Source organism: bacterium (assembly GCA_020444325.1).
Classification (GTDB): Bacteria; Bacteroidota; Ignavibacteria; order SZUA-365; family SZUA-365; genus BM516.
Genome location: JAHLLD010000001.1, coordinates 57,672 through 288,357, shown reverse-complemented (window position 1 = coordinate 288,357; position 230,686 = coordinate 57,672). Strand labels below are relative to the sequence as shown.

Genomic DNA, 230,686 nt, shown 5'->3' with positions numbered 1-230,686 from the left:
GGGCTACCTTGCGAGCTTCATTTCCGCGTTCTTCTTCGTTGCCGTCTACGGATGGCTGATCAAGCCGAAGAACATGAAGAATGCTGTCATCTACGGACTGCTCTTCGGTCTCGGTGTCGGTACGGCAATGGGCTACGGCACCTACGCGTACATGCCCATCCCGTACTGGATGGCCTTCGGCTGGTTCCTCGGCTCCACCGTCCAGGGACTCCTCGCCGGTGTGCTTCTCGGAATCATCGTGAAGAAGCCTGAGGATGCCGCTGCCGCAACGACCTGATATCGGTTATTGCAGATTCTGAAACGGATACTGGATGACGTGCAATCCAGCAACCGTTGCAACAAATCAGGAATTTCCCCGTTTAGAGGGAAGGCCTGTTTATTAATGAGATAAAAGCATGAGTAACGACGAAAAGAAAAAAACCGTGGAGTACTGGCAGCAGAGGGGACTGATCATGGGGATGCTGTACGGTGTGGCGATCGGGATTCCACTTGGTCTCGCTCTCAAGAATCTCGCGATCGGTATCGCAATCGGGGCGGGAACCGGTGTCACCTATGGCATCGCGCTGGGACAGATCTGGGTGAAGAAGCATCTTCCCGATGCCGGACCGGTCGATATCATTCCTCCTGAGCGCAGGAAGTATGTTATTATCTCGGTGGTTGCAGGCATCGTTCTCTTCGGAATTATCGTCGCGGTGTATTTCCTGCGCTGATGCACGCCATTATCCCGTGCGCTTCACCTCATCAGCCAGGCCGCGCATGACCGCGGCCGCTTTTCCCTCGAGAAAAATATCCGTTATGCGGTGGGTGTAAAGGGATGGCTCGGTATTCACTTCGATGATAGCGGCTCCGCGGCGCTTTGCTTCCTCCGGCACGAGATTCGCCGGCATCACCTCACCCGTCGTTCCAATCAGTAAAAATACATCTGACAGCTCCGCCTGCCGGAACGCCGCCCTCCGGGCCTCATCCGGTATCATTTCCCCGAAAAACACGAAATCAGGTTTGAAAAGTCCCCCGCAGCTGCAGTGCGGAGGCAGCTGCCGGAGGTCCACATTGCTGGCGGGAGTCCGCACACCGCAATCGAGGCAGAGCAGCACCTGTGAATTCCCGTGAAACTCGATCACCTTTTCGCTCCCGGCTTCCTGATGCAGGTTGTCGATGTTCTGTGTGATCACCGCCCTTAGCATCCCCTGCCGCTCGAGTTCCGCAAGCACGATATGGGCATCGTTGGGACGCGCTTCCCCGAAGAAATCGTAGAAAATTTCCCGGATGACGCGCCAGGCTGCTTCCGTGTGCGCATGGAAATACTCGATGTCCAGGCTGCGCGGGTCGTAGCGGCTCCAGAGTCCGTCATTCCCCCGGAAGGGCGGGATGCCGCTTTCCACGGAAATGCCCGCGCCCGTGAAGGCAGTCAGGTGTCCGGCATTGCGTATCAGCTGTGCTGCGCGGGTGAGGGACATCAGCTGCTCAGATTTCCTTTGTGTTTTGAAGAACCTGCAATGCCGCTGCCCGGTAATTGCGTCCGATAGTCAGCTCATGCGTACCGATCTCCACACTGTGCGTCGTGAAGGCGTCGATGCGCGCGATGGCAACGATGATGCCGCGATGAATGCGCAGGAAACGTCCTTCGGGAAGCTCCTGCTCAAGCGCCGCAATGGTACTGCGCACGGTGATACTTCCCTGCGTTGTGCGCACACGCACGTAGTCTTTCATGCTCTCGAGGTAGAGGATGTCGCTGAGCGGCACGCGATGCATTTTGCGGTCCGCCCTGAGCATGATCACATCCTCTTCCGCCTGCGGCGCCGCATCCACGCGGTCGCGCTGCTCCTTAGTCGCGAAGTACTTTTCCACCGCGCGCAGAAAGCGCTCGAAGGAAATCGGTTTCAGCAGGTAATCGGTGACGTCGAGGTCGAAGCCTTCCACCGCGTAATCACGGTGTGCCGTCGTGATGATGACGGAAGGGGGATTGCGCAGGGATCGCAGCAGTCCGAGTCCGCTCAGTCCCGGCATCTCGATATCGAGAAACAGCAGATCGATGCGCGACTTCTGCAGCCGGGAAAAGGCTTCGTCAGCCGATTCGCACTGCGCCTGCAGCGCAAGGGTGTCGACGCGCGCGATATGTGCGGCGAGCACTTCTCTCGCCAGCGGTTCGTCATCAACGACCATGCAGGAAACGGGCACGCTGGTACCTTCACTGTTCTGAAAGACGATAGAGATCGAGGCGGACCTCAAACACATTGCCGGTTGTCGTCAAGGAAAAATCATGGCGTCCGGGATACAGCAGGTTCAGCCGCTCACGCACATTGCGCAGTCCGATACCGCCACTACCCGCCGCGTCGTTTTCCGTCGCATCGCTTCCCGGCGCTTGCTGCTTTGATGCTTCGCGTTCCGCAGGCAGACTGTTACGCGCCTCGAAGTGAATGTCCGAACTGCCTGCGCGAAGTGCAACTTCCACCCAGGCATCGCCACTGTCCCTGCTCACTCCGTGCTTGAAACAGTTTTCCACAATGGGAAGGAAAAGCAGCGGAGCGACGGGCAGTGCTGCGCGGAGATCGTTCTCCCAGCTGATGCGTACCCGGGGACCATGACGCATGCGCTCGAGGTCGAGGTAATGTTCCAGCAGACGGACTTCACGCTCGACGGAGACGAATTCGTTGCGGCTCTCATAGAGCATGTAATCCAGCAATTCCGAAAGCTTGAGGACGACCTCGGATGCACGGTCCGATTTCTGCAGCGTGAGTGCATACAGATTGTTCAGCGTATTGAAAAGGAAATGCGGATGCACTTGTGAGCGCAGCATGGCCAGCTCGGCAGTGAGCCGTTCCTGCCGCAGTCTCTGCGTCCGCCGGTCGGCCGCATACCAGTGCCTGAGCAGCGTGATCACCGATGCCATCAGCGTGACCACGAAGATGCCGGCCGAGAGCACGACAATGTCGACCGCGTTGCGTGGGGGTGTGTATCCCTGCAGGGGAGGAAGCGGCAGCACGCCGAGTACGAGCAGGAAGAATTCGACAATGAGAAGGAAAAACACACCCAGTACCGTGTATGCACTGTACAGCAGGAAACGCGCATAACGGCGGCGAAGCAGTGTGCGGGGGATGGTTATTCCAGTCGTGACATAGACTGTCGTGATGTACACGGGCAGGGTGTAGAGAAGGACGAACGCCGCGGCGCTTCCGCTGTCTAGCAGGCGCGCGTACAGCAGGTACATGATTCCCATGGCGAGCAGCCAGAAAAGAAGGTGGAAGAGAAGGCGAAGAGGGAGGGACGCCTCCGGGATCTCACCGTTACCGGTATGTTCATCGTATACGTGCATGGCAACAATCTACACTGTAGCTCATTGCGAAGGTAAGAAATGCGATCAGTGTATGCGGACGAGGGATGAGTGGCGCAATGCCGACGTCAAACGGCGTCTGTCGCGATTCGGCTCACGTATTGCGCGCGACGGCAGACATCCGGCGCATTTCCCACAACAGGTGTTTCCACGATGGTATGTTTCCTCCAGGTCGGCAACAAGACGGACGACAATGTCATGTCACTGAGCACACGAACACTCATCGACACACCTTTTCATGCACCATCTCTCAAGGAGCTCATCATGAATACATTTATCGCGAACGGGGGACCGTTCATGTACCTGATACTGCTGTTCGGCTGCGCCGCATTGCTGCTTACGCTAATGCGCGCTGCACGAAGCTTGCGCGGATTGCCCGTCGAACGTTCGCAGATCAACACCGTGCTGTACCTGGGTTTCGCCGCAGTGCTGATCGGTGTTGCGGCGCAGTTGACGGGACTGTATCAGGCGGCAACGGCAATTCTGCAGGCCACCGATATTTCACCGGCCATCATTGCGCAGGGCATACTGATTTCCTTCAACAGCACACTTTTCGGATTGTATATCCTGCTTTTCTCCGCGCTACTCTGGCTGCTGCTTCGCGCCATTGTGGCGCGAAGATGGTTTGTGCGCAAAGAAGAAGGACCGTCCTTTTAAGACGGTCCTTCATGTTCTCGCTCAAAAATCAGCGGACGATGCAGACGCGCTGGCTCCGAACCTCGCTGCCGTTTTCCAGGCGCAGCAGGTACATGCCGGGACGCAGCCGGGAGACATCGATCCATGCTGCGGAGGCGGGACCGGTGTACACCTGCTGTCCGAGTGCGTTGAAGAGCTGAACAGTGGCACCCACACCGGCATTGCTGCGCAGCTGAAGCAGGTCGCTGACGGGCTGCGGGAAGATGTCGAGCGTCAGATTTCCGGCTGCGGGAGGATCACCCGCGGAGAGCACACTGCCATCGATGTCAATATACTGGTTGACCGGTACGGCGGTCAATGTTGTGTGAGCGAAAGGCTGCCGCGGCCAGCGCACGACGATACTGTCGACTACGGTGTTCTGTGCGAGACCGAAAAGCAGTTCCAGTGGCTGCTGGCCGGAAAAATGTCCGCGTCCCGCCTGTACCTCGCGCATCTGCCGCACACCACCGGCATACACGTACACGCGCGCACCGACGGCAGTGCGGTTCACGCCTGCAGGACCCGTCAACTGCACGCCGATCCAGTTATTCTGATTTCCGATACGGTTCTCGAGGAAGACCATGTCGGCACGGTCGGTGTTACCCTGCGCAGAGAAGTGGTTGGAGTTCATGACGATATCGTAGTCGCCATCGCGGTCATAGTCGAGGGCTTCGAGCGAGTGGGGACTGCGGATCTTCCCGATGAGTCCGAGATCCGGCGTAATGTCATAGAACTGGTTGTCCTGCGCCTGCAGATAGAAGTATGGCCTGTCCGTCGCATCGAGATATTCACACTCGGTGATGATGATGTCGGCGAGCATGTCATTGTTCATGTCAATCCACTGGGCGTCCATGTTGCCGAGGTGGTAGGACTGCGGGTCTTTGCGATGCAGGCGCACCAGTTCCTGCACGAGCTTGTAGTCGTTTTCGGGACCCAGGTTGCGCGAGATCGTCGTGCGTCCTTCACCGGAATCGAGTCCGCCGTGCACCAGCACCTGCAGCACGTCCATATCCCCGTCGTTGTCGTAGTCGTACGGGTAGGCGCCCCACTGGCAGAGGTTCTGTCCGTTGTCGCCCTGCAGCGTGCGGGCGTTGTAGCCGACCATGGGACCCACCTCGCGGAACTTGCCGTTCTGCTCGTTGCGCATGAGGCTGCCGTTACTGCGGCAGTAGGGCGACGTCATCACATCGGGCCAGCCGTCGTTGTTCCAGTCCGTCACCGATGCTCCCTGCATGGGCCAGGACAGGGTGATGCGGGCATCTTGCGAGACGTTGGTGAATGTGCCGTCGCCGTTGCCTTTCATCAGGCGATCGGGATGGAAGGGTCCATTTGGGGTGCGCCAGTATGCGGCGACATACACATCAAGGATGCCGTCAAAATCGTAATCAAGGTAGGAGAAACCCGAAGCGCTGATTGCCCACTGCGGGTCTTGCGGATCGACGAGATCTTCGAAACCATCGTTTGCCACATGCGAGAATACCGCGTTGCCGTCATTGAGCATGACCTCGCAACGGTCCTCTCGAAAGGGGATGTTCGTGTTGTACATCCAGACACCGTTGATGACGTCGAGGTCGCCGTCATTGTCCATGTCACCGAACGAAATACATTCTGATTTCTTCGTGGTGTCGAGTGAAGGATGCTGGTTGATGCCGCTCTGCTGCGTCCAGTCCGTAAAACGGCGCGGCGGCGTCGGACCCGGTGGCATCGTCGTATTGGGTTCATTGAGATAAATGCGAATATCTCCCCGTTTGTAGGTGCTGCGAACGACGGCGATGTCCGGATAATGATCACCGTTGAAATCCGCGGCATTGATACGCAGGGCCTTGGTGTCATTTCCGAAACCGACATCCTGCGAAATGATGCGGAACCAGGTACTGTCCTGTGCAAAGGTCTGTGTAGAGATAAAGGCGAGAAGGAAGAGGGTAACGATCAGGCGCATGAAAACAGCCTCCGAACTCATGGCGAATGGAGTGGAATACCGGGAACGAACCGGATTAATCGGTACTGAATATACGATATTTTTCTACACGCTTCCGGGATGCCATGCGTGATTGACGGTATACGCATGATTGAAGGATTTCGCGACTTCGGTATTCAATGCAAGGCGACCGGAGCTCAATGCGTAATGATGAATGAGCGCTGACTGCGCCCGTGCACGGACTGCAGTTCCAGCACGTAGGCACCGGAAGGGAGAGTCTGCGTGTCAACGGTCAGCATGTGGGATCCTGCAGTGCCGGACTCCCTGTTGCGGGTGAGGCGCAGGCGTCCCGCCGCGTCGTACACGCGCAGCTGCAGTGCGGATTCCACCTCGGTGCGCAGCGAAACATGCAGCGATGCGCCTGCTTGCAGGGGCTGCGGATACAGGTCGGTGATGGCGGGCGAGCGAGGGGCTGCAGGGACTGGTGAGGCCGTAGAGGTGTTCTGGCTGAAGCGGAAGACGCCCGAATATTCACTGCCGGCATACAGCACGCCGGATGCATGCATGGCGAGTACGGTGACGCCGGCGGGCGGGGGATCGACATTCCATGTCAGTCCGAGATTGGTACTGTTGTACATCATGCCATCATCGATGATGAACACGCGTCCCTCCCGGTTGATCGCGATGGTGGAAGCCAGCGCCTGTCCGGAAGAGGCATACACCTCGGTCCAGGTTGCACCACCGTCGTCAGATCGAAAAAGACTGCGGTAGGTTGCAGTATACAGGTTGCCCTGCCGTGATTCGGCGAGCAGCGTCAGGTCACGATTGATACCGGACACAGGCAGCAGCGTCCAGTCCTCGCCGCCATTACTGCTGTGGAACAGTCCCCTGTCCGTAGCGGCAAAAATGCTTCCCGCATCCGCAAATGTGCTGACGAGCAGCTGCGCGCGGCTGACGCGTCCGCTCACCGGTTCCAGGACGCCAACCTGAATCCACGTATCGCCATGATCGGAAGAGCGATAGACCGTGCCGCTGTAATCCACCATGCGCAACTCCGCCTCGTACTCCGCGACGGTACTGACATCGTAGCCGCTCGGTGGTTCCGAAGTTCTGCTCCAGTGTATGCCGTTATCGAATGAGCGACGGAGTCCCGCATCCTGGGTGATCGCAAACAGTGTGCCGTCGGAAATGCGGCTGATCTGCGTCGCAGCAAACGGTGAATATGCAGAATCTGCATAATTCCAGTTCTGTCCGAGATCGGCGGAGTGGTAGACCCCGCTGACGAGCGAACCCACCCAGAGATCCTGTTCTTCCACCAGGAGCGCCTGGATGACAGGCACGTGGATTCCGGCATCACTGCGTATCCAGCTTGAGCCCTGATCGCTTGAGCGCAGCAGACGGCCGTCCGCCGCGGCGAGCACGTGGCCGCCGTCGTACACCAGTACGGAGGAAACATTGCTGATATCCTGCACGGCGTGGCGCTCCCAGGTCGCCCCATCATCCTGTGAGGCGTAGAGACCGTTGCTGCTTTCCGCGAAGAGCAGGGAAGGAGAAACGCGTTGTATGCGGTATACGTTCGTGCCGAGCAGTCCGTCGGCTGCCGTCCACGAATCGCCACCGTCGAGACTGTAGTACGTGGCATTCGCAAGACCGACGAACAGCCTGCTGCCGTCGATCATGCTGAGGGAATACACGATAATGCTGGGCAGCGCGGCATCCACCGGCTGCCAGCTCTGTCCCTGGTCCGTGCTGCGCGCGACACCGACCTGGTAGGCGCCCGCGAACCAGCTGCCATTATCGGCCACGGCGACTTTGAAACTGCGCGTGTTACTGGCGAAGGGGTAGCTCAGCTCCCAGCTGTCGCCGTCGTTCGTGGAAATTTCCACATGTCCCCTGGCCCCGACCAGCAATGCGTCATCACCGACGAAGGCGATGGATGTCGGGATATCGGAAAAGGCGGTTTTCTCCCATGCCATGCCGTCCATGGAACGGTACATGCCGTTATAGCTTGCCGCGAACACGTGTCCTGAAGGAGCAGTGGCGAGTTCGACGACATTCGACGTCCAGAAATCCCGCCAGGCCTCGGTCCAGTTCTGTCCCTGGTCCGTCGAATAGAGGATGGGACCCGCGTACTGGGCGGCGAGGAACATGCCCTGCGAGGTTGTGGTGAGGGACTGCAGGACGCCGCCGTTGGGTCCCGGCAGTGCTTCCCATTGTGCCGAGGAGACGGCCGGGAAAAACAGCAGTGAGAAAATCAATATGACACGAAGGCGCATGCCAACCTCCGGATAGTGCGTATTCATCGGATACAGTAATATAACACCATCTGTACGGGACGGTTACAAAAAAACCGGGCACCCCGCACGTCGCCTGTCAGCGAAGTTGGGATGCCCGGAAGGTCAGGTGAAGAAGCGCTCTGGCTTATTCCTCACCGAGGAAAGGATAGCGCCAGTCTTTCGGGGGATCGAAGGTTTCCTTCAGGGTGCGGACGGACATCCAGCGCAACAGGTTCATGGCGCTGCCGGCCTTGTCGTTGGTACCCGAAGCGCGGCCGCCGCCGAAGGGCTGCTGACCCACGACTGCCGCGGTCGGCTTGTCGTTCATATAGAAGTTCCCCGCGGCGTTGCGCAGGCGGTCAGCCATCTGAATAAGCGCGTAGCGGTCCTGCGCCCAGATGGCGCCGGTGAGCGCGTACATCGAGGTGTTGTCGCAGAGGTCCAGCGTCTCCTCGAACTTCTCGTCGTCGTAGACGTAAATCGTCAGTACGGGACCGAAGATTTCTTCCTCCATGGACTTGAACTTCGGGTCGGTGGTCACGATGGTGGTCGGCTCGATGAAGTAGCCTTTGCTGTCGTCGTAGCTGCCGCCGGTGATGATTTCCGCATCCGCAGCATTCTTCGCGTAATCGATATACGACGTGATGCTGGTGAACGCGGCCTTGTCGATAACGGCGCTCATGAAATTCGTGAAGTTTTCGGGATCGCCCATTTTAACCTGTGCCACTTCGGCGACGTACTTCTCCTTGAATGCCGGCCAGATGGATTTCGGAATGTACATGCGCGAGGCGGCCGAGCATTTTTGTCCCTGGTACTCGAACGCGCCGCGAATGGCTGCGATGGCAAGCGCGTCGACATCGGCGCTGTTGTGCGCGAAGATGAAGTCCTTCCCGCCCGTTTCACCGACGATGCGCGGGTAATACTTGTACTTCGCAATGTTTTCGCCGACGGTTTTCCACATGCCCTGGAACACGGCGGTGGAGCCGGTGAAGTGAATGCCGGCGAGGTTGGGGTTGGCGAGTACCGGGTTGCCGACCTTGCTGCCGCTGCCGGGGATGAAGTTGACCACGCCCTTCGGCAGTCCGGCTTCCTCGAGCAGTTTCATCAGGTAGTACGCCGAGTACACTGCGCTCGATGCGGGCTTCCACAGCGCGACGCCGCCGACGATGGCGGGGGAGGTCGGCAGGTTACCGGCGATGGACGTGAAGTTGAACGGCGTCACGGCGAAGACGAAGCCTTCGAGGGGGCGATATTCGACGCGATTCCACATGCCCGCGGGCGAATACGGCTGATCCTTCATCAGTTCAGCCATGTAATAGGCATTGAAGCGCCAGAAGTCGATCAATTCGCAGGCTGAGTCAATTTCTGCCTGAAAGGCGGTTTTGGACTGTCCGAGCATCGTCGCGGCGTTGATCGTCGCACGCCAGGGTCCCGCCAGCAGATCCGCTGCCTTCAGGAAAATCGCAACGCGCTGCTCCCAGGGCATCACCGCCCAGGCTTTCTGTGCTTCGAGTGCCGCTTCGACGGCCATCGCGACTTCCTTCTCTCCGGCGCGGTGGTAGGTACCGAGCACGTGACCGTGCTCATGCGGAATACGCATTTCGGCGGTGTCGCCGGTGCGGATTTCCTCGCCGCCAATGATGAGAGGGACGTCAATCTGTGTGGCCTTCATCTCGGCCATTTTCGCTTTCAGTTCGGCTTTTTCCGCGCTCCCGGGCGCATAGGCCTTGATCGGCTCGTTCACCGGTTCCGGCACTTTGAAATATGCGTTCGACATGGAATAACTCCTGAATTACTGTTATCGAAATAACGGTTTTCGTCTTCAGACATTCTCTGCTTGTATGTATTTCCCCGTCCATGGCATTACAGCGCACCACGGACTCCAAAATTACGCATCACGGCGGCAACAAAAAAATCTGCATTATGAATGGACTTTGACATAATGATGTCATAATGCTAGTATGTTTGCATGCAGTTTAATTACTGATGGAGCAGACGGTGAAGCGTACCACCATATATCTCGATCCCGCACTGCATCGGGCACTGAAGCTGAAGTCCATTGAAACGCAGCAGAGCATGACTGAGCTGGTCAACGAAGCCGTAAGAACTCTTCTCGCGGAGGATGAGGAGGATCTGCAGTCGTTCCGGGATCGCGCGGCAGAACCTGCAATGGAATACGAGGCCGTGCTCAAGGAACTCAGGCGTCATGGCAAATTATGAGCTGCGTTTTCGCAAGTCCGTCCTGAAGGATTTGCGCAGCATACCATCGAAAGATGTATCCATGCTCCTGCGAGCCATAGAACGGCTTAGCACCGATCCGCGTCCTCCCCAGTCCCAGAAACTTACCGCACGCGAACAATACCGCCTCCGCAACGGCCAGTACCGCATCCTGTACGAGATCGAGGACGCCCGCGTGGTGATCGTCGTCGTCAGGATTGCGCACCGGAAGGACGTATAACGGTAGTAGCCAGCGACGGCATGGAAAGATGGAACAATCGAAAAATGGAAATATCACAGCCGGGAATGTTTCCATCCTTCCATCTTTTTATCTTTCCATTGCTTCCAAACACCACCACACTGCATCGACGAACAGTCACATCAACATGATACAGAAACTCCTTACCCTCCACCCAAGGACGCGCGGCTTCCACCTCGTGACCGGCGAGATACTCGAGCAGCTGCCGGAACTGCGCGAGGTGAAGGCGGGACTCGCGCATATGCACATTCTGCATACGTCCGCCTCACTCACACTCAACGAGAACGCCGATCCCACCGTGCGCGGAGATTTCGAGCGCTGGTTCAACGAAAGCGTTCCAGAAAACGCCCCGTACTACCGTCACACGATGGAGGGACCCGATGACATGCCCGCGCATATCAAGGCATCACTTCTCGGCAGCGGCCTGCTTGTCCCCGTCCGCGACGGACGCTTCCTCCTCGGCACCTGGCAGGGCATCTACCTCGGTGAACACCGCGAGCATGGCGGAAGCCGGAACATCGTCGTCACCATACTGACTTCCGTAGATGGCTGACAGCTGATTTCAAATTTCAAATTGCAAATTGCAGATTGCAGATTCGTAGTCCACACTCTGTCACACCAGGGATTGCTTCCACGACGCCGACAAGCATCCGGGGACACACCGTGGGAAGCAATCCCTGCTCCTCCCGGGTTTGAAATCTGAAATCTGAAATCTGAAATCTGAAATTTGTAATCTGTAATCTGTAATCTGTAATTTCCCCCATGCGTATACATCTCACCCAACCCACACTCAAGGCCTTTGACACTGCGCATTCGATGGAGGCGATTCGCCGGTCGATGGATGCGGTGGAAGGGGGATTCGATGCGGAGGATATTCTCGTGCTGCCCGAGCATGCGCTGTTTGTGCACGAGCGCGCGCAGTACGAGGAAGTGCTCGGCATGCTGACCCGCGAAGCGGGCTGCCATGTGCTAGGCGGTTCTTTTCATGAATTCGACGGGGAGGTGAAACGGAACAGTGGCGCGCTGTTCGCTCCGGATGGCAGGGTGATGGGATGGTATGACAAGCTGCGGCCCTATGCCGATGAGCGTACCCGTGTCGATCCCGGCACGCGGCTCGGGGAATTCGATGTGAACGGCAGGCGCGTGATGGTGCTGGTGTGTGCGGATTTCTGGTTCAGCGACCTCTTTCTGCAGGCGGAAACGCTGCCGGATCTCGTGCTGGTCCCTGCCCTTTCGGTCACGCGCAAACCCGAACCCGATTACTCGCGCCGGCTCTGGCGGCATCTCGCCATCAGCCGCGCATATGAGTTCGGACTTTTCGTCGGCATCAGCGACTGGGCGCACGATTCAGAACTGCCGAAGCTCCGTACCAGCGGCGTTGGCGGCTTTGCCGATACTACGCAGGTCGATCCCGACGGTTTCTACATGCCAATCGGATCGGAATCCGTGCGCAGCATCACCCCCGATTTTGCCGCACTCGACCGCTTCCGCCACGACCGCGAAGCCCGCGGCTTTTACTGGAAGAAGTAGCGGGTTGGAGGATGCAGACGGCCTACGGAATGCGGACGTCGTACGGGTCTGGGAGCCATGGAAAAATGAAAAGATGAAAAAATGGAAACATAGCCTCTACGTCATGTTTCCATTTTTCAATCTTTCCATACTCAGCCGCAACCGGGATATTTCGACGATACCCGCGCGTCCTCGGTTCAGGCCGACTGTCAGCGAATCAGGCTGAAGCGCCGGGTGAGCGTCTGCTTGCCGCTGTGGAAGCGGAGGATATAGATGCCCGGGACGAGATCGACGTCGGCCAGGGACAGCTGCAGTGTTGCGTTCTCAGCGGGGAGGCTTCCCCGGTATAGTGTGGCGAGCTGTCGTCCGAGAACATTGTAGAGCTCGATACGATGTGTCTTATGCGGCGAAGGGGTCGCGAGACGGACCTGCAGGGTCTGACCTGCGCGCAGGGGCTGCGGGAAGAGGGATTCGACGGCGAATGACGAGGGGGATGGAGCGCCGGGTGCCGCAAGCACAGTTGCCGCGCCGTCGACGACCATATCGTCGGGCGAGGAAGTCGCGTCGGAGGTCACCACAATTTTCGCGCGCTTGAAGCCGACGCTGGTCGGGGAGAAATGAACGGTGAACGGCTTGTTCGCTTCACCGGCGATCTGCATCGGCAGCGTGGCCTCGACAGAGAATTGATCCGCGTCCTCTCCCGTAATTTCAATGTTCGTCACAACGAGAACGACACCCGAAGTATTGCGAATCTGCACATCGGCCTTTGCGGAACGGGTCTCCATGGTGCTGTCGAAATGGAGTCCGACGGGAATGAAGCTCAGCGACGGCATGGCACCAAAGCCGGTGAGGCGCACGGTCTCCTTTTGCGGCCCTTCGTTGCTGCTGACAACCATGGATGCTTCGTAGGTCGCAATGGCATCCGGTGCGAAACGGAGGGTGAGAGGAATGGAGCTTCCTTCTTCGACGCGCAGCGGGAGGCTGGTGTTTGGACCCAGGCTGAAACGCGCCGCGTCTTTTCCTTCAAACGTGATTTCCGTAATCAACAGCACGCCGCTGCCGGTGTTGGTGAACATGTCCTGCACCGTTTCCTCATTGACCGCGCCCACCTTGGTGACGTTGAACTGATGCACATTCTTCGCGCGGAGTTCAGGATTGGTGCCGACGCCGATCAGCGGGATGACGACAGGATCCTGCGGTGCGTTGCTTGAGATGCGCAGTTCGGAGTAGCGGTCGCCTGTGCCCTCGGGGGTGAAGGAAAGCGGGATATCCATGTACTCACCGTGCAGCAGTGTATCGGGAATGGGGAAATCGGGGTACAGCGTGAAATCCCGCGGATGCGTATTTCCCGGATCACTTGCCCGGCGCACGTTGCTGATGATCATCGGCGTGGCACCTTCATTGAAAACGCGCACGGTGTCGTATGCGGTCAGTCCGAGTTTCTGAATGCCGAAATCCACGGTATCGGGGAAGGCCATGCTCGGAGCCCATGCCACGCGCTGCGCGTAAATATCTGCCTGTCCATCGAGCGTCCTTCCGTCATACCAGCAGATGAGTGCGTAGCCCGGACCGCTTTCGATGACCTGTGGGCCGAGCTGGTTGTTGTCGTGCTTGACGACGAGCACGCCGCCGTGATTGTTCCAGGCGGGGTAATTTGTCAGCCCCTGCGCGGAAATCCGGTTCATGTAAATATCATAATCGAAGGTGTTGCGCCTGTCCTGCCACACAGCGAAACCGCCGCCGTTGCCGTCCGATATCATCGTGGCGCGCTCCTGTGTGTCGCCGACGTCGCAGAGCGCATTGCCGAAATCCCCGATCACCGTGCCATCCGCCGCAATGCGGCGCATGTATACGTTGCCTTCGCTGACGCCCTGCCGGTAGTCGGTCCACACCGCCAGCGCGCCCTGTTCCCCGTCATCGGTCAGGAACATGCCGCTCTGGGCGTTTTCCGATTGTGAGACTTCGTAGTCGGACTGGTACAACCGCCCACCGAGCGAGTCGATGACCTGGAGATACAGGGAAGAGGTGGTCGGACCGAGACGGTAGTCCTGCCAGAAAAAGGCGACGGATGCCGCACCGTACGGAACGACTTTCGGCGCGACCTGTCGGTTGGGTTCGACGCAGACCGGAAGATCTTCTTCCCATCCGGTTGTTCCATTTGAGCGGACATGCTGTGCATAAATGTCGTCCTCCGTCCGGCGATCCATCCACGCCACGTAAGCCCCGCCGTTCTGATCCGTCGCAAGCTGGGGGTAGGACTGATCACCATCCGCGGCGCTGACCACCACACCGTTGGCATCCCACCGTGCCGCACCCGCGCGACTGACGCGTTGCGCGTAGATGTCGTTGTTTCCACCTCGCGTGTCATGCCAGGTGATAATCACGCCCCCGCGACCGTCACTGATCATTTCCGCCCATTCCTGCCTGCCCTCCGCATCGCAGATCGTGATACCGCCGCTCTGCCAGCGCGCACTCCCACTGCTGTCGATGCGCTGCATGAAAATATCACTGTCTCCGCCGCCGCGGTTCCACCACGCGATGAACGCACCGCCGCTGCCGTCAGAGACGATACCGGCGAGGCGCTGTCCCGCAGTCGGAGCACTCAGCTGCACACCATCCTGCTGCCACGGGGTTGCGCCGCTTTCCGTCACACGCGCGGCGTATATGCCGACATCGGAACCCTCGCGGATGTCTTCCCACACGATGATGGCGCCACGGCTGCCATCGGTCACCATGCGCGGATAACGCTGCCAGCCGTCTGCCGTACAGATGGCGACACCGGTCGTATCCCACAGCAATTGCTGCGCCTCAGCGACTGTGAATGAGAGAAGAAAAAACAGGGGGAAAAGAAAGAATGCGTAAGGCTTCTGCATGCTTGTGCACCTGAACGGCTGGGCGAAAGTGATGGACAGTGAAATAACACGATACTGCCACAAAAAGTGTCTTAAATCACCGATTAGAGGCTAAACGCAGTAAAAACAGGAAGTGGGGAACAACATCCTCGGGTGAGGAAGACCCCAGGGGAGAACAGCATCCTCGGGCGTGCAACAAAAAAGATCCCGGCCAGAGGAGGGGGACCGGGATCTTACATCAGAAATGCGACAATTCGTGAAGGACGTTTTGTGAGGTGCCGTTACTTGAGCCTGTTCGATAGGAAGGTTGAGTCTATCCATCATTGAAAGAAGGGGTCCTTCACATCGCACTTCTTGTTTCTAAACGCTTTAACCACCTGAAATGTTACCGCGATTTAAGGTCACAAATCCATCCATGCATCGGGGAGTGGATAATTTCGGGGTGGATTTGCGGAATTCAGGCTGATTTGCATGGTTCATCCGCAGGCGGCAGGCAATAAAAAAATGGAAAAATCGAAAGATGGAAACATGACCGCGTGAGGTCATATGTCCATTGTTCTATTTTTTTATCTTTCCATACTTCATCCATCACCAGAGGTGCCCGTATGCGTCCGTTGATTACAGTCGACAACCTGATGAAGCTGCAGACCCCCGTCCTGCGGTTGGACTGCCGGTATGACCTGGCAGATCCGGGTGATGGACGCGTGCGCTACGGGAGGGGACATTTGCCGGGCGCTTCGTATGTGTCGCTGGATGACGATCTCTGCGCTCCGCTGCATGAGCATGGCGGCAGGCATCCACTGCCGTCCATCGAGGCCATGACCGTTCTGTTTTCGCGCCTGGGTGTCGAACGAAACGGGACGCATGTCGTGGTGTATGACGATGAGGGCGGCTGTTATGCTGCGCGACTCTGGTGGATGCTGCGGTATATGGGACATGAGCGCGTGCAGGTGCTCGATGGGGGTTTCAGCGCCTGGCAGACGAACGGGGGCGAGGTGACGAAAGAGGTTCCGGACCGCGTCCCGGCCGCCTTCGAGGCGGATGTGCAGCAGGAAATGCTGGCTTCCCTGAAAGACGTGGTGGAAAAACCGGCGCCGGAACTGCTCATTGACTGCCGGGCGGCAGAGCGTTTTGCCGGGAAGCATGAACCGATTGACCGCGTGGCGGGACATATCCCGGGAGCGTTCAATATGCCGTGGATGGAACTCGTCGGTGAGGATGGCTCCCTGCGTCCCCTCGGTGAACTTTCGGAACTGCTGATCGGGGTGGACGAGCGCAGCATCATGTACTGCGGTTCGGGGGTCACCGCCTGTGTGAATGTACTGGCGGCGGAGCAATCCTCTCTCGGACTGCCCCGCCTCTATGCCGGGGGCTGGAGTGACTGGATCACCTGGCCGGAAAACCCCATCGCCAGGGAGGGCTGATCCGGCGCACCGGGTGGCAGACTACTGTCCGCTTTCCTTCACCAGCTCTTCCAGTGCCGATTTCAGTTTCTCAATTTCCTCACCATAGCGCGCCCAGTCGCCGTCGCGCTGCGCACTGATAGCGTTCTCATAATACTGCATCGCTTCGCGGGAAAGCTCACCCACGGTCAGGGCGGGACCCTCCTGCGTGACGGTGTGTTCTGTACCATCCGCAGAAACTTCCGTAACCTCCTCACCGCGGCTGCGGAAGACACGCCTGAGACTCTGTTCGAGAGTGGGTTCCATGGCCAGGCGATTGTGATATGCGACGATGACGCGCTTGAGCTCCGGCAGTTTTCCGGATGTCGCCTGCAGGTAGACGGGCTGCACGTACAGCACTTCTTTCTTGATCGGGATCACCAGCAGGTTGCCGCGATATACGCTCGAGCCCTGCTGGTTCCACAACGTCAGCTGCTGCGAGATGAGCGGGTCCTGATCGATACGCGCAGCGATCTGCATGGGACCGTAGATCAGCTCCTGTTTGGTGAACTTGTACACCAGCCGTTTCCCGTAATTCTCGCCGTCACTGCGCACACACAGCCACGCGATCATGTTCTCGCGCTTGTTGGGCGTGTAAGGAATCATCTGTATGAATTCTTCCTTTTCCTCTCCCGGCAGCCGCATGATGGCGTAGTAGCTTTCCATTTTCACGACGGACTGCTCCAGCTTTTCATTCGCGATGTTCCAGAGGTCCTCCTTGTTGTAGAATACCTGTGGGTCGGTCATGTGATATGTCGCGTAGATTTCCGACTGGATGTCGAAGAGGTCCTGCGGATAACGCACATGCGCGCGCAGATATTGCGGCATCTTGTCCTGACTCTGGAACAGATCAGGAAAGATGTTGCTGTAGACGCGAATCATCGGATCGCTGTCTTCATTGTACATGTAGAAACGGGTATCCCCGGTGTAGGCATCCACGACCGCCTTGACGGAATTACGGATGTAGTTGAATCCGCCCATCCGCTTGGAATACGGGTACTCGCTGCTGTACGTATAGGCGTCGCAGATCCAGTAAAGCCGTTTGTTGGCCACGACCAGGTACGGGTCTTCATCAAAGTAGAGGAAAGGCGCCAGCTTGCGTATGCGCTCGCTGATGTTACGTCCATACAGGATACGGCTTTCGCTGGATATGTAGCCGGAGATCAGCATGTTGAGATCACCGAAATGCATGGCGAACAGCAGACGCCGGAAAAGCGATCCGATCGAGACGCCGCTCTTTTCCTGGTATGTGGTCATCTGGTTGTTGTCGCCCACCGGGTAATCGAATTCCTCAATGTTTCCCTTGACGATGACGGGGTTGTCGGTTTTTTCGCCGTAATAAATCTCGGGGCGGTCTACCTGGAGCCCATGCTCTGAGATCGGAGGGATATCCTTGATGAAGAATTCCGGGAGTCCCTCCTCGGTGACGACATTGACCGGACTCATCCCCAGTCCGTACCCGTGCGTGAATACCAGGTTTTTGTTCACCCAGGTCTGCGCATTCGTGGGCAGCTTGTTCTGATCAAGTTCGCGTGCACTGAGCATGACCTGGCGGTAGCTGCCATCGGGCAGGCGGTAGCGGTCGATATCAACATCCGGGAAGGTGTAATACAGTCGAATCACCTGCAGCTGATCGAGGGTGCTGGCGAGGGGACGATAGTCCCACAGCATGATATTGCGCACGGTGGCGCTGTCGGCGAGGATGTCTTCATACCCGAGCTGATAGTTCGGGTCAATGCGCTTCTCTTCAATGCTGTTTAGATCGTATGCCGCGCGCGTGTACTCGATGTTGTTCTCAATGAACGGCAGTTCCTTGCTCTGTTCGTTCGGGTCGACGACAAATTTCTGTATCAGTCCGGGAAAGACCGACCCCACCACGATGGCGGCCACGATGTAACCGATGGCGAACTTCCCGAGCAGTTTGAAGTTGCGTTTGAACAGCGTGTAAATCACGATGACGCCGGTGAGCACGGAAAGAATGGTCATGATCCATGCCGCGGGCAGCTGCGCGTTGACATCGGAATACCCGGCACCGAAAAAACTGGAAGAGCGGGAGGAAAAGAGGATGTCGAAACGTGACAGCCAGAAATTCAGGCCGATCAGCAGCATGAGAATGCCGATGAGCACGGCGAGATGTTTGCGCGCGCCGGCGGAAATGGAGATGCGACCAACGGCGAAGGACACACCCTGCCGCACAACGTATACGACAACGGTCGCGATAATCATCAATACCACGCTGCCGATGAGCCAGGATTTCACGGCGTTGATGAAAGGAAGCTCGAACATATAGAAGGAAACATCATGTCCGAAAATCGGGTCAGCGACGGCAAAGCCCTCGCTGTTGAAAAACGAGAGCATCTCCATCCAGTTCCCGCTGAGCATGCTCGCCATGATGAAGGCCAGGAACAGGCTGCCGCCGTACGCCAGCCATTTGATTGCTTTCCCGAAGCCTTCAACGAATTTCTGTATTCGCGGGTCCAACGTGAGATTGGATTCCGATCGCAGCGCAATGCTGAGATTGAGATTCATCACGAAAAGGAAGAAGGTGAAACCCGCCAGCCAGAGCGAATACTGTGCACTGTAGGTTTTCCAGAACACCTCGATATAACCGAGACTGTCGAACCACCACATGTCTGTGATGAAGCTGGAGAAAAGTCCGAGAATGATAATGATGCCGATGAAAAGTGCAGCGGCGATCCCGAGTGTTCGTCTGGCTTTCATGTCAAAAAGGATTGATGGAGAAACATATGCCGAAATCTAGCGTTTGTGGCGTCCAAAGGCAATGCGGCAGCAGAAGTGGTCCGCGCCGCAGCAAGCCTTTGGGATTGGATAATTGCACCTGCAGCGCTAACATGCCCACATGAATATGCGCAGCGCTGCCAAAATGCTCCTGCTCTGCATCGTGGTTTTGCCCCTGCGCGTGCAGCCGCTGCATGCGCAGAGGGATCGCACGTATCCGCAGTCACCCGTATTCCGCAATTACAATCCGCGGAAGGAGCAACGGGATGATCGCGGCGAGGGACTCCGTCAGCAGATCAACATTTTCCTGCTCGAGCGTGATGCGGCGAACGGCGATCCCCTGGCGCAGCAGGAACTCGGTGTACGCTATCTGACAGGCAGGGGGGTGGATGCCGATACCGTGAAAAGTGGCGAATGGTTGCGGCTCGCCGCGTCGCAGGGACTGATATCCTCCATGTACAACTATGCCCTGCTGCGGAATAATGGCTGGGGCGTCGAGTGGAATCCATTCGACGCCTACCGCATGTTCCTCGCCGCGGCGGAAGCGGGCATGCCGGAAGCGCAGTATGTCGTCGGTATTTTTCACACCGACGATCTCGTGCTGAAGAGGGACTGGGAACGCGCGTACCACTGGATTGTGCTGGCGGAAGAAGCGGGATATGAACCCGCGGTGCGCGCGAAGGCAGAGATATTGCGACGGGGACATATCCACCTGCAGCCGGATTCAACCGTGGACCTGGCGGCGACTGAAAAGCAGCAGCAGGACGATGCGCCTCAAGAGGACTGGGCCCCGGTGCTGCTCGATTTCAGCCAGGAACGCACTGCTTCCATCATCCCCACATCGCAGCTGCTGGGAGAATTTCTTGCGTCCATTCCAATGTCTGCGCAGGATTCGGTGCGTTTCACGGCGCTGCTCAACGGCGACGCGGCTCCCTCCACCGTAGCGCAGCTCAACCGCATGGCCCGCTATGGCAATCCGGAAGCGATGGTGCTGCTCGCGCGTCTGCTCACCGAAAACCGGCAGCTTACCGGCAGCACGCTGCAGGCGGCTGGCATGCTTGTGACGGCGTTGTACCTCGAGTCGGGACGCGCTGGTGCCGTGCTCGTCGATCTGCTTCGTACTTCCACGCTGCAGCAGCAGCTCCCGCAGCTGGCCTATGGCGACGATCCCGAAGCGCAGTACGTGTGGGCGACGCTGCGGGCGCTTGAACTGGATATGCGACTGGCTCCTTCGCAGGCACTCGACATGCTGAGGCGCGCCGCAGCCTCAGGACATCAGAAAGCACTTGTGCAGCTCGGCCTCTGTTATGCGTCGGGACGATGGGTGGATCGCGATGGGCGGGCAGCCATCCGGTATTACGAGGAAGCGTCCGCGCTCGACGACATGGGAGCGCGCGTACGTCTCGCCTCAGCGGTTATCCTGGGGAAGAGTGAAGCAATGACGCTGCATGAAGCATTGGACATCTGTGATCAAGCGGTCCGTCTGGGCAGCATCGTTGCGGAGGTGACACTTGCCGCCAGCTATGAGCGGGGAATAGGGCGCAGTGCGAACACCGGCATCGCCGTGCACATGTATCGTGACGGTGCCATTCGCGGGTCGCGCACCGCCTTCGCTGCACTCCGCCGCCTGCATGAAGAACGTCGTCCCGACGACCCTCTTTTCCGGCGCAGCGATCTCTGACTGACCGTTCAGTCGTTTCCTGCACTTCCCGCCGGGAAACACTGCCGTCGAGTACGACGGTGTTCCAGTGTTTCTGGGGAATACCATATTATATTCCATAGAATTGCGGAAACTGCCGTTTCATTCCACACAGCGCTGTAGTATTTTCCAAGTCAATGGATAAATAGCCCGGTATGGAAACAGACCAGTACCAGATACTTCTTGTCGAAGAGCGCGATGCTGATGCCCAGCTCATCGAGGAAGCACTGCTGCAGTGTTCCCTCCCCTGTGTCGTGACGCATACGCGTCGGCTCTCGGACGCGCTCGCGCAGTCGCAGACAACAGTGTTCGATGTCGTGATGATGGACCTTTTCCTCAGCGACAGCCAGGGGCTCGACACCTTCGTCGCAATGCGCAGCAACGCACCTGAAGTGCCCATGATACTGCTGGCGGATGCTGACGGCATTGAGATGACGGCGGAGGCTGCAAAAAAAGGTGCGGAAGATCTGCTGCACAAGGATGAGATAAGTCCGGCTATCCTTGGGAAAACGCTCACGCACGCCATTGAGCGCAAACGGCATGAACTCGAGCTGCAGCGGCAGAAGGAGTTTTATGAAAACCTTCTGCACGATGCGAACGTGTGGGTCGAGGCGCTCGACAGGAAGGGAAATGTCATTCTCTGGAACCGCGGCGCGGAACGTATTACCGGGTATGCCGCAGGTAAGCTGTTGCGGAACCGCAGACGCTGGGAACTGCTGTATCCTGATCCCGCCGTGCGCGAGCACATGCTCGAGCAGTTTCAGCTGCTGATCGCCGAGGATCAGAATCTTTCCGACATGGAAACCGAGATTCAGACGGCGGCAGGCGAGCGCCGTATTGTTTCATGGAATTCGAATATCATCAGGGGACAGAAAGGGCAGACGGTCGGCTGCATGTTCGTGGGGAACGATGTGACCGAGCGCCGGGCGTCCGAACAGCAGATTTCCCGCAGCGAAGACCGTTTCCGCATCCTGGCGGATCTCACCAGTGACTATGTCTATTCTTCCGGCGTCAACGAGGCGGGGGATATCATTACGGAGTGGGTGGAAGGTGCGTTCCAGCAGATTACGGGATTTGAGCCGGAGGAAATCATCGGGCTCCCGGGGATCTGGCATGATCTTCTGCACCCGGGCGACAGGAAACAGATGGAAACGTTTCTCGACCGGTTGCGCGTCGGTGAACCTGTTACCTTCGAGTACCGCATACGATCGAAGCACGGACGAACGGTATGGCTGCGCGATCATGTCTCCGCGGTATGGGACAGTGGCGGGAAAATTGTCGGCATGCACGGTGCGGTGCAGGATATATCGCAGCAGCGCGATGCGGAAGAATCCCTGCTGAAAGAGCAGGAAAAACTGCGCGGTATCATCGAGAACGCCGCCGACGGCATCATGCTGATGGACGAAAATGCGCGCGTGATTGAATGGAGTCCGGCAATGGTACGCATCACCGGCATCCCGCGCGATGAGGCCATCGGCAGCTACTACTGGGATATCCAGGCCCGGCTGGCGCTGCCCGAAGACCATGCCGCCTACGATGTGCGCGAACAGACGCGGCAGCTCATCGAGGAATATCTTGTGACAGAACAATCGAACTGGATCAACAAGCTCTCGGACCGCTGGATCCTGCGATCGGATGGCGAACGCCGCTACATTGAAATGGCATCTTTCCCGGTGCGGAGTTCACAGGGACTGCTCACCGGCAGTGTCACGCGCGATATCACCGAGGTCAAACTCGCAGAGATGGATCTTGCGGAGAAGAACCGCCAGCTGCAGACCCTGATTCAGGCCATTCCCGACATGGTGTATTTCAAGGACGATCATCTGCACAACATCATCGCAAACGAGGCATTCGCCAGCTGGCTCGGGAAGAGCATCGGGCAGGTCGTGGGGAAACAGGACAGTGATCTGCTCCCGGATGAACTCGCCGTGTCACGTGAAGAAAACGACCGGCACGTGCTCGAAAGCGGTCGTCCCCGACGCAGGGAGGAAGTTTCCCGAAGCAGCAAGGACGGCGGCATACAGTATTTCGACACTGTTCGCGTCCCCTTGAAAAACGCTGACGGGAAGGCCTCAGGGCTCGTCGGCGTCAGCCGCGACATCACCGAACGCAAGGTTGCGGAACTGCTGCTCGAAGAGCAGAACAGGGAACTCAAGGAAAGGAACCAGGAACTCGATACCTACACGCATTCCGTCGCGCATGATCTGAAAAACCCGCTCAGCCTCATCCTGGGCTATGCGGAGATGGTGCAGACGGAAGGTGAGGAACTCGACGTGGAGGAGATTCGCGAGTACATGGGGAATATCCTCTTCAATGGACGCAAGATGATTTCCATCATCAACGCGCTGCTGCTGCTCGCCAGTGTTCGCAAAGAGGAGATCGCCACGGAATTTCTTGATATGCGGCAGATCGTGGATGATGCGATACGGCGCATGCAGAAACTCGCCAACGAGTCAGACGTCAGCCTGATCCTCCCCGATACCTGGATCAATGCGGTCGGTTTCCCGGCATGGATTGAGGAAGTGTGGGTTAACTACATCGGGAACGCCATCAAGCATGGCGGAAAAGGTGTGACTGTGGAAATCGGCATGGAAAGGGAAGGCTCCATGGTCCGGTATTTCGTGCGGGACAATGGCCAGGGAATTGCAGAAGAGCATTTCAACGATCTTTTCCTTCCCTTCACCCGGCTCTCCCAGGCGAAAACGGAGGGACACGGACTCGGTCTCTCCATCGTGCGGCGTATCGTGGAAAAGCTTGGCGGCGTCGTGGATGTGTCATCCAAGCTCGGGGTGGGGAGCACGTTTTCATTTACACTGCCTGGGGATTTCCCGGCGGAGCAATAGTACGTGGGGATTACGGCTCGCGTGGTCAGACCGAGGGGTTGTCGGACCGCATCCTGAGCAGGCAGATCAGATCTTCCGAAAATCGTTCACGCTGATGCACGGCGAACAGTCGCAATGCGGCGATATCCATCTGCATCAGCCATGGGGGCATGACGGCGAATTTGCTTGCGGCCTTGGTGAACTGATTTCTTGCGCCCTTGTACCGGCCGATGCGTTTGAGATGCAGTGCAGAGGCCAGCTGAATCAGCGCACGCAGAAAAATTTCTGCATCGTCTTCCGCTCCGTCACCCATCGGCAGCCAGGCCGCCTCCCAGGCCTCATGCGCATGCCAGTAGAGTCCCTCATTGAACAGCGCGACGCCATGAAGAAAATCACGTCGCTGCGCATCGCTGAATTGCGGATCGCGCAGGGACGTGATTTCTTCAACGTCACGTTTTCTCGGCGGCACCTTAGTTACCCGGGTCCGCCACGACCTCACGCTGCCTGCGTGCGTCGATGAACGATTTGATCGCAAAAATGACGAATGCGAGCGTCAGCAGCGCCATGATACTCTGCATGGCCGTGGCCAGGGGACGCGCAACGTCATTCCCGCCCAGCATGTCAATAAGGGAACCGAGTCCGCGGGCAGACCCCGCAAAACCGATCAACGCCAGCAGCGTAATGGCATGCATCATGTGTTTACGCAGATTTTCCTTGCGTGCCAGCAGTCCCAGCACAAAAATGGGAATGCCGAAAAATGCGGGAATCAGGGCGGTGACGCTCTCGCCGCCTGAGAGTCCATACCCCAGAACGCCAAGAGCAGTAAGTACCACGCCAAGCGTGATGGAAAACAGAACCATTGTATACTCCGGAAGTCAGTTTCTAATGTACTTCGATACCGTATACAAACATGAAACCGCCCCCGAAGGTTCATTGTGCCGCTTCGCGGCGTTTTTGCCGCTTCGCGGCGTTCTTGCCGCTTCGCGACGTTCTTGCCGCTTCGCGGCGTTCTTGCCGCTTCGCGGCGTTCTTGCCGCTTCGCGGCGTATTATCGATACACCTGCGCGAAGTCCCGCGGAGCGGGACGTAGCGCAAAGAACTCGCCGCAGGCGAAACACCTCGCCGCAGGCGAAACACCTGCGCGCAGCGCAAACACCTCGCCGCAGGCGAAACACCTCGCCGCAGGCGAAACACCTCGCCGCAGGCGAAACACCTACATTAGTCCGCGGGCGGTGAGGATGTCGCGGAGGACGGTATGGCGGAGGCTGGCGATTTGCTTGAGTGTGATGTCGGGGGATTCGATGTTCAGTGCGTAGCAGTATTTCGTGCCGCCGCTTTCGATGAAGCCGACCAGCCAGCCCACCCAGGCCTCGCCGTTTTTCCCGAGTCCGGTTTTCCCGGACAGGATGTAGTTATCGCCGCGTTCGAGTACCATGAGCCGCTTGACGGTGCGCTGTACGTCGGCTGCGAAGGGCAGCGTTTCGGCATCGAGCCTGCGCAGCATCGCAATCTGTTCTTCGGCAGAGATGAGCAGTCCACCATCCAGCCAGAAGCGATCAATACCGCCGGCGGTGCTCATATTCCCGTAATTGCTTTTCGCGAGGTATTGATCCATGCGCTCCTGTCCGATGCGGCGTGCAAGCTCCTGGTAAAACCAGACGCAGGAGCGCTGAAAGGCATGCTCCATATCCTGGTCCTGGTTCCACGACTTGATCCAGTGCTCGGTGCCGTCCCACGGTAGAATTTCTTCCGTACTCTCGACTGCGCCGGTTTCCAGCGCAATCATCGAATTCACGATTTTGAAGGTGGATGCCGGAATAAACCGCTGTCCGCAGCGTTCGGCGTTCAGGCGGAAGCAGTCGTCGCTGCCGATGGGACAGAGAACGAAGCAGCCCTCAACCTCATACTTCCTGAACACCTCTTCTGGATCTCCCTGTGCCTTATCCGCAGCAAATAGAGGCTGAGGAGATAGGGTGCAGACAAACAGTATTGTGGAAAACAGCAGGAGCATTCTTGATTTCATTTGTCAATTCCCTTTGTGTCCTGGTGACTTCGTGTTTTAGTGCCCACCAGATAATATCCGCCCGTACAACCGAAGCGCATTCCCCCCGACAATACCCGTGAGTTCATCGTCACTGAAGCCGCGGCGGGCGAGTGCGTCGATAAACACGGGGAGCCTGTCGACGGATTCCGCTCCATGGATAAAGGTGAGCAGGTCATCGGGGAGATTGTCCCTTCGCAGCCATTTGCTCATGGCGTCCATGTAATAATCGGCGTAATCCGGTCCGAGGGCGAGGCATTGCGGACCGATAAGTTCGGCGATATGCACGGCATGATCGGCGAGGCGGTCGGGTGTTGCCAGGCTGCGGTCTTCATCGATGAACATGCCGAGGAAGTTGAGTCCGATAACCCCTTCACGCGCACCGATGAGACGAATCTGCTCGTCCGTCAGATTCCGGCGATGGGGACAGAGTGCGCGGGCGTTGCTGTGCGAGACGAGGGGTGGCAGGCCGTAATGTTCGAGCGCGTCGAAGAAGGATGGGTCCGACAGGTGCACGAGGTCGAGTATCATATGCAGATTCTGCATTTCCCGAACTACGGAGCGGCCGAAATTCGAGAGTCCACCCGGTGCGGGCTCGCTGCAGCCGTCCGCCGCGAGATTGCGCTCATTGTGCGTGAGGATGACGGCGCGGACTCCGGCGCTGTGCATCAGGCGCAGGGCTGCAATATCCTCGATGCAGCGGATGCCCTCGAATGCGAGCATGAAACTCCAACCCTCCCGCTTCTCTGCACGAAGGAGGTCTTCACTGCCGAGTACGAGATGGAAATCGTCATGCGCCGCGATCTGTCGGCATGTTTCATCGATAATGCCGCGGACGAGGCGTGCGTCCCAGAGCTTGAGTACATCAATATCGAAATCTCCGCCCACGGTGAGGACTTCCATGCTGACGCCTCCCGCCTGCAGACGCGGCAGGTGCTCTTCAAACAGTGCGTCGCGCCGACCCTCCTCTGCTGCGCGGAACAGTTCAATCGCGTAGTCGGAATGGATATCGATGACGGGATGCCGGGAGATGAGCGAAAGGACGCGATCGGATATCTGCGTCATGATGCTACCGGGTTTGTGAAACGGATGGTGTATCGGAATCCTCCGCAGGGAAGCTGGCGGGGAATGGAAGACCGGCCAGATGATCCACCGCGTTGCCGCTCAGCGCGCGATATCCCCGCATGCACTCGGCGGTGAGGCAGGAATGAACGGGCAGAATCGCCAGCAGCGCTCCGACATGCAGCAGATCGAGTATCTCACCTGTACTGTGGATGATACCATGCTCCTGTGACAGCCGTATGACGCGCGTTCCGGGCAGCGGAGGCGACCAGCCATCGTCCGTCAGCAGTACGACCTGTCCGAAATGCTGTCCCTCTTCATCGTGGCCAGCCTCGCGCGAAAGATGGACGGCGCCACCAAACACCACGATCTCATTGCGTTCGGGGTGCAGGGCCACGACGGGGACCGCAAGCGCCACCGCAATGTCCGCTGCTTCGCAGACGCCGAGCTGCTGCTGCATGACGTCGAAAAACACGAAGTTGCCGGGACGGATCTCGTCAATGCCATCGAAATCCTCAGCGATCGAACATCCCGGCGTATCGCCGACGGAGACATAGAGGGCGGGATACCTGTCACGCAGCGCGCGTGCGCAGTCAAGCAGGCGGTCACGGGTACGCGTGAAATTTTCCCGCATCTCCGTGACGCTGTGCGCATGGTAATTTTCTCCGCCATGCGCGAGGAGTCCAACGAGCGCGAGCGAGTCGCAGCGGTCAATTTCCCCGGCGACCTTATGCAGTTTCTGCATATTTCCGTGCGCAATGCCCGTCCTGCCATACCCGGCGTCGATTTTCAGCACCACCTCGACCCGGTGCCGGAGCTGCGAACAGAGCGCGCGGACGCTTTCCGCCGATTCCACAAGCAGCTGCAGGCGCACGCGTGCGGCGAGACGGTTGATCGCCGGCAGCTCGCGCAGGTTTACCGGGAAGGCGATCGTGATATCCTCCCAGCCGTCGCCGGCGAAATACTCCGCCATCCGAACCGAAGAAACAGCAATGCTGCGCACGCCTTCGGCGCGGAACAGGCGTCCGACATGCAGGGATTGATGGGTTTTGAAATGGGGACGGAAACGGCACTGGCCGGCACGGGCTTTTTCCGCCATGCGCCGGATATTCCGGCGGCACACTGCTTCATCGAGAAGCAGTGTCGGTGTACGGATACTGTCGTACGGCATTGTGCCCACGGAATTTCCTATATTACGGGTGGAACTGTCACAACCAGCTGCTGCTCTTAATGAACATACTCGAGTTTCTTCTCGGAGATACAGCACTATCAATTCTGCTTTCGGCCCTGCTCATCATCGTACTCGGTGTGGTGGCGGGGAAGCTGCTCAAGCTGCTGCTGGGACTGTTCAGCAGCAAAATAACAAAAAAAACACGCTCCACGCTCGACGATCTGCTCGTCGGCGTCCTCACCGACAACAGCGTGCCGCTGTTTGCACTGCTGACGTCGTACTGGGTGCTGAAATGGACGCACGGCATGTTCCCGGAAGAGGATGTGCTGCTGCGCAAGGGACTGTTCCTGATCTATCAGGGCGTCTACGTGGTCGCGGCATTGTATGTCGCCTATTTCATGACGAAAATCGTCGATGCCGTCGTACGCTGGTATCTGCATGAGGTCGCAAGCAAAACCCGGACGCATCTCGATGACGAGCTCGCGCCGCTGGCCAATCGCGTCCTGAAAGTGCTCGTCTACCTTCTTGCCCTGATCATTATTCTCAACCATTTCAAGCAGGATATCAGCACGCTCGTTGTCTCGCTCGGAGTCGGTTCCCTCGCCATCGCGCTCGCGGCGCAGGAAACGCTGGCGAACATGATTGCCGGCTTCGTGCTCATGATCGATCGTCCTTTTCGCATCGGCGACCGCATCAGGCTGCCGGACGGCACCATCGGCAACGTGAAGGAAATCGGCATACGCTCGACACGTGTGATCGACGATTACCAGGTCATGATTATCACGCCGAATGCGGAAATCGTGAAAAGTCAGATCATGAACTTTTCCTACCCCAACGACATCGTGCGCTTCGAGGTCCCTTTCGGCGTGGCCTATGGCACGAATCTGATGGAGATGCGGCGTATCGTGCTCGAGCGCATCAACAGGGAAGAGGACATCGTCGAAGCCGACACGACGGAAGTGCGTATCATGGAAATGGGCGATTCTTCGATGAACGCCATCCTTCTGTGCAAAATCCGGAATCCGAACGATATCCCGCGAAGGAAGAGTGACCTGCTGCTGATCATTTACAACACGCTCTATGAGCACAATATCGAAATCCCCTTCCCGCAGCGTGTCCTGCACCTGGCCCCGGCTCTGCAGAAGCTGATGGAAGAGAAAAAACGCCTGTCGGACTAACGGAAGCACTCCATGAACGGACCCTTTACCGTCACGAAACATGATGTCATGTATGACGGACGCGTGTTTACCATCGAACGTGACGAGGTACGCCATCACAGCGGATATGAAAGCGTGCGCGAAGTTGTGCGGCACAACGGCGGCGCCGTGGTCGTGCCGCTGTATGCAAACGGAGATGTGCTGCTGATCCGCCAGTACCGGTATCCCATCGACGAAGAGATCATTGAACTCCCCGCCGGCAAGCTTGATGAGGGAGAGGATCCTGCAGTATGCGCCGCCCGCGAGCTGCGGGAAGAAACCGGCTGCAGCGCCGGAAGCATCAGCAAGCTGACTGCCATGCTGACGACACCCGGGTTCTGCAGCGAGGTGCTGCATATCTACCTGGCGGAGCAGCTGAGCGAGGGAACGCAGCAGTTGGAACAGGGGGAAGAGAGTATTGCCCTTCTGCGCATTCCCCTGCGCGAGGCGCTGGCAATGTGTGCCGACGGACGCATCCGTGATGGGAAAACCGTCACCGGGCTTGCGCTCGCCGCATTGCGGAGCGGCATGATGCCGCTGTCAGAGGAGTCCGGATCGTAAAACCCGGATGTGGGAACGGGGAGGCCCTCGCGATGTGTTTTTCCTGCATTGCAAACACAGAATTCATCACACGGTGACGCAGCAATGAGATCCATTCTTACGACCCTTTTTCTATTTATAACCATCATGACCGCCATGCATGCTCAGGATGCGCAAAACGTCTACGACTTTACGATGACGACGATTGACGGTGAGGAAAAAGCCCTATCCGATTACAGGGGCGACGTTCTGCTGATCGTCAATACCGCGTCAAAATGCGGGTTCACGCCGCAGTATGAAGGATTGCAGGAACTCAACGAACGCTATGCCGACAGGGGACTGCATGTGCTCGGATTTCCCGCGAATAATTTCGGGGGACAGGAGCCTGGCAGCGATGCACAGATCCAGGAATTCTGTTCGACCACGTATCATGTCACGTTTGATATGTTCAGCAAGATTTCCGTTGCCGGTGAAGACAAGCATCCGCTCTACGCATACCTGACCGGCGCCACGGATTTCCCGGGCGAAATCAAGTGGAACTTCACCAAGTTCCTCGTTGACCGCGAGGGCAGGGTCGTTGCCCGCTTCGAGACGAAAGTCGATCCTCTCGACGAAGCCGTAACCGCCGCCATCGAGCATGCGCTCGGTGAATAACACCGCACAGATTCATTTCCCATAACCATCGGTGCCGATGTCTGTAAAGAAACGCTCCCTGTTCAGCCGATCTCTCGATGTCGTCGAGAAAGTAGGCAACGCTCTTCCCCACCCCGCCACCATTTTTGCCCTTCTTGCTTTCCTGGTCGTCATTGCGTCCGCCATTGCGGCGGCGCTCGGACTGACTGCCGTGCACCCCGGTACCGGGGAAAGCATCAGTGTGCGCAGTCTTCTCACCGGTGAAGGCATCCGCTGGATGTTCGAAAATGTCGAACACAATTTCGTCGCTTTTCCACCACTCGGACTCGTGCTGGTCGCCATGATCGGTATCGGCGTCGCGGAGGGATCAGGACTGATCAGCGTCCTCATCCGTGCACTGGTGCTCAAAGCGCCACGGCGCCTGATCACCATGGCGCTGGTTGCCGCCGGGGTGCTCAGTCACCTCGCCTCGGAAGCGGGATACGTAGTGTTGATTCCCCTCGGTGCGGTGATTTTCCTCGCCCTCGGACGGCATCCCATGGCCGGACTCGCCGCGGCTTTCGCCGGTGTGAGCGGGGGCTTCGCTGCAAACTTCCTGATCGGCAGTGTCGATCCGGTGCTGGCGGGACTCACACAGACGGCAGCACATATCATCGATCCGAGCGTCAAGATCAACGTGGCCGTCAATTTCTACTTCATGTTCGTTTCCGCCATCATGGTCGTGATCGTGGGTACGTTCGTGACCGAAAAGATCGTCGAGCCACGACTCGGCAGCTACAGCGGGACGGAACAATCGATGGAGCTGGAGACGCTCACACCGACAGAGCGCCGCGGCATCATCTGGTCGCTGCTGTCGGTGCTGCTTGTACTTACCGCGTTCGCGGTGACCGTGATTCCGGAAAACGGGCTGCTGCGCGCCGCAGGCGTCGAAATGCTCCATTCCTCCTTTTTCGAGGGAATGATTACCGCCATCATGATATTTTTCCTTATCCCGGGCATGGTGTACGGGTATGTGACGGGCTCGATTCGTTCGGATAAGGACGGTATCAAGCAGATGATCAGTTCGATGAGCCACATGGCGACGTATATCGTGCTGGTGTTTTTCGCGGCGCAGTTCGTGTACTACTTCGGTTACAGTAATCTCGGACTGATTATTGCGATCGAGGGAGCGAGTTTCCTCGGAAACATCGGACTGACCGGTATCCCGCTCATGCTGGCATTTATTGTGGTCAGTGCATTCATCAACATGTTCATGGGGTCGGCCTCCGCGAAGTGGGCCATCATGGCACCGGTATTCGTCCCGATGTTCATGCTGCTCGGTTACCATCCCGCGCTCACGCAGATGGTGTTCCGCATCGGCGATTCCCTGACCAATGTCATCACCCCGATGATGTCATATTTTGCGCTCATCGTAGCGTTTGCCGAGAAATATGACGAAGACTACGGTATCGGCACCATTATTTCCACCATGTTGCCGTATTCCATCGTGTTCGGATTGTTCTGGACGCTGCTGCTGATCGCATGGATGCTGCTCGGCCTCCCCGTGGGTCCCGACGGTCCCCTGCACTACACGGCAGGATAAAAAACAGTATCTTTCACAGTTCCCCGGTGGCGTAGCGTGCGCTGTTCAGCACATAACGCCACCGGGCAGCTTTTTGATCGAGTGACGCTTTTTCTTAGTTTCCTCCGTTACGCGCGGCCACAACAGATCGCCCACTGACCTTTTCTGCATGGAATATCTTGTTACACTGCTCTCCGGGATCTTCGTCGGGATACTTATAACCGTCCCTCTCGGTCCCACCTCCATTTACGTGGCACATCGCACACTCGAAGGTGAAACCCGGCGTGGAATCCTGGTTGCCGTGGGCGCGGTTATCGTTGACGTTTTCTACTGTCTCATCATTACGATGGGACTCATTTCCCTGATACATCCGTATCTGCAGAATCCCGTCGTTCAGAGCATATTCTCGGTGTTTCTCGTCGGCTACGGCGTGAAGATGATCTGGTTCCGCAAGGGATCGACCAAAGGCGACAGCGATGATGACGATGATGACGTCGAGGTGGAGGAAGTCGCCGAACGGCAGGCGTCGCGTTTCAAGCTTTCGAAGAAGCACTATGGCGGCGTGCTGATCGGCATTTCGATGACGCTGGCCAATCCCACGCTGTTCTTTTCCTGGGTGGCCCTCCTGAGCTTCGTGACAGCCCACGGCCTGCTGATTGACAGCACGGTGCACAAGCTGCTGTTTTCGCTGTCGGTCGGACTGGGCAGCATGATGTGGTTCCTCGTTCTGGCCTTCTTCGTACGCAGCAGGAGGCATATCATTTCGGAACGCTTCATCCAGCGGGCATCCCTTATTACTGCCCTTGTTATCATAGGCTTTGGAGTGTATTTTACCGTTGTGATTTTTCAGCAACTCAACGGGACTACCTGAAAATCACGACAAGAATTTCTCCTCGACGACATTGACAGGCACGACAGTCTCTCCTTCACCTCCCGGAGACTGTACTTACATTTTTCACCGATTCCGGCTGCTCGAGGCCGGATCCTATTCGTAGAATACCCATATGATGTGGACCAGGCTGCTTTTGATCTGCGGCATGGTGCTCGCGGGAATTCCCGTGACTGCGCAGGTGCAGAACGTCCGGCTCAACCGTGAAGGTGCGGATCCGGAGGAAGTGACCATTGCCATCAATCCCACCAACCCGGATAATATCATCGCGGGCGCCAACCTCGCGTATTATTTCTACAGCATGGATGGTGGAGAAAACTGGACGCAGTCGACGCTGCCGTCAGGCACCTGGGGTGACCCCTGCGTGCTGTTCGACCGGACCGGCCGCGCCTACATCGCAAACCTGGTCTATGGCTGGGATGCCATCATCGTTCGCCGCAGTGACGACGGCGGCGCCACCTGGTCCGATCCCGTCAAGCTTTTCGGTCCGAGCTCCGACAGCGCGCGTGCAGGCAGCCTGTACCGATCGAGTCTGCAGGACAAGGAATGGCTGGCTACGGATCTCAGTGATGGTCCCTTCGGCGGATACATCTATGCTGCGTGGACCGACTTCACGAAATACGGCAGCCAGGATCCACGTGACAGCAGCGTTATCGTGTTCGCACGGTCGACCGATCGTGGCGTGAGTTTCGAGCCGTATGTGCGCGTGAGCGACAGCGCCGGGAATGCCATCGACAGCGATGAGACCATGGAAGGCGCCGTTCCCGCCGTCGGACCCGATGGCACGGTATACCTCGCATGGGCCGGTCCACGGGGCATTTACTTCGATCGCTCCACGGACGCGGGTGAGACCTGGGGCGAAGACCGTATCATTGCGGATCAGCCGGGAGGCTGGGATTTCGGTATCTCGGGTATCTCGCGCAGTAACGGATTGCCGATAACACTGGCGGATGTTTCCGAGGCGCCCACACGAGGGACGGTGTATGTCAACTGGATTGACATCCGCAACGGCGATCCCGACGTCTTTATCATGTACTCCACCGATGGAGGTGAAACATGGTCCGACCCCGTGCGCGTGAACGACGATGCGGTCGGGAACGGAAAGTCACAGTTTTTCACCTGGGCCACGGTGGATCCGGTTACCGGCGAGCTGTCTGTTGTCTACTATGACCGCCGCCGCTACGAAAGCGATTCCACCGATGTGTACCTGGCGCGATCTGTTGATGGTGGCCGCAGCTTCACGAATCAGCGGATCAGCACGGCAGCGTTTCTGCCGACGCCGTTCGTGTTCTTCGGTGATTACAACGGCATCGCGGCATACAATGGGCGTATTCGTCCCATATGGACCAAGCTCGATCAGGGGCAGCTCAGTGTGCATACCGCGCTGATCGATCCGGAGCCCTCCGCCGTGCAGGATGCGCATGCGCGCGTCAGCTCTCTCGAACTGCGGATGTTCCCGCAGCCGTTGACGGCGGCCAGCGGGACCGAAATACATGTTTCCTGCGATCTTCCCGTGCGCGGAAGGCTGCAGCTGCGCCTCTACGATATGATGGGCAGAGAATGCGCACAGCTTTACGATGAAATTTCCAATCCAGGAGCACATACCGTGCACTGGAATGCTGCTGCCCTGCGTCCCGGCGTATACCTGCTTCGGGCTGCGCTTGGCGACGGGAGTGAAGGGTTCAGTGCGACAGCCATGCTGACCGTGCTGCGATAATCCCTGACAGCCGTCCGTGTCCCTCGTACGGCAGCTGCTGTGTTCCATGACGAGGTCTTTCCAGAGGTTTGCCATGAGTGATATATCGAAACTGACAAAAGCGGAACTGATTGCCGAGGTCGAACGCCTCCGTGAGATGTACGAACAGTGCAGCGACGCCGCCGGAAACGGCAAGTTCGACGAGGATGAGTTGTTCGAACTGGCGGGTGATGCCGAAGGCGACGAACTGTTCCTGGTATCGGAAACCGGTCGTTTCGTTTTCGTCAACGACATCATGCTCGGTCAGCTGGGCTACAGCCGGGAGGAACTGCTCGGCAACTCCCTGCCGCGCATCGATCAGCTCAATTCCCGCGCACAGTGGCTCGGAAGGGTCTCGAATCTCAAGCAATCGGATAATCCCGACGTGTTTGAAAGTGAACTGGTTGCGCAGGACGGCAGCATTGCCTACAGGGAAGTCACCGCCCGGTATCTGCAGTATCGTTCACGCAAATATGTGCTGTGTGTGGGACGCGAACTCGCGCAGGAAGAAGAAGACATCGTACCCAAGGATGTGAAGTCGCGGGAAGAGACACTGACGCAGATGACGTCGGATGGTGTCATGATTGTCGATACACGCGGCAATATCACGCAGACCAATGCCGTGGCCGACAGGCTGCTCGGCGTATCCAAGAACGAAGTGATCGGCAGAAGCTGCACGGATACGCGCTGGCGCCTGGTTGACGCCGCCGGTTCACCGCTCGGCATTGCCGATCATCCCGTCATGATCTCGCTGGTGGAGGAGCAGCAGGTGTTCAATCGCCGTGTCGACATGCTGAACCACGACGGGACGCGTCGTTCCATGCTCGTCAACGCCGCTCCGCTTTACGACGCGGAGGGCGAACTCGTCGGCGCGCTCGGCTGCATTCGTGCCTTTGACGACAGCGCCGAGCGGGGCGATCAGCTGCAGCGGCAGCGCAAGCTGCAGGCGATGGAGCGCGATGCGATGAAACTGATCATGCACGGCGGTTCCGAAGCCGATCTCGAACGGCGCTTCTGTCAGCTTCTCGTCAAACACGGCGACTATCCGCTGGTCTGGCGCAGCGTGACAGAGGAAAAGGACGAACGGCTGCATCTCTCAACCAGTGCCGGTGTCGAAAGCGATTACCTGATGAAAGTGAAAATCCGCTATGACGACTCGGAGCACGGACGGGGTCCCCTCGGCCAGGCCATGAAAACCGGGGAAGCGGTCGCGGTTGCCGATACGCTCGTGGATCCCACGTACGAGCCCTGGCGCAAACAGGCGGAGCGAAGCAATCTGCATTCGCTGTTTGCCATTCCCCTCAAGTACGACGGAAAGAACTACGGTCTGCTCACCGTATACGCGCGGGATCGCAACCACTTTGTCGGACCCGAACGCGATACGCTTACGATTACCGCCGGACTGCTTTCCTACGGTATCGCCATGCGCAAACAGCAGGAAGAAGCCGATGCAATGGCCGAGGAGCGCATACTCGAACAGAAAATGCTTGCCGCCGTGCGCGACAGGGTGCCCGCTGCCGTTGCCATCTTCGATGAAAGCGATCCCTTCCGCTGTATCTCGGCCAGCGGCGCCATCGACCAGCTGGTGGATGAGCCCTACAAGTCGAGCGGCATCGAGGGATATCACATGACAGACTTCATGTACGCGATCTATCATCGCGACCTGTATCAGCAGCTGCACGAAGCGGTATCCGCCGATGAGGCGATCGGTGAGGAAGATGCCGTTTTCACGGACTGGCAGGGCGAGGAAATGCGCTGGACCTGGAGCCTGGAGAAAATCCCTGCCGCGGGTGGCGGACAGAAGCTCCTGTACATCGCCGTCCGCAATGATCAGGAAGCCGCCCCGTCGCAGGATCCCGCCCCGTCGCAGGATCCCGCTATGGATACGGCTTCGCCTGCTGTCACTCCTGCTGCGCAGGCAGCGGCATCCTCGACCGCGGAGACATTCACCGATGCGGACATCGACAACGACAGTCTCATGCTCATGCTGGAATTCCCGGTGATCGGTCCGCGGGCCAAAATGGAAACGCGTCTCAAGCGCTTCTTCGACGAAGGTATCGTACTCAACGCCAATGCCGCGGCCATGCAGTGCCTGGGCGTGGACCCCGATGACGATGTCTCCAGCGTTTCCACATATTTCGGTGACGAAGCGTACGAAGAATTCCTGACCGCCGTGCTCACCGGCAAAGAGAGCGGGATGCGTCTTTCGCTGCCCTGCGATGACGGGAGTGCGCGTGAATGTGTCGCGTTTTTTGCGACGGAAGGGAAGGTCCGACAGCTGGTCATGCTGGCGGAGGCCTGATCCGTATGCCCATGTCCAGGAGACAGATAACCGATGGATAGTCTCTTCGACGACGGCTCCATTGCGCTGCGACCCACGGTGATCGACGTGGATCTTGACGCGCTGCGCGGAAATGTCGCACGCGTTCGTCAGCACGTTGGTGCAACGCGCATCATGGGAACGGTGAAGGCGAATGCGTACGGTCATGGACTCATACGCACCGCGAAGGAGTTGCTGGCGTTCGGCGTTGATGAACTCGGTGTGGCCTTCCTGGAGGAAGGCATTGCATTGCGCCGCGCGGGGATTACCGCGCCCGTGCTGGTGCTCGGGGGAATTATCGGGAACCAGATTTCACACTTTATCGAATACGATTTACAGATCACGGCCTCATCGGTGTTCAAACTTCGTCAGATCGACGAGACAGCACGTGAGATGGGCCGCCGTGCCAGCGTGCATCTGAAAGTCGATACAGGCATGGGCCGTATCGGCATCCGGCATGAGAACGCGCATCAACTGTTCGATGCCGTGCAGGAAGCGCAGCACACGGATCTCCGCGGTGTGTACTCGCATTTTGCCTCGTCGCATGATCCCGATATGACCTTTACCCGCCTGCAGCTCGGGCGTTTCCTGGAGACGCTGGAGTATTTCCCCGCACATGGACTCCCCATGCCCGTGCGGCATATCGCGAATTCCGGAGCGGTGCTGCAGCATGAGGATGCCTGGCTCGACATGGTGCGTCCGGGAATCATGCTCTACGGCGTCTACCCCGGTCCCGAGGTCCGCCACAGCGTGAAGCTCGAACCCGTGCTCTCGATGCATACGCGCGTCGTGTTTTTCAAAGTTGTACGCGCCGGTCATTCCATCGGCTATGATCATACGTGGACCGCGCCGTGCGACACGCGCGTCGTGACTCTTCCGGTGGGGTATGGCGACGGATTTCCGCGCAGCCTTTCAAACAAGGGTGCTGTGCTCATCAACGGGAAGCGCTATCCGATCGTGGGACGCATTTCCATGGACCAGTGCATGGTCGATATCGGCATGGATTCCGCCTACAATGGCGATGAGGCGGTGCTCATCGGAAAACAGGGAGACGCCCGTATCACTGTCGAAGAGCTCGCCGAACACTGCGACACCATCCCGTATGAAATCCTGACCACGATTAATACCCGCGTCCCCCGTCGCTACACAGGTGGCGAATAGCGCGGCTGGCGAATAGCGCAGCTGGCGTATAGCCCAGCTGGCGAATAGCCCTGCAGGCGCAGTCGTGCGACGTACTCCACCTTGTGAACGTATGTTGAATCCCGTATACTTGATGCTGTGTTCCGTGTCTCGTTCGACCGCTTCAGGGCGGCGTTTCGGGGCACGATGACGGTATTTCTTGCAGGAGCCTTGATGGAGACCGTTTCTGTACTGCTGCTCGAAGATCATGAGGGGGAAGCTCGGCTGAATCAGCGGCTGCTCGAGCGCTCACACACTACCGAATTCCATTTTTCCGGAGCGCGGACGCTCGACGAAGCTGTCACGATTCTCCAGGAGCAGAGCTTTGATGTGCTGCTGCTCGATCTGAATCTTCCCGACAGTCGCGGCATCGAGACCTTTGACCGCATCCACGCGATCGCGCCTTCACTTCCCGTGGTGATTATTTCCGCCGTTGCCGACGATGCACTGGCCGTGCGCTGCATCCGGCACGGGGCGCAGGATTACCTCGTCAAGGGGAATATCACGAGTGAAATCATGACGCGTGTCGTCCGCTACGCGATGGCACGCAGCAGGCAGGTGGCCGTGCGGAGTCCGCTCAGCTCAGACCGCCCCATTCCCCCAGGCGCCTCTTTCCTCGTCGACGGTGATGGACTCATACATAATTCCGAACAGCTCGACATGCTGCTCGAATCCGTTTCCACGCAGAGCCGTTCCCTGTTCAACGTGGTGACCGAGGAGCAGCGCAGCATGGTCGAATCGATGCACGCAAGAGTGCTCAATCAGGGACTCGCAGAGACCATGCTGGTAACGCTGCGCCAGGGCGAAGATACCCACGCGGGGAGCATGCTGCTCATGCTGGCACCCTTCGAAGGGGAGCTGCCAGGCATGCTCGTGGGGGGATTTCTGCCGACGCATCCATCACTGCAAATGGACGAACATCCGGATGAGAAATATCGCGCCCTGGTCGAGCACAGCCAGGATGGGGTATTCATCGTGATGGAAGGGAACATTGTGTTCGCCAACCAGATGCTGGCCGACATCAGCGGCTATGCGCACGATGAAATGCTGCACACGCCGATCGAGCGCTTCGTCGCCCCGGAAGACCGGAACAATGTGCTCGAGCACTACCGCGGACGCCTGGCGGGTGAGGAAATGCCTGAAGCATATGAATTCACGCTGCTGCAGAAATCCGGCGCACGGCGCAAGGTGCAGATCAACGTGGGCCGCATCCCGCTGGGTGACAGGATGGCAGTTATGGGGACGCTGAAAGATATCTCCGAAAAACGACGCAATGCGTATTTCATGCAGGTGCAGCATCAGCTGGCAGTCGACCTCGCCTATGCCGCCGACATGGAAGTGATGTTCGAGCACATCGTCCGGGCACTTCTGCGCATTGAAAGCATCGATGCAGCCGGACTGTATCTGCGTGAAGGGAAAGCCGGTGTGTATACACTCGTACACAGTCGCGGTGTTCAGGATCCCATCACCAAACTGCAGGAGAATGAGGAATTCACTTCCGTGCATGCGCAGATCGTTCGCGAGAGCGTCACGCGCTATTTCGACGACACCTCGCTGTCGACATTGCCAGCCGCAGGCGTTCTGCGGGATCAGGGTGTGCGCTGTATGGGTATCCTGCCGATCACGCACGGGGGCAAGGTGGTGGCAGCTGTCGACATCGTGTCACTGACATATGAGGATTTTGTGACCGACGTGCGGCGTACGGCGCAATCGATCGCATCGTATGTGGGCGGGGTGCTGAGCAGGCTGTCAACGGAAGAAGCGCTTCGCGACAGCGAACTGCTGTATCGTGCCGTGGTCGAAAAAAGTCACGACGCCATTTTTATTCATCAGGACGACAGGCTGATGTTCGCCAACGAGCGCACCTGCGAACTGACGGGATACCGCCGTGAAGAACTGGCGGAGATGAATGCCTGGTCGCTGATTCATCCCGAGGACAGAAAACGCATCCAGGAAATCTCGGCGGCGCGGCGCGAAGATATTTCGGGTCCCATCGTTTATGAGGGACGCGTGCTGACGCGAAACGGAACCATACGTGCGGGGGAATTCGCGGCGACCATCATTCGCTACGAGGGTAAGCCCGCGGCTCTGGTTACGGTGCGTGATGTGACATCCCGCAAATCGCATGAGGAGGAAGTGCGCCGCAGCGACACCCTGCTGCGCTCCGCCGGTTTCGCCGCCGCACGTTTCCTGCAGTCCGCCGCCTGGGAAGATTCCATTCTCGAAGTACTCGGCCATTTTGGCGATGCCGCGAATGTCTGCCGTGTGCTGCTGATGCAGAACCGGGAGGATGAAAACGGTGTGACCCGCCGGTATCAGCGAAACGTGTGGGTGCGCCGGGAAATGCAGGACAGCGTACTCGACCGTATCCCCGACGGACAGTCGTGGGAGGAGATGCCGTACGCACGCTGGGCGGAGGAGCTTGCACAGGGACGCAGCATCGCGTCGGTAGTCGACGATCTGCCGCAGGAAGAACAGATGACGCTCGCCCGTCAGAACGTCCGCAGTACGGCCATGGTCCCGGTCTTCTCCGGAGGTACCTGGTGGGGCTTTTTGCGCTTCGATGAATGCCGCCTGCGCAGAAGCTGGCTGCGTTCTGAAATCGATGCCATGCTCGTCTGTGCGCAGACGCTCGGAGCGGCCGTCCATCGGCAGCAGGCCGAAGAGGAATTGATTGCCGAGAAAGAGCGCGCCGAGCGCGCCGATGAGATCAAGCAGGCCTTTATCGCCAACATGTCGCATGAAGTGCGCACGCCACTCAATATCATTCTCGGATACCTCGCGCTGGTGATGGAGCTGAGTAATGACGAGTCTGATGAGGATACCAGGGATTTCCTGCGCGCCATCGAGGATGCGAGTCAGCGGCTCATTCGTACCGTCGATTCGATCATGAACATCTCGCGCTTCCAGGCGAGCGATATATCCCTGCAGAAACAATCCATCCGTCTCGACAAGCTCGTGGGCAGCTGCCTCGACCGATTCGAGAATGCCGTACGGGAAAAGGGATTGCAGCTTGAGTTTCATAATCACTGCTCTGACAGTGAGATCCTCGCCGATCAGCACTACCTGGCGGAGTCTATCGATCATCTCATAGACAACGCGGTGAAATTCACCCCCATCGGCAGCGTACAGCTGCTGCTGGAGGATGGTGAAACCGGCGGTCCGCGGCTCGTGGTGCGTGATACCGGCATCGGTATCAGCGAAGACTTCCTCGAACGCATGTACGATCCGTATGTGCAGGAAGATATCGGATTTGACCGAAGCTACGAGGGGGTTGGACTTGGATTGACGCTCGTGAAACTGTATCTCGAAGCGCACGGCGCCCAGATAACCGTTGAAAGTGAGAAGGGAAAAGGCAGTACCTTCACCGTTGACTTCCCTTCCGCCCGGAAACCGGAGGAATCCGAGACACGTTCGACTTATTCAGCCTGATGTCCTATATTACCCGGTACCTGAGCCCGGGTCACTTAACTGGAGACTATTCATGTCCGAGAAGACTACGAGCATTCTGGTTGTCGAAGACGACGAGCAGAGTCAGAAATACATGCGCATATTGCTGTCACGGGAGTACGACGTGCATATTGCCGCGACCGGACAACGAGCCTGGGAAATTCTGGAAGAACATTCCATCAACCTCATTTTGATGGACCTGTCACTTCGCGATGGGGAGGATGGTCTGCAGATTACCCGTAAGATTCGCCAGGATATGCGTTTCAAGGACATATCCATCATCGCGTTGACCGCCCACGCGTTTCCGGAGGACAGAAAGCGCAGCCTCGAAGCTGGCTGCAACGATTATGTTTCCAAACCGTTTCAGTGGGTGCATCTCAAAAGCGTGATGGAGAAATTTCTCTGATGCGGCGTATTCCCGCCCTTTTCCTGTTTTTGCTGCTTCCTTTCGTCACCTGTGCACAACTGCAGGTGCAGCCTGCGTATGGACTGTATCTGAGTACGGACCGCAGTTCAGGGACGCTGCAGCTCCGCTCGACTCAGGCCACGGTGTACACGGTGTCTGTGGAGGACAGGGACAGCCTCGGTCGCGGAAATTCCTGCCATGACTGGTTGAAGGTGCAGGAAGACGAACTTACGTTTGCGGCACAATCGGCGGCGCGTCTCCATGTCAGCGCCACCATTCCGGGTGGGAGCAGCGAAGGCGAATACTGCAGCGATATCGTCCTTCGTCCGGACGACGGCAGCGAAGCACTGCGGATTCCGATCCATGTCCGCGTCGGTGAAGTGTACAGTGATGTAAAGCTGACGAATGCCGGGGCGCAGCGCGACGAGGAAGCGGTGACCTTCATGTTTGAACTCTCACAGATGGGGAATGCGGCGTACCGGGGGAATTGCGTTCTGACCATCGAAAACGGGAGTGGAAAGGAAATTCATCGGCAGGCGGGCCATGTCGATGTCTACGGGAGCTCCCAGCAGACCGTACGCCTTCCTTCCGCGCGTGTTCCGAAAGGACGCTATACCGTGCGTATGGCCTTCGATTCCGAGCGGAAAGATCTCGGAGACAAGGCCATCCCGGTCATGCCCAAAAATTATAAAATCGTCCTTACGATGAAGTAAATGTCATGCATGCGGCGGGACTGCGTGCATGAGACAGAAAAAGACAGCGCACGGAGCGAAAGCATTACCCTAAGAGCGGGGAATTCATTACATTCCCCTGCACGATTCGGACACTGGAGCTCCGGGTCCCATCATTGAGAGGCGGCGGGGCGGCAGCCCGGCAAGAGAACGCACTGTTTCACAAGCTCGCAGCGGAAGAACGAACATGAACGCGATCAGACGTTCCAATACTATCGTCGTAATTGAGGATATTGGTTCCATTACCAAACTTCTCTCCATTATTCTTCGCAAGGCGGGGTTCGAAGTCGAGACCTTTGAGACCGGGGAAGCTGCCTGCGAGTGGTTGAAGGAAAATCAACCGACACTTGTGCTTTGTGATATCATGCTCCCCGGCATGCATGGTGAAGAGGTGTTGTCCTTTATCAGGACACTCCCGCATGGCGCGGATCTCAATGTGCTCGCCGTCACTGCGCTGGCCAACCCCGGCGACCGTGAGCGGCTGCTCAAGCACGGATTCACCGATCATATTCCGAAGCCGATCAATCCGGGTACATTCATTACCCAGATTCAGCATTATATCGAGGTTTGAATCCCGCGGGGTGTTCCCATTCACCCCAGCCGTTTCCACAGGGCGGTGTTTTCAGGATATTCAGGCGTTGCGATCACGGTACTGATGCAGAACCGTCGCAGCGCCTCTTCTATTGATACGGTTCCGAGGGCTGAATCGCGTTTGCCCGTAAACGGAAAATGATCGGGTCCACGCTGACATTTCCCATTGATATTCACACGTCCCACATACCGCGCTGCCGCGGTAATCATGTCGCGCAGCAGGGCGGGATCCGAGCCAAAAATGCTGCACTGCTGACCGTAGCGCGCATGCTTGATATACTGCAGGGCGCTGGCCGCATCGTTGAAAACGACTACGGGGAGAAGGGGTCCGAACTGCTCCTCGTCGTACAGCCTCATGCCTTCGTGTACGTCGCCGAGCAGCGCGGGGCGCAGCAGTGTGGCCGTGCGTTCCCCGCCGTGCGGGGTGAGCAGGCGCGCACCTTTTTCAATCGCGTCATGAAGCAGCGTTTCGAGATACTCCGCGTGCGCGGGCGAAATGACCGGTGTACAGCGCACGGCATCCCAGGGCATACCCGGAACGCTGTCGGCGAACGCTGCGGAGAGACGGTCGATGAAGGTCTCGGCAATCTGCTCATGGACGAAAAGCATCTTGATTGCCGCACAGCGCTGACCGTTGAATGCAAGGGCTCCTTTCACCACCTCCTCGAGCGTGATTTCCAGCGGCGCGTCCGGCATCACGATTGCCGCGTTTTTGGCCTCCAGTCCGAGCACCGTATGCAGGCGATGCGGGGCCGGATGCATTTTGACAAGCGCATCGGCGGTGGAGCTGGTGCCGATGAAGGCAAATATGCTGATGCGGCCGCTGCGCATCATCGGTGCGAGAAGCTCTTCGCCGTCTCCGAACAGCACGCTTACAATACCGCCGGGAAAATGCGTCGCGAAAACCGGCAGCAGCAGGCTGTAGAGCAGGGCACCCTGCGGAGGCGCCTTGATGATGACGGTGTTGCCCATGAGCAGGGCGGGGATGGCGTTTGTCAGCGTCTCGTAGAACGGGTAGTTGTATGGTCCGACGCAGAGGGCGGGACCAACAGGAAGCAGATCCACGCGTCCCACCACCTGCTGCAGTGATGTGTCGCGCCGTTCACGTTTATCGAGATCCAGCGCCGCTTCCACGGTTTCGAGCGCATATTCGAGCGTACGGTCGAATTCGTTCTGCGCTTCCTCGAATACTTTCCCGACTTCCCACATGATATGCAGGGCGATGCGGTCGCGCAGGGGCCTGAGATCGGCAACGAAGCGCCGCACGACATCCGCGCGCTGTTCGAGCGAAAGCGAAGGCCAGGGACCGTCACCTGCGTCGAATGCTGCCGCCGCACGCGCAACCGCTTCGTTCGCGACCGCTTCGGTAAGGCGCGGAATGCTGCCGAGCGCAGGCTGCACGATACTGCCGTCCCCCATGCGCAGCGGAATGGGGGAGTGCACTGCGAGCTGTGTACCCTCCCACTTCTGCAGACCATTGAGCAGGTACTGCCGATTCACGGTCTCGGGGAAGCGGAACTGCGAGGGGATTTCTTCCGGTGACGGTATCAATTCGAGAAGTGTATTCATCTGTCTGCTCTTGCTGTGAAGACGCGGTACGCTCCGATGTTGACGACCGGAAAACGTCCCGCATTCAGGTACATCCCCAAAAATACGAGAGCTTGCGCTGAAAGCACAGGATTAATTCCTCCCCTGCCCAGGAACCTTGCCCCTGATTTTGCCTGTGTTATGGAAAAAGCCACGAACAAAGTATTTTTCCCCATGCACAGCATCACTCTCGAATCCATCGGCGTCCTCCTCTCGCCGCGCAAGCACCGTTATGACGTCCCCCGCCAGGGGACGCTCGATGGCAGTCACAAAGCCCGGGTCGTCCTTGACGAGGGCAGGAATTTCGAACAGGCGCTTTCGGATCTCGAAGGTTTCGAGCGCATCTGGCTGCTGTATGTTTTCCACCTCAACGAAGGGTGGAAACCGCGTGTCCAGGTGCCGCGGCATCGGAAGGATAAAGTGGGTGTCTTCGCGACGCGTGCACCCTATCGGCCCAATCCGATCGGACTCAGCTGTGTCAGGCTGCTTGAGGTCAGGGGACGCGAGCTTGTCGTGAGCGAATGCGATCTGCTCGATGGCACACCGATTATCGACATAAAACCGTATCTGCCCTATGCGGACGCATTCCCCGATGCGGCGACCGGCTGGGTACCCGGCGAAGAAGTGAAATATCGCGTGGAGTTTTCCTCTCTTGCGATGGAGCATTTTCTCTGGCTGCGATCCGAAAATATCGATCTGCTCCCGTTCGCGGAATCCCAGCTCGAAGCGCAGCCTGCTGACAGCAGCCGTAAACGTGTGCAGCGCATCTCCGATGACCGTTATCAAATTGCGTACCGGACCTGGCGCATCGAGTTCAGCATCGACGAAGACGCGGAAGTCGTGCGTGTCGAGGGTGTGCGTTCCGGGTATTCAGCAGAAGAGCTGCACGACAGCTATGACCCGTATGAAGACAAATCCCTGCATCGACAATTCACTGAGGACTGCCCATGGCCAGAAAAATAAATCCCTTCGAACAGGACGCGCTGCCACCGTTCAACGGCTTCCCGAAAGCAACCATGCGTTTTCTGCGCGACCTGAAAAAGAATAATGATCGCGACTGGTTCAACGCGAACAAACCGGTCTATGAACAGAATGTGAAAGAACCCATGCTGCAGCTGCTGTCCACCCTCGCCGTGCGCATGAAAGGTCTGCAGCCGGATATCATACTTGAACCGAAAAAGGCCATGTACCGCATCTACCGCGATGTGCGTTTCAGCAAGGACAAATCGCCGTACAAGACCTGGATTGCAGCGGCATTCACGTTCAACGGCTATGACCGCAAGCACGACGCCGCGTTTTATTTTCACATTACTCCGGGTGAAGTGGGCATCGGGGGCGGACTCTACAATCCCATGGGAGACCGCCTGAAAAACCTTCGCGCCGCTATCGACAGTGATGCCGATGCGCTGCGCGCCATCATCGGTGAAAAGAAGTTCGTCAAGGAATTTGGAGGAATGATCGGAGATGAACTGCAGCGTGTGCCGCAGGGATACGACCGCGAACATCCCGCGGCCGATCTGCTGAAGAAAAAACAGTTTCTGTGTTGGAAGGAAGTCCCGGGTTCACTGATTCATGAGGCGGAATTCCTCGAAGAACTGGTACGGGATTTCAGCGCGATGTCACCGTTCGTCCGCTGGCTCGCCGAGCATTCCTGACGCGTATGTTGCTGCGTTGAATGCAAATACCGCTGCTGCCCCGCTGAAGAATGCGAGCGGCCCGAACTTCCGATGTGCTGCATTGCGCGCGGCCGGAAGGCGCATTACGCGCGGCCGGAAGGCGCATTACGTGCGGCCGGAAGCTGCATGGCGAGTCAGACGGTAGACCGGGAGTTCCGTCGGACAGCCCAGGCGGTAAGGGAACCAGTGTCCGGCCCCGGCGCTGACATAGAGTTTGCTGTCACCTTTCTCGTAGAGTCCCCACATGTATTTCTCCGGATTCAGCGCGTAGAGCAGACTGCGTCCGTTGAAGCCGATCTGTCCCCCATGCGTATGTCCCGCAAGTGTCAGGGGGATACCGGACTGCGCGGCCCGGTCGAAGCCCGTGGGACGATGGCTCATCAGGATGCTGAAGGCGTCGGACGGTGCATCCCGCATTGCGCGGTCGATCGTCTGTTCGTAGAAATGTTCGGGATTGTTACGGATGGATCGGGGATCGTCCGCCCCCGCCAGGTAGAGGGATGCACCGTTGACATCCACCCGTGTGCCGCTGTCGAGGAGCAGGGGAATGGGACCGCGTTCATAGGATCGGAAGATGCTGCGAATGCCGCGGAAATATTCATGATTCCCGATGGAAGCGTAGATGCCGTAGCGGTTGGGTATTTCTCCTGCCAGGCGCAGCGCGTCGAGATAGGTTGCGGCGTCATCGGAGAAGTCGCCGGTGATGAGCACGAGATCCGGTTTCTGTGCTGATGCCAGTTCGATGATGCGTTCGAGATCATCGAAGCCGATGAAGTAGCCAATGTGCACGTCGGAAATATGCAGAATCCGCATATTCTCGAGCTCAGGAGGCAGTTGCGGGAAGTGGAGGGGGATCTCCGGGGTGCGGGGATCGCGATACGCATTGGCGACGCCGCTGCCGCCGGCCGTGATCGCCAGCAGCGGGAAAGCCGCCGCGGATGTGGTCAGGATGCGCCGGCGCCCGGGATCGGGAGTGGATTGTTGTTCGCTCGGCGCGTTTTTTCTGCCCACCCAGCGGATGATGCGGTCGATGACATGGAACACCCCGCTGAAGGGCAGGGAGAGCATGAGGGCGATACCGAGGACGAAAATCAGCGCGGTGAGTGTCGCGCCCACAGTCAGCATCAGATCCGCTTCCAGCGCGATGCCTCCCGCCCAGAGTGCGAGTCCCAGCAATCCCGCCAGCGGCAGGGCGTACGACAACCTGCGTATACGCTGCATCTGCCACCAGTCGCGATGCAGCAGCTTGAGCAGCACGATCTCCACAACGCTCAAAATGGCGATGGAAACCATGCTGAAAATAACGGGGAAGTACACTCTCATGGGAACATACCCTTCCGGTCAGAGGTATCAGCAGTATTGCGCCGCGGGGGAAACGCATGCAGGCGCGTCATTCGCCGCGAATCAGCCGCGGATGAAATTGACCAGCCGACCTTGTTTGAAACATCTGTCTTTACTACCATTGTAATTGCCCGACCACCTTCTCCACTTTTCACGAAACGAGCAAAGCTATGAAACAATTCCTTACCCTCTTCGCTTTCCTGCTGTTGAGTATTTCCTTCCTGCATTCGACAGCTGTTGCTCAGGAAACTTATGTATACGCCGCGCTCACGGATGAAGGCAATATCGCCGTGGTCAATCCGGCGACCAGCCAGTTGCTGCAGCGTATCCAGGTCGGACGCGATCCTCTGTACGTCGTGCCGAACGCGGACAAGAGTCGCCTTTACGTCAGCAACACCGGTGACATCACTGTATCCATCGTTGATCTGGCGGAAAACACGGAAAAACAGGTTCTGCGCCTCCCGGTGAATCGTCGCGGCATCAATGCCGGAGTGATGATTCGCAACTGGGAAGGAACACGTATCTTCGTTGCCGAACGCGCGGACGATGCCTCGAAGGAACTTCGCGTGTACGTCATCGATACGCAGAAGGAAAACATTATCGCACAGTTCGATGCCGGACGCAGCATCAACGCGCTGGCGATTTCGTCAGACGGATCGAAACTGTACGTCGTCAACAAGGGTGAAGGCATCAGGGTGTTCAGCACGCAGGATTACAAGCCGATGGGCAGCGTTGCGCCGATCAAGGGATATGAGAAAGACCTCTATGCCATGGCCTGCAGTCCGACAAAAGCACTCGCGTACGTGTCCTACGGTCCGGCAAACAAGATTCAGGTCATCAATACCGCGACGAACAAGGAAACGGCTGTGATCGACATGCCCAAGTACCATACGGGCATTCAGAAGCAGATCACCTTCTCGCCGGACGGCAAGTACGCATTCGTGATCAATGACAAGCAGACCTTCCGGGAAATCGAAGGTGTCAACGTGATCGATGCTTCCAATAACGATGTGATCAAAATTTTCAATGCCGGGAAGGTGCTGCAGGGACTGGCCATCACGGATGATTCCAAGGTGTGCTACGTCGCATCGACCGATCTGAAATGGTACAATCTGCTCACGCTTGAGCACATTCGTTCGATCTCGCTGCGTACGACCATCGGCGGAATCGTCGTTATCGAGCGCTGATAACAGGTACAGAACGTGTAAGCTGCAGCGGCTGACGCCGCGTCACAGCCTGCCAACGCGGACCACGGGGTCCGCGTTTTTTTGTCTCAAGGAATGCAACCATGTTCGATTGTGTTTCAAATCTAGAAGCAATAGGGATTTTCCGGTTTATGCACTTTTTGCATATTTCCCGGGAATTCCGGGTCAATCAACCATCGGACGTGTTCTGGACACATGAAGCATTACGTTTCCAACCGACGTGAAACTCCGCGGATGTTTCGCAGTAATTTCATCGAGTTTTTTTCACGGGTACACTGGACGGTGCCGCTGATTATTTTCGTACCCGTCATTCTGCTATTCGTCTACCTCGCGGTTTTTCGCTATGCCCTGCTGCTGACGACTCTCGTCCTGCTGCTCCTTGCCGGTCTGTTTTTCTGGACGCTGACCGAGTACGTGCTGCACCGCTTCGTGTTTCATTATGAACCCAGTTCAGAGTGGGGCCGGCGCGTGCACTGGACCTTTCACGGTGTGCATCATGATTATCCAAGCGATCCCCTGCGCCTGGTCATGGTGCCGTCGGTGAGTCTTCCCCTCGCATCGCTTTTCTATCTGCTTTTCCACGTAACGCTGGGCAGTTCGTATGCAGCGCCGTTTACCGCCGGTTTTCTAACCGGCTACCTTTTCTACGATATCACCCATTACGCCGTCCATCACTTCCCCATCAAGGGTGCGGTGTTTGGTACCCTGCGTGAATGGCATATGCGGCATCATTTTCAGGACCCCGACAATGGCTTCGGCGTGAGTTCACCGCTGTGGGACCACGTGTTCGGGACGCAGCTGAAGCGCAAGTCTCCTTCTGCTCGCGAGGCGGAGGGCTGAAGATCGGCCGCGTCGTTCGCAGCGCTGCATAGGCTTCAAAGTGATTGAAAAGAAAACGCCCCATCCCGGAAAGGATGGGGCGTTGTGATATTCGGAAAAAGCAGATATCAGGGACTGGCGAAAACGCCCGACTTCCCGGCATCGGCTGCATGTTCGCTGATGAAGCGTCCACCGAAACGGAATCGGCGTTCGTAGTAGCCGTCTTTGATATGGTTGAAGGTGACACCGCGCGATGTGGAAGCGTGGGCAAACACGCCGTGTCCGAGGTACACCCCTACATGTCCGATACGGCGGCTGTTGCGGTTGGTCCCGGTAAAGAAAATCACATCACCGAACTGCATGCTGTCGACATCGAAAATCGGGGTGAACTGTCGTGCCTGCATGCGCGAGGAACCGCGGAATGTCTTTCCCAGCGCCTCTGTGTACACCTTGGAAGTAAATCCTGAGCAGTCGATGCCGCGCCTGGAGCGTCCACCATAACGGTATCGGGTTCCGAGCCACTTGTCGATGGTCTGCATCAGCTGCAGGCGCATGATGGGATTCACGAAGGGAGAGCGCGGATCGTAGCTATCGGATACGGGAAGGGTACTGCTTCCGTTGTAAAACACTTTTTCGAAACGTACCATCTCCGCTTCGAGAATATCTGCGTAGGCCGGCAGGTATTCACGGAGCACAGAGAGTGCGCGCTCTTTGCGGCGGGATTTCTTCTTGTCAGGGGAGCTGAAGGCAGTGACCTGCAGGCGTCCCTCATGCGTTGCTCCCGCCATCATCGCCGGCTTCATGAAAAAAGCGGCGGCGAGCGTGAGCAGCGCAAGCAGTTTAATCAGTCGTTTCCTGTTCATTACGTCCAGAACTAATACTACATATCTCGTGGCCGGTCGCATACGGCGCAGTTACAAAGTTACTGCCTTTTGTATTCACCAGGCAACACTTTTCAACAGCAACATCGTGTATGCATTTGTCATACAGCATTTCCACGCTGTACCGGGGGCGGGGCTTCATCCACAGGTCTGGTGGCGAAGCTGCCGCAATTCCGGCCTGAATACATGGGATGAACAATATGGGTTGAGGGATTCAGGGAGTTTCATATCATCGCCGATACTGCTACATTTCAGGCGTCCATCACCTGCCGGAGGCTCCATGGAACAGAGAGAACTGCGCATTATTACCGTATTTCTGGGAATTATCGTCGTGTTCGTTGCGGGGATCGTACTGCATCAGCTGCAGTCGGTCATCCTGCCTTTCGTCCTCGCGATATTTCTTTCCTACATCTTCAAGCCGATCGTCCTGTACCTGAAAAAGAAGCGCGTTCCCTCCGCCATCGCCCTGCTGGTGGTCGTGGTGTTCATCCTGGCACTGTTTTTCGGCCTCTCATCGATCATCTATTCCAGTTTCGAATCCTTCGTCCGGGAATTCCCGAAGTATCAGCAGAAGCTGACCACAATGGTGAATGATGCGACGGCCATGCTCGATTCTCTCGCGGCGCGCTATGACATCAAACCCGAAAGCTTCAGTCTTACCAACATCGTCGATGTTTCCGCAGTGACCACCATGCTTACGAGCGGAGCAGGATCCTTCATCACCCTCCTGGGCAATCTCATTGTCGTGGTGCTGCTGATGTTCTTCATTCTCGCCGGCAGCGGGGAAATGATACGCAAGCTTCATGTCTCGATGTCGGAGCGTCACAGTGAGCGCCTGGCCTCGATGTTAGAGAAAATCGATCTCCGCGTGCGCCAGTACCTTATTACCAAGACGCTGATCAGTCTCGGGACAGGTGCGCTGACGACGGTCATTCTCCTGATTCTCGGGGTGGACTTCGCGCTGCTCTGGGGTTTCCTGACATTTCTGCTGAATTTCATTCCCAATATCGGATCCGCCATCTCGGTAGTATTCCCTCTGCTCATTTCCTTCCTGCAGTTCGACAGCATCGCCACGCCGCTGCTCGTGCTCATCCTTCTCGGAGCGACACAGTTTCTCATGGGCAACGTCATCGAACCAAAACTCATGGAATTCAGTCTGAACCTGAGTCCCCTCCTCGTCCTCGTCGCCCTGTTCTTCTGGGGATGGATCTGGGGCATCATGGGGATGATACTTGCGGTCCCGATGATGTCGACGCTCAAAATCATATTCGAGAACGTGGAGAGCCTCAGGCCCATCGCCGTGCTCATGAGCAGCCGGGCCGAGAAATAGCAGCCGGGCCGAGAAATAGCAGCCGGGCCGAGAAATAGCAGCCGGGCCGAGAAATAGCAGCGAAGTTGTGAAATAAAAATGCCGCCTCCCCGGAGGGAAGCGGCATTGCTGAGGTCACAGGATCTGTGTGCTGTTGTGATCGTGTGCTGTTACCGGCTCGCCGTGCGAAGGTGATCGTCGTGCGAAGGTGATCGCTGTGCGAAGGTGATCGCCGTGCGAAGGTGATCGTCGTGCGAGCCTGTTCGCTGCGCGAACCTGTCCGTTGTCAAGCGGACGTTTCAGCCCTTAGTTGATGGAGATCTGACGGGGCTTGACTTCCTCGGCCTTCGGCACGCTCACGGTGAGCACGCCGTCTTCATAGCGGGCGCTGATGCCGTCGGAGTTGACCTGCGTCGGGAAATTGAAGGAGCGATAGAACTTTCCGCTCACGCGCTCGACGCGGTGACAGGTGTTGTCCTTGCTCTCCTCGATCGCCGCACGCTCACCGCTGATCTTCAGCGTACCGTCGGAGAAATTCATGTGAATGTTGTCCTTCTTCATGCCCGGAAGGTCAAAGGTCAGTGTGTATGCGTCTTCGTTTTCGACGATGTCAACCATCGGACTCCACACGGCGGACTCATAATCCTCATCATGCCGCTTGGTATCCATTCCATTGAATACACGGTTGAACTCACGCTGCAGATTCATCATGTCATTGAGGGGATTCCAACGAACGACTGTCATAGTATCATACCTCCTGTTAAGGTTGGTGGTTGTTTTGCTCGTACACCAGTAATGCTGCATAAGCTGTGCCAATTTGAAAAATCTGCCATTCCTTCAGGAAATAGCGTCATTGTGGCGTATCTGAGTATGCAGCATGACAATTCTGCAGTTGACATGCGCCAATATGTCGCTATTGGCTGACATAATGGCGGCAATTGAGCGATTTATCACTCTGGTACGACTATTGCGACATGTATAATAGTTGTGACAGTCCGGAGAAATCCGCTGTACCGAAGATGTTCTTTAGAACGGAGCATTTCAGACGAGATCGGACAGCCGGACAAGGAGAAAAAACGAATGGAACAGAAAAACTATTATCAGATACTCGGGGTAAGTGAGAACGCGAGTGCGGACGATATCAAGAAAGCGTACCGCAAGCTGGCGAAGGAGAATCACCCGGATACGCATCCGGGGGATGAGGGTGCGGAAGCGCGTTTCAAGGAGATCGGGGAAGCATATGACGTTCTCAAGGATCCCGCGAAGCGGAAGAAGTATGACGAGCTTCGCCGCTACAGTATGGGCGGGGGACAGGGGTCGATGTCGTACGAGGATTTCATGAGCCGCTTCGGCGGACAGCGGTCCGGTACGAACGAGGAATTCACCTGGGGTTTCGGTGGCGGCAGTCTGGATGATATTTTCTCGTCACTTTTTGGTGGAGGAGCCCGTTCGTCGCGTCGCACGCGGCGGAATCCCGGCGGCTTCCACTTCGACTTCTCCGGCGGCGGCCGTCCCGGCACGCGAAGCGGCGCCACGCACGGTGCACCGCACGGGACTCCGCACGGAGCCCAGCCACGCGAGCCGCAGGCGACGTCCGATCCCTTTTTCAAGCGCAAGGGAAATGACGCGTACGTGGATATCCCGGTCAATCTGGCCCAGGCGATGCTCGGAAGCACCATTCGCGTGCGCACGCCACAGGGAAAGAAAGTAAATGTGAAAATTCCCGCTGGCGGACCGCCGGAATCCGTGCTGCGCCTCCGGGGCATGGGCTATGCCGCGAGCGGCACGACGGGTGACCTGTACATTCGCAGCCATCTGTCACTGCCCTCTTCGCTCAGCGATGCGCAGCGTGAGGAAGCGGCGGAGATGTTCCGACGCTGGGGAATGAAATTTTAGGATAGAGGTATCAGTATGAGACTTGATCAATTTACCGTGAAGGCGCAGGACGCCATCACGCAAGCACAGAATATATCGTCGGAGTACGCACATCAGCAGCTCGAGCCCGAGCATCTTCTGCTCGCATTGCTTGAGGACGGTGAAGGAGTGCCCGTTTCCGTCATCACGCGCATCGGCGCGAACCCGGAATCACTGCACGCTGAAGTCAAACGCATCGTGCAGGAAAAACCGAAGGTGTACGGTGGGGAATCTGGCAAAGTGTACCTTTCGTCCGCGCTCGAAAAGCTCTTCCGCAAAGCGGAAGAAGAAATGCGCGGTTTTCATGACGAATACATCAGTACAGAGCACCTGCTGCTCGCCCTGGCGGGGGATACGGAATCCGATGCAGGCCGCACGCTCTCCGCGCAAGGTGTGACACGGAAGGATATCCTCACGGCATTGCAGGCCATTCGCGGTTCACAGCGCGTGACCGATCAGTCGCCCGAGGAAAAATACCAGGCCCTCAAGCGTTTCGGCCGCGACCTGACCGAGTTTGCACGGCGCGGTAAACTCGATCCGGTAATCGGACGCGATGAGGAAATCCGTCGCTCGGTGCAGGTACTGTCGCGGCGCACGAAAAACAATCCAGTACTCGTCGGCGATCCCGGCGTCGGAAAAACCGCGCTGGTCGAGGGAATCGCACAACGCATCGCTTCGGGTGATGTGCCGGAAGGACTCAAGAACAAGACGCTGTTTCAGCTCGATATCGGCGCACTGATCGCGGGTGCGAAATTTCGCGGGGAATTCGAGGAGCGGCTGAAGGCTGTGCTCAAGGAGGTTGCCGAATCCGACGGACGCATCATTCTCTTCGTCGACGAGCTGCATACCGTGGTCGGCGCGGGCGCGGCCGAAGGCGCGGTCGATGCCGGCAACATGCTCAAGCCTATGCTCGCCCGAGGAGAATTGCGTATGATCGGCGCGACGACAATGGACGAGTACCGCAAATACATCGAGAAGGACAAGGCACTGGAGCGGCGTTTTCAGCCCGTGGTCGTGGGTGAGCCCTCGGAAGCGGATACGATTTCGATTCTCCGCGGACTGAAGGAAAAATACGAGCTGCATCATGGCGTGCGCATCACAGACGGCGCCATCGTCGCTGCCGCGACGCTATCACACCGCTATATCGCGGACCGCTTCCTGCCCGACAAGGCCATCGATCTCATCGATGAATCCGCCGCGCGGCTGCGCACGGAAATCGATTCCATGCCCGAGGAAATGGATGAGATCGACCGTCGCATCAAGCAGCTGGAAATCGAAACTGTTGCGCTCAAGAAGGAGAAGGACGAGGCTTCGGCTGAACGCCGCGAAAAAATCAAACAGGAACTCGCCGATCTCAAGGAACGCTATGATTCGATGTACGGCCGCTGGCAGAATGAAAAAGAAGTGATTGCGGAAATCCGCGGTACGAAAGAGGCGGTCGAGGTCACGCGCTTCGAAGCAGAAAAAGCCGAACGCGAGGGCGACTTCAACCGTGCGGCAGAGCTGAAATACGGCAAGCTCATCGAGCTGGAAAAAACCCTGAAAGAGAACAATCGTCGTCTCGAGGAAATGCATCGCGAAGGCGCGCTGCTCAAACAGGAAGTCACCGAGGAAGATATCGCCGACGTCGTGTCGCGATGGACGGGCATTCCCGTTTCCCGCATGCTGGAAAGCGAGCGGGAGAAAATCCTTCACATGCCTGAGCGCCTGAAAATGCGTGTGGTCGGACAGGATGAGGCCGTCGAGGCGGTGTCGGAATCCGTCCTGCGTTCCCGCGCCGGCATGAGCGACGAGCGCCGTCCCATCGGTTCCTTCGTCTTCCTGGGTCCCACCGGGGTCGGCAAAACCGAACTGGCCCGTGCGCTGGCGGAATTTCTCTTCGACGATGAAAACGCCATCGTGCGTATCGACATGTCGGAATACATGGAACAGTTCAACGTCAGCCGCCTCGTGGGCGCACCTCCCGGTTACGTCGGGTATGACGAAGGGGGACAGCTCACCGAAGCTGTGCGTCGTCGTCCCTACAGTGTGGTGCTGCTCGACGAAATCGAAAAGGCGCATCCCGAGGTGTTCAACGTCTTGCTGCAGGTGCTCGATGAGGGACACCTGACCGACAGCAAGGGACATGTGGTGAACTTCAAGAATACCATCATCATCATGACCTCGAACCTCGGGGCGGATTTGATCATGGAACGCTTCCGCGCAACCAGCGAGGAAAACCTGGACAGCGCATACACGGAAACGCGCCGCGACATTCTGCAGCTGCTGCAGAAAACCCTGCGCCCCGAATTCCTCAACCGCATTGATGAAGTGCTCATGTTCCACCCGCTCTCGAAGGGACATCTGCACCGCATCGTCGAAGTGCAGTTTGAGCGCCTCGTACGAGCGAGCCTCAAGCGGCAGGGCATGGATGCCACGATCAGTGCAGCGGCGAAGGACTGGCTGGCCGACCAGGGGTATGACCCGGTATTCGGCGCGCGTCCCCTCAAGCGGCTCATGCTGCGGGAAATCGTCAATCGCATTTCCGCGGGCATCATCCGCGGCGATTATCAGCGCGGCATGACTGTCTCAATCGACGCTGATGCTGAGGGACTGCAGTTCAGCGTATAACTTCAAAACTGTCCCCGGGCAGGTCTGCTGTCCGGGGGCACACTTCCTCCCTTGTCCGTAAGAATCAAAACTTCTATTATTCCCCAAGCATTTACCCACGCTGCCGAGGAGCATTATGCGCAAGGGGCTCATTCTCCCGTTACTTCTTCTTTCCATTATCATTGCTGCCGCCTGCTCGGAGGATCCCGTTCCTACCGCGACCAGCGGCAATCCCCGCATTGACCTGCAGCAAGACAGCATCGTACTCAGCGATCCGAGCATGCAGTACGTCTCGATTGAGGATGTCGTCATGACTCCTCAGGGGGAATTCTATGCGGGGGGATACGAGTTGATGTTCCTCGATGACACGACTACCAACGTCCAGGGCAATATCTGGAAGCTGAGTGAAGACGGCATCTGGCGCAGCGTCCTCGATGCATCGATGCGGAGCCGTGTGAATTATGTCATAAGCATCGGCACGTCACCAATGGGGACAATCTGGGCGATCGGACTGCGTTCGGATCCCACGCCTGAAAATCAGAGTCTCATCATGCGCGGCATCGACGACAATTGGGCGGTGGTCGGCTCCGAGGAGAATTTCGTGCTGTCGGGACTTACCGTGGCGGGCGAAGACGATGTCTGGATGTATGGCTCCCGTTTTTCCGTTCTTCATTACGAAAACGGAGCGTTCACCTCGTCCATGATTCCCGACAGCGCGTTTGGCAGCTATGCTGACAGCTCGCGATACATTCTCGACCTCGCCGTAACCAGCAACGATGCCTGGATGCTCGTTCGGGCCGGGAGGGCCGGTACTCCCACGGAACCAGCCGGCCGCGTGATACTGAAATTCAATAACGGCGGCTGGGAGCCGATTTACGCGGAAGGTGCTGTTGATACGACCGGCCAGATTAATCGTGGACTCGCTGCGCTGCTCCCGCACAGGGATACCGGTTTGCTGGGAATCGGACAGGCAGTGTACAGATGGGACGGGGAGAAATTCAACCAGGAATATCGATCACGCGTCGGTGGCTCGCTTCTCTGCGCAGCACTGGCACCGAGTGGACAGATACTCGCAGGTGGGTATGACATGTCGGCCGCATGGAGCGACGACACCTACTGGTTCGGCGTGCATATCGATTACGATGGGGTTGTCAATCCTGAAGGGTATAATATCACCTCCCTGGCCTTCCATGACAGCCTGGCGGTCATGGCCGTGCGTCCCTTCAACACCACCGCTTCCATGCTGCTGCGGGGACCGATGAGCAGGATTACCCCCCCGTAACCCTGAAGCCCTTGGCGCGAAAATATTCCGCCGCTGTTTTGCGGTGATCTCCCTGTATTTCAATGGTGTCGTCTTTCACGGTACCACCGGCGCCGCAGCGCGCCTTGAGTTCGCGCGCATAGTCTTCCATATCGCGTTTCATGTGATAGAAGCCCATGATCACGGTGACGCCCTTTCCCTTTCTCCCTTTCTTTTCCAGCTGCACATGCAGCTTCACCAGTGACGTCGTGCGGTCAGCTTCTTTCCCGCTTTTCTTTCCCGAAGAAACGTTTTCCTGTGCGTCTTCCGGACTGCGTCCGAACAGTGCGCCGAGATCGGACAGATCGTTCAATTTCGCGCTCATGCGTCCTCCATGTTTCACCTGTATTATAGAACCACGGGGCGACAATTCCCATTCCATCCCGGCATCCGCAGCGCACTCACGCGATCCTAACACAAATGCCAAACGATGCAAATCGTTGCGTAACATTTCAGACTGATATTGCAATACCCTCCCATATAGAGCGAAAAGGAGAGGGGCAGTGTAATCAGTAATTTCCCTTCACCCCGCGGGTACCCTCCTCCGCACACTGCCCCTCATTTTTTTCTCCCGCTCTTCTCCACGAATTTTTCACCTGTGCCGATTTGCAGGAGTTCCGTACATTTCTCTCATGCGAAGTGTTTTACCGATAGTGCTGCTGTGTTTGCTCGCACAGGGACTGCAGGCCCAGGAGTATGTGTTTACACCTTACGGCCCCGAACGCGGGGTGCCGCGGGATATCGTCACCGATATGCTGCAGGATTACCGGGGGTTTGTATGGGTGGCGCTGGCGCATGCGGGCGTGCGGCGGCTCGATGGAAGCAATGCCGTTGCGCTGCGCTCGGCACAGCAGCCGCTTTCACGCGAAGCGTTCGCACTGGCCACTGACCAGGTGCATCATGTGTTCGTGGGAGGGAACGCCGGCGTGGTGGCGGTACGCCTGCATGAGGATGCCCATGACAGCGTCGAACATGTGCTGAGTGCGAAGCTGCGAAAGATCGATGGTCCCGTGCGTCGCCTGGAAATGCGCACTCCACAGATTCTTTACATCGAGAACGCCTCCGGGGCGTATGAGCTGGACCTGCGGGACAGCACACTCACGGAAGCAGAACTGCGTCCCCCGCCTCATGGCGTCCTTTCCGGCACGCTGCCGGAATTCACCGTACGGGATGCGGCGCGCGACTGCCTGAAGCGGGAGTGGGTGGCGACGGATCGCGGACTGCTGCTGCGCGATGACTCGCAGCAGTGGCTGTTCGATGCGGCAAACGGACTTCCTGCACAGGATGTGTACTCGGTTATGATCGACCGCGAAGCGAATGTCTGGTGTGGTACGTCCGAGGGACTCTACATGCATGTGCCGGGTCGCGTGGTGAACTACAGCATCGGGAATTCGCTTCCCGCCGATTTCGGCGCCGTGCATTGCGTGCTCGAAAGTCATGATCGCAGTGTCTGGATGGGAGGCGACGGCGGTCTGCTGCGCTTTTTCGGGGGTCCCACCCTGCGGCTGAGCGAAGTGGACGGACTTCCTTCCGCACCCGTGCGCGCCATGCTGGAGCTGCCGACGGGCGAATTGCTGGTGGGGACGGATGATGGTCTGGTGGTGTGGACGGGCAGCACCTTCACCGCGGCACCCGATGCGCTTACGCTTCCGGACCGCCGCGTGACGGCAATGCTCCAGGCGGAAGACCGAAGCTACTGGATTGCGACGCGGGGAGGATTGCTGCACTGGGACGGAACGCGGCAGCAGGTGTTCACCCGGGCCGACGGACTGCCTTCCGCCGACATTCATGCACTGGCTGAGGACGCATATGATCTGCTGTGGGTGGGTACTTCAAAAGGTCTGGTGCGCCTCTCATCCGACAATACCATGTCCCCCGTCATGGACAACGAGTTGAGCGACATGCCCGTGCTCTCGCTGTATGCCGACAACAAGGACAGAATATGGATCGGAACCGGTGGCGCCGGCGTGTACGTCCACAGCCGGAATGGCTCGGTACAGATCACGCGTGAAGGCGGACTTGCCGGTATGAACGTGGGTTTTATCACCGCCGATAATCATGGGACACTGTATTTCGGAACCGGAGCCGGGGTGTCGGTTTTGCCAGAGGCGAACATCAGGTATCTCATGCCCGTCGATTCCGCCGACAGGTATCGCAGTACTGATCTGTTCGCTCATCTCCCCTATCTGAAGCGTACCGCCATGCACGTGCTCGACCGCAGTACGGGACTGCTCACGGCGGAGTACGTGCGTGGATCAGTGATGCGTGATGGCATCGGACGGCTCTGGTTCAGCAACAGCCGGGGGGTGAGCAGTTACAATCCTCCGCGTCCCACAGGCCGCGGATACTGGCAGCCTCCGCTTTGCCGCCCCGTCCTTGAAAAAGACGATGTGCCGCGTTACCGCATTCACATCGCCGATCTCTGCATCAATGACACCTGCACGACGATGCGCTACAACATCACGATCGGACCGGATGACCATGTGCTGCGCCTGCGCCTGCTGTTGCCGACTTTCCGCAACCCCGGCAAGCTCCGGTATTTCTATCAGCTCTGGGGAATGGAGTACAGCTGGCATGAATCCAGTACGGGCGAAATCCTGTATACGGGACTGCCTCCGGGCAGCTACACACTGGTTGTGCAGGCTGCGCTCGGGGAAGGGGCGTGGACAGACCGCTACCGGATGATGGATATCGAGGTGACCCCGCCATTTACCGATACCTTCTGGTTCTGGCTGCTTTTGATCGCACTGGCATTTTTCCTCGGGTATATCGCCCAGCGCCAGCGTCACGCCTGGCTGCTCGCACGTGAACGCCGGCGCCGCAGGGGTGGCGGCATGACATACAATCCCAACTAGATGAGAGAACTGCAGCATGACCGTTGAAGAAATCCGATCCCGTTTCCCCTACCTGCAGAACGATATGGTGTATCTCAATCATGCGGCCACCGGTCCCTGGTCCCTCGATGTCGAAGCTGCGGTGCAGCGACACGTCGAAGGCAGAACGCGCGGCAAGGTGGAAATTTTTTCAGAAACCATCGGGATCATCAATGAGGCTCGCAGCATGGCGGCAGCCATGATCGGCACCGAAGCCTCACGCCTTGCGTTCGTGCTCAATACGTCTGAAGGACTCAACGTGCTGGCGCAGGGACTGCCCTGGAAGGAGGGTGACAGGGTGCTGCTGATCGACCGGGAATTTCCCTCGAACATTTATCCTTTCCTCAATCTGACACACCGCGGGGTGGAAGTCGATTTCGTGCCGCAGCGGGATGGGCGCATCGATCTCGATGACATCGAGCGTGCCATGACGCCACGCACACGCCTCGTCGCTGTCAGCTGGGTGCAGTTCCTTTCCGGTTTCCGCATCGACCTCGCTGCGCTGCGTGCGATCTGCGACAGGCATGACGCACTGCTGAGTGTGGACGCCATCCAGGGGATTGGCGCGCTGAAGCTCAACCTGCGTGAGACCCCGGTGGATTTCCTTTCCTCCGGCGTTCAGAAATGGCAGCTGGGTCCCCAGGGCGTGGGCATCATCGCCGTATCGGAGCGCGCGCAGCAGCAGATTCAGCAGGCACATCTCGGTTGGATCAGCGTTGAAAACGCCTGGGATTTTTTCGACTACAAACTGCAGCTGCAGTCCGATGCCCGTCGCTACGAAAACGGCACCTTCAACTCCATCGGCATCACCGGCTATCACGGTGCATTGAAACTGTTTGAGCGCATCGGACATGATCGTGTGCAGGAACTCGTGCTCGCGAACAGCGCCTACGCCATACGGCGGGCCAGGGAAATGGGCTTCGAGGTTGTCACACCGGAAGAGGAATCCTCCCGCGCCGGCATCTGCACCTTCCGTCACGAACGTGCCGATGAAATCCAGCAGTATCTCGCCGGGGAGAACATGATCGTTTCCGCCCGCGTGGGACACGTGCGTCTTTCCCCGCATTGCTACAACACCACGCAGGAGATCGACACCGTGCTTGAGGCTGCGGCGTCCTTCGTGCGTGGCTGACAGCGCCGGTCCCCTGCCAATTTCCAATTCAGAGGCACAAGTGGTAATTTTCAATTTCACGTGCGCCTCGCAGGCGTGCGTTTCGCACACTGCTTCCTGTCACATACGGAGAGAGTTCTCCCCATGAAAAAAATTGTCGAATGTGTTCCGAATTTTTCCGAAGGCCGCAACGCCGAGATTATCGAAGCCATCGCGCAGAGTATCCGCGAAACCCCTGGCTGCACGCTGCTCGATGTGGATCCCGGCAAATCGACGAACCGCACGGTGTACACCTTTGTGGGATCGCCGGAAGCCGTGGTCGAAGGAGCGCTCAGCGCCGCCCGCAAGGGATATGAACTTATCGACATGACAAAGCATGAAGGCGAACATCCGCGCATGGGAGCGATGGACGTCTGTCCCTTCGTCCCCGTCGCAAACGTGACCATGGAAGAGTGCGTGGAATGCGCCAAAGCCTTCGGTGCCCGTGCCGCGGAAGAACTCGGTATTCCGCTTTTCCTTTACGAGGAAGCCTCGACTGTCGACTACCGCAAAAGCCTCAAGCAGATCCGTGCCGGTGAATACGAGGGCATGGAAAAGAAAATTGTTGAAGAGAAATGGAAGCCCGACTTCGGTCCTGCCAAATTCGTCCCGCGCTGGGGCACCACGGCCACCGGTGCGCGCTTCTTCCTCGTCGCATACAACGTCAACATCCTTGGCACGAAGGAGCAGGCGCATCGCATTGCGCTGAACATTCGTGAGCAGGGGCGCGGACCCGAGGAGCCCGGACGCCTGAAGGCCGTCAAGGGTATAGGCTGGTATGTGGACGAGTACAACACTGCCCAGGTCTCGATGAATCTCGACAATTATAAAATCACGCCGCCGCATGTCGCGTTCGAGGAATGCGCGAAGGATGCGCGTGAGCTGAATCTGGCCACGGCGGGTTCGGAAATCGTCGGACTCATTCCCCTCGAGGCCATGCTCATGGCTGCCGATTATTACATCGAGAAGGAAAACCTGTTCATCATTGATGAGGGACAGAAAATTCGCCTCGCGATCGAGCGGCTCGGACTCAATTCCGTCTCCCCCTTCATCCCTGAAAAGCGCATCATCGAATACATGATCGAGGAAGAGAACAGCGAGCCCCTGGCCGGGATGTCCGTGCGTGACTTCATCGAACTGACAGGTGCGCGCACCTCCGCTCCCGGTGGCGGCTCGGCGTCAGCGCTCATTGCCGGACTCGGTGCGGCGCTCGGCGCGATGGTGGGATGGATGACGTACGGGAAGCGCAAGTTCGAGGAGCAGGACGCGACCATGCGCCGTCTCATTCCGCCGCTGGACGAAGCCATGCGCCGTCTCATCCCGATGATCGATGCAGACACCAACGCCTTCAACGATTACATGGATGCCCTCGGCATGCCGAAGGACACGGACGAGCAGAAGGCAGCCCGCACTGCGGCCATGCAGGAAGGACTCAAGAAGGCCGTGGACGTACCGCTCGGCACGATGCGTATCGCCGACACCTGCTGGGATGCCATGGTGGAAATGGCGTCACATGGCAACATGAACTCGAAGTCCGATCTAGAGGTCGGCGCCAAGGCGCTGGAAACAGGCAGCTGGGGCGCGTACAAAAACGTCATGATCAACCTCGGCAGCATCAAGGACGAAGATTTCAAGCTGCGCATCACCGGTGAAGCCGATGCGCTGCTCGCACGCGCGAAAGAGAAATGTATTGAAGTACTGGGCGTGCTCGACGCCCGGTAAGGCTGGATGTAAAATCCCTGGTCGTTTTCCGCCATGGCGCCACGCGTGTCATGGCGGTTTTTATTCTTCGGGCAGCTCCCAGAGCGGGACGTAGCCGACCTCACGTACGACCTCCTGTCCGGCATTACTCAGCACCCAGTCGGTGAACGCTTTGATCGCGCCTTCCGGCGGCGCAGCCGAAAACAGGTACAGGTAGCGTGCGATGGGATAGCTTCCGCTGCGCACGTTTTCCGCTGTCGGTTCCACTCCTTCAATGGCGCAATGGGTGACGTCGCTGCCGTATGCGAGTCCGCCATACCCGATCGCGCCCGGCTGCGACTTCACGAAACGGATCACTGCCGAAGTGGTCGGCACGGTTTCGGTCGACGGTCCATACGGATCTCCATCGAGTACATGCTCCCTGAAAAACAGGTATGTGCCGGAATTCGGAGGCCGTCCGACGACGGTAATGGGCATGTCTATCCCGCCGACATCCTTCCAATTGCTGACACTGCCGCTGAAGATTGCCTTCAGCTGGGCGATGGTGAGATTGTTGACAGGGTTGCCAGGATTCAGGTACACGCTGAGCGCGTCCTTCGCCGTGAGGATGCTGAGTCCAAGTGAGCCGCGTTTCTCAAGCAGCCGCTGCACTTCGGAGGGACGCAGCGAACGTGATGCGGATGAGAGTTCGACATCGCCTTCGATCAACGCGCGTATTCCGGTCCCCGTCCCTCCGCCTTCGACATAGATGGCGATGTCGGGGTTCAGCTTCATGAAAGCCTCCGCCCAGCGATTGACCAGAAGCAGCATGGTGTCTGATCCCTTGATGCGAATCACCTTCGTTTCCTCATCGCTTTGAGAACGAGAGGAAGCGCAGCCTGAGATGAGAAGGATGCCGATCAGCAGGGAGAGAAGCGCTGGGGAACGGGCCAGGCGTATGGGAGAAACTGCTTTCATCGCTCTTCAGCCAGGGATCGAAGTCTTGCATTGATGAAGCGTGAACCACTCACCCATTGCGGTGGCTCATACGTATTCGCTATGCCGCAAAGATACGCAAAAAGAATGTCCATATGCTGTCTGACAGCAGCGGTATCGACAGGCTGCAGAGCATCGTCACCGGGCAGATGATAATGTTCCTCACCCCAGCGCAGAAAACGGACGCGTCCTTCCTCTTCGCTCATGTTGCGGTACCGGCTGCCTTCCATGATGAGAATGGAGGGAACGCCGGCCTGCGCGAAACTGATCTGGTCGCTGCTCGAAAAAGCTTCCATGACATCGAATCCCGGTGGTATGGGAGAGACTGTGAGCTGGAGTTCCGCGGCCAGTCGCTCGAGATGCTGCTTCAATGTGGAATACTCGGCTCCGACGCCTACGATATCATCGAACGTATCGAAGATCGCGAGTCCGTCGACATTGAGATTCGCAATGGTATTCTGCAGCGGCACCAGGGGGTGACGACAATAGTACTGGGAACCGAGCAGTCCCTTTTCCTCTCCGGTCACGAAGAGAAACAGAATGGATCGCCGCGGACGTACATTTCCCTTCATCATGACTCTTGCGAGTTCAAGCAGCGCGGCGCTGCCGAGCGCATTGTCCACGAAACCGTTGTAAATGCTGTCGCCTTCGACGACGGGACCCACCCCAAGGTGATCATAATGGGCACTGACGACGACCCAGGAATCCCGCAGCAGTGGATCACTGCCCCGCAGCAGGCCGGCCACATTATGCGCGAGGAAATCCCGTTCACGGAATTTTCCCGAAAAGCGTGCGCGCGATTTGAGCGGAAAACTGCGCATGGCGCCTTCCGCATCCATGCGTACAACGTCGTCGAGGGTGTAGGGACTGTCTTCAAAGAGCAGGCCCCCGAGATCGAAACGCAGCAGCACACTCAGATGTGCGGGCGTGGTGATGGGCAGGCTTATATCTTCAAATGCAAAAATGCGCTGCCAGTCGCGCCATGCATAACCCCGCTCTTCCCGGGGCTGCGTCAGCATGATGCTCCCACGTGCGCCGCGGGAAAGTGCGATGCGCTGTTTCATTTCAGGGATGGAATACAGCGTCGGCTGCGCGCCAAGAAAATAATTTTCATCCTTCGACACCGGTTCACCGGAGAGGTACACCACGATGGCGTTATCTACATTCACGTTCTGATAGTCGTTGTAGTCGTACTCCGGTGCGACGATGCCGTAGCCCACGAATACCAGGCGTATGGGACGCGGGATGAACGTCTGTGCGCCAGATTTGAAAAGCGTATAGTCGCGCCCCAGCAGCAATCGCTGCACCTTGTCGCCGTAGTACAGTGTCAGACTGCTCGTCGGCAGCGGCTCCGCCCCGTGCAGCGGGAAAGTCTGGAAGTACGACGTATCCTTCACTGCGGGAGCAACACCATACTGGCGCAACTGCGCACGCAGATATGCCGCCGCCCTGCGTGCACCCGCTGTTCCGGTTCCGCGTCCCTTCATACTGTCCGACGCCAGCTCGGCAGCATGCCGCAGCACCGTATCGGCGGATAGCTGCTGCATGCCGCTCTGGATTTCCGTCGTCAACATACGCGGCTGTGCCGCTGCCTGCGCGGCAAGCAGCATAAGCGCCAGATAGGGCAGTATGCGGTGCAGATTGTGATTCATGTATCCCGGGAAATATACGAAAAGAGACCGCCTTTGCGATTGCGGCTGTGGAGGAGACAGGGAAATGCCCTTGCGTGCGATAGGGTAGGGGGGTATATTATATGAGCCGATCAGATATACCGGCGTATCACAACCTGGAGGACCCTTGGCTCAGGAATCATCAGTACGGCACTGTCACACCGATGGAACAGCGCGGAAAAGCCATCACTCGGAGAAACTCAAATCCGGTCTCACATCGCGGCTCAACCGCATTGAAGGACAGGTACGCGCGGTCAAGCGCATGATCGATGAAGATGTGTATTGCGATGATGTTCTCAACGTCATTGCGTCCGTTCAATCGGCGCTCAGTGGCGTAAGCAGTCTGCTCCTGGAATATCACATGAAAAGCTGTGTTGTGGAACAGCTGCAGGAACATGATCCTGAGATCATGGACGAGCTGATGAAAACCATGCGCCGCCTGATGAAATGAGCCTGTTTCCAGAACTCAAACCGTATTCGCGAAAGGAAGGAAAGCAATGAAAACTGAAACACTCCGCATCGAGGGAATGCACTGCAATCACTGTGTGATGAGCGTACGCAGAGAGCTCGCACAGGTGGAAAACCTGCAGGTGGAGGATGTGAATATCGGATCGGCTGTCGTCCAGTTCGACACTTCGGCCGTCAATCCCGAGCACATCGATCTCGCCGTGGAACGCGCAGGTTTCCGGGTCGTCGCACATGAGTCCTGATGCGCATGACAGCAACGGACAGAATGCCGCGCCGGCGATAAAAAAGCTGGGACTGCCCGTTCAGGGCATGACCTGCGCCAGCTGCGTGCTGCGGGTGGAGAAGGCCTTGCAGGGCGTACCGGGCGTACATTCCGCTGCCGTGAACCTGGCTTCGCAAAAAGCATCGGTGGAAATCGGGGCGGACACGGATATGCACGCACTGGAAGAGGCCGTTCGCCGCGCGGGGTATGATGTGCAACTCCCGAAGGAGGGCGGCACCGGGGACGACGCTTCGTCCGGCGAAGAGCTCTCCGCATCCACCGGCTTCGACAGGGAGGCGAAAGAACTGCGCCGCAGTCTCATCGTCGCACTGCTGCTCACCATTCCCATCTGGATTATCAGCATGCTGCCCATGCTTTCGGCCGTGCGCGCCGCGTGGCCGCTGAGCATGGAGGAAAACAGCAGGCTGCTGCTCATACTGACCACGCCTGTTCTGTTCATTCCTGGCAAGCGTTTTTTTACCGGTGCGTGGACGATGCTCCGGCACGGAGCCGCCGACATGAATACGCTGGTCGCCGTGGGAACGGGGGCGGCGTTTGTGTACAGCATGGTCGCGGTACTGTTCCCGCAATGGCTGGGTCATCCCGGTGGTGGAATGGAAGTGTATTTCGATACGAGCGCTACCATCATCACACTGATACTCATGGGACGCTGGCTCGAAGCGCGGGCGAAGAACCGTGCGACGGATGCCATTCGCAAGCTCATTGGATTACAGCCGAGGACGGCGCGAGTGGTTCGTAACGGCGAGGAAATGGAAATCCCGACCAGGGATGTGCGCATCGGAGATCGCGTACTCGTACGTCCTGGTGAACGCATTCCCGTTGACGGGCGTGTGGTTGCCGGCGCATCGTCCGTGGATGAATCCATGGTCTCCGGAGAACCGCTGCCCGTGGAGAAGTCGGAAGGTGACACCGCCGTGGGCGGGACGGTGAACAAGGAAGGCAGTCTGACGCTGGAAGCCACCGCGGTAGGAGCGGATACGGTGCTGGGACATATCGTGCGCATGGTCGATGAAGCACAGGGATCGAAAGCGCCGGTGCAGAATCTTGTGGACCGCATCGCTTCGGTGTTCGTTCCCGTGGTGATCAGCATTGCCGTGGTCACCTTCGTGGTCTGGATGCTGCTGCCGGATAGCGTATTTGCTGTTGCGCTGCTGCACAGTATCGCCGTCCTGATCATCGCCTGTCCCTGTGCACTCGGACTCGCAACTCCCGCGGCCATCATGGTCGGTGTGGGTGTGGGTGCGGGAAGAGGAATCCTTATCAAGGATGCCGAGAGTCTTGAACGCGCAAAATCCGTCGACCGCGTGGTACTCGATAAAACGGGAACCGTGACCGAAGGACGCCCCGCCATCGCCGAATTGCTGCCCCTGGGAGAGCAGACCGAAAATGACCTGCTCGCCCTTGCCGCGTCCGCGGAAATCCCATCGGAGCATCCCCTCGGTGAAGCGGTGCTGCGCGAAGCGCGGGAGAGGGGACTCAAGCTTCAGGAACCCGATTCCTTCCAGTATGAACCGGGTGCGGGTGTGACCTCGTTCATCGATGGCGACGCCGTGCAGGTCGGGAATGCCGCACTCATGAAATCGTATGCCGTGAAGCTGCCGGATGAGCAGTGGCTGCAGGCGTCGCGCAGTGCGGGACGCACGGTGCTGTTCGTCGCGGTTAACGGCGTGCTCGCCGGAGGCATCACCCTGGCTGATCGCGTGCGTGAAACGTCAATCGCAGCAATCAAAGAGTTGAAACGTCAGGGTGTTGACGTCACCATGTTGACGGGAGACAGCGAAGAAGCGGCACGGGAGATTGCCGCGCAGGCGGGAATAGAACATGTCCTCGCAGGAGTCCGGCCTGAACAGAAGGCAGAGGAAGTGCGCCGCCTGCAGGAACAGGGACTGCGTGTCGCCATGGTGGGAGACGGCATCAACGACGCCCCGGCGCTGGCGCTTGCCGACGTGAGTATAGCCATGGGTAGCGGCACTGACATCGCCATGGAAACAGCGGACATTACGTTGATGCACAGTGACCTGCAGGGCGTACCAGATGCCATGCAGCTTTCACGGCGCACGCTGCAGAAAATCCATCAGAATCTTTTCTGGGCATTTATTTACAACGTCATAGGTATCCCGCTTGCCGCGGTCGGACTGCTCAGTCCCATGATTGCCGCAGCTGCGATGGCCTTCAGTTCGGTCAGTGTGGTGAGCAATTCCCTGCTGCTGCGCCGCTACAGGGGAGTCGGCGAGAACTAGGCGCGTTCTTACTTCTTTGTGTTCGCGGCGGCACGTATGCCACTGTGTTCACGTGCCCATTTCCTGCCGAGCAGTTTCCGCACTTCGAGCAACACCAGGATGCTGAGCGATGTGCTTACGCAGATCAGCCATTCCGACACACTCAGCGGTACCACGTGCAGCAAATCATTGAGTCCGGGAATATGCACGGCCGACACCTGCAGGGTAAGGGAAACGAACATGACGTAAAGCAGCGGACGATTGCTGACCGGACCGATGGAAAACAGCGATGCGCGAAGGGAGCGTGAATTGTGCACGTTCCAAATCTGAAAGAGCGCGAGCGTGACGAAGGCCATGGTCCGGGCTTTTTCAAGCGGGAATCCACGCAGATCCGGCACGAGCGAGTAATAGCCATGCGCACGCAGTGCCCACTCGTATATCCCCAGTGTCCCGATCATCATGATCATGCCCGCAATGAGGATGCTGAGCAGCATTTCCTTCGGAACCAGTCCGGCATTCGAAGCGCGCGGGGGACGCTTCATGACATCGCCATGCTCTTTCTCATAGGCGAGCGGGAAGGTACTGATCCCGTCGGTAACGAGGTTGATCCACAGCAGCTGCGCGGGAAGCAGCGGCAGGGGCATACCGGCGAGGATGGATGCGGTCAACGTGAGCACGCCGCCGAAACTGGTACTGAGCACGAAAAGAATGATATGCCGCAGGTTGTCGAAAATGACGCGTCCGTAGCGTACGGCTGCTGCGATGGACGCGAAATTGTTGTCCATCACCACCATGCTCGACGCTTCTTTCGCCACATCGGTTCCTGCACCCATGGCGACGCCGATATCGGCGGCTTTCAGAGCAGGTGCATCATTGACCCCGTCGCCGGTCATTGCCACGATATGCCTGCGCTTCTGCAGCTGCTTGACGATGCGCAGCTTGTGCATGGGGGAGACGCGCGCATAGACTTCCGTCATGTCGCTGAGCGCACGGAGACGCTTGTCGCTCATGTTATCAAGTTCTGCTCCGGTGATGACGTCGATCTGTTCATCGTCGAGTTTCAGCTTCGTCGCGATGGCTTTCGCGGTTTCGCGATGGTCGCCGGTGATCATGATAACCTTGATGCCCGCATTGCGGCAGTCGGCCACCGCCTGCATCGCTTCCGCACGCGGGGGATCGTACATGCCCTGCAATCCCGCGAAAACGCAGTCTGCGTAGACATCATCTTCAAACAGTGTCGTGTCTTCAGGAATGTATTTCCAGGCGAAGGCGATCACGCGCAGGGCCTCGGATGACAGTGCCTCTGCGGCGTGCTGTATTGCGTCGCGGTCGAGGGACTCGCTGCCGGTGGGGGACTGCATGCTTGAGCACATGCCGAGAATACGCTCCGTCGAACCTTTGATCAGGAGCAGCTTTTTCCCGTCCTCTCGTACGGTGACCGCCATGTACTGCAGCTCCGATTCGAAGGGACGCAGGTTGATGACGGGGAAACGCTCAGACAGCATGCGGCTCTGCATGCCGCCTTTGGCAGCGGATGCGAGCAATGCACCTTCGGTGGGATCACCCACCAGCTTCACGCCATCTCCACTCTTTTCGAGACGCGACTCCGTGCACAAGGCGCCGATCATCAGCGTGCGCCTGAGCGCCGCGTTGCCTGCGGGATCCGGCGCGTCGTTTCTTGCCGTAAGTTCTCCCTCCTCCGCATACCCCTGTCCCGTCACCCCGTAATGCGCACCGCCCGCATACACATGCGTGACCGTCATGGCATTTTCCGTGAGCGTGCCTGTCTTGTCCGTGCAGATGACAGTAGTACTGCCCAGCGTTTCAACCGCAGACAGCTTTCGGATGATGGCCTGCTTCTTCGCCATCGTGTAGACCCCGATGGAAAGCGCGACGGTGACAGACACCGGGAGTCCTTCCGGAATTGCGGAAACCGCGAGTCCCACCGACGTGAGAAACATCTGCAGCAGCGAGTTCCCCTGCAGCCAGCCGCCGAGAAAGATGGCGCCGATGGCGATACCGATAGCGACACTGAGGTTCTTGCCAAAACGCTCGAGTCGCAGCTGTAGCGGAGAGATGCTTTCTCCCGCTTCGACGATGTTGCGCGTGATCTGTCCGAGTTCCGACTCCGCCCCGACAGCGACGACGATGCCGCGCGCTCTGCCGCGCTGCACCACCGTACCGCTGTATAGCATGTTCAGGCGGTCACCCAGCGCCGCATCCTCCGGGATTTCCGCGTCGGCGGATTTCCGCACGTGCAGACTCTCACCGGTGAGCATCGATTCATCGATGCTGAGTTCCTGTGTTTCGATGAGACGAATATCGGCCGGGACCTTGCTGCCGGATTCCAGCATGACGATATCGCCGCACACGAGTTCGGATGAGGGAAGGGTGACCTGCGTCCCGTCGCGCAGAACGCGCACGGTCGGGGAGGTAAGCTCCTTGAGCGCGTGCAGGGCCGATTCGGCCTTGCTCTCCTGCGAGTATCCTATGAGGGTGTTGACGATGACAACGACGAAGATAACGATGGCATCGGCAGCGTCGGCGAGAAGGGCCGTAAGTACCGCCGCGACGAGAAGGATGTAAATGATCGGGTTGTGAATCTGCAGAAGCAGCGTGATGTACCAGGGACGCAGCTGCTCGCGCGGCAGTTCGTTGATGCCGTGCGCATCGCGTGACTGCGTCACTGCCTGTTCGCTCAATCCCTGCTGAAGATCCGATCTGAAATGCCGGACGGTATCGTCTACCGTCCATAAATGCCATTGCTGCATGAATTTCCTGTCTGAATTACCAGCACAAATTGCCGTATATCATCATGCAACACAAAAACCCGTTGCGGGGTTCTTTGGCACTGTCCTGAATGCCCGCTTCCCGTTATATTAGGGGACATGGATGCGAATGCTGCCATATTGACTTTACTGCAGCGTCTGGCGGACGGTGAAATCAGTCCCACCCAGTGCGGCGACGCCCTGCAGAAACTTGAACGCCACGTTCCCGTCGGGGATTTTGCGAAGCTGGATCCCGGCCGGCGTGCACGCACGGGTTTCCCGGAAGTCGTTTTCGCCCCCGGGAAAACCGAGGACGAGCTGCGCGGTATTCTGCGCTCGTTGCGGGAGCATGGACAGAACAACATCCTGGTTTCCCGGTTGGCGCAGGACCTGTATGACCGCCTGGCGCAGGAGGATGACAACGCCCGCTATTATTCTCGTTCGCGGACAGCGGTGTTCGGACAGCGCGCGCCTGAAAGCGGAACCGGCAGCGTCGCCATCATTACGGCCGGGACATCAGACCTCGCTGCCGCGGAGGAAGCGGAGCTTGCCTGCGTCTATGCCGGAAGTGCCGTGCAGCGTTTTGCCGATGTAGGAGTAGCCAGTCTCGAACGGCTGCTGAATGTGGTGCCTGATGTCTCCCGCTGCAATGTCTGCATCTGTGTGGCCGGCATGGAAGCCGCCCTTCCGTCGGTGCTGGCCGGACTGCTCCCCATTCCTGTCATCGGACTCCCCACCTCGATCGGGTACGGCGTCAACGAAGGCGGGATCAACGCTCTGCTCTCGATGCTTGGCAGCTGTGCACCCGGTGTGATGACGGTCAACGTCGACAACGGCATTGGCGCAGCGGCCGCCGCGCATCGTATCAATCTTCTTATCGAACGACGTGTGCATGAAGCCCGTGGAAACGACATATAAACAGCTGCTCGACCGCGTGGCAGAGGATGGGAGTCCCTCGGGACCCAACCTCGTGGCGTTCTCCGGCGGAGTCGACAGCAGTCTGGTGGCGCATGCCGTGCATGCGGTCTATCCCGGGTCGAGCACGGCCGTGATGGCGCTTTCTCCTTCCGTGTCCGACGATATGCGCCGACAGGCGGAACAGATCGCCGCGCATATCGGTATTCCCCTCCGCTTTGTGGAAACGGAAGAATTCCGCGACGCCACCTATGTGGCGAATGAGGGAATGAGCTGCTATATCTGCAAAACACATATTTACGAAGCCCTGCGTGCCGTATCTCGCGAGGCGGCAGACGATGGCGCTGTGCTGTTCAGCGGAAACAACGCCGACGACAGCGCTGATCCGACGCGCGTGGGACTCCGTGCCGCGCGCGAACATGCAGTGTGTTCGCCGCTGGACGGTTTCAGCAAGGACACCGTGCGTGCGCTTTCCCGGCATGCGGGACTCCCGAACTGGGAGCATGCGGCGAGTCCCTGTCTGCGTTCACGCCTCGCATCCGGCATCGAAGCCACACCCGCGCATCTCGCGCGCATTGAGCAGGCCGAAGCGCGCATCCGCGATCAGTACGCGCTTCCCCCCAGCGCAAACTTCCGTGTGCGCATGCTCGCGGAGGACCACGCGATGATTGAACTCGATGAAGAGCTGCTCCCGCGAGTGGATCTCGATCGCTGCGCCACGCTGCTGCGTGATCTCGACTTTCGCGAGGTGCAGAGTCGTCCCTTCCGTTCCGGCAGCGTCAGCATTCAGATACAACTTCCCGCATCATGACCTTCTCATCTCTGCTCGACAGCAAAGCCGTCGTCATCCTCGACGGTGCCATGGGTACCGAACTGCAGGCGCAGGACGTGGACATCGGCCTCCCGCTGTGGTCCGCCAACGCCCTGCTGCGTGCTCCGCATGTGGTACGGAATATCCATTTCCATATGCTCAAGGCAGGCGCGGATATCCTGACGACCAACACCTTTCGCACAAATCCCCGCACGCTTGAAAAGGCGGGCTTCGGTGAGCGATGGGAGGAATTGAATCTGCGGGCAGTGGAAATGGCCTTTGAAGCACGTGAACGCTACCATCCTTCGCGTCCCGTACTCGTCGCCGCGGGACTCGCGCCGCTCGAAGACTGTTACTCACCCGATCTGGTGCCTTCGGACGATCAGCTGCGCGAAGAGCACGCCAGGCAGGCTTCCCTGCTGGCGATGTGCGGCGCCGACATGCTGCTTGTGGAAACCATGATGAGCGTGCGTGAAGCTGCTGCAGCCGCGGCTGCATGCGCGGATACTGGCAGGGAATTCGCCGTGAGCTTTGTCACTCGTGAAGACGGCACCCTGCTTTCCGGCGAATCGCTCGCGGATGCCGTGGCAGCGGTTGAAGTGCACGGTCCTTCAGCCCTGATGATCAATTGCGTGTCTGCGCTGCATATCCGCAAGGTGCATCGCATGCTGCATGATGCGACCACACTGTCCACAGGCTGTTATGCCAATACCGGAAACCCGGAACCGGGCGAGCATGTGGAAACGACGCATGATGTGGATGTGGATGGTTTTGCCGCAAGTGCCGGCGGCTGCGTGGAAGACGGCGCACGCATTATCGGTGGCTGCTGCGGCAGCGGACCGGAACATGTCCACGCGCTCACACGTCTTTTCAGTCCCGACACCCTGCAGCAGCAGGAAGAAGATGAAGCCGCATGGCTGGAAGCGCGGCAAAGCCGCTACAACAGGCCGCCGCTGCCCGACGCACAGAATTTTACCTGAGCGGCTGTCCGGCCTCCTGATGATTTCATAAATGCTAACCCGGAGTTCCCTTGTCCCCTCACCGGTCCCGTCATTTCCTTTCCCACGCTTCCCGCATTTTTTTCCTCGGCGTTCTCCTCTGCACAATGCAGCAGTCCCTTTATGCCCAGGAAGATCTCGCCATCACGCCGCGGCAGTGGATACTGACGCTGCAGGGTGAGGCGACCAAGCTGCTCGACGATTTTTCTGACACGCGCTTCTCCAATGGCGGAGCACTGACGCTGCGCAGGCACCTGCGGGACTTTGCGCATGACCGTGGTTCGCTGTATGTGATGGGTGGCATCGGGTTCTACGATCTGCAGTGGCGGGCCGATGGCACCATGTTGCAGTATTTCGACACGACGGCTGTGCGCATCAATGACATCAACCGCTGCTTCGTCCTTCCGCTCTCGGCTCAGGCACTGTGGCGCAAGCGTATCGGTCCCGAAGCCGAACTGTTTCTCGGGGCGGGACTCGAACTCACGTACTATTCCCCCATGAACCAGAACGGCAACGCGCTGCCGAAACCGCAGGAAAATTACGGGAAATGGACGGTGGGAATTCCGATCACGGTGATGTTTGATTATATGCTCACCGATCATTTTTCCTTCACTCTGCAGACCAGTCTCCATCCGACGTTCACCGACTATCTCGATGGACTCGAGCTGGGAGAGTGGGCGGATACCTATCTCACCGCGGGCATCGGATTTACGTACGCGTTTCCGGAACCGGACAAGGATTCGGATTACGACGGACTGCTGAATCGCCGCGAGCGACTGGAGACGCATACCGATCCCTATAACGCGGATACTGATGGTGATGGACTGCGTGACGATGAGGAAATCGCCGCAGGAACGTCGCCACTGTTCCCGGATACGGACAATGACGGATTGCTGGATGGAGAGGAGGTGCATCGCTGGGGCTCGAATCCGCTGAAAAAGGACACAGACGATGACGGACTCAGCGACCTGCACGAAAGCGTGATCGGCAGCAATCCGTTTCGTGCCGACACCGACAGTGACGGACTCAACGACAGCGTGGAGCTGGCGCACGGAACGGACCCGCTGCGGCATGATACGGATAATGACGGACTGCCGGACGGCGCCGAGACGCGCTCCTCGCCCCTGATGGCGGACACCGACGGTGATGGTCTCCCGGACGCAAAAGAAAGCGCCATGGGACTGCGTTCGTATGATGAGGATTTTGATGCGGACGGACTTTTCGACGAGGCGGAACTGCGCTTCGGAACGGATCCGAAAAAGCCGGATACCGACAACGACCGTGCGACTGACTACAGCGAGATCTTCGGTCTCATGACCGACCCGCGCAATCCGGATACCGACGGTGACGGAACGCCCGATGGACTCGATCCGACACCGCTGAAGGGCAGCAGCTACAATCCCACGGAAACGATGTCATGGGTGTTTTCGGAAATGTTCGGCCGCGGCAGCGCGGTGCATGAAGACAGCAAGGCATTCATCCAGATGCTGCACCTGATTCGCAGTGCGCCACGCCAGCAGATATTCGAGATTGAAATCCAGGTGTTCGGCAAGACCATGACCGAAGCGCGTGAGCGCCGCGGTGAACTCGAGCGCTTCCTGCGCAAGCTCACCGGAAGCTGGGACATCCCCATTCTCACTCTCTACGAAGACGTGCAGGATACCTACTACGACGCCCGCCTGAAGTATGTCTGGAATAACGGTCTCCGCCGCTGAGTCGACCTTCGCGTCATCGTGGTTTTCTTGGTTCAGGTGCGTGGTTCTCTTTCATGCGAAATGGCGAACTTGATGACGACGGCGGTGGCGTCGTCGTGGCGTTCGGTGCTGCCCGTGTAGCGTCCCACCAGCGTGAACAGCGCTTCGAGAATCTCCTGCGCATTGCTGTCGGCGTGCTGGGCGATACAGTCGCTGATGCCCTCCAGTCCGAGTTCTTCCCCTTTTTCATTCATGGCTTCGCTCATCCCGTCGGAAAGCAGGACGAGGATATCCCCGCCTCGCGTGAAAATGCTGCTCTCTTCGAGTTGATCTCCGAAGAGGTGGTGATCGAGACCCACCCCCATGCCGGCCGGTTGATGCAGTACCACTTCACGGCTCAGCGCATTGAAATGCAGGAGAGGCAGATGTCCTGCCCGCAGGAAGCACACTTCGTTTTTCAGCAGATCCACCCGCAGTCCGGCCATTGTCAGGTAGCTTCGCCTTTCGATATGGTCGAAAATCTGCGTATTGAGACGCACGAAAAGCTCCCACAGCGTGGGCTGATACGATTCTATCGTCCGGATAATCCCCTGGATGCGCGCGAGGTACAGGGCTGCTGACGTGCCTTTGCCCGAGACATCACCGATGATGAACGTCGTGGAGTCGTAACGGGGGAGGAAATCATAGAAGTCGCCGCCGACTTCGAGTGCAGGCTGGGAATGTGCGGCGATGTCCATTCCCGGCAGTTCCGGCAGCTCCGCTGGCAGGGATGCGAGCTGTATGCTGCGTGCGACCTCCAGCTCCTTGCGCATGCGTTCCTTCTCGCGTGCCGCATCGTAAAAGCGCATGGTCATGAGCGCATCGCCAACGTTGGTGGTCAGGGCTTCGAGCAGCTCGATATCCTCGCGTGTGTAATTCGTTTCCGACTGTTTTTCCCCGAGAAGCAACAGCGCTTCAATTTCACCGTCACGAAGGACGGCAGTCAAAAATTCCACTCCCGCTTCGCGAAAGCGATCGCGGAGCGGCAGATTGTCGACTGCCACGCAGCTGTTTTTTTCGAGATAGGGTTTGAGGTGCTCCAGATCCTGCTCGTCGAGCGACATCATTTCATTACCCGCCGACAGTCTGTTGTCGGCCAGCTGTACGAGCTTCCCATCGCTGTAGGAAAGAAACGCGGCGCTTTTGACATGCATGAGTGCAGTGAGATCCTTGACCACTGTTTCCGCCAGGGAAAGGCGGTCAAAATGGCTGTGCGAGAGTTTGCTGAAGGCCGACAGCGCACGGCGATAATCGAGTGACGCCCGATAGAAACGCCGATCCAGCACACGTTTGCCCTTGCGGTAGGTCCACCAGAATCCCACGGCAAGCAGCATGCCGGTGACCAGGAAAATCCGACGTTCAAATGTCTCGCGCCGCTCTTCCGAGAGTGCCTTGAGCTGGATCACCTCCACGCGTCCCCCGCTGATGTTGATAACGGGGAGATCCGGATCCCGTGACGGCAGCATGACGAGAATGGCGATGAAAAGTGCGAGCAGTGTGGCATGAAAGCCTGCGCTCAGTGCATTGTAGAGTGAGCCGCGGCGAATAACGACGTAAAGATCGAAGATGCGCTGATGGATGATGCTGCGGAACAGCAGAGCGGGGACGGCGACGCCACCGAAAAAGGCCGCCTGCCAGAGCGCATGCCTGCCGACGAGGGACATGGCGGCCGTGTAGAGAATGCCAAAGCCGATGGCCGCGAGTATGGGACGGCTGCGCTCGCGGTATTCCACCCGCTGCGTGTTTTTCATGTTGCGGGCGAGGATGATCTGCACCGCGGTCACGCTTGCAAACAGCAGTGCGAAGACGATGAGTCCCCCGATGCCTGAAACATGGAAGACGAAGTTCAGAACGAACACCGACAGCATGAGTACGCTCACAGGCAGCACGTAAATCAGCACGTACATGGGTACGGGAACGGGACGCGCGAAGCGCCTGCAGGGGAAATACAGCAGCAGATGCATGTACACCGAGAGCGCAATCGGCCACAGACCGACGCGCAGGATGGATCCGAGAATGGTGAGCGTGTCGGGATAATGGAATCTGCTGATCTGCATGCTCATAATCAGCGCCAGGGCGATCGGAATATTCGCCCAGCCGAACAGTCTCGCAGCCGGATACTGCGGCCGCTTCAGTATCACCCAGCTTCCGATGAGGAGGAACGCGAGTCCGGTAACCACCAGTGCGATGTAGTAGAGTGGAAGCCCGAAGTCTGCCGTGATGATACTCTTGACGAGTATCTTTCCATCCCGCTCGATCGTGTATTCGAGCACATCTCCGCCGCTGGACTCGACAAGATAGTTGTTTGCGTCCACCATCCCCTTCACCGGATTGCCGTTGATCTTGACGATCGCGTCGCCGACTTTCAGTCCGGCCCGGTCAGACACGCCCCCCTCTTCGATGGATTTGATGACAACCTTGCCGTCGACATCCCTGTACCGGTTCTGATCCGTCGTTATGGTGGCGAAGCGCACAAGCCATGTGGAGGACAGTGCGAGCACGAGCATCAGCACCACGATGTACACCGTGCGCACGAGCTGCGGTCGGTTATTGTATATGCTCCAGCCTGTCATGACCCTTGTTGCTGCATGGGGTTGCGTTTCCCTCGGAGTACGTGTCAGAGGTTCTTACTGTTTCAGCGTGTCGAGATATTCCTGCTCGGCGCGCAGGAGATTGTCGACGGCATGGTGATAGCGGCTGCGATCACGAAGGGACAGCGCCTGGCGGAACGCCTTCATGGCGCCGCTGAAATTCTGCTGATACTGCAACGTAAGTCCGAGATTGTACCAGAGAATATCGGTATTCTCGCCGACATTCGCCTCATCGAGCATGCCGCGAAGCAGTGCTTCGGATTTTTCCCATTGACCCGCTTCTGCGAGTGTGATGGCTTCTTCGATGGCGGGATAGGCGCCGTCGACCAGGAAAGTGACCAGCTCGCGGTCTGTCACAGGCTCTGTCGCTGCCCGCAGTGTTTCGGTCACTTTCTGTGCGAGATCCTCGGCAATCACTTTCGTTTCAATCGGGGGCGGATCTTTTTCCGTCGCGTGGGTTTCACGGCGGGCCTCCACGGAGAGATTTTCCACGAAAGGAATGTTGCGTGCTTCGACATCCACGAGCATCACTCGGCAATGCGCGTTCGCGCGTCCCTGGCGCACGCGTTTTACTTTCCCCGGATCCGCCATACTCTGAATTTCCGCCTCGAGAATTTCTTCCTGGAATGACGTCGTCAGCAGCTCGCAGATAAGCAGACACTGTGCGCGCTCCCGTCGTGCGAGCGATGTCGCCACCCCGAGATCAACGGTGCCACGCCGGGTGAGCAGGCTCATCGCCGTATGTTTGGCAGCGACGAAACGGATGGAATCACTTTCGGCCAGCGTCGGTGCGAGCTGACGGTCGAGAGAGGCATGCAGCAGCATGGTCAGGCTGTCGGGCATCGGGAGATATGGAATCGGTGCGACGGCCACGCGGTCGCAGCCGTGAAAGTCGAACGCAGCGGGACGCTGCACGGGAACGACAATGCTGCGCGTTCCGCAGGCGCTGAGCAGGAGGAGGAGAAGGAGAGGAGCGATGTGGGGACGCAGGGACATGCGTTGCTCTGTCAGCGGTCGGTGGCGAGAAAGGCTGCGTAGAGAATGATGGCCGCGAGGCCGAGAATGAGGATGACACCGAGAATGGTGAGCATGAACTGGGACATGGTACCCTGTCTGCCCGCTGGCGCCGCCTCCGCGGCATCCCAGTACGAGAGTGTGGTGTCCGTGGTAAAGCTGTCGCCCGCTTCGGTGCGAACTTCCGCCGTCCCGCGAATGCCGGATGGTGTCAGCTGCCACTGGTCACCCCGGAACAGCATGGTGCTGTTGTCATGCGTGCGTACCTGCAGTCCGTTCGGCACATCCTGCACGCCGCCCGGCATTTCCCGCATCTGCTGTGACATGCGTGGTGACGGTCCCATTGACGCGGGATCGGTCAGTGAGAACTGCGGAGCGCAGCCGGTCAGCAGGACAAGGACAAGCATGGGGAGGATGAGGCGCATCTGGACATTCATGGGCATGGTGTTCGTACTGGAAAACAAGTTAGAAAATAGCGCCATGCAAAAAAAGAAGGCAGTCATTTCAGACTGCCTTCGGGAAGAAAAATCGTGGTCAGGGGATTATGGCATCCCGCCGGATCAGCGCGTGATCATCAGGCGGCGCGTGAGCGACTGCGTGTTGCTGCTGAGCTTGTAAATATACACGCCCGGGGCGACGGGACGATTATTGTTGTCGCGTCCGTCCCAGCTGACGGTGGATTTCCCCATGGTGCGTGAGCCGTTGACCAACGTCCGCACTTCCTTGCCGAGCAGGTTGAACACCTTCAGCGTCACGTTGCTCGTGCTGGGCTGATACCAGGTGATGTTCGTCACACCGCTGTTGCCGAGTGAGAACGGGTTCGGATAATTCTGCGACATGTTCAGTCCGCGAACCGTCGGCGCGTTGTCGTTGACACCGCTGACGCCGGCTGCCGCGCAGAAGGTCATGACTTCTTTCTCGTTCGTATTATCGAGATTCGTGAGCGTGACTTCGACGCAGAACTGCCCGGAAGTCGTGCCCGTCATGAACGTGATGTCGAGATCTTCTACCTCACCGCTGGGGAAAACGCCGTCGATCAGATCCTGATTCGGCTGGAAGCAGTTGGCGAAAAAGCAGATCTGCGTCATCCAGTCCTGCGGCAGCGAACTCTTGTTCGTGATTTCAACGCGGAGGTTCAGATCCTTGCCACTGACATTCGTCACCTTGATCAGTACGGGAATGTATCCGTTCAGGTCCCCTGACGCCTCTGATGATTGTTTCTCAATCGTGAAGCTCTGTGCACTCGCCATCGGGGCGGCGTATGCAAGCAATGCCAGAAGCAGCAGGGAAGAAAAGGACATTCGTACAATATTTTTCATATCAACTCCGTTATTCGCGTAAGTATCAAAATATATTGATTTTCTTTCAAGCTTTCAAGTTCTGTGCGGCTCCGGCACCGCTGTTGCTGTATGCGGGAATTCCGGGCCTCCATACTAAGACACCGAAAGGGCAAAAAACGTTACCCCGAGTGCAAAAAAATGTACGCTTCGGAGAGAGAATTGTTCCATTTTTTTCGCATTTGTTTCCTGCATCGTCCCCACGACCAGCGATACATCGTCCCAACGCTCAGCTCTCATCGTCCCCACGCTCTGCGTGGGGAGGCATATCCCGAACGCTCTGCGTTCATTCCATCCAGTGATCCCTGGCACGTAGAATATGCAGTTTCTGCATAATCTGCTGTCGGAAAATATGCAGTTTCTGCATAATTGCGGGCGATCCGGGGTGTGGGACCGCAGCTGTGGGTGGAAGGAAGTGTGCCGGGATGCGTATATTGCAGGATTGACAGGAAAGCAGGCATGTTCGACAAATTAGATATTACAGTACAGCGTTTCGAGGACATCGGTCTCGAGATGAGCAATCCCGCGGTGGTGTCCGACCAGGTGCGCTACCGCAAGCTGGCGCAGGAACGCAGTCAGCTCGAGCCCATCGTCGAGGAGTATCTTCGTTTCAAACGCCTGCGCAGTGATGTGGAAGGACACCGTGAAATCATCCGCAGCGAAGCGGATGAGGACCTGCGCGCGCTGGCGGAGGAAGAGCTGTCGGGACTCGAGCAGCAGCTCGCGGCATCGGAGCAGCAGCTGAAAATGCTTCTGATCCCGAAGGATCCCGATGACAGCCGCGATGTCATCGTCGAAATCCGCGCAGGGACGGGCGGTGAGGAAGCCGCGCTGTTCGCGGGAGATCTGTACCGCATGTATTCCCGCTATGCAGAGGTCAAGGGCTGGAAGCAGGAGGTGCTTTCCGTCAGCGAAGCTGCTGCCGGGGGCATCAAGGAAATCACGTTCACGCTTACCGGTGACGGCGTGTTCGGTACGATGAAATTCGAGAGCGGCGTCCATCGCGTGCAGCGCGTGCCGGCCACCGAGGCCAGCGGACGCGTGCATACCTCCGCCGCTTCTGTTGCGGTGCTTCCGGAAGTGGAAGATGTGGACGTTGACATCAACGAGAACGATCTGAAAACCGATATCTTCCGTGCCGGGGGAAAAGGCGGCCAGAATGTCAACAAAGTGGAAACCGCCGTGCGCCTGACGCATATCCCCACGGGCATCGTGGTGTCATGCCAGGAAGAGCGTTCGCAGCTGAAGAACCGGCAGAAGGCCATGAAAGTGCTGCGTGCGCGGCTTTACGAGCAGCGTCAGGCGGCGCAGGACGCCGAGATTTCCGCCGTACGGAAATCCATGATCGGCAGCGGCGACCGTTCCGATAAAATCCGTACCTACAATTTTCCTCAGAATCGCCTGACGGATCACCGTATCGGACTGACCCTGTATAACCTGTCCGACGTTGTCAACGGCGACCTGCATGAAGTATTCGAGAAACTGAAGATCGCCGATCGCACCGCACGACTGGAAGCGGGCATGGAAGGAGAAGGCTGATGACAAAGCAGGTGCAGGCAGGACCCATTCCCGTCGGCGGGGGCGCCCCGCTGGTCGTACTCGCGGGTCCCTGTGTCGTCGAAAGCCGTGACATCGTCATGCGTACTGCTGAGCAGATCCGCGACGTGTCTGCGCGGCTCGGCATTCCCGCCGTGTTCAAATCCTCTTTTGAGAAAGCGAACAGGACAAGCCTCGGGGCCTTTACGGGCATCGGGAGAGACGAGGCTCTGCGTATCCTGTCCGACGTGCGTGATGAAACCGGACTTCCCCTTGTGACCGATGTCCATACCATCGACGATGTGACTGCTGCCGCGGAGGTGGTCGACATGCTGCAGATCCCGGCCTTTCTCTCGCGGCAGACAGATCTTCTGCTTGCGGCCGGAAACAGCCGCCGCGCGGTGAACATCAAGAAAGGACAGTTCCTCGCCCCGGAAGACATGAAACATGCGGCCGCGAAAGTCGCCAGCACGGGGAATGAACATATTCTCCTGTGCGAACGCGGCACAAGCTTCGGCTATCATGACCTGGTGGTGGACATGCGTGGCCTTGTGCAGATGCGCGCCCTGGGCTACCCGGTGGTGATGGACGGCACGCATGCTGTGCAGATTCCTTCACGCGGAGGAAGCTCGGGCGGCAGACCGGAGTTTATCTTCCCCCTCGCGCGTGCTGCCGCCGCCGTGGGCATCGACGCCCTGTTCGTCGAAACACATCCCGAACCTTCCCGCGCCCTCAGTGATGCCGGCAGTCAGCTTCCTCTCGCCCAGCTCGAAGCGCTGCTGGCGGAAGTACTGGCGGTGGACGCGGTGATCCGTACCATGAACGCATCGAAAGCTACAGAATGAATATCGCCGCTACATCCAACCTCAATCCCCAGCTCGCTCTCCGACTCCGCCGTATCAAAGCTTTTCTCCTCGACGTCGACGGGGTGCTGACAGACAGCGCCATCACCCTGACGCCGGACGGACTCGAGTCGCGCGTATTCCACATGATGGATACCGACAGCATCCAGGCCGCACAGAGCATCGGGGTACATTTCGGCATTATCACCACGCATGCATCCGACGCCGTACTCGAACGCGCACGTGAGCTGAACATCCATGACATTTACCACGGCTCTTATGACAAGGCCGAAGCCTACGACGAGTTCAAATCCCTCTATGAACTCGACGATGCGGAAATCGCCTTCATGGGAGATGGCATGCTCGATGTGAGTGTGCTCAAACAGGTGGGCTTTGCCGCCGCTCCTTCAAACGCGCATCCCAGCGCACGGATGGCGGCACATTACGTTTCCCGCTATCGCGGGGGACACGGGGCCGTGCGCGAAGTGCTCACCATGCTGGTGCAGTCGCAGGACGAAGCGGGAATGTGAAGAGGAACGCGGATTTTCGCAGGGGAGAGGGAGAGAAGAGGAACGCAGATTTTCGCTGATTTGGCGCGGATTTTCGCGGGTTCAGGTGTTGCGGTAACTACTCAAATTCCTGGTGGAAGCGTTTGTCCTTGATCATGAGGCGTTCAACCGGCTTTCCGCCGATCACATGCTCTTCGATGATTTCGTCGACATCCGCCGGCGTGATCCCGCCGTACCAGATTCCGTCCGGGTAGACGACAACCACGGGCCCGTGTTCGCAGGCGTCGAGGCAGCCGGATTTGTTGGCGCGGTATACGGTGGTGAGTCCGCGATTTTTCAGCGCAGTTTTGAATGCGATGCGGATGTCTTCCGCGCACCTCCTGCCGCAGGAGCCGCGTGGATGATCTTCATCCCTTACGTTCTCGCAGATGAGAATGTGACGTTTGAATCTTGCCATGAAAGCAATCCCTTACAAACTGACGCGGCCGCTCAGCCCGGAGGCCACTGCATCTGCCGGCCACCGAGCAGGTGGGCATGAATATGAAATACCGTCTGTCCCCCCTGATGGTTGCAATTCATGACGACGCGGTAGCCGTGATCGAGTTTGCGCTCTTTTGCGATCTTGGTCGCCACCATCACCATATGTCCCACCAGTTGCTCGTCCTTTTCCTTCAGGTCGTCGAGCATGGGAATCTGCTGCTTCGGCACGATCAGCACGTGCACAGGAGCCTGGGGTGCGATGTCATTGAATGCGATGACGGTATCATCTTCATAGACGATATCAGCGTCAAGCTCTCGCTGGATGATTTTTGTAAACAGTGAGTCAGACATGACAGGTCACCGATAGTAAGAAAAAAACACGACGAATGTCGTGCCGTCAGTGTCGATTAGGTGACTATTATACGACATCGACACCGCAGGGTCAAGTCCGCTCGCGGGACGTATGGAGAAATAGCGGGTGATTGCGTATACTTGATCGATACGGTCACGGAGCCGCTGCGGCAACTCCAACGCCGCGACCGCCGTACCGCCGTTACGAGAATTCAGCTATGGAGAAGCAATCAGCATGAGTCATCTTCGAGAAATTATCAGCACAGACAAAGCCCCTGCCGCCATCGGTCCCTACAGCCAGGCGAACATCGCGGGCAACATGATTTTCGTTTCCGGTCAGCTCGGACTTGACGCCGCGACCGGCAATTTCGTGGAAGGCGGCGTGAAGGAACAGACGGACAAAGCGCTGCAGAACATGCGCGCCATTCTCGAAGCCGCTGGCGCGAGCATGGACGATGTCACCGCCTGCACCGTGTTCATGAAGGACATGAATGACTTCGTGGCCATGAATGAAGTATATGCCGGGTATTTCACGGAGAATCCGCCAAGCCGCGCGGCCTTCGAAGTCGCCCGTCTGCCGAAAGACGGACTGGTGGAAATCAGCTGCATCGCCGTCAAGGCCTGATCACACAACAGTCGGAACGACATAGACCCACAGAGACAGACAGTTTTAACGCAGAGACAGGAGGACGCATGGAAACCGGTGGAATCATCTTCATGGCATTTGGCTGGGGTATGGCCATCTCTCTCCTGGCGTTCTGTCTCTTCAAAATCATGAAAAGCGGCGGCGACAACTTCAATAAGGAGTAACCCTTTTACGGGGCGTATTCCCGCCGCCCGTGCGTCAAAGCAGAAAGGTCATGCCGCATTCGCAGCATGACCTTTCTTGATTCCGTTCCCACCTACCGGATACGGAAATTCTTACCAGCTCCCGGCGTCGTAGCGCTTGACCTTGATGCTCGAGAGTCCCGATTCGACGCTGATGAACATCTTCTTCGCGGCAGCTTCGAAATTTTCACTGCGGTAGTGACCGGAGTCGAGCTTCCTGAAATCAGGCAGTGACTTGGAGGAGAGCGCCGATTCAGTATGCACTTCGCAGCCGACGGATTCAGGTACGTGAATCGTGACCGAGGATGCGCCGGTTTCAACACTCACATCGCAGGTGTCGGCGCGTTCCCCGAGGCGGATGTCAATCGATGCCGCGCCGGCTTCCACGTCGAGCGTGCGGATGATGTAAGGACGCAGATCGAAATCCATACTGGCCGCACCACCGTCGATGTCAAGTTCCCACTCTGGTGTGGGATTCAGGTACATGTACACCCGGTTTTTCATGCCTTTGCCTTCCCACGACACATTGGCGTCGTTCATCGAAAGGCGGAAGCGGGGGATGCCCATGTAGTCGTCCCTGCGCAGTGTGTACGACGTAATGCTCGAGCGAATTTCGGCATGGACGAAGTCGCTGGTGGTGTCGCGGAATTCAAAACGTCCCGCGCCACCTTCAAACTGGAAGCGTGCGCGGGTGACGATGCTGTCCATATGTTCGGTCAGCACCTGTTGGCTGATGTCGCGGTACTCTTCTTCGCTCCCGTGATGTTCGATGATGCGGTCAACGCTGTTGCAGCCCTTCTGTACCGATGAGAAGAGCACGATGCCGGCGATAAGCCCTACACCTCCGACCACGATCCATTTCGATCGGCTGTCTTTGAGAAATGTGCTGATGCCGAGAAAGACCAGTAGCAGCGGCCACAGCTTCCACAGGGCGTCCCACGACAGGGTCAGGGCGAAGTAATTGTTGAGAATGCCGAGAACGCCGATGATGACAAACAGCGTTCCCCAGAAAATGCGTCCGGATTTCATGAAAGTACCTCTTTATCCTCGTTGCGTGCAGGCCAGGAATTCCAGAGCATGGCACCGCCGATGGCAACCAGCAGCAGCGGCCAGAAATCTTCAAAGCCGAAACTCGGCATGAAGTTGTCAAGAAGGAAAAGGGCGCCGATGACGATCAGGATTACCCCGCCGTACAGGCTGCCTTTGCTGCGATCGGTTTCCGCCTGCTGCATCGGCTGGACGCTTTCGTGGGTGATGTCGGCTGCCGATCCGCCGGTGGCGCTTTCCGCTGCCACGGTGGGCTCCAAGCTGGCCGGCACGACGATCCAGAGGATGATGTAGGCGAGTATGCCGACGCCGCTGTAAAGCGCAAGGATGACGAAAACGAGTCGGATGAGCACCGGATCAATGGCGAAGTATTCTGCGAGTCCTGTGCAAACCCCGCCGATCATCTTATTGCGTGTGTTGCGATATAATCTCTTTTCCATGGTGTTCTCCTTGGGAAGTCCCATAATTCAAGGGGGGCATCTGTCCGTTATGTACGGAACATGCCCGCCGATGTTTCACCGGGAGCTGTCGGAGGGAGATAGAGAACTGTCGGCAGGGACACGGGAACTGTCGGCAGGGACAGGGGGAACGGAAAGCAGCGGAATCATGCGCGGGCGGTCTTCACGCCAGCTGAAGCCCGTGAGGTTGTAGCTGCTTTCTTTCCCGTTCACGTATTTCTCGGGGTAGTACGTGCCTTCCACGCCTTTGATGCTGCGGATTTCCGTGACTTTTCCGTCGTCGAACGAAATGATGATCAGGTCGCTGCTTTCACGGCGCACGCCGTTGAGGGCGCCTTCGTCATAGAGATAGTAGAGACTGATGGCGGTGCCTTCGACGCGAATGTACTGTGGTTTACTGTCGGCGAACTCCATCAGAATGCGCTTGCCGCTGGTCTGGTCGAAGCGTCCGGGGGGATAGAGGGTATCCGCTTCTTCCGGTTTGCTGCGTGAAATGGAGAACGCATTGCCGATGACGTCGAGCGTGCGCAGCTTGTTGTCGGAGAGCAGGGCGGTGATGGAGTCGCCGGTAATCTGGTTTTCCCCGTACCAGAGAATGGGGTCGCCTGACAGATCGATGAGACTGTCTGAGCGGAGGAAAATGGCGGCATCGGAGCGGGCGGACATTTCCCGCCGCACAATGCGTACGCTGTCGCGGACGATGAAGATATTCGACGTATCGCGCAGCGCTTCCATGTAGCCGCCGGCGATGTTGAGCGTGTCGAGTGCGAGCGAATCGATGCGTCCCGCCGCCGTGCGCCGCACGTACGAGGTGTCGATCTGCCAGAGCACGGGCTGCTTGTAGAATTCAGAGCGCTGGTCGTCCGGAAAATGCCGCACGCTGTCGGCATGGATCTGTACGTTTTCGTCCTTGAAACGAATACGCACCGAATCCCATGCCACGACCAGGGAACTGTCCCTGAAATAATGCATGCGCTGCGAGGTGATGACGGCCGCGGTGTCGTCGATGGTGACGTCATTGAGAAACTCCGCGACCTTGCTCTCCGTCCCGTACGTGCCGAGTTTCGCGGTGAGTGTCACATGTCCGTCATTGAGAAACACGCCCTGGCGCGAGGATGCCAGTCCCGTCTGCCCGTTATAATGTCCGCGATCGGTTTTCAGCGTGAGCGTGTCCTGCGTAATCACGACGTTGCCGATCAGCTGCACGGAATTCTGCGAGATGTTCTGTACGGCGCGGTCGCAGTCGATATAGACATTGTCCTGCTGCAGGCGCACGTTGCCGATAAGTTCGCGCAGCTGCATGTCTCCAATCGTGCGTCCCACCAGCTGATCCGCCCCGAGCACGCGCACGAGTGAGCGCTGCTGCGCGCCGAGCAGTGCGGGAAACACGAGAAAAAGGACGGCAAGGAGAATGCTGCCACGCCGCCGCGTTATGGCTGCTGGTTTCGTCATGTCTTCAAAGATACGGTATTCCATCTGATATGCGGATGTGTTGTCCTTGTTTTTTGCTGTGTTCGTGCCTAGTTTGCCCTGCGATCTACACAAGGCCGACCCGCGTTTTTCACAGTCCACCGCACCCGTGCGTCTCGCAATTATTTCTGACATACACGCCAACCTGGAGGCGCTGCGCGCCGTGCTGGATGACATCCGCATCCGGCAGGCGGACCGCATTGTCTGTCTCGGAGACATCGTCGGATATGGCGCCGATCCGGCAGCCTGCGTCGCGCTTGTACGCGAGCATGCCTCCATTTGTGTCCTCGGCAACCATGACGCCGCCGTGTTCGCCACGCATCATCGCGCCTACTTCAATCCCTATGCGCTTGAAGCGGTGACATGGACCGCGCAGCAGCTCAATGCGGACGACGTCGCTTTCCTCAAACAGCTGCCGTACCGCGTTTCCTTTGAAAACATGCTGTTCGTGCATTCGTCTCCCCGCGCACCGGAGGAATGGGAGTATGTGTTCAGTGGCATGGAAGCGCGCATGCAGACGCGACATTTTTTCGAACGCCTGTGTTTCGTCGGACATTCGCATATACCCGGCGTGTATCCGCTCGACAGCGGGGTCCGGGAGTATGCGCCCACCGGACGCTTCCTGATCAATGTGGGCAGTGTCGGACAGCCGCGGGATCGGGACTGGCGCAGTGCGTATGGATTGCTGGATACGGTGGCGGGCAGCTACGAGGCGCGCCGCGTCGAATACGATGTGGAAGCGGCCATGCACAAGATTCGCGAAAGCGGACTCCCCCCACGACTCGCCGAGCGTCTGCGCGCAGGTGAGTGATAATTTTGCAGGGTCCGGGAAAAAACAGCGGAACGCGGAGAAAAACCGCGCCTGCAACCCGGATTCCCTCCACACGGTCCTTCAGCGAGGTCGTTTTTCCGCCCGTTCCTGCCCGTTTCCCTTCAGGTTGATTCCTAAACCCCGTGACAGTATATTTGCTAACTACTGCATTTTGCAGTAAAACGTACGCCTATCGATGGGGCGTAGCCAAGCGGTAAGGCATCGGCCTTTGGAGCCGACATGCGCAGGTTCGAATCCTGCCGCCCCAGCAGCAGACTGATCCGGCAACCCGAACAGAGGTTCTTGCACATGCTTGTCTTCAGTGGCCGTTCCAACCCGGTGCTGGCCGAAAACATCGCCGCGCAGATCGGCGAGCCGCTTGGCGCCTGTGAGATAAAGACGTTCCGTGACGGTGAACTCTGGGTCAAGTACCGCGAGAACATCCGTGGACGCGACGTGTTCATTATCCAGAGCACGACGCCTCCGGCGGAAAACCTGCTCGAGCTGCTGATCCTGATCGATGCCGCCAAACGCGCGTCAGCGCGGCGGGTCACTGCCGTCATCCCGTATTTCGGGTACGCGCGGCAGGACAGAAAGGATCAGCCCCGCGTGGCGATCACGGCAAAACTGGTCGCCAACCTGATCACCAGTGCGGGAGCGGACCGTGTGATTTCGATGGACCTGCATGCTCCGCAGATCCAGGGATTTTTCGACATCCCCTTCGACCATCTCTATTCGTCGGCGGTGCTGTTGAAATCCTTCCGCGAGCAGCAGATTCCGAATCTGTCGGTGGTGTCACCCGATGTGGGCGGGATCAAAATGGCGCGCAGCTTTGCCAAGCGCCTGAAGGCCGATCTCGTCGTGCTTGACAAGCGGCGTCCCCGACAGAACGAAGCCGAGGTGATGAACATCATCGGGCAGGTCGAAGGACGCAATGTTCTGCTGGTGGATGACATGATCGACACCGGTGGTACCTTCGCCAACGCCGTCAAGGCGCTGGTCAAATCCGGAGCCGACGCCGTATACGGCGCATGTACGCATCCGGTATTTTCAGGCGAAGCACCTGAAAAGATCAAGGAATCGGGCGTGAAGCAGGTGACGGTGACCGACACCATCCCGCTGCGCAAGGAAATGGAGGAGACGGGGCTGATTCGCATTCAGAGTGTGGCCGGGCTGTTTGCCGAGGCGATCAAGCGCACGCATCTGCATCAGTCCATCAGCTCGCTCTTTGACGTTGATAAAGACAAACTCATGTAATTGATACACGATAATTCAGGAGAAACCCGTGGCAGAAATCATCCTTAAAGCGCAGATCCGTGATTACAAGGGTCGCGCAGATGCGAACAAGGCCCGGAATGACGGGAAGGTGCCCGGTGTGTTCTATCTCAAAAACGAGAAGAACATTCCCATAGAAGTCGAAGCGCTTGATCTGCGTTCTTTGATCTATACGGCCGAAACGCATATTGTCAGCCTCGAACTCAGCGACGGCAGCAGCGAAATGTGCATGCTGCGCGACGTGCAGTTTGACCCCATCACCGACAAGGTCGTGCATTTCGACCTGATGGGTCTGATCAAGGGACAGGTTGTCAAGTTCGAAATCCCGGTCAATCTCGAAGGCATTCCCGTCGGTGTCAAGGCCGGTGGCGTGCTGACGCAGATTATTCAGAAGGTGGAAATCGAATGTATGCCGAAAGACCTCCCCGAGCATATTGCCGTTGACGTGACACATCTCGAGACCGGTGAAACGCTGACTGTGGGCGACCTCAGTGTCGAGGGAGTGACCCTGCTGAGCGATCCCAATCAGGCGGTTGCCATCGTCGCACATGCCCGTGTCGAGGAAGAGCCCGAGACCGAGGAAGGCGAAGGCGACGAAGAGGCAGAACCCGAGGTTATTGCCAAGGGCAAGGAAGACGAAGAAGCCGAGGAATCCTGATCGTTTTGCTTTCGGCAGCTACAGGTCCCGCGGAGGACACTGCAGACGAAAAACGGCTGTGCGTTATCGGACTCGGCAATCCCGGGCAGCGCTACGCGCAGACCAGGCACAATATCGGTTTTCACGTAATCGACAGGCTCGCGGATATGCTGCATATTCGCGAGTCTTTTTTTTTCGTCAATCATTACAGGGCGGAAGGGCGGTATGATGACTGGCAGGTCGTGCTCTGCAAGCCATGGACATGGATGAACAGCAGCGGTGAAGCGGCAGTGGTGCTCATGGATGAACTCGGATTGAACCCTTCCGAGCTTCTCATCGTTTATGACGAGGTGCAATTACCCCTCGGACAGCTGCGACTGCGCAAAAGAGGAAGTGACGGGGGGCACAATGGCCTGGCTTCCATCATATATCACTGTGGCAGCGAGGAGGTCCCGCGTCTCCGATGCGGAGTTGCATTTTCCTCCGACGCGCCTGATCTTGCAGAATATGTCTTGAGTCCGTTCGACAAAGATGAAATCCCCCTTGCCGCAACCATGATTGACCGTGCTGCTGAAGCAGTGCGCGCGGTGATGGACATTGGCTTCGAGAAAACGATGAATACTTTCAACACTCCACCAACAAAACTTCAGGATTCATTATGAATGAATTGGGTTCACTGGGATACTGGCCGCCCATTATGGGGGCCATCGGTCTGCTCATTGCGCTGGTGATCTATTATTCGATCAAACGCCAGCCGGAGGGTACCGATGTCATGCGCGACATTGCTCAGCAGATTCATGTCGGCGCCATGGCGTTCCTCAGAAGTGAATACAAGGTATTGGCCATCTTTGTGGTGGCTGTCTTCATATTGCTGTTCAGTTTCATCGGCAGTAACACCGCGATTGCCTTTCTTGCCGGGGCTGTTTGCTCCGTACTGGCAGGATTTCTTGGCATGATGTCGGCAACGAAGGCAAACGTCCGCACCAGTGAAGCAGCACGCAGTTCAGGCCAGGCCCGTGCGCTCGTCGTCTCCTTTCTCGGTGGCTCCGTGATGGGACTTTCCGTCGCTTCCCTTGGACTCCTGGGCGTGGGCATTTTCTTCCTCATCTTCGGTCTCGGGGAGAGCGCCGAGGTGCTCAGTGGTTTCGCCATGGGCGCCAGCTCCATCGCGCTGTTCGCACGCGTCGGTGGTGGCATCTATACAAAGGCGGCGGATGTGGGTGCTGATCTCGTCGGCAAGGTCGAAGCCGGTATCCCCGAAGATGACCCCCGTAATCCCGCCGTGATCGCCGACAACGTCGGTGACAATGTCGGTGACGTGGCCGGCATGGGTGCGGATATCTTCGAATCCTATGTCGGATCCATTATCGCATCCATCGCCATCGCGGCTTCTACCGCCATGGGTGTGACTTTCATGGCTCTGCCCTTGATTATTGCCATGCTCGGACTCATGGCATCGTTGCTCGGTATCGCCTCCATTCGCGTGTTCGCATCCTCGAATCCCGCGGCCGCGCTGCGCTATTCGACGATTATTGCGCTGGTGCTGATGCTCATCGCATCGTTCTTCGTGATGGGCGCGATGGATATCGACGTGGCCTATTTCTGGCCGCTGCTCGCTGGCGCCGTTGCAGGACTGCTCATCGGCTTTGTCACCGAATACTACACCGGTGGTCCTCCGGTTCGCCGCATCGCCGATTCCAGCCGTTCCGGTGTCGCGACGAATATCATCAGCGGACTGGCAGTGGGTATGGAAAGCGTTATCGGTCCCGTTCTCCTGATTGTGCTCGCCATCTTCGTGTCCTACGAAACCGCGGGCATCTACGGCATCGCCATCTCCGCTGTCGGTATGCTTGCCACGGTAGGTATCACCATGTCCGTCGATGCATACGGTCCCATCGCCGACAACGCCGGCGGTATTTCCGAAATGGCCATGCTCGGCAAGGAGGTCCGCAAAATCACCGACACGCTCGATTCCCTCGGGAACACAACCGCGGCCATGGGCAAGGGCTTTGCAATCGGCTCTGCAGCGCTGACCGCCCTCGCACTGTTCACCGCGTACTCCAGCACCATCAATGTTGCCATGGGCAACGAGGCGGTGTTTACCATCAATATATTGGATCACACCACAGTTATCGGATTGCTGATCGGCGGACTGCTGCCGTTTGCAATCGCTGCCATGACCATGACCTCCGTCGGTAAGGCCGCCTTCAGCATGGTGGAAGAAGTGCGCCGCCAGTTCAAGGAGATTCCCGGACTGATGGAAGGAAAAGCCAAACCCGATGCCGCGCGATGTGTGGATATTTCCACGAAAGCCGCGCTGCGCGAAATGGTACTCCCCGGTTTGACCGCGGTTATTGCACCGGTTGTTGTTGGCTTTGTGCTTGGACCCGAAGCGCTGGGCGGACTGCTCGCCGGCGCAACCGTCACGGGTGTGCTCATGGCACTGTTTATGGCGAACGCCGGTGGTGCATGGGATAACGCGAAGAAATATGTCGAAATGGGGAACCTCGGCGGAAAAAACTCCGATGTGCACAAAGCTACTGTCGTCGGTGATACTGTAGGCGATCCGTTCAAGGATACCTCCGGTCCCGCGATGAACATTTTGATAAAATTGATGTCCATCGTATCTTTAGTGATTGCTCCGTTGATCGCACATCTCGCGAAATAAAACGGAAGTTGTTCTTTAGAATGTATGTCCCTGCTCGGCGGCGCTGTTGCGCCGCCGGGCCTTTTGTTTCACAGTCCACAGGGCGCTTTTCCTATGAAACGCTACTATGAATGTACGTTCATCGTCAATCCGGGATTGGATGATGGACAGATTGAAAACACGGTCAAGATGGCCGAGGATACCATCGTGAAAAACGGTGGGGAACTCGTCAACACCGAGCATATCGGCCGCCGTCGTCTCGCCTACCCGATTTCCAAAAAACATAACGGTTACTACATCACCGTCGAGTTCCAGGCCGAAGGCCGCATCATCGAAAAGGTCGAGCGTTTTCTGACGCTGGATGAGAACGTGATGCGCTTCCTGACGCTGACTCTCGATGCCCGCGAACTCAAAGCCAAGCAGGATCGCCTCGCTTTCGCCATGCAGGATCGCGGCAAGGACGGCAAGTCGGAAGACAGGAAGCCTGACGACAAAAAGGCCGATGAGAAGAAGGCCGATGAGAAGAAGGCCGACGAGAAGAAGGCCGACGATGCGAAGGCTGACGAGAAGCCGGCCGACGCAAAGGAAGAGAAGAAAGAAGAAGAGAAGGCCGACGAGAAAGCGGAGAAGGAAACCGAAGAGGAATCCAAGGACGCATAATGGGCTGTGCACGGTCATCCGTGCTGTGCATGCCTATGCCGGACGCGATGTAGATGAACTCGAAATGATGAGGATGCTCAATGGCAGATCTCAAGATGCCGGAACTGAACTACGTTTTGATCGTTGGTAATCTGACCAAGGATCCGGTGTTCCGCACGACATCCAACAATACGCCCGTCGTCAATTTTTCCATCGCCTCGAACAGGCGGTACAAGGATAGAAACAATAACTGGCAGGAAGACGTGTGCTATATCGGCATCGTCGCCTGGAACAAACTTGCCGAAAGCTGCAACCAGCGTCTGCGGAAAGGCAGCGCGGTGCTCGTGGAAGGTGAACTGCAGACGCGCAACTGGCGCACGGAAGATGGCAGTCACCGGAGCATCCTTGAAGTCAAGGCACGGCGCATCCAGTTTCTCAACAAGTTTCAGCGCCACAACGGCAACGGTCATGATCACCACGAGTTCAGTGAGGGTGAAGACGACGATCACCTGTTCGTATTCGACGGCGACGACAGTTTCTTCAATCTCGACGCAGACTCATTTTCCCGGTCAGGCGACGATTCCTGACCATACAGATTTTAGAGAGCAATTAACGATTCCCGACTGGAGATAATCATGAAAGTAATCCTTCGTCAGAACATTGAAACCCTTGGCAACATGGGTGAAGTCGTGTCGGTCAAGGACGGGTACGCACGCAATTACCTGCTGCCCCGTGGTATGGCCTATGTCGCGACCGAAGGCAACATGCAGGTCCTCGAACAGGAGCGCAAGCGCCTGCAGGTCAAGATGAACCGTGAACTCAAGGATGCAGAATCCCTCGCAGCCGAACTCGAAAAGCATGAGAATGCCATCACCATTCCCATGCAGGTCGGTGAGGAAGACAAGTTGTTCGGTTCCGTCACCAAGGAAATGATCGCGGAGAAGCTCGCGGAAAAGGGCTTCAACATCGATCGTCGCAAGATTGAAATCGACGAACCCATCAAGGTTCTCGGTATCTATACGGTCAAGATCAAGCTGCATACCAATGTCATGGCAAAGGTCAAGGTATGGGTGACGAGGCTCGAATCCTGACCCTCTGACAGCACATAATACGCGCGCCAGAAAAAAAGATCATACTGTATAAATAGGTTGTCCCCTTCATGGGGACATTCTATATTTAATATTATCGGACATTTGTTCAGTGATCAGGTAACAAGATGGCAACAACAGTTGAAACGGCGGACGGAAAAAAAACCAAATCGGTGCAGTACATCGAAGTCGATGAGGTAACCATCCGCTTTGCTGGCGACTCCGGAGACGGCATGCAGCTGACCGGAAACCAGTTCACTTCCACAACGGCGCAGCTCGGTAACGATCTCAGCACCTTCCCCGACTACCCCTCCGAAATCCGCGCACCGGCCGGAACCCTCTACGGTGTCTCCGGTTTCCAGATTCACTTCAGCAGCAAGGCCATTCATACTCCGGGCGATCGTTTCGATACGCTCGTCGCGATGAATCCCGCCGCGCTGAAAGTGAACCTGAAGCTGCTGCACGAAGGAGGGAATATCATCGTCAATACCGATGCCTTCGATGCCAAGAACCTGAAACTCGCCAAGTATGATACGAGCCCTCTGGAAGACAACTCGCTGAAGGGTTACAAAGTCTTCCCCGTGCCCATTACCACCTTGACGACGGCGGCGCTCGAAGACACCGGTCTTTCAAAGAAAGATATGATGCGTTCGAAGAATTTCTTCGCCCTGGGATTGCTGTACTGGATGTACAATCGTCCCATGGATCAGACGCTTGAATGGATACAGCAGAAATTCGGTAAGCTGCCCGCAGTGGCGGATGCCAATACGAAGGCGCTTAAGGCCGGATACAACTTTGGCAACATTACCGAGACTTTTACCGTGCAGTACGAAGTGCGTCCCGCGGAACTGCCGGCAGGCACCTACCGCAATGTGACGGGCAACGAAGCCACGGCACTCGGCATGGTGGCCGCAACGCAGAAGGCCGGTCTGCCGGGCTTCCTCGGTTCCTATCCCATTACCCCCGCAAGTGAAATCCTGCAGGAGCTTTCGCATCAGAAACGCTTCAACTTCCGCACGTTCCAGGCGGAAGATGAAATCGCCGGTATCTGTACCGCGATCGGCGCGTCCTACGGCGGCTCACTGGCATTCACGACCACCTCGGGTCCGGGTATGGCGCTGAAAACCGAAGCCATCGGACTCGCCCTCATGGTCGAGCTGCCGCTGGTCATCATCAACGTGCAGCGTGGCGGACCCTCGACAGGACTTCCCACGAAGACCGAGCAGTCAGACCTGTACCAGGCCATACTTGGACGCAACGGCGAAGCCCCTGTTCCCGTGATCGCGGCCTGCTCTCCGGCCGGCTGCTTCTACGGCGCCTTTGAGGCCGCACGCCTCGCGATCAAGTACATGACGCCGGTCATTCTCCTCACCGACGGCTACATCGCCAACGGCTCCGAGCCATGGCTCATCCCGAACGCCGAAGACCTGCCCGACATCTCCGTGCCTTTCGCGACCGATCCCGAGAATTTCAAGCCGTACGTCCGCGACGAGCATCTTTCCCGTCCCTGGGCGGTGCCCGGCATGGAAGGCTTCGAACATCGTATTGGTGGACTCGAGAAGCAGCACATCACCGGCAACGTGAGTCACGATCCGGCGAATCACCAGTTCATGGTGGAAATGCGTGATCGCAAGGTCGCGAATATCGCCAACGATATCCCCGACCAGACCGTCTTCGGTGCGGACGAAGGCGAGCTCGCCATTGTCGGCTGGGGCGGTACCTACGGTGCCATTCGTTCCGCCGTCGAACGTTTGCAGAGTGACGGCAAGTCCGTCGCGCACATCCACGTCAAGCATCTCAATCCCTTCCCGAAAAACCTGGGCGACATGCTGCGCCGCTACAAGAAAGTGCTCATCCCCGAGCTGAATCTCGGACAGCTGGCCTTCCTGCTGCGCGCACAGTACCGCATTGACACCATCACCTATTCCAAGGTGCAGGGTCTGCCCTTCACTCCGGGCGAGATTGAGGACAAGGCGAACGAAATCCTGAAAAGTATTTAAGCGTGCGAGGAATACATGAGTAACGAAGAAGCAACAAAAGAACAGCTCGACGACCAGGTAAAGAAACTTACCCCGAAGGACCTCGCTTCCGATCAGGATGTTCGCTGGTGTCCGGGTTGCGGTGACTATTCCATGCTCTCACAGCTGCAGCGCACCCTCCCCGAAATCGGGGTGAAAAAGGAAGACATCGCCGTGATCGCGGGTATCGGCTGCTCCAGCCGTTTCCCGTATTACATGAGCACGTACGGCTTCCACGGCATCCATGGACGCGCGCTCGCCATCGCCTCCGGACTCAAAGCGGGACATCCCAAGCTGTCGGTCTGGGTTTCCACCGGTGACGGCGACTGCCTCTCCATCGGCGGCAATCACTTCATCCATGCCCTGCGCCGCAACGTTGACATCAATGTCATGATGTTCAACAACCGCATCTACGCGCTGACGAAGGGACAGTATTCCCCGACCTCACAGCATGGCCAGAAGACGAAAACCTCGCCCCAGGGCGTGATCGATCATCCCTTCAATCCCGTGCTCATCGCGCTCGGCGCCGAAGGCACATTCGTCGCGCGTTCGATGGACCGCGATCCGAAGCACCTGAAGGAAATGCTGCTGCGCATGGCCCAGCACAAGGGTACGTCGTTCATTGACCTGCTGCAGAACTGTGTCATTTTCAACGACAAAGCCTACGATATCTATACAAACAAGGAAACCCGCGGCGACAACACCGTCCTGCTCGAACATGGCAAACCGCTGGTGTTCGGCAACAACCGCGACAAGGGTATCCGCCTCGACGGCTTCCGTCCCCAGATTGTGTCGCTCGACGACTACAGCGAAAGCGACCTGCTCGTGCATGACGAAAAGTCGAAGGAACTGGCCTTCATCCTCGGCCACATGAACGACCAGCCTGACTTCCCCATGCCGCTGGGCGTCTTCCTCGACATCGAACGTCCCACCTACGAAGAAGAACTGGATAAACATGTCCAGCTCGCCATCGAAAAGGAGGGCGCGGGCGACCTCAACGCCCTCCTCCACAACGGCGCCACCTGGGAAATCGAAGGCAACGGTAAGTAATACCTCGCAAGCAAAAATAAACCGCCAATCTTCTAGGATTGGCGGTTTTTTTTTGCTTGCGAGGCTGTTATCACAGCTCCCCCTTCGTTCTCGCTCCGCTCGAACTTCGGCGGACAGGTCGCTGTGTCGTTTCCCCCGCGTTGCGGGGGAGTTGTCGTCCCGCTTCGCGGGACGTATTCGGCAAGACCTGCGCATCAGCGCAAACACCTCCCGCGAAGTTCTCCCGCGAAGTGGGACGAACGCAGCGGGAAACACCTGCGCATCTGCGCAAACAACTGCGCGTCAGCGCAAACACCTACTTGACGACCAGTCGTCCGGTGCGGGAGGCATCGCCGGCGCTGAGGCGGTAGAGATAGAGTCCGGGTGCCAGGGTGACGAGCCGGGAGCGGTCGATGGTGACCTGATGGAATCCGGGGGACAGCAGTCCCTGATCCATCACGGTTGCGGGACGCCCGAGCATGTCGTACAGTGTGAGCTGTACCGGGGCGGAGCTGCTGAGGGTGAAGGGCACGGTAACCGTGCTGTGCCTTGTGCGGGACCAGGGATTGGGATAGCCGGGCTGGAGCTGCAGGAGGGAGGGCAGTGCAGCGAGTGGATCAGCTGACACGAGTCCGCCGCTGTCATTGCGCCTGATGAGTCCGCCATACCCGTATGCCCATGCGAGGTCACGGGAATGCCAGTACCAGTCGGACCAGTTGACATTTTCGTTCAGGGAGAGCTTTTCATACGTCTGTCCGCCATCGCTGCTGCGCAGCAGATAACCCAGATCGTCCTGGTCCGCATTTGTCCACAGCATAACACCGTTCCACTCATCGAAATAGTGCAGCAGCTGGGGCATGAATCCCCATGTGACATCCCAGGTCACCCCGCCATCGGAGGTGCGACCGAAATCCGAAGGTGTGAGCGCATACCCCACATCCGGCGTCACAAACTGCACCTCGCGCAGGGAGCGCCCATTGTTTGTGTATCTGCTGTCCCAGGTCTGCCCGTTGTCCGTGGAATACTCAATGGATGAGCCGCGCACGTAGATGATGATGGACGGGTCGAAGAAAAAGATGTCCTCTCCGGTGCTGTAAGGATTGCGTGTCGTATTGCCCACGACCTGCCGGTCCCATGTTACACCGCCATCGGTGGAGTGGAGGAGGAGGCTGTACGTTGCGCCGACCCAGAGTTCACCGTTGGCACGCGCGTAAAGCGACAACGGCTGTTCGGGACGATTGCTTTCATAATCAAGCGGCATTCTGCTCAGCACTTCCCAGGTGAGTCCATTATTGGTACTGCGAAGAAGGTCATACACATTCGCACTGGTCAACCCGGTCAGGTACCATGTCCCGTCAGGTGCCACGGCGACATTTCTCAGTGTATGTTCCGAGGAGGGTAGCACTTCATCCCATCGTCGTCCGCCATTCGTTGTGATCAACAGGGTGGAGGAGAACGTGGCCGCCATACCGAAATCGGGAGTTGAAAAGACGAGGTCTGAAATTGTGGAAATGTATCCGATACCATGCACGATAGCCCAGGAGAGTCCGCCATCTTCCGTACGGAGAATGCGTCCCCCATCACCGGCGACAAATCCGAGCTGACTGTTGGCAAAGGCGATGGTCTTTGGATTGGCGTCGGGGAAGGCGGATCCGGTGAGGCTGATATTCCAGCTCCCACCGGCGTCACTCGATTTATTGATGATATAGCGGCCCGCACTCATGCAGAATACTGTACTGCCGAGTTTCGGTCCTGCTTCGAGATCGGTGACGGTATCGAAACCGAAAATATCCATCTCCTCCCAGCCCAGTCCCCCATCGTGTGTGCGGAGCAGCTGTCCCTCCCGCAACTGGTAGCCATACAATGAGTCGACGTACACGAAACGGGTGAGCCCGCGCACATCAAAACTGCCATTATTGTTGAACCAGCTTTTCCCGCGATCGGTGGTTTTATACAGATTGGTGGAAGTGACGATATACCAGGTGGTCGACGACTGTGCGCTGATGCTGTAGAGTGTCTGTCCGAAGACATTGAAATTCGTGAACTGTCTCCAGGTTTTGCCGCCATCCTCCGAGATCACGACATGCGCACCGTTGAGGAAGCCCACCAGCGTGTTCTCATCCGCCAGCACCATATCCGACGGCAGCCCGGAATTGGAGGTTCCGCCCTCGTACACCAGGTCCCACGAATAGGCAAAGTCCGTGCTGCGGTAAATGCGCTGTTGGTCGGCTATCGTGATAAGACTGCCATCATGGAGTGCAATCACCTTCTCGAGGTTCATGCGTCCGAGCCGCCAGGTACTCCACGTTTTCCCGCCGTCGGCCGTGTGCATGTAATATCCATTTTCACACACCGCCACGCCCCGAATGTCATCCAGCATGACGATATCATTCACCGACTGTCCATGGGGAAGCGGATTCTGCCACTCCCAACCCTGCTGCGCCCGTCCAGGCACAGCACACATCACAACGCAGGCAATAACAACAGCAGCAACTCGCATGGGCATTCCGTTTGAATGGACTCTATGTGTAAAATCAATGCAGTATCGGAAATGCCCGGGAGTGTTGCAATGGAAAAAAGCGGCTCGTCCCTCTGGGACTCGCCGCGCGGGAGTTCGCCCCGCCGAGGCGGGGCTCACGCTTGAGTTCGCTACGCTCACGCTTGAGTTCGCTACGCTCACGCGATCCCGCGAAGCGGGATCTCCAGCGTTCCGCCGACGAAGTCGGGAGAACTCCTGCGCGCCGCGCAGCGGCGCTCAAGCGCGGCGAAGCCGCTCACGCGCGACCGCGGAGCGGGAGCTCTAGTGGCGCAACATACCCCCGTGCAGGCCGGCGAGGTAGACGCTCATGGCCGCGGTGGTAATGATGAAAATGTAGATGACTTTGCGGATGCCGTTGTATTCGCGGCGGAAATGGAGGAAGAGGCGCCAGAGACCGGCGGCGGAAAATACCCAGACGGCGATGTTTGCGTAGGTTTTGTGCTTTTCGAGATCCGCTGCGTGCGAAGCGAGTCCGGTCAGATAGGTCTCGGCCAGGTTGCCGGTGAGCACCGCGAGAAGGAGGAAGGGGATCGCGGCGATCATCAGGTGAAAGCCGGTTTGCTCGAATTTCTCCTTGTTCAGGAAGAAATCGAGGACGTCGAAGGCGACACTGCCGATGGCGAAGGCCACGGCGAAGTGCACGAGGAAGTGATGCCATGTGGCGAGGGTTTCGAGCATGGTCAGGTCATGGACGTAAATGCGTTGCGATAGTGTTTGATGCGGCGCTCGCCGCCGATGGAATACTCCACGATAATAACATCAAAGCGGCAAAGAAGTTCACCCGCTCCCTGCAAATACATCCACCCGCGCGCAATACGCATGAGCTGACGCTGCTTGGAAGGGGTGATGGAGTATTCGGGGGGACCGTAGCTGACAGAACGGCGGGATTTCACTTCCACGAATACGGTCCATTCGCCGTCCCGCGCGATGATGTCGATTTCCCCGGCCTTCCCGTAATGAAAATTCTTCTCGATGATGTGCCAGTCCAGCCCGCGCAAATACTCCGCGGCCGCTTCCTCACCCTCCCGGGCCAGTTTCTGTTTGTCGATCATTGAAAATCTCCCCCTGAGTGACGAGTGCTTTGACGGTAAATGAACGGCGGTGTACGGGCGATGGACCCAGCCGCCGCAGGGCGTCGACATGCGCGTGCGTGGGATATCCCTTGTGCTGCGCAAAGCCGTAGCCGGGATACGCGAGATCCATTTCCGCCATGACGCGGTCACGCTCCACTTTCGCAAGTATGGATGCCGCCGCAATGCTGAAACAATGCGCATCTCCCTTGACAACGGTTTCGAACGGCAGGGACGGATGGTGGAAACGATTGCCGTCCACCAGCAGGAAATCCGGCTGCGGGTCCAGTGCGGCAATGGCGCGCTGCATCGCCAGAATGCTGGCCTGAAGGATGTTGTGTTCGTCGATCTCGGCAGCGCTGCAGCTGGCTGTCGCCCAGGCCAGCGCGACGGAACAGATCTCATCGGCGAGTTGGTCGCGGCGTGCGGGACGAAGTTTCTTGGAATCCTCCACGCCATCGATGCCCGTGTCCGGGGCGAAGATGACGGCAGCGGCGACAACGGGACCAGCGAGCGGACCCCGTCCCGCTTCGTCCACTCCGGCGATATACCGTACCGTCGGCGACAGCAACGCGCGTTCCCGTTTCGTCAGTTCGTTCATGGATACAAACTCCCCAGCAATATCGCGGCGATTCCCGCCGGCATGTCGATTTTGAGAAGGATGTTCAGACGCCGGATGTTGGCCGTCGACCGATCCTTCCACATCGCATAAAGCACAAAACACAGCACGCTATCAACACCAAAAATCACGACCCAGCCGTATACAGCGCCGTAAAGATGGAAATAGATTGGGAGCAGTGTCGACGCGATGAGCAGGACGAGGATGACGGTGACCAGGCGCAGCGCGGCGCTTTCTCCGGCACGCAGGGGAAAGGTCATCACGGCAGCGGCGCTGTCGCCGCGCATGTCCTCCACATCCTTGAGCACTTCGCGTGCAAAGTTGAACAGCAGCGCGAAGCCGGCCGGAACAAGCCCCGCCGCAGGATTGTCGAAAGCGGCCGCGCCGTACAGAAACGCGGCGCCGGTCAGAACAGCGACAAGCGCATTGCCGAGCAGCGGAATGCGTTTGAGCCAGGCACTGTACATGAACATGGCGACGAGGCTGCAGCCCATGATGAGCAGCGCCGTGCTGCCGAGGGGAATGCTGAGTGCGAGTGCGGCGCAGCCGCTCAGGGCAGACAACAGGGCAGCGGTTGCGGGACGCAGCTGCTGCGCCGCGAGCGCTCTCCAGGGTTTGTTCACGCGGTCGATTGCGATGTCGTACACGTCATTGATCATGTTGCCCGCAGCACCAGCCATGAATGCCGCGCAGGCTGCAAGAAGGATTGGGAGCCAGTCCGCCATCCGCGCTCCCGCAATCACGCAGGCGGCGGCGGTGCCGGCGAAGGCGATGGCGCCGTTGGCGGGACGCGCCAGGGAGATCGTCGCTGCGAGGGGAGTGCGGGTTGCTGTGGGGGTGTCGGACATGCGTAGGGGTCAGAACGCGTTGATGAGACCGAAATGAATTTTTCCCTCCGAGAGTCCGTCACCGTGGCCGAGTGCATAACTCACGCCCACTATGCCGAGGCCGGTCTCGATGCGCGCGCCGAGTCCGTAGCCATTCCGGAATGCGGTCATTTCCTCTCGTCCACGCGCGATGTCGGGGGACTGGTAAATATAGCCAAAATCGAAGAACGCGAAGGCGAAGGTGCGCCGTCCGAGACTGTAGCGCAGCTCGTTGTTGATCCAGACAAAGCGGGTACCGCTGAACTGCTCCTCCCGGTAGCCGCGCAGGGTGTTGGCGCCGCCGATGCGATACAGGTCGCTCACATCGAGTTCATCACCGGTCAGTTCTCGTCCATGAAGGGCAATGGCCGCCACCACGCGTGGGAGGATTTCCTGGTAATACCCGGCATCGATTTCGATGTGCTGCAGGAAATCCGTCACTCCGCTGCCGTCGCCCGCAGTGAAACGCTTATTCCCGCCGCTGTATGCGTTGCGCAGTACGATGCCGCTGCGAGGATTGTACACATCATCACGCGTGTCGATGCGCAGCTGCAGTCCCGCCGCCAGTATGCTCGAGCGGTACAGTCCCGCAATCGCGCTGTTGACCGAGGGAATGACTTCCGTCGCCTGCAGGGTGGCGGAAATGCTGATATCGCTGGAAGCCAGGAGGCGGATTTCTCCATCCGCCGCGCGGCGCACATACGCACTGTCCTGCTGCCGCTGGAAAAAACCGGCCGCGATATTTACCGGGAATCCCATGATCCAGGGTTCAAGGTAGTGCAGCTCGAGTTCCGACGATTCCTGCGTCGCTTTTTCCCAGCGAGCGGAGAGCTGTCGTCCCGTGCCGAAGAGATTCCCGAACTGTACGTCAACCAGTCCGGTAAAGTATCCTGACCCTTCCTCCCCCGCGGCAGGCTGATATCCCACCACGCCGTCGAAGCGATTTGTGCTTCCCTCTTCCACCGAGATCAGCAGTCCCCCGACACTGTCGTCCCGCACATACAGCTGCGGCTCACGGACGGAAGCGAAATACTGCAATCGCTCGAGGCGGCGGCGAATATCACCGATTTTGTCGCCATCGTAGATTTCCCCCTCGTCGATGCGCGTTTCACGGATGATGACATCGGCGTCGGTGAGCGTATTGCCCTCGACCGTGATTTCCTCGATGCGGAAAACCCTGCCCTCGTGAACCTCGAGACGAATATCCATGCAGGTGGAATCGGCCGCGCTGCGCAGTTCCACATCCGCGATGCGTATCGCGGCGAAGGGATATCCCCTGCGGTCGTAGAAATCAAGCATGCGCGCGATATCCTGCTGCAGCGCCTGCTCGGAAAACACCGATCCCGGGGCACTGTCGCACAGCTCGCGCAGCTCGGCTTCAGTGGCGGACGCGCTTCCTTCAATGCGCAGGCTGCCAATGGGGATTTCCTGCATGCGCATCGCAGCATCCTGCACGGGCATAAGAACTTCGGCGCTGTCTGCCGTGCTTTGCGCATGAAGCGCAGGATTCAGCAGCGAGAGGAGCAGTGCGCACAGCAGGATGCAGAAATACGCGGACAGGGGATGATATGCGGGCAAGCGCGGCATGATGGATAAAAATACGTCGGGCGGCTGCCGGAAGAAAGGCAGCGCGTTGGCTGCATTGGGGCACATGTACGGTGTATCACCATGCCGAATCTGCCGTCCCGCATATTGTCCGCGCAGCCCGGGTTTTGTATTATTTCAGTCACGGTCACATCACAGAGGAATACTATGAGCGAAGCCGCGAAAACGGGGAGTATTACATGGACGGATCTCACCGTGGAGAATGCCGAGGAGGTCCGCGATTTTTATGCTGCCGTCGTGGGCTGGAAACCCGAGGGCGTGCCGATGGGGGACTATGAAGATTACAGCATGAACGATCCCGACAGCGGGCGTGCTACCGCGGGCGTGTGTCATGCGCGGGGCGGGAATACGGGGCTCCCCGCCCAGTGGCTGCTTTACATCACCGTTGACGATCTGGATGCGAGCCTGAAGGCCTGTGCCGAGCACGGGGGCGAAGCAGTGACGGAAGTGCGCTCCCTCGGCGGCAGCGGACGCTTCTGCGTGATTCGCGATCCCGGCGGAGCCGTCGCCGCACTGTACGAGCCCGCGAAATAGGACTCGTTTCATGGCCGCATTTCCCGGCGCGCTTGCCAAAATGCCACTGGTTCAGTATTGTTGGATGTCCCCTTTTCAGACATCTTGCATCCTTATAAAAACAGAGGAGAATTGCCCATGAGCATGATGAAAGAATTCAAGGAATTCGCCGTGCGCGGGAATGTCATCGATATGGCGATCGGTATTGTCATCGGTGCAGCGTTTGGAACCATTGTCAAATCCTTCGTCGCCGATGTTGTGATGCCGCCGATAGGTGTGCTGCTCGGGGGAGTGGATTTTACGCAGCTCGTCATTGTCGTACAGGAAGCTGTCGGTGAGACTCCGGCCGTTACGGTCAATTACGGCACGTTCTTCATGACTATCATCGACTTCATCATCATCGCTTTCGCGATTTTCATGGTGGTCAAGGGCATGAACAACATGAAGAGGAAGAAAGAGGAAGAGGCCGCGGCCGAACCCCCGGCACCTCCCGCTGACGAAGTGCTGCTCACGGAAATTCGCGACATTCTCAAGAGTCAGAACGGCTGATTCGCGACCGGGTCACTTTGAGACTGTTGTCTTGCTGGCGTCATGCGCGTATGTTGCCGTGACGCCACTTTTTTTCCCATCTGCCTGACGTATGCTCGATTCACTCGCTACCCTTGCATTGCTCGTAGGACTCGAACTGGTCCTGGGCATCGACAACATTCTCGTCATCTCCATTTTCGTCTCCCGTCTCGAGGAAGCGAGGCGCAACAGGGCGCGGGTGATCGGACTCGCCCTCGCCCTCGTGGCGCGCATCCTGATGCTGGGGCTTGTGCTCGTGCTTGCACATCTGACCGAGCCGCTGGTCGCCTCGCTCTCGGCGCGGGATCTGCTGCTGTTGCTTGGCGGACTCTTCCTCATCTACAAGGCCGTTAGAGAAATCCACGAGACGGTGGAGCTGCATGAGGAGGAAGTGCATGCGCGCACAGCGTCCGGTTTCGCTGCCGTGATCACGCAGATCGTGCTGCTCGACGTGGTCTTTTCCATCGACTCGGTGATTACGGCGGTGGGACTCACCTCGGAAGTCTGGGTTATCATCACCGCTGTCGTGGCATCCTTCGCCGTCATCCTCGCTTTCGCGAAAACCATCGGCGACTTCATCCTCAAACACCCGGCACTGAAAATTCTCGCCCTCGCCTTTCTGGTCACCATCGGTGTTACCATTTTCCTCGAAGGATTGCACAGCGATATTCCCAAGGCCTACATCTACCTGCCAATGGGATTCGCCCTCGTGGTCGAGCTGCTGCAGATGCGCTACAGTTATAACCGGCGCAGGCGTGAAGGCCGTCCGAACGATCCCCCGGCGAAGCGCAGTAATGTTATCCGGGAGGTGCAGTCTGAAAAGCAGGAATAGTATCCTGGGAGCACAAAGTCACAAAGACGCAAAGACACCAAGTGGAATTATAAAGGAAGGAAACACCATGTCGACACAGCAGTATCTTTTTCCAAATCCCGATGAATACGCGCCGTATTATCAGGCGTATCTCGATACGCTGCAGCGGGGAGATCTGCTCGATATTCTGCAGGCGCAGATGAAGGAAGTGGTGGATCTGCTTCGAGGACTGACGGATGAGCAGGCGGGATACCGCTATGCCGAGGGGAAATGGAGTATACGTGAGGTCATCGGCCACATCGTCGATACCGAACGCATTTTCGCCACGCGGGCGCTATGCTTTGCGCGGGGTGAGTCCGCCGACCTGCCGGGATACGATCAGGACCTCTATGTCAGCGAAGGTTACTTTGACGCGCGTTCGCGCGACAGTCTTGCGGGCGAATACCGTCAACTGCGCACATCCAATCTTTTTCTCTTTGAAACCTGGGGCGAGGATGTGCAGCGCCGAAGGGGCAGGGCGGATGGCAAGGAAATGAGTGTGCGCGCGATACCGTGGATGATCGCCGGGCACGAACGGCATCATCTCAATGTGATAACTTCGCGCTATCTCGCGTCCATGAACACCTGAGCGAAATCCCTTCTCTCCATGCATCCCGATAACGGCAATCCTGAACTCTTTTCGCCGATTTCGGGTTCTATTTACATGAACGATGTTTCATGATATATGATGTAGAGGAGTACATGGACAAGAAAGCATTGATTGAAAAACTCAACGAAGATCTCTCGAACGAACTCAGCGCAATCATTCAGTACATCACATACGCGGCCAAGGCCACGGGTCCCTACCGTCCCCAGTTGAAAGACTTTTACATGGCGGAAGTGCCCGACGAGCAGTTGCACGCAGAATTCCTAGCCAACAAAATTGTCGCACTCGGCGGCGAACCGACGACGGAACCGGCTCCGATCAAGGCTGCCGGCAGCAACCGTGAAATGCTTGAAGCCGTGGTGGAAGCCGAGCGCAAAGCCATCGCCGGCTACACCGAGCGCGCAAAGCAGGCCGAAGAGTTTGGCGATAAAGGACTCGCCGTGCAGCTCGAAGACATGGTGCGCGATGAAAGCGGTCACGCAGAGGAAACCGAACGCATCCTGCGCGACTGGCCATTGTAATTCTGACCGCCGTCGCACGACCCGAGTAACAGCGGAACAACGCTTCCGCAGGATTACAGCTCTCTTCACCCCGCCAATTCGGCGGGGTGTTTTTTTGGGGGGGGGAGAAGGGAAAGAGGGGAATGAAGTAGGTACAGGGATCAGATCACATCGAGATAAAGCATCGCAGCGAAGATGAACACGAGTCCCCCGATGATAATCAACACCGATTGTGCCTGGCGCGTATCGTCATGTACCTCGCGAAGGATGAGATCCTCTTCGCCCTGACGCTGCCGCTGCAGGAGGTCGAACATTACATTACCGATGCCACCGCACAGTTTCGAGTAGGGACAGGCATGCAGGTACGGCTGACAATCCATCCTGGAGATGTGCACGTACATGTCTCCGTTTTCCTCAAACGTCACCTTCGTGACATCGGAGGGATCAAATCCCCTGCGCCGATACAGATACTGCTCCCCGGGCAGAAACAGTGTGAGGGTTGAGTTGTTCCACTGCGAGACAGCGATATGCCGTTTACTGAGGAAGCTCGCGAAGCGGCGCAGCTCTTTCATGGAGTACTGCGTGTGACGAACCATGACAGGGGTTGCTGAATAATCATCCCCTTGCTGCCCGGCGGAGTCGTTGGTACTGTCCTTCCCGGGTTCGGCAGGATCCTTCCTGCTTCCCTCACACGCGCGATCGAACAGCCAGCGATACCAGGTGCGCGTGCGCTTGCGCTGCAGCAGGGAAGCGGGCAGACTGAACAGCAGCAGCACCGCGAAGCCGATCAGGTGCAGCGTCCAGCTCTGCCGCGAAAGCATCGTCTGCATATGCATCGCCAGCTCATAGTGCATGCCCAGCGTCGCCGCCATCACACCAATGGTCATGCGCAGCAAAGCATGCTGCCTGATCCATATCCACATGCTGTACGTCAGTATCAGCAGCGCGAACGCCCATGTACTGAGATGCACCGTTCCGAGCAGATCCTCCACAATATGCAGTGTGATAAACAGCACAGCCGCAACGACACTCCAGAACCAGATGCGTCGGGCTTGCTGTGGGGATGATGTCATATATCACTTACTCAGGCAATGTAAAGTACAGGAAAATACGACCTTCAGGTGTGAATAGCGAATAGCGGCTGCGCCGCGCTGGAGCGCCTACCGGCACGCGGGAGTTCGTCCCCGATTCCATCTGGGGACTCACGCTGGAGCGCCTATCGGCGCGCTTGAGTTCGTCCCCCGATGAAATCGGGGGACTCACGCGTGACACGAAGTGTCACTCCTGCGTTCCGCGTCTCCGTCCGCCGAAGCTTGAGCAAAGCGAAAGCGTAGGTGGAAGCGGAACTCATGCGACTCCGCGGAACGCGGAGTCTCAAGCGAGTTGCGAAGCAACTCTCAAGCACCGATCTTGCGTCAATGTATCACAAGCGCATGCGATGATGGCGGAACAGTATTCCGGAGCAGAATTTCAAAGAGAGGACCGATCGGTCTCCCTGCTGCAGGCGAATTTTCTGATGGTGTATTTTGCGCTGCCGGCGGTACTGGTGCTTGGCGTGCCGTATTTGCTGTTGTGGGGGACAGATGGGATTCGGTCGATTTTCGTTGATGGGGGATTGCTGCCGCTGCTTGTGGCGGTTGCGGTGGGCATCGTGGTGCATGAGGGAATTCATGGACTGACATGGAAATGGCTGACGGGAAAACCGTTCGGCGTGATCCGTTTCGGCTTCGACTGGAAAACCGTTACGCCCTACGCGCATTGCAGCGAGCCGATGGAGGCGCGTCCCTATCGCATCGGCGCTGTCATGCCCCTCATCCTGCTCGGCATTCTGCCCGCGCTGTACGCGGTCGCTTTCGGCAGTGCGTCCTGGGCGGCTTTCGGACTGTTCTTCACTTTCGCCGCCGGTGGCGACATGCTTATCCTCTGGCTGCTGCGCGATATCGATTCCACCGCACTGATCGAAGATCATCCGACACGCGCCGGCTGCTATGTGCTGCTTCCCGGGGAAGATGGGGCGCTGAGTCCCGGAGGGGAAACAGGACGGGGTGACGAGGATGCGGAACGGACAGCGCAGGAAACACAGCAGACGGAGGAACCTGCATGATGAATGGGGGACATGAGTACCGGCACGATTACCCGGTACATTATTACGACTGTGATGCGCAGCTGCGGGCGACCGTGCTCGCCATGCTGCGCTGGTTCGAAGATCTCGCGCTGCTGCAGAGTGAAGACTATGACGTGGGCATTGCGTTCTATGAAAAGGAACAGGTTGCCTGGCTGCTGAGCCGCTGGGATATTCGCATCCACGGTACGCTGCGTCATCGCGACGTCGCACATATTCTCACGCAGCCCATGGCCATGCGCCGCTTCCTCGCCAATCGCCGCTACGCGGTGCAGGATGCGGAAGGAAAGCCTATTGTGGAGGCGGACTCACAGTGGGTGTACGTGGATACCGCGCGCAAGCGTCCCGCCCGCATCCCGATGGAGATATTTTCCCGCTACGGCATCGAAGGGGATGTCGAGGAGCTGTCTACCCCGCAATCGCCGCAGCCGGTGGAGCGGGTCGATGAACAGCGGGATTTCTCCGTTCGCATGAGCGACATCGACAGCAACGGACATGTCAACAATATCCGCTATGTCGAATGGGCGTTGGAAACCATGCCCGTGGAGATTCCGCGTGACGCCGCACTCCGCCGACTGATCGTGCATTACCGCAAGGAAGTACGTTATGGCGTCGACATACTCGTTTCCACGCAGCTGCTTCCGCCCGATGATAACTCCACCCTGCTCGTCGCCCGGCACGAAATTCGCAACGGAGACGTGGCGGCGTGCGCGCTGGAGACGCACTGGGAAAGAAGTCCTGCGAACTGATGCGCAGGTGGTAACGCAGGCTCTTCCTTCGTACATTATGCAGAAACTGCATAAAGGTGACGCCGGTTTTATGCACTTTCTGCATATTTTTCCGGTATTCGACCGCTTTTCGTCCCTTTTTCACAGAAAACGACTCCTCATGCATCGCGTTTTTATCCTGCCATTGCTGCTTCTGCTGACGACCGCCGCGCAGGCGCAGAGCATTTTTGCCCACGTGCCTGACGACATCAACCCGAAGAAATTCTACATGTTCTACATCCCTGACGATGTGGTGACCGGCGAGGACATGCAGCCGGTGGACCCGCAGTACGGGAAATATGATTATGCCGGGATCGTCAATCGCTTCGCCGCTGAGGGCTTCACGGTCATCAGTTATCCGCGCGAGAAGGATACGCATCCGTACCTGTTCGCCGATGAGACGGTGAAGGAGATACAGAAGCTTCTCGATGCCGGTGTCCCCGCATCGCATATCAGTATTGTCGGCGCCCGGGTCGGCGGCGGCATTGCCGTAATCATCACCAGCAAGCTGCGCAATCCGGAAATCCAGGTCGTGCTGCTGGCGACGTGTACCGAGGTGTTCACCGCGTACTGGAAGGAGCACGAAGAGTATCTCAGCGGCAATGTGCTTTCCATTTATCACCCCGGGACGGACCGTACATCCTGTCGCGATTATCTCGAACTCTGCCTCAAGCACGGGGTGCGGCGCTATTACGAAATCCAGATGCCGGAAAATGCGGCGAAGGGATTTTTCTACAGGGCGACGGCGGACTGGGTGCTCCCGGCCATGCTCTGGAGTTCGGGAAAACATGATATGATCAGCAGGTAACAATTGCCTGCTTTCCCCGTATATCGGATCATGCGCTCTATCATACAGCGAGGCCTGTGAGCCAGCAGAATACATACGAGAAGAAAGAAGCGGGCTTCCGCGAAACCCTGCGGTCGGATTTCAAGCAGCAGGATTTTCGGAAAAGCGTGCGGCAGGACTGGCAGGAAGTGCTCGAGTTCTTCCTGAGCGATGAACGCAAGGAGCGGCTCAAGCATATGAGCATGTTCAAGAAAGTGTTCGTCGTGCCCTACTGGCTGTTCAAGGCCATGTACATGCATCTGACGCCTGCCCGCCGCGTCCTTCTCCTCATCGGCGTCATCATGCTGCTGTTCATGCAGACCACGGTCAGCTCCGGGGATGTGTCCACAACGACGAACTGGCACATCGTCGGGGGCTTCCTGATTCTCTTCATCCTCCTGCTGGAACTGAAGGATAAGATCATGGCCCGCGATGAACTCGAAGCGGGACGCGTGGTGCAGGATGCGCTCATGCCGGATACGCATCCGACGTTTGAAAACTGGGATATCTATATCCACACCATTCCTGCGAATGATGTGGGCGGGGATCTCGTGGATTACATCACGGTCTGCGACGACAAGCTTGGACTCTGTCTCGGGGATGTCGCGGGAAAGGGACTCGGTGCCGCACTGTTCATGGCGAAGCTGCAGGCCACCATGCGCGCGCTCGCGCCGCAGCGCAGTTCCGTCGCCGATCTCGCGGGACAGATCAACGCGATCTTTGCACGCGACGGCATTCCCAATCGCTTCGCCTCCCTGCTCTACCTGGAAATCACGCGGGAGAGCGGGGCAATGGAATTTGTGAATGCGGGACACATGCCGCCCATCCTTCTCCGCGACGGTGAACCCGTTGAACTCGAACGCGGAAGCGCCGCCCTCGGCATCCTCGCCAGCGCTACCTATCGCACGCAGTCCGTTACCCTCCAGCCCGGCGATCTGCTCTGCGTGTATTCCGATGGACTCACCGAGGCGCGCAACGAACGCGGCGAATTCTTCGGCGACGAACGCTTCCGCCGCCTGCTCTCGCGCATCGGCGAACTCGACGCCGAACATGTCGGCAATCACATCATCGAACGCATCCGCCGCTACACCGGCGACGCCCGCCAGCACGACGACATCTCCCTCTTGCTCCTCCGCTATAAGCCTGGCAACGGGAACACGTAGAGTCCCATCAATGGGAACACGGATTCTCACGGGTCTTACGGATCTCCACGGAGGACAGAGAAAGCACTCGCCATAGTCTCCGTGGAAATCCGTACAACCCGTGAAGATCCGCGTTCCCATAGATTGTAGTGAATCGTTATCTTGTGGGTATCCACGTACCTCACTCAATCCTACCGCTATGAACATACGTTGTACCTCCTGCCTTCTCACCGTTCTTTTCATGTTTGTTTCGATGTCGCTGATGGCGCAGGATGTGCCGCGGGATGATGTGCAGCGGGCGGATGCGCTGCGCGGGGAGGCTGCATCGCTGTCGGCAAAGTGGACGCGCGAGCGCAGCGAGGCGGAAGTGCTGGCCCGGCAGCAGGGACTGCAGCTGCGGCAGGTGCTGCCCGATGGACGCGTGGCCGAGCTGCAGCGTTTCGAAGAGGGACGTCCGGTCTATTACATCACCGACAATGCCACCTCCGCCGAAAGCATTTCCTCCGACCGCGTGTATGCGGGTGGAACGCTGGGTTTTGCGCTTTCCGGCGCGGGTGTGACAATGGCGGTGTGGGATGGCGGGTCGGTGCGCACGACGCATCAGGAATTCGGGGGACGCGTGACGCAGATGGATGCGACATCCTCTCTCAGTGATCACGCGACGCATGTCAGCGGCACGATGATCGCTTCCGGCGTCAAGGCACAGGCGCGCGGGATGTCACCCGCCGCGCAGCTGCAGGCGCATGACTGGAACAACGATCTCAGTGAGATGGCTTCACGTGCGGCGGAGGGAGTACAGGTTTCCAATCACTCCTACAGCAGCGTGTCAGGGTGGATATATAATTACCGACGCGACGGCCGCTGGGTGTGGTTCGGTGATTACAATGATAATTCGCCGGAGGACAGGAATTTCGGACTGTATGAAGGCAGGGCGCAGGACTGGGATCAGGTGGTGTACACCGCCCAGTATTACCTCCCCGTCAAATCCGCAGGGAATGACAGAGGTGACGGTCCCTCAACTCAGCCCACGCAGCACTGGGAATACCAGGCGGGATGGAAGCTCGTCAACAACGTCCGCGATCGCGACGGCGGTACGGAGGGTTACGACTGCATCCCGAGCTACGGCAACGCGAAAAACATCATGACCGTGGGAGCAGTGGAGGATATCCCGGGGGGATACAGCACTGCGGGTGACGTACGCATGACCAGCTTCAGCGGCTGGGGGCCCGCTGACGACGGACGCATCAAACCGGATATCGTCGCCAACGGCACGTCACTGTATTCCTGTGTAAAATCCTCCAACGCTGCGTACGCAACATCCAGCGGAACGTCGATGTCGTCACCCTCGGTGGCCGGCAGTATCGGGCTGCTAATCGAACATCAGCGCAACCTGCATGGATCGACGCGCCTGCGTGCCTCAACCATTAAAGGACTCATCCTACACACCGCCGATGAGGCGGGTTCGGCTCCCGGACCGGACTACCGTTTCGGGTGGGGACTGATGAATACCGGTGCCGCGGCCAAGCTCATGCAGCTGGATGCCGACGGCAGCACCTCCTCCATCATTCGTGAGGATGAGCTGTGGCAGGACGGCAGTGTCGAATTCCAGGTGTACAGTCCGGGCCGTGGTCCTCTGAAGATCACGATATGCTGGACCGATCCGGCGGGACCCGTACAACCCTCGCGCGTGGATCCCACCAATCCCGTGCTCGTCAACGATCTCGACCTGCGCATTGAGGATCCGTCTCGCGTGGAGCATCTCCCCTGGGTGCTCAATCCCGCACAGCCGGGCGCCCCTGCAGCGCATGGCGACAACATCGTCGACAACATCGAGCAGGTGTTTATCGCATCCCCTGCTGAGGGATATTACACCGTGCGCGTGACGCACAAGGGCGCATTGCAGGGCGGGTCGCAGTGGGTATCCATTATCGCGAGCGTGAGTAATGCGCCTGCGCTGATGTCGCCGCCTGACGGACTCACCGAGCTTTCCACCACGCCCGCACTGCAGTGGTATCCCGCGCTGGGAGCCACGGGCTACGACGTGCAGGTTGCGGCAACGCCCGACTTCAAGTCGCCGCTTTACGACGTAACCGATGTGCAGTCGACCTGGGTCACGCCGAACTCCCTTCCCCGACTCGACCGCTATTACTGGCACGTGCGCGCACGCGATGCGCAGGGTACGAGTGAATGGTCGGACATCTGGAGTTTTGAAACCGGCAGCGTTCCTTCCGACGCGGGACATGCGCTGTATTTCGATGGATATGATGACGTCGTCGTGCTGCCACATCGCGCGGCCTTCGCCGACATCGAGCAGCAGCACGCAGTGACGATAGAAGCTTGGGTGAATGTGCGAAGCTGGCAGAACGGCCGCTTCCCCATCGTCGAAAAGTACAACAGCACGACGGGTGAGGGCTGGTCACTGCAACTGCGCAGTAATGGCCGCATGGAGTTTACCGCGACGAATCCGGAAACCTGCAGCTTCACGCCGACGACGGACAGCTGGCATCATGTTGCCGTCAGTTATGACCGGACGGAAGGAAAGCTGCGCATGTACGTCGATGGTTCGCGTCGATGTGAAGTCAATTACGATGAAGCGATAGCGAACACCTCCGACGGTTTTCTGTATGTCGGCGGCAGCAAGTCGGGAAGCGATACCTTCGGACACGGCATTCTCGACGAAGTCCGCATCTGGTCTGTCGCGCGCAGCGAGGCGGAGATTAACGCCGACATGTTCAATGTGCTCGACGGCACGCAGGCAGGACTCGCCATGGTGATGAACTGCGACGATGCGCGCGGTCTGCAGAGCAAGGCCCCGCCGGGATCGGAAGAAGCTGAACTCCAGATGGGTCCCGTCTGGCTCGTATCGTCCGTTCCCATGACACCCCCGCCCGTTCCCGTACTGCTGTATCCCGGGCAGAACGGCATCAATGTCCCTGTCGTCCCCACACTGCGCTGGCAGGCATCCACTTCCGCCATGCATTACCGCGTGCAGGTGTCTCGGACACCCGACTTCAGCGACCTGGTGCTGGACAGCAAGAATGTAACAGGCACGCAGACCGGTGGCGGTACGCTCGATGCGGAACGTGAATACTGGTGGCGGGCCAACGCAACGAATGGCATTGGCAGCAGCGACTGGTCCACTCCCCATAAGTTCACCACCGCCATTGCTCCACCAGACAAACCGCAGCTCGTATCCCCGGCTAACGGCGCACAGAATCTCGCGGTGCAGACAACGCTGTTGTGGAACGCTCCCGCACGCGCCCTGCGCTATCACGTACAGGTGTCCACCGACTCGCTGTTCGATCAGAGTTTCGTGCTCAATGCTGAAGACCTCATTTCCCCCAGCGTCGACGCCCGGGATCTTGGGAATTTCCAGAAGTACTTCTGGCGCGTGCGTGCGATGAATTTCGGCGGCAGCAGCGAGTGGTCCGACACATGGAGCTTCACCACACTGCCGGCGGAACCGGAAGCCCCGGTACTTATCGTGCCTGATGTGGATGAGTATGGTGTTGCGCTCACGCCGCAGTTCCGCTGGGAGAGCGTGGAAAGTGCGGAGACGTACGCCATGCAGCTGGCGGATGACAGCGCGTTCACCGCGCCGCTGCTGGATGTGAAGAACATCCCCTTCACCAGTTATGCGGCATCCAACCTCCAGCAGGCGACGTGGTATTACTGGCGTGTGCGTGCAAGCAATTCGGCAGGGAATGGCCCATGGTCCGCCCCGCGACGTTTCCTGACGCTTCGTCCCTCACCCGGACGCGTACAGCTGCGCACCCCGGCTGATGGCAGTATGAACATCAGTCTGCTTCCGCAGTTCACCTGGGAGGAAGTGCAGTATGCCGAAAGCTATCGCTTTGAGCTGGCGGAGGACACCACGTTCACCGCGCCATTGATTGCAGAAGACGGACTTGCTGCTTGGCAGCACAGTGTGACGGATTCGCTTTTCGAGTTGCAGTCATATTTCTGGCGCGTGCGCGCGGAAAATGAAAGCGGGGAAGGGGAATGGAGCGATACCTGGGAATTCAGCACAGAGGAAATCCCGCTCGCCCTGCCAGGTGCCGTGACGCTGCTGGAAGCCGCGGCCGATGACTTCGAGCTGGTCAGTCCGGTTCTTTTTCGATGGACCACCACAACCCCCGAGGTTACGCATTACTGGCATCAGCTGGCAGAGGACGAGCAGTTTTCATCCACTCTGCTCTCTGACAGCACACTGACCGACACTGTCGCCACGCTTGCTTTGCCACTCGCAGAGGGAAGCGAATTCTGGTGGCGCGTGCGCGCAGGGAATGCCGCAGGCTGGGGTCCCTGGTCCGAAAGCCGCCGCAACAAACTGCTAACCACCACCGCGGCGGGCGCCCTTGCAACGCCGTCCGTTCCACAGCTGCACGCGAACTATCCGAATCCCTTCGACGCCCGCATAGGAAGCACACTGCGCTTCACGCTGCCGCGGGCGGCGGACGTACGTCTCGAACTGCGCGACCTCCTCGGAAGGCTCATCGCCCTCCCCGCCACCGGTCATTACCCTGCCGGCACGCACACCGCACCCCTGCAGTCCATGAACATTCCCGCAGGCACCTACATGCTCCTGCTGCGTGCCCATGGCCTGACCAATGTGCGAATGATTAGCATCAATCAATGAGAACACGGATCCGCACGGATTCTACGGATCCCCACGGAGACTGGGGAAAGCGCCCGCCAAAATCTCCGTGCGGATCCGTGAGACCCGTGAAGATCCGCGTTCCCGCTGCTGGATGATTGTTGTTTCCCCACGATGATGGTATTTTTGAGATTCAGTTCATTTGCAATCAGTTAGTTAATAGTAGACATGCGTTACCCTTTCAGCGAGATCGAACCGAAGTGGCAGAAATTCTGGGAAGAGAACAAGACCTTCCATGCCACGGAGGAGTATGACAAACCGAAATATTATGTGCTGGACATGTTCCCGTATCCCTCCGGGGCGGGATTGCATGTGGGACATCCCGAGGGCTATACCGCGACGGATATCATTTCGCGCTACAAACGCATGCGCGGCTTCAACGTGCTGCACCCGATGGGGTGGGACGCGTTCGGACTGCCAGCCGAGCAGTATGCGGTGAAAACCGGCGTGCACCCTGCCATCACCACCAAGCAGAATGTGGAAACCTTCCGCCGTCAGCTGAAGATGATCGGCTTCTCGTACGACTGGGACCGTGAGGTCAACACGACGGATGAGAAGTACGTGAAATGGACGCAGTGGATTTTTACGCAGCTCTACAAACAGGGACTCGCGTACATGGCCGAAGTACCGGTGAACTGGTGTCCCGAACTCGGCACCGTACTCGCGAACGAGGAAGTGCCCGAGCAGGTGGAAAAAGGCTTCACCGTGGTGCGTCGTCCCATGCGCCAATGGATGCTGAAAATCACCGCGTACGCCGAACGCCTCCTCAACGATCTCGATGATCTTGCCTGGCCGGAAAGTCTCAAGGAAATGCAGCGCAACTGGATCGGCCGCAGCGTCGGTGCCGAGGTGCGCTTTACCGTCGACGAGTCCGGGCAGGATATCACCGTGTTCACCACGCGTCCCGACACGCTCTGGGGCGCGACGTACATGGTGCTTGCACCGGAGCATCCGCTGGTGGATGAAATCACCACGTCGGAGCAGCGCGATGCAGTCAGCACCTACATCGATGCCGCTTCCCGCAAGAATGATCTCGAGCGGACCGAGCTTGCGAAGGAAAAGACCGGCGTGTTCACCGGGGCGTATGCCATCAATCCGGTCAACGGCGAGCGCATCCCGATCTGGATCGCCGACTACGTGCTGATGACGTATGGCACAGGCGCCATCATGGCCGTGCCCGCGCATGACGAGAGGGACTGGGAATTCGCGCGCACCTTTGACCTGCCCATCGTGGAAGTGATCAGCGGTGGTAATGTCGAGGAAGCGGCATACACCGATACGGATAACGGCGTGGCGGTGAATTCCGATTTCATCAACGGACTCGGCTACCGCGAGGCGTTCGACAAGGTGGCGGACTGGCTGGAAGAAAAACAGCTCGGTAGGCGCAAGGTGAATTACAAACTGCGCGACTGGCTCTTTTCCCGTCAGCGCTACTGGGGCGAGCCCTTCCCCGTGATCCATGTGCAGAAGGAGGACGGTACGGAAGAAATCAAGCTGTTGCCGGATGACGCACTGCCTGTGACGCTTCCGGAGGTTGAATCGTACAAGCCTTCGGGCACCGGCGAGTCGCCGCTGGCGACGATAGAGGACTGGGTGCAGACGATGGATCCTGAGAGCGGACTCCCGGCGCAGCGCGAGACCAACACCATGCCGCAGTGGGCGGGTTCGTGCTGGTATTACCTGCGCTACATGGATCCGCACAACGACGAGAAATTCGTCGACAAGAAGAAGGAAGAATACTGGGGTCCGGTCGATCTCTACGTGGGCGGTACCGAGCATGCCGTGCTGCATCTGCTGTATGCGCGTTTCTGGCACAAGGTGCTGTACGATCTGGGACATGTGTCCACCAAAGAACCGTTCATGCGTCTTGTCAACCAGGGCATGATTCTCGGTGAGGACGGCAGAAAGATGTCAAAGTCCTTCGGAAACGTCATCAATCCCGACGACGTGATTCGTGATTACGGCGCCGACACCCTGCGCCTGTTTGAAATGTTCATGGGTCCCCTCGAGCAGGTCAAGCCCTGGAACACCAAGGGCGTCGAAGGCGTGCATCGTTTTCTCAACCGCGTCTGGCGCCTGTTCATCAAGGATGATCCGGACGCGCAGGATGATACTGACGCGACCACGGCGCAGCTCGACGAGAGCATACAGGATGTCGAAGCGGATGAAGAGTCGCTGAAGATTCTCCACAAGAGCATCAAGAAGGTGGGCGAGGATATCGAGGGACTCCGTTTCAACACGGCTATTTCGCAGATGATGATTTTCGTCAACGAAATGAACAAGAAGGATCTGCGGCCAAAATCCGTCATGCAGCAGTTCGTGCTGCTTCTCGCTCCGTTCGCGCCGCATCTCGCCGAAGAGCTGTGGCAGCTGCTGGGCAACGAGAGCACCCTCGCATACGAGGCCTGGCCGGAATTCGACGACCGCTACACGGTCGAAGACGAGGTCGAGGTCGTGCTCCAGGTCAACGGCAAGCTGCGCGACAAGATGATGATCGCCAAGGGCACCGGGAAAGACGAACTGGAAGCCGCGGCGAAAGAAAACGAGAAGATCAAGGCGAACATCGAAGGCAAGACCATCGTCAAGGTGATCGCGGTTCCGGATCGCCTCGTCAACATCGTGGTGAAATAACGGAGGTATCGCGCATGCAGCAGAATTTCCGGGAACAGATGTTTCGCTGGAAAGCACGCATCCTCAGCCTGCACGCGGCCGCATGACAGGAAAGACGCATCTTACCGGGGGATTCGCGGCGGGAGCATTGCTCAGCTGGTCCGTCAGCGCCGTGCCCGCACTGGCCGCGAGGCTTCCACAATCAATCGATGTCGCCGGAATTGCCGTTCCCGTCATCGTGCCCGGAATGGCCGCAGCGCTGATCGCGTCACTTCTCCCGGATATTGATGAACCTCAATCCCTCATCGCCAATTCTCCGCGGGCTGTGCAGCAGCGGCTCGGGAAAGGACGAAAAGGAGTAGACCGCGGTGCCCGGCAATCTGCGGGTGCATTGCTCACCGTGCTGCAGTGGATTACGACGGGACTCGCCATGCTGATCCGTGTGCTTGCCGGTGGACATCGCGGCGCGACGCATATGCTGCTCATCGCAGCCGCACTCGGTGTCGGTGCGTATTTCCTCGGCGGTGCCATCGGTTTCCCCTCGCTATGGATCTGGTTCACCGCAGGCTATCTGAGCCATCTCATCCTCGATATGATGACACCTTCGGGACTCCCCCTGACCTGGCCGCTGTCGCACCGCTCCATCCGCATCCTCCCGCGTCCCCTCACCATCACCACCGGCACCATGGGCGACACCATCCTCCGCCTCATCCTCATCGCAGTAGGCGTCTGGCTCCTCGTATAGGTAGTTTTCCCTCGCTTCGCTTGGGAAGTCTTTTCGTCTCCGCGTTACGGAGACGAGTTTTTTCCGCAGTGCGGAGTAGTTTCGCCTCGCGTTGCTCGGCGAGCAATTGTCCAAAGACCTCGTGCCGCACAGCGGCACGAAAAAACGCGAACGAAGTGAGCAAGAACTTTTCGCATTCGCGACAGCGGATGCGGAAAAACTACCTTTTACATGTGCAGTACAGCGGTGGCGGTGACGTGCGTTCCAGTGCGGAGAATGAGGTGGTATATGCCCCGGGGGAGGTCAGACATGGGCAGATACACGTGGTGTTCAGATGTGGAGAGGGGATGGAGATCTTTTCGCAGCAACTCTCGTCCCTGAATATCAGTCAGGTGCAGGCTGCAGGCGGCGGGTGTATGCAGCCGGTAGCGCACGGACAGCGTATGACGCGCGGGCTGTGGATACACGGAGAGTTCGGGGGACAGGGGAGCCGCGGCTTCGGCGATGAAGGAGGTTCCGCCCAGCGCTGCGGGGATGCCGGCGTCACGTACGCGGGTGAAGAGCACGTGGTGTCCGGCATTGTTAAGATGCACGCCGTCGCCCGAGTTGTAGGTCGAAACGATTCGACCTTCTTCTTCCCCGATGGTGGTCCAGAAATCCAGCGCGCGTTCACCATACCGCTCGAGAATCCAGTCCCTCGTCACAATCAGATTCTGCCGTCCTGTCTCGCTGAGATTGCGGGGCTGCGTGGTGCAAACCCAGATCGGGACGCCAGCACTGTCGGCCAGGGCGGTCACGCGTTCGAAATTCTTTGCCTGCTCGAGTATGCTGAAACCGCTTGCCGCATCGTTGCTGGGCAGATTGATGATAATGGCGTCAGCATGCCGGGCCAGCGCTTCGGTGATATTCTTCAGCGTGTCCGGGTAGGGACGCCCCTCGGGAGAAACGAAGTCGTCGGGCTGTATCTGATACGTCGTGTAGCCTCCGACGGCGAGATTGATCACTTCGTACGCCGGATTGATACTCTCCAGGTATGCGCGGTATTTCCACACCCACGCGCTGTCACGCGGAGAAGCGCCCGCGCCCGCCGCCGTCGACGACCCCAGCACCACAACTCTCAGCGAATCCGGCAGTGACGTCTGGGCCTGTGCAGGAAAAACCATCAAACTGGTAATTATAAGCAGAGCGGCGGGGAGGATTCGAAGCATTGGCGTCCCTGTGAGATGTACCGTAACAGGTCTAGTATAGCAACATGCGGAGTTTCGAGAAAGGTTCACGCATCGAGGCTGATGGCTCAGTATAAAAAAATGGAAAAATTGAAAAATGGAAAAATCACCGCATGCCCAACATCCCCACGCACCCATCGTCCCCACGCTCTGCGTGGGGACGCATAAGCCGAACGCTCTGCGTTCATTTTCCCAGTGCATCGCCGCAGAGCGGCGTAAAACAGACGTCCCCACGCGGAGCGTGGGGACGATAAGCAAGAGTTGCGGCGCGGGGACGAAACTACTGCGCCAGCAGCTCCTTGATTTTCTTCTCAGTCTTGTCATAGTCGGTGGCGCCGACTTTGACGTACTGCACTTTGCCTTCGCGGTCGAGCAGGACGACATGGGGGATGCCGGAGACTTTGTAGTCGAGCATGGTCTGGCGTCCGTCTTTTTCCACACCGATCGGCCAGGTGATGTCATGTTTCGGAATGAAGTCGTCTTTCAGCTTGGCCAGTTCGGCTTCCTTCTCGACACTTTTCCCTTCATAGCGTCCCTGGTAGGTGGTGAGTCCGACGATGACGAGTCCGTCATCCGCGTATTCCTTTTCCCATTTTCGCAGGTGCTCGAATGCGCGGATACAGGGGTTGCACCAGGTGGCGAAGAAGTCGACGAGAACGACCTTGCCCTTCAGTCCTTCGACCGAAAGCGGCTCGCTGCCGATCCATGTATGCGGTGCCCATTCCTTGGCGGGCTTGTTGATGGCTTCGCGCTCCTCGGAGATCTTGGCCATTTCCTGGTTCATGACGGCCTTGACGGCGTCCCAGCTTGCGCTCTCGGGGAGCAGCGCTTTGGCTTCGTTCGAAAAGGCGTCCACTGCCGCGGCGTCGCCCTGATCCTTGATTTCGAACATCACAGGGGCGAGTACGGCACCGTAGCGGGAGTCGATAAACTGCTGCATGCGGGGATCGGAATTCTCACTGGCGGCGTTTGCGCGTGCGCCTTCTGCGTATGCACCGATGGCCTTGAGCGCGTATTCCTTCGCCTTGTCGATGTCTTTATGATCGAGGAAACTGGAGGAAAAACTGCTGAAGATATTGGCGCGCGCGAGGGGTTCCGCTTCCGCGAGCACATCTTCGGTCGCGTACTTCTGCGCGAGCTCCATGTTGCCCATGCCTGCGGCGACCTGCAGGGTTTCGAGCTTGAGCGTGCGGAGAGAATCCTCGTCCTTCACCACGCCGATGAGCTGCTCGTTGATTTTCGGGAAGAGCTTCATGTTTTCCGACATCAGCGCGGCCAGCTTGAGAGCGCGGAGATCCTCGAGTCCGTAGCCTTCCACTTCTTCCATTCCGGCGAAGGATTCGGGGAGGGCTTTCTGCATCTCATCCATCAGGGCATAGAATTTCTGTATATCCTCGCCTGCGACGGCCATGGGATTGGCGGCGAATTCCGGGTTTTCCTTTTCCATTTTCTGGAACACCGTTGCCATCGAGTCGTAGCGCGCCGCGAGCGTGGTAAACTGCTGCCACTCCGGCGAATCGAGCGACTTGGACGCTTCCTGTCCGTTGGAACTGCAGGCATTGACAAGCAGCAGTGTCGCGGTGAGGAGCATGGCATGGCTGAACCATTGCGTGATGCGATTCATATAATTGTCCTGTTTCGTGAAAAAAGAAGCTTCGTATTCGTATGGGATGTCTTTCCCCGTCCGTGCGATTCGGAAATTCGTCCGTTCCGGCCACCAGACAGGGCGAGGCCGCTCTTACCAGGCGACGTCGTCGCGCTGAACGGGAAGCGTCATACACCTGCAGCCGCCGCCGCCGCGCGAGAGTTCCGCCCCCTCGATGGAAATGGCATAGGAGGAGAGGGAATCGAGATCCACCTGTCCACTCCTCAGGTCTTCGAAACGCACGATTTCGAACCCGTGGTGGTCCAGTTCTTCGAAGGTATGCTTGTTGCGTCCGTAACCAATGATTTTCCCCGGCGCAATGGTGAAAAAGTTGGCGCCTGACGTCCACTGCTCACGTTCCTGATATACCGGATCCGATCCGCCGCAGGCAATGGGCTGGAGATCGAGTCCGACCGTCCCCAGCGCTTCGAGCAGATTCCCCGCATCGCGGATGGAGCGCACCTTGCGTCCGCTGATTTCCACATGCAGGGCGCGGCAGGCTTGATGTCCCGTGATGAGCGGGGGATACACCACGCATTTATCGCGATCCACCATGGTGAAAATCATGTCGAGATGTATGGTGGCGCGCGCCTTGGGCATTTCCACCACGATCACATGCTTGATGCGGTCGGCTGCAGCGAAGGATTTGATGAGACGGTCGATGCCGCTGATGGACGTGCGTTCGCTGTTGCCGATCAGTACGAGGTCCTCTCGCAGGATCAGAACATCCCCACCCTCGATGGTGAGTCCGGAAATCTCATCGCGTGTGCCGTCGAAATAAAATCCTTCCGCCTGGTAGTCGGGATGCCAGCGGAAAACGTGTTCCATGATCATCGCCTCTGCCACGCGCACGCGGTTCGCCATCGAACCGGTGATCACACGGTCGTTGACGCACATGGCGGCATCCCGCATGAAGAAAAAGTTCGGCAGGGGAGGGAGCGCGTACATGTCCGTGCTCAAAAAACGCTCGAGCGTGTCGTTGCGCTTGACGGTGCCGTGAATGAGACGGAACGCGAGATCCGTCGCACTCAGCTCAAGCAGTTCCTCGGCCACATCCGGCCACGCCACCGCATCGCACAGCCGGTGCACCAGGCTCTCCCGAGCCTCCTGCACTTCGAGTACCTCACGCAGAAGATCCATCAGCTCGCAGGTCTCCGCCACGCGGCTGAGCACAAATTCGAGCTGATTGTGTTCGCGCAGCGCACGCGGCAGATGCAGGATGTCGTCGTACAGCACTTCCTCCGCATTCGAAGGCGTCATACGTTCGATTTCCTGTCCCGGCTGATGCAGCAGCACCCGCCGTATGCGGCCGATTTCAGAATTCAGATTGATGGGAGACACGATGGACCAGAATTATCTTGATAAACACAGAGACGGTTTTTGCCCCCGCTGGCGCGGGGACGTCTTTTCCGCTTCGCGGAGTTTTCGCACCGCTTCCGCCTTCGTTTTCGTTCTGCTCAAACTTCGGCGGACAGAGTCGCGGTGCGTTTTTTGCTTCGCAGCTCGTATTTACATACCGCGAAGCGAAAAACTCCCCCGCGACAGCGGGGAAACGCCTCCACCGCGAAGCCGTGGAAAGAACTCCTTCCCGCGCGAGCGGGGAGGAAAAACCACTGCACCCGCCTTCGGCCCTTCTGGACTTCGGCGCGGGCGCTAGCGGTGACACCATGTAATTTACTATATTTCAGACATAACACGGAATAATACAGGTATCACCAGGCAGGAGCACGCTATGGCAGAAGAATTGCATCCTGATACGGAAAAGGAAGAAGATTTTTCGAAGTCGGCTTATGATAGATATGCGGAACAGGAAGATGTCGATCCGCGCTGCATACCGCAGCCGCTGGACGGTCGTCCCCCGGAACATGATGAACTCGTGTACCCGGATTATCCCGCGCATGATCATGAAACATGGAAAACGCTGTATGAGCGGCAGGCGCGGGAGTTGCCCGGACGCGCCTGTGACGAGTATCTGCAGGGGGTGAAGGAACTGGGACTGACGCCGGACCGCATTCCCAGTCTGAAAGACATCAGTCTGCGCCTCTATGACAGCGTGGGCTGGAAGATCGCGCGTATTCCCGGTCTGCTCACGACCAACGATTTTTTGGGACTGATGGCAAAGGCGCGTTTCCCTTCAACCGATTACATTCGTCAGCCGGATGAACTGGAATACACTCCCGCGCCGGACTGTTTCCACGATATCTTCGGGCACATGCCCACACTTACCAATCCCTTTTTCTCGGATTTTTTCCAGTATTTCGCGCAGACGTTCCTCAACGTGAAGGATGATGAGGAAATCCGCAAACTCGAACGCTTCTACTGGTTTACGGTGGAATTCGGCCTCATCAACACGCCTGAAGGACGCCGCATTTATGGCGCTGGTATCCTTTCCTCACCCAAGGAAGTGGTGCATGCGCTGTCTGATGACGTGAAAGTGATCGAATTCGAACCCGAGCGCCTCGGTGCCCAGGATTACGAAGTGTGGCATCTGCAGCCCATCCTTTTTGCCATCGAGAGTTTCGAGCAGCTCGATTCGGAGTTTCGCGCCTGGGCGCGCGCCAAGGGCTGGAACGACTGATGGGCTTCATCAATCATGAGTTCAAGGCACGCTGCGCGGATCCCGACCGGATCCGCGCGCTGCTTGAAAAACGCAACGCAGAGTTTGTCGGGAGAGATGTGCAGGTAGATACGTATTTCCCTGTCGAGCATGGACGCCTGAAGCTGCGTGAAGGGAATATCGAACATGCCCTGATCCACTATCTGAGAAAAAACCTCGCGGGAAGTAAAACGTCCCACGTGCAGCTGTACCGGCCGGATCCTGATCCCACGCTGAAAGAAATTCTCGTCGCCGCGCTCGGAGTGCGTGTCGTGGTGGTCAAGCAAAGGGATATCTATTTCGAAGACAACGTGAAAATCCATATCGATCAGGTGGAAGGACTCGGTGATTTTCTTGAAGTGGAGGCGATCCAGCGGACCCCGGAGCACAGCGAGGATACATTGCGCGAGCAGTGCAATGCCTACGTATCACTTTTCGACATCCATGAGGAGGATTTCATCGCGCTGTCCTACTCCGACCTGTTGGAGCAACGGCCCTGAATTTCCATCTCGCACCCGAAATCGTATTTTTATTCCATGGCACTTGATTACATCACATTCCCCGACGACCTCGATCGGGCCGATTATGCAATGATCGGTCTGCATGGACGCAACGCCAACAAGTATGCGTTCTTCCCCTTCGTGCGTCAGATGGGATTTCTGCATACACGCTGGCTGCTGCCTTCCGCGACTTTTGCGAGCGATGATGCACCCGACGTTCGCTGGTGGTATGACAATGACCGCCGCGATCCGGTGGAAGTGCAGCAGAGCAGGGAGGAAATCAACGCGCTTATCGACAGCCAGCTGACCGATGGCATTGCGGCTGAGAACATCTTTCTCGTCGGCTTTTCCCAGGGAGCGGTGATGAGCGTCGACACCGCGCTGCGCTATCCCCAGCGCCTCGGCGGCATCGTTTCGCTTTCGGGCTATGTCATTCACCCCGACTTTCTGCGTGAGGAGCGGCACAAGGCCAACACACGCGTCCCGATCTTTCTCGCGCATGGAACGCGCGACCAGATCCTTTCCGTCGAAACCGGCAGGGAAAACCAGCGCGTGCTTGAGGACATGGGCTACGACGTTGAGTACCATGAATACGATACCGCCCACCGCGTATCCAGCCAGGAAACACGGGATATCCGCGCCTTCCTCCATCGCCACATGTACGGGATCGACATGGACGACCCGAGAAAGCAGGATGAGCATGTTGTCACCTTCTGAGCAGATCGTGGACGCCCGCGGCAAAACCTTCGTGCCGATCGAGCGTCCCGCACGCATTGTTTCGCTCGTACCGAGCATCACCGAGTTGCTGTTCGCCCTCGGACTGGGCAGCGACGAGGTGGTGGGACGCACGAAATTCTGCGTGCACCCTGCGCCCCAGGTCGAAGACATCCCCGACATGGGCGGCACAAAAACCGTGCATGCCGACCGTATCCGTGAAGCCGACCCCGACCTCGTCATCGCGAACGTGGATGAAAATCCGCGGGATGTCGTGGAGGCGCTCGATGCCTGGAAACCGCAGCCATGGGTGTACGTTACCCATCCGCTCTCGGTGGACAATGCCCTGGTCATGATTCACGATATGGGGAAGCTGCTCGGTGCCGGGGAAAAAGCCGATGCCCTGCTCGCCGATATCACCGCTGCACGGGACGTACTCAAGGGACGAGAACCGCAGCGCGCGCTGTACCTTATCTGGCGCCGCCCGTACATGACCATCGGTCCCACGACCTTCATTCACTCCATGCTCGCCGAGGCAGGTTACGAGCACGTGATCACAGACGCGTGGCTCGATGAAAAAGAACGAAGCGGATCGTCCCGCCGCTACCCCGAACTCACTCCCCGCGACATCGCCGAACTGCGTCCCTCGCACATCCTCCTCTCCAGCGAACCCTTCCGTTTCCGCAGCGAACACATCGCCGAACTCCGCGCCTCCCTGCACGTGCAGGATGCTGAATACGCCGAGCAGCTCTCAATCCGTGTCGTCGACGGCGAACTCTACTCCTGGTACGGCTCACGCATGCTCACCGCTTTCCGGAGCTTCGCCACCGAGGCGTGAAACACATTTCCTGAAACGATTTGAAGTGAGACCGGACGATCTTCCGGCCAGGCGGGTTATTCTTCTGGCCGCCGCCGGGCCATGATGGGGAAACGGGTGTTGCCGGTGTCGAGCATGCGTTCGACGTAGGGTTTGCAGAGGCCGCATTTCTGGCCGAAGTCGACGCGGGACTGAAGTGTGGGAAGATCACGGACGTCTTCGCTCTCAGCGATGCGCTTGAGCTCATCAAATGTGCGGGAAAAACAGACGCAGCGGTCGACCATGGCAGAAATGGGACGGTGGATGTGAAAAACGTTGTGCCTCACAACAGTTGACGGGGTGAAAAAAGTTCTCCGCGGAGTGGATAATTTTCCTCTTTTTATTTAAGATAAACACAGTCGGCAATCGGGAATGCCGTACAAGCCATATTCCCGCAAAATAAACACGCACCTTTTTTCTCAGAGGCTCCTCATGCGAACTCATCTCACAGCTCTTTTCGCTTCCACAATTATTCCCCCGAAATCATTACGCACCACGGCTTCCTGCATCATCCTGCTGGCAGCCTTCCTGATGGCACCGGCTGACGTTCTTGCGCAGCGCGAGCTGCCGACGGACAAGTCGGACATGTTCAGCGGTTCCGGCAACTGTCAGCTGTGTCACGCGGCGGGAACGAAGGCGAATATCGACAAGGACGGGAAGGATGTATCCCCGCCATCGAGCTGGCGTTCGGCGATGATGGCCAACAGTGCGAGGGATCCGTTCTGGCAGGCGCAGGTGATGAATGAGGCGGGGGATCTGCCTGCGATTGCCGGTGTGGTGCAGGACAAGTGCACGAACTGTCACACGCCGATGGGACATGAAGAGGCGCAGGTCGGGGGCGACACAGAGTTCACCCTGGCGGAGGCTGAACTGGATCCGCTTTCGATGGATGGCGTCAGCTGTACCCTGTGCCATCAGGTGACGGACGAGGATTTCGGTGAGGAAGAGAGCTTTTCCGGGGGATATGACATCTCCGAAACGCGCGTCGCGTTCGGACCGTATTCGAATCCGCTCATCAATCCCATGCGCAACCTCACGGGATTCGAGCCGCAGCATGCGCCGCACATGGAGCAGTCCGAGCACTGCGCCACCTGTCATACGCTGTACACGCCGTATGTCGATGCAAGCGGCAACATCGTCGGTGAATTCCCCGAACAGACGCCGTTCCTGGAATGGAAGGCCTCGGTGTATCCCTCGCAGAACCGCAGCTGCCAGAGCTGTCACATGCCTGCGCTGCAGGAAGCCATTCCCATCTCGAGCATGCCGGGTACCTCGCCCGCGCGTACGCCGTATTTCCAGCATCATTTCGTGGGCGGTAATGCAAGCATGCTCACGCTGATCAAGGCGCATGGCGACGATCTCGGTGTCACTGCGTATGACGCGGATTTCGACCGCAGTATCGCAAGGACCAGGACGCAGCTGCAGTCCGGCACCGTACGGCTGACCGGCAGCGCCACAGTGCAGGGGTCGCAGCTTTCCGTCGACGTGCAGGTGGAAAACCTGGCGGGACACAAGGTCCCCAGCGGCTTCCCGAGTCGGCGTGCCTGGCTGCATGTCGTCGTCAGGGATGCGCAGCAGCGCACGGTGTTTGAATCCGGCGCCTGGGATGCCGATGGCAGGATCACAGGTGTGGATGAAGCGGGCTTCGAGGCGCATCACGATGTCATCTCCGATGCCGGGGATGTGCAGATCTGGGAAGCGGTGCTCGGGAATACCGACGGGGAAGTGACCGCGCGGCTGCTGCGTGCTTCGCAGTATCTGAAGGATAACCGTCTGCCGCCCGCAGGCTTCACCAACGAAGGTATGCTGGATCCGGACTTCGGTGCGGTCGGCGTCCCGTTGTCGGATGCCAGCTTCAATGATTTTGACGGCAGCGGCAACAGCGGTGGCGACGCACTGCGCTATGCACTGAGCGTGGGCGATGGAGGTCCTTTCACCGTGGACGTGGAAATGTGCTATCAGTCGGTCAAACCGCTGTTCATCGACAACCTCACAAGGCAGAATACGGCGGAAGCGAACAGCTTCCTTGCATACCACCAGCAGCTCGAGAACAAGGTGGAAGTTATTGCAACGCTGGCACTTTCTACCGACGTCAATGCTGTTTCCGTGCTTCCCGATCCCGGAATTGCCCTGCAGCTCTATCCGCAGCCCCTGTCGCTTTCGGCGACGGGAAGTGCGCAGCTGGTGCTCACGCTCACGCGGCCGTCTTCGGCGGTGGATGTGCGCCTGTTGAATGTGCTGGGACAGGAAGTCCGCAGCTGGCAGCTGGGCGGTTTGACGGCGGGACACCATCAGCTGCAGCTCCCGCTGCATCGCCTGACGGCGGGAAATTACTTTATCGCAGTTGCGGCGGGCAGCAGCACGCGCATGCTTCCCGTGACCGTTCTTCCTTAGGGAATCCTCATATCGGGAGTTTCCCTCGCGGGAGTTTCCGATAGGGGAGTTTTCCCCTGGGGACGCAATTCGGGCTTGTGCATCGATCCCGGCATTTCTATTTTACCGGGTACATCTAACTGGTCTTGCGTATGAAGTTCACGACGAAACATATCGTTTTTCTCTTCGGAGTCTTTTTCTTCCTCCAGGGCGCAGCTTTTGCGCAGGATGGCGGACGCATCATCTTCACCGATCCCAAGACAGAGGGTGATGAGGTGCTGAGCGAGGAAGACCTTCGTCCACGGCGTCATTCCTGGGGTGCGGACCTCATGATAGGAAATGACGGCTTCGGACTGGGCTTTTTCTACGGGTACGCGTTCAGCGATGTGCTGTCGAGTTTCGCGAATCTGAGTCTTTCCGAAGCCAAGGATGAGCGGCAGAAGGATTTCTACAATCCCTGGACGGGACAGTATTCGCCGAACAAGACGCATTACGTGTTCCGCATTCCGCTCTTCCTGGGACTGCAGTACCGCCTGTTCAAGGAGGAAATCGTTGACAATTTCCGTCCCTTCATCAATGGCGGCGCGGGTCCGGTCATGCTCTACGTTTCCCCTGCGGATCCCGAGGGCGATTTCCTCTCGAGTCTCGGAGGTGGGACCACGCATTACACCTTCGGCGGATTCCTGGGAGCCGGCGCGCAGTTCGGTTTCGACCGCTCCAGCGTGCTCGGCGTCAACGTCCGCTACTACATCATCCCCGTACCGGACGGTGTGTCCAGTGTCGTCGTCGGTGATGAGAACGCCCCCGATGGCCGGCGTCCCGTACAACTGGCCAATGCAAACGGATTCTACATAGCGTTGAATTTCGGCACCGCATTTTGAACCCCACACGGCGAACGACACTGCTGCTGGGCCTCGCCCTGCTGCTGCTCTATATCCTGACCCAATCCAGCAATCTCAGTTCCGCGCATGACGCAGCAGATTACCTGCTGATGATGCGCAATGGGGAGTATTTTCATCCACATCATCTTCTCTACAACGGTGCTGCGGCACTGTGGACGATGCTATGGCAGACGGTGCTGCCTTCGCTGCAGGCGGTGACACTGGTCGCCTGGCTGAACGCACTGTTCGGCGCGGGATGCGTGGCCATGCTGCACCTGCTGCTGCGTGAGCGGCTGTCTGTTCCTCCTGTTCCCGCGCTCTTCGGCGCGCTGCTGCCCGGATTTTCTTTCGGACTCTGGTTCTACTCCGTCACCGTCGAAGTGTATGTCATTCCGCTGTTCTTCCTTCTTCTGGCGCTGTACATATTGTCGGCTGAGCGGGTGAACATGCGCCTGGTCGTGGCGGCGGGTTGCGCGCATGCCCTCGCCATGCTTTTTCACCAGGTGCACGCGCTGTTCATTGTGCCGGCCGTGGTCATGATATGGCTGCGTTTCCGCAGGCAGCCGGGTCCCCCCTGGCAGCAGCGTCCCGGTCGTCCCCTGGCCGCCTACACGCTCACCGCGGGACTCGGAGCCGCGCTGCCATATCTCGGCATCGGGATATTCGCGCTCGGTCATCGCACGCCGCAAAGTTATTTCCACTGGTTTTTCCGCTACGCGGGAAACAGCGGCTTCTATGAGATCCCGGGTCCCGCCTCCCTGGTGAAAGCGCTGATCGGCTTCGGGAAAAGCATCATCGGCGGAGAATTCCTCTTCGCCATCCCCCGCATGCGCGAACTCATGCAGCGCCTGCTGCCGACCAAATGGCTGGACGATGAATACTTCCTGGTCCGCGCGCTTCCGGAATGGGCGGCGCTGCTGCTGGTCCTTCTCTCCATCGCGATTGTGCTGCTCATCGCCTGGATGCTGCTGCGCGCCCGCTGGCGCGCGGCCTTCCGCCACACCCCCGGCATCCTCATCGCATTGACGACCTTTCTCGGCACCTACACACTGTTCTTTCTCGTGTGGGAACCCTCCAACCCGGAATTCTGGATTCCTCAAAGCGCCGTGTTTTTCCTCATCCTCATCGCCGCCGCATTCGGCAGCGCCCATGCAGGCAACACCCATGCAGGCAGCGCCCATGCAGGCAGCGCCCATGCAGGCAGCGCATCAGATGCGATTCAGCCGAAACGGTTCGCCAGCCTCCGCATGTGGCCCAGGAAATCAACCCACAACGTCCCCGCGCAAAGCGTCCCCGTGCAGCGGACTGCTGTGCGCACGGGAGTACTTGTCGCGGCGGCGGTATTGTTGTTCATCGTGAATTTCGCGGGCAGCATTTACTGGCTGCGCAGCGCGGAGAACGACATGTATGCCGTTCGCGCGCATGCACTCAGCGAAGCCGCTGGTTCCGACGGACTCATCATCGTCGCCGATCAGTGGATTCTGGGTGATATGCTTGCGTTGCGTGGCCGCGAAAACATTCTTTCCATCACGGAAGTCCTGCAATCCGAGAGAAATAATTCCGCCAGGGCATGGAAACGCATCCACGATCGCGTGGAAGCGCTTCTGAAGACTGGAAATCCCGTCATCTTCAGCAGTGACGCCATCAGATCGCCGCATCCGCTCATCCTCTCCCACGGGGAAGTGTTATTGGGAGTAGAGAGCTATATTCAGGCAGAATACGCCGGCAGGTGGGAGATAATCAGTGTAATTACAGGGAATATCTACCATCTGAGTCATTGAGTCCACTCTCCCTGCCTGAGATTGTTGTATTTTTTCAGGAAAAAGATCGAATTTATGGAAGCGCTTCCTATTTCGTCTCGGTCTGATTTTTTAGGCTTAAATACCCGGAATAGGTAATGAATTCCCGTTTGTATGACAAAGACATACAGAGAATACCGACATTTTCCCCTGTTCTCGCGTATAATCATTTTGTATTTTTTTTGCAAAGATTGTATGTTAATATCATGAATATAATTTCACCTCCTCTCTCTTATTCTTACCCCACCTGCGTTGACACAGGGGGCTCAAAAGCTTATCGCATGTCCGTTTCGACGGGCAATTACCTCGCGATCCCCTTCTATACCGCACCCTCAGTGGTATAGCTACATACCCCGACTTATCACATGAGGATTTGAACCTCAAGCCGCCGCAAGTTGACCCCCCTTGCGGCGGTCCACTTTTTGGGCTCGTCCCACTTCGTGGGACTCGCGGTGTTTGGCCCTTACGGGCCAGGTGTTTGGCCCTTACGGGCCAGGTGTTTGGCCCTTGCGGGTCAGGTGTTTGGCCCTTGCGGGCCAGGTGTTTGGCCCTTACGGGCCAGGTGTTTGGCCCTTGCGGGCCAGGATTTGCGCTCGTCTTCGGCTCGCGCGGACTTTCCTCCGCTGCGCGGAGGAGTAATTTATCCGGGACAACTAGCTGACTTTCTTGCTTTGGCAATCAGCTATAAGTTCTGTTTTCAGTTCAATTCTAAAGGGAGAGCGGAGATGCAGGATTACAGAAAATGGGATGTCACCAGTCAAGCCAGAGCGTTGGCTGTGAAGATTTACAAGCTCATGCCATTGTTCCCACCGGATGAGCGTTATGCATTATGTCAGCAGCTTCGACGTGCATGCGTTTCAATTGGCAACAACATCGCTGAGGGTGCTGGAAGAACTACGGCGAAGGACAAAGCGCATTTTCTCACACAGGCAATTGGTTCCGCCAGTGAAGTAGAGTTTCTGCTTGACATCTCAGTTGATCTCGGTTTCCTCAATCAAGAACAAAGCCGACCCCTGGCATATGAAACAAGAGGGCTGAAGTTTCGGATTTTCAAATTGAGATCATCGGTACTTTCGCAACCTGACTGACAAATACTCTCCGCGTCAGCGGAGAAACACCTCCGAGCGCCAGCGAGGAAACACCTCCAAGCGCCAGCGAGGAAACACCTGTTTGCAACTGTCCGCTATCCTGCGCATCATACCTGAAACATAGCAACTTGAACCAACGACAGCAGTACCATGACCAAAACAGCGTATGTAAAGCAGATTGCAAACAACGGTGTGACCTTTGCGGGACGCACGAACAGTAATCACTGGGTAGTGATGGATGGACCCGAGAAATTTGGCGGCAGTGATGCAGGTGTGCGTCCGAAAGAATTGCTGCTGCTCTCGATCGCAGGATGCACCGGCAGCGACGTGGCATCCATTCTCGCAAAGAAGCGCGTCAATCTGCGCGACTTCGAAATCAACGTCTCCGCCGAAGAGTCCGAAGAACATCCCATCGTCTTCACCAAACTGCACATCGAGTACGTCTTATACGGCAGCGACATCCAGGAAAAAGATGTCGAACGCGCCATCGATCTTTCCCAGACCAAATACTGCGGCGTCACCGCCATGTTCGAAAAAGCCATGGAAGTCACGCACTCGTACAGAATAGAAGAGTAAATGGGTGTTTCTCAGCTGTCGCGAAGAGCTCTTTCCGAGCGTCAGCGAGGAAACGCCTCCGAGCGTCAGCGAGGAAACGCCTCCGAGCGTCAGCGAGGAAACACCTTCGAGCGTCAGCGAGGAAACACCTCCGAGCGTCAGCGAGGAAACACCTCCGAGCGTCAGCGAGGAAACGCCTCCGAGCGTCAGCGAGGAAACGCCTCCGAGCGTTAGCGAGGAAACGCCAATTATTGTATATTACAGGAGCGTAATTAGCTATGTGCGTTCCTGCACACGCGCCTGCCTGAGAGTTTTATTCCCAGGGGAATATGAAAGAGATCGAATTCAGCGGAATATTCGAGCTGGAGCCGAAAGGCTACGGTTTCGTTCGCAAAATCACGCGAGAGTTTTACCGCGACCAAAGTGATGTGTACGTGCCTACGGGCATGGTGCGCGATCTTGGCCTGCGGGATGGTTGCCTGGTCACGGGTGTGGCGAGGGACAAGAATCGCCAGTGGCATGTATTTTCCATTCATGACATTAATGGCGTACCGCCCAATCAGTACAAGGCCGTGCCGGAGCTTACCCGGCAGGTGGCGATTGCGCCTGATCAGCGGCTGAAACTGGAAACGCCCGATCCTACGACGCGGGTGGTGGATCTGATTTCACCGATCGGCAGGGGACAGCGGGCGCTGATCGTTTCGCCGCCGCGCTCGGGAAAAACCATCCTGATGCAGAAACTGGCCGCGGCTATTACGCGGAATCATAAAGACCTCGAACTTCTCGTGCTGCTCGTTGATGAGCGTCCCGAAGAGGTGACGGAGATGGAACGCGCGGTGAAAGGCAAGGTGTTCGCTTCCTCGAACGACCGCGACTTCGCTTCGCATGCCCGTGTTGCCAAGCTGACGCTCGAGTACGCCAAGCGCCAGGCGGAAACGGGGAAGGACATTGTGATTCTTCTCGATTCGCTGACGCGACTGGGACGCGCGTTCAATGCAGGGATGAAGGGGAGTGGACGCATTATGTCCGGCGGTGTGGATGCCCGCGCGCTGGAAATTCCCAAGAAGATTTTTGGCGCATCCCGCAATATCGAACATGGTGGTTCGCTCACTATCATCGCGACCATTCTCGTTGATACGGGGTCGCAGATGGATGAACTGATTTTCCAGGAGTTCAAAGGCACGGGTAATTCTGAAATCGTGCTCGATCGCGAACTCGCCGACCTCCGCATTTTCCCCGCCATCAATGTACAGCTCTCCGGCACCCGCCGCGAAGAACTGTTGCTCGGGGCGGACACCGAACTGCACTTCAAACTGCGCCGCGCACTCGTGGAAGGCAGTAACCGTGAAGCGATGCAGGGACTCCTCCAATACGTCAAGCGTTTCCCTACCAACCGCGAACTCCTCGATACCATCGGGGACATGAAAATGGAAAGCGCGTTCTCGGGAAATGGCAGCGGTGGTGGTGGCCGCCGTAGGCGGAGATTGTAAAAGGCAACCACGCGGATTACGCGCAGGCTTTAGAGAAACGCAGATTTTCGCTGATTATACGCAGATTATCGCAGAGCAAAATTGAAAAATTCTACTCCGCGATAATCTGCGTTTCATTTGCGATAATCTGCGTTACTCTTTACCGCCGCGTTGAATCTGCGTAATCTCTACCGCCGGTGGTGATGCCCGGGCCTCCAGCGGATAGGCGCTTTGCGCATCTCTTCCCAGATGGTCAGCTGCTCGGTGGTCAGCAGGGCTTCGATGGCTGCGTTGGTATCCTCGGCGAGGGATTCGAGTGCGGTGCGCAGCGCTTCGGGATCACCTGCATACTGGGCACGCAGCTCTTCAATTTTCGCGTACTGGTTTTCGAGGATGACTTTGATCGAGTCGGCCTGCTCCTGCGTGAGTCCGAGCTTCTCAGTGTAGAACAGCACCAGGCGTTCGACGCGCTGGGCGACCCACAGGGCGCGGCGCTCTTCACGCAATTGCTCCAGCTCGGCTTTCAGGGTTTCAACGTTGTCAATCTGTTCGGTGGTGAGAAGAGCGGTCATCGCGGCAATCAGTGCGTCATGCTCCGCCTGCAGCATGGTTTTCATCGTTTCAGGATCGTCTTTGTAATCGGAAATAATCTGCAGACGCGTCGCGTTTGAGTTCTTGATCAGCTCGAGCAGGGCTTCGCGGGTGGCGTCGTCGAGGTCGGGATTGGCCTGAATAATCAGGCGGAGATACACAAGCGCGCCCATGTCGAAGCCGAAGTGCCCACGGTGTCCACGCGCATCGAAGGTGCCGTCCATGGCACTGATGAGCGTGTTCAGTTCATTGAGCTGATTGTCGTCGAGAAGGATGGAGAGGTCTTCGCCGAGCAGATACATCTCGTCGATCTGCGCGAGCTGCGCATCACTGAGGTCGAGATTTTCCACGGCACGCAGCAACGTCGAGGTTTCACCGGTCGTCGAAACGGGATCGGTAACACTGTCGTTGCTCTCGCAGGCACTCAGGGCCAATGCGGCAACAAGGAGGGCGGACAAAAGGATATTTCTCATAACTGTACCTATCGAAAATAAAGTTGTTGTCGAAGTGAATTAGCGTTGTGCCCTTGAGACGTCTGGGAGTAGGACACACTGATCGCATCTGGGGTTTAAGGGCACATACAAATTTTCAATGGGGGCTGCAGTCAGATGCGGGGGAATGACAGAGAAGGGGCGGGAAAGGTTACATTGAGTTTCACAACCACCGGTTGTGAAACGCGGGAGCGGCAACGCCGTTGGCGATGCCGCGCATGAAAAACCCCGACGCTGAAGCGCCGGGGTTTTGCTTGAGGTCCTGCGTCCCGGAGGGACTCTCGCGTCCGCCCCATTCTGCGGGGCGGGACTCCTGCGTCCCCGATGCAATCGGGGACTGTCGCATGACGACGTTCCGCAGGAACGGAGGAATTACATGACCATCATCTTCCGGGTGAGTTTTTCGCTGCCGTTGGTGATGGTGTAGAAGTAGACTCCCGGACGAAGCTGGGAGGTGGCGACGCGGAGACGATGACTGCCGGGAGCGTAGCTTCCCTCAGCGACGGTCTGCAGCATGCGGCCGGTGGCGTCGTAGAGACGGACGCTGATGTCGCTGTTCTGCTGGAGACTGAAGGTGATCGTCGTACCGTCGGTGGCCGTGAAGGGATTCGGGTAGTTCTGCGTTACGGCAAAATCGACCGGTGTGTTGACTTCGCTGGCGTCGAGGGTGATGTCGGTAATCCACATGCCGCGTCCATGCGTACCTGCAATCAGACGGTCGTTGTCGTCGATCACGAGGTCGTATACCACGACGTTCGGGAGTCCCGTACCATAACGGTACCAGTTTTCACCACCGTTCTGCGTGTACCACAGGCCGATGTCCGTTCCAATGAAATACACGCTCTCGGGCTTGGTCGGATCGAGGACGATACCGTTGACCGGAATATCAGGCAGATCGCCGCTGATGTCTTCCCAGTTGGCACCGCGATCGGTGCTGCGCCATACGTGACCGGTTGCGTAACCGGACATCACGGCAAACATGATGTCAGGGTTGGTCGGGTGCAGACGCACTTCGCTGACCCAGCGGTTGGGGAGTCCGTCGGTGATGTCATTCCACTCGGGATCGAGTGCGGTGATGTTGTCACTGTACTGCACGCGTCCGTCACCGCAGCCAATCAGCATGAAGTCTGCGTCGTCCTGGCAGATATCCATGGTGGAAATGATACTGAACTGCGATTGCCGCTTCGTGAGGTCATTGTCCCCAACGGTTTTCCATGTGGGCGAACCGGAGTTCGCGGGACGTGTGGTATAGACGAATTGGGATGCGGTGTAGAGACGGCTGTTGTCGTTCGGGGCGAGTATCATCGGCGGGAGCCAGTTGAAGCGGTCCGCTTCGACGGAACCGAGTCCGTTGGAAAGTTTTTCCCAGGTGCGTCCGCTGTTGATACTGCGGGAAGGTGCGGACACGCCGCCTTCAACGGCAACGCGCGAGTAGATGATATCCGAATTTTCCGGATCAACGATGACGTAGCCGCCGTCTCCGCCGCGGCGCAGACGCCAGGCTTTCTCACCGAAATCGAAGGTCTGGAAAATGCCGTGATCCTGGGCGCCGCCGTAGAAGCGCTCAGGGTCGTTGGGATCGTACGTACAGGTGTAGAACTGAATGGTCTCGAGATTTTCACCGAGCGGCGTCCAAGAACTGCCACCCGTGGCACTGCGATACACACCGCCGTCATTTCCGAGATACAGGTATTTGGCGTCAGGAGTGAATTCCAGCACATGCTGATCGACGTGCACCGGGGAATTACCGCGCGTCACGCGCTCCCACGTGCCACCGCCGTTCTTGGATTGATACACTTCGTATCCGCCCGTGAGCATGAGATCGGCATCGGTCGGGGAAATCGCCGCACAGAGATTGTAGAATCCCTGTCCCTGCGTGTAATCGGTCGGGAGGTTGCTGACCGTGCGTTCCCAGGTCTCTCCGTCATCCGTGGATTTCATGAGGGCGAGGAAATCGGTGTCGCCGGACTGCGTGTCGCGGCTGCGAAGGACGAAAGCAAGCAGAAGATCGGGATTGGCCGGCGTGATGGCGAGCTCGATACGGCCGATACTGTCGGATGCAGGCCAGTTGTTATTCATCTTGCTGAACGAGAAACGTCCGCCTCCGGTGGTGGAGCGGTACACGCCGTTCGCGCTGGCGCCACCGTCGACGCCGATTGCGATGAACACGGTGCTGGGATTGTTGGGCTTCAGTTCTACGTCGGTAATGATGCCCGACTGCGAACGCGACCAGCTTTCACCGGCGTCGTCACTCTTGTAGAGTCCGTTGCGCGATGCCGCGAAAAGAATGTCGGTGTTGGTCGGATCAATCACGATATGATGAATGGCACTGCTGTTGTCAGGCCAGTCGAGAAGACGCCAGGTGTCGCCGGCATCGGTGGATTTCATCACGCCCACGCCGCCGTACGAAGGGGCGCCGTAAGCCTTGGAAAGATCCATTGTGGGTTCGCCGGTACCGGCATACACGATGTCGGGAGTGACAGGATCGATGGCGATTGCGGCGCAGGGAATGGCTTCCGCGAAATCCATCACGGGCTCCCAGGAGCCGCTCATGCCGCCGTTGGTCGAACGAAAGACGCCGCCCGAGGCGCCACCTGCGTACACAGTGTTGTAGTCTCCCGGACGAAATGCGATTGCACGGACGCGGCCGGCGGTGTTTGCGGGACCAATCGGCTCCCATTCGCTGGCCAGGCTGCTTTTCCCAAGTCCTTTGTTGAAACGCGTGTTCACTTCCAGCTGCGCATCATAAAGCGCGCGGTCGATGTTCACACCTTCATTGCCGTACTGGCGCGTCATGCGGAAATATTCGAGTCCTACCGCATGCTTTTCCGCTCCATGTTTGCCCTGGATACGCTCTGCCCGCTGCGTTTCCATCCCCGAGTAGTAGGAATCCCACCATGTCGGAGCTGACGGTACCAGCAGGTACACAACCACTGCTGCAAGACCCATCACGGCTATCCTGGGAAGGTGCGTCTTTACAATCCTCTGCATGTTCAATCCTCAACAAATAACTATGGTAAATTCATCCGTATTAATGGATTTCTTCGGATCCTTAAATTATCACATTTTTCAGATGATTACCATGAAAATCGGACGGTACGAATAGGGTAAAAACCCGGTACGCGGATTTAACGCAGAGGGAAGAGCAACGCAGATTCTCACAGATTAATCGCAGATTCTCGCTGATTAGACATTAATAATTTCCATTCTGCGAAAATCTGCGATTACTCAGCGAAAATCTGCGTTACTCTTCTCTCTGCGTTGCTCTTCTCTTCTACAACTCCACTGCCAGCAACAACGCCCCATAAACATCACTTTTATCTCCATCCAGCTCGGAGGTGATGTCCCGGTAGCGGAGGGTGCTGCGGAGGATGAGGTTGCGGACGGGTTCGTAGCGGAGGGTGAGGGATAGGATGGTCGACTGGTCGAGGGGACCGTCGAGGAAAGGCGCGGTCTGTGAGTCGCGGGCGTAATCCAGCGATTCGTAAATGTCACCGCCGTGATTGACGAGTATCGCGCCGTCGGCGTCGACCTCATTGCGTCCATGACGCCGGCGATGCAGCTCAAGCTGCAGCCAGAGCTCCGCGCTCAGCCAGTGCCGCAATGACAGATACCACTCGTCGCTGTTTGGCGCGAGTTCGAGTCCGAGTGCGTCGCCATTGTGCGTGTACTGATTTCCCGCCAGGCGATGTGTGTACACGTAAGGCTCGATACGCGTGTATTCCACACCGATATCGGTGTTGGGGAGGAGGGAGGAATTGAGTACGCCGCCCTGCCAGATGAACTTGTTTCCCCACCATTCACTGCCCCAGAGGGTGAAGTCGATATCGTCGATCAGCCAGCTGCCGTAAAGCTGCGATCCGGGAATGAACAGCGTGGCGAGGTCGAAACCCAGCATGGGATTGTCGCGATCCCCGCCCGCGTGTTCGGCGGACTTGTAAAAATTGATGGGATTCAGATACGCGGGATCCACTTCGCGCTGCGAATACACGACGGCTTCGAAGACGCCAAGGCGCACGGCCGAGGCGATGTCGGCTTCCACGCGATGCATGGCCACGTACTTGCTGTCGAAGAAAGGACGCGAGCCGCCCTCGATCAGCTGCTTCTCGGAAAGCAGAAAGCCGTGGAGGAAGAGAAAGCGCAGGTTGCCCGCATGCGCGGTAAACTGCAGCGCGTCGAAAGGCTGGGCGTTGGTGGAAAGCAGCAGCTGGTTGGATATGCCATTGCCGACGAGACGCTTTTCGCGTCCGAGGGAAACAGCCCCCCAGTCCCAACTCGCCGTGATATAGGCCTCCGCGAAGTCGAAGAAATCCTTGTCCAGGTCCGCAAAATTGAAATTCCGCTTGAGCGAAGCGTCGTTCAGCGCAAGCGAGCGATTTCCCGCCGCCGTGCCGTTGGTCGCCATCAGGCTGAAGCCCACTGTGCCGCCCATCGTGCCGCGGAAACGTCCACCAATCGTCCCGAGTGTGACATTGGAAGCCTGATCGTCCCCGTGCAGCGTGCGGTATTCGAGTGAACCCAGGAATTCCGCGAAAAAGCGGGAAGTCCCATCCTCGCAGCGCCAGCGGTAGAGGAATTTCTCCCGGTCATCGAAAAAGTCCGGAACAACGTCACCGGGGGACGTTTCAAACAGCACGTACGCATCCTGCGTCCCGTCATCCTCGGCCACGAACTCATCCACAAAGCGTGCGAGCAGCGCTCGCTCCGCCCCGCTCATTCGCACCGTACTCCCCTGCAGTTCCCGCACAAACGCCGTCACCTGTTTCCGCTCCAGCGGCAGCATCGCCCGCGAATACCCCTCAATCGCTCCCCTCAGCTCCATCCTCTGCAGAAAATGATACACGGGATGCGTGATGTCGACGTGTTCGGCCTGAGCCCTCGCGGTCTGCGGCAGCATGACCGCAAGTGCGAGCAACGCCAGAATCAGAAGGTGCGTGAGCCTCCCCGCAATGCGGGGAGCCGCGTGAGTTCCTCCGCCTTCGGCGTCGGAACGCGTGTCCGCCTTCGGCGCGCGTGAAGAGCGCTCCGCGCAGCGGAGCTCAAGCGTGCGAAGCACTCCCGCGTCGAGCGTAGCGAGACTCCCGCGTTCCGGAACGCGAAGCGTGACGGAACAGCCGCGTGAGCGAGGACGAAGTCCGAGCGAACACCTCATGCCTGCCCCTTCGCGGTGATCATGCGGAAAAACGTGTGGATGAGAATTTTTATATCCATGCGAATAGACATGTTTTCGATGTAGAAGAGATCGAAGCGGAGTTTCTGGCGGACATCCTCCATGCTGGCGTCGTAGCGGTGCTTGACCTGGGCCCAGCCTGTGAGTCCGGGACGTACGTTGAGGCGACGGCGGTAGAGGGGGATTTCCTGGATGAATTTTTCAACGAAAAAGGGGCGTTCGGGACGAGGACCCACCAGACTCATGCTGCCTTCGAGGATGTTCAGGAACTGTGGCACTTCGTCGAGATGCATGCGTCGCAGGATGCGTCCGATGGTCGTAACACGGGGGTCGTCTTTGTCCGCCCAGCGGGGACCCGAGTGCTTTTCGGCGTCAGCCGCCATGGAACGGAATTTCACCATGCGAAACACGCGGCCGTTTTTCCCGACACGCTCCTGCATGTAAAACACCGGTCCCTTGCTGCTCAGCTTGATCATCATTGCGATCAGCAGCCAGAACGGGAGTCCCAGCACAATCACCACCAGCGACACGACAATGTCGAGCAGACGTTTGACCACGCGCTCCCACGGCTGCATCAGGGTAGGAGTGATCTCGATGAGCGGGAAGCCGTATATCTGATTCGTCCTTGCCTGCCCGGAGATAATGTCGTACATGTCGGGACGAATCTTGATTTTCACATTGAAGGCGCTGCAGCGTCCGATGATGTCGAGCAGCCTGTCGTGCTCCGACGATGGCAGGGCGACGAGCACTTCCTGCACACTGCTCTGTGCGAGTATGTGTTCCAGGTCGTCGGCACTGCCCAGATGCGGCACGCGCGTTTTCTCCTCGATAGGTTCGGTGCTGACATACCCGACGATGCGAAAGCCCAGCATGGGGAATTGCAGCACCTGGTCATACAGCTCACGACTCTGCTGGAAACTCCCGATGATCAAGGCATCTCGCGTGACCACGCCCGACAGTGTCAGGCGTTTGAGCACCGTGCGGTATGCGAGCCGTCCGAAACTCAGGGAGAAAATGAGCACCGCCCAGTACGCCAGGATGAGCAGGCGTGAGACGCTCGGATCCTGCGTCAGCGTATCATCCACGAAAATGAGGAAGAACAGCAGCACCACGCCCGCCGTGACCGTTTTGAAAATGGTCACGATCTCATCAAAGCGCGACTCCGCGTACCATGGACGATACAATCCGAAAAACAGAAAGAGCAGCAGCCAGAACAGTCCGATCGCGATCATCGGCGCGAAGAACGCCGGTTCCGTCGGCGTCGCAAACAGCTGCGACCGCACCCGAAACTCGAAATACAGCGTCCACGCCACATTCACCATGATCAGGTCAATCAGCAGCAGCAGTATGGTCTCAGTCTTCCGGTTCAGCAAAGGACGTCGTGGTTCGTGCGTAATTCCTCAAATTATGCATATTTAACGAAAAATGTACGCTACGCCACCTTCTCTGATGTCTGCCGACTGCGTCAGCGCCTTCGCTGCGCTCGGCGCGCTTGAGTTTCCCCGCTTCGCGGGGTCACGCGTGAGTCCCGACAAGTCGGGACGCCAGAGCTCCGCTGCGCGGAGCGCGTGAAGAGCGCGCCGCGAAAGCGGCGCTTAAGCGTGCGAAGCACTCCCGCGCCGAGTCCACGCGAAGCGGGACGAGGCTCCCGCGCGCCGTCAGGCGCTCCCGCGTGCCGCAGGCACTCCCGCGCGGCAAAGCCGTTTTCCAAATCCCCGCAATTTCCGCTATATTGAAAAATTGAACTGACTGCAACAGAGACAACCTACGCCGCTATGACCTTCGAACAAGTCCTTCCGCATCTTGAGAATGTGCCGCACATGCCGCCGGAGCGCGGGAAGCTCGTGTATGAATTCGTGATGAAGCAGAAGCCGCAGCGCGTGCTGGAGCTGGGATTCGCGCATGGAACGTCGAGCTGCTACATGGCGGCGGCGATGGATGAGCTGGGTGAAGGACAGGTGCTGACGATGGACAGTCATGAGGCGAAAAAGCGGCAGCCGGATATTACGACGCTGATGGAGAAGACGGGACTCGGCAACCGTATCCAGCCTGTGCACGCAGAGCGTTCCTACACCTGGGAACTGATGAAGCTCATCGAAGAGCAGACGAAGGATGGAAAGACGGAACCGCTGTTTGATTTCGTGTTTATCGATGGGGGACACACGTGGGATTCTGATGGCTTCGCGTTTCTGCTGGCCGATCGCCTGCTGCGTCCGGGCGGCTGGGTGCTGTTCGATGATGTGACATGGACCCCATCCGAATGCGCCGGGGAAAGCTGGGTAGACGATATGCCGCAGGAAGAACAGGATGTCGCACACGTCGAGAAAATCTTCAACCTCCTGGTCGTCCCCACTCCCTCCTACGACAGCTTCGAGTACGACGGTACCTGGGCCTGGGCCCGTAAAAAACCGGACGCCAACACCGCCACCGATCGCGCCGACCTCGTCGCCTCCATCTACCAAAAAACCAACTCCGCCCGCCGCAGCTTCCTCATCCGGCGGTATATCAAGAAGATCTTCCGCCTTTAGAGATTGCGCAGAGAATAGAAGAGCTACGCAGATTTTCGCCGATTAGTCGCAGATTTTCGCGGGATAGGCCTTGTGAAATTCTAGTCCGCGAAAATCTGCGTTTAATTTGCGAGAATCTGCGTTACTCTTTTATTCTCTGCGCAATCACCGTTTCGTCGGTTCCCAGGTAGCCTGTCCACGATGGAAGGGCAGGGTCAGCCATGCGACGAGGAAGGCGGCGTTGATGGCGAGGAAATAGAAGGGCAGGGAAAGGGGTCCCATGCGCTTGCCCGCGAGGTCGACGATCCAGCCAAGGATGCCGAGTGCGAGGAAGGCCAGCAGGGGGTAGAAGAGCGTGAGGCGTATCCAGTTCTCCCCCGCGAGCAGCACGATGCTCAGTGCGAGGAGGAGGAAAAAGAACGGGGCCATCCAGCGGAGGAATTTGTGGAAAACGATCATCCACTTTACGCGCGCGGGATAGCGGTTGAAGACGCGCATGAGCGGAGGCAGACAGTTGAAGCTCGTGCGGGCAATGCGGACTTTCCGACGGAATTCGTCGTGCATGGTAGGCGACGTTGCTTCCGTGGCAACGGCCTCGCTTTCATAGAGCACGCGCCTGTTGTCCGCCGTGATGCGCAGCGGCAGCAGCAGATCATCCGCGACCTGTGCATGCTCGGGCTGCTCGTGGAACAGCGAACTGCGGATGGCGTAAATCCCACCCGTCGCGCCGAGCGCGGTCTGATACTGCGCTTCCCAGTGTTTGATATAATTCTCGTATGTCCAGTACGTACGCTCTCCCTTCCCGCCCACACTTTCCGTCGGCGTCTGCAGATGCAGATTGCCGCATACCGCTCCCACTTCCTCGTCCACGAAATGCCGGACGAGCTTGCGGATGGAGTCCTTCCGATACATGGTATTCGCATCCGAGTACACCACGATGGGCGTATGCACAAACTGCATAAGACGGTTGATGGTGCGCAGTTTTCCTCCCCGTTCGAATGCATGCCAGGAAACCCGCTCATCCTCTTCCCTCGCCAGAATTTCATGCGAACTGTCGTTCGAACCATCCGAGCCGAACAGCAGGAACAGTTTATCCTTCGGATAATCCAGCTCCCGGAAATTCCGCAGTTTTTCTTCGAGTACCTTTTCCTCATTGTACACCGCCACCACCATCGTCACCGCCGGCAGCGTCTCCTCATCCACCCGCCACGGCCTATTCCTGTACTTCGCCAGCAGCGCCATCGCCAGCGGATACAGCACATACGCCGCCAGCAGGGCAGTGGTTGACAGGATTGCTATGGTGTAATAGAGTGCTTGCATACAGTTTTTTCCCCGCTGTGCGGGGAGTTTTTGCGCCTGCGGCGCGTTGTTCGCTTCGCGGTTCGTAGATACAGACTGCGAAGCAAAATACTTCCCGCGGAGCGGGAAAATGCCTCGTCCCGTATTACGGGACGAAAGAACGCCCCGAAGGGGCGACAACCTCCAAGTATGCCAACTCGAACATCTCCGCCACATGCGGCCAGGCGTAGCGCCGGATGGAGAGCTGGCGGGCGTTGCGGGCGATGCTGCGGGTGAGCTCCGGATTGCGGAGCAGTTCTGCGATGGCGGAAGCGAATTCCTGCGCGGTGTCCGCGAGCAGGATATGTTCGCGGTGCACGGCGGCATTTCCTTCCGCACCGATGCGCGTGGAAACCACGGCCTTGCCGCGCGCGAAAAATTCAAGCAGCTTGATGCGCATGCCGCCTCCGACGCGAAGTGGCACCGCCATGACATCGGCGGAATCCAGCAGCGCATCGAGATCTTCAACGAAGCCCGCAACCGTCACTCCGGGAATATGCACTTTCTGCATATTTTTCGGGGGATGTGAGCCCGCAATCGTACAACGCACCTCCGGCACTTCCTCCACGAGCAACGGCCATATCTCCTCCACAAACCACTCCGCCGCATCCCTGTTGGGTGACCAGTTCAACGGACCTAATAACACTACATGCCCCTCTTCGCTCCGCGTCAGCGGAGCGTCTTCCCGCGACCCCGATGGAGTCGGGGTCTCCTGCGTCCCCGCGCCAGCGGGGACTCCCGCGTTCCCCCGCTCCGCGGGGGAACCCCCGCGTCCCGATTTATCGGGACTCACGCGCTCCGTGTCCACGCCGGCAGGGATAACTTTCACGCGATCATGATGATCGTCTGGCAACACAGCCTGCACCTCCGCTGCGTCCTGAGGAGTTATCGCGGCGATGATGTCGGGGTGGCGGAGCATGAGCGATTCGAAGCGGAAGAGGCGTTCGGCCTGGGAGCGGAGCCAGTGGGAGGCGATGGGCCAGCGCACCTGCGCGGCGAAACGGCGGTGGATGGTGGTTTCAAAGTTGTGTTCGCGGAGAAGGACGGGGATACCGAATTCCTCCTTCGCCCGGCGTCCATAAGGCATCATGTGGATGTGGTCGATGTGAAGGACATCGAATTTCCGCTCGCGCAACTCGGTGCGCATGAGGGACATCATCTCCGCGCTCTGATACTTCGTCATGGTGTAGGGCTGCGGGGAAAAGAGATTCAGCAGGGCGGGGAGGGGACGATTCCGCAGGTCCTTCTCCACGGTGAGCACGTCACAGAATTCTTCGAGATCCCCGCGATCAGCATCCGCATCGGCAAAGGTGAGCATGGTGATGCGGTGTCCCCTCTTCGCCAGGAAACGCGTGATGTTGTAAATGCCGATGGCGCCGCCGTCGGTCGGAGGCCAGGGCAAACGCGGTGCGATTTGAAGGATGTTGAGGGGGGACGGCATCGGTGGTATTTATTCGTAGAGCGTTTTGAGGAACCAGCCGCGCAGCTGCCAGCTCTGCTTCATCGTGAAACGCCGGCCGCTTCGGCGGCGCGCGGGGAGTGCGGCAAACCCGCTCGCTGCGCCCTTGAGCACGGGCGCCAGGCGGCGTGGATCAACTATTATAGCAAGAAGCCGGCGCAATGTGAAAAGCGTGGCGAGGGGAAAAGCGATGACGAGCGGGAAGTATTTCCACAGCAGCCAGATGCTGTTGCGCGTTACGTACTGCAAGCGGCGGTACACATTGCGTCCCGTGGCACTCATGGCATGCCAGACGACGGCGTCAGGGAAATACACCACGCGCCATCCTTTCTGCAGCAGCTGAAAGGCGAGGTCGTTTTCCTCACGTCCCCAGAAAAATTCTTCCCCGTAGCCATGGGTCTGCCTGAGCGCTTCCATCCGCAGCAGCGATCCGCCCGCCGCAATGTTGACAACGTCGTATCCCCGTGCGGCATCGCCGCCTGAAGCGAAGCGCTCGATGCCCGCGGTCTCCGCCACGCCGGTGTCGGGGTGTATGCAGGATGCGCATATCGAGGCGACGCGCGCATCCCGTTCCATCAGCTCCAGCATGCGCACGAGATCCTTTGCCGACCGCGGCCAGCTGTCATCGTCCAGCGTCAGGAAAAAGTCGGTCACTACTTCCTGCATGAAAATGTTGCGCGCGGCAATCCCCTGGTTCTCTTCCAGAAAGATGCAGCGCAGCTGTGGCCATTGCTCGCGCCCGTATTCCGCACGCAGCATTTCCGCACTGCCGTCCTTCGATGCATTGTCGATCACCACGACGCGTAATCCCGGTATCGCCAGCACCGCATCCAGCGTCACCTTCAACGCCGCCTTCCGGTTGTAGCTCAATATGCCTGCGGTTACTCTCTGCACATGTTACCCGTTATCGGGAATATGAAGAAAACTCATCGTCCCCACGCTCTGCGTGGGGACGTCTTGAAGCGCCGCTCTGCGGCGATTTGTGTGATCGAATGAACGCAGAGCGTTCGGGATCCCCGTCCCCACGCGGAGCGTGGGGACGATGCATCGATGTGATATTTCAATATTTCCATCATTCCATTTTTCCATTGCGCGCAATCACCACATACTCCCCGATGAGCGTATCCCCGGCGATGCCGGTGCTGGCTGGCAGAATCGTCATACCCTGCGCGCGCCATACTGCGACGCTATCGTCAATCGCCATGTCGGGGTACGCGACGTCGTGGTAGCTGACGATGGTGGTGGCGGGGAGGTAGGGACGAAGGGAGGAATAGAGACTGCGGGGCAGCGTGATGTGCGTGGGCTGCGCGGCGCGGACATAGGAATTCATCGCTTTCAGATCGGTGTAGTCGGGCTCCGGCACGAGAAGGACGGAGGAGATGAACAGCGCGATGGCCAGCACGGGCCAGGCGGCGAGCATCCAGCCGCGGCGTGAGGGACGACGGTCCGTCAAATCAATGCGTCCCGCTGCGCTGTGCATGCGCCAGCTGAGCACAAAGGCGGGAAGCACAAAGGCCACGGCCGCCGCGGGAAACAGGTACCAGCGATACACGAGCGTGGGATTTGTCTGCAGGTACAGCAGCGCGAGCATGAAGCCCGCCGTCGTGAACAGGCTGCCGTACTTGAGCATCCGGCGCCAGCGCACGAGCACGCTCACCAGCAATCCCAGCATGATCAGAAGTTCTACGGGATTGGAATTCCACTTCTCGAGCAGCAGCGTCCCCCACCCGGCAAAGGCCACGGGCTCACTGCCGAGTCGGAACAGCGAGATGTACATCACGAAGGTCCAGCTTTTGGCCAGGTTCGCATTGATAACGCCCGCGGGCCAGAGCAGCGCGAGAAAGAGCAGTGTCCATCCCGCCGCGGCAAGTGCCGAACGCAGGAACGCGCGCTTTTCATCGCTGCGCCACCAGGCGATCACGCCCCAGAGGACGATGAAGAACAGCAGGAACATGCCGTATTCCACCGTGGCGCAGGAGGCCGCGAAAAAGAACTGCGCGGCGTGACGCAGTGCGCGGTGTCCCAGTCTGTCGTAAAGGTACCAGCAGAGAAGAAACAGCGAAGCGAGCATGCCGAAGGGCAGATGCATGTTGAATCCCACCACGGCCATTCCCCAGGCGGCGGAGGCGGGGAGGATGAGGAAGACGGGACTCCGCACATCCTCGTACAGCCATCCCAGCACGGCGAGCACGGCTATCCAGAGGAAAAGCCAGAACAGGTTTGCGTAGCGCAGCTGCTCATGCAGGGGCAGTGCGTCGAGCATCGGCTGCAGCGCAATGGCGGGATAAAACGCCAGGGGGGGATGGTAGTGACGGTGGAACATGGTGCTGCCGGACGAGCGGATGTAATCCGACAGTCGCGCCCGCGCGCCGGGATCGCTGATGGCGTCGATGCCCATCTGCGCGAAGGTGATGATGGAGATGTCGTCGTTATCCGTCCAGTTCGTCCACAGTCCCTGCTGCACGGCGACGTAGTAATCGCCTTCGTCGTAGGTCAGGGGGTAGTTGGATTGATGGATGAAGAAGGACGCCGTTCCCAGCGCAAGGGCGAGAATGAGCGTCCCGAGGAATGCAGTGCGGTTGAGCATACGCGGGCAGTCCGATGGTGTCTAAATCATCTTGATCTTCTTGTATGCGTACACGCACATTTTCAGCAGAATCCATCCATGCGAAAAGCGGCTGATGTTCGTGCTGCCGTAGGTGCGCTCGCGGTAGCGAATCGGTACTTCCGTAATCTTCAGGTTCAGCTTGGCCGCGCCGAAGATGAGGTCAAAATCCCCGAAGGGATCGAAGTCGCCGAAATAATGTCGTCCCGCCGCCACGCGATTGTAATTCTCGCGCGTCAGTACCTTGGTGCCACAGAGCGTGTCCTTGAAGCGCTGATCCAGCAGCCAGGTGAAGATGACACTGAAGAACTTGTTTCCCAGCACATTGAGGAAACGCATGGCACGGTCTTCCATCGGATACACCAGGCGCGAGCCGTTGATGAACTCGCCTTTGCCTTCGACGATGGCCTCGTAAAACTTCGGCAGCTCTTCGGGGGGAACGGTCAGGTCGGCATCGAGAATCATGAGGATATCACATTTCGCGTTCGCAAAACCCTTGCGCACGGCGTCGCCTTTTCCCTTGCCATCCTGCGAGAACCAGCGGATGTCCATTTCAGGTCGCGCCTTCGCCTGCGCCTCGATCTCGTCGAGCGTCCCGTCCGTACTGTGTCCATCCACAAACAGCACTTCGACATGGGATCCGAACTGCGGCAGACGATCCAGCGCCGCGGCGATGTTGCCGCGTTCGTTGCGTGTGGGAATCAGCACGGTGACGGATTTCTCCTCGCGGGCGGATTTCACCGGTTTGAGTCGCGCCGAGACGACTTCGAGCAGACAGAGGTTGCGCAGCAGCGGCAGGTTGGCGAAAACGTAGTTGAACAGCCAGCTGATAAGCGGGAGCCAGACGGGAAACAGCACCTTGCGGTTCTTGCGGATGATGTCGAATTCCGCGAGGTCGAGCAGATTGGCGATGTCGTCCGGATCCAGCCAGGCGAAAAATGGCGTGCGCAGTTTCATGCGCATGCGCTCGGCCAGCCGCAGCGGCATCTGCCAGAAAATGTTGAAGTACGTGATCATCACCCGCGTCTCGGGGGTACACCACTGGCGCACCCGGTCGAAGGTCGCCTGAATGTCGTCGAGATAGCCGATCACATCCGAAAAAATTACCACGTCGAACTGGCGGTCCATTTCCAGCGTTTCGATGTCGCCTTCGATGAATTCGTAGTGGGGATAATTGGTCCGCGCTTCGGCGATCATGGCGGGACTAATATCCACTCCCACACCCTCGCCGGGATTCAATGCGGCGAGCAATTCCCCCGTTCCACACCCCACCAGCAGCACGCGGCTGCCTTCCGGCACATAAAAGCGCAGGTAGTTCTCCAGCATGCGGTAAAAGTACCCAAAGCGCCGCCGGCCCTTCCCCCGCATCCCCGCCTGGGAGTCGAAGTAGTCTATTATGGTGCGTTTCTTTGTCATTCTACAAAAGTAAGGCATTTAGCGGTATGCGCCAATCGAAGCAGTACTTCGACGCGCGAGAGCGTCGCTTCGCTCCGCGCTTGAGTGCCTTGCGGCACGCTTGAGTGCCTTGCGGCACGCTTGAGTGCCTTCCTCCTTCGCTCAAGCTTCGCTCAAGCTTCGCTCAAGCTTCGGCGGACGGAGACGGCGCGAAAAAACGCGACACGAAGTGTCGCTCACGCGTTCCGCGCAGCGGAACTCACGCGCACCGCGTAGCGGTGCCCCCGCGCGGCGCGTAGCGCCGCTCAAGCATCTCGTCGCAACAGCGACGAGATTTGCATGCGCCATTGCTCAATCTCGGCAGGTGAGTACACGCGTAGCACAATGAAGAGCACTGCGACGATACCAACGGACAGGCTGTTGGCGACCACCCAGTGGAGAGAAGACAGCAACTCGTTGGACGCGACGAGAACAAACCCCAGGAGGGCGGATTTCCAGATGACGGGTTTCATGGCGACGGTGATGCCGGTGCGGGAGCGGAGGAGGAGGTAAATCATGCCGGCGATGATGGCGATGAGTCGTCCCACGGCCGCGCCGGTGGCGGAATAGGGGCCGATCAGCAGCAGTCCGGCCGCAACGGTGAACACGGCGAGGATGCCGGCGAAGCGGGTGTTGAGGCTGAGGTGTCCCCGGGCATTGTTGATTTCGACGAGGAACATGTTGAGGGACATCGGGACGAAGGCGATGAACAGTATGCTCATCGGGATGATGGAATCGGCGAATTTCCCTTTTACCAGCAGATCAATGATCACGCCGGCATTGGTGATGCCGAGTCCCGCCAGCAGCACGGCGCCCACCAGCAGCGTCTTGACGCTGAGGGAGAAGAGACGGGACATGCGCTGCCGCTGCTCTTCATCCTCCGCCACGCTGGCGCGGGCGAAATATGGCGCGACGGAAATGGCGATGATGGTGGGGAAGACGGCGAGGGGACTCATGATCCGCATCGCGGCGGTAAAATCACTGACCTGCACGGCGCCGTGGAAACGCTTGAGCAGAACGGCATCCGCACCGAGATGCACGGCATGCAGCAGCAGGTACACGGCGAGGGGAGCGCTGGCGACCAGCAGATCGCGCATGCCCGCCCGCGTAATCCGCACGGGCTCGGTGTTGAGCTTGCGCGCAAAACGAACGCTCAACACGGTCAGCAGCACGGCGCCCAGGAGATTGCTGGCCGTGTACAGCAGCATGGCGGTGTAGGGTGCAGTGAAGAGCAGGGGGAAGAGCAGCACGGAGGTAAGCAGTACGAGGCTGTCGATGGCCATGGTCAGGGTGGGGAGTCCCATGCGGGACTGCGACCGGTAGAACGCTTCGAGCGTGCCGCGGATGACGGGCACTTTTGAACTCACCACGGCATTGAGCAGCATGATGTTGAGCAGCCACATGAAATCCCATGTCGGCTCCTGCCACCAGCCCACCGCCACGGTGACAATCCATGTCGGCAGCAGCAGCAGAAAGCGCAGCGACGTCGCCTCGAGCAAAATGCTCCCCGACCGGCCGGGATTGATGGCGAGCCGGCGCATGATGACGGGACTAATCCCGAAATCCGCAATCATCGACGTACTCGCGACTATCGTAATCGCGAGGGAAAAGAGTCCGTACGACCCCTTGTCCATCAACCGCATTATCCCGATCACAGCAAAAAAACTCGCCCCGAAATTCACCCCATACGCCAGCATCGAAATAATCCCATGCGACAGCACCCCCGCCCCTTCCGTCTTCACGCGCGCCTCGTCAGAGGCGCTCCCGCGCTCCGCGTCAGCGGAGCTCCAGCGTCCCGATTTATCGGGACTCACGCGTTCGCCTCAGAAGCTGTGATTTTCGCTTTCTCGAGGTCGTTTATCTTCCTCCTCCACGCCTCAAACAACCCATACACCATGGCGAACACCAACCCCCCCTCATGACTCAGGAACTGATTCACGGTGATGGACACAAAGAAATTCGCCACGATGATGGCGATACCGCAGGCAATGGCCGTGCGCCATCGGAAGCGGATGTGCGGGGGAATGTCGGGCAGCCGTCGCAGCTGCCGCTCCATGCGCAGTCCGAGAAAGATGTACGCGAAGTACGATGAGAACAGCAGCAGCGTGCCGAGTATGCCGTAATGGTTGAGTATCCAGGCGTAGCCGTTGTGCGTCCACGTCGTGAAAATGGTGCTTTCGGTGGTGAGCTTGTAATGCTGGACGGGAGTGGAGAGTCCTTTCCCCAGAAACCAGTTCCCGTCGATGTCGTCAATGCTGGCCCAGGCTTCGGCGTCGCGGTTGCGTACGGAGACATCCTGCCCGTACTCGCCGATGGATTCAAAGCGGGCGGATATCGAGCGCCACATGACGTCGAAGGGAATAACGTCCTCGAGAAACACCGGGTACATGGCCCCGAGCAGTACAATGCTCACGGCGAAATAGGCCAGCCCGCGCTTCCAGTACTGCGCGCCGAGCACCACGCCCATCGTGGCGACGCTCACGAAGAATGCCACCCACAGCGTGCGGTAGAAGGAGAGGATGGTCGCGGCGGCACCGAGGACGAAAAACGCGGCCCAGAATATCCAGCTGCGGAAGCGCCAGGCGGAAATCAGCAGCGCCGCACCAATGACGGTGGCGATGAAGATGAGGAAAAAGGTTTCGGCGGAACGGCTGGCGCCGACCTGCCAGGCGTACACGGCTTCGATCACGCGCGTCTTGTACGTGTAGATATTCCGCACCGCAAGCAGGGAGAGGACGACAACCATGGCGCCGAACAGCACTTTCTGCTTGAAGAAGGTGTCGGCTTCATGTGCAATGGGAATGAAGAGCAGGATGGTGGAAAGGATGGCCAGCTCGCGCAGCAGGATATAGCCGTCCGCGTCATAGCCGAGGGAGAGTGGCACCATCAGCACCATTTGGAGGAACAGCGCGAAGAAAAGCAGTCCGCCCACGGTCCACTCTATAGGCTTTTTCGCGATGACGAGGCGGTGGAAGGTCCACCACAGCATCCCGCCGAATATCAGCATGGAATGCAGGAGCTCGATCGGGGTCATCCCGGCCTCGGGCGCCCAGAACACGCCGAGGAAGCCGAGGATGGAGAGCGTCATCCAGGTCATGGGACTCTGCAGCACCAGCACGCCGCCGATGACGCCCACGACGGCGATGGCGGCGAAAAATTCGAGATGCATGAGGAAAGCAACGACCATGAAGGCGACGACGCCAAGAAGGAAACCGACAGCCTCTTTCCAGGAAACAGGCGTGTCGGTTTCAAATGCCGTGTCGGCATGCATGTATTGCAGGAAGCGGGTCATTCCTTGCTGCGTTTGAATCCTATGCTGCGACGGACGCTGGACCATTCATCCGCGTGCTGCGCGCTGTAATAACGCAGGCGCTCGCGAATGAGGAGAAAAGCGGCGGCGAGAAACAGCACCGAGAGTCCGGCCGCGAGCACGATGATGGATCGGCGGGGACGGCTTTTGCGCTCGGCGGGAACGGCGACATCCAGCGGCACGAGCACATGCATTTTTTTCTGTTCGTCGATGAGGGACTGCTGATACATCGGCAGAAGAAACGCCTGCAGCTTGCTGAGGATTTCAATGTCACGGTACAGGCGCAGGTAGGTGATGCCTTCTTCGGAAATGTCACCCACGTTGTCACCCAGCATCCCGGTGAGCTCGTTGTCTCCGAGTCCGGGCACGCGCTTCTCCATTTCGCTGATGGCGATGCGCAGCGAACGCACTTCTGCATCGTCCTTCCCCAGGTTGCGTTCGAGCACACCGAGCATCACGCGGTACGATTCGAGCTGCGCGTACATTTCCCCGGCGGCCTTGATCGTGGCCTTGGTTTGCTCTTCGAGGGAGAGGATTTTCGTCCTTCGCTGAAACGCGGCCATGCGTTCTTCAAGCCGGTGCAGACTGTCGCGCACGGTGGTGTACTGCAGTTCGACGAACTCGCGGTTGCCACGCGCCTCGGCGCTGTTGAGTTCCGTGCTGATATCATTGAGATTCGTAAAGTACGTGTTGGCCATTTCGGCCGCGCGTTTCGGATCGGTGTCCCACACCGAAATCACCACGCGTCCATCTTCATCGAATTCGAAGTTCGTATTGTCTTCGAGATTGCCCAGCGCCTTTTCCATCGAGCCGTCGCCGATGTCGTAGACCTTGATCAGGTCGAACTCGTTGACGATGCGTTCGCCCATGCGCCGGCTTTCGAGAATGGACAGGTAGCTGTACCCGCCGCTTTCTCCGCCGATGCCGGATATCCCGAACGTGCGCAGGGTGGTAGAGAGTCCGCCGGACACCTTATCCAGCAATCCACTCCCGCCCGCGGGCGGAAGGAAGGTTGCGGTGGATTTGAACCAGTTAGGCATCATCAGCGCGAACACCACCGCCACTACCGCGGCCACCACAAAACTCAGCGCCAGGAAGCGCCAGTGCCGCAACAGCACAAACACCGACCGCACAAACGGCCTGTTCTCAGTTACATTCTCAGTGTTTTCGCTCATAGTGCTCAGCGCTGGTGTTGGAGATGTTCATCGTCCCCACGCTCTGCGTGGGGACGTCTTCATGCGCCGCTCTGCGGCGATTCGACGGATTCAATGAACGCAGAGCGTTCGGGATTTCCGTCCCCATGCGGAGCGTGGGGAAGATGGGTAAGCTGGGGTTCATCGTCCCCACGCTCTGCGTGGGGACGCCTATTTTCCTTCGTACCATCGCGACATCGTGGTTCACATTCTCGACATCGTGGTTCGATCTACCGGGTGACCGAGATAACAAGTCCCGCGACACCGGCGAGTCCACCGACGATGGCGGCGGCGACGGCGAGGATGTCGGTCGTTCGCGCGAGGGGCACGAGGGCTTCGGGCGTGGCGTAGATCAGGTCACCGGGTTCAATGACGGCGTCGTCGGGTTCGATCCAGGCGCCGGAGTTGCCTTTGATGACGGCCACGCGCGATTCATCCGCACTTTCGGTATAGCCACCGGCTCCGGCGATAAAGTCGTCGAAATCCATTCCCTCTTTCCAGGGCACGAAGCCGCTGTTGCGAACGGAACCATACACATAAACCGTGCCCGAATTGCGGGGAATGAGGAGAATGTCGCCATCCTGCAGCGGGACGTCCGCCGTGCGGTCGTCTTTCACAAAGAGCCGATGGAAATCCACGGCCACCTGTCCTTCCCGCACCTTGGAGTTGATGCGCCAGTACAGCGTGTCTTCCGTCACCAGTGTACTCTTGGCGAAGTTGCGGTATTTCTCGCGATCGCGATCGATGGCGAAACCGTCGGCTCCGGTCTGCCGGCGATAGAGTTCTGCCTGTCCGGGATACGCATCGGCAGTGAAGCCGCCGGCCATGCGCACGAGTTCCGCAATGGTGGTCTTGCCCGGGGTGACGGGATAGGCACCGGGATTCAGTACTTCGCCATCCACCACGGCACTGCCGTTGCTGGCGCGGTGCGGCACGGCATACACGAGCACGCGATCGCCCGGCTGCAGTGCGATATCCTGTGAAGGGACGCCGGTTTTCAGTTCAGAGATATCCAGTTCAATGTTCTCGCCACTGGCGCGCGTGAGTTCGGCTCCTGTGAGCATGCGCGAACGATCGACGCCGAAGCCCATGCGGAGGAGGTCCGACAGCCGGTCGCCTTCGACAAAGTCAAAGACTCCCGGACGCTGTACTGCGCCGAGCACGGCGATGGTGGGAGCACCGGCATCGCGATGCGGTACGACGATGATATCGCCTTCGCGAAGGAGCGGATCGTAGCGTCCATCACGCGTCGCTTCGTACATCGGGATATCAGCGCGGTTGGTCGTTCCGTCCGCATGCTGCACGAGCACACGACGCAGCGCCCGCGCATCCATTTCATTCGCGCCGAAAAAGCGGCTGCCGAGGCGTTCGCGATAGCCGGGATTGTTCGACGGTTCCCCTCCCTGCAGAATCTGCATGGGGGATTTCTGATTGTCATCCTGCTTCACATCCGCCATGCGCAGGGCCACCGAAACCGGTGTGGCGGCAGTAAGTTTCAGGAGTCCGGGCGTCTTCACTTCGCCCTGCACGGTCACGAGTATGGGACGCGGCTGGAGGAGCGACAGTGTCCCTTCAAAAGCCGGATACTTCGCGCGCAGCGCGGCATAGACGGACTCCCGCGTCTCCGCCAGCGTCTTCCCGGCGATCTGCACGGCGCCCACACGCGGCAGCAGCAGAGCGCCATCCGCCGTCACCGGCAGCACCGCCTCCGAATTCACCGGCATCGTCGTAATCAAACTCAGCACATCCCCCGCCCCGCAGACGTACTCATCAGCCTTCACCGTACGCGCAACAGGAACTGGTTCTTTGCTGAGCATCGCACTTGCCTTATCTGTCGACTTCTCTCCGCCAAGGAGTTTATCGAGTGGATTGCTGCCTCCATCGATCTGGGCGAAGCTTGGAACAGCCAGGAAGATCAGGAAAAGCGTGAGTACCGCTGCGCGGCACGCCCGCCTTCGTCCATCGCTCTGCTCGGACTCCGGCGCGCAGGCGTGAGTCCCACTCGTCCCGCAGGCGGGACTTCGTGGGACGCTTGAGTCCCGTTCGTCCCGCATGAGGGACTTCACGGGACGCGTGAAGAAAAACCTCCGTGAAAATCCGTCCGATCCGTTCAATCCGTGTTCTCCTTGATGGTATATGCGTCCACAAGGATGGCAACGATTCTCTCGGCAGCATGTCCATCCCATAACTCGGGAATAGTACCTTCTTTTGCCTTTCCATTCAATGCAGCGCGGGATTTTTCCACTGCGAGGGGGATATTGAGTCCGACCACTTCATTGGTACCGATTTCGGCGGTGATGGGACGCTCGGTGTTTTCCCGCAGGGTGATGCAGGGAATCTGCAGCCAGGTGCTTTCCTCCTGAATGCCGCCGGAGTCAGTGAGGATGAGCGCGGCATTGTCCATCAGCTTCAGGAAATCCAGGTAGCCGATGGGGTCGCAGAGCGTGAGCGAGGTGATGGCACGGACGCGCTCCTCGAGTCCGAACTCCGCGATGCGCGTGCGCGTGCGGGGGTGGACGGGGAAGAGGAAACGCGTTTCCGTCTGCAGCGCTTCGAACAGCGTGAGAATGCGCTCGAGGTTTTCGCGGGAATCCACATTGGAGGGACGATGCAGGGTGACCAGCGTATACGCCTTCGGCAGGAGGTCGAAATCTGCCAGCACACTGCTGGTCGCCGATTTTTCGCGGTAATGGGCCAGCGAGTCGATCATCACATGCCCCGTAAAATGCACTTTGGCGTCCGCCACGCCTTCATTATGCAGATTCTGCATACCGGCTTTTTCGGTGACGAAGAGATGATCGGCAATGACGTCCGTCACCAGGCGATTGATTTCCTCGGGCATGTCGCGGTCGAAGCTGCGGAGTCCTGCTTCCACATGCGCCACGGGGATATGCAGCTTGGCGGCGGTCACAGAACAGGCGAGAGTGGAATTCACATCGCCGACCACGATCACGCAGTCCGGCTTATGCTCCAGCAGCACCTTCTCGAATTCCACCATCACACGTGCCGTCTGCTCAGCATGCGACCCCGAGCCCACGCCCAGGTAAATATCCGGCTGCGGCAGTTCCAGGTCATCAAAGAAAATCTTCGACATCTTCTCGTCGTAATGCTGTCCGGTATGACAGATCATATGCCGCACATCGCCTGCATACTTCGCAAACGCCCTGTGCAACGGCGCGACTTTCATGAAATTGGGTCTGGCTCCAACGACCGAGAGGAATGTTAACATCGAGTCCTCATCGTCCCCACGCTCTGCGTGGGGACGTCTTTATGCGCCGCTCTGCGGCGATTTCACGGATTGAATGAACGCAGAGCGTTCGGGATATCCGTCCCCACGCAGAGCGTGGGGACGATGTTATCTGTTATCTGCAATTTGCAATTTGCAATCTGCTATTTCCGCCCGTCTCCGAGGACGGTCACGTGCTTCTTTTTGCCGCGCACATCGCGCGTCGCATTCCGCGTGTCGACGACGACTTTGGCGTGTTTGCAGATCATGTCGTAGTCGTAGGCGCTGTGGTCGGTGGTGATGACGACGACGTCCATTTTCTCGATGAGTGCGGGCGTGAGTTTTTTGGACTTGAGCGTCGAGCCGTTGACGCGGACCTGCGGGACCCACGGGTCGTTGTAATGCAGCTTGCGGACGTTGTCTTCGAGCAGCAGCTCCATGACGCGGAGGGCGGGGGAGTGACGGGTGTCGTCAACATCCTTCTTGAAGGCCACGCCGAGCATGAGGATGTTGGCATCCTTCATCGCCACGGGCAGCATGCTGATTTCCCGGAAGATCATGTTCTTCACGTAAAACGGCATGCTCTCATTGGTCTCGGCCGCGAGTCCGATAAAGTTCGTCTGGAAATCATATTTGCGCGCGATCCAGCTCAGGTAGTAGGGATCGATGAGAATACAGTGTCCACCAATGCCGGGACCCGGATAAAACGGCATGAAGCCGAACGGTTTGGTTTTTGCGGCGTCGATGACTTCCCACATGTCAATGCCTTCCATGCGGTCGCAGAGCTGCGCGAGTTCATTGACCAGGGCGATGTTGACGGAGCGGAAGATGTTCTCGAGCAGCTTTTCCATCTCGGCGATCTTCGGATTGCTCACGGGCACGACAGTCGCAATCACCTGCTGTGTGACAAGTGCGGCATACTTCGTGCACTGCTTGGTCACGCCACCGACGACGGTTGGGGTGTTGGACGTATTCCAGGTCTTGTTGCCCGGGTCGATGCGCTCGGGGGAGAACGCCAGCCAGAAATCCTTCCCGGCCTTGAGTTTCGTGCGCTCGAGAATAGGCTGCACGTGATACTCGGTGGTACCGGGGAAGGTCGTGCTTTTGAGGATGACGATATGGTCCTTCCGCAGTCCCGTCGCCACGCCCTCGGCGCTGTCGATGATGTAGGTAATATCCGGATCCTTCGTTTCCGTGAAGGGCGTCGGGACACAGATGAAAATCACATCCAGCTTCTTGACGCTGCGGTAGTGATTCTCGGCCTTGAACCAGCCTTCCTTCACCACCGACGCCAGCAGCTTCGAATCCACATCATCGATGTAGTTCTTCCCCTTGTTCAGGGCATCGACCTTCTTCTGATCGACGTCAATACCAACGGTCTTGAACCCCTGCGCGGCATACTCCACCGCCAGCGGCAAACCCACATAACCAAGCCCCACCACACCAATGGTGATGTCTTTCGAGGTGATTTTTTGTTCGAGTGTCATAGCTAGTCTAAGATTAAGTGATTATCAGGCAAAATGAAGAGGAACGCAGATTTTCGCAGAGTACACGCTGATTTTCGCAGGGAGAGAATGAAAAATTTTCCTCTGCGATAATCTGCGTAAAATCAGCGATAATCTGCGTTACTCTTATGTATCTATCGGGATGCATATTGTTGTTCGTAGTATTTCACGTATTCCCCACTCATCACACGCTTCCACCACTGCTCATTCTGCTGGTACCATGCGATGGTTTCAGCGATGCCTTCATCGAAGGGCACGGAGGCTTTCCAGTTCAGGTCGCGGGCGATTTTGGAGGAGTCGATGGCGTAGCGGCGGTCGTGGGCGGGACGATCTTTCACGAAGGTGATGAGCGACTCGGGCTTGCCGAGCGTCTTCAAAATCAGCTTCACGATGTCGATGTTGGGCCACTCGTTGCTCGAGCCCACATTGTAGACCTCGCCCGGCGTGCCATTATGCAGAACCTGCATAGCCGCCAGCGAGTGGTCGCGCGTGTGAATCCAGTCCCGCACATTCATCCCGTCGCCATACACCGGCAGCGGCTTGTCGTTCATCGCATTGATGAGCATGAGGGGAATGAGCTTTTCGGGGAACTGCCAGGGACCGTAGTTGTTCGAGCAGCGCGTGATGAGTGCCGGGAAGTCGAAGGTCTTGATGTACGACTGCACCACCAGGTCCGACGCCGCCTTCGACGCCGCATAGGGGGAGGTGGGATCGATGGGCGACGCTTCGGTGAAACTGCCCTCGGGTCCGAGCGAACCATACACCTCATCCGTGGAAATATGCAGAAAGCGCATAATTCCGTGGCGTCGGCTCTCCTCGAGCATTACATGCGTGCCCAGCACGTTCGTCTGCGTGAAGACCATGGGACCCAGAATGCTGCGATCCACATGCGACTCCGCCGCAAAGTGCACCACTGCATCCACCGCATGCTCCGCCAGCGCTTTCCGCACCGCCTCCGCATCCGTTATATCCGCCTTCACGAAAGAGAAGCGTCCCTCAAGGTCCGCCAGATTCTCCAGGTTCCCCGCATATGTCAGCGCATCCAGCACCGTAACCTTCACATCCGGATGGCTCTCTATATAGGTGCGGACAAAATTACTGCCGATAAATCCCGCTCCGCCGGTAATGAGGAGGGAAGTCGGGGTGAAAGTGTTTGGGCTCAAGTTGCGTTCAGGCATTAGTGACGGATTCAATCCTGTAACTTAAGGAAAAATCCCGGGATTTACTGAAAGGCAGCCACAGGAAAAGGCAACCACAGATTCCACAGATTCGTACACCCGCCTTCGTCCCGCCAATGCGGGACTACGGCGTGGCAAGCAGATTCCACAAACGGACATGAAAATTTCTTCTGTGGAATCTGTGGAATAATCTGTGGAATCTGTGGTTGCCTTTATCTCTGGTTGCGTTTTCCATCAGCCTTAACTCTCAAACAGCACACTGATGCTCTGGCGGGTGTGGATTCTGCGTATGGCTTCGCCGATGAGCGGGGCGATGCTGCAGATGGTGATTTTTCCGCTTTGGTGGGACTGCGCTGGCTCGACGGTGTCGGTGATGAAGAGCTTCTCGATGCGGCTTTCGTCGATGCGGCGAATGGTATCTGATGCGAATACGCCATGGGTGACTGCAGCGAGCACGCGGCTGGCTCCATGTTCGAGCAGCCGGTCTGCTGCTGAAATCAGTGTGCCGGCACTGATGGTGAAATCGTCGACCAGAATGGCCGTCTTCCCGGCAACATCCCCGATGATACCACCTACTGACGCCTTTTCGTCATGTGCAGCACGCTGTTTCTCCGCGATTGCCAGGGGAAGACCAAGGCGGTCGGCAAAGATTCGGGCGCGTTTTGCAAATCCGGCATCGGGCGAGACGATGACGGCGGGACCGCGGACTTCCGCTTCGAGAGCCGAACAGAGCAGGGGAGCGGCACGCAGGTCGTCGACGGGGATGCGAAAGAAACCCTGGATCTGCGCAGCGTGGAGATCCACGGTAACCACACGGTCAGCGCCGGCGGTTTCGATTGCATCGGCACAGACGCGCGCCCTGATCGATACTCTGGGTTCGTCTTTCTTGTCCCCCTTTGAGTAGCTGAACCACGGGATGATGGCTGTCACACTCGCGGCGCTCGCGCGTTTGCAGGCGTCTATCCAGAACAGCAGCTCCATGAAATTATCGTTGACTGGGGCTGCGGTGGACTGAAGCAGATAGACATCCCGTCCCCGGACATTCTCTTCGATTTTCACGAAAATATTGCCTTCAGAAAATTTCCGCACGCTGCTTTGAGCGGGGACGATCTCCAGGTAGTCGCAGATGTTGCGGGTCAGTGAAGGACTCCCACTTCCTCCGAGTAGCGTAATCCTGTCGTCGCGCATGATCGTGTCTCCTTCTAAGTAGTGTTCTAAGTAGTGCTTCCTGGTCTGGGACTTCCGATGGAATCGAGGAACTCGCCGATGATCTCCTCTGCGATGCTGTCCAGCTCTGCAGCTGCTTCCATCAGCGGCTGGTTCTCCTGAAGTACGCCGTGCAATGTTGTCATGCGGTTGAGGTTGGCGTAAAGAATCTTCCAGATGGGCACGCTGCTGCGCACGCTGCTCCAGGGCACCGGGGTTTCGAGAAACGTGGTGTAGGATTCTTCAAGTGCAAAATGCAGTTTTTCCGCTCGAGCCGGTATTTTCCTGCGGTGAGCTCCGCTGAGAGTTTCGAGTGTTTCCAGGAAGCGCGCTATTGCTTCCCGCGGATAGACGTCGCGGAAAAAACGCAGGATGTGCGGGGTTACCCGGGAGCTTAATGTCGTAGGATCGGCCGTCCAGGCAAGGGACGTCAATTCCGTTGCCTCCTGGAAATGGCTCAGGGCCGGATTGAGGGCATCGCAGAGAATAAACGCGGGGCGCTGAAGCTCATCCCACATTGCGGAGAGGAGATAAACCCCCAGGTCCTGGAGAAGCACATCGTTGGCCCTGTCGAACTCATACCCGAAGAAATCCCCTGTTTTTTCCCGGAAGCGCGCCACACGCAGACAGACCTGTTTCTCACCGAGTATCCTGAGTGTCTTGAATCGTGCGTCTGTGAAATGGTATCCGGGAGATGCATGAAATTCTTCGAGAATGACAGGACAGGTTATGTGCGTGGGCGTTGTTCTGCAGAGAAAGAAAATCGGTAGTCCGGAGTCATTGCTCTGCCTGATGTCCAAATGCACACTTCCACCCCCGATCTCATACAACAGGTGCCTGAGGCGATCGCGGTCTGCGAGGGAGCATTGTACCGATCCCCTTGAAGATGCAATCTGCACAGGCAGCCGCAACAGTTCATGGAATTCTTCGAGTGTACGCACAGTTCCGCCAATTCGCTCAAGCTTCATGCGCAGGTTGTCGAGGGTGCGCAAATGGATGATGAGGATACTGAGCGTGGTGCGGTAATACAGCGAAGTTGCAATCCGGGGTGCCCTGATCTCCAGACCGGAATTCAGTATTTCCACACCTTTCATATTGTAGTGTTTCATGTCACACTCCTTCCCTGCTTTATGACCATGCCGGCAACGTAATCCGCAAGCCGTTGGGCTGTGGCACCGACATCGCTGAGTTCCTCATTTTTCACCCGCACGACGGCATCTGGAAGGTCCGCGAGGCCATGCTCATTATCACCGAGGATGATGAGTGTGAGATGAAGCGATTGACCATACATGTGCTTCAGTCCTGAGAGTACTGCCTTTACTTCTTGATGCGGCGTTCCCTGCATCATTCCGCTTGGCTTCCACACCGCATCCGTTATCCAGCAGTAGTACAGGGTCTGCTCCGGATCTACTCTGCAATCCATGCATGTGTCGATGAGATGCTTCAGGGTGAGGGCATCGAGCTGTTGACCTCTGGATGAGGAATACCCGGCGAGTGCGTGCATTGCTTCCTCCGGCGAACGCTTTGCGGTCTTTACGGGATGAATAATCCAATCCACCAGCGCTTCAAGCTGCCTGCGCCTGGTTGTTTGAATGCCGGTGTACATGGCCATCAGCATTTCCATCCGATGTGCCTTGGAGAGGAGAAATCCGGAACAAAGCAACTTCACCATGGCCAGCTGCCTGCGAGAAAGCGAGGAGGAAACATCCGCGGCAATGGCGAGCAGCGCGGAATGATCTTTCCCTTCTTTTCGCACAGGGTACATGCGGCGATACACCGTTTCCGAGAAACTGATGACAGCCAGGCGTGCCGGATCGATTGCACCCCGTGTGTGCCGATGTTCGATGTGAACCTCAGGGTTTACTTTGCCGTGGAAAAACAATCCGTCGATTGCGTTTGCGAGGGGATTGGCATCATAGCGCAGGCGTTCGAGTATCTCATTATCGCAGTCCGCCTTGACCACGGTTTCGATGATTCCGCCGACAGTGAAATCCAGATGCGATTGCCGCAGCCGTATTTCCATGCGCTCGAGCTCGAATTCCGTGGGACCTTCCTCGAATGCATGATCCCTGAGCTGTGCGGCAAGCTCTGTATGGGAGGAATCCACAGCCTCGCGGGGTGGCAGGGTCTGCTGAATCGTCGTTGACAGATCCTGGAGTGCCCGGGCAGCACGGGCAGCAGCTTCATCCCTGCTGTCATCCGCATTGCTTTGCTTCTTCTCATTGTTACCGGAATCGCCGTCATCAGTTTCATCCTCGTCCTCCTGTGGAATCAACTGCTCCTGCAGTCTCCACCCCGGGTTTGATGGACGATTCAACATGCGGGGGGGACGAAGCGCGGCAAGTGGTTCGATCTGTTTTCGTTGAACATTCCTGTTTCGTCTGTTCTCATCCCGCTGTTGACGGCTGACGTGTTTGACAAGAATGAGGGCCAGATCGAAAGCCCACTGGATGCCTTTGTACAAGAGGATCTCGGAACGGAGTCCGGGCAGTGCCTCGAGATAGGTTTCTGAGGCATCAGACAACAGACGGAACAGTTTGCGCGAAATGGGATGCATGCGCAGCTGCTGTCCCTGGGGCAGGACATCGGAAAACAGAACAGCGGCATCGATTATTTCGGCGATACTGGAGAACTGCATGCTCTGCTGCGCCGCCAGGAAGAGGCGGTAGCTCTCTATGGGGACATCGAGGTCAGCATGTCGCCGAATCAGCTCAGACAGCATGCGTCCTTCCACAGCCTTTGCGCAGAGGTTGAGGAGTCCTTCGACGGGGACGTTCTCATCCGCCGCTTTATCGACCAGCGATTCAAGCAGTTTGTCGCTGTTTCTGCAGGCCTCCGGCAGATACTGTGTATACCGCCTCGCATCGAGAAAGCAGGTCAGTCCGATCGCACTTTGTACCGCGATTTCCAGCGGCCAGGATTGGACATAGCAGGGAGCGAGCTGCACTTCCGTGTCCGTAGGGTGCGGCAACCTGTCCCCATCGAACAGCGTGCGATTGGCTGCCGCACGTGCATCTGCAGCAGCACGGTCGAATTTTTCACGCGCATGTTTGCGGATTGCGGTTGGCAATTCCATCCGAAATGCATCGGCCATGGCAATGCCATACCGTTGAAGGTGAGAGCGGTAGGGAAATGGCAGGCGCCTGGTGTATTCAAAGTGATTCATGATGCATCACAGCATGTTTTCCAGTGCGGACAGCCGCGAGAGTTTCCCGCGCTTGCTTCCTGTGACCTGCTCGAGCAGGACCGGGATGTGTTCTCTCTGCTCTTCCTCACTGCAGTTTCCCAGCAGTGTCGTTGTAAGCAGGTCATCCGTGATAAGATCGTCATCACGGCCTCTCTCCAGCGACATCCGCAGCATTTCCATGCAAATCGCGATCCCGGGGTTGGCCGATAAAAAAACACCGCTCCTTTGGAACTCGCGTACGCGGTGCGAGATCCTTACGACAGTATGCAGCAGTGCCTCATCGTAATCCCTGATGCCTTCCCAGTGGAGCAGGTGCATGAGAATGGCTGTTTCCTCTTCGAGCTGGAAGGGACGCGGCCGGACCACGACGGGGAAACGACGGAAAAGACTTCTGTCTGGAGCACACATTTGAAAACTCTCCATCGGGCCACCACCTCTGCTCCGGCCCTGTCCTTCGAGTCCTAAATAGTTGCTGTCGGATACAAATCTTGTTGCTCTTCCGACATGACAAAATTCCCGCCCGTCAGGATGCTGGATAATTCCCCGGGTAATGATGCCCAGAAGTCCTGATTGGATTGACGGTGAGATCGCACGTCCCATCTCGAGCAGCCAGCATACAGGGACAATCGCTGCCTCGGGATCACGTTCCAGTTCGTCCTCCAGCTCCGCCAGCCATGAGAAGAGTGGAGAGTACACGTACGTTGTTTCCCCGCCCTTGAGCTGCAGGGTTCTGTACCATTCCGCTGCGGATTCGACGGCAGCGACAGGGTAGGAGAAACTGCGAACTTCACGGACGGGGAGTGAGAAGGCTTTCATGATTACTTTTGCTGTTTCGGGCACGAGTAGCGCTTCGAGAACGGCCGTCTTGCCCAGGGCTGTATCCGAGGAGACGTGTACATTATGTCCATGGACCCCATAGAGTGACTGTGCAAGCTGTCGCAGCAGGCGCTTGTACACGATGACGGGGTGTTTCCCGGGGGGACCATCAATCGCAATCAGATCATAGTCCCCGAGGTCGAGGATGTCATCCGTGATGTTGTAAATCGGGGGGAGGTTTTTCATGGCAGCTCCTTATTGTCTTTCATGAATGCGTGTTCAAGCGAGATGATGAAGGCATTGGGTGAGAGGGCACCATCCCTGCCGCCGCTCTTCTGCAGAGTGAGTTCACGGCGGATAACGGCTGGGAGCAGTCCTTCCCTGTTTTCAGGTCCACAGAGATGCATCATCTCCGATACATGCTCCCTTGCCGAACGCAGCTGTTCCTCCGAGAGTCCACCGATACCGGCGGCCTCTGTGCGGAGCACATATTCCTGCAGCACATCGAAAGGAATGACGGGTACCTGGATGACAGGCAGTTGAACCTCATGTCCCTCCTCCCGCAGCTGCTGCAGCCAGCCGGAAGCGGTCCTGTACTGACAGAAAATCACTGCAGTGCCCCTGGCATGTAAGGCATGCAGTACTGCAGGGAGGGCAGGACGGTGTTCGGCAGTCGGTACCACGGTCGTGAAAGGCAATGCCACGATGCCAGGTGATTTCGCTACCAACTGTGCAACAGAATTGGGCGGAAGCATCACATCCTGTGTCCTTCCAATGGTAAATCCACTGGATGAAGTGCCGGCTGAAGCAAGACAGGAGAGCAGGAAGTGCTCATGGACCTGGTGACGGGAATGAAGTGCAAATGATATCCCCGCTCTCAGATAATCCATCAGACAGTGCAGCAGGGGAGGCAACTCCGGTGGAAGCAATTGCATGAGGTCTTCGTCCAGAGGAAATACTGGAACCAGGTGCTCGCTGACACCGGCTCTGTTGTAGCGCTCCCTGAGCTCCGTGTCGCGCGGTGTGCGTGGCAGCTGCAGCTGGATGGCCTTTGCAAACTCGTTGAGAGATTTTGTGATCTCGGAGAGAAGACTCAGACGCGGAAGACTGAAGTGCTGCAGCTTCACCCCGAAGCTGGCATACAGTTTTGCTGTGCCAGCGTCCGAGGTATCGCGATTGTGAATGAAGGAAACATTGATGCCGAAGTGTCCGATCTTCTCGAGATGTTGAAAGAGGACACCGACATTCATTCGGTTTTCCGTTGTGACCTTCGCCAGACAGAAACTGAGATCGAGTATCTCATCGTTGACCGTGCCTCGAAGGGAAATGATTCCATCCCTTCGCTCCTCGATGGAATGGAGTCCCTCACCACCGGCATCCACCCGTGACTGCAGTCCGATACTCCCCATGAGCTCACAGGCCTGCTGCAGAATGTGCCGTGTTTCAGAAGTCGTTTGCTGTCTGGACTCTCTCATCCTGTCTCCTGTATCTGCGCATGATTGTCGTGCTTTCCTGCGATACAGAGGACAAAGACTGTGCCATGTACTCAGATTGCCGAAAGGACAACAGAATGGGCAAGACGGCAGGGACGAAATTCAGGGGATCCGGGAATATTTCCTGAAACACGGGAATAATTCCCGTCTTTTTTCAGGATTCGCCGCCGTGTGGCCAGTGAAAAAGAGGAGAAAACCCGTAATTTGAGCCCAATCACCGCTCGGACAGTTCTGGCACGATTATGGTCCTCATTTCCATCGCACCCATTTTCAAAAAACTGGAGGATGTCATGAGACATTTTGTAATGCTGCAGATTTTGCTTCTGGTGTTACTCGGCACCGGATGCAGCGATGGAGATGTGAGTGGGAGTGAATCACCCTCGATTGAGAGCATCGAGACTGTGGATGTTCAGCGGGCACGTGTGCTGCTGCGCGAAGTCATCGAGAACGCGATGAGGGAAGAAGTATTTCCCGGCGGGAGTCCTTCCTACGGCTGCTACACTGATGCCCATCGTGCGAGGTTTCTCTCGAGTGGAGCGTTTGAGCAGCTCATCGCAGACGCGGAAGGAAGCGCGTCTTTCGTCACTGCTGTTGCTTCCCTGCGCGGGATCGATGAGGATGAGTGGAGTGAAGACCTCGCAAAGCCAATCTGGCCGACATGGGCGATGAATCACCGCATCGATAACAGTGGAACAACGGATGCGGGATATGCCGTACAGCAACGAATCGGTGAGACGCTGCTTGAGCAGGCAATCGAGCTGACTGAATCCTCTGAAACCGATTGGAGCAAGTGGCTACAGCAGCACGGGTATCAGCTCAGTGGTGAGGGCAGTGGAGCGCATGTTGACAACGGTTCCGATACGGACGGGGGTGGCTCTGCCACCCCCACGGGGTATCCCACGATTGTGGAGTTTTCGTCGTGGATGTGGGAAGTGAAGGACCATGGAGAAGACCTGGTGGGCCCGGGGCCCTGTCTTTTCAAAGAGAAGAATGTACGGATTGAGAATGGAAGGTTGATCCTGAGTCTTGTGAAAAGCGATGAAGGACAGTGGTCCTGTGCAGAGGTGATAGGTATGCCGAAGGACAGGACTTTCGGGTATGGACGATACACGTGGGAAATCGAAGAAATTCGGAGTCCATTCACCAGGGCAGGAGGAGTGGACCTGGAGCCCACAGTAATCTGCGGTATGTTCACCTGGTCCGACTCGTTACAGTACGATCAGGAATTGGACGTTGAAATTGGATATTTCGGTGAGATGGATGGACTGCCGTACCAGTTCGTGAAACAATGGTGGGAAATCGATGGAAACCGTCACCGTTTCGATGGTCCCATCGGACCGGGAACACATCAGATAGCGTGGTTTCCCGACAGGGTGGAATTCTCATCCATCTTTCCGGGAGAGAAACCACACCGCTGGACTTATAACGGACCTGAGGTCCCCACTGTCGGTGGAGACCTCAGACCCAGGATGAATATTTGGCTGCTTGACAACATTCCCCCTGAACATGGAGACAGGGTGGAGATTGTTTTCAAGAGCTTCAGCTATGAGCCATTGAAGTGAAAACTACCTCTGCACGGACACCGGGTCGGAAGCTCCTTCTGCTTCCGGCCAGTAGTCCAGTTTATCACCCGTATCAATGTCCTCTTCCGGATTGACGACTGCCTGAATGACAAACGGTGTCCCACTCGGTGTCCCGGCTTCACCGAAGTGACAGATGATGGACCAGCTTCCATCACTTTTTACCGTTGCACGTCCCTGCACCCAGTATTCACCGACTTCCTCAGCAAGGACAATAACCCAGACCTCTACTTCTGGATCAGAGACAGTGCCCTTTACACGATATTTTGTCGAAACAGTACCATCTGCCTCCGGGTCAAGGATGCTGATTTCAAGGGACTCCATGTCGCTGCCCTTCTCGACATCCTGTGCACAGGAAACGGAAAACATGGAAATGCTGAGAAGAATGAGAAGCAGGTGTTTCATATTGTACTCCTTGGTTTGTTAGAAAGGACTCATTGTCGGTCAATGTTCCTGCATTTCACGACAACGGTATTGCGAATGCCCTTTTCAGGCAGATTTTCAACCTGGGTACCATAGGCAATTGTGTCTGACAGACCGGTAATCACAACGATCTCAAACTCCGTCCCGTGCTCGGTTTTGTTGCCGCCTATATGTACAGCGGTTTCCCAGGTGCTGTCCTGCCGGGAGATTGCTGCCTTCTGAGCATACCATGTGCGGCCACCATCTTTTTTCTCAGAAACAAATACCTCAACACGACTGCCTGGCATGGCCTTCCCCCGGACAGTGTTAATTTCAGCACAGAATTGTCCTGCTGTCGGATGTTCTATGTGCAGAACCGGGGTCCGCTTCCCAGCAATGTTTCCCGGCTTTTCCGCTTGGGTATTATCCTGTCCTGACCTTTGTTCACCCGGTTGCACTTGCACATTTGTATCTGTCACAACTTTATCCAATGGTTGTGCAGGGATGTTGTCTACTCCGGATGCATTGTTGAAAAAGCTGAAGTATGTAAGCGAGGTCATTGCTACAAGCAGCAGGACAACCAGAGTCAGTTTTTGCAGGAATGACAATGTCCTTTCTGGAGGTGGTGGCTCAAGTATATCCAGAAGCTCCCTTGCGGATACGGGTTGCTCACGTACATCAACTGCAAGTGTTCGGTCAAGGACCTGCCGGATATCAGTCGGGAGCCCTGGCATTTGCTTGAGTTTTTGAAATATGGAAAGACGTTTCGTAGATACTTCAGCTGGGTTGACAACTCTGCTGAATTTCGTATGTGTAAGCAATACAGCTGCCGTAAGCCCCAGGGAGTAGAGGTCCCAGGATTCCGGGGTTCTGTACTCTGTGGGAGCATATATGCTGTTGCGGCCAGGAATGGTATCGGGTGGATCCAGATAGTATTCTTTTGTTTTCGACTCACCAAAATCAATCAGAAAATATTCCTGACTGACCGGATCACAGAGGATATTCTCAGGCTTGATGTCCTGATGAATAATCTCATATCTGTGAAGAATTTCAAGTGTGCGAAGTATCTGTACAAGAAGATGCCTTATACTTCCGTACAATTCTGCTGAGTTTGCTCCATGACTTGAAGGCTTGAATACAAGACCGGCATGCTGCAGAGGAATTCTCTCCATCACCATCCAGTATCCGTCTTTCTCCACATCGCCGTCGAAGATATTCGGTATGGCAGCGCCCTCACTGTGTGCCGTTCTCAGGGCTGAGAGCAGTTTCTGGCATTGTTCGATTGTTTCCCCCTTCCGTAGTTGGTGTGTTTTTTTTATCCCTTCCACACCAAGATCATTCCGCACGATGTGTACGTTGCCACCGCCCTCTGTTTTCCGGTGCCAGGTCATGTATCCTCCCTGTCACTAGGTGTCCAGCCTAACCAATGAACATAGGTTGTAAACTCAATATGAAGTTTCTTGGCTATTTGACGAGGTTTGAGACCTTTGTTCCCTTCTATGCTTTCAACTGCGACAACATATTCATGCTTGAGCTGATCAAATTCCATAAAAGAGAAGGTCTGGAAATAGGGGGCCTGACCTGAAACTTCTCCCCCGTAGAGGTCCATCACTTCTTCCCATGCAGTCCTGACCACCTGCACATTCCACTTCCCTTGTTTGCCCTCGGTTGTATAATAAATGTGGAGATGATCCAGGATTTTCCTGATGAGCCAGTTGTTTGCTTCTGTATAGTCTTGTTTGATAAGGTAGTTGAAGGCATCTTTTGACATATTCAATTCGTTATCCTTAAGATACTCGCGGATAATTTTCGCAATGTCATAGCGACGTTCATTCAACGGTGGAATCCTGACTGCGAAGAAGCGATGGAGTAGGTCTTCACGGAACTTTCCTTCCCGGATGAGTGTGGGGAGATGGCGGTTTGTTGCTGCAACTATCTTGCACTTAATGTCTTGTACAGTTTCCTCCCCGACTCGAGAGTATTTTTTTGAACCCAGCATGGTAAGCAGTGCAACCTGTTGGTCAGTGCTGAGATCGCCGAACTCATCAATGAAGAGAACACCATCCCCCACTTCATGGAAGACACCCTTGTAGTTTTCATGTGCTCCTGTGAAGCTTCCTTTCTTCCATCCCGTAAGTTTTGATATGCGCAGGTCCGAGGAAAATTCCATGAGATTGATTTCTTTCCACTTTTTGTCACCATAGAACTTTTCATGAAACTTCTTTGCCATGTAGCCTTTCCCTGATCCCGATTCACCGAGCAGCAGTATGGATTTCTCCTTTCCCACTGTGTGTTTTGCCAGGGGCTTCATGCGAGTCTCAATTATGGTATCGAAGCTCTTACTCAGCTGAGCTTCCGTTCCAATACCATTTGCAGCGTTTGCTGTGCGTGTGGTTGAAACATTCAGCGTTGAGAACAGTTCATTCTGGAACAGAACCATATCGAGCGCATTCACAGCTACAGTTGAGAGCATAAGAGTGGTATCTTCTGCAATCTCTGGGGTATCCCAGGTGAACATCATGTAGCCGTTCCGTTTATTATCGCGGTACAACGGAGCAACGAGCACTTTATCATAATCCAGTTCACCTTTGTATTCGTTGTGAAGCTCTGTTGATGTATCAATCATCAGGGTCCTGTTGACCTTGACCAGGGCCTTCTGGATGAGTTCGGAAGCATGGATTCGTTTTCCTGCTGTGTCTGCTTCAACATTCCAATTTTCATCTGACTCACCCGGCCTTGAGTACGAGACATATCTTCCTGTTGCACCCAGTGCCTTTTGCAACTGTGAACTGAACCGTTTGACAATGGTGAAGGGGTCCAGCGTATTGCGTCCGTGCCTGTCTGCGGGAAATGTGCGAAGGATGCTGAGCAAGGTTCCGAGCATCTGATGTGCATTTTCCACATCTGCCTGAAGTGTACTGCTCTCATCAAGCAGGAATATTTTCTCTTTTTCATCCAGTGTCAGCACATCACCGACTTCAAGAGAGGTACAAGAGCCTTCCCACGGGTATTCATTGTGTTCATGGGTAATGACCACGTGTGAAAAGTCTCCCGTAAGCTTGAGAGATAGACCGTCCTCTGCTTTGGTTAACCAGCCCCTGCCGGTGCAGCTTAGAGAAAGGAAGGCTTGCTCGTTTTTGGGGGATTGACCCGACCCGCAGAGCTCAAGCGTCTCGTTATCCTGTGTAAAATCGGAGAGGTAGAGGATGTGTGAAGTGATCATGGCCGCCTCGCAGGGTGATGGAATGCAGGCTTGACCCCAGTATCATGAACAGCAGGATGAATCCGCTGTGATGGGGAGAAGAAACCTCGGGATATCGTGATTCAGGAGAAAACTAGCCGTTTACCGTGAAAGTCGCAAGGTGGGGATTGCGCACACAGGAAGGTGATACCGACATGCAAAGCAATCTGACAATGTGAGAATATGGGAAAAATTCTGCTCCATGGGAGATTCTCCCAAGTTGCCGTACAAATGTTGTGTGAGTAAGTGCATGAATTACAAGGGGTAAGCTCTTTGGCCCGGATCTTGCCGCAATAATGGTACCCATAATTACTCACAGGAGGTTATGATGATCAGATTTTTCCATTTTTTCAGTTTTACGGGCTTTCTGCTTGCTGTTCTGCTGTTTCAGCCAGCTATACCAGTGCTTCATGCGCAGGTGAGCTTTCCCGGTGTCGTATTTGAATATGATGCGGTGGAGGTGTTGTCCGACACCACCGGGGTGTACCCGGGCTTTCTCAGTCAATGGTATCACTATCGTACCGGGGGAGTAGCATTCGATGCAGTGGCTCAGCCGGCAGATGGAGTAAAACCGGCTGATGTGAAGCTGCGCTATGATGCTGGCTCACGGGATCAGAGAATCACGGTTTCCCTCGACGGGAATGAGGTTGCCATACCTATCCCGTTGTGGATAGCCATTCCCGCAGCCCGCTTTGTCGATTCGGAAGTGAAAACCTGCATGACGCTGTTCCACAGGTTGGCGGATGATGACGGGACACGTACACGTAACGTGTATCGGCAGGGTGGAAAGGTCATCGGACTGCATGAGAGCGTCCGGGACAGGTGCATTGGCTGGAGACTCTGGCAGGTGGATAAGCTGCTGATGGGATCGAATTCACGGTATCTTCCCAGATACAGGGGTGATTACCTTCTCTGCGCTGGAGAGCATGAACCGGATCTGGCTTCAGGTTTTCGAGGTTGGCTCGCTCTCGAATTGTTCAACGAACAATTCTGGGGAGATAATGCTTTCAGAAGCTACATCATCTCTGATTATGAGCAGACGATCACCTTTTCAGCTGGAGATGGTCAACTCAATCTGACGGGCTTGCCCTACTGGCGTTTCTGGAAGGCGCTGAGGGATTATGATTCGTATGATGAACGTCACATAGAGGACTCCATCCGACGAGTACTCAGAGATGAGAGGCTGACACAGAATGAAGGCAGGCAAACACAGCTCACTCCATTTCATCGCAATCGTGCTGTCCGTCTCACTCGCCATCTTCACGTGATAGCCGGTGAGCATGATGACAGAGTCCCGTCTCCGCTTTCGCTGGCCATCAGCCTTGATCAGTATGAACTGGAAAAACTACTGATAGATGCGGAAACAAGGGCGCACGGAGATTCTGTCGTTCATCTTGATGAGTACAGTCAGGCACTGGCGGCACGTCCCGAGCTGATCCGCAATATCTGTCCCCAGGTCTACGATGCCACAACCAGTTTCATGCGCATTGCAGCATTCTACCGCTGGGTGAAAAAGCATCATCCAGCTTCCTGGCAGTCTTTTCTGAGACAAATCAGGTATGCCGACTCCGGCCACATCATTCGTACTCCGACAGTGATGCTTCCGGTAGACTAGGTGATGTGGTGGTCCGGGAGGCTTCCAGGTTTCACCCTGGAGGCTTCCCGGTCCACTGCATGTAATGTTATCGATGGACCAATTTTTTTCTCGGTGAATTTTTTCACATTATGCCGACTCAGCGACAAAAGATTTCCCGATCATGTTGTACGGTGTTTTCGCCGACGGCGGGTTGTCCATTTTCATCAACTGTTCCAATGTGCAGGAGAATGATTATGTCACGGACACGGGCTGGAGATTTGCATGCCACAACACCTGTACTCTCCGAAATTTCTGCAAATAATTTGCTGGGGCAACGTGCCACTCCAGGATACCCCCTGAGCATGCAGAACAGGAAGGGAAAAACGGCATTGCATCGATATGCGCTGCTGATCATACTCAATGTATTGCTGCTCCTCCTTTTCTCCACGGTGGCTGTGGAGGCGGCTCAACGTATGGGATTGCTCAAAGGGAGCTATCGTCTCTCTCCACGCATGAAAAAAGATGCGGACGCATTCTGCATGGACCACACACGAGATGCCCCGAATGTCAAAACACGGTACCACTATCTCCTTACCGACAGATCTAAGGCATTCGTGCGCATTGAAGGAGATGAAGATGATCGGGTGATGCCACTGCAGACAGCGATGGATCAGGGAATTCTCAGAATACGGGGCCGGTCAATTTCCCTGAAGCGCTTCATCAAGAGGGTGTCTGAGGCGCTCGAAAACGATGGTGTCAAATCCGAATTTATCAGCGAGGCCAGGGAAATGGTCAAGGACTATTACACTGCCTCACGTGTTAAGCGGCAAAGGATGGAACTGCAATATGCAGATCAGCTGGAAGCATTCGGAGATCATAAACACCTGGTGATAGAGAACCTCACGGATGATACAATAGAACTCGTTCTGCTTTCATCCGCTGTGTTTGGCGAAGAAGATGAAGGACTCGGACTCATCAAAGCAGTGGACCTGGAGGATACACAAAGCCAGGATGATGTATGGGAGAAGGTCAATCGCAGGCATCTTGAACAGTTCAGGGATGCCGGTTATGCAGGTGCAGTACCCTGGATTGCCTCAAGAATCGAGGAAATGAAAGCACTTGTCAGTGAATTTCAGAAAGAGATGGCAATTGAGGTATCGGGAAAGTTGGATCGTCAAACGGAGAACGCACTCTACCATGCGGCAGAGGAACAGCGCATCGTCAGCAGGTTCAATCAGGATTCACCTCACTATACATATATCGTACTTGAAGAAGTGCCTGAGGGAAGGTTTGGTGAGTTCATTGCCTATCTGGGAAAGGAAGAAGGAATCTATCGTGGTCCTTCGATGATTGATCTCATGCACACCGTTAAAAACCTATTCCCGATGGATTCTGCCGGTGGAACGCTGTATCTGGACCTGAGCCGGTTTACACCCGAGCGTGCACGCGAGATGGAAGAGAAAGCCAGGGAAGCCCAGAAAATTGTGTGTGCAGATGTGCCAACAGTGCCCTATCTGCGCTCACAGTTTCCGTCTGCGATGCAGGCCGCTGTATTTGAGGGTGGTGTTGATATCACGATTGGTCCACTGGAACAGCTCGAGACGGATCCAGTGAAGAAACAGTTTCGTGCCCCTCTCACACTCAGCACAAAAGATGAGATCGTGTATGGAGCTCTCTGCTCAGAGAATGAAGAAGTCCTGGAAACATATGTGGAGAGACTGTTGTCCTGTTGCCGGGAGACACAGCTTCAGCACGCACCGGCGGAGTACATCAACCATGTCAGACAGGAAGTCAAAAAGGAGAAGGGTGACGGAGAAGGAGTGATCACAGTGGAGGTCGAACTTCCGGGTTCCTGTACCGATCACTGCAACAAAGTCAGACTGTGAATTTGGAGGATACATGAATTGCCTGATTCGACAAACATTGACAACGACACTGCTTATCGTTCTGTGTGTGAATGTCCAGCAGCTCTCAGCACAGCGAGGATGGGTGCCCACGTATGGACCGGACTTGAATCCTCCGGCAGGTGAGTATCGTGAGATCACCTGCCTGGCCGTGAATTCCAAGGGACACGTTTATGCAGGAACTGCATATGATGGCGTGTATCGGTCTACCGACCATGGCTACACCTGGGATATAACGGATTCCAGCCTGATCGGAACAAATGTCACCTGTATCGGCATCAATGACAGGGACTGGGTCTTCATCGGAGGGCTTGGTCAGGCACACCGATCGACAGATGATGGACAGAGCTGGACAAGGGTCTGGGAGGATTCAAGCATGGTCTGGGGGTTCGCCTTCGATGCGGATACGACCTACATGGCAGCTTGGACGAGCCTGTACAGATTCGACGGTCTTGCTGATACTGCTGAATACACGGGGCATACCTTGGGAAATATCCGTGCCATTGCGATTTCGATGGACAAGTTGCTCTATGCTGCCTACGAATTGAATGACTCCGTTTATGTCGACACCATACACCTGGAGAATGGAGCCCTGAGGAACAGTTTTGGCAAGGTGGCTCAGACAGGGATGCCGATTCTGGCCGTCCATGAACCTGATTTCATCTACCTCGGCGGCTCCTCCGGCATTTTCCGCTCACAGCAGGACAATGCGGATTGGACAGCAGTCAATGAGGGACTCCTCAACATGGATGTGCGTGCCCTGTGTGTTGACCATGACACGGTGTATGCAGGGACGAATGGAGGAGGGGTGTTCATGTCCCTCAATCATGCTGACAGCTGGACAGAGATCAACGACGGCCTCTGCGACCCCGATATCACTGCACTTTGCTCAGATGGAAACGGCTACCTCTATGCAGGCACGAGAACGAAAGGAGTGTATCGCTCAAGTTCGATTCCGCCGGATTCAGCCTGTGAGGAAACTACATGGAGGGATGATTTCAATGGCCCTGAAATTGACAGCAACATCTGGACTTTCGACATTGGAACGGGTGTCAATGGATGGGGAAACAACGAGCAGCAGTACTATACGGACAGGAACACGAATGCACGTATTGAGGACACTGTACTTGTCATTGAAGCACACCATGAAGATTACAATGGCCGTGCGTTCACCTCTGCACGCCTGAAGACACAGGGACTCAAGTGCATGAAATATGGCTGTGTTTCAGTTCGTGCCAGGGTCCCTCAGGTGCAGGGGGCCTGGTCCGCTGCATGGATGCTTGGAACATCGTTTCCTTTCGTTGCCTGGCCGGCCTGTGGTGAGATTGACATCATGGAACACATAAATACTTCAGACAACGTACACGGTGCGATGCACTGGTGGGATACCTGCCAGGCTGACTACGGCGGAACGACAGGGTTTGATCCGGGTGAATGGCATGTATACACCGTGTTCTGGGATCAGGAATCAATCATCTGGATCCTTGATGGTGTCCAATATCACATAGCCAATATCAAGGATGGAATAAACGGTACCGCAGAGTTCCACAGGCCGTTTTTCGTCATCCTGAACCTTGCAATCGGCGGAAATTGGCCGGGATTTGACATAGACACATCACAGTTTCCTGTCCGCTATGAGATCGACTACGTGAGTGTAGACACCTGCAGCTCGCCGCCGATCACAAGTGATATCATCACACCAGTTCCTCAACGGAGCATGCTGCAGAGCCTCTACCCAAATCCAGCCGCAGGTAAGACAAATGTCTCATTTCAGGTCGCAAAACGAGGCAATGTTCGTTTTACCATCTACGACATGCTGGGTCGTGCCGTACAGCAGGTCAGGGAGCGGACATACGAGCCTGGCCATCACGTGCAGGACTTCGACGTATCGACGCTCCAAAACGGGACCTATATCTGCCGCATGGACATCGGAGAAGTCACACAGTCGAGGTTGATGACCGTGCTGAAGTGATCTGAATGGAGAAAGGCAGCCACCCGCCTTCGCCCAAGGGCTACGGCGTGGCAAGCAGGATTCACAGACGGGAATACAGAACCGATTTGTGGGATCTGTGGAATAATCTGTGCAATTCGTGGTTGCCTTTCCGATTTCCCGTATATTACTTCCATTGCGATTCTAATTTGAGGCTGAAGAGTGGACCGACCAACGATTTCTGTCATCTCTCCCGTCTACGGCTGCGAGGTGTGCTTACGAGAATTGGTTGCGCGCATCTTTGCAACCACAGAGAGTATAGGGGTGACAGCAGAGGTGCTCCTCGTAAATGATGATAGCCCCGATAGGGCGTGGGAGGTGATTCAGGATCTCGCTAATCGTGACTCTCGAATTCGAGGGTTTCGCTTATCGCGAAATTTTGGTCAGCACGCTGCCATCTTCGCAGGTATGCATCTATTTCGGGGTGAGTGGGTCGTAATCATGGACTGCGATCTGCAGGACCGTCCAGAAGAAATTGCCCCACTTTATCGTAAGGCGCTCGAGGGTTGGGAAATCGTCCAAGGACGACGGGAATTCAGACGTGATGGACTACTGAAACGCTTGTCCTCGAAGGCATTTTATGCTGTACTCGGTTACCTGACTCAGACCCGGCAGGAGCCCGCCATAGGGAATTTTGGTATCTATAACTCGCGAACCATTAATGCTATCACAGAAATGGGAGACGGGATGCGCTACTTCCCCTCTACCATTCAGTGGGTTGGCTTCAAAAGGACAAGTGTTCCCGTCCGACATGACGAGCGAAAGGAAGGAAAGACTTCTTATTCGCTTCGGCGATTGGTGGGGCTAGCCTTAAACGTAATGCTCGGTTTTTCGGATAAACCTCTGAAATTGGCGGTACGCTACGGCCTCATTCTTTCTGCCATGGCTATGGTTTTTGCTGTTGTGATCTTGTATCGATACTTCGTTGGCGGGATCACTGTGAGCGGTTGGGCGAGCATGATTATCTCGATTTGGTTCCTAACCGGTAATGTCATCCTGGTTCTCGGCATCGTCGGACTTTACATTGGACAGATATTTGAAAGGGTGAAGATGCGTCCGCCATACATTGTCGCGGAGGATACTGATGCGGCATAAACTGATGCGACTTCAATGGGACAGTGATTTTCTCGGTTTCAACACCTACCGGATCGATTTTGATGGAAGCGAACAGTTACCTGTCAACGATTTTATCTCAGCACTCCGAAAAGCGAACGCGGTATTGACCTACATTTTCATACCTCATGGGAAAGAAAGTCTGGTCAAAGATTGGGAGAATGCTGGTGCAAGATTGGTGGATACAAAGGTCGTTTTTCAATCCAACGTTGATGATAGATCCAATATTTCGGGTGGACCAATCCATAGTTTTTCTGTGAATGATGAACTTCCCCATCGCCTGCGGGATATCGCCCTCGTTAGTGGACAGCATTCCCGCTTCCTCACGGATCCTCAGATGCCGGAGGGGACCTATGAACGACTTTACAACCTTTGGCTTAAACGTTCACTTTCACGCGAGATAGCGGACGAAGTTCTTGTTTCCGAAGAGGATAGAAGCATCACCGGGTTCGTGACAATTGCGCTTCAGGCCGATATTGCAGTGATCGGTCTCATTGCCGTCGACCCAGCCACTCAGGGTAGAGGCATAGGTGCTCAGCTCATCGGGGGTGTTTTTGAATATGCCGCCAATAATAAATGCACAGCGTTGCAGGTCGCCACTCAACTGGATAATATCGGTGCGTGCCGTTTTTATGAACGCCTAGGATTCACCGAGCTACGCAGACGGTACGTCCTACATTTCTGGAGCAATGCATAAAAATGATCCCGTTTAATAAACCAGCGTTAATCGGAACCGAGCTTGAACTCATTGCTGATGCTGTGAAGCGTGGAAAGATATCGGGTAACGGATATTATACTGGACTTTGTCAGAGGTTCTTTGAGGAGCGCTACGATTTTGGCAAATGCCTGCTCACAACGAGCTGCACAGATGCTCTGGAAATGGCGGCCATACTGTTGGATATTGGTCCTGGCGACGAGGTCATTCTTCCAGCCTACACATTCGTTTCTTCGGCAAATGCCTTTGTGCTGCGTGGCGCTGCATTGAAATTTGCCGACAGCTGTACCGATCATCCGAACGTGGATGTTGAAAGCATCGCCCAATTGATCAGTCCAAGGACGAAAGCCATAGTCGTGGTGCACTATGCAGGAATGGCCTGTGACATGGATGCAGTCTGTGCACTGGCCACCAGTCAGGGTGTCGCTGTGGTTGAGGATGCTGCACAGGCCATCGACGCTTGCTATGGCGACCAGCCGCTCGGTGGCATAGGTGATCTGGGCACCTTCTCCTTCCATGAAACGAAGAATATCAACTGTGGTGAAGGTGGCATGTTGGTGGTGAATAATCCTGATTTACGTAAACGTGCTGAGATTATTTGGGAAAAAGGAACGAACCGTGCGGCCTTCTGGCGGGGTGAGGTTGATAAATATGGCTGGGTAGACATTGGGTCGAGCTTTCTGCCTTCGGAACTGAACGCTGCCTTTCTGTATGCACAGCTTCTGCATCTCAATACTGTGATCGATAGGCGCGTACAGATTTGGGAGTACTATTCGAGAACCCTGAGTGTGTTGGAACAAGACGAACTGGTCACCCTACCGCGCGTTCCCGAGAAGTCGACGAACAATGGACATATTTTCTACGTGCTGACCAGAAACGAAAACGAGCGGGATGCGCTTCTCCAGCACCTTAATAAGGCAGGTGTCCATGCAGTATTCCATTACCAAGTTTTGCACTTGTCGCGGTACTTTCGAGGTAACCATGATGGGCGTGTGTTACTAAATGCGGAGCGATACGAACAAACACTTGTGCGTTTGCCGCTGTACTATCCTCTCTCAGATATCGAGGTTGAGACAATTGTGGCTAGTGTCAAATCGTTCTATGCGTGATTCTAACATGGTATTATCTGAAGTGTGGGGTAGATTATCAAAATGGCAGTTCGCTCCACGTTGGGTTGTGGTTCTGATTCTGTTTGCAATGCTGATGTTGATGTACGGGGGCTGGTATCCTAATCCGAACGAAGAGGTATACCTCACTCTTGCTATGGAGAAGGTCGGGAGTTTTGAAGCGGGAGAGATTCTATCCGAGGGTATGCATTACGGAGAAAGTTTTGTATTCAACTACTTAGTTGGATACCTCCTCAAGCTTGTTGGAATTGGGCTGGGACGGTTGATGCTTTTGATGATTATTGGAGTACTGCTTGTATACAATCTCGTTTTTATAGTCAACCATATTGAACGCAGCCACATTAACGCTGCAAAGCTCGATCTCTTGATCTCCGTGATGCTTTTTATACTACTCGGTCAGTCCATTGTGGGAGGAGAATGGATCTTTCTAGATGTTGAGCCAAAATCCATAGCCTATGTTTGCGTGTTTACTTCGCTCCGGTATTTGCTCAATCGACGGTACTATTATGCGGCTGTTTTCGGTAGTGCGGCCACCTTATTCCACGTTCTTGTCGGTGGCTGGTGGATGCTAGCTCTTGGATTGTTTATTATCATCAATAGGGATATAGGGAGTTGGCGTAGGTGCATTGGTATAATTCTGAGCGGTACCGTGATACCTTTTTTTGTGGTTGGAATTATGTTGTTATACCATCCAGAGTTGCTTACCGGCGGCAATGATGGCATAGCAAATGAAATATATGTGCGAATTAGAAATCCTCACCACCTTACACTTTTTTGGCCAGCAGGGCGTTTCATACAAAACCGTTTCGAGTCATTTGTTTTCTATGTTTTGTCTGTAGTTGTTGGATTTGTACTTGGTCGCCATGCCCTTCGCAGCACAAATGGTGGGAGTCGGGAATATGGATACTTGATGCTGGTGTTGTCCTCACTTCTTGTGGTGACCTTGTTCATTTCAGCTGTTGACTTCAGGTTCACTTTTTCAAAATACTATCTGTTCCGTTTAGCCTCTGTGCATTTATTGCTGACAATACTAGGCGTTATGCACGTGACAAAGGTCCGTTTCGGCTCTGGCAGAATCCTCTCATGGGGATATCTGTTTGTTGCACTTGTGTTGGTTGGAACTAGTACAAGACAATTGGTTTTCCAGAGATCTCTTCACCTTGTTGACAACAAGTATCGAAATATGTTGGAGTATGTTCATCGAAATACGCCTAAACAAAGCCAGATTTTCGTTCTGAATGAGAGGGTGATAGATATGCCACTTAGCTTTAGCCGGAAAGCGGGTAGAAGGCGATACATACTGAACAAAATGATCCCAGCGACACCTAGCAATGTTCACTGGTGGTACAGACGAATCCAGCTTAAGACACGAATTATGAATGGACAGACCGCTTTACTCGACTCCCTTGAAGATGTTGATTACTTTTTAACAGACAAGGTTCTTCCGGATAGGCCACTTGTGCATTCGTCAAATGACCTGTATTTATACAGTAAGAGATGAGTAGAAGCGCAATGGCTCGTGTGAATCTCGATTTACGTTAGCTTTCCTTCGCATTGTCAGATTTACCATGCTTAGCCTCGCGCGAAACTGTGCGGAATGATCTGGGCATGGGCAAGATGACGATCGCGGCATAGCGGAAGTTTATGGTTGCATTCCGGCTTGGAATACACCCCCGCCCCTGATATATTTACATCAATGTGAACCATACGTTTAACGCAGCTAAGGACGATCGATGAATATTTTTGTGTGCGTCAGCCATGTGCCTGACACGACCACGAAAGTGCAGGTAGGGGGTGACGGGAAGACGATTGATCCGTCAGGTGTTACGTACATTCTGAACCCTTATGACGAATACGCCGTCGAGGCCGGACTGCAGCTGAAAGAGGCGCGCGGTGAAGGGGAAGTGACGATTGTGTGCGTGGGACCGGATGCGGTCAAGGAAACGATCCGCAAGGGACTGGCGATGGGCGCCGACAAGGGCCTCCATATCGTCTCCGAGCCCCGCGACGGTTTCGGCACCGCCCGTGCGATCGCGGATGCGCTGAAGGACAAAGCGCCGGATGTGGTGTTCTGCGGACGGCAGTCCATCGACTACGACGGCTGGCAGATGAGCGGTCTGCTCGGTGAAATGCTGGAAATCCCTTCCGTCTCCGTCGCCGCAAAGCTGGAAATCGCCGATGATGGCAGTTTCGCCGCCGAACGCGACATCGAGGGTGGTTCAGAAACGATCACCAGCAAGCTCCCTGCCGTGATTTCGGCGCAGAAGGGACTCAACGACCCCCGCTATCCGAAGCTCCAGGGTATCATGCAGGCCAAGCGCAAGCCCATCGAAGACGTCGAACCCGCACCCTACGAAAATCGCGTCGAAGTCATCGAAATGAGCAAGCCGCCCATCAAGGAAGCCGGCAAAATCGTTGGCGAAGGCCCCGACGCAGTGAAAGAGCTTGTGCGTTTGCTGCATGAGGAAGCAAAAGTCATTTAATCTGGAGGAGCACAAAGACACGAAAACACGAAGCCACCAAGATGAATTTTTCAGGTAGCGCTTCTAAAACCCCTTCGTGTCTTAGTGTCTCCGTGTCTTAGTGTCCCACAAGATATTTAGTATAGAATCATGAGTATACTCGTAATTACGGAAACCCGCGACGGACAGGTCAAGAAGGCCGGGTACGAAGCGATTCGGGCGGCTGCGAAGGTCGCCGGTGAGATGGGGACGGAGGTGACGGCTGTGCTGTTCGGTGCCGATGATGCGGCAGCGAAGGGTATGGGCGGCTATGGTGCCGCGAAAACCGTGCACGTAACCGATGACCGTCTCGCGCTTTATGCAAATTCTGCATATGCCAAAACCATCAGGCAGATTGCCGAAAAAGAAGGCGCCGACGTCGTCATGATGCCGGCAACGGCGCTGGGCAAGGACCTTGCTCCGCGTCTTGCGGTGCAAATGGACGGCGCGATTGCACCCGATGTCACCGATCTCGTTGTCGAGAGCGGTGACATCCACGCCGTGCGTCCCGTGTATGCCGGCAAGGCCCTCATCAAGATCAAAATCAACAGCGTGAAGAAAATCTTCACCCTGCGTCCCAACGTTTTCTCCGCCGGAACGGCGAGTGGAGACGAAGCAGCTGTGGAAGCGTTCGCTCCCGAGCTGACCGATGATGATTTCGCCACGAAGAGCACCGGTACGTCCATCGCCAGCGGCAAGCTGGATGTGACGGAAGCCGTGAATATTGTGTCTGGTGGACGCGGACTGCAGGGTGCCGAGAACTGGAATCTCGTCGAGGACCTGGCCAGCGTGCTTGGTGCAGCCACAGGCGCATCCCGCGCCGTGGTTGATGCCGGTTGGCGTCCCCATGCCGAGCAGGTGGGACAGACGGGCAAGACCGTCTCCCCGAATCTCTACGTCGCCCTCGGCATCAGCGGCGCCATCCAGCACCTCGCCGGCATGTCCTCCAGCAAGTGCATCGTAGCCGTCAACAAAGACAAAGATGCCCCCATCTTCCAGGTCGCCGACTACGGCATCGTGGGGGACGTGTTCGACGTAGTTCCGGCGCTGACAGAGGAATTGAAAACCTTCCTCGCGTAGATCGTAGACCCCGGGGTCTTGCAGGGCGGATTCATGAACCCGCCCAGACAGACCCCCAGAAGGTTACGAGGCGGATTCACGAATCCGCCGTCAGAGACCTTCGATGATTACCGGGCGGATTCATGAATCCGCCCAGCAAGACCCAGAAGATGATTACAGATAGGTAAATGGCGAAATCCCGTGTCGACATACTAGGTCTCTCCACCTCCACCTCCTCCGGCGGGGCGTATGCTCTGATCCTTCGCGAGGTGGATGGAGCACGGCGGCTGCCGATCATCATCGGGGCATTCGAGGCGCAGGCCATTGCCCTGGAGATTGAAGGCATCAAGCCACCGCGACCCATGACGCACGATCTCTTCAAGAACGTGGTCGACACCCTGGGCTATACCATCACCGAAGTCACGATTACCGAACTGAAAGAAGGCACGTTCTATGCACGCCTGAGCATAGACACCGCGGTGGGAGATGAGGTAGATTCTCGTCCCTCCGACGCAATTGCCCTTGCCGTTCGCTACAACATCCCGATTTTTGTCAGTGAAGAAGTGCTCGCCGAAGCCGGATTCACCCCCGAGGGTGAGGACATCAGCGACAGCATGGACGCAGACTCCTACATGGAACCGCGGGAAAAGAAGCTCACTGAGCTGAAAGAAAAGCTGGACGAGGCGATATCGAAGGAGGATTACGAAGATGCCGCTCGCCTGCGGGATGAGATCCTCCGATTGGAATCAGGAGACTGAGTTTAGTCCCGGCTTCGTTCCGCGATGCGGAACTACGCCGAGGCAAGCGTCACATCAGGGTGGCCGCAACAACATAAATGCCTGGTTGACGTTGTTCGAAGCAGTTTTGAATTACAGATATCTGGACGCTTGATGGATAAAGGTTCTCCGCGGAACGGGAAGGGAAGTGGAGGAAGAAAGGAGCTGAATGTGTTGGTGGAAGGGGAATCCTTCTGCCAATGTCAGCTATACCTTCACCGGAGAGCCCACAGCTAGAAGAACACCCCACAGGCCCAACCCAGGCCCAAGTAGGTGTTCTTTTTCTACATAGAAGCGATTTTCAACCGCCTCTTCATCCTAAAAAATGGGACTGAATTGGCGGAGCTATACCATCCCCTTCGTGTCTTTGTGACTTTGTGTCATCGTGCCCCCAAGATCAAATGCCTGTCACTAAGCGGAAATGGCGTGTCCTCTACGTCCGCCCTCGCTGGGAAAAAAAAGTCGAAATGCAGCTCTCCGAAAAGGACATAGAGAATTTCCTCCCCCTCCGCGAAGAAATCCGCATCTGGTCAGACCGGAAGAAGAAAGTCATCGTCCCGCTCTTCCCTGGCTACATCTTCGTCCATGTCAACGAGCGCGAACGCATGGCCGCTTTTGACGTTGCGGGAGCGCTCAAATACGTGCATTTTTCGGGAGAGCTGGCGGAAGTTCGTCCGGAAATAATAGAAAGTGTTCGCCTCGCGGTCAGCAGTGCGGATGAGCTGACTGTGACTTCTGAACGGCTTGCCGCAGGTACAGCAGTGAGGGTCAAGCACGGACCCCTCATGGGAATGCGTGGAAGCATGGTCGAATACCGGGGCGAGAAGCGCGTTGCGGTGTCAATCGAATCGATACAGCAGACGCTGATCGCTGAGGTTGCACTTGGAGAAATTGAAACTCTGGCAGATAGATAGTGAGATCAGATGAAGAAAGCACTTATCACAGGTATCACTGGACAGGACGGCAGCTATCTCGCGGAATTACTCCTTGCGAAGGGCTACGAAGTACATGGCATTGTGCGCCGCGTAGCTATAGAAGCACCGACGCAGCGATTGGGACGCATACAGCATTTGATTGACGATATTCATCTGCACCCCGCATCCCTTGAAAGCTACCCGAGCCTGTTCAAGGTAGTGCGTGACGTGCAGCCTAATGAGTGCTATCACCTTGCGGCACAGAGTTTCGTGAGCTACTCATTCGAGGACGAATTCTCCACCTTCAACACGAATATCAACGGTACGCATTATCTGCTCTCCTCTATCAAGGAAAACGCACCAGATTGCCGTTTCTACTTCGCAGGTTCCAGCGAGATGTTCGGGAAGGTGCGTGAGACCCCGCAGAATGAAGATACGCCCTTCCATCCCCGCAGTGCTTACGGCATCACAAAAGTTGCAGGATTCGATCTGACCAGAAACTATCGCGAGGCATACGGAATCAAAGCGGCGAGCGGTATTCTTTACAATCATGAATCACCGCGTCGTGGCTTCGAATTCGTAACCAGGAAAATTACATCAACCGTCGCCCGCATCAAGCAAGGAAAGGCGAAGGAGTTACGGCTCGGAAACCTGGATGCAAAACGGGACTGGGGCTACGCGAAAGAATACGTTGAGGCGATGTGGCTGATTCTGCAGCAGGATGAGCCGAAGGATTATGTCATCGCAACCGGAAAAACACACAGCGTACGTGAATTTGTGAAGGTGGCCTTTGATCATGTTGGATTGAACTGGGAAGATCATGTTGTGGTAGATCCTGCGTTTTATCGCCCAGCTGAAGTTGAATTGCTTCTCGGTGATCCCTCGCGTGCAAAAGCCGAACTGGGATGGGAGCACAATACACTTTTCAAACAGCTGGTTGAGTTGATGGTGGATTCGGATATAGATGCGATAGAGGCTTTCTAACGTTGAAAAAAGTTTTAATACTTACTGACAATCCATTTGGCTATACAACGGCTTCAGAATTGAAGGATAAATACGATTGCATAGATATTTATCAATCGCCAAATGGACCTCTATCTGGGGTCAAGCGTTTGAATGTAAAGGAACGCTCTACTGTGATCGCCCATAAATACGATGTTGTTTTTTCAATTCATTGTAAGCAATTATTCCCAGTTGAAATGGTAGAATGCGTTCGATGTATAAATGTACATCCCGGTTTCAATCCAATTCATCGAGGTTGGTTCCCGCATGTCTTCTCAATCATGGACGGGCAGAAAGCGGGTGTGACAATTCATGAGATTGATGCGAAATTGGACCACGGACCAATTATCGTTCAACTGGAATACAATATTAAGGATTGGGATACATCTGCTAGTGTGTACGAAGCTCTCATGAGGATCGAGCGAGACTTACTTCTTGAAAATTTTGAGCGCATCCTCAATCGCGGTTACGATACGTTCATCCCAGAGGAAGGAAACGTTAACTATTTTAGGGATTACCGTCAGTTGCTTGAGATTAATCTTGAGGAAGTTGGTACATACCATGATCTAATTAATAAACTAAGGGCTCTTACGCATCCACCATACAAAAACGCCTATTTTATTGACTCAGCAGGTAACAAGGTATTTGTATCCATCAACCTGGAAAAAGACAAATAGGCTTTGGCAAAAGTATATAGATTTCTCATTCTCAACTATCGAATATATCATGCAAGTCCCCCTCTTAGACCTTAAAGCCCAGTACCAGCAGATCAATAACGAAGTTGAACCCGTACTTCTCAAAGTAGCTGAAGACCAGGCGTTCATTCTCGGTGCCGAAGTCAAAAAGCTGGAAGACAACATCGCAGCGTATGTTGGTGCTAAGCATGCCATCGGTGTTTCCTCCGGCACGGACGCATTGCTCTTGGCCATGATGGCGCTGAATATCGGCCCCGGTGATGGAGTCATCGTACCAACATTCTCCTTCTTCGCTACGGCAGGTGTCGTTTCGCGACTGAATGCTACGCCTATCTTTATTGATATCGACCCGATCACGTTCAATATCGATCCAAAGGGAATCGAGACTGCGTACGAGAAGTACAAGGATGACCTCAACATCAAAGCTGTCGTGCCGGTGCACCTTTTCGGTCAGTCTGCGGACATGGACCCCATCATGGCATTCGCGAACGAGAAGGGACTGTTTGTCATCGAGGATGCCGCCCAGGCTATCGGTACAGCATTCCGGGATGGCCGCCGCGTGGGCAGTATTGGCACTGTTGGCTGTTTCTCCTTCTTCCCGAGCAAGAATCTGGGGGCTTTCGGTGATGGTGGCATCATTACTACGAACGATGAGGTACTGGCGCGGCGCATTGAACTTATGCGTGTCCATGGTGCTGAAAAGCGCTATTACCATGAAGTGATCGGTGGAAATTTCCGTCTCGATGCCATGCAGGCCGCGGTACTGAACGTCAAACTGAAGTATCTGGATGCGTGGCATGAAGGTCGCAGGGCAAACGCTGCCAACTACAACAATCTCTTCAAGGATGTGGAGACCGTACTCACGCCCAGGTCTGTGTATGAGGCAGATGGAATTCACAGGGATATTGCTTACCCTCACATCTATAACCAGTACGCCATACGGCTTCGCAACAGAGAGACCGTCATGGATAAACTGAACGAGAATGGGATTGGAAACGCAGTGTATTACCCTGTGCCCTTCCATGCACAGAAATGCTTCGGACACCTTCCAAGTGCTTCAAACTCTTTCCCGGTGGCGGACCAAATCTCAGCTGAAGTGCTGTCACTGCCGGTCTATCCGGAACTCACTGATGAAATGCAGAAATTTGTCGCAAATACAATCATTGAAGCAGTTCGGTAGGCTCACATGAAAGGCATTATTCTCGCAGGTGGTTCAGGAACCAGATTGTATCCATCGACGCTGGTCGTATCCAAGCAATTGCTACCGATTTACGACAAGCCAATGATCTATTATCCCCTGACGACGCTTATGCTCGCAGGGATACGGGAGATTCTTATAATCTCCACTCCCCATGACCTCCCTTTATTTAAAAGGTTGCTGGGTAATGGCTCGCAATGGGGGCTGACACTTGAGTATGCTGAGCAGCCAAAACCTGAAGGCCTAGCACAGGCATTTATCATCGGGGAGGAGTTTATTGGAGGCGAACCGAGTTGCCTTATCCTGGGCGACAATCTCTTCTATGGCGCAAACCTGGAGCGAACGGTAAAGGATGCTGCTGAGCTTGGCCATGGGGGTACGATTTTCGCGTACTATGTCAGAGATCCTAAAAGATACGGTGTTGTTGAGTTTGACGAGTCGTTCCGCGCTTTGTCCATAGAGGAGAAGCCAGCAGTTCCAAGGTCGAACTATGCTGTGCCAGGACTGTATTTTTTTGATGGCAGAGCAAGCAAAATTGCAAGAGACTTGACTCCGTCTCCAAGAGGTGAATTGGAAATTACTGATCTCAACAACATGTATCTCGAAGAAGGTACTCTGAATGTGAGTGTTTTCGGGCGTGGTACCGCGTGGCTCGACACAGGGACACATGAATCCTTGTTGCAGGCGGCGAGTTTCATCGAAACGATCGAGCAGCGGCAAGGTTTGAAGATAGGGTGTCCTGAAGAGGTTGCATGGAGACAGGGCCACATTTCTGATTCTCAACTTGGTGAACTTGCGAATCTGTACAATAAGAATCCATATGGCGTATATCTAAAGGAGTTGCTTGGTTAGATTATTGTATTCAGATCTTATATCTACTTGTCGCTTAATATGAAAAATTTTGCACTAATCGGCGTTGCCGGCTACATAGCACCACGGCATCTCAAAGCGATACAGAATACTGGTAGCAACTTACTCGCTGCTTGCGATCCACATGATTCTGTTGGTATTTTGGATAGCTATTTTCCAAAGGCGAGTTTCTTCACCGAGTATGAGCGATTTGACAGACATATTGAGAAGTTGCGTAGAGGGCCTAGCGAAGGACGTGTGAATTATGTTAGTATATGTACACCAAATCATCTACATGACGCACATATTCGGCAAGCTCTGCGTGTTGGCGCTGATGCCGTTTGTGAAAAACCCGTTGTGCTCAATCCATGGAACCTGGATGCATTGGCAGAACTCGAACAGGAGTACGGCCAGCGAATCTGGACGGTCCTGCAACTGCGTGTCCACCCTTCCATCTTGGAGCTGAAGGCGAAACTGGATCGGCAGTTCAAGAGTACAGAACAGAATAAGGGAGACAATCGGTGCCAGGTTGATCTTACTTATATCACCACACGGGGAGTTTGGTATGATTATTCTTGGAAAGGCCAGGTAGAGAAATCAGGCGGAATAGCAACGAATATCGGTGTCCATTTTTTCGATCTCCTCCTTTGGCTATTTGGCTATGTGCGTTCAAGCGAGATGCATCTTTCCCAGACACGCAGGATGAGCGGCTATCTCAATCTCAGGAATGCCGATGTTCGCTGGTATTTGTCTCTCGAGAGAGATGATCTCCCCGCCGACGTCGTCGAGAGCGGCGGAAGCACGTTTCGGTCGATCACCGTGGATGGGAAGGAAGTAGAATTTACCGGGGGATTCGCCGACCTGCATACAGAAGTATATAAGGCGACTCTTGATGGAAATGGCTTTGGGCTGGAGGATGCGTATCCTTCAATCCAACTCGTTCATAATTTACGCCATGACAGTCCGATCAACGTCCCCGACGATGAACGAATCCATGCCCTGCTTCGAGGCAGGAATCTCGCGTAGATGTTGTACCAATCGATACAAAGGTACTGATAGATGGAATCATGCTTTGTTCACCAATCTGCCTTCGTCGATGAAGATGTTCTTATCGGAGTAGGGACCAAGATCTGGCACTTCACTCACGTACAAAGCGGTGCTCGAATCGGCAGAAGCTGCGTGTTCGGTCAAAACGTGAATGTGGGGAACAACGTTTTGATCGGAGATTTCTGCAAGGTGCAGAATAATGTTTCGATTTACGAAGGCGTCATTCTCGAAGACTATGTCTTCTGTGGTCCGTCCATGGTGTTCACCAACGTGCTGAAGCCTAGATGCAAATATCCACAGCGAGGGTCTGAGCACTACGTGGAAACCCGAGTCAAAGAAGGCGCTTCGCTTGGAGCCAACTGCACCATCGTATGCGGCACCAGAATTGGGAAGCACGCCATTGTGGGAGCTGGAGCGGTGGTTACCAGAGATGTCCCTGACTACGCGCTCGTTTTAGGCACACCCGCTAGGGTAGTTGGGTGGGTCAGTGAAGCGGGTGAGCGTCTCGATTTCTCGCAATCGGAAACAACCCGTTGTTCAGTGTCAGGCATGCAGTATACACTTGTGGATGGCAGGGTTCTTGAATCTTAATCTTGAGTTCGAGCACAGTGAACGAATCAAAGAATAACGAAAAATCACCGGTCCATGTGACGTCTCCATTGCTTCCCGGCAAGGAAGTTTTTACGAAGGAATTAGAGGATATCTGGTCAAGCCGGTGGTTGACGAACAACGGGAAGTTTCATCAGCGGCTTGAAGAACGTCTATCCTCGTATCTCGGGGCACCGTATCCCTCCCTGGTGTCAAACGGAACGCTCGGATTGATGCTCGCCCTGAAGGCTTTCTGCCCTCCCGGCAGCGAGGTTATCACGACACCATTTTCATTTATCGCTACGGCACATGCCATTTTATGGTGCGGTCTCATCCCTGTCTTCTGTGATATTGAACCTGAGGGATTCGGAATAGATCCCGCTCAGATTGAATCGCATATCACTTCACGCACGAGCGCAATTCTTCCTGTACATGTCTACGGCTATCCGTGTGATGTTGAGAAGGTTGACTTTATCGCCGAGAAGTACGGACTAAGCGTGATTTACGACGCCGCACATGTATTCGGCGTCCGCTACAAAGGTCGTCCCATTACGGAATGGGGCGATGCCTCCGTCCTAAGTTTCCACGCGACGAAACTGTTTAATACTATGGAGGGTGGAGCGGTCTTCTCGAAATCCGAGGAAGCGCAGAAGAAGATCAATCTTCTGCGTAACTTCGGTATCACCAGCGAGACGACTGTAGAAGAAATCGGAATGAATGCGAAGCTGAATGAAATCCAATCGCTATGGGGATTGCTGGTACTCGATGAGATCGATGATGAGCTGGCGAGACGACGCGAACTGGACACGCTGTACCGGAACTCGCTGAGTGGTTTCGAGTTCATTTCCATTCCGGAGATTGATCCGGATGTGGAGTGGAACTACGCCTATTTTCCGGTGCTGTTTGGTAAAGCAGGCCAGGCGGCACGCGATGCGGCGTATGATGCGCTCCGTGCGCAGGGAATCTACACGCGAAAGTATTTCTATCCCCTGATCACACAGGTTGAAAGTTATGCGTCGTATAGGGATAGTTACACACCTGTCGCGAAGGGGATTTCGGAATCTGTACTGTGCCTGCCAATGTATGGCGATCTCGGGCATGACGTCGTCGAGCATATCCAAGATGTGCTGTGGAAGATGGGATGAGCAGCTGGCTCCCTGCAGTGGCAGGTCAACGGGTGAAGAGGACTTTCAGTGTCAGACGTTGACAGGAAAGATATCCAGCGGAAGGGCGTTTCCGCATATGCATGGGATGTATCAGGTAAGTTACTGAAGCAGGGTGTTACGTTTTTCGTGACAGTATTGCTCGCGCGAATCCTCGGTCCCGAAGAATTTGGTCTTGTCGCCATGTCGATGTTCTTCGTATCGATATCTACGATACTGATCGACCTCGGACTGAGTTCCTCCCTTATTCAGGCAAAAGAGGTATCAAACGAAGAGTACTCAACAATATTTTATTTGAATATTACCATCGGCGCTTTGATCGCGATCGTGCTATACACTGGCAGTGAGGTGATAGCCCGGTTCTACGACGAACCGAGGATTGCAGACATTATGCGTCTGCTTGCGATCAATCCAATAATTGGTTCGTTGAATGTGGTGCATATTGCGATTTTGACACGGGAAATGCGTTTCCGTGTTCAAACCTATGCTAGCTTCGTATCGTCGATCGTGGCGGGCTCCGTGGCGATAACCATGGCATATTTGGGTTACGGGGTCTGGGCCCTGGTTATTCAGGCCATAATGGGTATGGCAGTTCAGACCGTCATCATCTGGTCGGTAGAAGAATGGATCCCGAGACTGCATTTCAACACGCGGATACTGCGGAAGCATCTGCCGTTCAGCGGGAGGATGTTTCTTGCCGGGGCGATTAACACGGTATACCAGCGGGTGGACATCCTCATTATAGGGAAGCTGTTCTCGGCTGCCGATCTGGGACTATACTATCGTGCGGTTTCCTTCAACACGATGATCATCCGGTATGCCGGAAACAGCCTCGTACGAGTATTCTTCCCCCTCATTAGCAAGATGCAGGACGACCATGCTGCAATCAGAAAAGCGGTATCGAGAAGCCTGAACGTGTTGAGCTTAGTCGTTTTCGCTATGTCAGCGGTGCTGTACGTATCCGCAGATGAAATTATCGTATTGCTCTTCACGGATAAGTGGCTCGCATCCGCACCGTACCTGCGCCTTGCCATGCTGTTCGCCTACGCGTATCCCATGTCGGCTATTCTTGTTAACGTCGTCAGTGGAACGCGGCACGGGAAGAGCTTTTTGCGTCTGGAACTCTACAAGAAAGCAGTGTTGACGATCTGCATGCCCGTCGGATTCTATTTCGGTATTACTGGGTACCTGGTGGCGCTCACCGTGGGGCAAGCGATCGGCGTCATGCTCAACTTCTGGACGGCTGGAGGCATTGTTCGTATACCGTTCAAGAGGATCGTAAACTGGATCTACAGTTATGCGTTCATCGCGTTGGCGGCTGGGGCGATCATAACAACACTGTACCATTTGCTCTGGCAATATGATAATGCGCAGATGTCCATGGCATTGGGATTTGCGATAAAAACATTCGGTGTGCTGACGGTGTATGGATTGACGAGCTGGCTGCTGAGGATGAACGGTCTTCAGGAGCTACTGACACTCAGAAAACGGATCATGAAGTGAGCAGCTCTGATCCTGCACAAGGTGTACCATGGCATTGGGTGAGCGCTCGGTTGCTTAATCCGGCACACGGCACACGCTTCGCGAGGAGGGACGATGAGTTTTGATGTAAGTATTCTGGTCATAACCTATAATCACGAGGAGTTCATCACAGATGCTCTCACGGGAATCTGTCAGCAGAACCTCGGCGATTTATCCGTCGAAATTGTGGTTACCGATGATTGCTCCACGGATAATACCGCGGGATTTGTCCGGTCAATGGACGTCGAAAACCAGACACTACGACTGTTCGTGAATGCGAAAAACGAAGGTCCTATGCGGAATCTCACGAATGGTCTTCGGAAGTGCAGGGGCAGGTACATCGCTTTGTGTGAAGGAGATGATTTCTGGATCGATCCGAACAAGCTTTTAAAGCAAATGGCAGTGATGGCTAGAGAGCCGGGTGTCGCTGCTTCGTATTCGTCTGTTACCATCGTTGATAGGGAAGGAAGAGAAGTAGGTACGCGGAACATCAGGAAGAGGGAGTTACGACAAACGGATGTGTTGCGCGGCGTAATTCCACCGACGGCGACAGTGCTATTTCGCAGAGATTGTATAAAGGAAAAGGATCTCGAAATACTCAACAGGGTGCAGTACGGCGATCGCCTTCTGCTCGCTTTGGTTACGAGATTTGGAATAGCCAGATCTGTGGAGGGTCCCCATGCGGCCTACAGGGTACACGCGGGCGGCCTGTTCTCCATGCAAAACGAGGTCTTCAGAGCACAAAAAGCACTGCAAACATACCGGGTAATGTACGAGGTGTTTGAGAAACGATCACAGCGCAAAGCGATCGCAATTGGTGCATCTGACAAATTTTCCTTTCTGATCGTAAATGCTCTAGTTCTCACTGGTGATTGTGGGTTCCGGCAGATCATGAAGGAGTGGTACGCACTGGCCGGAGCAAAACAGCTGGCACTGATCATGTTGCATGCAGGAAAAACGATCGTTATACGTGCATTGCGAGGGAGGCTGTGAGCACCGAAGCGTATCGACCGGGAAACGTGGAGGAAGCCCGAATTGCGGTCATTATCCCGGTGAAGAATCGATTCAAACCTTTGCAGGCCGCCATAGATAGCGCTGCTCGCCAAACGCTGAAGCCGAAAGAGATCATCATCGTCGACGACGGATCGGATCGGCCGGTTGAGGATATCCTGACGAATCGCTACGATGGTATCGTACGAGTGATCCGGAAGGACAGATCACATGGTGCGGCTCAGGCGCGCAATGACGGTGTCGAGGCCGCATCGAGTGACTTGATTGCATTCCTGGACTCGGATGATACATGGGAGCAGCAAAAGCTTGAGAAGCAGGTCGAGGCGCTACTGTCTGTCGAGCGTGACCACCCTCTCATTTATACGCGCGTGGCGGTACACAGCGGGAGTGGGAAACGGGATGATGATGGTAGCAACGAGCATGAAGGATCTCTGCAAACTGTCCTGGAGATGGGTTGGTATGGACCGCTCACTTCGTCGGTTCTGATGAAAAAGGATACATTCGCACTTGTAGACGGTTTCGATCCGAACATGCAGAGCATGCAGGAAGTAGACCTGTATTACCGCTTGAGAACGCGCGTATTCTTCAAAGCCGTCCGCAGCCCGGAGACAAACAGATACGAGTACGGAGACAGTATCACCGGCAACAGTGCGAACTATGTACATGGCAGGGAGCGTTTCATCGCGAAACACAGGAAGAGCATGAGCAATCGGTACAGAGCAAAACTCTACCGCGCGATCGCGATGCGATTGCTGCGCGAAACCAGGTTGCGTGCCCTGCGGTACGCCCTAAAAGCATGCCTGGAATCACCACTTGAGAAAAGGAACTATGGTGTTGTCATGCGTGTCGTTCTGATAGGTAGATGACAATGGCTACTGTGTCGATTGTTACGATAGCCTTCAACGATGTCAAGAGAATCGAGAGGACGATTAGATCCATTCGCGATCAATTGCGACATCCAGACCAGTACATCGTCATGGATGGAGGATCAGAGGATGGAACAACAGATATCGTCGCTCGATACCCAGATGTCATCACGACTTACAGCAGTGAACCCGACGAGGGTATTTATGATGCCATGAACAAGGGAATTCGCGTAGCTACTGGCGAGTGGATTGGTATCGTCAATGCCGGTGACTTCTATTTCCCCTGGACGATCAATACTGTGCTGCAGTTTGCAGAATCCTCCGACGCAGATATACTCCACGGAAACCAGATGGTTTTCACAGAATATCCTTCATTCTCGTATTTCAGGCATAAGCAGCCATCAAGCAACAGCGAGGATCTGGAGAACAAACCATCGATTTTCCATCCTACCTGCTTCGTTAAAAAAGCACTATATGAGCGCATTGGGCTGTTCGACGAAAGCTATCGCGTCGATGCTGATTACGAATTTCTGCTGCGCGCAAAGCGCGAGGGTGCAAGGTTCGCATATGTTCCGCAAACACTGACAGGATTCCAAACGGGTGGTGTGAGCGGAGGATGCACGAGGTTCAGTGAGGGATATAGAATTCTGAAGGAATATGGGATACCACGATATACCTCTAATACGGTTAAGCTGCTACGATGCTTGCTGAGGAAGGCGATTGCATTCGTCGTGGATATAGACAGGCGAGTGGAGAAGAAACGACTTCAGGAATCTAAATCATGAGAGCATTTGCAGACATACAGATTGGAGATAAAGAGAAAGTACGGCACCGGATTACAACAGACGACATTACCCGGTTTGCCGCATTGACTGGTGATGACAACAAATTGCACATCGACAAACAGTTTGCCGCGGCGACGCAATTCATGAAGCCTATTGCGCACGGGATGCTTGGCGCCGCGTTTATTTCAACGCTGATCGGTACGAAGCTGCCCGGTGATGGTGCTCTCTGGCATCGGCAGACACTGGAGTTCGTGCGACCGGTCTATGAAGGAGACGCCATCACGGTCACGGCAACGGTCACCAGCAAAAAGAAGCGCACGAAAACCATCGTCCTGGATGTGATCATTCGGAACCACCGTAGACAGGTCGTCACACGCGGAGAAGCGCACGTCAAAGTGCTCAGCCCGCAACCGGAGAAAGTTCAGGACTCGCGAAATTCTGCTTCCTATGCCGCCGTGCTCGTTGTTGGAGGTAGCGGCGGGATCGGCACCGCTGTCGCACAGGAGTTGGGACATCGTGCCCGACCGGTTGCCGTACACTGTCACAGCGACAGGAACGCCGCGAGCAGTGTCGTGGAAACGATCCGTGCCGGCAGCGGAGAAGCGTTAGTCGTCGAGGCTGATGTGAGAAAGTCGGAGGAGATGGAGGACGCAGCGAGGCAGGCCGCGTATCGTCTGGGCGGACTGGACGGTCTCGTCTATTGTGTGACAAGTCCGCTAGACGACAGTACCTACGAGGAACTTTCGTGGCAGGATTTCGAGGAGGCCCTCGATATTGAACTGCGCGGCGCGTGGAATGCCGTGCAGTCCGTATTGCCGCACATGAAAGAGAGAGGTGAAGGCAGCATCGTGTTTCTTTCGACGCAGGCCGTCGATACACCGAGCGCTGAGTGGATGCCCTATATCACGGCGAAGTCCGCGCTTGAAGGACTCGCGCGATCACTCGCAGTGGCGCTCGCTCCGTACTCCATCCGCGTGAATATCGTAGCGCCCGGTATGACGGACACAAAGCTTATCGCCGGACTCCCTTCAATTGTAAAAACGCGTATCCAGGCAACCGCTCCAATGAAGCGGCTAGCTGACCCTAAGGATATTGCCGGAGTTATCGCCTTCTTGCTTTCGCGGGACAGCAGCTACTGTACGGGCGAGACGATTCGTGTCAACGGTGGGCAGGTAATGCGATGAAGGATATGAAATTCGCGGAGATCATCGCGGCAAACCGGGACTTGGGAGGATCCATGCATGGGGAGCCGATGGGAGTGAAGGTGCTCTCTAATGTCATCGTGCAACCGGTGAAGGACGTTCTCGAGTATGCGCTGCGCTCCACAGGTGTTTTCGTGAATGTCACGCTTGGAGACTATGATCAAATCGTTCAGGAGAGTGCCGGCGTCAACGCGCGCGTGGTGATGGTGATCTGGGAGGCGGCCAATGCTGCCGAAGGACTGCCACACCGACTGGAGTTGATGGAGACTGCGGAGCGAGAAGCACTATTCCGGCACGTCGCTTCGGAAATCACGCTCGTGGCTAGAAACCTCTCTCAGGTGCCGCTGCTTCTCTGGACGGAGTTCTCTGCCTTTCCGTTTACTGCCGGATATGCGAATGCTACTGCGTATGATGACTTCGTTGATCGATGCAATGCGCATCTCCGGGATGCTCTCCCTCAGAATGGCCGTCTTATCAACGTCGACAAGATCTATGCGCGCGCGTCGCTCGAATCAGCACTGGACTGGCGCGGCTGGTATAATGCTAGCGCGTTGTATGCCGTTCCGTTTTATAAAGAGCTAGCGACTTCTGTGAAGCCCTGGTTCGATTCACTCGCCGGACGTACGGCGAAGTTGCTTCTGATGGACTGCGACAACACACTCTGGGGAGGCATCCTCGGAGAAGACACACCTTCCGGTGTGCAACTCGATCCGCATCAGTACCCGGGCTCCGTCTTCGATGAGATTCAGCAGCGAGCCAAGGCACTCGGGAAGCGCGGTGTCCTGCTCGGTCTGTGTAGTAAAAACAATGCCGAGGATGTGGATGCCATGCTGCGTGATCACCCGTGGATGGTGTTGAGAGACGATGACCTGACGGTAAAACGGGTTTCCTGGTACCCGAAAACGGATAGCATAAGGGACGCAGCCGCAGAACTCAATCTGGGCCTGGATTCCTTCGTTTTCCTTGATGATTCGGATTTCGAGATTGGCCTTGTCCGCGCCCAGCTGCCCGAGGTCACGACCTTCCAGGTACCGGCGAAACTCTATCGTTACCCGGCACTGTTTCGGGAACTCGAAACACGTTTCACGCAGCTGTCACTGTCCTCCGAAGATCTTCAGCGGAAGCGACAGTACCACGAAGAACGTATGCGCACTGAGGAGCGTGAGCGCCATTCGGACTTTGAGAGTTATCTGCAGGGTCTTGGTATCAAGATGATGGTTTCTTGTAACGATCCTGACACCATCCCTCGTATCGCGCAAATGACACAGAAAACGAATCAGTTTAACCTGACCACCCGGCGCTACACTGAGGCCGACATCACCGCGTTCACGGAGTCTGACAACACGGATGTATTCGCGTTTGCGGTGCAGGATAATTACGGGGACAGCGGAATCACCGCGGCATGCATCCTGCATCATACGGAAGCGTGCTGCGACATCGATACGCTTCTCATGAGCTGCCGCATCATCGGACGCAACATCGAGTACGCAGTGATGCAAAGTATTGTGGCGCATTGCGCTTCGCGTGGGGTGGAAACGCTGAACGGGATGTATATCCCTACCGAGAAGAACATGCAGGTTGCTGAGTACTATCCGCGCTGCGGATTCACTCCGTCCGATACGGGTGAAGACGGGGCGAGTGGCTTCACGCTTCAGGTCAGCAGGTACCAGCCCAACGAATTGTCATATATCGAGGTTATTCATGCGTGAACAAATATATCGTGTGTTTTCACAGGTACTCGGCCTGGACCCAGCTGCCATCAGCAGTACGACCGGACCAGAGAACACATCAGGCTGGGACAGCCTCAAACATCTGAACCTTGTCGCAGCTCTGGAAGAAGAATTCGAGGTCGAGTTTACAGATACGGAAGTTGTTGACTGTGTGAGTCCGGCAATGGCGATGGAAATTCTTCAGCAGAAGATCGGGAGCCGATGAGCAAGATTGATTATACATCTTTGATCAACTATCTGCATACCGGAATTCAAGAATCAGAAATCCTCGTCCTGATTATTACGGATCGCGCGCTGTTGTCATATCTTCGCACCAACGAGGATGCTCGGGAGGCTCTTCTCCGGTCGCTAGAATGGACAACGGTGCTCACTATCGACTGTTCTGCCAACGACGGTGACAACGAGGGGATCGCGAGCGTCTTGGCAACTGCTTCGTGGGTGAAACTGCAGCCGAGATGTGGAGCGCATGTCGTCTGGACCGCATGCGGCCCTCTGGCCGATTACCTGCTCAATGCAGATAGCGTCACCGGCTATGATGAGCGATCCCCGCTGTCGCGTGCCGCCGGTAGGGAGGCCTCACTTGTTCTCATCGGCGATGATTCGGCGGCAGCATTAATTCCATGGTTCGAGGAAGAGGCGGAGGTACCCCATCGTTTCTGGAAGAAGTATGAGGTGGGCGGTGAGGACTCTGAATGCGCAGGAAGAGCGGTTGGCTTCAGATTTGAATTGCTAGAAGGGAAGCGTGTGAAGTTTTCGATGGAAGCTCTAGCAGGCATCGCAGGTGATTCGTGGAGCCTGAGGAACCTCGCTGGCCTCTCGGTCGCCGTGGGACCACTCGCAGGTCTGCGAGAAAATGTTCATAGTGTCCTGGCCGCTACTCCTGACTACTTCCTGGAAAAGCCGGACGAAGATTCCGCGTCAGCTGACCATCCTATCTTGCGGCTCGACCATATTGGGATTGTATCCAAGTATGAAATGAAGATCAGGAAACTGCTCGGACTGCTCGGAGCGCGTATTGCGTACGAGGGTGTTGTCGAAGCCATCGGTGTGAACTGCCAGTACCATGTATACGAGAACGTCGACGTGGAGATCGTGTCGCCGATCAGAGAAAACAGCATCGTGTCTGCCCACCAGCAGAAACTGCCCTTCAATCCGATTCATCACATCGCCTTCGAAGTGCGATCTCTGGAAGAAGGAGTCGCATATTTCCGCGACCTGGGGTATCATCCTATCGATGGCAGGGTACTGCTTGCTCCCAAACCGTATCACAGGGTTGTCTTTCTCTCACCGGTACAGACGGGCGGACTGCTGATCGAACTCGTCGCCGATGAAGGAAAGGACTTCCAGGTTTATGGCGGCGAGAAGGAGGATACTTGGACACTGTGACTATTATTCATCGAGTCGCGGCAATTGTACTGCAGTATCCGGATCGGCCTGCGCTGGAGATCGATTCCACGCAATGGTCCTACCGGGAACTCTGGCGGGCAGCAGGAGAAATCGCGCGCGTAATCGAGAGTCGTGAAGGAACGCGACGCACCCCCGTCGCGATATTCGCCTCGCGTTCCTTTGTCACGTACGTAGGGATACTCGGTATTCTACGATCCGGTCGTCCCTACCTTCCGATCAACCTGAAGTTCCCAGTTTCCCGTACGTCGCGGATGCTTGACCTGGCGCAGAGTGGTACCGCGATCGTGAGTGAGGAGTTCGAAGAGTATGTAAGGAAGATGCTGGATGACCATGCAACACAGTTGTCCCTTATCGACGTTGAAATACTTGCCCCGCTGTGCGAGGAGGCGGGAGCAGGAGACGAAGCTTCAGACAGCATGGAGCGAAGTATGCTGTTCGAAGAGCATTCCACTGAAGCCTACTTCTTGTTCACATCGGGGACCACCGGGGAGCCAAAGGGAATTCCTGTAACGCATGCGAACCTGGAAGCTTACATCGAGTTCATCCGGGGGGAATATGATTTAGGCCCCGATGACCGTATCTCGCAGGCGTTTGACACGACCTTCGACCCCAGCGTTCATGACATGTTTGTCTGCTGGTCCGCGGGTGCCTGCCTATGTCCACTTTCACCGAATGATCTTCTTCTCCCGAACCGCTTTATTAACCGGAAGAAGTTGACCGTCTGGAGTTCGGTGCCTTCGATTGCCCTGCGCATGAAGCAGGTCAGGATGCTGAAGCCGAACAGTCTTCCTACACTGCGTTATACACTGTTTACCGGTGAAGGATTGCCGGATCACGTGGCAGAATCTTGGAGTCAGGCCGCTCCGAATTCCGTCATTGTCAATGGGTATGGTCCAACGGAGATCACCATCAATATTTCCAGACATGAATGGAAGGCGTCCAGTTCTCCGGCTCTTGCCGTGAACGGGATCGTCCCCATCGGGAAGATTTTTTCGACCCATCGCTTTCGTATCGTCGACGAGCATTTACACCCCCTGAAGTGGGGTGCAAGAGGTGAATTGCTTGTTTCCGGTCCTCAGGTTACGAATGGATATTTGAAAGATGCCGACCGCACTAAGCATAGTTTCGTGAAAATCGAGGGTGAGGTGGGAATCTGGTATCGAACGGGTGACTTGGTCAACGAACTGGAAGACGGAACGCTGCAATACTTAGGGAGGATAGACCATCAGGTGCAGATCCGGGGTTATCGCGTGGAAATCGCGGAGGTGGAATCCTTCCTCCGCTCGATGGATGCTGTGACGGAGACGGTCGTCTTACCCCTTCAGGATTCGACAGGAATGGTGCACGGACTACATGCGTTCCTCCTCTCTTCGGCGGGAACGACGCTGCAGGGAGAAGCGTTGCATCTCTGCCGTGAGCATCTGCCGGAGTACATGGTTCCGACCCGCTTTACGGTCCTTGCTCAGTTCCCGATAACACCCAGTGGGAAAATCGATAGAAAACAATTGTTGGTCATGGAGAAATGACGATGGATCGAGAGAACCTGAAATCTTTTATCGAACAGAAAATCGATGAGAAGGTCGAAATGCTTGGACTAGAGCGACCGGAATTGACTGATGATTACCATCTTACTGGATCCGGCGTCTTCGATTCAATGGATTTCTTTGGCCTCATTACCGATGTCGAGGAAGAGTTTCAAACGGAGATCGACTTTACAGAGCATGATCCGGATGTGTTCACGACGCTCGGCGGCTTCATGCAGTGTGTCCTAAGCTCGGCGAGTAACGGATGAGCGATATTCGCATAGAAATACTGGGGCGTGATGATGAGCGTTTGGACCAGTTGCCGCCACTTTTTCGTGATTACTACGAGAGCATGAGCGACAAGGGACTGCAGATGCCGCTTGTAGAGAACGGTGAGCATCTATGGCTCGACGGCCTGCGTAAAAGTCTTGGGCGCTTCTACCAGATGGTCGCGACTGTCGAAGATGACCGTATCGTCGGGTTCGTTTTCGGGTATATCCGGATCACACCACCGTACCTCGGAAGCAAGAAGGTCGGATATGTGGACGGGCTTTACCTGGAGGAACAGCATCGCACTGGCCCTCTCGTCCTGAGAATGATTCGCGAACTACAGATGTGGTTTCGCGAGCGAGATGTGGATTCTCTTGAGTTGCAGGTTCTGACCGATAACGAGCATGCCTGGAAACTCTGGGAAAGTCTCGGTTTCAAACGCGAACTGTACCAGATGAGAAAGCAGTTACGGCCATGAGCGCCATTCTGAACAATATGGCAGCCACCGAGCACCAGCTGCGCAAAGCGTTGTGGATGATGCGCGGCTGGTTGCTGCGCTGCTATCTACGGCTGCACGGCTGCCGGGTTGGTAACAAGCTGAAGTGTAAGCAATGGCCCACGTTTCGGCAAGTGCCAAATGGTAATATCAGGCTAGGATCGTCGGTAACGATTGGATACAGGATTTCATTGGATGTGGGGAGAGAGGCCATACTTGAAATCGGCAATCATGTGAATCTTGTGCAAGATTTGCTTATCAGCAGTGGTGTGCAGGTTGTAATTGGAGATTACTCAGGTATCGGGGAGTACTCGAGTATTCGGGATGGTGATCATGGTTATAGTTCACATAGTCGAATACACGACCAGGTCACAACCCATGACCCAATAATAATTGGAAGCGATGTTCAAATAAGTCGCGGCTGTTTGGTCACGAGTGGTAGCAGAATAGATGATGGTGTAATCGTTGGTGCTGGTTCAGTCGTGACAAGTAGGACGAAGACGATTGCAAATGGAATCTATATTGGTCAACCTGTGAAAATGATCGGAAAGAGGCCCTGAAAAACGTTGATATTGATAGAAAACATGGGGTTCCTCGCTACTACTTGTAGGTAAGCTGATAATCGAGCTTCCCGGCAATCAGATAGATCATCGTGATCCAGTTGTCTGTGGATCGATACCCTCGTGCCTTTAGTTTGGATGCCTGAACCAAGCTGTTGATACCTTCGAGAAAGCCTGCAGTCATGTGTGACTGGTGAAAACGAAGGACGCCATCCCAGTGTCGCTTGATCGTAAGCGCAAACTCCTTCATCTGCTCGATCCTACTGCATCGGGTCCAGTGATACCATCGCTTCAGATATGCGACCGACTGATGTGCTTCAATATCAAAGAATGCGCGTAGTCCCAGGACGAGAGCGTATGCATTGTTTGTCTTGTGCGCGCAATACCGCAGATCTGAGAGTTTACGCTCCTGTGATACGCTCAGCTGCCGTGGACGACGGAGCCACAGAAACCGCCTGCCCTTCAAATGCGGGTTCTCCTGCGCTTCTTCTCTGCGAACACGGTCGAGGGCTTCGTTGGGTAGCTTCATGATATGAAAACGATCAAACGTCATATGGGCATTGGGCAGAACCTCGCGCACACCTGCAATGAACGCGGGCGACATGACCATGCTGATGACCCGGATTTCGTCCGGATCACTCCCGTGCGCATGAAAATCATCGGCAAAGCGGCCTAACACATCCTGCCCGCGTCCCTCACAGGCAAACAGAACGCGACGCGCATCCGCATCAGTAACGATACTCACATACCGGTGCCTCCGACGGCGAGAGGTCTCATCAAGTGCGATGCACTCTACCGTAGAGTAGTCTTCATGCTCCCGTGCACGCGCGATATGAAACCGGAGAATGCGCCAGAGCCGCGTATCGTGAATGCGGAACTGGCGGGCAATGTCGGCCACGGGCATGTGCGGGGCCATGCTCATCGCAAGAGCTTCAAACAGCAGCGTAAAGCCACTTCCCGGACGCGCCCAGGGGACGGTGACCTGCTGAACCCCGCATGCATCACAGCGCACCCGCGGAACACGAGCGTGCAGATAACACGTGTGCTGAAAAAAGTCCATATGACGCCATTCTTTGTCCACCGTGTCATGAACCGGCTGTCCTGCCACCGCACAACTCCGGGCAGTCGAACCTGCTTCCAGGGACGAAATCGATCCAGAGATCGAGGCGCGAAGCATCAGAGGAGAATTCGGTTTTCTTGCATTCCCAGGGGGGCATGAGGCCAAGAGCGGCAGTGAAAAGGGCATCAGTCGGAGAAGTCATCGGCGTTCGGGTGCTGTAGTACATAACCGGAACCTACTCAAATCGAGCGCAATCTACGATACCTACCCGCACAATACAGCGAAGAGCCTCATTTTGAGAATGACGTGATTTGCTTTTATTGGTAGACTAGGAAGTCTATGCGAAACTTACATTAGTATACACAAGTGAAGGATATATTTGTAGTATGAAAGTGTTGATAACTGGCGGAGGCGGTTTTATTGGTTCGAACCTCGTTGAGGAATTTGTGAATCGCGGGCATGATGTCAGTGTGTTGGACAACTTCTCTACTGGGAAAAGAGAGAATTTGACAGAGTATGAAGACCATATTGAACTGATTGAAGGGGATATACGAAGCTTTCATGTTGTCAACCGTGCTGTTGAAGGAATGGAAGTCATATTGCACCAAGCTGCACTTCCATCTGTACCACGATCAATTAATGATCCAATCACAACCAATGAAGTTAACGTTGTAGGGACACTGAATATCTTGGAAGCAGCTAGGAGTCACGGAGTTCGTCGTATTGTGTACGCGTCTTCATCATCTGTATATGGTGACAATCCAACACTGCCAAAGGTCGAGACAATGGTGCCGGTTCCTCTTTCTCCCTATGCTGTCTCGAAGCTGACTGGGGAGAATTATTGCCGTGTATATGCGGAACTGTACGGATTGGAGACTGTGGCGCTGAGGTATTTTAACGTGTTTGGACCCCGGCAGGATCCATCGTCTCAATATTCTGCGGTCATACCGAAATTCATAAACCTTATGATGAAAGAGGTTGCTCCAAAAATATATGGTGATGGTGAGCAAAGCAGAGATTTTACTTTTGTGAAAAACGTAGTCTCTGCGAATATTCTTGCAGCAACTAAAGAAGCTGTTGTTGGGAAAGCAATAAATTGCGCGACACACGGGCAAGTGACATTAAATCAGCTTGTGATGTTGCTGAATCGAATACTAGGGACCACGATAGTGCCTGAGTACGCAGAGTCGCGTCCAGGAGATATCAAGCACAGTTATGCTGATATTGAATTGCTGAAGAGATGCACTGGTTATTCGCCGATTGTAGAGTTCGAGACTGGTATTGAAAAAACAGTGCGATATTATAGGGACAGAAATGACGATAGCTCGCTCTTTCAATAGCAATTGTGTTGTAGTCGTAATGGTTTACGCTATTGCATTTAGGACTTATCATGGCTAATGTCGGAATCGTAACAACGTGGTTTGAAAGAGGCGCTGCTTATGTATCGCGCCAGTATGAAAGATTAATAGCGATTGAGAACAAGGTGTATATTTATGCACGTGGGGGCTACCAGGATAAGCGTAGTCGTGCATACAATAAAGAGAATGTCTGGTGGGGTAAGGTTACCGGAAGACCGATCCGGACTGCTATAGATAAAGCGGATTTTATAAAATGGATATCTCTAAATAAAATAGACATAGTGTTATTCAATGAGCAATCTTGGTGGGAGCCTGTTGTGTGGTGCAAGGAAGAGGGTGTCATTACTGGCTCCTATATTGATTACTATACTCATGATACAGTTCCGTTGTTTTGGCTTTATGATTTTTTACTATGCAATACAAAGAGGCATTATTCGGTGTTTAAGGAGCATCCGCAATCGTATCACATACCATGGGGCGTGGATACTAACCTCTTTGCGCCAGCCAAAGAGGCAGATCATGAGATCCCGGTACTGTTTCATTCATGTGGAGTGAGTCCTTATAGAAAAGGAACTGATATGCTATTGAACGCGGCCTCCCGAATTAGTGGAGATTTTAAACTAGTGGTACATACACAGGTATCGCTGTCGAAAATTAGTAACATGGCGCGTTCAGCGATATCGAAGCTATCTAAGGCAGGTAGGTTGCAAGTGATAAGAAAAACAATACCGGCCCCTGGATTATATTCGTCTGCAGATATATATGTGTATCCAAGCAGATTGGATGGTTTGGGCTTAACATTACCAGAGGCCATATCCAGTGGCTTGGCTGTTGTCGCAACAGGTCACCCTCCTATGAGTGAATTTGTGCGTTCTGAGTATGGCGTATCGATTCCTGTGGAAAGGTCGTTTAGAAGGGGAGATGGATACTATTGGCAAATGGTGGAGGTTAAGCAGGAGATCCTCACGTCTGTACTGCAAGAATTAATTAATGACAAGGATAAAATCGTATCAATGAAGCGTAGTGCTAGAGAATATGCTGTACGGTTCCTAAATTGGGATGATCGTGCAACCAGTCTGAATGATACGCTGGGCGGCATTGAAAAAATAGATTATGATCAAGCGTTAGTAGAAAGAGCTCTAGAGTATGAAGCAGAAAAGAGTACATGGAAGGACAGACTATACCATATAATGCCGGAAGCTATGGGTCAGATAAACATCATAAAGAAGCGAATTGCAATGAGAAAACTGAAACGGTGACAAATCTGTCTTGTGCATTTAAACATTGCGCTGGCAAACGAAAGATTCTGTTCGAATAGCAATTCTACGAGTTTGTGCAGAGGTTCTACTGTAAACAACAAATCGAATTGCATAAGAATATTGCGTAGAACAGACGGATTTGGTGTGCTTTCTAAGACCTAAGTTCTGACAGACAGTGTTGATCTGCTCCTCTGCCATATCGTCAGAATAGGTCTTTAGTTAGTCAAGGTGTTTGTGTTTTGCGATCGGCGCAGCGTCAACAAAGGTCTGTATGGGTGTTCTCCCGAAGCAGTACTTTCCTGCGTGAGTCCGTTCTCTGTTGTATTCAGCGAGCCAGGCGTCGAGATCCTCTTGCAGCGGCTCAAGCGAGGTGTACACAGTTTCCCGGAATGCCACTGTGTAAGACCCGTCTTCGACCGTTTTATGGAATCAGTCGCAGATTTTATTCGTCTGTGGCCGACGTGCCTTGGTCTTGGAATGATTGATTTCTTCTAGGGCCAGATAGAGCTGATAGTCGTGGGTTTCCCGATTGCCGTTGTATTCCGTCCCGCGATCCGTCAAAATCCGAAGTAACCGGAGCTCATGCTCTTCGTAGAACGGGACGACCAGGTCATTGAGCAGCACGTCAGCAACAAGTGAGTTTTTGCGGTCGTAGACTTTCGCCTTGGTGACCTTAGAATAGTTATCGATAGACGTCTACTGATAGATGCGCCCGACACCTTTAGCGGTGCCGACGTAGTACGTGCCCAGTGCACCAAGGTTACCGGGGTGCTCAGTTTTGATCTCACCATGGGCTTTTAGTTCTTCCCGCTTTCGTTCGAGAGCACGAACCTGGTCCTCGGTTAAAATCAGTCCCTCTTGGGCGACCCTGGCTTCCAATGCCTTCAGCCGTTTAGTGAAGGTTTCGAGATCGTGGCGCAGCTAGATGTTTCGTGCCGAGGCGGGGAAACATTGATTACATTCCTGCGCAGTTCATTTGAGACGCGGAGCTGCCCATAGGTCGGTATCACAAACGCGCAGTTCACGACAGCGTTTTCGATCCCCTCAATTACTCGATTTTTCAGATTGGGCTTCCGGCGAGACAGGTCCTGCAACGCCATCGCGCCGCCGGTCTCGTAGATCTTCTTGAAACGGTAGAAACGGTCACAGGAGTAGCCCATGATCTTACACGCCTTCATGACGCTCCCAGATGTGTTGGCCAGCTCAAGGAGCCTGAGCTTGCTCTTGATGATTGTCTCTGTTGTGGTCATCTGACATTCTGTGTTAAATGTAAGTGGGCGATTATATCAGTTGTTAGATTTGATACTAACTCCTGCTTGTTATCGCCATTCCTCCTTCGATGGATCGCAAGTACATCGTTTCTTATTATTAAGGAACATGTGTAATTGGTCGAACTAACGTGGGCATGTCGCCAATCCCATAACTCCATCCTCGAGAACTCGGCTTCTATTGCGATACATCTGTCGCTCACTGATATCAATACCTCTGCGACCTCTTCGACAGGCAACTACCCGTAGAGAAGTTGCTGGAGGATACATAGTTCTATACGGTATTTCGTGCTCATGCTGAGGTCCCCAGAGATCTCTTAGGTCCATCATGGGAGTACTATAAAGGTTACAGTTCTACCCAGACGTTATCAACGAGTCATAGGATAACTATTGAATCTAAGTGAATATAAAAGATGGCTAAGTGACCTTCCAAGTGAAGCAAAATGGTTTGTCTATTTACTGTTATACAAACCAGTCATCGATGCTTTCTATTCTCTAAAAGAAGTATCACCGCTATTATCCCCACTATACGTAGTTGGAATAGGTTTGCCGCTCTTAATTCTCAAGGTGTCATTGACGAGTAGACCAATAATGCGAGGTGTGCGTGTACCGAGTGCGGCCTTTAGGGTGTTCTCCATTCTGGTGTTAGCCAACGCAACGATACTCTTGCTTCAGAACAATATATCTTTTGATGCGTTACAGTCTGCATTGAAGATATCATTGCCTGTATATGTTATGTATTACGCCAGAAGGCATTTAACAAATGAGAGGATGCTGGATGGAATTATAATGACGATATTGATATCTGCATCCGTTCCAGCTTTAATGTTGTTGTGGGAAGTTGTTGTTGGCCCAATAAATGTGGAAATGTCAAGGGGATTGCAACGATATACTGGCTTTTACGCTGATTCATTGAATTATTCTATGTATCTTGTGTTCGTCGGGATCGCACTCTTCTATCGGCTTATATCTTCATCATTTAAGTCTAAGCGTTGGCGAAATATTGCTTTTGTTGCGTATTGTATCTATGCAGTGCTGACTTTAATAAGTATTAACCACATAGCAACTTATGCAGCAGTGTTCTCTATCGTGGTGCTGTACTTGTTCTTTAAAAAACATTCTCCGCTTGTGTTGGTCGTTGGAATTGTAGGTCTACTTGTTGTCGTCGTACTGGCAGATGATCAAGCAATTATTGACCGGCTTTCTGAAGAAGCGCTTGTATCAAATGAAATAGAAATACTTGAGGGTACGAGGAGTGAGAGTCAAGCATTCCACGGTCGTATGACTCGTTGGCTATATATATATGATCGGTGGGCAGACGCGAATATTATTGCGCAACTGTTTGGTGGTTCTTTTGACGAAAATGTTAGTGCATCTCCAGGATTATTTACCGTAGTCGCACACAATGATTATTTGCGCATTATGGTTAGCGCGGGAGTGATAGGCCTATTTGCTTATATAATATTTATGATCACCTCTCTCGCAAAGTCGTTTGAGGAGTCAGGGGCAGGCCTTCGGTTCATTTATGTTTCAACGGTGATCGTGACTATTGTGTATAGTATATCCACGGTCCCGACTATATATCCGGGCTATGTTATGATCTCCTATGCAATTACAGCCAGGTTGTATAAATGAGAAAAGATAGTGATCGAGTAAAAGATAAAGTGTTGATTCTCGGGAAGCTTCCGCCACCGTATATGGGCCCTGCTATTGCAACAAAGATAATAATGGGGTCTCGAATGTTGTCTGATAGATATTATATGGTGCATTTTAATACGGGTATCCATAAAGCGTTTCGTGAATCGACCAGGCATCAGTATGGTGCGGTATTCAAGAACATTAATTTATATGTGCGATTTGTTGTTGCCTTGTCTACGCAGCGCCCTAGCTTGGTGCAGATACCAATCAGTCAGTCTACAATTGGATTCTTAAAGGACAGTGTCTATATATGGTTATCCTCATTGTTCGGTCGGAGGGTGGTAGTTGTCTTGCGCGGTAGCGCTCTGCTACAGTGGCAGAATAATGCATCTGTAGCTACAAGAGTGTATTACAGAATGACCATGAAAAGAGTAGCGACGGGGCTGGTCCTTTCAAAAAGATTAACGGGGCAATTAGAGAACGTATTGCCAATGAATCGAATTAGTGTCGTAACAAATGGTGCTGACTATGATATCCCGGATCACCGGACCAGAGGTCGTGTTGTCACTGTATTGTACCTATCTAATTTACAGCCATCTAAAGGAATCATAGAGACGATTAATGGTGTGAGGGTGCTAAAGAATATGGGGATAGATTGCTTGCTTAATGTGGTAGGCGCATGGAGGGATGAAAAGACGGAGCGAATATGTAAGAAGGTTGTACGCGAGAACGGACTATCTGTACGATTTTTCGGTGTAGTTAGCGAATGGGAGGATAAATGCAAACTGCTAATGCAGGCAGATATATTTACTTTTACCCCGAAGGCTCCAGAGGGCCAGCCATGGTCTATTATCGAAGCAATGGCATGTTCCCTCCCTGTCGTGTCGTCAAACATGGGTGCGATTCCTGACATGGTCAAGGATGGCTACAATGGAATAGTATTAGATATTGTCTCTCCAGATGAAATCGCAATCGCGTTGGCGAAGTTGATTCGTGATAGGGAGCTTAGAGAAGAGATGGGACGAAATTCAAAAAAGATATATGATGATAGATATACTGAAGTAAACATGGTTAACAGTATTATCAATGGTTTTGAGTCTGCATTGAGTAGTTGAGTATAAGCAGAACAATCATTTAATTAAGACATGAAACAACTTATTCAAAATTTAAAAGACGGCATGATGCAGATACATAGCGTGTCTGCGCCACAGAAAACATATGGTAAGATATTGGTCAAGTCCACGGCTACTGTTATTTCCGGTGGGACTGAGGGCAAAACTGTCTTGGATGCTCGTAAAAGTTACATTGGCAAGGCTAAATCGCGTCAGAGGGAAGTACGGCAAGTTATTGAACTTGCTCGCTCCAACGGTGTAAGGGATACCTACAACCTTGTCATGAACAAGCTTGAGGCCTACTCTGCCCTCGGCTATGCAGCTGCAGGGTCTGTCCTAGGCGTGGCAAATGATGTGAGGGGATTTAGTATTGGAGACCGTGTTGTTTGCGGTGGGGCTGATGCAGCACATGCCGAAGTGTTGTCTGTTGGGAAGAATCTATGTGCCAAGGTTCATGACGGAACGGATATGCGACATGCCGCACTGGCGACTATCGCATCCATTGCAATGCAGGGAGTGCGTCAGGCGGATCTGAATCTGGGTGAGCGCTGTGCTGTTATTGGTCTCGGCCTCATTGGTCAGCTTACAATGCAATTGATTTCCGCTGCTGGCGCGACTCCGATCGGGTTCGATATCGATTCTCGTGCAATTAAACTGGCAAAAATCTGTGGCTTCCGGCATTCTTTTAGTTCTGATTCAGATAGTGCAGCGCAGCAGATTGCTCTTTTGACTGATGGTATTGGAGTTGATGCAGTGATCATAACTGCTGGAACGTCATCTCTGCAACCAGTGAATTTCGCTGGAGAAATCTGCCGGAAGAAGGGCAAAGTTGTTGTTGTTGGTGCCGTTCCGACGGGGTTTGAGCGCAAGAACTTTTATCGCAAAGAGTTGGATCTGCGGATGTCGTCATCTTACGGTCCCGGACGCTATGATGCGCAGTACGAGGAACAGGGGATCGATTATCCGATCGGTTATGTGCGCTGGACGGAACAGCGGAACATGCAGGCTTACCTGGATTTGCTTGCAGATGGAAAGCTGAATATCGAACCGCTGATCACGCACGAGTTTCCGATCGAACGTGCGAAAGAGGCGTATGATATGATACTGGCGAAGCAGGAGCATTTCTGCGCCGTCCTACTGAAATACGATACAGAAAAAGAAATTGAACACACGGTGTGGAATCCTGCGAAAGCAAATGCCATAGCGCCGAAGCCAGGGAGTGCTCAGCCAGGCGTCGCATTCATCGGTGCTGGTTCTTTCGCGCAGAACATGATTCTACCGAATCTGAGAGATCAGGTAGACTTCGTCGGAATCTCGACCAGGCATGGCAATACGTCACGATATGTGATGGACAAGTATGGTTTCAGCTATGCGACGGATGACGCGTCAAAAATCATGACTGATGATAAAGTGGATGCACTTTTCGTCATGACGCGTCACGATACGCACGCGCAGTATGTGTTGCAGGCAATAGAGGCAGGGAAGGATGTGTTCGTGGAGAAGCCGTTGGCACTTTTCCCGGAGGAATTGGAGTCAATCGCACAAAAATATGCAGAAACTGCATATTTATCTCGGGTCATGCTGGGCTTCAATCGCCGCTTTGCGCCGCATATTGCTGAGCTCAAGCGCATGTTCGACGATGCACAGCCCAAAGCGATACAGTATCGTGTAAATGCAGGGATCTTGCCTCCGGACCACTGGGTGCATGATCCCAACGTTGGTGGGGGGCGCATTGTAGGAGAAGCCTGCCATTTCATCGATTTGGCCATGTTCATCGCTGGTGCGCCGATCACCTCCGTTTCAGCCCATGAGACTGCCTCAGGAAGCAAGCTGAGGGATACGGTATCGGTGTCGCTGGGTTTTGCAAATGGCAGCTCGGCGACAATCTCATATTTCTCGAATGGCAGCAAGAAACTGTCGAAAGAATATCTGGAGGTGTTCTGCAATGGGGTGTCGGCTGTGGTGGATGATTTCAGTGTGATGATGGTGTATGGTGAGAAAGAACGGAAGGTGAAGTTGAAGAAGCAGGATAAGGGGCATGCGGCTGGGGTGAAGGCGTTCATCGATGCGATCAAGGAGGGGAAGCCGGCGCCTATTCCGTTTGAGGAGATCTATTTGTCGTCGAGGGCGACGTTCGCGGTGCTCGAGTCTATTAGAGATCGAAAAATGGTTCACCTATAACCAAAGGCAACCACGGATTTCACAGATTATTGCACAGATTGCACAGAAGATCTTCAAATACACAGGTTGACGATGCCCTCGGAAAACTGCTCGAATATGTGGAAGCGGAGAATTTTGAGGGGTATGATCCGTATGATACGTTGAAGTCGTGGCTGCCATTCCAGTGGTTGGGGAAGTGGGGGCCGGTGTTGGCGATTCAGGTGCAGAAACGGAATCCGTTCAACATAAGGCCTCTGATTGGGGTGAGGAAGGGGAGGAATCCGAAGGCGATCGGACTTTTTCTGCGTGCATACAGTCAGCTGTATGCGAAGACTGGAGATGTGCGGTATCTGGAATTGGCGCAAGAGCATTTTCAGTGGTTGAAATCGCATCCATCCAGCAGCTACAGCAGCTACTGCTGGGGATATGACTTCCCATGGGCTTCACCAATGAAACATATGGCACCCTATATCCCTTCTACTGTTGTCACCGGATTCGTTTGCAAGGGATTGTATGAGTATTTCTTATTGCTGGGTAGATCCAATGAATTGGAGGTTCCAAAGAATGAATTGATGGTCGGAGATATGATTGGCGGTGCGGTTGAGTTTATCCTGCATCATATTGAACGGACGGTCGATGAAAGTGGCCTTTGCTTCTCCTATACTCCTGTGATGAGAGACGCGTGCTATAATGCTTCACTGCTTGGGGCTGAGGTCATTGCAAGGCACCTCGCAATTTCAGGAAGTGACCCTAAATTATTGGACTTGGTGGAACGTAGTGTCGATTTCGTTGTCAATAAGCAATTGGATAGTGGTTGCTGGAATTATCTCATTGATATAGATACAGGGCAGGAAAGTCGACAGATCGATTTTCATCAAGGCTACGTGATTGAGTCCATCGAAGAGATCATGCGTCTGAGTGGACTGCGAAAGCCGGCGTGGGAGCAGGCGGTGCAGAAAGGACTGCAGTACTATCGCAATCAGCAGTTCACTGATGAAGGACGGTCATGGTGGCGCCTGCCGACTGAATGGCCTGTAGAGATTCATAATCAGTCCCAGGGCATCATTACGTTCAACATGTTCGACGAGTACCGCGACTTCGCCCACACCATCGCCGACTATACCATCAAGAACATGCAAGACCGTAAGGGCTACTTCTACTACCAGAAATTCCCCCTCTACACCAACAAAATCTCCTACATGCGCTGGTCCAACGCTTGGATGACTGTAGCGTTGAGCTCGTTGGTCTGAGGTATCCGCAAAATGTGGGCATCTGTAATCAGAGATTGCTTTCTCGTTGAACACAAATTTCCGAGTACACATCATGGAAAGCAATCCCTGCTCCTGGTTTGTTTGAAATCTGCAATTTGATATTTGTAATTTGAAATTGCTCTTCTACATGGGCCACCCGGCCCACTTTCATTTGTTCAAGCATGTCATTGCTGACTTGAAGGGATTGGGGCATGAGACCGTTATCCTGATCAAAAAGAAGGATGTGCTTGAAGAATTGCTGCGGGCGACGGGGTGGGAGTACCATAATATTCTGCCTGAAGGACGCGGGGATTCGAAGGTAGGGCTGGCGATGGGGATGCTGAAAAGGGACTATCGCATGTGGGGACTGGTGGCGAAGACGCGGCCGGATTTGCTGGTCGGCACCAGTGTCGAGATCTCGCATGTCGGGAAGTTTTTCGGTATCCCGAGCGTGAATGTAAATGAAGATGACTGGGATGTTGTCCCACTTTATGCAAAACTTGCATATCCCTGGGCGAGCAGTATTCTGGCTCCTGTCGGATGCCGTATGGGACGTTGGGAATCGAAAACGGTGTTCTATCGTGGCTACCATGAACTGGCATACCTGCATCCGAACCGTTTTATACCTGATCAGTCGGTGATGCGTCAGTATTTTCAGTCTGACAGACCGTATGCCGTGTTGCGCTTCTCCAGCCTGAACGCGCATCACGATGAGGGGATTAGAGGGATTACAGACAATCTCGCGGCGCAACTCATCGAACGCCTCGAGCCGCACATGGATGTGTGGATTACTTCGGAGCGGTTGTTGTCCGAACGGTTTGAGTCCATGCGCATGCCTATCGATCCTTCGGATATGCACCATGTGCTCGCCTGCGCCGAGATCTATATTGGCGACAGTCAGACAATGGCAGCGGAAGCGGGGGTACTGGGTACGCCTTTTCTGCGCTACAATGACTTTGTGGGACGTATCAGTTATCTTGACGACATAGAGAATCACTATCAACTCGGATACGGTGTGCCCGGGAGTCAGCCGGGACTCCTCCTTCGCAGGTTGGAGGAGTTGTTGAGCGTACAGAATCGCCGGGATGTCTGGTCGCAGAGGAGAAACGGGATGCTGCACGATAAAATTGATGTATCCGACTGGATGCTGCACTACCTTCTGGAATTCAATGGCAAGGAAAGGTGACAAAACTTCGCCGCTATATACTGTTTGTCGGTATGGATGTGGTGTTTGTCCTCCTGGCGTTCTATTGTACCTCCCTGTTCAAGGGACATGGGATTTATCGCTTCTTCCTCAGCTATGAAGCTCCGCTCCTGACCTTTGCGTCGGTGTGGATTTTCGGGTCGCTGGTGGGGCAGAAGTATGGGATTCGCCGCGATCTGAGCATGAATGACGCGACGAAGATCGTATTTCGCACGAATGTCATCCTCCTGCTTGTTATCACGGCGGTGGTGCTGTACGGACAGTTTGACCATTCACGTGGGGTTCTGCTCGGCGCCATGGTCTTCACTACGGCATTCGAGCTGCTGGCGACTTACGTCTATACTTTGGATCTCGAACTCGGCCGTGCCAGCAAACAGCGCGAGAAGCTGGAAGAGCTTCCTCGACTGGAGTTTGATAAGGAGTTGGAGCGTGCGGTGGAAGAGTGGCGGATGGATACCGCTCTCCACGATACGATTATCGAGCAGGCGGGCACGACCGCCTTTGCATTTATTCGTCGTCATCTCGGCGAGCATCCGGGTGAGACCCTCTTCATCTCCACGACCGAGCAATTCAGCATCCAGGCGCAGCCTGAAGGGTATTACCGGAATATCGTCAACCTGCATCGCATCAACGATTTCCAGTATATCAACAAGTTCCTCGAAGCAGTTAATGAACGCCTCCCCGCCGGAGGCGTATTCGTGGGCTGCGTGGAAACACAGATGCAGCGCAAGAACCGCTTGCTGGAGAAGTATCCACCGTTGCTTAACTGGATATACTACCCCTTGGACTACGTGTTCAAGCGTGTCTTTCCAAAGCTGCCTGTGACGAAGCAGATTTATTTCCTGCTGACACGCGGTAATAACCGTGTGCTATCGAGGGCGGAATCTCTGGGACGCCTCTATTCATGTGGATTCGAGGTGCTGGGAGAGGTGGATTCCAAGAATCGACTGTATTTCGCCGCTCGCAAAATCAAGGCCCCCGCATTCGATATGAGTCCCACCTACGGTCCACTCGTCAAACTGCGTCGTCACGGGAAGGATGGCAAGATCATCGGCGTTTACAAAATGCGCACCATGTATCCATTCGCGGAGTATCTTCAGGAGTATGTCTACAGGCAGGATGGACTCGCGGAGGGTGGGAAGTTCAAGGATGACTTCCGCGTGACAGGACTCGGACGCTTCATGCGCAAGCTCTGGCTGGATGAATTTCCAATGTTCCTGAATGTTCTCAAGGGGGAACTCAAGCTCGTGGGTGTGCGTCCCCTCAGCCGGCATTTTTTCAGTCTGTATGCAGAGGACCTGCAGAAACGCAGGGTGCAGCACAAGCCAGGCTTGGTGCCGCCTTTTTACGCGGACATGCCAAAGACACTCGATGAGGTCATGGAGTCCGAGCGCCGCTATCTCGATGCGTACGATGAAGCGCCAATCAGGACAGATGTTAGGTACTTTTTAAGCGCAATGTACAATATTTTGCTTCGTCAAGCACGTAGCAATTGATATCACGTCAAAATAACTGTAGGTTGTAAATGCATTTATTGCTGCTGTCATGGGTGCTGCATTCCTTTGCTGCATTCGGTTATGGATCACTGCTAATGCATGATATATTGGGCGTGAAGAGCGTGAGGTTGACGAATGACCCATTTGGCATTAGTTTGCTAGGATTGTTGTTTATAGGGGTTGTCAGTCATGGTTGGTCATGTTTTTTCCCAGTGAATTCTTGGTACGCTCTATCTATCTTTACTTTTGGTATATTATTTGGGGTAAGACAAATTGTCCGTCAAAGGGTATGTAATGAATTTTCTTATGGTATTGGCAAGAACCAATATTTGTTTTTAGCGCCGATCGCTATAGGTATTGTCGTAGCGTCCCTCGCTTTACCCAGGTTAGGTGATGCTGGCGGGTATTATATACCGCAAATCGCATTAACCAATCAATACGCGTCTGTGCCAGGCATAGGGAATTTAAATGTAAGGTATGGGCTGCACTCGAGCATGTTCAGCTTACATGCAGTTGGTAGGGCTATCTTTGGTGACTACTCAGCTACGTATTCACTGAATGGCCTTGTGTCTATCCTGTTATCTCTACATGTATTCATAACAGTGCGAAGACTTAAGGCCAAGGTTTTCTCTTACTCACTTGGCCTCTCAGCGATAATGTTGTATGGGTATGTTACGTCGTATTTGTCGACACCGATGGCGGATGTGGCTCTCGGATTGTATACAGTGTTCCTTTATTCGATACTGTTGAACTATTTTGATGCTGTTAATGAAAGTGATAAGGTCGGCTACGTACTATTACTCGCCCTTGTTGCATCGCTTGTTATACCAATTAAGGCTTCAGCGTTACTGTATATTTTATTTATTGGATCAGCAATGATCCTAGAGAAGGACACAAGGGTATATTGGATTGCAGGTATAGGCGCCATTTCAGTTGCCACTCATCTGGCCAAAAATCTGATTACTACCGGGTATCCTCTGTACCCGATGGTATATGGCACTTGGATCCACCCGGACTGGATGATGTCGATAGATACCGTGGTGCAAGTTAGAGACTTTGTTTACAAATGGGCGATAGCAGCCTCAGATTGGACTGATGTGCCTAGCAATATAGTGGACAGGTATATCATGTGGTGGCAGCATATGGTTGTACCCAATCGGGTTGTCGCGGTTATGTCATTTCTGGGAGTACCATTTGGTTTGAAGCTGATATTGAATTATTACACGGATCGTTTTCGAAGTGCGGTGGCATTGACTCCGCTAATCGTTGTCTTGATAGCCTGGTTTATCACTGCCCCTAATATTCGTTTTGCCTATGGTGTACTAGTCGTATTCGTGTCTCTCCCCTTTGCCTTTGTGTTGTTCAAATGTCGAGCTAATTGGAAATTGGTAGCTCCACTTATAATAGTACTTTATGCCGCTGGAGTGCTTCGGTTCCATGGCAGATCAATAGTGGATGGATCGAAACATGTTTTTTCAGTCAGGCGAATTGCTCATCCAGCTGTCAAACATATGGTATACAATGGTATACAATATGTGGTGCCAATGGAAGGACTTTGTTGGGGTTGTGAGCAGCCATGCATTCCAAAGGAAATTGACAAAGTTGAATGGAGAGGAGGATCATTTCCCGATGGGGTTAGGCCTATGAATCCAAATTAATAGGAGGATGCATGCTATGGATACAGGTGGCACTACGCATCAGGATGCGAGATCTGTAGCGGCATAGATGAGAATAGTATTTCAATCCATGTGTGATGCAAATTATGGTTATGTTAGATATGGAAATGTTTGATGAAGATCATGTTGGAAGAGAGACTCTAGAAGCGATATCAATAGCTACCAGATTCAATTCGTGGATGTATTCCTCAATACGCCAATATTGCACCGGGCTAGTTTTAGAAATAGGTAGTGGGATTGGAAATATCTCTCAGTGCATTATAGATGATGGCCATGATGCAGTGTTGACAGATTATAGTATGCGATATGTTGAGCACCTGTCTAGGAGGTTTGCTGGCCTCCATAACTTGCGTGGCGTGTGTTACTTTGATGTCGCTCAACAACATTTAGAACGCGATGAGCCGGAGCATGTCGACAGATATGATACTGTTGTAATCCTAAATGTAATGGAGCATATCCGAGATGATGTGAATGTAGTGAGAAATATAAAGTCCGTGTTGAAGCCTGGTGGCACTGCTATCATCCTCGTCCCCGCCTTTCAATCGCTATACTGTGACCTTGATAGAGAGCTTGGTCATTATCGCAGATATTCACGTTCGCAATTGGCCGGAGTAGTTGAGAAGGGTGGCTTGCAAGTGTCAACAGAATATGCTTTCAACTCGCTCGGCGTACTTGGCTGGCTGTATTCTGGGAAGTTCAGACAGAAGCACCAAATCTCTACGTCGAGCATGTCAGTTTTCGAGAAAGTGGTGTGGGTGGCCAAATTGCTGGACGCCGCGACCTTAAAGAAGGTGGGGTTGTCTAGAATCGTTGTTGCAATCAATGATGAATAGTGGCATTGCTCATAGCCACGACAATCAAAACAATGTGCATTCGAAGGAAACATAATGAAAGTGCTGTCAGTAGTAATACCTGTTTACAATGAGCGAGATACCATATTGGGTGTTGTTGAAAAAGTACGATCTGTCGTATTGCCCGAAGGGATGAGGATGGAGATGATAATAGTAGATGATTGTTCTAACGATGGGACATATGAGCGTATGCAGAGTCATTTTAATAAAGGTTGTAGTGATAGTGTACAGCTGCTAAGACATGAACGTAATTTAGGAAAGGGAGCCGCCCTGCATACAGGGATAAAGGAGGCAAACGGCGATGTTCTTGTTATTCAGGACGCAGACTACGAGTATGACCCGGAAGAATACAATGTATTATTAGCCCCCGTGATTGATGGCCACGCCGATGTTGTTTACGGGTCGCGATTCAAAGGGGGGAGACCACACCGTGTCCTGTTTTTCTGGCACACGATTGGGAATCAGATTCTAACAGCGATCTCAAATATGTTTACAAATCTTAATCTTACGGATATGGAGACGTGCTACAAAGTCTTTAGAGTAGATGTGATCAAAAATATCGACTTGAAGGAGCAGCGTTTCGGATTTGAGCCTGAGGTTACCGCAAAAATTAGCAAGATAAAGGGTTTACGGATTTATGAGGTTGGGATCTCCTATTATGGTCGTACATATGAGGAAGGAAAGAAAATCGGCTGGGTCGATGGCTTCCGAGCACTCTATTGCATTGTCAAGTACAATACATTCTGGAAATAAATATGCAGAAACTGCATAAAATTCTGCTGATTGCCCTACTTTTCCTCTGCGCAATGTCCATCCAGGCCCAGCATCTGCCTGAGGACATCCGCTGGGAAACGCTGTATGAGTTTCTCGATGAGCTTTCTGCTGAGCAGATCATCGATCTGAATACCAGTGTGAAACCGTACAGCAAAAAGCTGATTAGGCAGAAACTTCATGAAGCGCAGCAGCAGGAGTTGCGGCTCAGCGCGCGTCAGCGTGCAGAACTGCGTTTCTACCTGCGCAGCTATATGCTTGAAGAGGGAAACAATATCCGCCAAGGAGGGGATATCGATCTCCTGCGCAACGGCAGCCGAGCGTCAGTTTCCCTTTACCCAACAGGGATATTCTATGCGGACAGCCTGTTTCGTCTGGACGTGACGCCGATACTCGGATTGCAGTATTTCAGTACTGAGAATGAGTTTTTCTACCACCGCTGGCAGGGGATTTCCGCATACGGGTATATCGGTGAACATGTTGGCATCTACACGAGCCTCCGCGATAATCACGAGAGCTATCAGATTACGCGTGCGGAGTTTCTGAATGACCGGTATGGAACGCCGAGCAAGGGTGCGGCGACAGGGGGACGCGATTACAGCGAAGCACGGGGTGGAATTACCGTGGGGTGGGACTGGGGTTCTGTTGGTTTGGTGAAGGATTATTTCCAGTGGGGGAGCGGGTATGCAGGGACGAATATCTATTCCGGCCGCTTCCCTTCGCCGGGACAGCTGCGGCTGCATCTGGCTCCGGTGGACTGGTTCGAATTCAACTACATTCATGCCTGGCTGGTGTCGGAAGTACTCGACAGTACACGCTCATTCAACACACAGGAAGGAGTGTACCGCGAGATATTCCGCGAAAAATACCTGGCCACGAACCTGTTCACCTTCAAACCGTTGCAACAACTGCATGTGTCTTTCGGGAATTCCATCATCTACAGTGACGTCGGACTGCAGGCCGCATACTTTGTACCCTTTCTGTTTTACAAGTCCGTCGACCACACACTCAACGGTGCAGCGAACAAGACAGGGCAGAATGCGCAGATGTTTCTCGACATCAGTTCCCGTCAGATCCGTCACCTTCATCTCTATGCCACGGTGTTTTTCGATGAGCTGAACACGCGCCGCTTCACAGAGGGCGAGGACAACAACTTCTACAGCCTCAAGACAGGTGCACGGTTGAGCAACTGGCCGGTTAAAGACGTCATCCTCACCGGTGAATTCACGCACACAAATCCCATGGTGTACAAGCACAACCTCGCGACCACCACATTCGAGACAAACCGTTACGTGTTAGGGCATTACCTGCGCGACAATGCGGACGAACTCTACGCCTCCGTCATCGTGAAGCCCCTGCGAGGACTCCGACTCAAGGCCGAATTCAGCAAGGCACGTAAAGGTCCCGACGTTGTCTATGTGACTGGACGACAAGCTATTAAAGTCCCCTTCATGGAATCCGTGCGCTACGAAAACCAGACCATCAACCTCGAAGCCGGCTACGAACTCACCCACAACGGCCGCCTCTTCGCCTCCCTCACCCTCCGCGACATCACCGGCCCCGATGCGGCACTTTACGTCCCCGCGGCGTATCTTGGAAAAACCACCACTATTTCAGGTGGGTTCAACATCGGGTTCTAAGAAAAGAGGAACGCAGATTGTCACAGATTTTACGCAGATTTTCGCTGATCAGGCTTTTACATTTTTCATCTGCGTTCTCTGCGGTGAACCCGCGAAAATCTGCGTTGCTCTTCAGTTCCTTCCGAAATCTTTACCAAACGAGACTTAGATCAACATGAAGACCGCTCTAATCACCGGCATAACCGGCCAGGATGGCTCTTACCTCGCAGAGCTCCTGCTCGAGAAAGGCTACACGGTTCATGGCATCATGCGTCGCAGTTCATCTTTTAACACCGGCCGTATTGACCATCTGTACAATGATCCGTCGGTGTATAATGAAAAGCTGTTTCTGCACTATGGTGATATGACGGATTCAAGTAATCTGAATCGGTTGCTCGAGAAGATCGATCCGGATGAGGTGTATAATCTCGCAGCGCAGAGTCATGTGAAAGTCTCCTTCGAGGTGCCGGAGTATACGGCGGAAGTGGATGCGGTTGGGACGCTGCGCTTCCTGGATGCGATCAAGGAAACCGGCGTGAAAACGCGTTTCTACCAGGCGTCTACCAGCGAGTTGTACGGAAAGGTGCGCGAAATACCGCAGACAGAGACCACACCGTTTTATCCGCGTTCACCCTATGCCGTTGCAAAGATTTACGGTTACTGGATCGTCGTGAACTACCGGGAAGCATACAACCTTTATGCATGTAACGGTATCCTGTTCAACCATGAGTCACCGCGTCGTGGCGAGACCTTCGTCACACGTAAAATCACACGCGCAGCGGCGAGGATTAAGGAGGGACTGCAGGACAAGCTGGTGCTCGGCAACCTGGATGCCAAGCGCGACTGGGGTTACGCTCCCGAGTATGTCGATGCAATGTGGCGCATGCTGCAGCAGGATGTTCCGGATGATTTTGTGGTAGCGACCGGTGAGACGCATACCGTGCGCGAATTCACGATGATCGCATTTCGTGAGTTGGGGATTGAATTGGACTGGGAAGGTAAGGAAGATAAGGAAATCGGACGCAACCGGGGTGATGGCAAGGTGTTGGTGGAAGTCAGTCCCCGTTACTATCGTCCTACCGAGGTCGAAATCCTGATCGGTGATCCGGCCAAGGCGAAGGAAAAGCTCAACTGGGAGCCGCAGGTGAAATTCGAGGAACTGGTTAAAATCATGGCGCAATCGGATCACGAGAAGGTCCTGCGTCGCGGATACTGAGAAAAAGATGGACAAAAACGCAAAAATTTACGTTGCCGGACACACCGGCATGGTTGGTTCTGCCATCTGGCGGAAGCTGGAATTGGATGGATTTTCCAACCTTGTCGGGAAATCCATTGATGAACTCGATTTGACGAAGCAGTCCGCCGTGCAGAAATTCTTCGATGAGGAAAAACCATACTATGTCTTCCTGGCCGCCGCCCGTGTGGGTGGCATTTACGCGAACAACGTGTATCGCGGCGAGTTCATTTACCAGAACCTGGCAATACAGAATAACGTCATTCACACAGCGCATGAGCACGGTGTAAAGAAGCTGCTTTTCCTGGGCTCGTCCTGCATTTACCCGAAGCACGCCCCTCAGCCCATGCAGGAAGAACATCTGCTTACCGGTGAGCTGGAACCGACGAATGAGCCGTACGCGATCGCGAAGATTGCGGGACTCAAGATGTGCGAGTCGTACAAGCGTCAGTATGGGGATGACTTCATCTCCGCCATGCCGACGAATATGTACGGGATGAATGACAACTTCGATTTGAAGAATAGTCATGTGCTGCCGGCACTTATTCGCAAATTTCACTTGGCAAAGCTGCTGCAGCAGGGAGGGGGAACACGGATTCGCACGGATTTGGAATGCGGATCTACGCGGAGGGAGGTGGAGGGCGCTTCGGACGAAGATCTGGAAAGATTATTGGCTTCTTTCGGTGTGACAGCGGATTCCGTTGAGGTGTGGGGGACGGGGGCGCCGAGGAGGGAGTTTCTGCATGTGGATGATTGTGCGTCGGCGTTGGTGTATATGATGCAGAATTACAATGGTGAACAGCATTTGAATGTCGGGACTGGAGAGGATATTTCCATTCGTGAGCTGGCTGAGCTGGTGAAGGATATCGTGGGATTTGAAGGGGAGATTCGTTTCAACGATGAGTATCCGGATGGCACACCGCGAAAGCTCATGGATGTGAGTCGGTTGAAGAACCTGGGATGGGCGCCAGCTATTTCGCTGGAGGAGGGTATAAAACGCGTGTACGATTTCTACTGTGAGTCGACTTCTGCCTGATCGATCAGGGACATTGCTCTTCCAGCGAATTGTACCCTCGTACAGGGTAGATGTATTTCGGCACCTGTTTGAGAAGCTGGGGATAATTGTCTGTCATAGCGTGGATGCAAGATCGGCTTCCGAGGACATTGACTATCCAAACGAAATTCTTCCTGGAAAAAGAATAGTCGGGAAAAGCAGCTACTATCGGCAGCAAATTCTGCCAGTGCTTCGAAAACACAGTCCTGAAGTCGTAATCACTCAATTCTCTTTTGGTTTCACGACATTCTGGAAACTTCTCCTCCTGCGTCCAGTCTTCAGGTACAAACTTATCAGCTGGTCGCATGGCATTCGTAACAAGGATGTGGTCTGTCAGTCAAAGAGCAGACACTACTATATCTCTCCGTATTTGTTTCGCATGATGGACGCTGTGCTGTTCTACTCCCATGCAAGAAGGGAAAGTGTGGTTCAGCGTCATACAGCATTGTCCACTCGTGCCTTCGTAGCTGTAAATAGTATGGACACCAAAAAGCTGGCCGAAGTGCGTTCGCAATTGACGCGTGACGGCAAAATTGAATCCGGTGTTGAGAAGGGCGCTGCTTTACATCTTCTGTACTTTGGTAAGCTTGTTAAAAGCAAGCGTATCCTCGACCTGCTTGATGCGTTTACATTGCTTCGCGCAAAACATAGTAATGTAACTCTGACAGTAATTGGCGGGGGTGAACTTGAAAGTATGGTAAGAGAGCGAGCTGAGAGCGAGGGCTTTCGCTATCTCGGCGAAATTCATGACGTCGAAGCAACGGCGCCAATTCTTGAAGCAATGGATGTGCTCGTATTGCCCGGCGCGGTGGGACTCGCCCTCGTGCATGCGTATGCATTTGGACTTCCCGTAATCACCTATGCATCAACCGAAACAGGCCCATTTCATGGACCAGAACTCGAATATCTGAGACATGGTGAAAACGGGTTGCTGTCCAACCCCGGTCCTGAAGCACTTTCCAACACCATCGCGATGCTGATAGAAGACAGAGAGTTGTTGCTTGCGATGAAGGCAAATGCACTGGACACTGAGGAGAGCGAAGCAAATATCGAGCGCATGGTGGATGGCTTCCGCCAGGCAATTGCGTATGTAACAGCCGGAAAAGCCTGATGCCGTGCGCTGAAGCGCAAAATGGGAGCAGGCTTATCCACCTCTGGTCGCGTTTTGAATGGCCAGTGGGGGTGCTGCTGCTGCTCATTCTTCTGAGACCCGTTATCGACATGACCTGGAAGTGGAAAAACTACGCAATCGGTGTTTCTCCCCTGCAGGTTGTCGGTGTGCTACTGCCGTTGTTTCTTCTGGTTGCGATGTGGACGAGGCGCGGACTGCTCGATGGTATCGCTAAGCGTCATGCTGAGGTTGTTGCCTGGTTGATACTCTGTCTGTTTTCTGGACTGGCCATGCTTGTGGACAGTCCCGGCACAGAGAGTCTGGGCATACTGATCAAGTTTATCCTACCCGGTTTACTGCTGTTTTTCGGATTTCTGCTTTTGCGTGAGCGCGAGATGTTTGATCATATCGCGCTCATGTTCGTTCTGGCAGCCTTGTTCCCGCTGATGTTCGTTTGCTTTGAGATTTTCGTCCAGCCGATCTCGACCTCCGTCCGCAGTGGTGTAGTGCGCTTTGTGGGGCCATACGCGCAGGTGTCCGTCTATGGTTTCTATTTCAGCATGGGCTACCTTGGAGCTGGATACCTAGTATTGAAGCGCGGATCCTGGCGATGGTTTACCATCGTTTGTATATTCGTTCTGGTTTTTGGTATCTCGACACCCTGGGTGGTTCATGTCACAACCTGGGTGGTGTTGGCATCGCTCACAGTAGCCTTGCTGATCGGGATGCTCTGGCAGCGGCTGTGGCTGAAGTCCGCCATTCTGCTGCTGATTGCTGTTTGTGCACCCATTGCTGCTTTCCTGCTTCGGCCGGACCCGAACTACGAAAAGGTGCTCGGTCCGGATTTCGCTATTTTGCGTGGTGATGCGCCCATCGAACACCTGGGAAACTCACGAGGGTATATTTGGGAGGCATTTTTGAAGCAATACGCAGGGCTTCCGTTACATGCTAAGCTTCTTGGAGTGCCGTTTGCTGTCGATGAGTCTACAATAGGTACCGGTTTCGGTGCGCACAATGATTTTCTGCGCATATTGTTAATGTCTGGAGCAGTCGGGCTGCTGCTGTATCTATTATGGTTGGGCCGCACAATCTGGGTTGTTTGGAAGTTGCGAGGTGAGTGGCGATTTCTGGGTATGGGAGCCTTGATAATATGGCTGGGGTTTTCAGCTGGATTAACACCGACGTATATTGTACCATTGATGGTTGGTCTACTACCACTAATAGGTGGACTAGCCGTGGTAACAGATTATTCCTACAAATATTGATTATTTCCTTAATTGCATGGCTTGATTTATGAATACAGAAGACAAGATTCTTGAGATTGTCAATCTGATATTGCAAAACAGACAGAGAAAGACTTTGTCTGGAATTGAAGGGCCCACGCGTTTGCGAGATGACATTGGTTTCGATTCGCTGGACCTGGCAGAACTGACGGTTCGGATAGAAGCAGAGTATGATGTCGACATTTTTGAAAACGGTATTGTATCGACCATCCAAGAAGTATACGACAAGATTAGTAGTAAATGAAAGATCTCTTTTACATTGATCCAGCTCATGAATCCACCAAGACATGGCAAAATCTTATTGAAGATGTTCGCGCGATAAAGATATACCAGCCAATCTACAGTAGTTCGGATTCCTACAGGATATTTGTCAATATTATTCTATCGCTATTGATCGGGCGGCCAATAACGTTGATAGATCATGATATTAGTGAGTATGA

At 55.8% G+C, this 230,686-nt stretch carries 195 protein-coding genes, 1 tRNA gene and 1 pseudogene (2 of these 197 only partly in view); 127 read left to right on the top strand and 70 right to left on the bottom strand.

Features of this window, described 5'->3' with window-relative positions; all coding sequences use genetic code 11:
- Together KQI65_01200 and KQI65_01195 are read left to right on the top strand one after the other, a co-directional pair.
- On the top strand, positions 1-277 hold the 3' portion of the coding sequence (locus tag KQI65_01200; protein MCB2203336.1) for a DUF2964 family protein. It extends 146 nt beyond the left edge of the window; only the last 277 of its 423 coding nucleotides appear in the window; its start codon lies off the left edge, out of view; its stop codon occupies positions 275-277.
- Between the two features lie 118 nt (positions 278-395).
- Positions 396-710, top strand: a complete 315-nt coding sequence (locus tag KQI65_01195) for a hypothetical protein (protein MCB2203335.1) — start codon at positions 396-398, stop codon at positions 708-710.
- Positions 711-719: 9 nt separating this feature from the next.
- Here KQI65_01195 and KQI65_01190 read toward each other — a convergent pair whose 3' ends face one another.
- From KQI65_01190 to KQI65_01180, 3 genes are read right to left on the bottom strand one after another with little or no spacing between them, the layout of a single operon-like run.
- Positions 720-1,457 carry an NAD-dependent deacylase gene (locus KQI65_01190; protein MCB2203334.1) on the bottom strand — a complete coding sequence of 246 codons (738 nt, stop codon included), beginning with the start codon at positions 1,455-1,457 and terminating at the stop codon, positions 720-722.
- 7 nt (positions 1,458-1,464) lie between these two features.
- Entirely contained in the window at positions 1,465-2,235 is a 771-nt protein-coding gene (locus tag KQI65_01185; GenBank protein ID MCB2203333.1) for a LytTR family DNA-binding domain-containing protein, read from the bottom strand.
- The gene (locus tag KQI65_01180) at positions 2,189-3,313 is read right to left on the bottom strand and encodes a sensor histidine kinase (protein MCB2203332.1); all 1,125 of its coding nucleotides are present in this window, start codon (positions 3,311-3,313) and stop codon (positions 2,189-2,191) included. Before KQI65_01180 ends, KQI65_01185 begins: the two co-directional genes overlap by 47 nt.
- Positions 3,314-3,484: 171 nt before the next feature.
- On the opposite strand from KQI65_01180, the gene KQI65_01175 reads away from it, so the two are divergent.
- Positions 3,485-3,988: a hypothetical protein gene (locus KQI65_01175; protein MCB2203331.1), complete on the top strand. Its 504-nt coding sequence runs from the start codon at positions 3,485-3,487 to the stop codon at positions 3,986-3,988.
- A gap of 28 nt (positions 3,989-4,016) precedes the next feature.
- Here the strand turns inward: KQI65_01175 and KQI65_01170 are convergent, their stop codons facing one another.
- From KQI65_01170 to pruA, 3 genes are all read right to left on the bottom strand, one after another.
- Positions 4,017-5,945, bottom strand: a complete 1,929-nt coding sequence (locus tag KQI65_01170) for a VCBS repeat-containing protein (protein MCB2203330.1) — start codon at positions 5,943-5,945, stop codon at positions 4,017-4,019.
- A 176-nt stretch (positions 5,946-6,121) separates the two neighbouring features.
- The gene (locus KQI65_01165) at positions 6,122-8,200 is read right to left on the bottom strand and encodes a T9SS type A sorting domain-containing protein (protein ID MCB2203329.1); all 2,079 of its coding nucleotides are present in this window, start codon (positions 8,198-8,200) and stop codon (positions 6,122-6,124) included.
- A gap of 145 nt (positions 8,201-8,345) precedes the next feature.
- Positions 8,346-9,977 (bottom strand): L-glutamate gamma-semialdehyde dehydrogenase, encoded by a 1,632-nt coding sequence (gene pruA / locus KQI65_01160; protein ID MCB2203328.1) that lies wholly within the window; start codon positions 9,975-9,977, stop codon positions 8,346-8,348.
- A gap of 209 nt (positions 9,978-10,186) precedes the next feature.
- On the opposite strand from pruA, the gene KQI65_01155 reads away from it, so the two are divergent.
- The 4 genes from KQI65_01155 to KQI65_01140 all read left to right on the top strand — a co-directional run bounded on the left by KQI65_01155 (position 10,187) and on the right by KQI65_01140 (position 12,206).
- Positions 10,187-10,420 carry a CopG family transcriptional regulator gene (locus KQI65_01155; protein ID MCB2203327.1) on the top strand — a complete coding sequence of 78 codons (234 nt, stop codon included), beginning with the start codon at positions 10,187-10,189 and terminating at the stop codon, positions 10,418-10,420.
- Positions 10,407-10,658 (top strand): type II toxin-antitoxin system mRNA interferase toxin, RelE/StbE family, encoded by a 252-nt coding sequence (locus KQI65_01150; protein ID MCB2203326.1) that lies wholly within the window; start codon positions 10,407-10,409, stop codon positions 10,656-10,658. Before KQI65_01155 ends, KQI65_01150 begins: the two co-directional genes overlap by 14 nt.
- A 145-nt stretch (positions 10,659-10,803) precedes the next feature.
- A complete protein-coding gene (locus tag KQI65_01145; GenBank protein MCB2203325.1) occupies positions 10,804-11,229 on the top strand; it encodes a secondary thiamine-phosphate synthase enzyme YjbQ in 426 nt (141 codons plus the stop codon).
- A 209-nt stretch (positions 11,230-11,438) separates the two neighbouring features.
- Positions 11,439-12,206, top strand: a complete 768-nt coding sequence (locus tag KQI65_01140) for a carbon-nitrogen hydrolase family protein (GenBank protein ID MCB2203324.1) — start codon at positions 11,439-11,441, stop codon at positions 12,204-12,206.
- Between the two features lie 188 nt (positions 12,207-12,394).
- On the opposite strand, the gene KQI65_01135 is transcribed toward KQI65_01140, so the two are convergent.
- Positions 12,395-15,058 carry a choice-of-anchor D domain-containing protein gene (locus KQI65_01135; protein MCB2203323.1) on the bottom strand — a complete coding sequence of 888 codons (2,664 nt, stop codon included), beginning with the start codon at positions 15,056-15,058 and terminating at the stop codon, positions 12,395-12,397.
- Positions 15,059-15,642: 584 nt separating this feature from the next.
- Here KQI65_01135 and KQI65_01130 point away from each other — a divergent pair.
- Positions 15,643-16,461, top strand: a complete 819-nt coding sequence (locus KQI65_01130; protein ID MCB2203322.1) for a sulfurtransferase — start codon at positions 15,643-15,645, stop codon at positions 16,459-16,461.
- A gap of 21 nt (positions 16,462-16,482) precedes the next feature.
- Here the strand turns inward: KQI65_01130 and KQI65_01125 are convergent, their stop codons facing one another.
- Positions 16,483-19,200, bottom strand: a complete 2,718-nt coding sequence (locus KQI65_01125; protein ID MCB2203321.1) for a UPF0182 family protein — start codon at positions 19,198-19,200, stop codon at positions 16,483-16,485.
- A gap of 139 nt (positions 19,201-19,339) precedes the next feature.
- Between KQI65_01125 and KQI65_01120 the strand changes: the two genes are divergently transcribed.
- Positions 19,340-20,899: an SEL1-like repeat protein gene (locus KQI65_01120; GenBank protein MCB2203320.1), complete on the top strand. Its 1,560-nt coding sequence runs from the start codon at positions 19,340-19,342 to the stop codon at positions 20,897-20,899.
- A 173-nt stretch (positions 20,900-21,072) separates the two neighbouring features.
- Positions 21,073-23,760, top strand: a complete 2,688-nt coding sequence (locus tag KQI65_01115) for a PAS domain S-box protein (GenBank protein ID MCB2203319.1) — start codon at positions 21,073-21,075, stop codon at positions 23,758-23,760.
- A gap of 25 nt (positions 23,761-23,785) precedes the next feature.
- Here KQI65_01115 and KQI65_01110 read toward each other — a convergent pair whose 3' ends face one another.
- From KQI65_01110 to KQI65_01090, 5 genes are all read right to left on the bottom strand, one after another.
- Complete coding sequence (locus tag KQI65_01110; protein ID MCB2203318.1) at positions 23,786-24,169, bottom strand: DUF309 domain-containing protein; 384 nt, start codon at positions 24,167-24,169, stop codon at positions 23,786-23,788.
- Positions 24,170-24,209: 40 nt separating this feature from the next.
- On the bottom strand, positions 24,210-24,599 hold the full coding sequence (locus KQI65_01105) for a hypothetical protein (GenBank protein ID MCB2203317.1): 390 nt from the start codon (positions 24,597-24,599) through the stop codon (positions 24,210-24,212).
- A gap of 353 nt (positions 24,600-24,952) precedes the next feature.
- Entirely contained in the window at positions 24,953-25,762 is an 810-nt protein-coding gene (blaOXA, locus tag KQI65_01100; GenBank protein ID MCB2203316.1) for a class D beta-lactamase, read from the bottom strand.
- A 36-nt stretch (positions 25,763-25,798) separates the two neighbouring features.
- Positions 25,799-26,845 (bottom strand): dipeptidase, encoded by a 1,047-nt coding sequence (locus KQI65_01095; GenBank protein MCB2203315.1) that lies wholly within the window; start codon positions 26,843-26,845, stop codon positions 25,799-25,801.
- A 4-nt stretch (positions 26,846-26,849) separates the two neighbouring features.
- Positions 26,850-28,022 (bottom strand): alanine racemase, encoded by a 1,173-nt coding sequence (locus KQI65_01090; protein MCB2203314.1) that lies wholly within the window; start codon positions 28,020-28,022, stop codon positions 26,850-26,852.
- A 50-nt stretch (positions 28,023-28,072) separates the two neighbouring features.
- Here KQI65_01090 and KQI65_01085 point away from each other — a divergent pair, with 50 nt between their 5' ends.
- From KQI65_01085 to KQI65_01030, 12 genes are all read left to right on the top strand, one after another.
- A complete protein-coding gene (locus tag KQI65_01085; protein ID MCB2203313.1) occupies positions 28,073-29,191 on the top strand; it encodes a mechanosensitive ion channel family protein in 1,119 nt (372 codons plus the stop codon).
- A gap of 12 nt (positions 29,192-29,203) precedes the next feature.
- Positions 29,204-29,770 carry an NUDIX hydrolase gene (locus KQI65_01080; GenBank protein MCB2203312.1) on the top strand — a complete coding sequence of 189 codons (567 nt, stop codon included), beginning with the start codon at positions 29,204-29,206 and terminating at the stop codon, positions 29,768-29,770.
- Positions 29,771-29,854: 84 nt separating this feature from the next.
- Positions 29,855-30,403 (top strand): glutathione peroxidase, encoded by a 549-nt coding sequence (locus KQI65_01075; protein ID MCB2203311.1) that lies wholly within the window; start codon positions 29,855-29,857, stop codon positions 30,401-30,403.
- A 37-nt stretch (positions 30,404-30,440) separates the two neighbouring features.
- Positions 30,441-31,964 (top strand): AbgT family transporter, encoded by a 1,524-nt coding sequence (locus KQI65_01070; GenBank protein ID MCB2203310.1) that lies wholly within the window; start codon positions 30,441-30,443, stop codon positions 31,962-31,964.
- Positions 31,965-32,112: 148 nt separating this feature from the next.
- Positions 32,113-32,814, top strand: coding sequence for a LysE family translocator (locus tag KQI65_01065; protein ID MCB2203309.1), 702 nt, complete (start codon positions 32,113-32,115; stop codon positions 32,812-32,814).
- Positions 32,815-32,947: 133 nt separating this feature from the next.
- Positions 32,948-34,549 carry a glycoside hydrolase gene (locus tag KQI65_01060; GenBank protein ID MCB2203308.1) on the top strand — a complete coding sequence of 534 codons (1,602 nt, stop codon included), beginning with the start codon at positions 32,948-32,950 and terminating at the stop codon, positions 34,547-34,549.
- Positions 34,550-34,622: 73 nt separating this feature from the next.
- Positions 34,623-36,869 (top strand): PAS domain S-box protein, encoded by a 2,247-nt coding sequence (locus KQI65_01055; protein MCB2203307.1) that lies wholly within the window; start codon positions 34,623-34,625, stop codon positions 36,867-36,869.
- A gap of 33 nt (positions 36,870-36,902) precedes the next feature.
- Positions 36,903-38,048 (top strand): alanine racemase, encoded by a 1,146-nt coding sequence (gene alr / locus KQI65_01050; GenBank protein MCB2203306.1) that lies wholly within the window; start codon positions 36,903-36,905, stop codon positions 38,046-38,048.
- Between the two features lie 192 nt (positions 38,049-38,240).
- Positions 38,241-41,498 carry a PAS domain S-box protein gene (locus KQI65_01045; GenBank protein MCB2203305.1) on the top strand — a complete coding sequence of 1,086 codons (3,258 nt, stop codon included), beginning with the start codon at positions 38,241-38,243 and terminating at the stop codon, positions 41,496-41,498.
- 52 nt (positions 41,499-41,550) lie between these two features.
- Positions 41,551-41,922 (top strand): response regulator, encoded by a 372-nt coding sequence (locus KQI65_01040; GenBank protein MCB2203304.1) that lies wholly within the window; start codon positions 41,551-41,553, stop codon positions 41,920-41,922.
- The gene (locus KQI65_01035) at positions 41,922-42,635 is read left to right on the top strand and encodes a hypothetical protein (protein ID MCB2203303.1); all 714 of its coding nucleotides are present in this window, start codon (positions 41,922-41,924) and stop codon (positions 42,633-42,635) included. The genes KQI65_01040 and KQI65_01035 overlap by 1 nt, the downstream gene beginning before the upstream one ends.
- A 205-nt stretch (positions 42,636-42,840) precedes the next feature.
- Entirely contained in the window at positions 42,841-43,224 is a 384-nt protein-coding gene (locus KQI65_01030) for a response regulator (protein ID MCB2203302.1), read from the top strand.
- A 20-nt stretch (positions 43,225-43,244) separates the two neighbouring features.
- On the opposite strand, the gene KQI65_01025 is transcribed toward KQI65_01030, so the two are convergent.
- The gene (locus KQI65_01025; GenBank protein ID MCB2203301.1) at positions 43,245-44,813 is read right to left on the bottom strand and encodes an aldehyde dehydrogenase family protein; all 1,569 of its coding nucleotides are present in this window, start codon (positions 44,811-44,813) and stop codon (positions 43,245-43,247) included.
- Positions 44,814-45,005: 192 nt separating this feature from the next.
- Between KQI65_01025 and tsaA the strand changes: the two genes are divergently transcribed.
- Entirely contained in the window at positions 45,006-45,794 is a 789-nt protein-coding gene (tsaA, locus tag KQI65_01020) for a tRNA (N6-threonylcarbamoyladenosine(37)-N6)-methyltransferase TrmO (protein MCB2203300.1), read from the top strand.
- On the top strand, positions 45,779-46,486 hold the full coding sequence (locus KQI65_01015; protein MCB2203299.1) for a DUF2461 domain-containing protein: 708 nt from the start codon (positions 45,779-45,781) through the stop codon (positions 46,484-46,486). Before tsaA ends, KQI65_01015 begins: the two co-directional genes overlap by 16 nt.
- 126 nt (positions 46,487-46,612) lie before the next feature.
- On the opposite strand, the gene KQI65_01010 is transcribed toward KQI65_01015, so the two are convergent.
- Complete coding sequence (locus KQI65_01010) at positions 46,613-47,830, bottom strand: metallophosphoesterase (GenBank protein MCB2203298.1); 1,218 nt, start codon at positions 47,828-47,830, stop codon at positions 46,613-46,615.
- 188 nt (positions 47,831-48,018) lie between these two features.
- On the opposite strand from KQI65_01010, the gene KQI65_01005 reads away from it, so the two are divergent.
- Positions 48,019-49,035, top strand: coding sequence for a YncE family protein (locus tag KQI65_01005; protein MCB2203297.1), 1,017 nt, complete (start codon positions 48,019-48,021; stop codon positions 49,033-49,035).
- A 252-nt stretch (positions 49,036-49,287) separates the two neighbouring features.
- A complete protein-coding gene (locus KQI65_01000; GenBank protein MCB2203296.1) occupies positions 49,288-49,893 on the top strand; it encodes a sterol desaturase family protein in 606 nt (201 codons plus the stop codon).
- Between the two features lie 107 nt (positions 49,894-50,000).
- Here the strand turns inward: KQI65_01000 and KQI65_00995 are convergent, their stop codons facing one another.
- Entirely contained in the window at positions 50,001-50,735 is a 735-nt protein-coding gene (locus KQI65_00995) for a C40 family peptidase (protein MCB2203295.1), read from the bottom strand.
- A 298-nt stretch (positions 50,736-51,033) separates the two neighbouring features.
- Here KQI65_00995 and KQI65_00990 point away from each other — a divergent pair, with 298 nt between their 5' ends.
- Positions 51,034-52,083 (top strand): AI-2E family transporter, encoded by a 1,050-nt coding sequence (locus KQI65_00990; protein MCB2203294.1) that lies wholly within the window; start codon positions 51,034-51,036, stop codon positions 52,081-52,083.
- A gap of 285 nt (positions 52,084-52,368) precedes the next feature.
- On the opposite strand, the gene KQI65_00985 is transcribed toward KQI65_00990, so the two are convergent.
- The gene (locus tag KQI65_00985; GenBank protein MCB2203293.1) at positions 52,369-52,806 is read right to left on the bottom strand and encodes an Hsp20/alpha crystallin family protein; all 438 of its coding nucleotides are present in this window, start codon (positions 52,804-52,806) and stop codon (positions 52,369-52,371) included.
- A gap of 336 nt (positions 52,807-53,142) precedes the next feature.
- Between KQI65_00985 and KQI65_00980 the strand changes: the two genes are divergently transcribed.
- From KQI65_00980 to KQI65_00970, 3 genes are all read left to right on the top strand, one after another.
- On the top strand, positions 53,143-53,958 hold the full coding sequence (locus tag KQI65_00980; GenBank protein ID MCB2203292.1) for a DnaJ domain-containing protein: 816 nt from the start codon (positions 53,143-53,145) through the stop codon (positions 53,956-53,958).
- 15 nt (positions 53,959-53,973) lie between these two features.
- A complete protein-coding gene (gene clpB, locus KQI65_00975; protein MCB2203291.1) occupies positions 53,974-56,586 on the top strand; it encodes an ATP-dependent chaperone ClpB in 2,613 nt (870 codons plus the stop codon).
- 115 nt (positions 56,587-56,701) lie between these two features.
- Complete coding sequence (locus tag KQI65_00970; protein MCB2203290.1) at positions 56,702-57,847, top strand: hypothetical protein; 1,146 nt, start codon at positions 56,702-56,704, stop codon at positions 57,845-57,847.
- On the opposite strand, the gene KQI65_00965 is transcribed toward KQI65_00970, so the two are convergent.
- Positions 57,834-58,190 carry a translation initiation factor gene (locus KQI65_00965; protein ID MCB2203289.1) on the bottom strand — a complete coding sequence of 119 codons (357 nt, stop codon included), beginning with the start codon at positions 58,188-58,190 and terminating at the stop codon, positions 57,834-57,836. The genes KQI65_00970 and KQI65_00965 overlap by 14 nt on opposite strands.
- Before the next feature lie 307 nt (positions 58,191-58,497).
- On the opposite strand from KQI65_00965, the gene KQI65_00960 reads away from it, so the two are divergent.
- The 3 genes from KQI65_00960 to ftcD all read left to right on the top strand — a co-directional run bounded on the left by KQI65_00960 (position 58,498) and on the right by ftcD (position 63,610).
- Entirely contained in the window at positions 58,498-60,720 is a 2,223-nt protein-coding gene (locus KQI65_00960; protein ID MCB2203288.1) for a hypothetical protein, read from the top strand.
- A 16-nt stretch (positions 60,721-60,736) separates the two neighbouring features.
- A complete protein-coding gene (locus tag KQI65_00955) occupies positions 60,737-61,870 on the top strand; it encodes an aminotransferase class V-fold PLP-dependent enzyme (GenBank protein ID MCB2203287.1) in 1,134 nt (377 codons plus the stop codon).
- 123 nt (positions 61,871-61,993) lie between these two features.
- The gene (gene ftcD / locus KQI65_00950) at positions 61,994-63,610 is read left to right on the top strand and encodes a glutamate formimidoyltransferase (GenBank protein MCB2203286.1); all 1,617 of its coding nucleotides are present in this window, start codon (positions 61,994-61,996) and stop codon (positions 63,608-63,610) included.
- Between the two features lie 60 nt (positions 63,611-63,670).
- Here ftcD and KQI65_00945 read toward each other — a convergent pair whose 3' ends face one another.
- Both KQI65_00945 and KQI65_00940 read right to left on the bottom strand, forming a co-directional pair.
- Entirely contained in the window at positions 63,671-64,546 is an 876-nt protein-coding gene (locus tag KQI65_00945) for a phosphate ABC transporter substrate-binding protein (GenBank protein ID MCB2203285.1), read from the bottom strand.
- Complete coding sequence (locus tag KQI65_00940) at positions 64,543-66,216, bottom strand: M28 family peptidase (protein ID MCB2203284.1); 1,674 nt, start codon at positions 66,214-66,216, stop codon at positions 64,543-64,545. The genes KQI65_00945 and KQI65_00940 overlap by 4 nt, the downstream gene beginning before the upstream one ends.
- A 145-nt stretch (positions 66,217-66,361) precedes the next feature.
- Here KQI65_00940 and KQI65_00935 point away from each other — a divergent pair, with 145 nt between their 5' ends.
- From KQI65_00935 to KQI65_00925, 3 genes are read left to right on the top strand one after another with little or no spacing between them, the layout of a single operon-like run.
- The gene (locus KQI65_00935) at positions 66,362-66,685 is read left to right on the top strand and encodes a metal-sensitive transcriptional regulator (GenBank protein MCB2203283.1); all 324 of its coding nucleotides are present in this window, start codon (positions 66,362-66,364) and stop codon (positions 66,683-66,685) included.
- 46 nt (positions 66,686-66,731) lie between these two features.
- Complete coding sequence (locus KQI65_00930) at positions 66,732-66,944, top strand: heavy-metal-associated domain-containing protein (protein MCB2203282.1); 213 nt, start codon at positions 66,732-66,734, stop codon at positions 66,942-66,944.
- Positions 66,934-69,225 carry a heavy metal translocating P-type ATPase gene (locus KQI65_00925; GenBank protein MCB2203281.1) on the top strand — a complete coding sequence of 764 codons (2,292 nt, stop codon included), beginning with the start codon at positions 66,934-66,936 and terminating at the stop codon, positions 69,223-69,225. The genes KQI65_00930 and KQI65_00925 overlap by 11 nt, the downstream gene beginning before the upstream one ends.
- Positions 69,226-69,233: 8 nt before the next feature.
- On the opposite strand, the gene KQI65_00920 is transcribed toward KQI65_00925, so the two are convergent.
- Complete coding sequence (locus KQI65_00920) at positions 69,234-71,975, bottom strand: HAD-IC family P-type ATPase (GenBank protein MCB2203280.1); 2,742 nt, start codon at positions 71,973-71,975, stop codon at positions 69,234-69,236.
- Positions 71,976-72,092: 117 nt separating this feature from the next.
- On the opposite strand from KQI65_00920, the gene larB reads away from it, so the two are divergent.
- The 4 genes from larB (at position 72,093) to KQI65_00900 (ending at position 76,411) form a co-directional block, all read left to right on the top strand.
- Entirely contained in the window at positions 72,093-72,890 is a 798-nt protein-coding gene (gene larB, locus KQI65_00915; GenBank protein MCB2203279.1) for a nickel pincer cofactor biosynthesis protein LarB, read from the top strand.
- Positions 72,874-73,698 (top strand): hypothetical protein, encoded by an 825-nt coding sequence (locus tag KQI65_00910; GenBank protein ID MCB2203278.1) that lies wholly within the window; start codon positions 72,874-72,876, stop codon positions 73,696-73,698. Before larB ends, KQI65_00910 begins: the two co-directional genes overlap by 17 nt.
- Positions 73,695-74,678: a homocysteine S-methyltransferase family protein gene (locus KQI65_00905; protein ID MCB2203277.1), complete on the top strand. Its 984-nt coding sequence runs from the start codon at positions 73,695-73,697 to the stop codon at positions 74,676-74,678. Before KQI65_00910 ends, KQI65_00905 begins: the two co-directional genes overlap by 4 nt.
- A 125-nt stretch (positions 74,679-74,803) precedes the next feature.
- Positions 74,804-76,411, top strand: a complete 1,608-nt coding sequence (locus KQI65_00900; GenBank protein MCB2203276.1) for a hypothetical protein — start codon at positions 74,804-74,806, stop codon at positions 76,409-76,411.
- A 32-nt stretch (positions 76,412-76,443) separates the two neighbouring features.
- On the opposite strand, the gene KQI65_00895 is transcribed toward KQI65_00900, so the two are convergent.
- The 4 genes from KQI65_00895 to KQI65_00880 all read right to left on the bottom strand — a co-directional run bounded on the left by KQI65_00895 (position 76,444) and on the right by KQI65_00880 (position 81,353).
- Positions 76,444-79,002 (bottom strand): SpoIIE family protein phosphatase, encoded by a 2,559-nt coding sequence (locus tag KQI65_00895; GenBank protein MCB2203275.1) that lies wholly within the window; start codon positions 79,000-79,002, stop codon positions 76,444-76,446.
- Positions 79,003-79,056: 54 nt separating this feature from the next.
- Positions 79,057-80,016: a tetratricopeptide repeat protein gene (locus KQI65_00890; GenBank protein MCB2203274.1), complete on the bottom strand. Its 960-nt coding sequence runs from the start codon at positions 80,014-80,016 to the stop codon at positions 79,057-79,059.
- Between the two features lie 11 nt (positions 80,017-80,027).
- The gene (locus KQI65_00885) at positions 80,028-80,477 is read right to left on the bottom strand and encodes a hypothetical protein (protein MCB2203273.1); all 450 of its coding nucleotides are present in this window, start codon (positions 80,475-80,477) and stop codon (positions 80,028-80,030) included.
- A 117-nt stretch (positions 80,478-80,594) separates the two neighbouring features.
- Positions 80,595-81,353: a T9SS type A sorting domain-containing protein gene (locus KQI65_00880; GenBank protein MCB2203272.1), complete on the bottom strand. Its 759-nt coding sequence runs from the start codon at positions 81,351-81,353 to the stop codon at positions 80,595-80,597.
- A gap of 477 nt (positions 81,354-81,830) precedes the next feature.
- On the opposite strand from KQI65_00880, the gene prfA reads away from it, so the two are divergent.
- The 3 genes from prfA to KQI65_00865 are packed head-to-tail and all read left to right on the top strand — an operon-like array spanning position 81,831 to position 84,279.
- Positions 81,831-82,910 (top strand): peptide chain release factor 1, encoded by a 1,080-nt coding sequence (gene prfA / locus KQI65_00875; protein MCB2203271.1) that lies wholly within the window; start codon positions 81,831-81,833, stop codon positions 82,908-82,910.
- Positions 82,910-83,752 (top strand): 3-deoxy-8-phosphooctulonate synthase, encoded by an 843-nt coding sequence (kdsA, locus tag KQI65_00870; protein MCB2203270.1) that lies wholly within the window; start codon positions 82,910-82,912, stop codon positions 83,750-83,752. Before prfA ends, kdsA begins: the two co-directional genes overlap by 1 nt.
- Entirely contained in the window at positions 83,749-84,279 is a 531-nt protein-coding gene (locus KQI65_00865) for an HAD hydrolase family protein (GenBank protein MCB2203269.1), read from the top strand. Before kdsA ends, KQI65_00865 begins: the two co-directional genes overlap by 4 nt.
- A gap of 97 nt (positions 84,280-84,376) precedes the next feature.
- Here the strand turns inward: KQI65_00865 and KQI65_00860 are convergent, their stop codons facing one another.
- On the bottom strand, positions 84,377-84,715 hold the full coding sequence (locus KQI65_00860) for a (2Fe-2S) ferredoxin domain-containing protein (protein ID MCB2203268.1): 339 nt from the start codon (positions 84,713-84,715) through the stop codon (positions 84,377-84,379).
- Positions 84,716-84,747: 32 nt separating this feature from the next.
- On the bottom strand, positions 84,748-85,089 hold the full coding sequence (locus tag KQI65_00855) for a histidine triad nucleotide-binding protein (protein ID MCB2203267.1): 342 nt from the start codon (positions 85,087-85,089) through the stop codon (positions 84,748-84,750).
- Between the two features lie 235 nt (positions 85,090-85,324).
- Between KQI65_00855 and KQI65_00850 the strand changes: the two genes are divergently transcribed.
- Positions 85,325-85,714 (top strand): RidA family protein, encoded by a 390-nt coding sequence (locus KQI65_00850; GenBank protein MCB2203266.1) that lies wholly within the window; start codon positions 85,325-85,327, stop codon positions 85,712-85,714.
- Positions 85,715-86,010: 296 nt separating this feature from the next.
- On the opposite strand, the gene KQI65_00845 is transcribed toward KQI65_00850, so the two are convergent.
- From KQI65_00845 to lptC, 3 genes are all read right to left on the bottom strand, one after another.
- Positions 86,011-86,946, bottom strand: coding sequence for a hypothetical protein (locus KQI65_00845; GenBank protein MCB2203265.1), 936 nt, complete (start codon positions 86,944-86,946; stop codon positions 86,011-86,013).
- Positions 86,943-87,404: a PspC domain-containing protein gene (locus KQI65_00840; GenBank protein MCB2203264.1), complete on the bottom strand. Its 462-nt coding sequence runs from the start codon at positions 87,402-87,404 to the stop codon at positions 86,943-86,945. The genes KQI65_00845 and KQI65_00840 overlap by 4 nt, the downstream gene beginning before the upstream one ends.
- Positions 87,405-87,479: 75 nt before the next feature.
- Entirely contained in the window at positions 87,480-88,874 is a 1,395-nt protein-coding gene (gene lptC, locus KQI65_00835) for an LPS export ABC transporter periplasmic protein LptC (GenBank protein MCB2203263.1), read from the bottom strand.
- 127 nt (positions 88,875-89,001) lie between these two features.
- Between lptC and KQI65_00830 the strand changes: the two genes are divergently transcribed.
- The 11 genes from KQI65_00830 (at position 89,002) to KQI65_00780 (ending at position 99,057) form a co-directional block, all read left to right on the top strand.
- Positions 89,002-89,703 (top strand): metallophosphatase family protein, encoded by a 702-nt coding sequence (locus KQI65_00830; GenBank protein MCB2203262.1) that lies wholly within the window; start codon positions 89,002-89,004, stop codon positions 89,701-89,703.
- A gap of 197 nt (positions 89,704-89,900) precedes the next feature.
- A tRNA-Gln gene (locus KQI65_00825) sits at positions 89,901-89,972 on the top strand.
- 40 nt (positions 89,973-90,012) lie between these two features.
- On the top strand, positions 90,013-90,960 hold the full coding sequence (locus tag KQI65_00820; protein MCB2203261.1) for a ribose-phosphate pyrophosphokinase: 948 nt from the start codon (positions 90,013-90,015) through the stop codon (positions 90,958-90,960).
- Positions 90,961-90,988: 28 nt separating this feature from the next.
- Positions 90,989-91,636 carry a 50S ribosomal protein L25 gene (locus KQI65_00815; protein MCB2203260.1) on the top strand — a complete coding sequence of 216 codons (648 nt, stop codon included), beginning with the start codon at positions 90,989-90,991 and terminating at the stop codon, positions 91,634-91,636.
- 5 nt (positions 91,637-91,641) lie between these two features.
- Positions 91,642-92,277, top strand: a complete 636-nt coding sequence (gene pth, locus KQI65_00810) for an aminoacyl-tRNA hydrolase (GenBank protein MCB2203259.1) — start codon at positions 91,642-91,644, stop codon at positions 92,275-92,277.
- The gene (locus KQI65_00805; protein MCB2203258.1) at positions 92,274-94,283 is read left to right on the top strand and encodes a sodium-translocating pyrophosphatase; all 2,010 of its coding nucleotides are present in this window, start codon (positions 92,274-92,276) and stop codon (positions 94,281-94,283) included. The genes pth and KQI65_00805 overlap by 4 nt, the downstream gene beginning before the upstream one ends.
- A gap of 93 nt (positions 94,284-94,376) precedes the next feature.
- Complete coding sequence (rpsF, locus tag KQI65_00800) at positions 94,377-94,922, top strand: 30S ribosomal protein S6 (protein MCB2203257.1); 546 nt, start codon at positions 94,377-94,379, stop codon at positions 94,920-94,922.
- Between the two features lie 80 nt (positions 94,923-95,002).
- Positions 95,003-95,488, top strand: a complete 486-nt coding sequence (locus tag KQI65_00795) for a single-stranded DNA-binding protein (GenBank protein ID MCB2203256.1) — start codon at positions 95,003-95,005, stop codon at positions 95,486-95,488.
- Positions 95,489-95,536: 48 nt separating this feature from the next.
- Positions 95,537-95,992: a 50S ribosomal protein L9 gene (gene rplI / locus KQI65_00790; GenBank protein MCB2203255.1), complete on the top strand. Its 456-nt coding sequence runs from the start codon at positions 95,537-95,539 to the stop codon at positions 95,990-95,992.
- 125 nt (positions 95,993-96,117) lie between these two features.
- Positions 96,118-97,989, top strand: coding sequence for a 2-oxoacid:acceptor oxidoreductase subunit alpha (locus KQI65_00785; GenBank protein ID MCB2203254.1), 1,872 nt, complete (start codon positions 96,118-96,120; stop codon positions 97,987-97,989).
- Positions 97,990-98,004: 15 nt separating this feature from the next.
- On the top strand, positions 98,005-99,057 hold the full coding sequence (locus tag KQI65_00780) for a 2-oxoacid:ferredoxin oxidoreductase subunit beta (GenBank protein ID MCB2203253.1): 1,053 nt from the start codon (positions 98,005-98,007) through the stop codon (positions 99,055-99,057).
- A gap of 295 nt (positions 99,058-99,352) precedes the next feature.
- Here the strand turns inward: KQI65_00780 and KQI65_00775 are convergent, their stop codons facing one another.
- The 6 genes from KQI65_00775 to KQI65_00750 form a co-directional block, all read right to left on the bottom strand.
- On the bottom strand, positions 99,353-101,536 hold the full coding sequence (locus KQI65_00775) for a T9SS type A sorting domain-containing protein (GenBank protein MCB2203252.1): 2,184 nt from the start codon (positions 101,534-101,536) through the stop codon (positions 99,353-99,355).
- A gap of 300 nt (positions 101,537-101,836) precedes the next feature.
- On the bottom strand, positions 101,837-102,253 hold the full coding sequence (locus KQI65_00770) for a hypothetical protein (protein MCB2203251.1): 417 nt from the start codon (positions 102,251-102,253) through the stop codon (positions 101,837-101,839).
- A gap of 2 nt (positions 102,254-102,255) precedes the next feature.
- Positions 102,256-102,627 carry a YraN family protein gene (locus tag KQI65_00765; GenBank protein ID MCB2203250.1) on the bottom strand — a complete coding sequence of 124 codons (372 nt, stop codon included), beginning with the start codon at positions 102,625-102,627 and terminating at the stop codon, positions 102,256-102,258.
- Positions 102,593-103,246 carry a ribonuclease HII gene (locus KQI65_00760; protein ID MCB2203249.1) on the bottom strand — a complete coding sequence of 218 codons (654 nt, stop codon included), beginning with the start codon at positions 103,244-103,246 and terminating at the stop codon, positions 102,593-102,595. Before KQI65_00760 ends, KQI65_00765 begins: the two co-directional genes overlap by 35 nt.
- Positions 103,243-104,112: a geranylgeranylglycerol-phosphate geranylgeranyltransferase gene (locus tag KQI65_00755; protein MCB2203248.1), complete on the bottom strand. Its 870-nt coding sequence runs from the start codon at positions 104,110-104,112 to the stop codon at positions 103,243-103,245. The genes KQI65_00760 and KQI65_00755 overlap by 4 nt, the downstream gene beginning before the upstream one ends.
- Positions 104,113-104,121: 9 nt before the next feature.
- Positions 104,122-105,783, bottom strand: a complete 1,662-nt coding sequence (locus KQI65_00750; GenBank protein ID MCB2203247.1) for a BamA/TamA family outer membrane protein — start codon at positions 105,781-105,783, stop codon at positions 104,122-104,124.
- A 99-nt stretch (positions 105,784-105,882) separates the two neighbouring features.
- Here KQI65_00750 and KQI65_00745 point away from each other — a divergent pair, with 99 nt between their 5' ends.
- The 5 genes from KQI65_00745 to KQI65_00725 all read left to right on the top strand — a co-directional run bounded on the left by KQI65_00745 (position 105,883) and on the right by KQI65_00725 (position 108,793).
- Positions 105,883-106,269 carry a VOC family protein gene (locus tag KQI65_00745; protein MCB2203246.1) on the top strand — a complete coding sequence of 129 codons (387 nt, stop codon included), beginning with the start codon at positions 105,883-105,885 and terminating at the stop codon, positions 106,267-106,269.
- Between the two features lie 123 nt (positions 106,270-106,392).
- Positions 106,393-106,797, top strand: a complete 405-nt coding sequence (gene mscL / locus KQI65_00740) for a large-conductance mechanosensitive channel protein MscL (GenBank protein MCB2203245.1) — start codon at positions 106,393-106,395, stop codon at positions 106,795-106,797.
- A 91-nt stretch (positions 106,798-106,888) separates the two neighbouring features.
- A complete protein-coding gene (locus KQI65_00735) occupies positions 106,889-107,647 on the top strand; it encodes a TerC family protein (GenBank protein ID MCB2203244.1) in 759 nt (252 codons plus the stop codon).
- A 67-nt stretch (positions 107,648-107,714) separates the two neighbouring features.
- Positions 107,715-108,254 (top strand): DinB family protein, encoded by a 540-nt coding sequence (locus KQI65_00730; protein MCB2203243.1) that lies wholly within the window; start codon positions 107,715-107,717, stop codon positions 108,252-108,254.
- A gap of 113 nt (positions 108,255-108,367) precedes the next feature.
- Complete coding sequence (locus tag KQI65_00725; protein MCB2203242.1) at positions 108,368-108,793, top strand: ferritin-like domain-containing protein; 426 nt, start codon at positions 108,368-108,370, stop codon at positions 108,791-108,793.
- A gap of 140 nt (positions 108,794-108,933) precedes the next feature.
- Here KQI65_00725 and KQI65_00720 read toward each other — a convergent pair whose 3' ends face one another.
- Entirely contained in the window at positions 108,934-109,845 is a 912-nt protein-coding gene (locus KQI65_00720; GenBank protein MCB2203241.1) for a hypothetical protein, read from the bottom strand.
- A 365-nt stretch (positions 109,846-110,210) separates the two neighbouring features.
- Here KQI65_00720 and KQI65_00715 point away from each other — a divergent pair, with 365 nt between their 5' ends.
- The 7 genes from KQI65_00715 (at position 110,211) to KQI65_00685 (ending at position 121,641) form a co-directional block, all read left to right on the top strand.
- The gene (locus KQI65_00715; GenBank protein MCB2203240.1) at positions 110,211-110,876 is read left to right on the top strand and encodes a DUF3267 domain-containing protein; all 666 of its coding nucleotides are present in this window, start codon (positions 110,211-110,213) and stop codon (positions 110,874-110,876) included.
- A complete protein-coding gene (locus tag KQI65_00710; protein ID MCB2203239.1) occupies positions 110,873-111,643 on the top strand; it encodes a hypothetical protein in 771 nt (256 codons plus the stop codon). The genes KQI65_00715 and KQI65_00710 overlap by 4 nt, the downstream gene beginning before the upstream one ends.
- Positions 111,644-111,782: 139 nt before the next feature.
- Complete coding sequence (locus tag KQI65_00705) at positions 111,783-112,469, top strand: hypothetical protein (GenBank protein ID MCB2203238.1); 687 nt, start codon at positions 111,783-111,785, stop codon at positions 112,467-112,469.
- Positions 112,470-112,525: 56 nt separating this feature from the next.
- Entirely contained in the window at positions 112,526-113,650 is a 1,125-nt protein-coding gene (locus tag KQI65_00700) for a serine/threonine-protein phosphatase (protein ID MCB2203237.1), read from the top strand.
- Between the two features lie 178 nt (positions 113,651-113,828).
- The gene (locus KQI65_00695; protein MCB2203236.1) at positions 113,829-118,268 is read left to right on the top strand and encodes a S8 family serine peptidase; all 4,440 of its coding nucleotides are present in this window, start codon (positions 113,829-113,831) and stop codon (positions 118,266-118,268) included.
- Positions 118,269-118,454: 186 nt separating this feature from the next.
- Positions 118,455-120,917 carry a leucine--tRNA ligase gene (gene leuS, locus KQI65_00690; protein MCB2203235.1) on the top strand — a complete coding sequence of 821 codons (2,463 nt, stop codon included), beginning with the start codon at positions 118,455-118,457 and terminating at the stop codon, positions 120,915-120,917.
- 82 nt (positions 120,918-120,999) lie between these two features.
- Positions 121,000-121,641 (top strand): metal-dependent hydrolase, encoded by a 642-nt coding sequence (locus tag KQI65_00685; GenBank protein ID MCB2203234.1) that lies wholly within the window; start codon positions 121,000-121,002, stop codon positions 121,639-121,641.
- A gap of 206 nt (positions 121,642-121,847) precedes the next feature.
- Here KQI65_00685 and KQI65_00680 read toward each other — a convergent pair whose 3' ends face one another.
- The 3 genes from KQI65_00680 to KQI65_00670 all read right to left on the bottom strand — a co-directional run bounded on the left by KQI65_00680 (position 121,848) and on the right by KQI65_00670 (position 125,832).
- Positions 121,848-122,828 carry an SGNH/GDSL hydrolase family protein gene (locus KQI65_00680; GenBank protein MCB2203233.1) on the bottom strand — a complete coding sequence of 327 codons (981 nt, stop codon included), beginning with the start codon at positions 122,826-122,828 and terminating at the stop codon, positions 121,848-121,850.
- A 298-nt stretch (positions 122,829-123,126) separates the two neighbouring features.
- Entirely contained in the window at positions 123,127-124,470 is a 1,344-nt protein-coding gene (locus KQI65_00675; protein MCB2203232.1) for a TlpA family protein disulfide reductase, read from the bottom strand.
- A gap of 114 nt (positions 124,471-124,584) precedes the next feature.
- Complete coding sequence (locus tag KQI65_00670; GenBank protein MCB2203231.1) at positions 124,585-125,832, bottom strand: arginine deiminase; 1,248 nt, start codon at positions 125,830-125,832, stop codon at positions 124,585-124,587.
- A gap of 391 nt (positions 125,833-126,223) precedes the next feature.
- Here KQI65_00670 and KQI65_00665 point away from each other — a divergent pair, with 391 nt between their 5' ends.
- Genes KQI65_00665 through KQI65_00650 form a run of 4 tightly spaced genes read left to right on the top strand, consistent with a single transcriptional unit; the run spans position 126,224 to position 129,139 of the window.
- Complete coding sequence (locus tag KQI65_00665; protein ID MCB2203230.1) at positions 126,224-127,069, top strand: phenylalanine 4-monooxygenase; 846 nt, start codon at positions 126,224-126,226, stop codon at positions 127,067-127,069.
- Positions 127,069-127,587: a CYTH domain-containing protein gene (locus KQI65_00660; GenBank protein ID MCB2203229.1), complete on the top strand. Its 519-nt coding sequence runs from the start codon at positions 127,069-127,071 to the stop codon at positions 127,585-127,587. Before KQI65_00665 ends, KQI65_00660 begins: the two co-directional genes overlap by 1 nt.
- Positions 127,588-127,623: 36 nt before the next feature.
- The gene (locus KQI65_00655; GenBank protein MCB2203228.1) at positions 127,624-128,304 is read left to right on the top strand and encodes a dienelactone hydrolase family protein; all 681 of its coding nucleotides are present in this window, start codon (positions 127,624-127,626) and stop codon (positions 128,302-128,304) included.
- Positions 128,288-129,139, top strand: a complete 852-nt coding sequence (locus KQI65_00650; protein ID MCB2203227.1) for an ABC transporter substrate-binding protein — start codon at positions 128,288-128,290, stop codon at positions 129,137-129,139. Before KQI65_00655 ends, KQI65_00650 begins: the two co-directional genes overlap by 17 nt.
- 56 nt (positions 129,140-129,195) lie before the next feature.
- On the opposite strand, the gene KQI65_00645 is transcribed toward KQI65_00650, so the two are convergent.
- Positions 129,196-129,402: a (2Fe-2S)-binding protein gene (locus KQI65_00645; GenBank protein MCB2203226.1), complete on the bottom strand. Its 207-nt coding sequence runs from the start codon at positions 129,400-129,402 to the stop codon at positions 129,196-129,198.
- Between the two features lie 187 nt (positions 129,403-129,589).
- On the opposite strand from KQI65_00645, the gene KQI65_00640 reads away from it, so the two are divergent.
- The 6 genes from KQI65_00640 to rho all read left to right on the top strand — a co-directional run bounded on the left by KQI65_00640 (position 129,590) and on the right by rho (position 137,343).
- A complete protein-coding gene (locus KQI65_00640; protein ID MCB2203225.1) occupies positions 129,590-131,551 on the top strand; it encodes a hypothetical protein in 1,962 nt (653 codons plus the stop codon).
- Positions 131,552-131,682: 131 nt separating this feature from the next.
- Positions 131,683-132,411: an outer membrane beta-barrel protein gene (locus KQI65_00635; protein MCB2203224.1), complete on the top strand. Its 729-nt coding sequence runs from the start codon at positions 131,683-131,685 to the stop codon at positions 132,409-132,411.
- Positions 132,408-134,192 (top strand): glycosyltransferase family 39 protein, encoded by a 1,785-nt coding sequence (locus tag KQI65_00630; GenBank protein ID MCB2203223.1) that lies wholly within the window; start codon positions 132,408-132,410, stop codon positions 134,190-134,192. Before KQI65_00635 ends, KQI65_00630 begins: the two co-directional genes overlap by 4 nt.
- Positions 134,193-134,935: 743 nt before the next feature.
- Positions 134,936-135,298, top strand: coding sequence for a four helix bundle protein (locus KQI65_00625; protein ID MCB2203222.1), 363 nt, complete (start codon positions 134,936-134,938; stop codon positions 135,296-135,298).
- 150 nt (positions 135,299-135,448) lie between these two features.
- On the top strand, positions 135,449-135,874 hold the full coding sequence (locus KQI65_00620) for an OsmC family protein (protein ID MCB2203221.1): 426 nt from the start codon (positions 135,449-135,451) through the stop codon (positions 135,872-135,874).
- A 308-nt stretch (positions 135,875-136,182) separates the two neighbouring features.
- The gene (gene rho, locus KQI65_00615) at positions 136,183-137,343 is read left to right on the top strand and encodes a transcription termination factor Rho (GenBank protein ID MCB2203220.1); all 1,161 of its coding nucleotides are present in this window, start codon (positions 136,183-136,185) and stop codon (positions 137,341-137,343) included.
- Between the two features lie 167 nt (positions 137,344-137,510).
- Here the strand turns inward: rho and KQI65_00610 are convergent, their stop codons facing one another.
- From KQI65_00610 to KQI65_00590, 5 genes are all read right to left on the bottom strand, one after another.
- Entirely contained in the window at positions 137,511-138,386 is an 876-nt protein-coding gene (locus KQI65_00610) for a hypothetical protein (GenBank protein MCB2203219.1), read from the bottom strand.
- A gap of 181 nt (positions 138,387-138,567) precedes the next feature.
- Positions 138,568-138,750: a hypothetical protein gene (locus KQI65_00605; protein MCB2203218.1), complete on the bottom strand. Its 183-nt coding sequence runs from the start codon at positions 138,748-138,750 to the stop codon at positions 138,568-138,570.
- Positions 138,751-138,776: 26 nt separating this feature from the next.
- Complete coding sequence (locus tag KQI65_00600) at positions 138,777-141,395, bottom strand: T9SS type A sorting domain-containing protein (GenBank protein MCB2203217.1); 2,619 nt, start codon at positions 141,393-141,395, stop codon at positions 138,777-138,779.
- A gap of 283 nt (positions 141,396-141,678) precedes the next feature.
- Positions 141,679-143,556, bottom strand: a complete 1,878-nt coding sequence (locus KQI65_00595) for a capsule assembly Wzi family protein (GenBank protein ID MCB2203216.1) — start codon at positions 143,554-143,556, stop codon at positions 141,679-141,681.
- Positions 143,553-144,944, bottom strand: coding sequence for an undecaprenyl-phosphate glucose phosphotransferase (locus tag KQI65_00590; GenBank protein ID MCB2203215.1), 1,392 nt, complete (start codon positions 144,942-144,944; stop codon positions 143,553-143,555). Before KQI65_00590 ends, KQI65_00595 begins: the two co-directional genes overlap by 4 nt.
- A 405-nt stretch (positions 144,945-145,349) precedes the next feature.
- Here KQI65_00590 and KQI65_00585 point away from each other — a divergent pair, with 405 nt between their 5' ends.
- On the top strand, positions 145,350-146,102 hold the full coding sequence (locus KQI65_00585; protein ID MCB2203214.1) for a class I SAM-dependent methyltransferase: 753 nt from the start codon (positions 145,350-145,352) through the stop codon (positions 146,100-146,102).
- A gap of 144 nt (positions 146,103-146,246) precedes the next feature.
- Here KQI65_00585 and KQI65_00580 read toward each other — a convergent pair whose 3' ends face one another.
- From KQI65_00580 to KQI65_00495, 18 genes are all read right to left on the bottom strand, one after another.
- Positions 146,247-147,401, bottom strand: a complete 1,155-nt coding sequence (locus tag KQI65_00580) for a glycosyltransferase family 2 protein (protein MCB2203213.1) — start codon at positions 147,399-147,401, stop codon at positions 146,247-146,249.
- Between the two features lie 124 nt (positions 147,402-147,525).
- Positions 147,526-148,860, bottom strand: a complete 1,335-nt coding sequence (locus KQI65_00575) for a glycosyltransferase family 4 protein (protein ID MCB2203212.1) — start codon at positions 148,858-148,860, stop codon at positions 147,526-147,528.
- Positions 148,861-148,869: 9 nt separating this feature from the next.
- A complete protein-coding gene (locus tag KQI65_00570) occupies positions 148,870-149,772 on the bottom strand; it encodes a glycosyltransferase (protein ID MCB2203211.1) in 903 nt (300 codons plus the stop codon).
- A gap of 178 nt (positions 149,773-149,950) precedes the next feature.
- Positions 149,951-151,465: a hypothetical protein gene (locus KQI65_00565; protein MCB2203210.1), complete on the bottom strand. Its 1,515-nt coding sequence runs from the start codon at positions 151,463-151,465 to the stop codon at positions 149,951-149,953.
- Between the two features lie 21 nt (positions 151,466-151,486).
- Positions 151,487-152,851 carry a glycosyltransferase gene (locus KQI65_00560; GenBank protein ID MCB2203209.1) on the bottom strand — a complete coding sequence of 455 codons (1,365 nt, stop codon included), beginning with the start codon at positions 152,849-152,851 and terminating at the stop codon, positions 151,487-151,489.
- Positions 152,852-153,183: 332 nt separating this feature from the next.
- Complete coding sequence (locus tag KQI65_00555) at positions 153,184-154,731, bottom strand: oligosaccharide flippase family protein (protein ID MCB2203208.1); 1,548 nt, start codon at positions 154,729-154,731, stop codon at positions 153,184-153,186.
- Complete coding sequence (locus tag KQI65_00550; protein MCB2203207.1) at positions 154,728-156,209, bottom strand: hypothetical protein; 1,482 nt, start codon at positions 156,207-156,209, stop codon at positions 154,728-154,730. Before KQI65_00550 ends, KQI65_00555 begins: the two co-directional genes overlap by 4 nt.
- Positions 156,206-157,402, bottom strand: a complete 1,197-nt coding sequence (locus KQI65_00545; protein MCB2203206.1) for a hypothetical protein — start codon at positions 157,400-157,402, stop codon at positions 156,206-156,208. The genes KQI65_00550 and KQI65_00545 overlap by 4 nt, the downstream gene beginning before the upstream one ends.
- Complete coding sequence (locus tag KQI65_00540; GenBank protein MCB2203205.1) at positions 157,386-157,610, bottom strand: hypothetical protein; 225 nt, start codon at positions 157,608-157,610, stop codon at positions 157,386-157,388. Before KQI65_00540 ends, KQI65_00545 begins: the two co-directional genes overlap by 17 nt.
- A 40-nt stretch (positions 157,611-157,650) precedes the next feature.
- Positions 157,651-159,534: an SLBB domain-containing protein gene (locus KQI65_00535; GenBank protein ID MCB2203204.1), complete on the bottom strand. Its 1,884-nt coding sequence runs from the start codon at positions 159,532-159,534 to the stop codon at positions 157,651-157,653.
- A complete protein-coding gene (wecB, locus tag KQI65_00530) occupies positions 159,531-160,649 on the bottom strand; it encodes a UDP-N-acetylglucosamine 2-epimerase (non-hydrolyzing) (GenBank protein ID MCB2203203.1) in 1,119 nt (372 codons plus the stop codon). Before wecB ends, KQI65_00535 begins: the two co-directional genes overlap by 4 nt.
- Before the next feature lie 161 nt (positions 160,650-160,810).
- Positions 160,811-162,133 (bottom strand): nucleotide sugar dehydrogenase, encoded by a 1,323-nt coding sequence (locus tag KQI65_00525; protein MCB2203202.1) that lies wholly within the window; start codon positions 162,131-162,133, stop codon positions 160,811-160,813.
- Between the two features lie 152 nt (positions 162,134-162,285).
- Positions 162,286-163,329 (bottom strand): dTDP-glucose 4,6-dehydratase, encoded by a 1,044-nt coding sequence (gene rfbB / locus KQI65_00520; protein MCB2203201.1) that lies wholly within the window; start codon positions 163,327-163,329, stop codon positions 162,286-162,288.
- 240 nt (positions 163,330-163,569) lie between these two features.
- The gene (locus KQI65_00515) at positions 163,570-164,517 is read right to left on the bottom strand and encodes a ribose-phosphate diphosphokinase (protein ID MCB2203200.1); all 948 of its coding nucleotides are present in this window, start codon (positions 164,515-164,517) and stop codon (positions 163,570-163,572) included.
- A gap of 26 nt (positions 164,518-164,543) precedes the next feature.
- Positions 164,544-165,644: a hypothetical protein gene (locus KQI65_00510; GenBank protein MCB2203199.1), complete on the bottom strand. Its 1,101-nt coding sequence runs from the start codon at positions 165,642-165,644 to the stop codon at positions 164,544-164,546.
- Positions 165,641-167,629, bottom strand: a complete 1,989-nt coding sequence (locus KQI65_00505; GenBank protein MCB2203198.1) for a hypothetical protein — start codon at positions 167,627-167,629, stop codon at positions 165,641-165,643. Before KQI65_00505 ends, KQI65_00510 begins: the two co-directional genes overlap by 4 nt.
- A gap of 78 nt (positions 167,630-167,707) precedes the next feature.
- Positions 167,708-168,784 carry a hypothetical protein gene (locus KQI65_00500; GenBank protein ID MCB2203197.1) on the bottom strand — a complete coding sequence of 359 codons (1,077 nt, stop codon included), beginning with the start codon at positions 168,782-168,784 and terminating at the stop codon, positions 167,708-167,710.
- Positions 168,781-170,013 carry a hypothetical protein gene (locus KQI65_00495; protein ID MCB2203196.1) on the bottom strand — a complete coding sequence of 411 codons (1,233 nt, stop codon included), beginning with the start codon at positions 170,011-170,013 and terminating at the stop codon, positions 168,781-168,783. Before KQI65_00495 ends, KQI65_00500 begins: the two co-directional genes overlap by 4 nt.
- 308 nt (positions 170,014-170,321) lie before the next feature.
- Between KQI65_00495 and KQI65_00490 the strand changes: the two genes are divergently transcribed.
- Positions 170,322-171,593 (top strand): hypothetical protein, encoded by a 1,272-nt coding sequence (locus KQI65_00490; GenBank protein ID MCB2203195.1) that lies wholly within the window; start codon positions 170,322-170,324, stop codon positions 171,591-171,593.
- Between the two features lie 3 nt (positions 171,594-171,596).
- Here KQI65_00490 and KQI65_00485 read toward each other — a convergent pair whose 3' ends face one another.
- Genes KQI65_00485 through KQI65_00475 form a run of 3 tightly spaced genes read right to left on the bottom strand, consistent with a single transcriptional unit; the run spans position 171,597 to position 175,236 of the window.
- Positions 171,597-172,016: a hypothetical protein gene (locus tag KQI65_00485; protein ID MCB2203194.1), complete on the bottom strand. Its 420-nt coding sequence runs from the start codon at positions 172,014-172,016 to the stop codon at positions 171,597-171,599.
- A 29-nt stretch (positions 172,017-172,045) separates the two neighbouring features.
- Positions 172,046-173,404 carry a hypothetical protein gene (locus KQI65_00480; GenBank protein ID MCB2203193.1) on the bottom strand — a complete coding sequence of 453 codons (1,359 nt, stop codon included), beginning with the start codon at positions 173,402-173,404 and terminating at the stop codon, positions 172,046-172,048.
- On the bottom strand, positions 173,401-175,236 hold the full coding sequence (locus tag KQI65_00475; GenBank protein MCB2203192.1) for a sigma 54-interacting transcriptional regulator: 1,836 nt from the start codon (positions 175,234-175,236) through the stop codon (positions 173,401-173,403). The genes KQI65_00480 and KQI65_00475 overlap by 4 nt, the downstream gene beginning before the upstream one ends.
- A 346-nt stretch (positions 175,237-175,582) precedes the next feature.
- Between KQI65_00475 and KQI65_00470 the strand changes: the two genes are divergently transcribed.
- The 30 genes from KQI65_00470 to KQI65_00325 all read left to right on the top strand — a co-directional run bounded on the left by KQI65_00470 (position 175,583) and on the right by KQI65_00325 (position 206,842).
- A complete protein-coding gene (locus KQI65_00470) occupies positions 175,583-176,869 on the top strand; it encodes a hypothetical protein (GenBank protein MCB2203191.1) in 1,287 nt (428 codons plus the stop codon).
- A gap of 323 nt (positions 176,870-177,192) precedes the next feature.
- Positions 177,193-178,716 (top strand): hypothetical protein, encoded by a 1,524-nt coding sequence (locus KQI65_00465; protein ID MCB2203190.1) that lies wholly within the window; start codon positions 177,193-177,195, stop codon positions 178,714-178,716.
- Between the two features lie 13 nt (positions 178,717-178,729).
- The gene (locus KQI65_00460) at positions 178,730-180,706 is read left to right on the top strand and encodes a family 16 glycosylhydrolase (GenBank protein ID MCB2203189.1); all 1,977 of its coding nucleotides are present in this window, start codon (positions 178,730-178,732) and stop codon (positions 180,704-180,706) included.
- A 180-nt stretch (positions 180,707-180,886) separates the two neighbouring features.
- A complete protein-coding gene (locus KQI65_00455) occupies positions 180,887-181,819 on the top strand; it encodes a glycosyltransferase family 2 protein (GenBank protein ID MCB2203188.1) in 933 nt (310 codons plus the stop codon).
- On the top strand, positions 181,809-182,534 hold the full coding sequence (locus KQI65_00450) for a GNAT family N-acetyltransferase (GenBank protein ID MCB2203187.1): 726 nt from the start codon (positions 181,809-181,811) through the stop codon (positions 182,532-182,534). The genes KQI65_00455 and KQI65_00450 overlap by 11 nt, the downstream gene beginning before the upstream one ends.
- A 2-nt stretch (positions 182,535-182,536) precedes the next feature.
- The gene (gene rffA, locus KQI65_00445) at positions 182,537-183,661 is read left to right on the top strand and encodes a dTDP-4-amino-4,6-dideoxygalactose transaminase (GenBank protein MCB2203186.1); all 1,125 of its coding nucleotides are present in this window, start codon (positions 182,537-182,539) and stop codon (positions 183,659-183,661) included.
- A 7-nt stretch (positions 183,662-183,668) separates the two neighbouring features.
- Positions 183,669-185,180: a hypothetical protein gene (locus KQI65_00440; GenBank protein ID MCB2203185.1), complete on the top strand. Its 1,512-nt coding sequence runs from the start codon at positions 183,669-183,671 to the stop codon at positions 185,178-185,180.
- A gap of 232 nt (positions 185,181-185,412) precedes the next feature.
- Positions 185,413-186,162: an electron transfer flavoprotein subunit beta/FixA family protein gene (locus KQI65_00435; GenBank protein MCB2203184.1), complete on the top strand. Its 750-nt coding sequence runs from the start codon at positions 185,413-185,415 to the stop codon at positions 186,160-186,162.
- A 129-nt stretch (positions 186,163-186,291) separates the two neighbouring features.
- Entirely contained in the window at positions 186,292-187,260 is a 969-nt protein-coding gene (locus KQI65_00430) for an electron transfer flavoprotein subunit alpha/FixB family protein (GenBank protein MCB2203183.1), read from the top strand.
- A gap of 167 nt (positions 187,261-187,427) precedes the next feature.
- On the top strand, positions 187,428-187,997 hold the full coding sequence (locus tag KQI65_00425; protein MCB2203182.1) for a bifunctional nuclease family protein: 570 nt from the start codon (positions 187,428-187,430) through the stop codon (positions 187,995-187,997).
- Positions 187,998-188,416: 419 nt separating this feature from the next.
- The gene (locus KQI65_00420; GenBank protein ID MCB2203181.1) at positions 188,417-188,929 is read left to right on the top strand and encodes a UpxY family transcription antiterminator; all 513 of its coding nucleotides are present in this window, start codon (positions 188,417-188,419) and stop codon (positions 188,927-188,929) included.
- 9 nt (positions 188,930-188,938) lie between these two features.
- Positions 188,939-189,913 (top strand): GDP-mannose 4,6-dehydratase, encoded by a 975-nt coding sequence (locus KQI65_00415; protein ID MCB2203180.1) that lies wholly within the window; start codon positions 188,939-188,941, stop codon positions 189,911-189,913.
- A gap of 2 nt (positions 189,914-189,915) precedes the next feature.
- The gene (locus tag KQI65_00410; GenBank protein ID MCB2203179.1) at positions 189,916-190,608 is read left to right on the top strand and encodes a dTDP-4-amino-4,6-dideoxyglucose formyltransferase; all 693 of its coding nucleotides are present in this window, start codon (positions 189,916-189,918) and stop codon (positions 190,606-190,608) included.
- A gap of 49 nt (positions 190,609-190,657) precedes the next feature.
- Entirely contained in the window at positions 190,658-191,806 is a 1,149-nt protein-coding gene (locus KQI65_00405) for a DegT/DnrJ/EryC1/StrS family aminotransferase (protein MCB2203178.1), read from the top strand.
- Positions 191,807-191,812: 6 nt separating this feature from the next.
- Positions 191,813-192,676 (top strand): glucose-1-phosphate thymidylyltransferase RfbA, encoded by an 864-nt coding sequence (rfbA, locus tag KQI65_00400; protein MCB2203177.1) that lies wholly within the window; start codon positions 191,813-191,815, stop codon positions 192,674-192,676.
- A 39-nt stretch (positions 192,677-192,715) separates the two neighbouring features.
- On the top strand, positions 192,716-193,699 hold the full coding sequence (locus KQI65_00395) for a Gfo/Idh/MocA family oxidoreductase (GenBank protein ID MCB2203176.1): 984 nt from the start codon (positions 192,716-192,718) through the stop codon (positions 193,697-193,699).
- 33 nt (positions 193,700-193,732) lie between these two features.
- Complete coding sequence (locus tag KQI65_00390) at positions 193,733-194,311, top strand: N-acetyltransferase (protein MCB2203175.1); 579 nt, start codon at positions 193,733-193,735, stop codon at positions 194,309-194,311.
- Between the two features lie 17 nt (positions 194,312-194,328).
- A complete protein-coding gene (locus tag KQI65_00385) occupies positions 194,329-195,453 on the top strand; it encodes a DegT/DnrJ/EryC1/StrS family aminotransferase (protein ID MCB2203174.1) in 1,125 nt (374 codons plus the stop codon).
- A 48-nt stretch (positions 195,454-195,501) separates the two neighbouring features.
- A complete protein-coding gene (locus KQI65_00380; GenBank protein MCB2203173.1) occupies positions 195,502-196,974 on the top strand; it encodes a lipopolysaccharide biosynthesis protein in 1,473 nt (490 codons plus the stop codon).
- Positions 196,975-197,067: 93 nt separating this feature from the next.
- On the top strand, positions 197,068-197,985 hold the full coding sequence (locus tag KQI65_00375; protein ID MCB2203172.1) for a glycosyltransferase: 918 nt from the start codon (positions 197,068-197,070) through the stop codon (positions 197,983-197,985).
- Entirely contained in the window at positions 197,982-198,869 is an 888-nt protein-coding gene (locus KQI65_00370) for a glycosyltransferase (GenBank protein ID MCB2203171.1), read from the top strand. The genes KQI65_00375 and KQI65_00370 overlap by 4 nt, the downstream gene beginning before the upstream one ends.
- A 2-nt stretch (positions 198,870-198,871) precedes the next feature.
- Positions 198,872-199,654 carry a glycosyltransferase gene (locus tag KQI65_00365; protein ID MCB2203170.1) on the top strand — a complete coding sequence of 261 codons (783 nt, stop codon included), beginning with the start codon at positions 198,872-198,874 and terminating at the stop codon, positions 199,652-199,654.
- Positions 199,651-200,838 carry an SDR family oxidoreductase gene (locus KQI65_00360; GenBank protein ID MCB2203169.1) on the top strand — a complete coding sequence of 396 codons (1,188 nt, stop codon included), beginning with the start codon at positions 199,651-199,653 and terminating at the stop codon, positions 200,836-200,838. The genes KQI65_00365 and KQI65_00360 overlap by 4 nt, the downstream gene beginning before the upstream one ends.
- Positions 200,835-202,565: an HAD-IIIC family phosphatase gene (locus KQI65_00355; GenBank protein ID MCB2203168.1), complete on the top strand. Its 1,731-nt coding sequence runs from the start codon at positions 200,835-200,837 to the stop codon at positions 202,563-202,565. The genes KQI65_00360 and KQI65_00355 overlap by 4 nt, the downstream gene beginning before the upstream one ends.
- Positions 202,558-202,791 (top strand): acyl carrier protein, encoded by a 234-nt coding sequence (locus tag KQI65_00350; protein ID MCB2203167.1) that lies wholly within the window; start codon positions 202,558-202,560, stop codon positions 202,789-202,791. The genes KQI65_00355 and KQI65_00350 overlap by 8 nt, the downstream gene beginning before the upstream one ends.
- The gene (locus KQI65_00345) at positions 202,788-203,972 is read left to right on the top strand and encodes a hypothetical protein (protein ID MCB2203166.1); all 1,185 of its coding nucleotides are present in this window, start codon (positions 202,788-202,790) and stop codon (positions 203,970-203,972) included. The genes KQI65_00350 and KQI65_00345 overlap by 4 nt, the downstream gene beginning before the upstream one ends.
- On the top strand, positions 203,960-205,519 hold the full coding sequence (locus tag KQI65_00340; GenBank protein MCB2203165.1) for an amino acid adenylation domain-containing protein: 1,560 nt from the start codon (positions 203,960-203,962) through the stop codon (positions 205,517-205,519). The genes KQI65_00345 and KQI65_00340 overlap by 13 nt, the downstream gene beginning before the upstream one ends.
- A gap of 2 nt (positions 205,520-205,521) precedes the next feature.
- Entirely contained in the window at positions 205,522-205,785 is a 264-nt protein-coding gene (locus KQI65_00335; GenBank protein MCB2203164.1) for an acyl carrier protein, read from the top strand.
- The gene (locus tag KQI65_00330; GenBank protein MCB2203163.1) at positions 205,782-206,264 is read left to right on the top strand and encodes a GNAT family N-acetyltransferase; all 483 of its coding nucleotides are present in this window, start codon (positions 205,782-205,784) and stop codon (positions 206,262-206,264) included. Before KQI65_00335 ends, KQI65_00330 begins: the two co-directional genes overlap by 4 nt.
- On the top strand, positions 206,261-206,842 hold the full coding sequence (locus tag KQI65_00325) for an acyltransferase (protein MCB2203162.1): 582 nt from the start codon (positions 206,261-206,263) through the stop codon (positions 206,840-206,842). Before KQI65_00330 ends, KQI65_00325 begins: the two co-directional genes overlap by 4 nt.
- 40 nt (positions 206,843-206,882) lie before the next feature.
- On the opposite strand, the gene KQI65_00320 is transcribed toward KQI65_00325, so the two are convergent.
- Positions 206,883-207,950 (bottom strand): ISL3 family transposase, encoded by a 1,068-nt coding sequence (locus KQI65_00320; protein MCB2203161.1) that lies wholly within the window; start codon positions 207,948-207,950, stop codon positions 206,883-206,885.
- 338 nt (positions 207,951-208,288) lie between these two features.
- Between KQI65_00320 and KQI65_00315 the strand changes: the two genes are divergently transcribed.
- Complete coding sequence (locus tag KQI65_00315; protein ID MCB2203160.1) at positions 208,289-209,242, top strand: SDR family oxidoreductase; 954 nt, start codon at positions 208,289-208,291, stop codon at positions 209,240-209,242.
- Positions 209,243-209,292: 50 nt separating this feature from the next.
- A complete protein-coding gene (locus KQI65_00310; GenBank protein MCB2203159.1) occupies positions 209,293-210,519 on the top strand; it encodes a glycosyltransferase family 4 protein in 1,227 nt (408 codons plus the stop codon).
- Positions 210,520-210,738: 219 nt separating this feature from the next.
- Here the strand turns inward: KQI65_00310 and KQI65_00305 are convergent.
- Positions 210,739-211,769 (bottom strand): annotated as a pseudogene (locus KQI65_00305) (DDE-type integrase/transposase/recombinase).
- Positions 211,770-212,177: 408 nt separating this feature from the next.
- Between KQI65_00305 and KQI65_00300 the strand changes: the two are divergent.
- Genes KQI65_00300 through KQI65_00285 form a run of 4 tightly spaced genes read left to right on the top strand, consistent with a single transcriptional unit; the run spans position 212,178 to position 217,947 of the window.
- Positions 212,178-213,422 carry a hypothetical protein gene (locus tag KQI65_00300; protein ID MCB2203158.1) on the top strand — a complete coding sequence of 415 codons (1,245 nt, stop codon included), beginning with the start codon at positions 212,178-212,180 and terminating at the stop codon, positions 213,420-213,422.
- Positions 213,419-214,540, top strand: a complete 1,122-nt coding sequence (locus KQI65_00295; GenBank protein MCB2203157.1) for a glycosyltransferase family 4 protein — start codon at positions 213,419-213,421, stop codon at positions 214,538-214,540. Before KQI65_00300 ends, KQI65_00295 begins: the two co-directional genes overlap by 4 nt.
- A 30-nt stretch (positions 214,541-214,570) precedes the next feature.
- Entirely contained in the window at positions 214,571-216,718 is a 2,148-nt protein-coding gene (locus KQI65_00290; protein MCB2203156.1) for a bi-domain-containing oxidoreductase, read from the top strand.
- A 38-nt stretch (positions 216,719-216,756) separates the two neighbouring features.
- Positions 216,757-217,947 (top strand): hypothetical protein, encoded by a 1,191-nt coding sequence (locus KQI65_00285; protein MCB2203155.1) that lies wholly within the window; start codon positions 216,757-216,759, stop codon positions 217,945-217,947.
- A gap of 28 nt (positions 217,948-217,975) precedes the next feature.
- Here the strand turns inward: KQI65_00285 and KQI65_00280 are convergent, their stop codons facing one another.
- A complete protein-coding gene (locus KQI65_00280) occupies positions 217,976-218,161 on the bottom strand; it encodes a hypothetical protein (GenBank protein ID MCB2203154.1) in 186 nt (61 codons plus the stop codon).
- On the opposite strand from KQI65_00280, the gene KQI65_00275 reads away from it, so the two are divergent.
- The 12 genes from KQI65_00275 to KQI65_00220 form a co-directional block, all read left to right on the top strand.
- Complete coding sequence (locus KQI65_00275; protein ID MCB2203153.1) at positions 218,078-219,133, top strand: DUF354 domain-containing protein; 1,056 nt, start codon at positions 218,078-218,080, stop codon at positions 219,131-219,133. The two genes, KQI65_00280 and KQI65_00275, sit on opposite strands and share 84 nt — an antisense overlap.
- Positions 219,130-220,647 (top strand): sugar transferase, encoded by a 1,518-nt coding sequence (locus KQI65_00270; GenBank protein ID MCB2203152.1) that lies wholly within the window; start codon positions 219,130-219,132, stop codon positions 220,645-220,647. Before KQI65_00275 ends, KQI65_00270 begins: the two co-directional genes overlap by 4 nt.
- 29 nt (positions 220,648-220,676) lie before the next feature.
- Positions 220,677-222,305 (top strand): hypothetical protein, encoded by a 1,629-nt coding sequence (locus KQI65_00265; protein ID MCB2203151.1) that lies wholly within the window; start codon positions 220,677-220,679, stop codon positions 222,303-222,305.
- A 119-nt stretch (positions 222,306-222,424) separates the two neighbouring features.
- The gene (locus KQI65_00260) at positions 222,425-223,156 is read left to right on the top strand and encodes a class I SAM-dependent methyltransferase (GenBank protein MCB2203150.1); all 732 of its coding nucleotides are present in this window, start codon (positions 222,425-222,427) and stop codon (positions 223,154-223,156) included.
- Positions 223,157-223,210: 54 nt separating this feature from the next.
- A complete protein-coding gene (locus KQI65_00255) occupies positions 223,211-223,927 on the top strand; it encodes a glycosyltransferase family 2 protein (GenBank protein ID MCB2203149.1) in 717 nt (238 codons plus the stop codon).
- Between the two features lie 2 nt (positions 223,928-223,929).
- A complete protein-coding gene (locus KQI65_00250) occupies positions 223,930-225,585 on the top strand; it encodes a hypothetical protein (protein MCB2203148.1) in 1,656 nt (551 codons plus the stop codon).
- A 154-nt stretch (positions 225,586-225,739) separates the two neighbouring features.
- On the top strand, positions 225,740-226,780 hold the full coding sequence (gene gmd, locus KQI65_00245) for a GDP-mannose 4,6-dehydratase (GenBank protein ID MCB2203147.1): 1,041 nt from the start codon (positions 225,740-225,742) through the stop codon (positions 226,778-226,780).
- Positions 226,781-226,787: 7 nt separating this feature from the next.
- Positions 226,788-227,834, top strand: coding sequence for a GDP-L-fucose synthase (locus KQI65_00240; GenBank protein ID MCB2203146.1), 1,047 nt, complete (start codon positions 226,788-226,790; stop codon positions 227,832-227,834).
- 397 nt (positions 227,835-228,231) lie between these two features.
- Positions 228,232-228,963, top strand: a complete 732-nt coding sequence (locus tag KQI65_00235; GenBank protein ID MCB2203145.1) for a glycosyltransferase family 4 protein — start codon at positions 228,232-228,234, stop codon at positions 228,961-228,963.
- Positions 228,963-230,228 (top strand): hypothetical protein, encoded by a 1,266-nt coding sequence (locus KQI65_00230; protein ID MCB2203144.1) that lies wholly within the window; start codon positions 228,963-228,965, stop codon positions 230,226-230,228. Before KQI65_00235 ends, KQI65_00230 begins: the two co-directional genes overlap by 1 nt.
- A gap of 28 nt (positions 230,229-230,256) precedes the next feature.
- Positions 230,257-230,490, top strand: a complete 234-nt coding sequence (locus tag KQI65_00225) for an acyl carrier protein (protein ID MCB2203143.1) — start codon at positions 230,257-230,259, stop codon at positions 230,488-230,490.
- On the top strand, positions 230,487-230,686 hold the start of the coding sequence (locus KQI65_00220) for a fatty acid--CoA ligase family protein (protein MCB2203142.1). It continues 1,039 nt past the right edge of the window; the window shows 200 of its 1,239 coding nt (coding positions 1-200); it begins with the start codon at positions 230,487-230,489; its stop codon lies off the right edge, out of view. Before KQI65_00225 ends, KQI65_00220 begins: the two co-directional genes overlap by 4 nt.

What these genes read in the sequence shown, in the direction of transcription:
- KQI65_01195 (MCB2203335.1), top strand. Translation starts at nt 396, where the DNA reads ATGAGTAACGACGAAAAGAAAAAAACCGTGGAGTACTGGCAGCAGAGG.
- KQI65_01190 (MCB2203334.1), bottom strand. Translation starts at nt 1,457, where the DNA reads ATGTCCCTCACCCGCGCAGCACAGCTGATACGCAATGCCGGACACCTG.
- KQI65_01185 (MCB2203333.1), bottom strand. Translation starts at nt 2,235, where the DNA reads ATGTGTTTGAGGTCCGCCTCGATCTCTATCGTCTTTCAGAACAGTGAA.
- KQI65_01180 (MCB2203332.1), bottom strand. Translation starts at nt 3,313, where the DNA reads ATGCACGTATACGATGAACATACCGGTAACGGTGAGATCCCGGAGGCG.
- KQI65_01175 (MCB2203331.1), top strand. Translation starts at nt 3,485, where the DNA reads ATGGTATGTTTCCTCCAGGTCGGCAACAAGACGGACGACAATGTCATG.
- KQI65_01170 (MCB2203330.1), bottom strand. Translation starts at nt 5,945, where the DNA reads ATGCGCCTGATCGTTACCCTCTTCCTTCTCGCCTTTATCTCTACACAG.
- KQI65_01165 (MCB2203329.1), bottom strand. Translation starts at nt 8,200, where the DNA reads ATGCGCCTTCGTGTCATATTGATTTTCTCACTGCTGTTTTTCCCGGCC.
- pruA (MCB2203328.1), bottom strand. Translation starts at nt 9,977, where the DNA reads ATGTCGAACGCATATTTCAAAGTGCCGGAACCGGTGAACGAGCCGATC.
- KQI65_01155 (MCB2203327.1), top strand. Translation starts at nt 10,187, where the DNA reads ATGGAGCAGACGGTGAAGCGTACCACCATATATCTCGATCCCGCACTG.
- KQI65_01150 (MCB2203326.1), top strand. Translation starts at nt 10,407, where the DNA reads ATGGCAAATTATGAGCTGCGTTTTCGCAAGTCCGTCCTGAAGGATTTG.
- KQI65_01145 (MCB2203325.1), top strand. Translation starts at nt 10,804, where the DNA reads ATGATACAGAAACTCCTTACCCTCCACCCAAGGACGCGCGGCTTCCAC.
- KQI65_01140 (MCB2203324.1), top strand. Translation starts at nt 11,439, where the DNA reads ATGCGTATACATCTCACCCAACCCACACTCAAGGCCTTTGACACTGCG.
- KQI65_01135 (MCB2203323.1), bottom strand. Translation starts at nt 15,058, where the DNA reads ATGCAGAAGCCTTACGCATTCTTTCTTTTCCCCCTGTTTTTTCTTCTC.
- KQI65_01130 (MCB2203322.1), top strand. Translation starts at nt 15,643, where the DNA reads ATGCGTCCGTTGATTACAGTCGACAACCTGATGAAGCTGCAGACCCCC.
- KQI65_01125 (MCB2203321.1), bottom strand. Translation starts at nt 19,200, where the DNA reads ATGAAAGCCAGACGAACACTCGGGATCGCCGCTGCACTTTTCATCGGC.
- KQI65_01120 (MCB2203320.1), top strand. Translation starts at nt 19,340, where the DNA reads ATGAATATGCGCAGCGCTGCCAAAATGCTCCTGCTCTGCATCGTGGTT.
- KQI65_01115 (MCB2203319.1), top strand. Translation starts at nt 21,073, where the DNA reads ATGGAAACAGACCAGTACCAGATACTTCTTGTCGAAGAGCGCGATGCT.
- KQI65_01105 (MCB2203317.1), bottom strand. Translation starts at nt 24,599, where the DNA reads ATGGTTCTGTTTTCCATCACGCTTGGCGTGGTACTTACTGCTCTTGGC.
- blaOXA (MCB2203316.1), bottom strand. Translation starts at nt 25,762, where the DNA reads ATGAAATCAAGAATGCTCCTGCTGTTTTCCACAATACTGTTTGTCTGC.
- KQI65_01095 (MCB2203315.1), bottom strand. Translation starts at nt 26,845, where the DNA reads ATGACGCAGATATCCGATCGCGTCCTTTCGCTCATCTCCCGGCATCCC.
- KQI65_01085 (MCB2203313.1), top strand. Translation starts at nt 28,073, where the DNA reads ATGAACATACTCGAGTTTCTTCTCGGAGATACAGCACTATCAATTCTG.
- KQI65_01080 (MCB2203312.1), top strand. Translation starts at nt 29,204, where the DNA reads ATGAACGGACCCTTTACCGTCACGAAACATGATGTCATGTATGACGGA.
- KQI65_01075 (MCB2203311.1), top strand. Translation starts at nt 29,855, where the DNA reads ATGAGATCCATTCTTACGACCCTTTTTCTATTTATAACCATCATGACC.
- KQI65_01070 (MCB2203310.1), top strand. Translation starts at nt 30,441, where the DNA reads ATGTCTGTAAAGAAACGCTCCCTGTTCAGCCGATCTCTCGATGTCGTC.
- KQI65_01065 (MCB2203309.1), top strand. Translation starts at nt 32,113, where the DNA reads ATGGAATATCTTGTTACACTGCTCTCCGGGATCTTCGTCGGGATACTT.
- KQI65_01060 (MCB2203308.1), top strand. Translation starts at nt 32,948, where the DNA reads ATGATGTGGACCAGGCTGCTTTTGATCTGCGGCATGGTGCTCGCGGGA.
- KQI65_01055 (MCB2203307.1), top strand. Translation starts at nt 34,623, where the DNA reads ATGAGTGATATATCGAAACTGACAAAAGCGGAACTGATTGCCGAGGTC.
- alr (MCB2203306.1), top strand. Translation starts at nt 36,903, where the DNA reads ATGGATAGTCTCTTCGACGACGGCTCCATTGCGCTGCGACCCACGGTG.
- KQI65_01045 (MCB2203305.1), top strand. Translation starts at nt 38,241, where the DNA reads ATGGAGACCGTTTCTGTACTGCTGCTCGAAGATCATGAGGGGGAAGCT.
- KQI65_01040 (MCB2203304.1), top strand. Translation starts at nt 41,551, where the DNA reads ATGTCCGAGAAGACTACGAGCATTCTGGTTGTCGAAGACGACGAGCAG.
- KQI65_01035 (MCB2203303.1), top strand. Translation starts at nt 41,922, where the DNA reads ATGCGGCGTATTCCCGCCCTTTTCCTGTTTTTGCTGCTTCCTTTCGTC.
- KQI65_01030 (MCB2203302.1), top strand. Translation starts at nt 42,841, where the DNA reads ATGAACGCGATCAGACGTTCCAATACTATCGTCGTAATTGAGGATATT.
- KQI65_01025 (MCB2203301.1), bottom strand. Translation starts at nt 44,813, where the DNA reads ATGAATACACTTCTCGAATTGATACCGTCACCGGAAGAAATCCCCTCG.
- tsaA (MCB2203300.1), top strand. Translation starts at nt 45,006, where the DNA reads ATGCACAGCATCACTCTCGAATCCATCGGCGTCCTCCTCTCGCCGCGC.
- KQI65_01015 (MCB2203299.1), top strand. Translation starts at nt 45,779, where the DNA reads ATGGCCAGAAAAATAAATCCCTTCGAACAGGACGCGCTGCCACCGTTC.
- KQI65_01010 (MCB2203298.1), bottom strand. Translation starts at nt 47,830, where the DNA reads ATGAGAGTGTACTTCCCCGTTATTTTCAGCATGGTTTCCATCGCCATT.
- KQI65_01005 (MCB2203297.1), top strand. Translation starts at nt 48,019, where the DNA reads ATGAAACAATTCCTTACCCTCTTCGCTTTCCTGCTGTTGAGTATTTCC.
- KQI65_01000 (MCB2203296.1), top strand. Translation starts at nt 49,288, where the DNA reads ATGTTTCGCAGTAATTTCATCGAGTTTTTTTCACGGGTACACTGGACG.
- KQI65_00995 (MCB2203295.1), bottom strand. Translation starts at nt 50,735, where the DNA reads ATGAACAGGAAACGACTGATTAAACTGCTTGCGCTGCTCACGCTCGCC.
- KQI65_00990 (MCB2203294.1), top strand. Translation starts at nt 51,034, where the DNA reads ATGGAACAGAGAGAACTGCGCATTATTACCGTATTTCTGGGAATTATC.
- KQI65_00985 (MCB2203293.1), bottom strand. Translation starts at nt 52,806, where the DNA reads ATGACAGTCGTTCGTTGGAATCCCCTCAATGACATGATGAATCTGCAG.
- KQI65_00980 (MCB2203292.1), top strand. Translation starts at nt 53,143, where the DNA reads ATGGAACAGAAAAACTATTATCAGATACTCGGGGTAAGTGAGAACGCG.
- clpB (MCB2203291.1), top strand. Translation starts at nt 53,974, where the DNA reads ATGAGACTTGATCAATTTACCGTGAAGGCGCAGGACGCCATCACGCAA.
- KQI65_00970 (MCB2203290.1), top strand. Translation starts at nt 56,702, where the DNA reads ATGCGCAAGGGGCTCATTCTCCCGTTACTTCTTCTTTCCATTATCATT.
- KQI65_00965 (MCB2203289.1), bottom strand. Translation starts at nt 58,190, where the DNA reads ATGAGCGCGAAATTGAACGATCTGTCCGATCTCGGCGCACTGTTCGGA.
- KQI65_00960 (MCB2203288.1), top strand. Translation starts at nt 58,498, where the DNA reads ATGCGAAGTGTTTTACCGATAGTGCTGCTGTGTTTGCTCGCACAGGGA.
- KQI65_00955 (MCB2203287.1), top strand. Translation starts at nt 60,737, where the DNA reads ATGACCGTTGAAGAAATCCGATCCCGTTTCCCCTACCTGCAGAACGAT.
- ftcD (MCB2203286.1), top strand. Translation starts at nt 61,994, where the DNA reads ATGAAAAAAATTGTCGAATGTGTTCCGAATTTTTCCGAAGGCCGCAAC.
- KQI65_00945 (MCB2203285.1), bottom strand. Translation starts at nt 64,546, where the DNA reads ATGAAAGCAGTTTCTCCCATACGCCTGGCCCGTTCCCCAGCGCTTCTC.
- KQI65_00940 (MCB2203284.1), bottom strand. Translation starts at nt 66,216, where the DNA reads ATGAATCACAATCTGCACCGCATACTGCCCTATCTGGCGCTTATGCTG.
- KQI65_00930 (MCB2203282.1), top strand. Translation starts at nt 66,732, where the DNA reads ATGAAAACTGAAACACTCCGCATCGAGGGAATGCACTGCAATCACTGT.
- KQI65_00925 (MCB2203281.1), top strand. Translation starts at nt 66,934, where the DNA reads ATGAGTCCTGATGCGCATGACAGCAACGGACAGAATGCCGCGCCGGCG.
- KQI65_00920 (MCB2203280.1), bottom strand. Translation starts at nt 71,975, where the DNA reads ATGCAGCAATGGCATTTATGGACGGTAGACGATACCGTCCGGCATTTC.
- larB (MCB2203279.1), top strand. Translation starts at nt 72,093, where the DNA reads ATGGATGCGAATGCTGCCATATTGACTTTACTGCAGCGTCTGGCGGAC.
- KQI65_00905 (MCB2203277.1), top strand. Translation starts at nt 73,695, where the DNA reads ATGACCTTCTCATCTCTGCTCGACAGCAAAGCCGTCGTCATCCTCGAC.
- KQI65_00900 (MCB2203276.1), top strand. Translation starts at nt 74,804, where the DNA reads ATGCAGCAGTCCCTTTATGCCCAGGAAGATCTCGCCATCACGCCGCGG.
- KQI65_00895 (MCB2203275.1), bottom strand. Translation starts at nt 79,002, where the DNA reads ATGACAGGCTGGAGCATATACAATAACCGACCGCAGCTCGTGCGCACG.
- KQI65_00890 (MCB2203274.1), bottom strand. Translation starts at nt 80,016, where the DNA reads ATGTCCCTGCGTCCCCACATCGCTCCTCTCCTTCTCCTCCTCCTGCTC.
- KQI65_00885 (MCB2203273.1), bottom strand. Translation starts at nt 80,477, where the DNA reads ATGCCCATGAATGTCCAGATGCGCCTCATCCTCCCCATGCTTGTCCTT.
- KQI65_00880 (MCB2203272.1), bottom strand. Translation starts at nt 81,353, where the DNA reads ATGAAAAATATTGTACGAATGTCCTTTTCTTCCCTGCTGCTTCTGGCA.
- prfA (MCB2203271.1), top strand. Translation starts at nt 81,831, where the DNA reads ATGTTCGACAAATTAGATATTACAGTACAGCGTTTCGAGGACATCGGT.
- kdsA (MCB2203270.1), top strand. Translation starts at nt 82,910, where the DNA reads ATGACAAAGCAGGTGCAGGCAGGACCCATTCCCGTCGGCGGGGGCGCC.
- KQI65_00865 (MCB2203269.1), top strand. Translation starts at nt 83,749, where the DNA reads ATGAATATCGCCGCTACATCCAACCTCAATCCCCAGCTCGCTCTCCGA.
- KQI65_00860 (MCB2203268.1), bottom strand. Translation starts at nt 84,715, where the DNA reads ATGGCAAGATTCAAACGTCACATTCTCATCTGCGAGAACGTAAGGGAT.
- KQI65_00855 (MCB2203267.1), bottom strand. Translation starts at nt 85,089, where the DNA reads ATGTCTGACTCACTGTTTACAAAAATCATCCAGCGAGAGCTTGACGCT.
- KQI65_00850 (MCB2203266.1), top strand. Translation starts at nt 85,325, where the DNA reads ATGAGTCATCTTCGAGAAATTATCAGCACAGACAAAGCCCCTGCCGCC.
- KQI65_00845 (MCB2203265.1), bottom strand. Translation starts at nt 86,946, where the DNA reads ATGAAATCCGGACGCATTTTCTGGGGAACGCTGTTTGTCATCATCGGC.
- KQI65_00840 (MCB2203264.1), bottom strand. Translation starts at nt 87,404, where the DNA reads ATGGAAAAGAGATTATATCGCAACACACGCAATAAGATGATCGGCGGG.
- lptC (MCB2203263.1), bottom strand. Translation starts at nt 88,874, where the DNA reads ATGACGAAACCAGCAGCCATAACGCGGCGGCGTGGCAGCATTCTCCTT.
- KQI65_00820 (MCB2203261.1), top strand. Translation starts at nt 90,013, where the DNA reads ATGCTTGTCTTCAGTGGCCGTTCCAACCCGGTGCTGGCCGAAAACATC.
- KQI65_00805 (MCB2203258.1), top strand. Translation starts at nt 92,274, where the DNA reads ATGAATGAATTGGGTTCACTGGGATACTGGCCGCCCATTATGGGGGCC.
- rpsF (MCB2203257.1), top strand. Translation starts at nt 94,377, where the DNA reads ATGAAACGCTACTATGAATGTACGTTCATCGTCAATCCGGGATTGGAT.
- KQI65_00795 (MCB2203256.1), top strand. Translation starts at nt 95,003, where the DNA reads ATGGCAGATCTCAAGATGCCGGAACTGAACTACGTTTTGATCGTTGGT.
- rplI (MCB2203255.1), top strand. Translation starts at nt 95,537, where the DNA reads ATGAAAGTAATCCTTCGTCAGAACATTGAAACCCTTGGCAACATGGGT.
- KQI65_00785 (MCB2203254.1), top strand. Translation starts at nt 96,118, where the DNA reads ATGGCAACAACAGTTGAAACGGCGGACGGAAAAAAAACCAAATCGGTG.
- KQI65_00780 (MCB2203253.1), top strand. Translation starts at nt 98,005, where the DNA reads ATGAGTAACGAAGAAGCAACAAAAGAACAGCTCGACGACCAGGTAAAG.
- KQI65_00775 (MCB2203252.1), bottom strand. Translation starts at nt 101,536, where the DNA reads ATGCGAGTTGCTGCTGTTGTTATTGCCTGCGTTGTGATGTGTGCTGTG.
- KQI65_00770 (MCB2203251.1), bottom strand. Translation starts at nt 102,253, where the DNA reads ATGCTCGAAACCCTCGCCACATGGCATCACTTCCTCGTGCACTTCGCC.
- KQI65_00765 (MCB2203250.1), bottom strand. Translation starts at nt 102,627, where the DNA reads ATGATCGACAAACAGAAACTGGCCCGGGAGGGTGAGGAAGCGGCCGCG.
- KQI65_00760 (MCB2203249.1), bottom strand. Translation starts at nt 103,246, where the DNA reads ATGAACGAACTGACGAAACGGGAACGCGCGTTGCTGTCGCCGACGGTA.
- KQI65_00755 (MCB2203248.1), bottom strand. Translation starts at nt 104,112, where the DNA reads ATGTCCGACACCCCCACAGCAACCCGCACTCCCCTCGCAGCGACGATC.
- KQI65_00750 (MCB2203247.1), bottom strand. Translation starts at nt 105,783, where the DNA reads ATGTGCCCCAATGCAGCCAACGCGCTGCCTTTCTTCCGGCAGCCGCCC.
- KQI65_00745 (MCB2203246.1), top strand. Translation starts at nt 105,883, where the DNA reads ATGAGCGAAGCCGCGAAAACGGGGAGTATTACATGGACGGATCTCACC.
- mscL (MCB2203245.1), top strand. Translation starts at nt 106,393, where the DNA reads ATGATGAAAGAATTCAAGGAATTCGCCGTGCGCGGGAATGTCATCGAT.
- KQI65_00735 (MCB2203244.1), top strand. Translation starts at nt 106,889, where the DNA reads ATGCTCGATTCACTCGCTACCCTTGCATTGCTCGTAGGACTCGAACTG.
- KQI65_00730 (MCB2203243.1), top strand. Translation starts at nt 107,715, where the DNA reads ATGTCGACACAGCAGTATCTTTTTCCAAATCCCGATGAATACGCGCCG.
- KQI65_00725 (MCB2203242.1), top strand. Translation starts at nt 108,368, where the DNA reads ATGGACAAGAAAGCATTGATTGAAAAACTCAACGAAGATCTCTCGAAC.
- KQI65_00720 (MCB2203241.1), bottom strand. Translation starts at nt 109,845, where the DNA reads ATGACATCATCCCCACAGCAAGCCCGACGCATCTGGTTCTGGAGTGTC.
- KQI65_00715 (MCB2203240.1), top strand. Translation starts at nt 110,211, where the DNA reads ATGATGGCGGAACAGTATTCCGGAGCAGAATTTCAAAGAGAGGACCGA.
- KQI65_00710 (MCB2203239.1), top strand. Translation starts at nt 110,873, where the DNA reads ATGATGAATGGGGGACATGAGTACCGGCACGATTACCCGGTACATTAT.
- KQI65_00705 (MCB2203238.1), top strand. Translation starts at nt 111,783, where the DNA reads ATGCATCGCGTTTTTATCCTGCCATTGCTGCTTCTGCTGACGACCGCC.
- KQI65_00695 (MCB2203236.1), top strand. Translation starts at nt 113,829, where the DNA reads ATGAACATACGTTGTACCTCCTGCCTTCTCACCGTTCTTTTCATGTTT.
- leuS (MCB2203235.1), top strand. Translation starts at nt 118,455, where the DNA reads ATGCGTTACCCTTTCAGCGAGATCGAACCGAAGTGGCAGAAATTCTGG.
- KQI65_00685 (MCB2203234.1), top strand. Translation starts at nt 121,000, where the DNA reads ATGACAGGAAAGACGCATCTTACCGGGGGATTCGCGGCGGGAGCATTG.
- KQI65_00680 (MCB2203233.1), bottom strand. Translation starts at nt 122,828, where the DNA reads ATGCTTCGAATCCTCCCCGCCGCTCTGCTTATAATTACCAGTTTGATG.
- KQI65_00675 (MCB2203232.1), bottom strand. Translation starts at nt 124,470, where the DNA reads ATGAATCGCATCACGCAATGGTTCAGCCATGCCATGCTCCTCACCGCG.
- KQI65_00665 (MCB2203230.1), top strand. Translation starts at nt 126,224, where the DNA reads ATGGCAGAAGAATTGCATCCTGATACGGAAAAGGAAGAAGATTTTTCG.
- KQI65_00660 (MCB2203229.1), top strand. Translation starts at nt 127,069, where the DNA reads ATGGGCTTCATCAATCATGAGTTCAAGGCACGCTGCGCGGATCCCGAC.
- KQI65_00655 (MCB2203228.1), top strand. Translation starts at nt 127,624, where the DNA reads ATGGCACTTGATTACATCACATTCCCCGACGACCTCGATCGGGCCGAT.
- KQI65_00650 (MCB2203227.1), top strand. Translation starts at nt 128,288, where the DNA reads ATGTTGTCACCTTCTGAGCAGATCGTGGACGCCCGCGGCAAAACCTTC.
- KQI65_00645 (MCB2203226.1), bottom strand. Translation starts at nt 129,402, where the DNA reads ATGGTCGACCGCTGCGTCTGTTTTTCCCGCACATTTGATGAGCTCAAG.
- KQI65_00640 (MCB2203225.1), top strand. Translation starts at nt 129,590, where the DNA reads ATGCGAACTCATCTCACAGCTCTTTTCGCTTCCACAATTATTCCCCCG.
- KQI65_00635 (MCB2203224.1), top strand. Translation starts at nt 131,683, where the DNA reads ATGAAGTTCACGACGAAACATATCGTTTTTCTCTTCGGAGTCTTTTTC.
- KQI65_00625 (MCB2203222.1), top strand. Translation starts at nt 134,936, where the DNA reads ATGCAGGATTACAGAAAATGGGATGTCACCAGTCAAGCCAGAGCGTTG.
- KQI65_00620 (MCB2203221.1), top strand. Translation starts at nt 135,449, where the DNA reads ATGACCAAAACAGCGTATGTAAAGCAGATTGCAAACAACGGTGTGACC.
- rho (MCB2203220.1), top strand. Translation starts at nt 136,183, where the DNA reads ATGAAAGAGATCGAATTCAGCGGAATATTCGAGCTGGAGCCGAAAGGC.
- KQI65_00610 (MCB2203219.1), bottom strand. Translation starts at nt 138,386, where the DNA reads ATGAGAAATATCCTTTTGTCCGCCCTCCTTGTTGCCGCATTGGCCCTG.
- KQI65_00605 (MCB2203218.1), bottom strand. Translation starts at nt 138,750, where the DNA reads ATGCGACAGTCCCCGATTGCATCGGGGACGCAGGAGTCCCGCCCCGCA.
- KQI65_00600 (MCB2203217.1), bottom strand. Translation starts at nt 141,395, where the DNA reads ATGCAGAGGATTGTAAAGACGCACCTTCCCAGGATAGCCGTGATGGGT.
- KQI65_00595 (MCB2203216.1), bottom strand. Translation starts at nt 143,556, where the DNA reads ATGAGGTGTTCGCTCGGACTTCGTCCTCGCTCACGCGGCTGTTCCGTC.
- KQI65_00585 (MCB2203214.1), top strand. Translation starts at nt 145,350, where the DNA reads ATGACCTTCGAACAAGTCCTTCCGCATCTTGAGAATGTGCCGCACATG.
- KQI65_00580 (MCB2203213.1), bottom strand. Translation starts at nt 147,401, where the DNA reads ATGCAAGCACTCTATTACACCATAGCAATCCTGTCAACCACTGCCCTG.
- KQI65_00575 (MCB2203212.1), bottom strand. Translation starts at nt 148,860, where the DNA reads ATGCCGTCCCCCCTCAACATCCTTCAAATCGCACCGCGTTTGCCCTGG.
- KQI65_00565 (MCB2203210.1), bottom strand. Translation starts at nt 151,465, where the DNA reads ATGCTCAACCGCACTGCATTCCTCGGGACGCTCATTCTCGCCCTTGCG.
- KQI65_00560 (MCB2203209.1), bottom strand. Translation starts at nt 152,851, where the DNA reads ATGCGGGGGAAGGGCCGGCGGCGCTTTGGGTACTTTTACCGCATGCTG.
- KQI65_00550 (MCB2203207.1), bottom strand. Translation starts at nt 156,209, where the DNA reads ATGACCCGCTTCCTGCAATACATGCATGCCGACACGGCATTTGAAACC.
- KQI65_00545 (MCB2203206.1), bottom strand. Translation starts at nt 157,402, where the DNA reads ATGAGCGAAAACACTGAGAATGTAACTGAGAACAGGCCGTTTGTGCGG.
- KQI65_00540 (MCB2203205.1), bottom strand. Translation starts at nt 157,610, where the DNA reads ATGGTACGAAGGAAAATAGGCGTCCCCACGCAGAGCGTGGGGACGATG.
- wecB (MCB2203203.1), bottom strand. Translation starts at nt 160,649, where the DNA reads ATGTTAACATTCCTCTCGGTCGTTGGAGCCAGACCCAATTTCATGAAA.
- KQI65_00525 (MCB2203202.1), bottom strand. Translation starts at nt 162,133, where the DNA reads ATGACACTCGAACAAAAAATCACCTCGAAAGACATCACCATTGGTGTG.
- rfbB (MCB2203201.1), bottom strand. Translation starts at nt 163,329, where the DNA reads ATGCCTGAACGCAACTTGAGCCCAAACACTTTCACCCCGACTTCCCTC.
- KQI65_00515 (MCB2203200.1), bottom strand. Translation starts at nt 164,517, where the DNA reads ATGCGCGACGACAGGATTACGCTACTCGGAGGAAGTGGGAGTCCTTCA.
- KQI65_00510 (MCB2203199.1), bottom strand. Translation starts at nt 165,644, where the DNA reads ATGAAACACTACAATATGAAAGGTGTGGAAATACTGAATTCCGGTCTG.
- KQI65_00505 (MCB2203198.1), bottom strand. Translation starts at nt 167,629, where the DNA reads ATGGCCGATGCATTTCGGATGGAATTGCCAACCGCAATCCGCAAACAT.
- KQI65_00500 (MCB2203197.1), bottom strand. Translation starts at nt 168,784, where the DNA reads ATGAAAAACCTCCCCCCGATTTACAACATCACGGATGACATCCTCGAC.
- KQI65_00495 (MCB2203196.1), bottom strand. Translation starts at nt 170,013, where the DNA reads ATGAGAGAGTCCAGACAGCAAACGACTTCTGAAACACGGCACATTCTG.
- KQI65_00490 (MCB2203195.1), top strand. Translation starts at nt 170,322, where the DNA reads ATGAGACATTTTGTAATGCTGCAGATTTTGCTTCTGGTGTTACTCGGC.
- KQI65_00485 (MCB2203194.1), bottom strand. Translation starts at nt 172,016, where the DNA reads ATGAAACACCTGCTTCTCATTCTTCTCAGCATTTCCATGTTTTCCGTT.
- KQI65_00480 (MCB2203193.1), bottom strand. Translation starts at nt 173,404, where the DNA reads ATGACCTGGCACCGGAAAACAGAGGGCGGTGGCAACGTACACATCGTG.
- KQI65_00475 (MCB2203192.1), bottom strand. Translation starts at nt 175,236, where the DNA reads ATGATCACTTCACACATCCTCTACCTCTCCGATTTTACACAGGATAAC.
- KQI65_00470 (MCB2203191.1), top strand. Translation starts at nt 175,583, where the DNA reads ATGATCAGATTTTTCCATTTTTTCAGTTTTACGGGCTTTCTGCTTGCT.
- KQI65_00465 (MCB2203190.1), top strand. Translation starts at nt 177,193, where the DNA reads ATGCAGAACAGGAAGGGAAAAACGGCATTGCATCGATATGCGCTGCTG.
- KQI65_00460 (MCB2203189.1), top strand. Translation starts at nt 178,730, where the DNA reads ATGAATTGCCTGATTCGACAAACATTGACAACGACACTGCTTATCGTT.
- KQI65_00450 (MCB2203187.1), top strand. Translation starts at nt 181,809, where the DNA reads ATGCGGCATAAACTGATGCGACTTCAATGGGACAGTGATTTTCTCGGT.
- rffA (MCB2203186.1), top strand. Translation starts at nt 182,537, where the DNA reads ATGATCCCGTTTAATAAACCAGCGTTAATCGGAACCGAGCTTGAACTC.
- KQI65_00440 (MCB2203185.1), top strand. Translation starts at nt 183,669, where the DNA reads ATGGTATTATCTGAAGTGTGGGGTAGATTATCAAAATGGCAGTTCGCT.
- KQI65_00435 (MCB2203184.1), top strand. Translation starts at nt 185,413, where the DNA reads ATGAATATTTTTGTGTGCGTCAGCCATGTGCCTGACACGACCACGAAA.
- KQI65_00430 (MCB2203183.1), top strand. Translation starts at nt 186,292, where the DNA reads ATGAGTATACTCGTAATTACGGAAACCCGCGACGGACAGGTCAAGAAG.
- KQI65_00425 (MCB2203182.1), top strand. Translation starts at nt 187,428, where the DNA reads ATGGCGAAATCCCGTGTCGACATACTAGGTCTCTCCACCTCCACCTCC.
- KQI65_00420 (MCB2203181.1), top strand. Translation starts at nt 188,417, where the DNA reads ATGCCTGTCACTAAGCGGAAATGGCGTGTCCTCTACGTCCGCCCTCGC.
- KQI65_00415 (MCB2203180.1), top strand. Translation starts at nt 188,939, where the DNA reads ATGAAGAAAGCACTTATCACAGGTATCACTGGACAGGACGGCAGCTAT.
- KQI65_00405 (MCB2203178.1), top strand. Translation starts at nt 190,658, where the DNA reads ATGCAAGTCCCCCTCTTAGACCTTAAAGCCCAGTACCAGCAGATCAAT.
- rfbA (MCB2203177.1), top strand. Translation starts at nt 191,813, where the DNA reads ATGAAAGGCATTATTCTCGCAGGTGGTTCAGGAACCAGATTGTATCCA.
- KQI65_00395 (MCB2203176.1), top strand. Translation starts at nt 192,716, where the DNA reads ATGAAAAATTTTGCACTAATCGGCGTTGCCGGCTACATAGCACCACGG.
- KQI65_00390 (MCB2203175.1), top strand. Translation starts at nt 193,733, where the DNA reads ATGGAATCATGCTTTGTTCACCAATCTGCCTTCGTCGATGAAGATGTT.
- KQI65_00375 (MCB2203172.1), top strand. Translation starts at nt 197,068, where the DNA reads ATGAGTTTTGATGTAAGTATTCTGGTCATAACCTATAATCACGAGGAG.
- KQI65_00365 (MCB2203170.1), top strand. Translation starts at nt 198,872, where the DNA reads ATGGCTACTGTGTCGATTGTTACGATAGCCTTCAACGATGTCAAGAGA.
- KQI65_00360 (MCB2203169.1), top strand. Translation starts at nt 199,651, where the DNA reads ATGAGAGCATTTGCAGACATACAGATTGGAGATAAAGAGAAAGTACGG.
- KQI65_00355 (MCB2203168.1), top strand. Translation starts at nt 200,835, where the DNA reads ATGAAGGATATGAAATTCGCGGAGATCATCGCGGCAAACCGGGACTTG.
- KQI65_00350 (MCB2203167.1), top strand. Translation starts at nt 202,558, where the DNA reads ATGCGTGAACAAATATATCGTGTGTTTTCACAGGTACTCGGCCTGGAC.
- KQI65_00345 (MCB2203166.1), top strand. Translation starts at nt 202,788, where the DNA reads ATGAGCAAGATTGATTATACATCTTTGATCAACTATCTGCATACCGGA.
- KQI65_00335 (MCB2203164.1), top strand. Translation starts at nt 205,522, where the DNA reads ATGGATCGAGAGAACCTGAAATCTTTTATCGAACAGAAAATCGATGAG.
- KQI65_00330 (MCB2203163.1), top strand. Translation starts at nt 205,782, where the DNA reads ATGAGCGATATTCGCATAGAAATACTGGGGCGTGATGATGAGCGTTTG.
- KQI65_00325 (MCB2203162.1), top strand. Translation starts at nt 206,261, where the DNA reads ATGAGCGCCATTCTGAACAATATGGCAGCCACCGAGCACCAGCTGCGC.
- KQI65_00315 (MCB2203160.1), top strand. Translation starts at nt 208,289, where the DNA reads ATGAAAGTGTTGATAACTGGCGGAGGCGGTTTTATTGGTTCGAACCTC.
- KQI65_00310 (MCB2203159.1), top strand. Translation starts at nt 209,293, where the DNA reads ATGGCTAATGTCGGAATCGTAACAACGTGGTTTGAAAGAGGCGCTGCT.
- KQI65_00295 (MCB2203157.1), top strand. Translation starts at nt 213,419, where the DNA reads ATGAGAAAAGATAGTGATCGAGTAAAAGATAAAGTGTTGATTCTCGGG.
- KQI65_00290 (MCB2203156.1), top strand. Translation starts at nt 214,571, where the DNA reads ATGAAACAACTTATTCAAAATTTAAAAGACGGCATGATGCAGATACAT.
- KQI65_00280 (MCB2203154.1), bottom strand. Translation starts at nt 218,161, where the DNA reads ATGCCCCAATCCCTTCAAGTCAGCAATGACATGCTTGAACAAATGAAA.
- KQI65_00265 (MCB2203151.1), top strand. Translation starts at nt 220,677, where the DNA reads ATGCATTTATTGCTGCTGTCATGGGTGCTGCATTCCTTTGCTGCATTC.
- KQI65_00260 (MCB2203150.1), top strand. Translation starts at nt 222,425, where the DNA reads ATGGAAATGTTTGATGAAGATCATGTTGGAAGAGAGACTCTAGAAGCG.
- KQI65_00255 (MCB2203149.1), top strand. Translation starts at nt 223,211, where the DNA reads ATGAAAGTGCTGTCAGTAGTAATACCTGTTTACAATGAGCGAGATACC.
- KQI65_00250 (MCB2203148.1), top strand. Translation starts at nt 223,930, where the DNA reads ATGCAGAAACTGCATAAAATTCTGCTGATTGCCCTACTTTTCCTCTGC.
- gmd (MCB2203147.1), top strand. Translation starts at nt 225,740, where the DNA reads ATGAAGACCGCTCTAATCACCGGCATAACCGGCCAGGATGGCTCTTAC.
- KQI65_00240 (MCB2203146.1), top strand. Translation starts at nt 226,788, where the DNA reads ATGGACAAAAACGCAAAAATTTACGTTGCCGGACACACCGGCATGGTT.
- KQI65_00235 (MCB2203145.1), top strand. Translation starts at nt 228,232, where the DNA reads ATGATGGACGCTGTGCTGTTCTACTCCCATGCAAGAAGGGAAAGTGTG.
- KQI65_00230 (MCB2203144.1), top strand. Translation starts at nt 228,963, where the DNA reads ATGCCGTGCGCTGAAGCGCAAAATGGGAGCAGGCTTATCCACCTCTGG.
- KQI65_00225 (MCB2203143.1), top strand. Translation starts at nt 230,257, where the DNA reads ATGAATACAGAAGACAAGATTCTTGAGATTGTCAATCTGATATTGCAA.